This is a genomic window from Bradyrhizobium sp. 1200_D9_N1_1, assembly GCF_052075915.1.
Taxonomy (GTDB): Bacteria; Pseudomonadota; Alphaproteobacteria; order Rhizobiales; family Xanthobacteraceae; genus Bradyrhizobium; species Bradyrhizobium diazoefficiens.
The window spans coordinates 6,952,535-7,178,706 of record NZ_CP197226.1 but is presented as its reverse complement, the minus strand read 5'-3'; the positions used below and the strand labels follow the sequence as shown (position 1 = coordinate 7,178,706).

Here is a 226,172-nt window from a genome sequence, read left to right as displayed (position 1 = left end):
ATCGAGCGCATCCGGCAGCGTGCGGGCCTCGCCTCCGCACCGCCGACGCTGCACATGTCGTTCACCGGCAATCCCGGCACCGGCAAGACCACCGTGGCGCTGCGCATGGCGAAGATCCTGCACGGGCTCGGTTTCGTGCGGCGCGGTCAGGTGATCTCCGTGACGCGTGACGATCTCGTCGGCCAGTATATCGGCCACACTGCGCCGAAGACGAAGGAGATCTTGAAGAAGGCGATGGGCGGCGTGCTGTTCATCGACGAGGCCTATTATCTGCACCGGCCGGACAATGAGCGCGACTACGGTCAGGAGGCGATCGAGATCCTGCTTCAGGTGATGGAGAACCAGCGCGAGGATCTCGTCGTGATCCTCGCCGGCTATGGCGAGCGAATGACCAGCTTCTTCGCCTCCAATCCCGGCTTCCGTTCGCGCATCGCCCACCACGTCGAGTTTCCGGACTATGCGGAAGCCGAGCTGCTCGTCATTGCCGAGCTGATGCTGAAGGAGCGCGGCTATCGCTTCTCGGCGACCGCGCGCGAGGCCTTTGAGAGATACATCGCGCTGCGGCGGACCCAGCCGTTCTTCTCCAACGCCCGCTCGATCCGCAATGCCGTCGATCGCATGCGGTTGCGGCAGGCCGATCGCCTGGTGTGCGATCTCGACCGGGTGCTCGACATTTCCGACCTCGAAACCATCGACCCCGTGGACGTGCTGGCGAGCCGCGTCTTCAGCGGCGGGGCCGACGTGCGGAGTGCAAAGCCATGACCAGCGAGATTCTTATCGCCCCCTCAATCCTGGCTGCAGACTTCGCCCGTCTCGGCGAGGAGATCGCGGCCATCGACGCGGCCGGCGCCGACTGGATCCATTGCGATGTCATGGACGGACATTTCGTCCCGAACATCAGCTTCGGCGCCGACGTCATCAAGGCGATCCGGCCGGTGACGAAGAAGGTCTTCGACGTGCATCTCATGATCGCGCCGGTCGATCCTTATCTCGATGCGTTCGCGAAGGCCGGGGCCGATGTCATCACCGTTCATGCCGAAGCGGGCCCGCATCTCGACCGCACACTGCAGGCGGTCCGTGCGCTCGGGAAAAAGGCCGGCGTCAGCCTGTGCCCGGCGACATCGGAAGGCGCGATCGAATACGTGCTCGACCGTATCGATCTGGTGTTGGTGATGACGGTCAATCCGGGCTTTGGCGGCCAGTCCTTCCTCGAGTCCCAGCTTGAAAAGATCAAGCGCATTCGAACCGTGATCGGCGACCGGCCGATCCGGCTCGAGGTCGATGGCGGCATCACGCGCGAGAACGCAGCTGCTGTAGCCGCCGCGGGTGCCGATACGCTCGTAGCTGGTTCCGCGGTGTTCCGCGGCAAGAGCAGCGCCGACTACGCCGGCAACATCGCGGCCATTCGCGTCGCCGCCGAGGCCGGCCGGGTTTCGAAGCTGCAGGATATTTCGGTGCAGCCGATGCGCGCCGGCGAAAGCGCGCGCCTCCGGTAGACTACGGGAGCCGTGCACCCCGGGTGTCGGTTGTGCCAACGCGTGCCACTTTCCTCCGGGGTTCCACGGAACCTGCCGCACAAGGTGATCGGATTCCTTCAGGTCGGGGTAACCACCGCGTCCGAGGCGAAGGTGCGATTAACGCCCGCGCAATGCTAGGTGTCTCAATCTGCGGTTCAGGAACGCGAGAGAGCGCGGGGATGCGGATCGAAGATATTTGCGGGCATGAGGCCCGCACGCGGCGTGGGGCGATGGCATGAGCATGCATCGCTTGTTCGCCGAGCAGCTTCGCTGTGCCACCGGAGCGACCGGACAGGTCGATGTCGTCAAGCTGGGCGAGCTCGTCAGTGCGGCCTATGAGGCGAACGAACGCGACCGCCACCGGGTCATCGACGCAAGTGCGCACACGCACGATGAGGTCGAGCAAGATCTGCTGCGGACCCGGGAGTTCCTCGACACCATCGTCGAAAACATCCCGATTGCCGTGTTTGCGAAATGCGCGAAGGATTCCCGCTACATCCTGCTCAACCGTGCCGGCGAGGACTATTACGGCCTGCCGCGTGAGCAGATGCTGGGGAGGACGCCCGAAGAGATTTTCCCGGCCGACGTCGCCCGCGTCGTCAACGAGCAGGATCGCCGGGTCGTGGACACCGGCGAGCCGATGTTCCTGGAGGGGCATCTGCTCGAAGTTGGTGTCAACGGTCACGATCGCGTCGTCAATTCACGCAAGCTGTTGATCAGGGATGGGAACGGTACGCCTCAATACGTGGTCGGTGTGATCGAGGACGTCACCGAGCAGCTCGCGAGCCAGGCACGCATCAGTCATCTTGCCCATCATGATGCCTTGACCGACTTGCCGAACCGCAGCGCCTTCAACGCGGAGCTGGACGAACGGCTGGAGCTGGCGCAGGAGGCGTTGACCAGTTTTGCGGTGCTCAGCCTCGATCTCGATCGCTTCAAGGAGGTCAACGACGTGTTCGGCCATCCCGTCGGCGACATGCTGATGCGGGCGGCGGCGGATCGCCTTGCCGCGGAAGCCGACGGCGCTTTCGTCGCCCGCATCGGCGGCGACGAGTTCATGATCCTGATGCCGGACAACGCCCGCCGCGAGGATATGCTGACGCTCGCCGAGCGCCTGGTCGAGGTCATAGGCAAGGAGCTCGAGATCGACGACTATCTCTCCCAGGTCGGCGTCAGCGTCGGCATCGCCGTTTATCCCGATGACGGCGTGGATGCCGCGACGCTGCTCGCCAACGCCGATTCCGCGCTCTATCGCGCCAAGCGCGAGGGCAGGGCCAGGGTCCGCTTCTTCGAATCCGAGACGGACCAGGAACTGCGCGATCGCAGGCTGTTGCAGCACGATCTGCGTCAGGCGCTGGAGCAGAACCAGTTCCTCGTCCACTTCCAGCCGCAGGCGCGAATGGATGGCGAGGTCATCGGCTTCGAGGCGCTGCTGCGCTGGAATCACCCGACGCGGGGCTTCGTGCCGCCGGACCGGTTCATTCCGCTCGCCGAGGAGAACGGGCTGATCGTCCAGATCGGCGAATGGGTTCTGCGCGAGGCTTGCCGCGAGGCGGCATCCTGGCCGCGGCCCCTGCAGGTCGCGGTCAATTTGTCACCGGTCCAGGTCCAGGCCGGCGACCTCGAGCGCTCGATCCACCAGATCCTGCTGGAGACGGGGCTTGCGCCGACGCGGCTCGAGGTCGAGATCACCGAGGGCGTGCTGATCGGCGATTTTACCCGCGCGCTCAACCTGCTGCGGCGGTTGAAGGCTCTCGGCATCCGCATTGCGATGGACGATTTCGGCACCGGCTACTCCTCGCTGTCCTATCTCCAGTCGTTTCCGTTCGACAAGATCAAGATCGATCGCAGCTTCATCTCCAACCTCGAGGCGACGCCGCAATCGGCCGAGATCGTCCGCGCGGTCCTGAGCCTCGCGCACGCGCTGAATATTCCGGTCATCGCTGAAGGGGTGGAGACGGAGGCGCAGCGCGCCTTCCTGGCGCGCGAGGCCTGCGAGGAGATGCAGGGCTATCTCGTCGGCCGTCCCGACCTGATCGAACGCTATCTCGACCTGGTCGGCGTGACCGTGGAACGCCGCCTCTACGCCTAGCCATCGCCGCCAGAAACGAAATGAGCCGCCGGTTCCATGCCCGCGCGGCTCCAAAGTCGCAGGCTGCGTTGAGCGCGTAGCCTTGGTGTACCGCCGTTACCTTGTTTGCGGCCATACGCAAAAATTTATACGCGCGATAAGGAAGTCCGGCTGTGCTTTGCCTCACACATGCCGTAACTTTGTGGCTGGGTCCGCATTGAGCCGTGCCAAGAACAATCGCCAAACAATTGTAAAGTTTGCGCCAAAGCAAAGCGGCCGCGTTGCAGCACAGGTTAACATTCCCGAGACTGACCGGCATTGCGCAGAAAATGTTTCGCACAAGTGCAATGCCCCTGACGCAAACCGGAGAAATAAGCCGGGTGTGACCGAGAGGGAGATTCTCATGGAGAACGTACGTCGCTACCGGGCGCTTGCGTCCCTCTGTCGCCAGCAGGCGGCCTATCGGCCGCTCCAGAACTGGGAACTCCTCGGCCAGGCCGAACATTTCGAATACCTCGCCGAACTCGCGCTGAAGGCGCATTTCGATGCGTGCAATGTGCAACGCGACGAGGACGCCACCGCAACCGCTGGATGGGAGACCCCCGCTGCGGCTTGAGAGCGTCGGGCCGGCTTCGGTCAGTGCGACATCAGCGTCGGCACCGTCATGGCTTCCAGCATGGCGCGGGTGACGCCGCCGAGAACGCGCTCCTGCAATCGCGAATGGCCGTAGCCGCCCATCACCAGGAGATCGAGGCTCTCGTCGGCCGCCAGCGACAGGATGGTCGGCTGAATCTCGGAGCGGGTCGCTGACAGGCCGACCGTGCGGGTCGAGAGCCCGCGCCGGCCGAGATGTCTTGCCAGATTGCCTGCCGACACTTCGCCGGGCACCGTGTCGGCTTCGTTGATCGTGATGATCACGATCTCTTCGGCGCGGGCCAGGAACGGTGCGGCGTCGCGCATCGCGCGGGCGGCGAGCCGGCTGCCGTCCCAGCAGATGCCGATCCGGTTCGCCTTGAAGGCGCCACGGAAGGTGTAAGGCAGGAACAGCACGGGGCCGCCCGCGTGGAACAGAATCTCGCGCGGCAGGTCGTTGTCGAACGAGCCTTGCTCCGGATTCGGCTGAAGTACGATGCTGAGATCGTGCAGTCGCGCCATCTCGCCGAGCGAGCCGGCCGCGTCCGCCGGAATCGCGCCGATCGGGCGGCACGTGTAGGAAATGCCGGCGTTCGCCGCTTCGCTTCCGAACACCGCGAGCGCGGCCTCGGCCCGCTCAACTGCCCGCTCGCGTTCCAGTTCGAACACGGCCGCCACGGCGGCCCCGCCCTCCATGACATAAGCCGCGCTGGTTGCGACATAGCCGACCGCGACCGCGTCGAGATGGGCGTTGAAATGCGCCGCGAGCGAGATCGAGCCGTCGATCACGGGACGCATCGGGCGCTCGGTCGGGACGTGGACGAGAATATCTTTGTACATGGCGCGCCTCCGATGGACATCATTCGGTGCCCGCAGTCTTTCACCGCGCGAAGGGGCGGCGTTGAGCTGCATCAAATGTGCAGCCCCGATTTTTGGCCCGGCCGCTGACCGCACCAACTTTGCCAAGATTTAATCGCGCGGACGGGACACCGTAAGGTCGCGGCGGCCATGTTGCGTGCAAGGCGACACCTGACCCAACATGGACATTTCGACATGAATGACCGCGTCAATTCCGACATCACCACGTCCCGCAGGATCTTGAAGCCGCGCCGGCTCGCGCTGCTCGGCACCGTGGCCGCGCTTGGCGTGGCTGTGCTGGCGGCATCTCCCGGCTCTTCGCCGCTCGGCGTGACCTCCTTCATCGCGCCGGCCCAGGCCGCGGAAAGCGCTGCGACTCCGCCGGGCTTCGGCGACCTCGTCGCCAGGGTCAAACCTGCCGTCATCTCGGTGCGGGTCAGGATCGACCAGGACAACGACAAGAGCGCGATGCTGCAACAGAACCGGATGGATTCCGACGAGGACGCGCCGTTCGACCAGTTCTCGCGGCAGTTCGGCTTCCGCCTTCCGGGTGGCATGAACGGCATGCCGCGCCAGCGTCACCAGATGGTCACGGGCGAAGGCTCCGGCTTCTTCATCTCAGCCGACGGCTATGCCGTGACCAACAACCACGTCGTCGACCACGCCGAGTCCGTGCAGGTCACCATGGACGACGGGACGAGCTACACCGCGAAGGTGGTCGGCACCGATCCGAAGACCGATCTCGCGCTGATCAAGGTCGATGGCAAGAAGGACTTTCCCTTCGTCAAGTTCTCCGACCAGAAGCCGCGGATCGGCGACTGGGTGGTCGCGGTCGGCAATCCCTTCGGCCTCGGCGGCACCGTGACCGCCGGCATCGTCTCGGCGAGCGGCCGCGACATCGGCAACGGCCCCTATGACGACTTCATCCAGATCGACGCGCCCATCAACAAGGGCAATTCCGGCGGCCCGGCCTTCGACATGAGCGGCAACGTGATAGGCGTGAACACTGCGATCTTCTCGCCGTCGGGCGGTTCGGTCGGCATCGGCTTCGACATTCCGGCCACGACCGCAAAGCTCGTCGTCGCGCAGTTGAAGGACAAGGGTGCGGTCACCCGCGGCTGGCTCGGCGTGCAGGTGCAGCCGGTGACATCAGAGATCGCCGACAGCCTCGGCCTGAAGGAGGCGCGCGGCGCGATCGTCGACAATCCGCAGGACAATAGCCCGGCGGCAAAGGCCGGCATCGAGGCGGGCGACGTCATCACCGCCGTCAACGGCACCGCGATCAAGGACTCCCGCGATCTCGCCCGCACCGTCGCCACGCTGGCGCCGGGCACGTCCGTGAAGCTCGACGTCTTCCACAAGGGCGCGAGCAAGACGGTGACCCTCGCGCTCGGCGAGCTGCCGAACGAGCGGCAGGCTCAAGGCAAGGCCGACGAGGGCAAGGCGCAGCCGGGCAACGGCACGCCGCGCCTCGGGCTCAGCTTGGCGCCGGCCGGCGACGTGCAGGGCGCCGGCCAGAAGGGCGTCGTCGTCACCGAGGTCGATCCGCAAGGGCCGGCGGCGCAGCGCGGCATCCAGACCGGCGACGTCATCCTCAATGTCGGCGGCAAGCCCGTCGCCAATGTCGGCGACGTCCGCGCCGAGCTGGCGCAGGCGAAATCGTCCGGCAAGAACAGCGTGCTGTTGCAGATCAGAAGCGCGGACGCGACCCGGTTCGTCGCGGTGCCGCTCGCGTAAGTCGAGCTCCACCAGCGCAAATCCAAAAGGGCGGCCTTCGGGCCGCCTTTTCTCGTTTGCATCCGGGATACCAACAGCCCGCCGATAACATTCTCGTTAACGGCAGCATTGGTGACGGGTTCGTCCGAAAAAGCCGCGTTCGCTCGTCAGAGTTCGAAATCGCGTGTCGCCTTGGCGGCAATGAAGACGCCAAGGCGAGCTGCTAGAGTGGAACTTCGGACGTCCGGCCGTTTTGTGGAACCGGCCGGCGGTTCGTATTTGATCGGTGCCGACATGGATCGATTGAAGCTCTCGCTGAGATGTGCGCTGCTCGTGGCGCCGCTCGTACTGTCGGCTGGAAGCGCCCTGGGGCGTGATGACGGCCGCTACGCCGATTCGCCGCTCAAGCCCTGGTTCGACAGTCTGCGCAGCCATCTCGGCCCGTGCTGCTCGGATGCCGACGGATTTGCCGTCTCCGATCCCGATTGGGAATCGCATGACGGGCACTATCGCGTCCGCCTCGATGGGCAGTGGGTCGATGTGCCCGATGAAGCCGTCATCACCGAGCCGAACCGCGCCGGTCGCACCATGGTGTGGCCGGTGAAGACCGCGTTTGGCATCTCGATCCGCTGCTTCATGCCGGGCAGCATGATCTAGCGCCGATTGCCACTACCGCTTGGCGGATTTGCGCTTGGACTTTTTCTTGGCTGCTCTCTTGGCCGTCTTCTTCTTGGCAGTTTTCTTCGAGGCCTTTTTCGGGACCTTCTTGCCTTTCTTGCGCGCCTTCGACAGGCCGATTGCGATCGCCTGCTTGCGGCTCTTCACGCGTCCGCCGCGACCACCGCGGCCGCTCTTGGCCGTGCCCTTCTTGTAGCGCCGCATTTCGCTTTCGACATCGCTCCCGGCGCTGCGCGAGTAACGGCGCTTCTTTGCCTTGCGTGCCATTCAGATTCTCCCTTGGCCGGGAGAAAACCATTCGACACAGGCATGGTTCCGAAGGCGCGCCCGCAACGTCCGGATGCGCGACGCAGCCTGGCTAGAAGGAATTCGCCAGTTCGATCTCCGCCTCGAGCACCTGGATGCGGCGCGCAGCTTCAGTGAAGGACAGACCCCGATCATATTGCGTGGGCTGATAGGCCTCCTCGCTGAGCCGCTTCAACCTCAGGCCTTGTGCCCGCGTCATCTGCTCCGCGAGGAAAACCCTGGCGTCGTATTTACCTTGAACCTGCATCTGGCCTCTCCGTTCTGAAATCGTGACTTGACTATATGTTCTTATTTTGTTCTAACAAGCCATGGACAACAGAATTAATGAAATTCGACGTAAGATCAGTGCCTTGAGGCTGGAAATGGCCGATGTCGAGGCGTCCGTGCGCGAGCTCGTCGACCGCGATCGCGACTGCACAGAAAAGGCCCTGGCGCAGATGGATCTGCGCCGGAAAATCAATCTGCTGATCGGCGAATGGAAGGCGGCTGGCGGTGGTGATGTCCTGCCGGATGTTCGCGATCGTGTACGTCTTCGTTCCCTCAAGAAAGCCGCTGATCCCGCGCGCGCAATCGTGCGTCGCTGAGACATTTGGGAGCATGCCGTGGAGGAAGACCCGGACACGTACCGGATCTTGAGACTGCGCGCCGAGATCCTGGAGCTGGGGTCCGCGATCCGGCAATTGCAGCGTGAGGGTCTCGACGACGCTGCGGCCCAGCTTCTGATCGCGCGCAAGCGGGCGCGGCTCGACCATCTCGTGAAGACAAACTCCGCAGGCGGCCCGAACATCGCCGACATCCGGCGCAGCTAAAGGCGTGCGCCGACGATGTGGCGTGAGAAGGATTGTATCGAACAGCAAAGCAAGAAGGCCCCGCGATCACGGGGCCTTCGATGAACGGCGGCGAGTCTACTTGGTGTTGCCAGTACCCTTGTTCGTCATGGTGCCGCCCTGATCGGAGCCGGGACCGGAGCCGCCCTGACCGGAAGGATCGGCGCCCTTGGATTTCGTGTTGGCGCCCGTCGTCTGCGAGGACGACGTCGAGGACTCATGTTTCGCCTTGTGCGACTTCGCCTGTGCGGCGAACGGGGCGGCGGCGAGGCCGGTTGCCAACATCACGGCGAGGGCGAGCTTGGTCGTCTTCATGCGCAGGAACTCCCTGAGTTAAAATGACGCAGGCAGCCAACTGCCATTCGCCGCAGGAGTTCCCGGCAAAGCAGCCTCGCGGGTTTCACGCGCGCTTCAAAATTCCTTGTCCTCGGCGATGATGAACACGATGCCCGTGAGCATCGCGCCGATCGCGAACGTCGTCACCAGCGTGACGACGAAAACGGCCGCGGCTGAATCTCCGCCATGGTTCAGCAAATTTGCCACCGCCGGGTTGGACAGAATGAGCACGAGACCGAAGGCGAGGCCGATCGCCGCGCCCATCATCGCGTGCGTCAAGAGCGTGATGATGCCGGAAGGAGAGATCAGCCTTGGCGACTTTTTCGGCGACTTTTTCGCGCCCATGGAACCGCCCTCGATCTTGCATGCAACGCAGCCGGCGATTGCGGGTTCCATCGGCATGAACGATTTGTCACGTCGGGCTTCATCCGACGTTCATGCCCACCTTGCGACCATGGAGCCCGTCAACACGGGAACATTCGATATGGGTAAGGTTGTCTTTCTCTATCGCTCGCTGGCCTATCGAAACGCGGCCGCCGACATGCTGCGCAAGGCGCGCAAGCTGCCGCGCGGTGCCGAGCGAAGCGCGGCCCGCCGCTATGCGATGGCGTTACGCGATCTCGCGCAAACGGAAGCTTGGCTCGAAGGGCGCATCGCCCATGAACCTCGGCCGGTGCGGCGCATGAAGGTCGCCGCGTCGGGTTAACCCGACGCGCGCTGGAGCGCGAGGGAGGTGGTGCCCTCGAACTTGCCGTGCGCGGCGCCGGTTGGGGTCTTCCGGGTCAACGGCACTTCCAGGCGGCACAACAGGCCCTCGGCGCGCCAATCGAATTGCGCCTTTCCGCCGAGCTGGGACTCGACGCTCGCAAGCAGGCTCCGCGTGCCGAAGCCGCGAGATTTCGGCGTCCTCACCAGCGGACCGCCGGATTCCTCCCAGATCAGTGTGAGGTGATCCTCCTCGACCTGCCAGCCGATCATGAGCCGGCCCGACCGCGTCGAGAGCGCGCCATACTTGGCCGAGTTGGTGAAAAGCTCGTGCAGCGCGAGCGCCAGCGTCTGGGCGGTTGCCGGCAGCAACTGAACCTCGGGCCCCGCCAGCTTGATCTGGCCACCGAGCGAGTAGGGCGCGAGCTCCTCGTCGATCAGCTTCGAGAGTTCGGCGCCCTGCCAGCTCGACAGCGACAGGATCGTATGCACGCGCGCCAGCGCGTTGATGCGTCCCTCGACGGCGTTGACGTAGGCCTTGACCTCGTCGGCACGGGTGAGACGCACGATCGATTGCGCCAGCGCCAGCGCATTCTTGGCGCGATGATCGACTTCCCGCGCCAGCAGATTCTGCCGCTCCTCGGCCCGCTTGCGCTCGGTGATGTCCACGGTGACACCGCTCACGCGCACCACGCGGCCGCTATTGTCGGCGGTGGCGGCAGCCGTGCCGACACACCAGCGCACATCGCCGTCGGGCCGCACAATGCGGAATTCCGTCTCATAGGCGCGTGTGCCCTTGCTGAATTCGGCGATCGCCTTGCGCAATTGGTCGACGTCATCGGGATGCAACAGTGCCTGAACGTTGGCCGGATTGACCTCGAAGCTCTCCGGGCTCACGCCAAAGATGCGATACTGCCCCTCGTCCCACATCCAGTCGCCGCTGACCCAGTCCCAGTCCCATGATCCCATCTTGCCGGCGGCGATCGCCATGCTGCGACGCTCTTCGCTCTCGCGCAGCTTCGCCGTGGAGTTCTCCAATTCCGCGGTGCGTGCACGGACACGGTCTTCGAGATCGTGGTTCAGCCGTTCGAGCTCGCGGGTCTTCCGGTACAGCTCGGCAAACACCTTGACTTTGGCGCGCAGCACCTCCGGCACGACCGGCACCGGAACATAGTCGACCGCACCCATCTCATAGCCGCGCAACCGGTCGATGTCGCTCACCTGAATGGCCGAGATGAAGATCATCGCCGTCTTCTGGAAGCGCGGATGCTCCCGGATCATCGCCGCGAGCTCGAAGCCGTCGAGCTCGGGCATGCAGACGTCGACCAGGATCACCGCGATCTCGGTCTTGAGCAGAACCTCCAGCGCTTCGCGGCCGGACGAGGCGATCACGAGGTTCTCGCCGAGTTCCTTCAAGATCACCTCATAGGCGAGCAGCTTGGCCGGCTGGTCGTCGACGAGGAGGATGTTGACCTTTTCGTGGTCCATTCGCGCATCCAGCTCAGCGGTGCAGCCACATGCGGATCGCAAGCAGCAATTGATCGGTGTTGACGGGCTTGGCGAGGTAGTCGGACGCGCCGGCCTCCAGGCATTTCTCGCGGTCGCCCTTCATCGCCTTGGCGGTCAGCGCGATGATCGGCAGGCGCAAGAAGGCCGGGTTCTCGCGGATCACGCCGATGGTCTGATATCCATCCATCTGAGGCATCATGATGTCCATCAGGACGATGGCGATTTCCGGGTTGGACTCGACCAGCGTCACCGCCTCGCGGCCGGTGGTCGCCGTCAGCACCTTCATGCCGCGCCGTTCCAGCACGCTCGACAACGCGAAGATGTTGCGGGCGTCGTCGTCGACGAGCAGCGCGGTCTTGCCGATCAGGTCCTCGTCGGAACTGTTCAGCTTCTCCAGCATGCGCTGCTTCTCGACCGGCAGTTCCGTGATCACGCGATGCAGGAACAACGCGGTCTCGTCGAGCAGGCGCTCCGGCGATTCCACGCCCTTGACCACGATGCTGCGCGCCATGGTGTGGAGCTCGGCATCTTCCTCCGCCGAGAGCTCGCGGCCGGTGAACACCACGACCGGAATGTTCGAAAGTGCTTCGTCGTGACGGATCTGGTCCAGCACCTCGAAGCCGCTCATGTCCGGCAATCTCAAGTCCAGCACCACGCAATCGCAGGGCGCCTCGCGCAGCGTCGAGAGTGCGCCGGCGCCGGTGTCGGTCGTCACGATCTCGATATCGTCGTGATGCAGGAGCTCGCGGATCGAGAGCTGTTCGGCCTCGTTGTCCTCGACGATCAAGAGCCGCTTGCGGCGCGGCCGCGCATATTCCTTGATCTGCGTTAGCGCGGCCGAAACCCCTTCGGTCGTCGTCGGCTTGTTGACGAAGGAGAAGGCGCCGCGCGCCAGCGCATGCTGGCGGTCCTCGTCGAGCGTGATGATCTGCACGGGGATGTGGCGCGTCAGCGGATTGTGCTTGAGCTGGCTCAGCACGGTCCAGCCGAGCATGTCCGGCAGGAACACGTCGAGCGAGACCGCTCTCGGCTGGTATTGCTTGGCAAGTTCCAGCGCCTCGGCACCGCGGGCCGCCACCAGCACCTTGAAGCCCTTGTCGCGTGCGAGATCGACCAGCACGCGTGCGTAATGCGGGTCATCCTCGACGATCAGGAGGATGCTGTCGCCGGGTTCGAGGTTGAGGCGGTCGTCGGGAAGCTGCTCGATGACGCGCTGCTCGGGCGCCGTCGGTTGCAGCGCCGGCGGCTGGCTGTATTGCTGTGGCGTGGCGCGCGGCGCAAGTGTCGGGCCGGAATATTTCAACGGCAGATAAAGGGTGAAGGACGAACCCTTGCCCGGTGCGCTGCGCAGATGGATTTCGCCGCCGAGCAGGCTGGCGAGCTCGCGGCTGATGGCGAGGCCAAGGCCGGTGCCGCCGTATTTGCGGCTGGTGCCGGCGTCGGCCTGCTGGAAGGCCTCGAAGATCAGCTTCTGCTTCTCCAGGGGAATGCCGATGCCGGTATCCGACACCTCGAACGAGATCACGGCCGGCGCGGAGTTCAGCACCGGGTGATCCGTGCCCCACCCCCCGAGCGCACCGCCGACCTTCAGGCGCACTTCGCCTTCGGCGGTGAACTTGAAGGCGTTGGAAAGCAGGTTCTTCAGGACCTGTTGCAGGCGCTTGGAGTCGGTGACGATGCTGCGCGCGAGGTTCGGGTCGACGTCGATTTTGAATGACAGGTTGCGGTTTTCCGCCTCGTGCCGGAACGGCCGCCCGACGGTTTCGAGCAGGTTCGCGGTCAGGATTTCCTCGGCGTCCACCGTCACCGTGCCGGACTCGATCTTGGAGAGATCGAGAATGTCGCTGATGAGGTTGAGCAGGTCGGTGCCGGCGCCGTGGATGGTGCGGGCGAATTCGACCTGCTTGGCCGAGAGGTTGCCGTCCGGGTTGTCGGTGAGCTGCTGTCCGAGGATCAGGATCGAGTTCAGCGGCGTGCGCAGCTCGTGGCTCATATTGGCGAGGAATTCGGACTTGTACTTCGAGGTCAGCGCGAGCTCGGTCGCCTTCTCCTCGAGCGCGCGGCGGGCCTGCTCGATCTCCTGGTTCTTGCGCTCGACCTCGACGTTGCGCTCGGCGAGCTGCTGCGCCTTCTGCTCGAGCTGGTCGTTGGTCTGCTGCAATTCGCGCTGCTGGGTCTGAAGCTCGCCGGCCAGCTGCTGCGACTGCTTGAGCAGGCCTTCGGTCTGCATCGTCGCCTCGATCGAGTTGAGCACGATGCCGATGGAGTCGGTGAGCTGCTCCAGGAAGGTCATCTGCGAGGTCGTGAACGAGGTCAGCGAGGCGAGCTCGATCACGGCCTTGACCTGGCCCTCGAACAGCACCGGCAGCACCACGAGGTTCTTCGGGGCGACGCGGAACAGCGCCGAGTTGATCGGCACCACGTCGGAGGGAATATCCGCGACCACGCGCGGCCGCCTGTCGAGCGCGCATTGGCCGATCAGGCCGTCGCCGAACGGCAGTACGCGCTGGTAGGGGTAGATGCCGTCGCCGGCGTACGAGGCGAGCAGCAGGAGCTGTGGATTCTCCTCGTTCTCGACCTGGTAGATCACGCCGGTATGCGCGTTCACCAGCGGCGACAGCTCGGTCAGCAGCAGCCGGCCGACGGTGGCGAGGTCGCGCTGGCCCTGAAGCATGTTGGTGAATTTCGCGAGGTTGGTCTTCAGCCAGTCCTGCTCGGTGTTCACGTCCGTCGTGAGACGGAGGTTCGTGATCATCGTGTTGATGTTGTCTTTCAATTCCGCGACTTCGCCGCGGGCGTCGACCTGGATCGACCGCGTCAGGTCGCCCTTGGTCACGGCGGTCGCCACTTCCGCGATTGCGCGCACCTGCGAGGTGAGGTTGGCCGCCAGGAGGTTGACGTTGCCGGTGAGGTCCTTCCAGGTGCCGGCCGCACCGGGCACGTTGGCCTGGCCGCCGAGGCGGCCCTCGACGCCGACCTCGCGCGCCACCGACGTCACCTGGTCGGCGAAGGTCGCGAGCGTCTCGGTCATGTTGTTGATGGTGTCGGCGAGCGCCGCCACCTCGCCCCGCGATTTCATCGTCAGGTTCTGCTTGAGGTCGCCGTTGGCGACCGCGGTCACCACCTTGACGATGCCGCGCACCTGCTCGGTCAGGTTCGCGGCCATCAGATTGACGGTGTCGGTGAGGTCTTTCCAGGTGCCGGCAACGCCGGGCACCGCGGCCTGACCGCCGAGCTTGCCTTCGGTGCCGACCTCGCGCGCGACGCGGGTGACTTCACCGGCGAAGGCGTTGAGCTGGTCCACCATGGTGTTGATGGTGTTCTTCAGCTCGAGGATTTCCCCCTTCACGTCGACGGTGATCTTGCGCGACAGGTCGCCGCGGGCCACGGCCGTGGTCACTTCGGCGATGTTGCGGACCTGCGTGGTGAGGTTCGCAGCCAGGAGGTTGACGTTGTCGGTGAGGTCCTTCCAGGTGCCGCCGACGCCGGGCACGACGGCCTGACCGCCGAGCCGGCCCTCGGTGCCGACCTCGCGCGCCACGCGCGTCACTTCGGCGGCGAAGGAGCGGAGCTGCTCGACCATGGTGTTCAGGGTGTCCTTGAGCAGCAGGATCTCGCCGCGCACGTCCACCGTGATCTTCTTCGACAGGTCGCCGCCGGCGATCGCGGTCGCGACCTCGGCGATGTTGCGGACCTGGGCCGTCAGGTTCGAGGCCATGAAGTTGACGTTGTCGGTGAGGTCCTTCCAGGTGCCGGCGACGCCGGGCACCTCGGCCTGGCCGCCGAGCTTGCCTTCGGTGCCGACCTCGCGCGCGACGCGCGTCACTTCGCCGGCAAAGCCGTTGAGCTGGTCCACCATGGTGTTGATGGTGTTCTTCAGCTCGAGGATTTCGCCGCGCACGTCCACGGTGATCTTGCGCGAGAGGTCGCCGCGCGCCACGGCGGTGGTGACCTCGGCGATGTTGCGGACCTGGGCGGTGAGGTTGCCCGCCATCGAGTTCACGCTGTCGGTGAGATCCTTCCAGGTGCCGGCGACGCCGGGCACGTTGGCCTGGCCGCCGAGCCGGCCCTCGGTGCCGACCTCGCGCGCCACGCGCGTCACCTCGCCCGCGAAGCGGTTGAGCTGGTCGACCATCGTATTCAGCGTGTCCTTGAGCTGAAGGATCTCGCCGCGCACGTCCACCGTGATCTTGCGCGACAGGTCGCCGCCGGCGATCGCGGTTGCGACCTCGGCGATGTTGCGGACCTGGGCGGTGAGGTTACCGGCCATCGAGTTGACGCTGTCGGTGAGGTCCTTCCAGGTGCCGGCGACGCCGGGCACCTCGGCTTGGCCGCCGAGCTTGCCTTCGGTGCCGACCTCGCGCGCGACGCGCGTGACTTCGCCGGCGAAGGCGTTGAGCTGGTCGACCATTGTGTTGAGCGTTTCCTTCAGCTGAAGGATTTCGCCCGACACGTTCACGGTGATCTTCTTCGACAGGTCGCCCTTGGCCACGGCGGTGGCGACTTCGGCGATGTTGCGGACCTGCCCCGTCAGGTTCGAGGCCATCGAGTTGACGCTGTCCGTCAAATCTTTCCAGGTGCCGGCGACGCCGCGCACCTGGGCCTGGCCGCCGAGCTTGCCTTCGGTGCCGACCTCGCGGGCGACGCGCGTGACTTCGCCGGCGAAGGCGTTGAGCTGGTCCACCATGGTGTTGATGGTGTCTTTCAGCTCGAGGATCTCGCCGCGCACGTCCACGGTGATCTTCTTCGACAAGTCGCCGCCGGCGACCGCCGTCGTCACCTCGGCGATGTTGCGGACCTGTGCGGTCAGGTTCGACGCCATCGAGTTGACGCTTTCCGTGAGGTCCTTCCAGGTGCCGGCGACGCCGAGCACGTTGGCCTGACCGCCGAGCCGGCCCTCGGTACCGACCTCGCGGGCGACGCGCGTGACTTCGCCGGCGAAGGCGTTGAGCTGGTCGACCATTGTGTTGAGCGTTTCCTTCAGCTGAAGGATCTCGCCGGACACGTTCACGGTGATCTTCTTGGAGAGGTCGCCGCCGGCGATGGCGGTGGCGACGTCGGCGATGTTGCGGACCTGCGCGGTCAGGTTCGACGCCATGAAATTGACGTTGTCGGTGAGGTCCTTCCAGGTGCCGGCCACACCGGGCACCTGGGCCTGGCCGCCGAGTTTGCCTTCCGTGCCGACCTCGCGTGCGACGCGCGTCACTTCGGAGGCGAAGGAGTTGAGCTGGTCCACCATGGTGTTGATGGTGTCCTTCAGCTCCAGGATTTCGCCGCGCACGTCCACCGTGATCTTGCGGGACAAGTCGCCGCGCGCCACGGCGGTGGTGACGTTGGCGATGTTGCGGACCTGGGCCGTGAGGTTGCCGCACATCGCGTTCACGGAGTCGGTGAGATCCTTCCAGGTGCCGGCGACGCCGGGCACGATCGCCTGGCCGCCGAGCTTGCCGTCGGTGCCGACCTCGCGTGCCACGCGCGTCACTTCGGAGGCGAAGGAGCGGAGCTGGTCCACCATCGTGTTGATGGCTTCCTTGAGCTGAAGGATCTCGCCGCGGACGTCGACGGTGATCTTCTTGGACAAGTCGCCATTGGCAACCGCGATCGTCACCTCGGCGATGTTGCGAACCTGGTTGGTCAGGTTGTTCGCCATCGAGTTGACGCTCTCGGTCAGATCCTTCCAGACGCCGGTCACCTCGGGCACCTGGGCCTGGCCGCCGAGCTTGCCCTCGGTGCCGACCTCGCGCGCCACGCGCGTCACCTCGGAGGTGAATACGCCGAGCTGCTTGATCATGGTGTTGACGATGTTCGCCGACTGCAGGAATTCTCCGCGGAGCGGACGGCCGTCGACGTCGAGCTTGACGGTCTGGAGCAGGTCGCCTTGCGCCACCGCCGCGACCGCGCGGGTCACCTCGCGCGTCGGCCACAGCAAATCGTCGATCAGCGTGTTGACGGAGCCTTCCATGTCGGCCCAGGAGCCGGAGGCGAGGCCGAACTTCACACGCTGCCGGGTCTTGCCCTCGCGTCCCACCACCTGGCCGACCAGCTCGAGCTGCTGCGCCATGCGCTGGTTGGCGGCGATGATTTCATTAAAAGTGTCGGCGATCTTGCCATCGATACCGAGATAGTCGCCGCTCATACGCACGGAGAAATCGCCGCTGCGCATGGCCTGTAAGGCGAGGAGCAATTCCGGTCGGGAATCGGGCTCCGACGTACCGTTGATTTTTGGCTTTGGGACGCGACGACCGGAGCGTGATGCAGATCCGGGATCGAGGTCGCTCATACTGATTCCCCCGCAAGCGTCGGCCGAATCTTAGGCGTGACGCAATTAGTCAAACTAGAGCGTCAGCCTAATTCGAAATCAAGCGCCAAGGTTGCGGCGCGAGGAAATGGAACCTGCTTTGCTCAGCCCGACCACAGCAACGAAGAAAAAGCCGATTGGTTCCAAACGGTTCCAAAAGAATTTTGGCCGGTTCGCCGCCTTTGTGGGCACTTGCTTGCCAATCGGCGGGGCGGGCACCACGGGCGGCGGCCGGAGGACGAAAGGGGCTATTTGTCTGCCATCGTCCGCTCAGCATCCTTCATCTGCGAACGCAGCACCGGCAGCTGGCCGTGGGCAAAGGCGGCCAGTGCGGCGTTGTCGGGAGCTTTGAGATAGTGCTCGAGCAGGCCAATGGTGGATTCATATTCGGGGATCTGCGCGGCATAGAAGGTTCGGACGTAGGCCGGTCCGTCCGAATTGTCGGGCTCGGCGAGGCCTGTGCTCGCCGTTGTCTTGCCGACGCGCGGCTCAGCGCCGATCGCCTCTTGTATGTCCTTCAACGCTTTGTCGCGTTTCGCCGCTTCCTCGGCGCGCAGGGCGGCGAGGTTCTTCACCTCCGCGTTGCCCTTCAGGTCGGTGCTTTCCAGCAGGCCCTGCTGGAAGCGGCTGAACGCGTAGAGGCCGTTGATGACATCGGTCGCCGTCGGCACGCGTTCGCCCGGCCTTCGCTCGCCGGTGCTATCGGCAAGCGCTGCGGTGCTGATGAACATCAGGATGATCGCGACAAGAACTCGCATCGATATCAATGACCGATGGCGTGCAAGGTTCCCTGAACGTTACGATCCGGTAAGGGCGGTTGCGACGCGACAGTTCCGTCCCCACGTCATGATTCATGAAACAGTCTGACATTTACAGGGACAACGCCGACAACTGCTTGCAACTCGCCGAGCGGGCGGAAGGGCAACCTGCCTATAAGCGCTATTTGCGCATGGCAGACGCCTGGACCGCGCTCGCGACAGAACAGGACTGGCTTGATGGCGAAATTCCGCCCGTAACGACCCGTGCCTCCCAAAAGCAGGATGCATAGGCGCTCTCGTTTGGGTGTGACGCCGCGCACGGAATGCAAGTGACCAATCCAGGATCATTCGGGAACAGTCAATCGCGTTGATTTTCGATTCCAGAAGGAGATTTTGCAATGGCTCCACGTCTTGCTCTTCTTTCACTCATTCTCGCTTTTGGCGTCTCGGTGGCGTTCGCGACGGTGACGACGGTGCGGCAGGTGCATATGGAGAATGCATCGGCTGCGGTGCATGCGGCGCATAGCTAGCGCCGCGGCCTCTCGCCTGAACCGGAACATTCGACGCGCCGGTGCGTAAGCGCTTCAGGACATCTGGAGAAGCGAGAGGACATCATGGCGCATTCCGACCACGGTATCGTCAGGGATCAGCGCGCGGAGGATCAACCGCGCGACAAGCAGCGCGCGCAGACCGCGCACAAGACGGGCTCGCACAAGACGGGCTCGAAGGGCTCGCCGTCGCGTGAGGCGACCCGCGATCCCAAGCTCAACGACAACAACAAGACGCCTGGATCCGGCGTGATGCCGGACGATTCCGGCGACGCCCCGACAGGCTAGTTCTCGCAAGGAACGAATCCCTGCGCGAAGAGTCGACGGATTGCTTCCGGTTGTCATGCCCCCGGTGCGCCGGAAGCAATCTCCAAGGACGGCCCTGGCACCCCACTGTGCCGGGGTCGTTTTGTCTTGCGAGGTCGATCGAATCAATCCTCGGCGTCGTTCTCGGATTTTCCCGGGGCGTGTCCGTCTGGCCCCCGGCCAAATACACCAAACTCGCTTGATTTGACGCCCGTTGACGGGTCGATGCTCGTCTCGATGCCCGCGGCTGCGAGTCCGAATTTGAGCAGTTCGCGTACCGCTGCGGCACGCGTTGGCATGCGGTGCTTGAACCGGAAATCATCCACTGCGGCCAGCTCTTCCGGGGAAAGCATGACTTGGAGCCGCTCGGCGCGAAGGTCGTTCATGGTCAATCACGCAAATTGAGCAAGATGAGTAATTTGCTAAACCGGCCAACTTGCCGCGAGTTCCACAGGAGTCCAAAAAAGCGCCAGTTGAGCAATATAATCTAAATAAATCAATAGGTTAGTTGAAACGATTCGCGCGGACGCGCATTCTCATAGGGAAAGGGAGATGCGTCATGACGGACGAGGTCAGGTTACCCCGCAAGCTTTCTGAGGAACGCGAAGCACAAAGGCCGGTGCGTCCAAGCCATCAGAAGGTCATTGAGCAAGTCGAGCGCTGGGCCAACAGCCCGGGCCTGCAACCCCCGAGGACGGACGATGCGAAGACGGTCTGAGCCCCACACATTCGCGCAACGTCTCGACGCGCACAGGCTACGGCTCGAGCATGAGCTTGCGAGCTTGCCGGTCGGCGTTCAGCGCGATTCCATTGCCGCGCGCATCGAGCAGCTTCAGACCGCGGCCGAGATGTTTGAATTCCTGATGCCCCGGGAAGCTCTGGCGCCTCGCTGACTGCGGCCAGCGTCAGGACGATGGGCGTCGGGAGACGGTGCCAAGCTTTCGCTTCAGCCACCAGATCGACACGGAGACCGCGGCCCAGGTTGCGACGGCAGCGACGAATGCGCCGATGGTGTTCACCCAGCGATGAAGCGCAGGACGTATTCGGTCATTGCCGTGCCCGCATCCTGCGCTTGTGGATCGGTTTCGCTAGCGTCCATTGCCGCAGCAGCCGCTCCGGCTAGTCGGCCGGATTGCGGCCGGTGCGCGGATTGATGGGGTCGGTCGGCTTGCGCCGCAATCGCTCCGGCAGGAACGGTTCTTCCGGCGAGGCCGACGGCGCTGACCGTACGTCGGCATGGTGCTGCGCACGCTCATGCGGTGTCTGGGTGGAGTTGATGTGCCGCTTCACATCGAGCCCATCGACGGGATCGTTGACGCCGTGCTGGATGTCGCGAAAGTCGCTCATGGTTCATTTCCTTTAAAGACTCAGAGAACCGCTCGTTTCCGGCGATGTTCCTGATGAGTCGCCGAACCGAACCCAATTTGGAACGATCACAATCGGAACCGGTTGGTCCACGCACTGGCTGAGTGGAGAAATGAGATGTTGAATCAACGCGAACTGGACCGCAGCGAAATGGGCCGGTTGATCGGCAGCGACAGGGTCGAGGGAACGTCGGTCTATGGCGCGGATCGCAACAAGATCGGTTCGATCGAGCGGGTGATGATCGACAAGATCAGTGGCAAGGTGTCCTACGCGGTGCTCGGCTTCGGTGGATTTTTGGGCGTCGGCAATGACCACTATCCCTTGCCGTGGCAGTCCCTGAAGTACGACACCGATCTCGGTGGCTACGTGACCGGGATTACAGCCAAGGAGCTGCAAGGCGCGCCGAAATATGGTGAGCAGAGCGATTGGAACTGGGGTGACGATGCTGCGGTGCGCGGCATCAACTCCTACTATGGCGTTCCCTTCGCGTAGGCCCCGCACCAGAGGAGATCCGATGAGCAAGGAAAAGCCCACCGACGATCCCCGTCATCAGAACGATTGGGGATCGCACGCCCAGACGGACAAGCCCTGGAAGGGAAATCCGGAGAAGGAGCAGCGATCGGGCGAGGCGAAGCCCGATCTGGAAAAATGGCAAACCACCAAGACGCACTGACCAAGGTGCGCCGAGGCTGAAAGTATCACGAATGAAGAGCGCGGCATCGGCACCGCGCTTTCGCCCGCGATCGTCAACCGTGCCGATGATCTCACGGCGGCAGTGCTGCGCGCGCCAGCGCCGCTCAGCCCACCGTTTCCCTCCGCCCGGGCCCCGCATGCACATGCACCTGCTTTGCATGCAGCACCTCGCCGCACTCCGAGCACACCATCACCGGGTCGAACAGCTTGCCGCAAGTTCTGTGCTCATGCAGCATCGGGCGACCGCGCTCGTCGCCCATGTGGGTGTCGCCCCAATGCACCATCGCCATGATGATCGGGTAGAGGTCGAGGCCCTTCTGCGTCAGGATGTATTCGTAGCGCTTGGGCGCCTCGGAATAGGGGACGCGGCGCAGGATGCCGAAGCGGACCAGCTTCTTCAGCCGCTCCGAGAGCAGGTGCCGTGTGATCTGGAGCGAGGACTGAAATCCCTCGAACCGGCGCACGCGCAAAAAGCATTCGCGCAGGATCAGAAGCGTCCAGCGGTCGCCGACCACGGCGACGGTGCGGGAGAGCGAGCAGGACTCTTCGTCCAGCGTGTCCCACTTCATGATACGGTCTCCGACGCAGGCGTAGTAAGTCAGAAAAAGGAACTGACTTGAATGATCAGTGCAATTTGCACGTGAGGCTAGCATTCTGCCTCGCAATTTGACAGTTCTATTTTAGAACTATAGCCTTTGCTCCAGACATATCCGCACCGGAGGAGGCGACCTTGTCCAAGCGAAACGCGACAGCTGCCGTCATCGGGGCCGGCGATTTCATCGGCTCCGAAATCGCGAAGAAATTCGCCGCCGAAGGTTTTTCGATCTTCGCCGGCCGCCGCAACGGCGACAAGCTCGCGCCGCTGGTGAAGGACATCGAGGCGGCCGGTGGCGAAATCCACGCGCGCTCGCTCGATGCGCGCAAGGAGGAAGAGGTCATCTCCTTCCTCGATGACGCCGACAAGCACGCACCGCTGGAAGTTTGCATCTTCAACGTCGGCGCCAACGTCAATTTCCCGATACTCGACACCACCGAGCGCGTGTTCCGTAAAGTCTGGGAGATGGCCTGCTATTCCGGCTTCCTGGCAGGCCGGGAAGCTGCGCGGCTGATGCTTCCGCGCGGCGGCGGCAAAATCTTCTTCACTGGCGCAACGGCCTCCTTGCGTGGCGGCAGCGGCTTTGCCGCGTTCGCCAGCGCAAAGTTTGGTCTGCGTGCGGTGGCGCAGGCGATGGCGCGCGAGCTTGGGCCGAAGAACATCCACGTCGCCCATCTCATCATCGATTCCGGCGTTGACACCGAGTGGGTGCGGCAGCGCCGGCTCGAAGCGCTCGGCCCGAACGCGCTCGACAATCCCGACCTGCTGATGCCGCCGTCGGCCGTGGCCGATTCTTATTGGCAGCTCTACCAGCAGCCGAAGAGCGCTTGGACATTCGAGATGGAGATCCGGCCCTTCGGAGAGAAATGGTGACCGCGGCACGAGACTGCGGCTAGACTGATCCCAAGCAAACCGAAATCCGGGAGGAAGCCTACGTGAAGACCGCGATCACCGAACTGTTCGGCATCGAGCACCCCATCATCCAGGGCGGCATGCATTTCGTCGGCTTTGCCGAGCTGGCTGCCGCCGTCTCGAATGCCGGCGGGCTCGGCATCATCACCGGCCTCACGCAGAAGACGCCGGAGCTGCTGGCGAAAGAGATCGCGCGCTGCCGCGACATGACCGACAAGCCGTTCGGCGTGAATCTCACGTTTCTGCCGGCTTTCTCGGCACCGCCTTATCCGGAATACATCGCGGCCATTGTCGAAGGCGGCGTCAAGGCGGTGGAGACTGCGGGTCGCAGCCCGGAACAGTATATGCCGGCGCTTAAGGCGGCTGGCATCAAGGTGATCCATAAATGCACGTCAGTTCGCCATTCCCTGAAGGCCGAGCGGATCGGCTGCGATGCCGTCAGCGTCGACGGCTTTGAGTGCGGCGGCCATCCCGGCGAGGACGACATTCCGAACATGATCCTGCTGCCGCGCGCGGCAGAGGAATTGAAGATCCCGTTCGTTGCCTCCGGCGGCATGGCTGACGGGCGCAGCCTCGTCGCGGCGCTGTCGCTGGGCGCGGCCGGCATGAACATGGGCACGCGCTTCATTGCGACCAAGGAAGCGCCGGTGCATCAGAACGTGAAGAACGCGCTGGTCGCCGCCACCGAGCTCGACACCCGTCTGATCATGCGGAGCTTGCGCAACACAGAACGCGTCCTGAAGAACGCCAATGTCGATCGTCTGCTCGAGATCGAGCGCGAGAAGGGCGACAAGCTCACCATCGACGACATCCACGACCAGGTCGCGGGCGTCTATCCCAGGATCATGCTGGACGGGCAGATGGATGCGGGCGCCTGGAGCTGCGGCATGGTCGCAGGCCTCATCCACGACATCCCCTCCTGCAAGGAACTCGTCGATCGCATCATGAGTGAGGCGGAAACCATCATCCGCGGCCGCCTGATGGGGTTCCTGGACGGGACGGGCGCGACACGAAAGGTCGCCTGAACACCGCCGAACTTCTTAACCACGGTGGGACTTGACCGCTGGAATTGCGCGCGAGGCTTCCTAAATAGGGGTAAATTACCCCTTTAATAAATCAATTTCAGGAGGCGTCCGTGGTCCTGAAGAGCGTTCATTTTGCTGTTGCCGTTGCCCTCGTGCTCGCATGGGGCGGCGCATCGCGCGCTGATGACTACAAGCCCGATGAATATTTCGGTCTCGATCTGTCCAAAGCGGTGTTGTCGCCGAAGCGGCTCGGGCCGGAGACGCGGTTCGCACCGGTCGCGTTAGAGGCCCGCGGCGGCAACGAGGCGCAGGCCCGCGCCGAGCCGGTGGACGTGCCGAAAAAGGTCGCCGCCGAACGCGTGCATGTGGCCGAACCGAAGGTCGCGCACGTCAAGGCCGCGCAGCCGCGTGGTGCGGCCCGGACCAAGCTCGCGCATCGCCGCGGCAATCCGTTGGATGCGCAGGCGAGGGATACCCGCATCCAGACCTGGCCTTGCCGCTCCGGCGGCATCTGCAACTGGCAGCGATAGCCGCGACGACGCGCCTTCTTCACCTCGCCCCGCTTGCGGGGAGAGGTCGGATTGCGAAGCAATCCGGGTGAGGGGGTACAGGTCTATCGATGATCTCACCTGTGAAGAGAGGCCACTCACCCCAACCCTCTCAGGGCGAGCAAAGCTCGTCCCGACCCCGTAAGAACGGGGCGAGGGAGCGCACCGCGCTCGGGGCTGCATCTCACACGTCATCCCCGCGTCGCAAAACCGTAGGCGCGGAGTCAAGAAACCGTAAGGGTAGGAGTCAAGGAGCGCAGGCACCTTCCGTCGCGATTCGACGAAGGTCTCCTGAATGGCAACGCTCCGCGCCCCGCGCGCATGGACCCGGCGGCAATTCCTGGTCCGCTCCACCTCCGGCCTCGCCTTGGCCGCGCTCGCAAAGCCATCCATCAGCCGTGCCGCCGACCGCCCGCAGATCGCCGGCGGCATCCAGTCCGGCGACGTCTCGGACGGCTCCGCCGTGATCTGGGCGCGCGCCGATCGGGCCGCGCGCATGCAGGTGGAATGCTCGACCGTCGAGAGTTTCAAGACCATTGTTGCCGCGGCCTCCGGCGACACGCGGCCGGACGCCGACTTCACCTCGAAGCTGCTGCTGAGCGATCTGCCGCCGGGGCAGGACATCTTCTATCGCGTCCGCTTCGATGACATCGCGACCGGCATCGCCGGCGAAAGCCGCGTCGGCCATTTCCGCACTGCGCCGGCCGCAGGGCAATCGATCTCGTTCCTGTGGTCCGGCGACACCGCGGGGCAGGGCTGGGGCATCGACATCTCGCGCGGCGGCTATCGCAGCTATCGCACCATGCTCGACAATCGCCCTGACTTCTTCATTCACTCCGGTGACCATATCTACGCCGACTGCACGATTCCATCCGAGCAGAAGCTGCCGAGCGGCGAGACCTGGCGCAACATCGTCACGGAGGAAAAATCGGAGGTCGCGCGCACGCTGGCGCAGTTTCGCGGCAACTACAAATACAATCATCTCGATGCGCATTTTCGCGATTTCCACGCGAATGTGCCGATGTTCGCGCAGTGGGACGATCACGAGGTCACCAACGACTGGTCACCGTCCGGCAGCTATGACGAGGCCGGTTATGAGGACGACGGCACGCCGCGCCTGGTCGCGCGCGCCCGCCGCGCCTTCTTCGACTTCATGCCGATCCGCGACATCGGCGCACGGCAGGGGCGGGTCTATCGCAAGATCGCTTACGGTCCGCTGCTCGACGTCTTCATGATCGACATGCGCAGTTTTCGGGATGAGACCTGGAACAAGGGCGCCGACCATCGCGGCTGGATTCTCGGCGCCGAGCAGCTGGCCTGGCTGAAGCGGGAGCTGGCCGCCTCGCGCGCGACCTGGAAGGTGATCGCCGCCGACCTGCCGATCGGCCTGATCAGTCTCGATGCGGTCGCGCTCGGCAATGGGCCGCCTGATAGACGCGAGCACGAGATCGCCGATCTGCTCGGCTCCATCAGGCGCGCCGGCGTGCGCAACGTCGTCTGGCTCACCGCCGACATGCACTACACCGCCGCGCACTACTACGATCCCAACAGGGCGCAATTCCAGGACTTCGAACCGTTCTGGGAGTTCGTCTCCGGCCCGCTGCATGCCGGCACCTGGGGCCCGGGCGAACTCGACGACACTTTTGGTCCGGTCGCGATGTACCAGAACGGATGCAGCGAAGCGCAGGGCGAGAACCTCGCGCCCTGCTTCGGATTGCAGTTCTTCGGCCGCGTCGACATCGATGGCGCGAGCGGCGTGATGACCGTGACGCTGAAAGACGTCGACAACCGCGACCTCTGGTCGGTCGACATCGTGCCGCAGTCGCAGGCGCGCCCGGCCGTGGTCGCGCAGCATTCGTGAGGCCGGTTCGTCATGCCCGGGCTTGTCCAGGGCATCCACGTTCTGCGTGCCAAGGGGCAAGTCGTGGATGACCGGGTCAAGCCCGGTCATGACGTTGGGGAGGCACTCAGTGCGCCGACGCTAACCCGATCTTGATTGGCCGCTCCGCGTCTCCCGCGCTACACTGACCGCTCCCGCCACCTTGTTTCCATCAACGAAGCGTCTGTCCCCGCGGCCTCACCGCGGGCATCTCGCGGGCTGAAATACGTCAGGAGCCTGTTTTATGGACAATCTGAAGACACAGGGCATCAGCATGCCCAAGCTCGGCCTCGGCACCTTTCGCATGCAGGGCGATGCCTGCCGCGCCGCGGTCGAGAGCGCGCTGTCGATCGGCTACCGCCACATCGACACGGCTGAAATGTACGCCAACGAGGAACCCATCGGTGCCGCGCTCGCCGCGGCCCGGCTGCCGCGCGGTGAGTTGCACGTCACCACGAAGGTCTGGCACGAGAATTTGGCGCCGGATGCGATCCGGCGGGCCTTCGACGCCAGCCTGAAGAAGCTCCGGCTCGACCATGTCGATCTCTATCTCGTGCACTGGCCGTCCAGGTCCGCGAACTGGGGCGCGGTGTTCGAGACCTTGATGAAGCTGAAGGAGGAGGGACGCACGCGGGCGATTGGCGTTGCCAATTTCACCACGGCGCTGCTCAAGATCGCGGTCGAGGACATCAAGGCGCCGATCGCCTGCAACCAGATCGAGTATCACGCGATGCTCGATCAATCGAAGGTGCTGGCCTATCTCAATGCCAGGTCGATCCCGCTGGTCGCCTATTGCCCGCTGGCGCAGGGACGCGTTGCCTCCGATCCGGTGCTGGCGGAGATCGGCGCCAGGCACAACGCGACCGCTGCACAGGTTGCGCTGAAATGGCTGCTCGACCAGGGCGGCGTTGCGGCGATCCCGAAGGCCTCGCGCCGCGAGAGCCAGCAGGCCAATCTCGATGCGCTGAAGATCATGCTCGACGATGCCGACCGCAACAAGATCGCCGCGCTGCCGAAGGACAGGCGTTGCGTCAATCCCGGCTTTGCGCCGGCGTGGGACTGACCGAGCGCATGTCGCGAACACAAAGAAATGGCCCCGCGAGGGGCCATTTCGATGTTGCGTTGCGCGTTAGTCCCAGTGGTGATGGCTGCGCTTGACCACGACGACACGATCGCGATGGTGCCAGCCGCGATGCCAGCCATGATCACGATGCTCGCGCATTTCGGCGCGGGCACCGTAACCGTAGCCATGGTGGCCGTTCCTGATCACCACCGTTTCGGCACTCGCCATCGTCGGTGCAATGATCGCGAGCGCGCCGAGAGCAGCAACCACATAACCAAGCTTCTTCATGATGTCCTCCTCCAACTCAATGCACATGAGAACCGCGCATTCGCGCGAACGTTCCGGAGGAACTGGCAGAGAATTCTGAACGGATGTTCAGATGCTCAATCGCAGCGTTGCTGCGCAGGGGTCGGCGCGCCCGTGGCGACGTATTTGCCGTCCCTGATCGTATATGCGCCGCGCTCGCTGCGATTGTAGATCGCGCGCAGGCTGCCGTCCTTGGCCAGCAGCAGCCCGAACTCGCGGGTCTGATGCAGCGATGGAAAGTACACCATCACATTGAGCAGGCCCTCGGCGTTGACCGTGGCGGACACGACTTCGTTCTCGTCCTTGGCCTCGCCGAAATTGCGCCGGTACATCACCCGGCCGTCCTTCTGGATCTCGTAAGTCAGGAGCGCCCCCCTGTCGCGGTCGGGCCGGGCCGCGCAATCGACCGCCCATGAGCCGAGCAGGCCCCATTGTTCGACCGTCGCCGCAAGCGTCTCGGCACCGGCCGTGGACGTGAACGCGACCCACACCACCGCCGCCGTGGTCCAGCGGCTCAACCAACGCGTCATGTCCTGAAAGGCCCCACCTCGAAGAATTCCAAAGTGTAGCATCCCGCCCGCGGTCGTCCACGCCAGCCGCCGATCGCTCGCGAATTTGATCCGCGTCAATGAGGCCGGCCGTATCGGGGGTAGGATGGCTGCTCCCGAAGGCGAACGTGGATAGACCAATGCTGAATCAAGTCATGGATTTTGCGGGCGAAGTGCTGCCGGGGAGCTGTGCCGTGCCGCCTTATTCGGAGACCGCGTTTCTGGCCGAGCTGGGCGACCGCTTGAAGTCCTCGCGCACGCGCTGCGACCTCTCGCGCCGGGAGCTGGCCCGCCGCTCCGGGATTTCCGAGCGCTATATCGCCCAGATCGAGGCCGGCAAGGGCAACGTCTCGATCGTCCTGTTGCTGCGGCTGGCCTCCGCGATCCACGGCAGCCAGCCCCAGGCGGCTTGACGAGGCGTTAAGCCCGCTTCTCCACATTGGCGCTGCGGGCCGGCACGCCGAACTCCTTGCGGCAGACCTCGGCCAGCACAGCGACGCCCTCGCGGATCTGCTGATGCGTCGGGCTGGCAAAGCACAGCCTGAGGCGTGAGCTGGAATGGCTCTTGCTGGTGGACCATTCCGGCCCCGGATTGATCGAGACACCGGCGGCAAGCGCGGCCTGATAGAGCTTCAGCGTATCGACCTGGTCGGGCAGCTTCACCCACAGGAAGATGCCGCCCTTGGGCTCCTCGAACTCCGCCGCCGTTCCGAACTGCTCATTGAGGGCTTCCATCAGCGTATCGAGCTTGGTGCGCAGCGTCTTCGTCAGGGCCGGCACGTGGCTTGCGAAATGCGGCTTGCAATAGGCCGCCAGCACCATCTGCTCCAGCGCACCGGAGCCGGCATCCGTCTTCAGCGACAGCATCCGCGACATCACATCCCAGGGCGCGACGATGAAGCCGACGCGCAGCGCCGGCGCGATCGATTTCGAGAACGAACCGATGTGGATCACGCCGCCGTTCGGGCTCATCGCATAAATCGCCGGCGGCCGCTGTCCCGACCAGACGAGATCGGCATAGCAGTCATCCTCGAAGATCGGTACCCCATACTCGGCCGCGAGCCGCACCAGCTCGGCGCGGCGGCTCTCCGGCATGATGCTGCCGGTCGGGTTCTGCACAGTCGGGATAGTGTAGATGTATTTTGGGCGGATGCCGCGGCTCTTCAAGTCGGCCAGCGTCGTGGCCAGCACGTCCATGCGCATGCCGTCCGCATCGAGCGGAATGCCTGCTACGTTGACGCCGAGCCGTGCCAGACGGTTCAGCGAGCCCTGATAGCTGTCCTGCTCGAAGATCACGGTATCGCCGCGGGCGAGCAGCGTATTGTTGACGAGGTCGAGCGCCTGGAGCGAGCCCGAGACGATCAGGAGATCGTCGACCGTGCAGTTGATGCCGGCATCGCGCTTCAGTTTTGTTACGAGGAATTCGCGCAGCGGCAGGTAGCCTTGCGGCCCGTGCGCCAGACCGTAAGTGGCGAGCGATCGGCCCTCGCGTTGCAGGGCGAGGTTGGCCGCCTCGATCAGCTCATCCAGCGGCACCTGCTCGGAATCATTGTTGCCGCCGACAAAGCTGTATTTGGCAAGGCCCGTCCAGCGCGCGGAAGGGGCCGGCAGCCCTGCGGGAAACAGGGGCGCGAAATCGAAGCTGGACGTCATGGGAGCGTTCCTCGTGTTGTTCTTGTTGAGCGGCCGGCTTTGCGCCGGCCTGCCTTACGTCTTGTTGGCCGTCCGGGTCGGACGGCTTCTACTTCTTTGTGGCAGTCCGGGTCGGACGGCCCTGGCTGATGAAAGCGTAATGCGCATTGGCGACGCCGCCAACCATCAAGGCCTCGACCACCGGCTCGGCGATATCGCCCGTTGCGGCCCAGTCGACAATGAAATTGGCCCCGGTCCCGCCGCGCACGTCGTCGGTCGGAATGAAAATCGAGACGGTGGCGAGGGGCCTCAAGGCCACCGGCGCTTTCAGATAGCTCTCGACCTGCTTGCCTGCGGTGTCGAAATAGGCGATGCGCTTGACCACCAGCGGCTGGCTCTCGGAGGCGTTGTGAACGCTCAAGGTCACCGAGAAGTCGACGCGCAGCTTGCCCTGGCTCATCGCGACGCTGGAATAGGCCGGCACATAGAACCCGCCGGCGACGGCGAGCTCCTCTTTCGGCAGCACAGTGAGCGAATCGGCAAAGTTTTGTTCGATATTGACCTTGGATTGCGCCGCGGCCGGCAAGGCGAACGCGAACGGAGCTAGCACGGCTATCAGCCAGAGCACGATCCGCATGTGACGAATTGCTCGCTTGCCGCGGCGCAACCTGTCTCTAGGGTGCGGCAAAACGGACCAATTTGGCATGCATGAGCTTATTCGCGACATCACTCTCTGTATCCTGTTTGCCTGGATGCTGGGCCTGCTCGCCCATTTCTCCCGGCAACCGCTGATCCTGGCCTACCTTATCGCCGGCTTCTGCATAGGTCCATTCGGCGCCGGCTGGGTCAAATCGCAGGAATCGATCAGCGTCATCTCCGAGCTTGGCCTGATCTTCATGCTGTTCATGATCGGGCTGGAGATCGACCTGAAGAAGATCGTGCGGGCGGGAAAGGTGATCCTGTTTGCGGCGGGCGGCCAGCTGCCCGGCGGCTGCCTGCTCGGGGTCCTGTTTTTCGCCGGCATCGGCCTGTCGCTCGGCGGCGGGCATTTCGATGCGGTCTATCTCTGTATCGCCTGCGCGCTGTCGAGCACCGTCATCATCGTCAAGGTGCTCTACGAGAAGCGCGAGCTCGACACGCTGCCCGGCCGCATCACGCTCGGCGTGCTGGTGCTCCAGGACATCTTCGCCATCCTGTTCCTGGCGGTGCAGCCGAGTCTTGCCAATCTGCAAGTGAGCGTCATCCTGCTCTCGATCGGCCGCGTCGCGGTGCTGGTCGCCGCCGCGCTGCTGGTCAGCCGCTATGTGCTGCCGCGCCTGTTCCACCAGATCGCCCGCCGGCCCGAACTGATCCTGCTCGGCGCGCTCGCCTGGTGCTTCCTCGTGGCCGAGACCGCGGAGCGGCTGTCGCTGTCGCGCGAGATGGGCGCCCTGATCGCCGGCGTCTCGCTTTCGACCTTTCCCTATGCGCTCGACGTCACCGCCAAGGTCACCACGCTGCGCGACTTCTTCATCACGCTATTCTTCGTCGCGCTCGGCATGACCATTCCCGTGCCCGGCCTCTCCGTGATCGGGCTTGCCTTGATGATCGCGGCGTTCACGGTGGTGAGCCGGCTCGTCACGACCTTCACGCCGCTCTACCTGATGAAGCAGGGGCTGCGTGCCAGCCTGTTGCCGGCCCTGAACCTCGCGCAGATCTCCGAGTTCTCGCTGGTCGTGATCCAGACCGGCGTCACCGACAACCACATCGCAGCCGAAACGGCGAACGCGGCCTCCTTCGCCTTCGTGGTGCTGGCCGTGCTCTCGACTTTCGTGATGACGCGCAGCGACGAGATCGCCCGCTGGGCGATCGGCCCGTTGAAGCGGATCGGCCTGCGCGATCTCGATCACGGCAACGGCCATGCCGAGGAGGGCCACGAGGGCGGCCATGGCGAGGCCCGCCGCATCGTCATCCTGGGCTTTTTCCGCGCGGCTAGCGCGCTGCTGGCCGAGATCGAACGGCAGGCGCCGGTGTTGCTCGAGCAGATCACGGTGGTCGATTTCAACCCCAATGTGTACCAGACCCTGCTTTCACGCGGTCTGCACGTGATCTATGGCGACATCAGCAGCGCGGACACGCTGCTCCATGCCGGCGTCGGCAAGTCCGAGATGATCATCCTCAGCGTGCCGGATGCGCTTCTCAAGGGCGCCAGCAACGAGAAGCTGGTCCGCCACGTCCGCACCCTCAACCCGACCGCCATGATCGTGGCTACGGCCGATCTTTTGTCGGATGTCGGCGAGCTCTACGAGGCCGGTGCCAGTTACGTCACCGTGACCCGACTCAGCGACGCCCACGAGCTGTTTACCGTGATCGAGGCCGCCCAGGCCGGCCTGCTCGCGGATAAGCGCGCCGAGCTCGACCTGCGGCTCGGCGAGCGGAGAGAGGTGCTGCCCTGACGGCGTCCGGCCGTCTTCCTTCCGGGGTTTGTGCGCCTATATCCCTGGTATCTTCGGTGCAAGCCTGAGACCCGCCGCCCTGACGGCCATCTGGCATATGCGGTTGCGTCCAGGACACTAGCGCTTGGGGCCAAGTCCGGCTAAGGCGTCCGGCTAAGCCTCCGGCCCATAACCGATAGAGATTGGGAAATGCCCGATACCGTCCAGGAAGTCTTGCAGGCCTTTGCCAGGGGCGAGCTCGTCGTCGTCACCGACGATGAGGACCGCGAGGGCGAGGGCGATCTGATCGTCGCGGCCTCGCTCTGCACCGCCGAGAAGATGGCGTTCATCATCCGCCACACCTCCGGCATCGTCTGCGCGCCCGTGACCACGGAGGACGCGCGCCGCCTGCGGCTCGATCCCATGGTCGCCCACAACGATTCCGCGCATACCACCGCGTTCACGGTCTCGATCGACTACAAGCCCGACGGCGGCACCGGCATCTCCGCCGAGGAGCGCGCCTCGTGCTGCCGCGCGCTGTCCAATCCCAATGTCGGCGCCAACGATTTCGCCCGGCCCGGCCACATCTTCCCGCTGATCGCCAAGGACGGCGGCGTGCTGCTGCGCTCCGGCCATACCGAGGCCGCCGTCGACCTCTGCAAGCTCTCCGGCCTGCCGCCGGTCGGCGTCATCAGTGAGCTGATGAACGACGACGGCAGCGTGATGAAGGGCGAGCAGGTCGCCCGCTTCGCCGCCCAGCACAAGCTCAAGCACGTCACCATCGCGGACATGATCGCCTACCGCCAGGTGCGCGAGAAGCTGATCGAGCGGGTCTCGACCTTCGTCACCGACAGCCCGATCGGCCCCTTGCAGGGCTATGCCTATCGTTCGCCGTTCGATTCCATCGCCCACGTCGCCTTCGTCTACAACGGCGTCGGCGACGGCAAGAACGTGCTGACGCGCTTCCACAAGCCGAACATCGTCAAGGACATCTTCACCGGGCACAAGCGCATGGCGGCCGTGCTCGAGCATTTCGAGAGGTCCGGCCGTGGCGTGCTGGTTTACTTGCGCGACGGCGCTGCCGGCGTGCCGGTGGCTCCGCTGCCCGACGAGACGTCGACGGAGGCCGACCGCAACCGCCAGTGGCGAGAGATCGGCGTCGGCGCGCAGATCCTGCGCGATCTCGGCGTCACCTCGATCCGGCATCTCACCTCCTCGGTGCACGACTACAAGGGCCTGTCGGGCTTCGGCATCGAGATCGTCGCCAACGAGCTGCTCGAAATCTGACGACGTCGTTTCCGGGCGCGCGCCGTTGCGCGAGCCCGGAATGATCGAAACCAGGATGCAATTGAACTTGTTGCCGCGGCGCTTTACTTTGTCGGGCAATTGTTGACGGAACCAGACGCGAAAGGACGTTTCATGAGCGTGCGCCCTCAGACCAAGGACAAGCCGGCTGCGGCTTCTTTCCAGTGGGACGATCCGTTCCTGCTCGACGAGCAGCTTACCGAAGACGAGCGCATGGTGCGCGACACCGCGCGCGCCTACGCCCAGGACAAGCTGCTGCCGCGTATCACCAAGGCCTATCTCGAAGAGACGACGGATCGCGAGATCTTCAACGAGATGGGCGAACTCGGCCTGATCGGCATCACGCTGCCCGAGGAATATGGCTGCGCCAATGCGAGCTACGTCGCCTACGGCCTGGTCGCGCGGGAGATCGAGCGGGTCGATTCCGGCTATCGTTCGATGAACTCGGTGCAGTCCTCGCTGGTGATGTACCCGATCTACGCCTATGGCGACGAGAACCAGCGCAAGAAATACCTGCCGAAGCTCGCCAGCGGCGAGTGGGTCGGCTGCTTCGGCCTGACCGAGCCCGATGCCGGCTCCGATCCGGCCGGGATGAAGACCCGCGCCGAGAAGGTCTCGGACGGCTACCGCCTGACCGGCAGCAAGATGTGGATCTCGAACGCGCCGATCGCCGACGTGTTCGTGGTCTGGGCCAAGTCGGCCGCGCATGACAACCAGATCCGGGGCTTCGTGCTGGAGAAGGGCATGAAGGGCCTCTCCGCGCCGAAGATCGGCGGCAAGCTCAGCTTGCGCGCCTCCATCACCGGCGAAGTCGTGATGGACGGTGTCGTGGTTCCGGAAGACGCGCTGCTGCCCAACGTCTCCGGCCTCAAGGGCCCGTTTGGCTGCCTCAACCGCGCCCGCTACGGCATTTCCTGGGGCGCGCTGGGCGCGGCCGAGGACTGCATGCACCGCGCCCGCCAGTACACGCTCGACCGCAAGCAGTTCGGCAAGCCGCTGGCCGCGACCCAGCTCGTCCAGAAGAAGCTCGCTGACATGGAGACCGAGATCGCGCTCGGCCTCCAGGGCTCGCTTCGCGTCGGCCGCCTGATGGACGAGGGCAAGTTCGCCCCCGAGATGATCTCGATCATGAAGCGCAACAATTGCGGCAAGGCGCTCGACATCGCCCGCGTCGCGCGCGACATGCACGGCGGCAACGGGATCTCGATCGAGTACCACGTGATGCGCCACGTCCATAACCTCGAGACGGTCAACACCTACGAGGGCACCCACGACGTCCACGCCCTGATCCTGGGCCGCGCCATCACGGGCATTCAGGCGTTTTTCTAGTCGCCACGTATTCCGTGGCCGTTGTTTTGCTCGGCTGTCATCGTCCGCCCTGTGCGCAATTGCGCACTAGAGCGGACGATCCAGTATCCCGGAGACCTCGCCTTCGCCACGAACGCTACGGCGTACTGGATACCCCGCTTTCGCGGGGTATGACGGCGAGGGGTGGGGCAGCAGTGCACAGGAAGTCCCATGTCCGACAACGACGACGTCCCGTTCAACCGCAACTTTCCACTCAAAGCCGGCGTCGTCGAGGAAGTCCGCCCCGGCGTGCGGCGCGTGCTCTGTAACAATCCGAGCCCGTTCACCTTCAGCGGTACGGTCAGCTACATCGTCGGCACGGGCAACGTCGCGATCATCGATCCCGGTCCTGATGATGCGGCGCATGCGACTGCGCTGCTCGATGCCGTGCGCGGCGAGACGGTGAGCCACATCTTCGTCACCCACACCCACCGCGACCATTCGCCGAACACGGCGCGGATCAAGCAGGCGACCGGCGCGCCTGTTTATGCCGAGGGCCCGCACCGCGCCTCGCGCCCGCGCTTCGAGAGCGAGAAGCACAATCCGGAATCCGGCGTCGATCGCGATTTCGCGCCCGATATCAGGATCGCCCATGGCGACGTCGTCGAGGGCGCGGGCTGGCGCCTCGAGGCGGTGGCGACGCCGGGTCATACCGCCAACCATCTCGCCTTCGCCTGGCCCGAGCGAAAATTCAACTTCGTCGGTGACCACGTGATGGGCTGGTCGACCTCGATCGTTGCGCCGCCCGACGGGTCGATGATCGACTACATGGAATCGCTCGATTGCTTGGCCGCCCGCGAGGAGGATCTCTATTTCTCAGGCCATGGCCCCGAGATACCGGATGGTCCGCGCTTCGTGCGTTTCCTGATCCGCCACCGCAAGGCGCGCGAAGCCTCTATCCTGCATCGTCTCGCCAAGGGCGAGGCCGACATCCCGACCATGGTGCGTGCGATCTATATCGGCATCGATCCACGGCTGACGACGGCCGCGGGCTATTCCGTGCTGGCGCATCTGGAAGATCTGGTCGCCCGCGGCGTGGTGGCGACGGATGGCGATCCCGTGATTGGCGGGACATACCGGATGGCGGGAGCCTAGCTCACCGTCACTTCTTCACCGTCTTCGCCGGTGCCTTCGGCGGCGTCACCGGGGTCTTCTTCACCGGCTTCAGCGCGTCCGCATCGGCGGCGGTGTTGAGATCGTCGATGAATTTTGTGACGCGGGCGGCGTTGCTGCCGAGGTCGCTCTCGAAATACCGCGAGGCGGAGCGGATATCGACGCGGGAATCGTCGCCGTCGGGCACGACCCTGATGGAAATGTCCTCGCGCAAACCCATGATCGGCGTGCGCGCCACCGCCTCGATGCGTCCGATGCGGCGCGGCGGCTGCGGCGCGCGCTCGTCGATGACGAGCCATTTGCGCTTGTTGACGATCTGGAGTGCGATCGCATAGGCGCGGTCGACCGGGATCTCGAGCTCGATCGGCTCGATATCGGGATAGAAATGGCGCTGCTGCTCGGCCGAATAGAGGCCGGCATAAACCGCGGTATTGGCGCCTTCACCGGTGCGCAGGCGCGCCAGCGCGTCGAAGCGGGGCGGGTCGATCGGGTCGGTCGTGACGTCGTGGATCGCCGGCAGCTTGCGGTATTGCAGGCCGAGATAGGCCGGGTAGGCGAGGATCATGCCGTCGATCAGGAAGGCGAGCAGGATGCGCGCCATGCCGCGCGAGCCGTTCTGCCAGATCGCGGCGAAGCCGGCGAGGCCGAACAGGATCGAGAGCGCGGCGATGGCGAGGCCGCCGAAGAAGGTGGCGAGCGCCGGCTTCGGCTCCAGGAAGCCGAACCGGACGACGAGGATCGACACCGCCACCGCCACCACCGCGAACACGGCCAGATTGCGCGCCCAGCTGGCGAGGCTGGACACGGGCTCCGACTGGTAGGGAGCGGAAAACCTGCGGGCCATCGGGTGAGCTCTGCCGGGGTTTTGGAGGCGGTGCCGCGCCGATCTGGCGCGACGACAGGAGGCGTTGAGACCACGCCCCGGCGGCAAATTCAAGGGAGACCGGGTTGCTACTGCCCGTCATTCCGGGGCGCCCGAAGGGCGACCCCGGAATCTCGAGATTCCGGGGTCGATGCCGTTGGCATCGCCCCGGAATGACGCGTAAGTCCTACGCCGCCGCGTTCGGGAAGCGGTAATCCTTGAACTGGTCGCGCAGCGCGGTCTTCAGGATCTTGCCCGTGGCGGTGTGCGGGATGCCCTCGACGAAGGCGACGTCGTCGGGCATCCACCATTTGGCGATCTTGCCGTCCATGTACTTCAGGATGTCCTCACGGCTGGCCTGCTGGCCCTGCTTGAGCTGCACGATCAGTAGCGGCCGCTCGTCCCATTTGGGGTGGAAGACGCCGATCACGGCGGCCTCCGCCACGGCCGGATGGCCGACCGCGAGGTTTTCGAGGTCGATCGAGGAGATCCACTCGCCGCCGGACTTGATTACGTCCTTGGAGCGGTCGGTGATCCGCATGTAGCCGTCCTCGTCGATGGTCGAGACGTCGCCGGTGTCGAAGAAGCCGTCCTCGTCGAGGATGTTGGCATCGAGCCGATAATAGGCCTTGGCGACGGCGGGGCCGGAGACCTTGAGGCGGCCGAAAGTCTTGCCGTCCCAGGGCAGCTCCTTGCCGGCATCGTCGGTGATCTTCATCTCGACTGCGAAGGGCGCGTAGCCCTGCATCTGGAGCACATCGAGCCGCGCATCGCCGGTCGCGTTCTGGAACGGCGGCTTCAGCGCCGCGACGCTGCCGATCGGGCTCATCTCGGTCATGCCCCAGGCGTGGCGGACGTTCGAGCCCATGTCGAGGAAGGCCTTGATCATCGAGCGCGGCATCGCCGAGCCGCCGCAGATCACCATCTTCAGGTGCGGCAGCTTCAGATTGTTGGCGGTCATGTGCTGGAGCAGCATCAGCCACACCGTGGGCACGCCGGCGGTGTGCGTCACCTTCTCGGTCGAGAGCAATTCATAGACCGAAGCGCCGTCGAGCTTGGCGCCGGGCATCACCAGCTTGGTGCCCTGCGAGGGCGCGGAGAAGGCGATACCCCAGCTGTTGGCGTGGAACAGGGGCACCACCGGCAGCATCGTCTCGGAGGCGCTGGTGCCGAGCGCATCGACGTTGTTCGCCATCAGCGCGTGCAGCACGTTGGAGCGATGCGAATACAGCACACCCTTCGGATCGCCGGTGGTGCCCGACGTGTAGCACATCGCCGCCGCCGTGTTCTCGTCAAAGTCCTTCCATTTGAATTTGCCGTCGGCCTGCGCAATCCAGTCCTCGTAGGCCACCGCATTCTTCAGCGTGGTCTCGGGCATATGCGCCTTGTCGGTCAGCACGACGTAGCGCTCCACGCTGGGCAGCTTGTCGGCGATCTTCTCCAGGATCGGAACGAAGGTGATGTCGGTCATCACGATGCGGTCCTGCGCATGGTTGATGATCCAGGCGATCTGCTCGGGGAAAAGGCGGGGATTGACGGTATGGCAGATGGCGCCGATCCCCATGATGCCGTACCACGCTTCGAGATGGCGCCAGGTGTTCCAGGCGATCGTTGCGACGCGGTCGCCGAGCTTGATGCCGTCGCGCTCCAGCATCTGCGAGACCTTGAGCGCCCGCTTGTGGATCTCGGCGTAGGTGGTGCGATGGATCGGTCCCTCGATCGATCGCGTGACGACCTCCTGCTTGCCATGAATCCTGGCGGCGTGTTCGATGATCCGGTGGCAGAGCAGGGGCCAGTCTTGCATCAAACCAAGCATTCCGACGTTCCTCCGAGAAGTCGCTGGACGCGTTATCGCTCTCAGCGTTGGGCCAAAGAATTGTCATGAGTTTTAGCCTGCCGGACTTTCGCCGCAAATGGTCTTGTCGCGGCTATATGTCCGCCGGCGCGGCAATGGTTACCGTCGCGCTGGGGCTGACGCTTGGGCTCGCGGATCGGGCGGAGGCGCGAAAATATGCTGCGCCGCTCGATATCTTTGGCTTTGGTACACCACGGCCGCGCGCGAAGGTTCATTCCGCCAAGATCCCGCTACCGAAACCTCGCCCCGCGGAGGCCCCCAAAGCACCGGACGGGGCCGCACCGGAGGCCGACGGCAAGCCTTCCCCGGACAAGCCTTCCCCCGACAAGCCGGCCGAGGCGCCGCCGCTGCCCGAGAAGCAGGTCTCGGCCTGCCGGCTCGCGCTGACCGAGGAGATCGCAATTGCACCCTCCATCCCCGATATCCGCGGCCCCGGCGGCTGCGGTGGCGAGGATCTGGTGCGGCTGGAGGCCATCGTGCTGCCGGACAAGCGCAAGGTGGCGGTCAAGCCGGCGGCGATCCTTCGCTGCACCATGGCGTCTGCGATAGCCGACTGGGTGCGCAAGGACATGGTGCCGCTGGCTACCAGTCTCGGCTCGACCATCAGCGATCTCGACAATTTCGATAGCTTCGAGTGCCGCGGCCGCAATCGCATCGTTGGAGCGTTGCTGTCCGAGCACGGCAAGGCCAACGCCCTCGACGTCCGCGCCGTCAAGCTCGCCAACGGGCAGTCGATTGGCCTCACCGATCGCACCATGTCGCGTGACGTGCGCGAGCGTGTGCTGCATTCGGTGTGCGCGCGCTTTTCCACCGTGCTCGGCCCTGGCTCGGACTGGTACCACGAGGACCATATCCATCTCGACCTGGCGCAGCGGCGCAACGACTACCGGATCTGCCAGTGGAACGTCTGGGATCCCCTGCCGCAGATCGCGCCGCTGCTGCCGGCGGAACGGCCCGAGGAGGCGCCGCCGCGCGAGGTCGCGTCCAAGCCTGAGGCAAAGGATGGGGCTGGTGACGAGGCGGCGGAGAAATCCCCCGCGCCTGCGGACAAGCCGGCGGCCGACAAGGTCCAGCCGTCCAAGCCGGCAACAAAAAAGCGCCGGTAAAACCGGCGCTTTTGAATGTCGGAGATCGGGAGAGGCGATCAGTAGCTGCCCGCCTGGCCAGTTCCGCCGGCACCGAGCGCCAGGCGCGAATTGTAGGGCGAGTCGCCGTGCTTCGGCTCGAGCACCACCACGATGGTGCCGACCTTGACGCGGCCATAGAGGTCGATCGCGTCCTCGTTGGTCAGACGGATGCAGCCCGACGAGATCGAGGCGCCGATATATTCCGGCTGGTTGGTGCCGTGGATGCGGAACAGCGTGTCCTTGCCGCCCGAGTAGAGATACATCGCGCGGGAGCCCATCGGATTGTCCGGACCGGGCGCAACATAGGTCGGCACGCCCAGGCGCGAAATCTCGCCCGGGGTCGGATGCCAGGCCGGCCACTCGGTCATGCTGCCGACCTTGGCGATGCCTGACCAGGCCATGGCTTCTTCGCCGACGGTGATGCCGTAACGGATCGCCTTGCCGCCATCCAGCACGTAATAGAGGTAGTGGTTGTCGGAATCGACCACGATCGAGCCGGGCGATTCTTTGCGGTGATATTCGACGATGGCGCGGCGGAACGGCTCTGCGACCGGGGTGTTTTCGTACCGGACCTTGGCGAGCAGTTCCTTGTCCTTCGGCTTGAAGGCCTTGGTGTCGGTCGCTTCGAAATGCGTGGCCTGCATGCAGCCCGACAGCATCAGGCCAGCGGCCAAAATCCCCAACTTAACTTTCAGCGACGACATGATTTGGTTCCAATCAAAACAATACCGCGCGGGAAAGCCTGAGCTTAGCGCCCAACTTCCTCGACTCCGTTAATCCCATTATCGTTGAAATCTGCCACAATTCCAGCACTCAAGGCCTTTTCCCGCGCTGCGAGACCTCAGCTGTGGCTTTTTTGCCGCAAGTTTTTCAGGTTTACGCGGGTTTTGGGGCAAAGCGTGCCGGATTGTCGATTCTGTGTCACGGTTGGGCCACAGCGTCGCCACAAATGCAAACGCTCCGTTAATGTGCTTGTCATGATGAACTTGTCAGAATCGCGCTAAAGGCTGTCATTCTGTCGCAGGTTCTCTGGAGTTGTTCATGTTTTCGGTGTTTGTTCCCTCCGAGTCCTCCCTCAAGAAGGCCGTCATCGAGGATCTCACGGCGTTGCCGGAGAATGCGGTCTGGATCGACCTCTTCAGTCCGAGTGCGGCCGAGGACAAGGCGGTGGAGCGGCTTGCGGGCATCGCCATCCCGACCCGGGAAGACATGCAGGAGATCGAGATCTCCAGCCGCCTCTATATCGAGAACGGCGCGCGCTACATGACCGCGACGCTGATGTGCCACTCCGATACCGACATGCCCCGGACCACGGCGGTGACCTTCATCCTCGGCGACCACCGCCTGGTGACGGTGCGCTACGACCTGCCGAAGCCGTTCGCCCTGGTCGAGGCCAAGCTGGGCCGCTCGTGCACGCCGGCGATCACCGGCGAGATGGTGCTGATGGAACTGCTGGACGCCGTGATCGACCGCTGCGCCGACATTCTGGAGCGCTGCGGCGCCGAGATCGACCAGGTTTCGCACGACATCTTCGAGCCCGAGAGCGAGCGCCACGGCCACGCCAAGCAATATTCCCAGATCCTGATCTCGATCGGCCGCAAGGGCGATCTGACCTCCAAGGTTCGCGAGAGCCTGGTCTCGATCGGCCGCGTCGTCGCCTTCCTCTCGGCGGTGGTTGAGGGCGTGAAATGGTCCAAGGACATGCGCGAGCAGCTCAAGACCATGCAGCGCGACGTCTCCTCGCTGACCGACCACGCCTCCTATCTCTCCAGCAAGATTACCTTCGTGCTCGACGCCATGCTCGGCGTCGTCAATCTCGAGCAGAACAACATCATCAAGCTGTTTTCGGTCATGGCTGTTGTCCTGATGCCGCCGACGCTGATCGCCTCGATCTACGGCATGAACTTCAAGTCGATGCCGGAACTCGAATGGGCGCACGGCTATCCGATGGCACTGGTGCTGATGCTGATCGCGGCCATCGTCCCGTACTGGATCTTCAAGCTCAAGAAGTGGCTCTGATACCTACCGAGACCTTACGCCGTTCGTCGAGACATGGTGGTTGGTGTCGCAGAATAGAGCGGGATTGCGGCGTCGCGGTGATGCGTGGCTGCCGCCCCAATTCCTCCGGTAAAATTTGAGCGGTGAGCTGAACGTTTGCGCGAAACTTGTCTGCGATAAGTAGTGCGTAGCCGCGAGGAACAGCCATGGTTGAAAAACACATAACGTCGCCCCGGAACGTCATCGATCTGGCGAACTATCGTCAGGCCCTGGCGAACGGCAAGGCGTCGTCGATGTCGGCACGCATGTGCCGGCACTGTGGTGCTCCGCTGCTCGATGGTGAGAACGACGACGACTGCTCGACTGCATTCAACACGGCCACGCCAAGGCCGCGCGAGAGGTCACGTCGGATTCGACTCGATTGAGCAACGGAAGGTAAGGGCGATCCAGGTCTTGCGGCGGCTTTGTCTGGATCGCCTGCTTCCCTAGGCACTGTTTCCAATTCCGTCATTGCGAGAAGCGAAGCGACGAACCAATCCAGACCGTCTCCGTGGAGGCGGCCTGGATTGCTTCGCTGCGCTCGCAATGACGACTGCTAAAGGATGGTCTAGACGTGCTGGCCGCCGTTGATGTGGATCTCGGCGCCATTGACGTAAGACGAGGTGTCCGTGCACAGCACGTAGACGATCTTGGCGACCTCGTCGGGCGTGCCGAGCCGGTGCATCGGGATCTGCTGCTCCACGATCTTCTCGGTGCCGGGCGACAGGATCGAGGTGTCGATCTCGCCCGGTGCGATCGCGTTGACGCGGACGCCGACGCGGCCGAAGTCCGAGGCCATCTCGCGCGTCAGGGATGCAAGCGCTGCCTTGGAGGTGGCGTAGGCTGCGCCTGCGAAGGGATGCACGCGCGAGCCCGCGATCGAGGTGACGTTCACGACCGAGCCTCTGGCCGCCTTCAGCTCCTCGATCAGTCCGCGCGCCATCATGATAGGCGCGAAGAAGTTGACGTGGAAGACATGCGTCCAGGTATCGAGGTCGGTGTCGACCGAACCGAGCCGGGAGCCGCCCGGGCCCTTCGGCGAGATCGCGGCGTTGTTGACCAGCGCATGAAGCATGCCGCCCTCGAGGCGGTTGCGGATTTCGGAAATCGCGCGGGTCGTGTCCTTGGGGTCGGCGAGGTCGACCTGGATGTGGTCCTCAGGGCCCGCATCCCAGGGGCAGTCCTCCGGGAAGGGATGCCGCGAGCAGGTGATGACGCGCCAGCCCGCCGAGGAGAAGCGGATCACGGTGGCATGGCCGATACCGCGGCTCGCTCCGGTCAGGAGCAGCGTGCGTCGCGGTGCGTTTGACGAATGCGGCATGAAGGTCTTTCAGGTCGGGGCCTAAGGGTACATCCGCGTCTTGGACCACTTCTGGCCGGCGGCGTCACGACGAAATTCGATGCGGTCGTGCAGACGGAATGGGCGATCGTGCCAGAACTCGATGCGGACCGGTGTGATGCGCCAGCCGCTCCAGCCCGGCGGCCGTGGCACCTCGCCGATGATGTATTTGGCCGCGACTTTTGCGATTGCCTGTTCGAAGGCGAAGCGGCTCTCCAGCGCCTCGGACTGCTTGCTCGCCCAGGCGCCGATCTGCGCCTGCTTGGGGCGGGTGGCGAAATAGGCGTCGGCCTCGGCGTCAGTCACCGGCGTCACGTTGCCGCGGATGCGGACCTGACGGCGCAGCGACTTCCAGTGAAAAAGTAACGCTGCCTTAGGATTTGCGGCGAGTTCACGGCCCTTCTGGCTCGCGATGTGGCTGTAGAAGACAAAACCCTCGGTATCGAAGCCCTTCATCAGCACCATGCGCACGTCAGGCAAGCCGTCCGGGTCGACGGTTGCGAGCGCCATGGCATTCGGATCGTTCGGCTCGCTCTTGATCGCCTCGTTCAGCCAGGTCTCGAACAGCGCAAAAGGCTCGTCAGCGGCGGTGAAATCACCGGATGTTAAGGGTGTCTGGTGTTTCATCGAGGTCGTGTCGGTCATGTCTGGAGTCCGAGTTGCGTTCCGCGGCCCAAAACGCGTTGTTGTCCGCTACCGCCCTATATAGGGCATGGGGACGCGTTGGCCTATCGGCGATCCGGCCGTCCGGCCTTGTCATGACGATGGTCCTGATCGGCTTCGGCGCCGGCGGCTGCAGCTTTTCGCGCAACGACACCAGCGCCTATGCCAAGGCCGACGACAGCGACCTCACCGGCTCGATCGCGCGGCCGGCGAAGGACGCAGCACCGACCGAGACCGATCTTGCCTTCGCCCGCAACGCCGCCTCCGACGTGCTGAGCAAGGGCGACAAGGATTCCAGCCAGCACTGGGAGAATCCGGTGACCGGGGCGCGCGGCTCGGTGACGCCGATCGCGCAATCCTATGCCGCCGAGGATGGCCGCAGGTGCCGCGACTTCCTCGCCAGCTACGTCAACGGCAATACCGAAAGCTGGCTCCAGGGCGCCGGCTGCCAAAGCAGCCGTGGCCGTTGGGAGATTCATACGCTAAAGCCGTGGCGGAGCTAGGATTCGGCCGGCAATCCTAGTTGCAAAAATGCCACTCTCTCCCCACATGGTTCGCAGGTGGGGCGGGGAGCCCTTTGAACAATTCGATTTCTTTGAAGGAGACGTGACGGATGCGCGACCCCTATGAGGTCTTGGGGGTGCCGCGGAGCGCCAATGCTGCCGCGATCAAGAGCGCCTATCGCAAGCTTGCCAAGAAGCACCATCCCGACAGCAACAAGGACGACCCGAAGGCCGCCGAGCGTTTCGCCGAACTCAATTCGGCCAACGAGATCCTCGGCGACGAGGACAAGCGCAAGCAGTTCGACCGCGGCGAGATCGACGCCGACGGCAAGCCGCGCTTCCAGGGCTTTCCGGGCGGCGGCGGGCCGCGCGGCCGCGCGGGTCCCGGCGGGTTCGAGAGCTATACGTTCCGCTCCGGCGGCGGCCCGGGTCAGGGCGGCGGCGCGTTCGAGGACATCCTCAACAGCATGTTCGGCGGCGGGGTGCGCGGCGCGCGGCCGGGGGCCGGCGGCGCCGGGCAGTTCGAATTCGACACCGGCGGGATCGGGCTCGATCTCGACGTGAACGTCGCCATGTCCGTCTCGCTAGAGGAGTCGGTCAAGGGCGGCGAGAAGCGCGTCCGTCTGCCGACGGGCAAGGAGCTCAACGTCAAGATTCCGGCCGGCGTCACCGAGGGCCAGCAGATCCGGCTGCGCGGGCAGGGCGAGAGCGCCCAGGGCCATCCGCCGGGCGATCTTCTGATCACCATCGGCATCGCGCCGCACCCGTATTTCAAGGTCGAGGGCGCGGATCTCAGGATCGACCTGCCGGTCACGCTCTACGAGGCGGTGCTCGGCGGCAAGGTCCGCGTGCCGACCCTTGGGAATGCGGTCGAACTCTCGGTCCCGAAGAACACTTCCAGCGGCCGCACCTTCCGGCTGAAGGGCAAGGGCCTGCCGAAAGCAGGCGGAACCGGGGATCTCTTCGTCACTGTCAGGATTATGCTACCGGACGGGAACGACGCCGAGCTTGAAGCATTGATGGAGAAGTGGCGGGACCAACACCCCTACAATCCACGTAGCGGGCTTGGTTAGGGCGCGGTCGGAACTGAAGGGGTTTTCCTAAGGTCTACAGCATCCTCTCTTGCGGATGATGCTCGTCATATGCCTGAGGCGCGATAGCGCTTCTCGGCTCATATGCTCGACGTGTCGGCTGTCCGGCGGGGCAGCCGATAAAAAGGTGCGGCCTCGAGAGGGGGACCAGCGCGGTACCAAAAACCCCAATCGAGGCCGCCCGCGTCGATCGGCGGATCGAACGCTGCTCATTTTCGCGTGATCATCCGGTGCGATAATGAGACGCGCCGATGTCTTGATTCCAAATTTTCAATGACGGAATCGAGGCACCGCGCTTGCGCGGTTGTCTAGGTGCCGTTTTTCTCTGCCTGGTCGTACACGGCCTGCGCCACCTTGGTCAGCCGGTCGCGATCGCCACCGCCGCTGACGACGTAGCCGACCCCGCGCTCCGCCCAGAACAGCGCGCCGTCCTTGTCCGTCTTGGCGTACCGCATCTGCGTTGCACCATTCTCGGTCTTGGCGGTGTAGATCGTGTACCGCTCGCCCGAGGCGCCCTCATACATCAGGAACGACGCCGGACCGTTCGGCCCTGGCAGGAGCCGGCCGCCGACCAGCTTCAACCCGCTCGCCTCCAGGTTCGGCGCGAACACGGTCCAGCCGCAGCGCCGGGTCAGCCAGGCCTGGAGATGGTCACGCTCGTTGCCGCCGACCTCGACGGGGTGGCGGACCTCGACGACATAGAGGCGGTGGGCGTCGAGTGCGTCGGCCGTAAAACTCTGGAAGGTCGAGGGGGAGTTGGCGGCGCCATGCGCGATCCAGCCGGCGGTGCCGCCGGCGACGAAGGCAACCAGCACAGCCGCGGCGGCGCCATAGAGCCATTGCCGGGGGCGGCGCTCCAGCCGTTCGAGCTCCAGCCGTACCGGCACCGGCTCCTGGGCGACGGAATCGTAGCGGGCGTGCAGCATCTCGGCCATGTCGCGCCAGGACTGCACCCGCTCGGCATCGTCAGGATGGGCGGCAAGCCAGGCCTCGACGTCGGCGCGGCGCTCGGCCGGCAGCTCGCCATCGACATAGGCGTGCAACTCGTCTTCGGTGATCGGAATATTGCGGTCGTTCATATCGATCGTCTCTGGCTCTGCGGCCCAAAATATCCTTCGTGACTCAACTTCGCTCGCTTTGTCGGCAGGCTGCGGACGGACCCAACGCGTTGCATCAATCCTGCCATCATTTCACCCGCCTGAGCGCCGGGCGCTCACCCTCCAGCGAGGCTTTAACGTGGGCGCGGGCGCGTGCCAGGCGCGACATCACGGTGCCGATCGGCACGCCCTGGATGTCAGCGACCTCGCGGTAGCTCATGCCCTCCAGCATCACCAAAAGCAGCACCGAGCGCTGCTCCTCGACCAGCGTTGCCAGCGCCTTCTCGATGTCGCGTCCCTCGGCTTCGGTCCCGCTGGCGTCCGGGTTGTTCTCTGTCAGCTGCATGAATTGCGGCCGCCTTGCCAGCGAGCGTCGCCGGTTCTTGTTGAGGTTGGTCAGGATCGTATAGAGCCAGCTCCTGACGTCGCCTCCGAGAAACAGGCGCTCCGAACGCAGCGCGCGCACCAACGTATCCTGCACCAGATCGTCGGCCGCATCCGCATCGCGCGTGAGCGCGCGGGCGTAGCGTCGCAACGCCGGGATCATGGCTTCCACACTTTGGCGAAACGCGCTCATTGCCGCCTTGACGTCCTGGTGTTCGGCGCAAGCGCCTTACCCATCATAACACCCGAACGGAACGGCTATTCCGGCGCTCGAAACAGCGTTAACGCCGCGTATTAGGACTGTACCGCGAAGGAGGGCTGGTGTACCTCCAAACCTCAACGAGAGCTCGACGGGACGTTCAAAAATGGCGCAGAATTCAGGTCTGATGCAAGGCAAGCGCGGGGTGGTCCTCGGCGTTGCCAACAACCGCTCGATCGCCTGGGGTATCGCCAAGGCATGCCACGCAGCGGGCGCCGAGCTCGCCTTCACCTATCAGGGCGATGCGCTGAAGAAGCGCGTCGAGCCGCTCGCCGCCGAGATCGGCGGACTCGTGCTCGGCCATTGCGACGTCACCGACGCTGCGACAATCGACGCCGCCTTCGCGGTGCTGAAGGAGAAGTGGGGCAAGATCGACTTCCTGGTGCACGCGATCGCCTATGGCGAGCAGCTCGACGGCCGCTACGTCGACACCACGCAGGAGAACTTCTCCAAGTCGATGCTGATTTCCTGCTACTCGTTCACCGCCGTGGCACAGCGCGCCGAGAAGCTGATGACCGACGGCGGTTCGCTCATCACGCTCTCCTATTACGGCGCGGAGAAGTGGATGCCGCATTACAACGTGATGGGCGTCGCGAAGGCGGCGCTGGAGGCGAGCGTGCGCTATCTCGCGGCCGACCTCGGCGAGAAGAACATCCGCGTCAACGCGATCTCGGCCGGGCCGATCAAGACGCTCGCGGCCTCCGGCATCGGCGACTTCCGCTATATCCTGAAGTGGAACGAGCACAACGCGCCGTTGCGGCGCAACGTCTCCACCGAGGACGTCGGCGGCAGCGCGCTGTATTTCCTCTCCGACCTCTCGCGCGGCGTCACCGGCGAGGTGCATCACGTCGATTCCGGTTACCACGTGCTCGGTATGAAGCGCCCGGACGCGCCGGATATCTCGCTCGGTGGCAAGGACTAGCCTTTAGCTGGAATGCCCGTGCCCACGATCTACTATCTTCGCCATGGCGAGACCGAGTGGAATGCGCTCGGGCGGCTCCAGGGCACCAGGGACGTTCCGCTGAACGCGCGCGGCCGCAGCCAGGCCGTGCAGGCCGGCGGCATTCTCGCCGATCTGTTCAAGCGCGACGGCCGCGACAAGGCGGCGCTGCCCTATGTGTCGAGTCCGCTCGGCCGCGCGCGCATGACCATGGAACTTGCGCGCGGCATGCTCGAATTGCCCGTGGCCGACTATTCGCTCGACGATCGCCTGCGCGAGATCGGCTACGGCGTCTGGGAAGGGCTGACGCTGGCCGAGAGCGAGGCGACCGATCCCGAAATCTATGCCAGGCGCCTTGCCGACAAATGGACGGTGGGCCCCGTAGGCGGGGAGACCTACGCCGATGTACAGGTCCGCGTGCGGGCCTGGTACGATCAGCTCCGGACCGACACCGTCGCGGTCGCCCATGGCGGGACCTGCCGGGCCCTGATGGTTTCGCTTGGCCTGGAGACGCCGGCCAGCGCCGCCGAGCTCTATATCGAGCAGGGCGCCGTCTACGTGTTCCGGGACGGGCGGCTGGAGAAGTTTAGTTAAGCCAAGTTTTCGTCATTCCGGGGCGATGCGCAGCACCGAACCCGGTGCGCCCTTGCGCACCTGAGAATCTCGAGATTCCGGGTCTGGTCCTTCGGACCATCCCGGAATGACAGGGAGTGTGCGGGTTTGACCCCCGGCCCCCCGCGCGTTACCACACGCCGGAACCGAGCGAGCACCAATGTCCTTCAACACCTTCGGCCACATGTTCCGCGTCACGACCTTCGGCGAGAGCCACGGGGTGGCGATCGGCTGCGTGGTCGATGGCTGCCCGCCCATGATCCCGCTCACCGAGGCGGACATCCAGGGCGATCTCGACCGCCGCCGGCCCGGCCAGTCGCGCTTCACCACCCAGCGCCAGGAGCCGGATCAGGTGAAGATCCTGTCCGGCGTGATGGCGCATCCGGAGACCGGCGTGCAGGTGACGACGGGCACGCCGATCGGGCTCCTGATCGAGAACACCGACCAGCGGTCGAAGGACTATTCCGAGATCAAGGACAAGTTTCGGCCGGGCCACGCGGACTTTACCTACGAGGCGAAGTACGGCCTGCGCGACTATCGCGGCGGCGGCCGCTCCTCGGCGCGCGAGACCGCGACGCGCGTTGCCGCCGGTGCCATCGCGCGAAAAGTGCTGCCCGACGTCAAGGTGCGCGGCGCCCTGGTGCAGATGGGCCCGCACAAGATCGACCGCGAGAAGTGGGACTGGGACGAGGTCGCCAGGAATCCGTTTTTCTGTCCGGACAAGGACAAGGCTGCGTTCTTCGAAACCTATCTCGACGGCATCCGCAAGAGCGGCTCCTCGATCGGTGCGGTGCTCGAGATCGTCGCTGAAGGCGTGCCGGCGGGCCTCGGTGCGCCGATCTATGCCAAGCTCGATTCCGATCTGGCGGGTGCGATGATGACCATCAATGCCGTGAAGGGCGTCGAGATCGGCGCCGGCTTTGGCGCGGCTGAGCTGACCGGCGAAGAGAACGCCGACGAGATGCGCACCGGCAATGACGGCACGCGCTTCCTGTCCAACCACGCCGGCGGCGTGCTGGGCGGCATCTCCACGGGGCAGCCGGTGGTGGTGCGCTTCGCGGTGAAGCCGACCTCGTCGATCCTCCAGCCTCGCCTCACCGTCGATCGCCAGGGCGCCGACACCGAGATCATGACCAAGGGCCGCCACGACCCCTGCGTCGGCATCCGTGCCGTCCCCGTCGGCGAAGCCATGATGGCCTGCGTGCTGGCGGATCACTTCATCCGAGACCGCGGGCAGGTGGGACGCTAGAGCGGGGTGAGGCGTTAGTGCCGCGGTACCAGCCCACCGCGCAGCTTGACGTCCCCAGAACTTCGTCCGCAAATGCGGACATGCAAAACTCCGAGCTCCAGCGCATCACCAACTGGCTGATCGACGGCGCGAGGTCGTCCGGGACCCCGGCCGAGATGATCGCCGACGTCTGCGAGCATCTGGTCGCAGCTGGCCTGCCGCTGTGGCGGTTCGGCATCTTCATCCGCACGCTGCATCCCGAAATCTTCGGCCGCAACTTCATCTGGCGGGAAGGTCAGGAGGTCGAGATCGGCACTGTCGATTTCGAGATCCTGGACACGCCTGAATTCGCACGCAGCCCGCTGCGGATCGTGTTCGAGGAGGGGCTGGAGGTCCGGGGACGGATGGACGACCCCGACAGCAGGCGGTTTCCGTTCCTCGACGACATGCGCGCCGAAGGCGTGACCGACTACCTCGCGATGCCGATGCCGTATCTCGACGGCTCGATCCACGCAACGAGCTGGACCACGCGTCACCCCAGCGGATTCAGCGACGACGACGTCGCGGCGATCCGGGCCATGATGGCGCCGCTCGCGCGCGTCAGCGAGATCGTCAGTCTGCGCCGTACCGCCGAGATGCTGCTCGACACCTATGTCGGCAACCGCGCCGGCGCGCGCATCCTCGGCGGCCAGATCCGCCGTGGCCACAACGACACCATGCAGGCGGCCATCTGGCTCTCTGACCTGCGCGGCTTCACGGCGTTGTCGGACCGGCTGCCGGCCGAGACCGTGGTCGAGATCCTCAATCAGTATTTCGACTGCCAGGTCACCGCAATCCGGGGCCATGGCGGCGAGGTGCTGAAGTTCATGGGCGACGGCTTGCTCGCGGTGTTTCCGATCGACGAATATGTCGGCGATGCCGCCCATGTCTGCGCGCGCGTGCTGGAAGCCGCGCGCGAATCCCGCGCCAGCGTCGAGGCGCTCGCCTTTCCGGTCGGCGACGTCGTCGAGCGCTTCCGCTTCGGCGTCGCGCTGCATGTCGGCCACATCCTCTACGGCAATATCGGCGGCGGCAACCGGCTCGACTTCACCTGCATCGGCCCTGCCGTCAATCTCGCGGCGCGGCTGGAGAAGATCGCCGGCCGGCTCGGCCGCACCGTCGTGGTCTCGGAGGTTTTCGCGAACGCCTGCCGCCACGACTGGCGCGCGCTCGGCGAATTTCCGATCGCGGGGTTTTCGAAGGCGCAGCGTGTGTATGGGCTGACCGAAGAGACGCCGGTGGTGATGGCCTAAGGGCGTTCAGACCGACGATCGCGCCGGTCGGCTGAGCAGAGAGCTGCGGCCACCGCTCCTGGCTGCTGCGCGCCTCAGTCCGTCCGCTCCAGGTTGTCGCGCACGCGCCACTTCAGCGCATCGATGTCGATCTGATGCACGCTGCCGCTGCCGGCGAGGTCGAGCGCGTGCGCAGCGGCGGCGCCCATCGCCATGCAGGGGCCCATCACCCGAACGCTGGAGAGTGCGGCCTTGTCGGCATCGATGCAGCGGCCGGCGGCGACGATGTTTTCGGCTTCCTGCGGCGTCAGGCTGCCGAACGGCACATAGTGGACGTGGTCCTTGTCGAAGATGTGCCAGTGATGGCCGGAGCCGTGGTCGTGCAGTTCGATCGGCCACGCCGTGCGGCCGATCGCGTCTTCGAATTTGGTGCCGGCGCGGACGTCGTCGACCGACAATTGCTGGCGGCCGACGATCCAGCGCGTCTGGCGGATCCCGGGAAGGCCATAGGCGCGGATGCGCGCCTTGCCGAAGCAGGCGGGGAATTCGTTCCTGAGGAAGGCGAAGGCGCGATCGGCCTGGTCCTTGCCCTCGATGCCCTTGCGGCTCGCCTCTAGCGGCTCCAGTGGCGTCTCGACATGGGTCATGTTCATGGCGGCAACGCCGCGCCCGGGAATGACGAAGGACAGGCCCTCGCGCCGCAACAGGCCGTAGTCGCCGGCCTTCTCTCGCATGCGCGCCGGCAATTCCTCCCGGCTCGGCACCTTGCTCTCGTCGATATTCTCGACGATCAGCATTTGCGTGCCGTAGATCGGGCCGTCGTCCGGCTCGCGGCAGGCAAAGCCCGCCTGCCACACCAGCGCGGCGTCGCCGGAGGCGTCGACGAAGCCGTTCGCCTCGACCTCGACGTCACCGTAGCGGGTGGAGAGATCGATCCCGGTCACGCGCCGACCGGCGACGCGGACGTTGCGCATGACGGCGCCGACGATCACGGTGACGCCGGCCGCAAGCATCGCCTTCTCGACCCAGCGTCCGAGCGCGACCTCGTCGTAGTAGACGACGGTGGTGTGCGGCCCGCGGCGGTAGAACAGCGCGTTCTCCTGCGCACCGAGGTCGCCAAGGAGATCGTCGGCGATGCCGTGGGTGAACTGGTAGCCGTCGCTGCCGTTCGAGAACAGGCCGCAGAAGGTGCCGATGATGGAGTTGACCGCCTGGCCGCCGAGCGCGGGCAGGCTGTCGACCAGCACCACCTTGCGTCCGGCACGCGCGCCCTCGATCGCCGCCGACATGCCGGCAGCACCCGAGCCGACCACGCAGATGTCGGCGACGACGCGCGAGGGCTTTTGGTTCGCGGCACGCCGGACGATTTTGGTGCCCGCGGTGACTTCGCTCGCGCTCATGGGTAGCTCCGTGTTCTTGTTGTCGTTGTCGTCAGTCATTTCGGCGCCGTCGGCCGGTCCGGGACGAAGGATTTGTCGATGATCTTCTCGGCATCGATATCGGGTTCGATCATCTTCTGGCGCTTGAACCAGGCGATCTGACGGGCGATGTCGGCGCTGTCGAGCGCGGGGTCGACGACCGACAGCCCGATGCGGAGCTGCTCGACCTTCTGCTCGGTGTATTTGGAGATGATCGCAAGCATCGCGTCCCCCTCCTCGCTGCGGACGAATTTGCCGTCCGCATCGCGTTTCAACAGCACGCGCGCATAGTCGTCGGCGCCGCGGCGGTAGACGGCCAGCACCTTCTCGACCAGCTTGCGGTTCTTCTCGATCGTCGCGGTCGAAGCCACGACGCAGCCGAGCATCCAGGGCGTCTCGTCGCCGACGAAGCCGAGCACGATCGCGTCGCCAGAGGCGACCACCGGGCTGATCGTGGTCGTGGCGGTGAGCGCCGCGTCGAGCTGGCCGCCCTTGATGGCCGCGGCGACATTCGGCAGCGACTGCAGCGGAACGACCCGGACGGAGGTCACGTCGAATTTCAGCTTGTCGGCGATCAGGCCGAGCGAATAATGGAAAGTGGAGCCGACTTGCGTGATGCCGACGGAATGGCCGGGCAAGTCCTTCAGCGTCTTCAGGCCCGAATCATAAGCGCGCTTGGAGGCGACGTAGGCCGTGTTCTGGAAGCCGGGTGCCTCGCGCGCCGTGCCGGCAACCACCTTCAGTCCGCCCTTGCCCGCGAGGTTGTAGAAAGCGGCCGTGAAGCCGGTGAAACCGATGTCGATATCGCCGGACACGCTGGCTACCGCGATCGGCACGGCGGCATCGAAGAATTTCAGATCAGCCTCGATCCCTTCCTGCTCGAAATAGCCGCGCTCCTTGGCGAGGAACAACGGGGCTGCCGAGGAGAGCTTCAACAGCCCGATGCGGAGCCTTTCGCCCGCTTGCGCCATGCCGGTGGTGCAGAAGGCGATCGCCACCAGCGTCAGGACCAGTCGGCCTCTTGTCACGAAGCTTCTTATTGATATGCCCACGTCCGTCGTTTCCCGCTTTGCTTATTGTTCGGCCTGCGCCGGTTTTGCGGCATTGTCGGCGATCCCCGGCGGGAATGCAAAGTCGGAAAGCGCGGATGGCTTATTCCTCCGGCTCAGTCGTCAAAAGCAGTGGCGCGATGTTTCTGTGATCACCAGACGTCCCCCTCAATAAGCGACCTTCATCGCATCTTGCAAAACTTCTCGCCACCATGGTGCAGGCCGGCCGCGGCATGGCCTGGCTGCAGGAGAACCTCATCGCCGATCAGCTCGCATCGGGCGAACTGGTGAAGGCGGGCGGGCCGGAATGGGAGATTCCAATCGAGATCCATGTGTATCGTCCGAGATCGCGACTGACGCCTGCGGCGGAGGCGTTCTGGAAACACGTTCAGGAGCACCCGCGCCCGAGCACTGTGCGCAAGCCAGTGCGTTCCCGTCGCGGCCGGGGCTAGCGGCCTATTCCTCCGGCTCGGTCGTGAACAGCAGCGGATAGCCCTTGGCGCGGCCGGCGTCGGTGGCGCGGGTTGCCTTGGTCTCGGCGACGTCCCTGGTGAACACGGCGACCACGCAGGCGCCCAGCTTGTGCGCCGTGATCATCACCTTGTAGGCCTGATCTTCCGTCATGCGGAACTCGGCCTTGAGGATCATCGTGACGAATTCGCGCGGCGTGTAGTCGTCGTTGATCAGGATGACCTTGTGCAGCTTGGGCCGCTCGACCTTGGTCTTGGTTCTGGTTTTCGGCTTGGTGACGGCGTCGTTCATTCCGCCTCCTGGACACGGCGGGCACTGGTTCCCTGCCGGAGCGATCAGCTCGCGGCTTTCTCACCATATTGCAGGACCTGCACCTTCTCCAAGGTGATCAGCCCGCTCGACATCATGCCATCCAGGATGGGCAGGAATGCGTTGATGTTGTCCTCGCTGTCGACGATTTCGATCAGCAGCGGCAGGTCTTCCGAGAGCCGCAGGATTTTCGAAGTATGCAGCCGGCTCGACTTGCCGAACCCCATCGGACCGCGCAGCACGGTGGCGCCGGCGAGGTGCAGCTCGCGCGCCTTCATCACGATCGCTTCATAGAGCGGCTTGCCGTCGAAATGGTCGCTCTCGCCGATGAAGATGCGGAGCGAAACAGCCTGATTGGGAATTTGCATGGTCAGCTCCTTTTCAAGCGGTTGTAGCGGCTCGCCATGATATGGCCGAGCCAGACCGACACCAGCCAGCAGACGACGGAGGATGCGACATAGGCCAGCGCGATGTATTTCATGCCGCCGTGGAACAGGCGGAATGTTTCCAGGCTGAAGGCCGAGAAGGTGGTGTAGCCGCCACAGAACCCGGTCATGACGAACTGCCGGTGCTCGGGCCGTGCCAGCATCCGGCCGTCCGGGCCGGTCAGCGTCGCATAGAATCCGATGATCAGCGAGCCGGTCGCGTTGATGAACAGTGTCGCGAAGGGAAAGCCTGGACCGGTATCGAGCGCGAGCCCGACCAGGTAGCGCGTCAGGCCGCCGACGACGCTGCCGGCGGAAACCCAGGCATAGAGCATCGCGCTGCGCCAGCGCTCGGCGGAGGAGGGAACGTTCATCGGCCTCTACCCTCCAAGACCGTCAGCGAGCAGGAAGCCGCAGCTCACTGCGGCGAGGCACAGTCCAACCGAGAAGGCGACATTGCCGAGCGCGTGCATCGGCTCGCCGTTGCGGGCGAGCGTCAGCGTTTGCAGGCTGAACGAGGACACCGTGGTGTAGCAGCCGAGGAAACCGGTCACCGCGAACAGCCATGGATTGGGCGAGGCGAACATCGAGCCCGGATGGGTTGCCAGCGCGCCAAAAATGCCGATCAGGAAGGCGCCGGTGACGTTGATGGTCATGGTGCCCCACGGAAAGGTCTCGCCCAGCCGCCGCGCGACAGCGCCGGAGATGAAGTAGCGCGCACAGCCGCCGAGCACGCTGCCGACCACGATTGCGATCACTCCGCTCAGCACGACGAACGACCCCCCCATCCTCATTTGCCCTCCGCTGCCAGCCCGTTGCCGACGGCGAGCAGCCCCACGAGCGACACCAGCGCGAAGCCGAGCCCTGCCAGGAACGTGCCGGCCGGACCATAGGCGTCCCACAGCGCACCGGCGATCACGCTCGCGGCCAGCAGTGCCAGGCCGGTGAACAGGTTGAAATAGCCGAATGCGGTGCCGCGCAAGCTTGGCGGCGCGGCGTCGGCGACGAGGGCCGAGAGCAGGCCTTGCGTCAATCCCATATGCAGCCCCCACAGCACGACCCCGAGCGCGAGGCCGCCGAGGTTCGGCAGCAGCGCGAGCGCCAGATCGGCGCCGGCGAGGAAGACGAGACCGAGCGCGAGCAGGCTGGTCCGGTTGATGCGGTCCGACAGCACGCCGGCCGGATAGGCCGACAGCGCGTAGACGATGTTCATCAGCACCAGCACGGCCGGTACCCACATCGCATTGAGGCCGATGTTCTGCGCGCGCAGGATCAGGAAGGCTTCGCTGAAGCGCGCCAGCGTGAAGACGATTCCGACCGCCACGACGCGCCAGTAGACCGCTCCGAGCTGCCGCATCGCGGCGAGATTGAGCGGATTTTTCGCAGATTCCCGGCTCGGGTCCGGCTCCGGCTCGCTCACGGCAAAGGCGATCAGTCCGAAGGACAGAAAGGCCGGTAGCACGGCAACCCAGAACACGGCGGTAAAATTGTCAGCCGTCCACCACATCAGGCCGATCGCCGCGAGCGGTCCGACGAAGGCGCCGATGGTGTCGAGCGATTGGCGCAGGCCAAAGCTCGCGCCGCGCAGGCCGACGGGTGCGATATCGGCGATCAGCGCATCGCGCGGCGCGCCGCGAATGCCCTTGCCGACCCGGTCGATGAAGCGCGCCGCCACCAGCCATTCGACGCTGGGCGCGAGCGGGAATAGCGGCTTGGTGACGGCTGCCAGCCCATAGCCGAGCGCGGCAAGCAGCTTGCGGCGGCCGAGCCAGTCCGACAGCGCGCCGGAGAAGATCTTGGTGATCGAGGCCGTCGCCTCCGCAATGCCCTCGATGAAGCCGACCGTGAGCGTCGAGGCGCCGAGCACGGTGACGAGATAGACCGGCAGCAGCGCGTGGATCATCTCGGAGGAGACGTCCATCAGCATCGAGACGAAGCCGAGCACCCAGATCCCCCTGGGCAGCCCCGCGCGCGCAGCATTCGGTGTCGTCGTCGTCACGCCTTGGACTTCCCCTCGAACGTCCCCTTGGCCTTCACGTCCCGGCCTTCGCCTTCAGGCAACAAAAAACCCGCCATTGGCGGGTTTGTCCACGCTCCCGCCAAAGGCAGAGGCTCAAAAATTGCCCCACCTCAAGCAGGAGTCATCAGCCCATCACGGTCACCTACCGCCGGGCGGTTGTCGGGGGACTCCATCCCCATCTGTGCGGCCAGCCTAGCATGGAAATCACGCCGGACAAGTGGGCGGGGTGCGTGTCCGGTACTGTCATTCCGGGGTCGGCTCTTCGAGCCGCCCCGGAATGACGGAGCCTGTGGTCGCACGTGTTCCGATGACGCTAGCGCGGCAACACGGCGGCAGCTTTGCGTAATTCCTAACTCGAATGTGAAGCGCAGGCGATCTTCGCACTTTGCGGCAAGGCGATTGCATGTCACCATCGCGTCATACGACGGGAGACTGCGATGCGCTTGCTGTTCTCGATCGGGGCTGTGCTGGTGGCCGGCGTGCTTGCCGGGGGGGACGTCGCGGGCATCGCGGCACCAGGGCCGAAGTTTGAGCCGCCCAGGACTCAGCGGCTGGCGGCCGACAAGGATGCGCAGACGGTCGATGTCGAGCTGATCCTCGCGGTCGACGTGTCCTACTCCATGGACATGGACGAGCTGGCGATCCAGCGCGAGGGCTACGCGCAGGCGATCCAGTCGAAAGAGTTTCTCCAGGCGCTGAAGATGGGCCCGAACGGCCGGATTGCGGTGACCTATTTCGAGTGGGCCGCCTCGACCGACCAGAAGATCATCATTCCCTGGCGGCTGATCGACGGACCTGAGACCGCGGACGCGGTCGCCACCGAAATCATGAAGACGCCGATCCGGCGCGCCTCGCGCACCTCGATCTCCGGCGCGATCACGTTCGCGATGCCGCTGTTCGACGAGGATCCCTATCGGGGCTTGCGTCGCGTCATCGACATCTCCGGCGACGGCCCCAACAACAATGGCGGCCCGGTCACGGTGGCGCGCGACGCCGCGCTCGAGAAAGGCATCGTCATCAACGGCCTGCCGATCATGGTCAAGGAGCCGTCCTATTCGACCATGGATATCGACAATCTCGACTACTACTACGAGGATTGCGTCATCGGCGGTCCCGGCTCCTTCGTCATCACGATCAAGGACCGCGAGAAGTTCAAGGAAGCGATCCGCACCAAGCTCCTGATGGAGGTCGCAGGCCGCGTGCCCGAGCGTCCCGTGATGCGGGTCGCCGACAAGGAGCCGCGCGTCAGTTGCCTGATCGGCGAGAAGATCTGGTCGGACCGCTGGGGACGCTAAGCGGCCCCCGGCTGAGACCTTTTGCCGTCTCGGCCGGCGGTTGAACTTAACGGCTCATTAACCTGCGCGTGGCCCTAATCGGATGGTTTCCGTTCGTTTCCGGTCAGCGTCCTGGCATGGCTGGAGCGAACGAAAGCGGATTCGCCAGACCTGTCCGCCGAGCAATCCAATGGCCATCGTCACATCGAGCACCAGCCAGATTTCGCCCGCGAACGAGCGGATCTTTCACCAGAGCGCTCTGGTCGGTGACTGGAAGGGCAATTGGGTGGGCAACAACCAGCCGGTCGGCTTCAAGGTCGTGAACATCCGCGGTGCGCGGGCGCAGGTCGAATACACCCATAACGGGCACACCGAGCGCGGCTTTGGCGAGGTCCAGGGCTCGCTTATCACCTTCGGCGGGGTCACGGTCGGCACCAAGGACGGCAAGAACATGGTGCTGCTGTTCTCTGCGGGCGGCGCCGGCAAGCAGACCGCCAATCTCGAGAAGCAGGCGCCGCCGGCCTCCGACAGCCGTCTCATGGGAAGCTGGGGCGGCTATTCCAGCGACAACGGCAAGAGCGCGAGCTTCAAGGTGCTCGCCGTCAACGGCAACGAAGCGCAGGTCAGCGTCACCACCGACGGCATCACCCGGCAGGGCACCGGCATCGTCTACAAGAACGTCATCATGTTCGGGCAGGCGCAGATTGCGACCGATGACGGGAAGAACGGCAAGGTCATCTACCAGGTCGGCACCAAGTCCTTCATGGTGCCGGTGACGAAATATCCACCGGCCGATTCATCGTCTTCGGTCGACAAGACCGCCTGAACGCTTCGCGTTCCCGACGCGCGCGGCGGCCGGCCGTCCTCACCATTTCGGTGCCCGTTTCTCCACGAATGCCCTCAGACCCTCCTGCGCCTCGTCCGACGTCGCGACGTTGCAGAAGTCGTCCACGGCGCTGGCAATGCTGCGCCGATAGTCGAGGTCGATCTGGCGCATGAAGGCGGCCCGGCCCATCCGCAGCACCGCGGCTGATTTCGCGGCGAGCTGCGCCGCGAGCCTCACGACCTCGGCCTCGAGCTCCGTATCTCCCACGACGCGGTTCACCACGCCGAGCTCGCGTGCCTCGGCGGCGCTGAAGACGCGGCCGGTGAACAGCAGCTCGAAAGCGCGGTGGCGCCCGATGATGCGCGGCAGATGCGCGTAGTGGATCGCGGGAATGACGCCGACGTCGATCTCGGGATAGCCGAACGTCGCGCTCTCGGATGCCAGCACCACGTCGCAGGACACCGCCATGGTCATGCCGCCGCCGCGGGCCGCGCCGCCGACCGCGGCGATCGACGGCTTTCCGAGCCCGTACTGGGCGTCGTAAAGGTCGATATAGAGCGCCTGGAGGAATTCGCGGATCTGGGCGCCGGATTTGCCAAGCAGGATGTCGAGGTCGAGGCCTGCCGAAAAGCGCCTGGCGATCGCGCTCGCCAGCACGACCACGCGCGCATCCGGATCGTCGGCGGCGCGGCGCAGTGCCGCGACCACCGCCCGGATGACCTCGAGGCTCAGCGCATTGACCGGCGGGCGGTTGAGCGTGATGCGGGCGATGTTGCCCACGCATTCGTAGGCGACGGGGCTGTCAGATGTCACCGGGGTCTCCAGGCTTCTTGGGATCGTGCGGTATCAACCGCGGTTGCTGCGTGGCTATTTCGCAGCCAGCGGCGGCAGCGGGGGCACGCTGTCGTTCGGCGCTTCCGCCTGCATCGTGATCAGCGTCATCGAGACCAGGTCGTAATAGCCGATCAGGCCGATAACATCCATGATGCCGCGCTCGCCGAATTCTTGCTGGGCCGCGCGGTAGACATCGTCGGACACCTTCTTGTCGCGATAGAGCGCCATCGCGAGGTCGTAGAGCGCGGCCTCGTCGTCCTTCATCGCCTTCGGCCGCACGCCGTTGGCGACGTCCTTGGCGACATCAGGGTCGAGCCCGGCCTTCATCGCGAGCGGATAATGCGCGAACCATTCATACTGCGCCGTCCATTGCCGCGCGGTGATCAGGATCGCGAATTCGCTGAGGCGCGCCGGCAGCGACGAATTCCAGCGCAGATAGTCCGACATCGCAGAGAGTTTTGGCGCCAGCTCCGGGTTGCGGATATAGGCGCGGTAGGGCGGGTTGGTGAATTTCGCGTTGCGCGGGGGCACCGCGATCGCGTCCGCCCATTCCTTCTGCGACGACGAAAGTTCGTCGGGTTTCAGCGGCACGAAGCGGGTCGGCTCGGCCGCGCGGCCGGCTTCCGAGGTCGCGATGGTGAACAGCACAGCCAGCGCCAGACCCAGATATCGCATCGTCATCCTCCCATTGCGGCGGACTCGCGCCGCCTGCTCGACGCCAACTTACGTTGCGGCGCGAGTGAGGCAAGGATGTCGGCACCGGGCGAGGCTGCGGTACGGGCATGGCCGCATGCCGCCTCCCTGCGCCCGGCGCGATCGAGATCAGATCCGCGCCTCCAGGATCAAGTTGAAGGGCGTTTCGGCGGCGCGGCGGAAGCGCGTCAGGCCGCCTTCGCGCGCGACCTTGCGCAGCCTTGCTTCGCCCGCTTGTGCACCCAGCGCCAGGCCGACCTCCTGGTCGAGCGAGGCCGGTGTGCAGATCATGGTCGACGCCGCATAGTAGACGCGACCGACCGGATTGAGATTGTCTTCGAGGCGGTCGCCCGCGAACGGCTCGACCAGCATGCAGGTGCCGTCCTTGTCCATGGCTTCGCGTACGTGGCTGATGGCGCCGACGGGATCGCCCATGTCGTGCAGGCAATCGAAGAAGCAGACGAGATCATAGCCTTCGGCCGGATAGGTCTTGGCCGAGTGAACAGCGAAGCTGACCCGGTCGCCCAGCTTGGCCTCATTGGCCGCCTTTCGCGCGGCCTCGATCGAGCCCTCGTGATAGTCGAAGCCGTAGAACCGGGAGTTCGGGAAGGCGTTCGCCATCAGCCGCGTCGAAACGCCATGCCCGCAACCGACATCGGCGACCTTGGCGCCGCGCTTGAGCTTGTCCACGACGCCGTCGAGCGCGGGCAGCCACTCCTGCACCAGATGATGCATGTAGCCGGTGCGGAAGAAGCGGGCGGTGCCGCAGAACAGGCACTCGCTCCGTCGGTTCCAGCCGACTCCCTTGCCGGACTTGAATGCATCCGTAATTTTCGGCTCGTCGAGGAACGCCGCGGCAATGACATTGCCGACTGCGCCGAGGAACACCGGGCTGTCCTCGTCGGCAAGCGCCATCGCCTGCTCCGGCAACATCGAGAATTTTCCTGAAGCGGTATCATATTCGACGTAACCAGAAGCCGCCTGGCTCGACAGCCACTCGCGGACGTAGCGTTCGTTCGTTCCGGTGGCGCTTGCGAGTTCGGCAGAGTTCATGGGCCCCTTGGCGGCGAGGGCGCGATAGAGGCCGAGCTTGTCGCCCAGCAGGACCAGCGATGCGTTCATCGCGGCCCCGACCTCGGTGATCATCTTGCCCATAAAGGCATTCAACCTGTCGGAATTGACCTCCATGACGTCCTCCATGCTGTGTCGGGCATTTTCAAAGGTCAGCGCAAACTGCGCATTGCTGGATCGCACGAGGCTCTGGCGATCGCGATGACGGCTCGAGCTTGCGCGTCCTCTATTTGGGTCAATCCGGCGGATGGGAGGTTCAATTTGTCAGGAATACGTGACCCTGGAACCGGGGCCGCGGGGATCGCCATTGCTTCGCTGGCCATCGCGATATACCGAGGGTATAATTTGTGAGCATTTTGACGGTAGCCGGAATGTCCAGCCTTGCAGGTTCTTGCGGTCTCGCAGCTCTCTTCGCTGTGCTTTGCCTCGGCGGAGCGCCTGCTCATGCGCAAGTTGCACCCTTGAGGTATTGGATACCGGGCGGACCTTTCGGCTTTGGCGGCAGCGATGGCCAGAGCTCCGAAAGTTACGGCAATTTTCCAGGCTTCAATGCCAGCGACGCAGGCGGGCGCGCCAACTTTGCGAACGGCTTCTTCGTCGGTAGCCAGCGTGGCAACCTCAATTGGAGCGGTCTCGGCCAGGCTGGACAGGCCGGCAATTTCAACGCGCTCTCCTATGACAGCACGCAGTTCGGCTACAACACCAAGACGGCGGGCGGCATGCCCGTCACGTTCTTTGCCGGCTTCGACACGCTGAAATACGGCAACGGCATTGGCAGTTCGCTTGCGCCGCTCACCTCCGGCGCCGCGCCCGGCTACGGCGCGTTCGCGGGGGTCGAATTCAAGCCGACCCCCAACCTCAGCCTGTCGTTCGGAGCCGGGTTCACCCAGCAGGACTCGGGCCGCATGGACAGCGATATCAGATCGAACATGCTGCCCGGCGAGTCACCGGCGCTCGGCGGCCTTCGGCGCTAGGAGACTATTGCGTCGGCCGCATCACCAGTTCCGGGGCGCGGCGGAGCGATTTCGGCAGATCCGGCCCGGCTCCGAAGCGCATCACGATATCGGGACGCCGCTCGCCGAGTCCGAGCGAGGTTGCGAACTGCGGCCTTAGTGTCGCCACCTCGATCGGCTGGTTGACGAAGGAATATTTGAGCCCGAGCGCGGTCGCCTGCAGGGCGAACCGCTGGCAGGCACGGCCGACCGCAATCCAGTGCGACGTGTCGCTACGATCGGCGGCAAGCACGACGACACCCGCGGAGCTGTCGAGCTCGGCGCGGTATTTCCCGCTCTCGCCGCTTTCGGTGAAGAAGAACCTGAGCAGCGGTCGCGCGATCCATGCCGGCAGGGACGGGCTTCCCGAGGCCCGCGAGAACAACCCGTCCATGGTCGCGACCGCATCGGCCTCGTTGAAGCGCATCCAGCTCACGAGCTCGCGCATGAAGGCCTTGTCGCGCATTTGCGCGGCATTGCCTTCGAGCACGTAGTTGGTGATCTTTGCGATGGCGGCGCGTTCGGTCATCAGGATTGCCGAGACGTTCGGCTCCCGGCAGGCGTTCTCGAGCTGGCGCAGAATGTCGGGCGCCACCGGCTTGCCGTCGAAGGCTGCACGGGTGCATTGCCTGAGGGGAATCGCGTTGACGAGCGCCGACGCTTCGGGGCGCGCTGGCTCCAGCGCGATCCGGACCTTGTCACCGTCGACCATCGGGTTCGCGCGCCAGCCGAGTGCTGATGCCGCGAGAACGAGGTTCTCGGCGGCGCAGCCGAGGCTGACGAAAAGGTGGTGATCGTCCGGATCGACCACCGGACAGCGGCGCGAGAAATCGGGCGCAATCAGGATTTCATTGCCGCGGGCGGAGAAGATCCAGGGCTGGGTGTTGTGGCTGTTGGCGGCGAGCGTGGCAAAGCGCACGAGCTCGCGGTCCCGCGGCACCGGTTGCAGCGGCGCTCGCGACGCTCGCACCGTTTCCTCATAGGTCGTCGTCGCCGCAGCCGAGGGGCGGGCGGTGATTGCCGCCGCGGAAAGTCCGAGCGCGGTGGTCATGAGTTGTCGCCGGTCGATCGCCATCATCCGCTCCACGGCCCTTTCGCCACGACGCTTCTAGCGTCCCCGGAAGCTCGGGCGGTTGACCGGTATCAAGGTTCGGATCGGCCGCGGATCAATCTGGTGAGGCGCCCGCGGCGGGCCGTCCCACGAGGCTTGCAGCTACCGCGCAAACCGCGCCACCAGCTCGACATGCGGCGTGTGGCGGAATTGGTCGACCGGCACGACGCCGTCGATCCTGTAGCCGCCGTCGATCAGCAGCCGTGCGTCGCGGGCGAAGGTTGCGACGTTGCAGGACACCGCGACGATGACGGGCACCGTGCTCGCGGCGAGCTTCAGTGCCTGCGCCTGTGCGCCCTGGCGCGGGGGATCGAACACGACGGCGTCGAAGTCGCGCAGCTCCTGCGGCACCAGGGGGCGGCGGAACAGGTCGCGCGGCTCGCACCTGATCGGCTTCAGGCCGGGTGTGCGCGCGGCCTTTGCCAGCGCGGCAACTGCGCCGGCATCGCTATCGTAAGCGGTGACGCGCGCCTTCTCGGCGAGCCGCAGTGCGAAGGGCCCGACACCGCAGAATAGGTCGAGAACCTCCTTGGCCTTGCCGACGCGTTCGGCCACGAGAGACGCCAGCGTCTCTTCGCCCGCGACGGTTGCCTGCAAGAACGAGCCCGGCGGCAGCGTCACTTCAGTGCGGCCCATCTTCACCGTCGGCGGCAGGCGCTGCAGCACCAGCTCGCCATGCCGCGTCAGCCGCGCGAGGCGATGCTGCTCGGCGACGCGCGACAGCGCCGTGACCAGCGGCGTCGGCAGCGGGCCGGAGCCGCGCACATCGACATCGAGGCCGTTGGTGGTGGCGGTGACCTGGATGTCGAGCGGCTTCGTCACCGGCATTTTGGACGTGAGCGGCTCGGCCAGCGCCCAGGCGGCATCGAGCGCGCCGTCGAGTGCGGGATCGAGGATCGGGCAGCGATGAATCGGGATGACGTCGTGCGAGCTCGCTGCCGAGAAGCCGACCTTGAGGATGTCATGCGTGCCGAACCGGCCGTGCAGCGTGACGCGCCTGCGCCCCACGCCATGGGCATCGACCAGCGGCGCGACCTCGCAATCGATGCCGGCCTGCGCCAGCGTCTCGACCACGATGCTGCGCTTCCAGGCATGATACGGCTCGGCCGCCCAGTGCTGGATCGCGCAGCCGCCGCAGATGCCGAAATGCGGGCAGAACGGCGCGACGCGCTCGGGGCTTGCGACGTCGACCGCCAGCAGCTTGCGGCGGTCGGGATGGTTGCCCGCGACGTGGTCGACCTCGACGGTCTCGCCGCCGAGCGCATACGGCACATAGATCGCTTCGCCGGCGCCGAGCGCGACGCCGTCGCCGCGATGGCCGACGTGATCGATCCTCAGGCGCTCAACCACGGCGCGCGCCCAGGAAGAATTCGATGTTGCCGTCGCCGCCGGTGATCGGCGAGGGGAACACCGCGATGTCGGTGCAGCCGAGCGAGGCGGCAAAGGCCGCGATGTCGTCGCAGATCTGCTGATGCACGGCGGCGTCGCGGATGATGCCCTTCTTGTTGTGCTTCCGCTCGGCCTCGAATTGCGGCTTGATCAGCGCCAGCAGGCTCATCGGCGCGGCCGCCAGCGACAGCGCCACGGGCAGCACGGCCTTCAGCGAGATGAAGCTGACGTCGATCACGACGACATCGGGCCGCGCCGGCAGGCGTCTGCCTTCATAGGCGCGGATGTCGGTCTCCTCCATCGACACGATTTTCGGATGATCGCGCAGCGAGGGATGCAACTGGCTGGTGCCGACATCGATGGCGAACACCAGGCTTGCGCCATTGGCCAGCAGCACCTCGGTGAAACCGCCGGTGGAGGCACCGACGTCGAGGCAGACATGGTCCTCGATCTCGATCGGGTAGCGTTCCAGCGCGCCGGCGAGCTTGACGCCGCCGCGCGACACGTAGGGGTGCGCGGGCTCGGCCTGGATCACCGCATCCTCGGCGATGGTCTCCGACGGCTTCGTCACCTGCTTGTCGTCGGCAGTGACGAGGCCGGCCTCGATGGCCGCGCGCGCCCGTGCCCGGCTCTCGAACAGGCCGCGCTCGACCAGCAGAATATCCGCGCGTTTGCGGGAAGGGGACATCACGCTCTCATGAGACGATTCTTGGAACGATTCTTGGACCGATTCTTGGGACGATTGATGCGCTTATGGTGCAATCAATCGCGCGGCCGCCATCCGGACGCAAGCCTCGAACGCGGCGAGATCGTGCCAGACGTCGATCGGCATCGTGGCCGGCGTCACCAGCGGGCAGCCGTGCAGTTCCAGCGCATAGATCATCATGAGGTTGTCGACGAGGCCAAAATCCTCGACCGTCAGGCCCTGCGCATCGACCAGCCGCCCGTCCTCTGACGTGACGTCCACGAAACGGCCGACGCGGTCGGCATAGGTGGCGCCATCGTTGGAATAGGCGAGACACAATTTACGGCGCCCGGCCATGTAGCCAAGCTCGTAGACGGTCCCGGGATCGGCGCCGGCACCGCGGAACGGCGTCAGGTTGGCGATGATGGCGTCGGCCGCATCCATCATCGCCTCGTTGCCGCAAAAGATCTGCCGCGAGGCGTCGGGGGCGGTGAGGTCGATCTCGTTGTCGAGAGGATAAAGGCCGGTGAGCCCGAAGCGCTCGCAGATCTCGGCCTTGCGCCGGCCGATCTCGACCGCATCCGGCAGGAACACGTCGGGGCCTGCCAGATAGATTTTCATGGGGGACTGCTCAGAAGAAATCAGGCGAGCTGCAAACCGCGGCGAAAACTGCGCTCCCTCCCCCGCCTGCGGGGGAGGGTTGGGGAGAGGGTGTCTCGACAATCGAGAGCCCCCTGGAGGAATAAGCCCTCACCCGGATCGCTTTCGCGATCCGACCTCTCCCGTAAGCGGGAGAGGTGAAACCAATCAAGCCAGCTTGACCGTCTCGGTCTTCACGTCCTTGCCGAGCGCCTCGAACACCTTGGCGACGATGCCCTTGGCGTCGAGACCGGCACGGGCGTACATCGCGGCCGGCGTGTCGTGGTCCTGGAACACGTCGGGCAGCACCATCGTGCGGAACTTGACCATGCCGCTGTCGAGCGCACCCTGGTCTGTCAGGAACTGCGCGACGTGCGAGCCGAAGCCGCCGACCGAGCCTTCCTCGATCGTGATCAGGATCTCGTGGTCGCGGGCGAGCTTGAGCACCAGCTCGGTGTCCAGCGGCTTCATGAAGCGCGCGTCCGCAATGGTGGTCGAAAGGCCGTGCGCGGCGAGCTCGTCGGCTGCCTTCTCGCATTCGGCGAGGCGGGTGCCGAACGAGAGCAGGGCGATCTTGCTGCCCTGGCGGATCATGCGGCCCTTGCCGATCTCGAGCGGAATGCCGACCTCGGGCATCTCGATGCCGCGGCCTTCGCCGCGCGGATAGCGCAGCGAGCTCGGACGGTCGTCGATCGCGACCTGGGTTGCCACCATGTGCACGAGCTCGGCCTCGTCGGCCGCCGCCATGATCACCATGTTCGGCAGGCAGCCGAGATAGGCGTTGTCGAACGAGCCGGCATGCGTCGCGCCGTCGGCGCCGACGAGGCCGGCGCGGTCGATGGCGAAGCGGACGGGCAGGTTCTGGATCGCGACGTCATGGACGATCTGGTCGTAGCCGCGTTGCAGGAAGGTCGAGTAGATCGCGCAGAACGGCTTGTAGCCTTCGCTCGCAAGACCGGCGGCAAAGGTCACCGCGTGCTGCTCGGCGATGCCGACGTCGAAGGTGCGGTCCGGGAACGCCTTGTTGAAGATGTCGACGCCGGTGCCGGACGGCATCGCCGCGGTGATGGCGACGATCTTCTCGTCCTTCTGCGCTTCCTTGACGAGGCTCTGGCCGAACACGTTCTGGTAGGCGGGCGCGTTCGGCTTGGCCTTGGCTTGCGTGCCGGTCGCGACGTCGAACTTGACGACGGCATGGTACTTGTCGGCGGAAGCTTCCGCCGGGCCGTAACCCTTGCCCTTCTGCGTCACCACGTGGACCAGGATCGGGCCTTCCTCCATGTCGCGGACGTTCTTCAGCACGGGCAGGAGGTGGTCGAGGTTATGGCCGTCGATCGGGCCGACGTAATAGAAGCCGAGCTCCTCGAACAGCGTGCCGCCGTCCATCATGAAGCCGCGCGAATATTCCTCGACGCGGTTGGCGCGGTTGGCGATGATCTTGGGCAGGCGCTTGTTGATCTGCTTGGCCGCCTCGCGCAGCGTGCGATAGGTCTTGCCGGAATACAGGCGCGACAGATAGGCGCTCATGGCGCCGACCGGCGGCGCGATCGACATGTCGTTGTCGTTGAGGATGACGATCAGGCGCGAGTTCATCGCCCCGGCATTGTTCATGGCCTCATAGGCCATGCCCGCCGACATCGCCCCGTCACCGATGACGGCGATAACGTTGTTCTTGCCGCCGGAGAGGTCGCGTGCCACGGCCATGCCGAGGCCGGCGGAGATCGAGGTCGAGGAATGTGCCGCGCCGAACGGATCGTAGTCGCTCTCGCTGCGCTTGGTGAAGCCGGACAGGCCGCCGCCGGTGCGCAGGGTGCGGATGCGGTCGCGCCGCCCGGTGAGGATCTTGTGCGGATAGGCCTGGTGGCCGACGTCCCAGATCAGCCGGTCGCGCGGCGTGTCGAAGACGTAATGGATCGCGGTGGTGAGCTCGACCACGCCGAGACCCGCGCCGAAGTGACCGCCGGTTACCGAGACGGCATCGATGGTCTCCTGCCGCAGCTCGTCGGCGACCTGGCGAACCTGCTCGATCTTGAGCTTGCGCAGGTCGTCCGGCGTCCGGATGGTGTCGAGAAGCGGCGTCTTACTGTATGCGTTCACGGCGATTTCCAATTTGTCAGCGCCGGAAGGTCGTTCCGGTGCGCGATGGGTTTGCACAATATCGGCGCAGCGCGAGTCCTTAAACCGTCGGAGCCACCTGCATGGGGCAAGGCCCCGTCTTCAAGCTTAGGTGAGCTTAAGTGCGCTCCGGTTCAGTCTCTGTGATCCCTGTCACTTAGATCGGCTTCGTCCGTCCCAGCCAATTTCATTAGCAATTTGAAGCACTTGTCGTCGGTAATCGATGCCTAAGCAAGGCTAACAAAAAGCCACACTCCGCGCAGCTTTACACCAAAGCTTGGGCCAAAGCCAACCCGCTGGGGCGATTACGGGCATGCGCCTGCAACCCCCGGGCCAGAGTGGTTAACTGCGGCGCCCGCGGCGGGGTTCCTGCCTTGCCCGGTTCCCCGGCAGGATTTTCGGCGAGAGGAGGGCTATTTTCCGCTCGATTCGCGGGGCCGAATGGCCCCGGCGGGGGAATTCTTCGATCTCGGTGCCCGACCGCCCGCCCCATGAGCACACACAGCTGCGTGCGATCATGAAAAAATTGCAGGCGTCCGATGCCGAAAGAGGCTTGGTCGGGGTCCCTTACTGGACGTCGAGCGGTGCGGTGCCGGTGGCCTGGCCGCTCGCATCCGTGGTGATCTTGTCGACGCGGGCTTCGGCCTGGCGCAGCAGTTCCTCGCAACGGCGCTTCAGCGCTTCGCCGCGCTCGTAGATCGTCACGGATTCCTCGAGCGGCACCTTGCCGTCCTCGAGCCGCTTCACGATCGTCTCGAGTTCCTCGATCGCGCGCTCGAAGGTGAGCCTGGAGACGTCGACTTGGGTATTTTCGGCCATATCCGTTTCCGATTGCCCGATTCGCTTGCCTCGCAGTGAAGGCGGGTTTTGCGGGCTTAATGTGGCGGGCGTCGTCAGGCGCCCATCAGGGCGCCGACATGCGCCGTAACAGATTCTTTCAGTCCTTGCAGGTCATAGCCGCCCTCGAGCACCGAAACAACGCGGCCTCCGGCGGTCCTGTCGGCAAGGTCCATCAGCTTGCGCGTCACCCAGGCATAATCCTCCGCGCGCAGATTCAGCGAGGCCAGCGGATCGCGATAATGTGCATCGAAGCCCGCAGAGATGATGAGGAGCTCGGGGCTGAATTTTTCGAGCTGCGGCAGAATCAGGTTCTCGAAAGCGCTGCGGAATTCCGGGCCACCGTCCTCGGACGCCAGCGGCGCGTTGACGATGGTGTCGTGGTCGCCGCGTTCGCCCTTCGCGCCGGTGCCCGGAAACAGCGGCATCTGGTGCGTCGAGCAGTACATCACCGTGGGGTCCGACCAGAAGATGTCCTGCGTGCCGTTGCCGTGATGCACGTCGAAATCGACGATGGCCGCGCGCGTGATGCCGTATTTGCGCTGCGCGTGACGCGCGGCGATCGCAACATTGTCGAAGAAGCAGAAGCCCATCGGCTTGCCGATCTCGGCGTGATGGCCGGGCGGGCGCACCGCGACGAAGGCGTTGCGGTGCTCGCCCGCCATCACCGCTTCGGTCGCCGCGACCGCGCCGCCGACGCCGCGCATCACCGCTTCCCAGGTGCCCGGCGACATCGAGGTGTCGCCGTCGATATAGACGAGCCCGCTGGACGGCGCGATGTGGCGCAGCTCGGTGACGTAGTGCTCGTTGTGGCAGAGCGTGACGAGATCGAGATCGCCCTCCGGCGCCTGGTCGCGGACCAGGAACTGGAAGCGCTCGTGCGACAGCGCTTCCTCCACTGCGCGCAAGCGGTCCGGCCTTTCGGGATGTCCCGGCGGCGTGACGTGGTCGAGGCAGGCCTTGTGGGAGAGGAGAAGCGTGCTCATCAGGTCGGGCTCACTGGGAACGGGCTCTTGACGTCGCTTGGCGCATCCGGCGCCAAAACGCAATGCAAAACGCAATCTATGCGCTCCACCGGGAATGGCAAACGGTTGTCCCGTTCCGGCCCGTTTGATCCGGATCAATTCACGCGCAGGATGCGGCTCAGCGGCAACGGGCCGATCGGCCCGTGCGCCTGGAAAAACGCGAACAACGCGTCGGCGTCGTACCCGCCATATTGCGGCGCCGTGCCCTGTCTGGCGACCGTGAAGCCGTCGCCGCCGACGGCGAGGTAATCGTTGAGGGTGACGCGGTAGCCGCTTCCGGGCTCGATCGGCCTGCCGTTGAGCGTCATCCTCTCGGCCATCACGCGTTCGCCGAACGGCTTCGACGCATCCCAGGCGTAGCTGAACCCGTTCGACACCTGGAGGATTCGCGGCCGCTTCGGATCGAGCCATTGCTGCTCCAGCATCACCTTGAGCTGGTTGCCTGTCAGCGTCATGGTGACGAGGCGGTTGCGGAACGGCTGGCTCGCGAACAGCTCGCCGAAGGACACCGCTCCGTTCTCCTTCGGAACGATATCGGTGCGGATGCCGCCGGGATTGGTGAGCGCGATGACAGCGCTGCCATTCATGGCCTCCTTGGTCGCGGCGAGCTGCGCGTCCGCGATGACGTCGCCGAGCGGGCTTTCACCGGCTTCGTTCGGAATGCGCGACAGCGTCTGCGTCACCGATCCGGCCGGGCGATTGGCGATCGGCGCGGCGAGCTTGTCATAGGCCTCGATCAGCGCGGTCTGCTCCGCGTCCTTCGCCAGCGAGGCATTGGCGACGATGACGTTCTCGGCCTTGGCGGCGACGATGTCGCGCGTTGCCGGATCGAGCTTGAGATCGATCGCCGTGACCAGCGTGCCGTACTTGTCGCCGCTCGTCACCAGCCGTCCGTCGATATTGCAGACATAGGCGCGATGGGTGTGGCCGCTGACGACGACATCGACGGCGCGATCGAATTTCTTCACGATCTCGACGATCGGCCCCGAAATGCCCGGGCATTCATTGTGGTCGCCGGCAGGCTCGCCACCTTCGTGGATCAGCACGACGATCGCTTCCACCCCGCGCGCCTTCAGTTGCGGCACCAGCGCATTCACCGTTTCGGCCTCGTCGCGGAATTCGAGGCCGGCAATGCCCGAGGGCGACACGATGCCGGCGGTGCCTTTCAAGGTCAGCCCGATGAAGGCGACGGGAATGCCGTCGAACTCACGGATCTCATACGGCGGCAGCACGCTTTGACCGGTCGCCGTCTCCACGGTGGAGGCGGCGAGATAGTGAAATTTGGCGCCCGTGAAGGGATGCGGTCCCTGGCAGCCGTCGACCGGATGGCAGCCGCCGTTCTGCATCCTGAGCAGCTCGGCCTTGCCCTCGTCGAACTCGTGATTGCCGACCGAGGTGATCGCGAGCCCCATCATCGAGAGCGCTTCGACCGAAGGCTCGTCGTGGAACATCGCCGATAGGAACGGGCTCGCGCCGATCAGGTCGCCGGCGGCCACGAAGATCGTGTTCTTGTGCCCGTCGCGCAATTGCTTCACCAGCGTCGCCATGTACTCGGCGCCGCCGGCCGCCACCATGACCTTCTTGGCTCCGTCCTCGGGATCGTTGATGCGGATGCCGCCGGGCGGCGGCCGCAGATTGCCGTGGAAATCGTTGATCGCAAGGATGCGCAGCTCGACCGGCGCGGCGGTCTGGGCAGAGGCGGGCAGGGCGGCGAGCGCAAGGGCGAAAATGGTCAGGCGGAGAAGATGTCGCATGGAATAAGATTAGTCGTTGCGCGCGAAGATTTCACGAAGGTTCTCGTCGCGCCCCGGAATGACGACCGAGGATAATCGACCAGCGCTCGCCGTCACCGCTTTTTCCTGCTCGCAAACGCGTTGAACGCAGCGATAGCATCGTCCGACTTCAAGCGCTCGCCGAACAGATGGGCCTCCTGGTCGATGCGGCGGGTGAGTTGCTCCGGCGGGGCACGCAGCAGCTTGCGCGAGGTCGCGACCGCCTCGGCGGGCAGCCGGCAGATATCGCGCGCCACCTTGCGCGCCTCGACCTCGGTGTGCCCCGGCGAGACCACGGTGTTGACGAAGCCGGCGGCGTGCGCCTCCGCGGCGGTGAAGGTCCGTCCCATCACCAGCATCGCGAAGGCGCGCTGGTAACCCATCGTGTTCGGCATCAAGAGGCTGGCGGCGCCGACCGGCACCAGCCCGAGATGGATATAGGGCGCGGAGAAGGTCGCCGCGTTCGAAGCGAGCACGTAGTCGCAATGGAACAGCATCACGGTGCCCATGCCGATCGAGGCGCCGTCCACGGCCGCGATGATCGGCTTGACGTTGAGGGCGAGCGAATAGAGAAACTTGGCGCCGTCCGAAAGCGTCTCCGGGCGTGCCGTGTCGGCCTTCAGAAAATCGTCGATGTCGTCGCCGGCCGTGAACACGCCGGAGCCGCCGGTGATGATCATGCAGCGGATATCGGGGTTGTTCTGCGCGGTGTCGATCGCGCGGCTCATCTCCCGATACATGTCCTGCGTGATCGCGTTCTTCTTGCCCGGGCGGCGCAGGGTGATCACGCGCGTTCCACGCTCTTCGGCGACGATGATATTGCCATTCGGCATGATGACCCCCTGCGGTCGCCGCGACGGCTTGCCGCCGGCGAGTCTCGCAAGCATCAGCCTACATCATCTTGCAGACGTGCCAATCCGCCCGCTCGGCCTTTTCGACGACGATTCCCTTGATCCCGGCGCATGGCGCCGCCCGTCGCGGCGGTATTCCGTCCAGGGAACCATGATCGGCTGGATCGCACCGGCGCACCGCTCATGGGATCATTGCGCATTGCAACAAATGGCTACAATGTTTCATTTGAAAAACCGGTGGTTGTGGTGCACGATCGTGCCGTTCCATTTGGCCGATTGCTCGATTGATGATTGCCGCGACGAGTGTCGACGAATCCTCGCTGCATTATCGCGGCTGGCGCGTTGTGCTGGCCTGTTTCCTGATGGCCTTCTTTATGTTCGGCTTCGGCCTCTACGGCCAGGGCGTCTATCTCGCCGAGCTTCAGCGCGCCCATGGCTGGCCGGGCACGCTGGTCTCCGCGGCCAGCACCTTCTCGTTTCTGCTGACCTCCGTCCTCGTCATCTTCACCGACGATCTGCTCGCCCGTATCGGGCTGCGTTCGCTGATCCTGTGCGGCCTCTCGGCGCTCGGCGCATCGACCGTTCTGCTGGCGCTGATGCAGACGCCCTGGCAGCTCTATCTTGCCTATGCGCTGATGGCGGTCGGCTGGACCGGCATGGGCACCGTGGTGATCGCGACGGTGCTGAACTCCTGGTTCGATCGGCGCCGCGGCCTCGCGCTCAGCCTCGCCTTCAACGGCGCGACCTGCGGCGGCATCGTCCTCGTTCCGCTGTTGCTGTCGCTGACCGCCAGCATCGGCTTCCGCTCGGCGATGCTGGCGGCCACGACGGTGATGGTGCTGCTGGTGCTGCCGGTGGTCGTCGGCTTCATCGGCTGGCCGGCCGGGCTGCCGCTGGCATCGGGCGAACGCCCCGCCGGTGGCGGCACGCCCGCGCCGGCCCATTCCCGCAAGGCGCTGCTCGCCAACGCGGCGTTCTGGACCATGGTGCTGCCGATCGCGATCGCGCTGCTGGCGCAGATGGGCTTCATCGTCCACCAGGTGACATTCCTCGAACCGCTGATCGGGCGCGCCAGCGCCGGCCTTGCCGTGACCATCATGGCCGCGATGGCGGTGGTCGGGCGCCTGTCGCTCGGCCTGTTCGTCGACCGGCTCGATCCGCGGCTCGCCTGCGCGGCGTCGATGACGAGCCAGGCGGCGGCGCTGTTCGTGCTCCTGCAGAGCACGAGCCCGACGGCGCTGCTGGTGTGCTGCGCCGTCTACGGCTTCTCGATCGGCAACATGATCACGTTCCCACCTTTGATCATCCAGCGCGAGATCGGCTCTGCCGCCTTTGCCGCCGCGATGGGCCTGGGCACGTCGATCAGCGGCGTCGTCAGCGCCTTCGGCCCGGGCATCGTCGGCCTGGTCCGCAGCCTGACCGGCAACTACACGACGGCGTTTGCGATGTGTGTGGCGCTGGATCTCATCGCCGCGAGCATCGTGCTGTGGCGACCGGGGAGGCGGGCGAAGCTCGCAGCTTCATAGCCTGGATGGAGCGAAGCTCCAGGATGACCGACTGTGGGCCAACTGCGTCCCCAACATTCGGTGTCATCGCCCGACTTGATCGGGCGATCCAGTACTCCGAGACGTCCGTAGTTCACCGAGAGGCCGCGGCGTACTGGATTCCCCGCCTTCGCGGGGAATGACAGCGGGGAGGAGGGTAGACTACCCCAGCAACACCGCATCCGCCGCCGCGACCGACTCCGCGCTTTCCGTCACGGTGCGCTCCAGCCCGGCCGCCTGCACCGTGATGTTCTCGGCGAAGAAGCGGGCGAGCGAGACGTAGCGCTGTGCATCGGCAAGGCCGTCGCTCTTCGCGGCGAGCGCCTCGGACGCCAGCATGCAGCCGCCGAGCGTGGCGCCGAACTGCTGCAGATACGGCGTTGCGCCGGCAAGCGCCTCGTTCGGCGCGGACGTGACGCGCTCCAGCAGCCACTTGCTGGTGCGCGTCAGCGCGTCCAGCGCTTCGCGCAGCTTTGCGCCCGTGGTGCCGAAAGCGGGGTCGTTGGAGGCTTCGACCTGCTTGACGACGGCCGAGAGCTCGTCGAGCAGCGCCCACACCGCGGCGCCGCCATTGGCCGCGAGCTTGCGCGTGACGAGGTCGATCGCCTGGATGCCGTTGGTGCCCTCGTAGATCGCCGTGATGCGGGCGTCGCGATAGTACTGCGCGGCGCCGGTCTCCTCGATGAAGCCCATGCCGCCATGCACCTGCACGCCGAGATAGGCGACCTCGTTGCCGATATCGGTGGAATAGCCCTTGGCCATCGGCGTCAGCAGCGCCGCGCGCGCCGCCGCGTCAGCGCGGACCTTTGGATCCCTGGCGCGGGTCGAAACGTCGATTGCGACCGCGGTCGCGTAGCAGATGGTGCGCGCCGCCGCGGTCTGCGCCCGCATCCGCATCAGCATGCGCTTGACGTCGGGGTGGACGAAGATCGCGTCCGAACCGTCGCCCTTCTTGCCGACGGCGCGGCCCTGCTTGCGCTCCTGCGCGTAGGACAACGCCTGCTGATAGGCGCGATCGGCAACGCCGACGCCTTCGAGGCCGACGCCGAGGCGGGCCTGGTTCATCATCGTGAACATGCAGCGCATGCCCTGGTTCTCTTCGCCGATCAGGAAACCAATGGCGCCGCCATGGTCGCCCATGGTCATGGTGCAGGTCGGCGAAGCATGCATGCCGAGCTTGTGCTCGACGCCGCTCGCAAAAATGTCGTTGCGTGCGCCGAGCGAGCCGTCGGCATTGACCATGAACTTGGGAACAAGAAAGAGAGAAATCCCCTTGGTGCCGGCGGGCGCGTCCGGCAGACGCGCCAGCACGAAATGCACGATGTTGTCGGTCATGTCGTGCTCGCCATAGGTGATGAAGATCTTCGTCCCCTTGATGCGATAGGTGCCGTCGGCCTGCTTTTCGGCGCGGGTGCGCAGCGCGCCGACGTCGGAGCCGGCCTGCGGCTCGGTGAGCTGCATGGTGCCGGTCCATTCGCCCGAGACGAGCTTCTCGAGGTAGATCGCCTTCAGCTCGTCGCTGCCATGCGCATCCAGCGCCTCGATCGCCGAGGCCGTCAGCAGCGGGCACAGGCCGAAGGCGACGTTGGAGGCGCTCCAGATCTCGGTGCAGGCGGCGTTGATCGCAACGGGCAGGCCCTGGCCTCCGAACGCTTCAGGCCCGGACACCGCGTTCCAGCCGCCCTCGGTCCAGCGCTTATAGGCATCGGGCCAGCCCGGCGCAGTCGTGACTTTCCCGGCGTCGAGCTTGATGCCGTGCTCGTCGCCGACACGGTTGAGCGGCGCCAGCACGTCGGTGGCGAACTTGCCGGCTTCCTCCAGCACGGCGGCCACGATGTCGGCGTCGAAATCGCCGTAATGGCCGGCTTCCACGGCGGCCTTCAGGCCGGCGCCATGATTGAGCGACAGCAGCATGTCAGAGATTGGCGCGCGGTAGGTCATGGCTCACTCCCGTGGACAGATGTTGGCGCCGTCTTCCCATGAAACGCCGGAGGTCTCAACTGCCCGGACGCCGGCCGCCGGACGGCTCCGGCCCGGAACGGGCCTTCGTCCCGGGCGTATAATAGAGTGTGGCGCGGCCGGTCCCGGAAGCTGTGGTATTTTGCGCCTTCAGGCGGTTGAAATGCCGCGCCGCACCCTATAGACCGGCTGCGACCGAAGGGAATCTGCGGTAGCCAGTTCTTCCGCCGACCCCGGGTCGCCTGTTGGGGCGTAGCCAAGCGGTAAGGCAGCGGATTTTGATTCCGCCATTCGGAGGTTCGATCCCTCCCGCCCCAGCCAGCGCTTCCGACCAGCCTGAAATCGCGCACGAGGCCGGCCTGGCCGGGGAACTGCTGCACGGCTCTGCGACACATTGCTGCTGCACGGGGTGTCGTTCGAGATGGCTTTCCACACCTTTCGCCGGGACGCGGTTATGTCTAAGGGGAAAATCGCGATCCGAAGGTTGCAGACAGAGCGACGCAATTCGTGGCACGATATGTTGCAGCATCTGGCGGGCCTTGCGGGTAAGCAAGGTTTGCGTCGAACTCGGAGCGGTTGATGAGGTTTCGGTCCGTTCTGAAGGCCGCTCTCGGGCTCGCCCTGATCTGTCCGGCGGCAAGCGCGTTGGCCGCTGAGGCCGATGACGACAGCGACGGCGACAAGAAGCCGGCCGTGCCGACGATGTACCTCGATCTCAGAACCTATTACGCGCAAATCCCACAGGGATCCTTGGCGTTTGGCTTTGGTCATCCCTCCTTCTTCAATGCGGTGCCAACGCTCGCCGGATCGAACGGCGCTGCATTGTCGACCGGATTGCCGGCAGCAAAATCACTCAACGTCGATCTTCCGTTTACGATCGATGTCACCGATCGCGTCTCGCTCTACGCCGGCGTGTCCGGCAGTTCCACGCAGTTTGCGGGCAGCGGATGGTCTTCGTTTGACATCACCAGTTGGAATATCGGTTTCCAGGCCGACATCTACCAGCAGAATGGCGGGAATTTCCCGACCGTGACGCTGCAATCCACGATCACCCAATCCGTTCCAAACGGCCCACTGACCGCAACGTCTTTCAACAACATTCTCGAGTTCGATTATGCTCTGGACAAGGACGAGACTCGCGGCTTTCTCGTAGGCATCCAGCACACACGCGTTGATGTGGGCAGCGCAGCGGTGAGAGTTAATCCAAATACGATCGGTTATGTCGGTGGCTATTATCAATGGCCGAATAACTGGAAGTTTACGGGGCGCGTTGGGGTACAGTCGTTCGAAGGCGCCCAGCTTCTGAACCTCGCGCCGATCCAGTCGTTCACCCAGCCCATCGTGCGACTCGATCTGGACCGCATGGACGACAATGACAACCGACTGTTTGGCTTGACCGCCGAGATCATGTGGCTGCCGAAACCGGCGTACCAGCTCACGCTCAGGACGCCACTATACGCGGTGCGCAACTAGCCGAGCGGCAGAGTCTCGCTAGTCGGCTATTGCTTGAGCTGCTTGATGAGATCTTCAATCTCGCGATTGCCTGGCATCAAGCGCGAGAGTTGCTCGGCATAGCCCAAGGCAGAGGCGGAATCACCTTTTTCGCGGCTCAGCGCGAGTGCCGCAGATAGGGTGTCTCGATCATCCGGATGCGCTTGCAAGTTGGTACTTAGAACGGCAAGGGCGCGGACATTGTTCTGGTGCGATCGTTGACCTGCATCAAAATGTCGTGCTCTTCCACAACATATCCTGCCAACCTAGCGGTCGGTCTGTCAGGAAGGTTGCGATTATGAAATCCATAACACGCAGAACTTTTGCCTGCGGAATTGCTCTGCTCCCGTCTTTCCGTTCCGCGCTTGCGCGCGCACAAGCCGCGGTCAGTCCCACCGAAGCCCGCGCAATTGCCAAGGAAGCCTATGTCTACGGCTACCCAATGGTGGATAGCTATCGCATCCAGCATGCCTATTTCGTGGATGCCAAGAACCCCGAATATAAAGCGCCATGGAACGAGCTCCGTAACTTCTCTCGTGTCTTCACCCCGGAAGACAAGGCGGTGCAAACGCCCAACTCGGACACACCCTACTCTTTCCTCGGCATGGACTTGCGGGCCGAACCCATCGTGCTCACCGTTCCGGTGATCGAAGAGGAACGGTATTTCAGCATTCAGCTCATTGACGCCTATACTTTCAACTTCGACTACATCGGGAGTCGTAGCACCGGCAACAATGGCGGTAGCTTCCTCATCGCCGGACCTAATTGGCAAGGCTCAACCCCGAAGGGGGTGACGAAGGTTTTACGCGCCGAGACCGAATTTGCGCTGGCTGCGTACCGCACGCAACTTTTCAACCCTGGCGACATCGACAACGTGAAGAAGGTGCAGGCCGGCTACAAGGTGCAGACGCTTTCGGCTTTCCTTGGCGCGCCGGCGCCGAAGGCCGCCTCCGCGAGCGATTTCATCAAACCGCTTACGTCCGACACCGAAAAGACCTCGCTTGAGTTTTTCAACATCGTCAACTTCCTCCTACAGTTCTGCCCCACGAACCCCTCCGAGAAGGAACTGATGGCGCGGTTCGCCAAGATTGGCGTTGGGGCTGGCAAGAACTTCAACGCAAGCAATCTCACGCCTGAACTGAAAACTGCCATTGAGCAGGGTATGGCTGATGCTTGGCAGGCATTGGCCCAACTGCAAAAGCGAATGGATGCTGGGGAAGTAACCAGCGCCGACACCTTCGGCAGCCGAGCATATTTGAAGAACAACTACCTTTACCGCATGGCGGCTGCCGTGGTGGGCATTTACGGTAACTCCAAGCAAGAAGCGATGTATCCGCTGTATCTCGTAGATGCGGACGGTCAGAAATTCGATGGGGCAAACCGTTACACGGTGCGCTTTGCACCGGGCCAGTTGCCGCCGGTAAATGCCTTCTGGTCACTTACGATGTACGAACTGCCGTCGAGCCTGCTCTCGGCCAATCCAATTAACCGCTACTTGCTCAACTCGCCGATGCTGTCACAGTTCAAGCGCGATGCGGACGGCGGAATTACCTTCTACATCCAAAACGAGGCTCCGGCAGCAGACAGGCAACCCAACTGGCTGCCCGCACCCAAGGGTGGCTTCTTTGTCGTTATGCGTCTCTACTGGCCGAAAGCTGAGGCGCTCGAAGGGAAGTGGAAACAGCCGCCGATGCAGCGAGCAGTTTAGTTTTCGTTCCTGCCGCCGAGGCATTGCAACGTCTGTTATTGGGCCCTTCCGCGACTTCCGGCGACGTCGAAAACGCCCTGGTTATGAGTACACGGCTTAGCCGAGCCGCTGATCCTCATCGCCAGCCTCTATTGCTTGAGCTGCTTGATCAGATCTTCAATCTCGCGATTGCCGGGCATCAAGCGTGAGAGTTGCTCAGCGTAGCCCAAGGCAGATGCGGAATCCCCTTTTTCGCGGCTCAGCGCGAGGGCCGCAGAAACTGATTCACGATCGTTGGGATGCACTTGCAAGCTGGTCCGTAGAACGGCAAGGGCGTCATCGCGGCGGCCAGAGGAGTGTAGCCCCACGGCATAGACGTAAGCATAGCGCGGTTGACCGGGGTCCAGCTCCGCTGCTTGACGCAATTCACCGAGCGCCTCATCGGCGCGCTTTTCCCGCACGAGCACGAGGCCGAGCGCGTGGTGAAGTGAGGCATTTTGCCCGGACTTGGTCAGGGTCTCGCGAAGAATGCGTTCGCCATCGCTGTCGCGCCCAAGCTGCCGGTAGAGATCGGAAAGATTGATGGCGGCAGGCGGGAACGATGGATCAAGCCTGAGGGCCGCCCGATATTCGGCCTCGGCTTCGGCGGCACCGGCCTGTCTTGCAAGGAAGTTGCCGAGCGCAGCCCGGGCGTCCGGGCGATCCGCATTCAATTTCTGCGCCGCCACGAATTCGGCGGCGGCTTGCGTGAACTTGTTGCGATCGGCGGCCGGCTGGCGCGATGGCGGAACGGAGGCAAGAAGCTCGGCGGCGCGGATGCGCACGCCGCGCACCGGATCGGTCAATTGCGCAGATGCGAGCGTCCAGAGCTGGTCGGCCGGAATGCCCTCCAGCGCATCGAGCGCGCCCAATCTCACGAGTGGATCGGGATCGGAGAGAGCGCGACGGATCAGATCGGCGTCGGGAGCGGGCAACTCGGCCAGCGCGCCGGCGCGGACTATCCCGGGAGCGTCATTCGCGACAACGGCCGAAAGGAGAGCCTGCGCGTCGGCCGCTTCGCTCCATGCCGCATGAAATGCCCGCGCATAGGCCTGAAAACCCAGGCGCTGCGGACCGAACCAGGTTTCGACCTGTCGCGCCGCCCATGCGGCCGGCTTGTCGCGGTGGCAGTCGTTGCAGGCATTCGGTGTGCCAAGCTGCACGGAGAGATCGGGGCGGGGGATGCGGAAGCCGTGGTCGTGGCGGCGATCGACAACCATGTAGCGACGTTCCGGCATGTGGCAGGAGGCGCAACCTGGCGGCGGCGATACATTGGCATGCTGCCGGTGGGCGGCAGCTTCATACTTGGCCGGCGCATGGCATTGCGCACAGACGCCATCGCCGGGTGCTTTGAGTGCCGCACTGTGCGGATCATGGCAATCGCTGCAGGTGACGCCCTTGGCGAACATCTTGCTCTGCTTGAACGAGGCGTAGTTGTAGGTCTCCTCGTCGTCGCGCATCTGGCCGTCGGCATGGAAGCTTTGCCGGTCGAGCAGCGACACCCGATGGGTTTCCGACAGGGACTTGCCCGGCCTCCAGTCTTCGGAGAACTGTCCGCGTCGCGCGTGGCAGCGCCCGCAGACCTCGACTTCCTTGCGCAGCGTTGCCGGAGGCGCGCTGCGCTTCGGAGTCATGGTTTCGGCATCGGCTGACCAGGTGATGCCCGAGCGTTCGTCGAATCGGACAAGCAGGCCATTGTCCGGGCCGCGCGCTGCAGGCTTCTGCTGCGCCCATGACACATGTCGCGAGCCTGCGCCGTGACAGGCCTCGCAGCCGACGCTGATCTCGGAGAAGCTGGTCGCGAACCGGTCCCTCGCGGCGTCGTAATTCTTGTGCACGTTCGTCGAGTGGCACTCGGCGCACATGAAATTCCAGTTCTGATTGAGCCTGGTCCAGTGCAGGGGATCGCTGCTGGTGACGGCAGCATCCGGATAGAGATGGAACCAGCGCTGCCCGCCCTGATCTTTGGGGCGCGTGTCCCATGCAATCGACAGAGCCTGGATGCGCCCATCGGGGAATTCGATCAGATATTGCTGCAGGGGATCGACCCCGAAGGCGTATTTCACCTCGAACGTCGCAAGCTTGCCGTCCGGCCCGTCTGTCTCGATCAGAAATTTCCGGTCCTTGCGGAAGAAGCGCGAGCGTGTGCCGGCATATTCGAACGCGGCGTCGTTGAAGTCGCCGCGGACCGACGTGTCGGTCGCGTGATCCATGGCGTGGCGATGTTGCGAGCTTTGCCACAGCCGCGTCTCCGCCTGGTGGCAGCCGCTGCACGCCTGACTGCCGACAAAGCTCAGTTCTGCCTCGCGGGTCGGCGGAGACGAGATTTCGGACGTCTTGAACCAGGAAAGCCCGCTTGCGAGCAGAAAAAACAGCGCACCCGACCCGATTGCCAGCAGCGCGGCAGTTCGCAGGCGGAATGTCGGCGCGGGGCGTTGAGCAGGAGCCGAACGACCTTGTTCAGGCCGGGCCTTCGTGGGGGCCTGCTGACGCCTGCGGCTCTTTCGAGAACCCTTCGTCACGTCCGATCACCCATCGCGTGCTGCGCAGGAAGATTTACATGCGAAGGTCGTTGTCGTGAAGGGCAATTCGGGTTTCGCGAGCGAGGTCGATGAGCGAGGCGCAGAACATCAGGAGCGCGGCCATGAACAGCATCGCAACGCCATATTCGTGGGCCACGTTGAACAGCGCACTGATGAAGGCAACGATGATGATGAGGGCGGTGAGGATCGCAGAGAGGATGGAGCAGAACAGCGACCTGTTCAAGAGCGACGCCCGGTGCCGCAGCCGGGGAATATCCGTCTTGAGGTAAGCCTTTGAGGCATCACCATCGGTGATGCCGTGAAGAAATTGGGCCCGGTCGACCACCCGGTTGATACGGGAAACGAGGACCGAGATGAAGGACGCGACGGCTCCCAGCAGGAAAGCCGGAGCCGCCACGTTGCCGATGATCCGTGCCAGCTGGTCGATCGAAGGCGTTACCGGTATTAACTGAACCACGTTCTCCATCTTCGCTCGATCCTCCAGCTTCCTCAGGTGTCGCGAATGCGCCGGATGGACGAGATCTTGAGCGTGTCGTCCTTCAGCGCAGTCTTGGTCTGGCAGATCCGAACGCTGAGATTGAAGGACAGGTTTGGCGGGCAGGCAGCGCGGCACCTACTGCGGTTGCGATGAAATCGCGGCGACGAAGGGCAATCGCTCCCGGTTCGGGAGCGCCGTCGAGCTTCGACACGTCGGTGCCGCCCTGCCATACGCTGGACAGCAGCCATCACTCCATGCACTTCCGGACGAACTGCACGCGTTCCACAAGCCCAAGGCCTTTCGCCTGCTTGCGGCAGCCTTCCAGTTTGTCGATGCGCAGCTCGACCTTCTGAGCCAAATTGAGTCCGATGTCGCCCGAAACCTGTGGCGCGGTGCCACCGGTCGGGGCCGTCTCGGCATCGGCGGACGGACCGTCTCCGGCGGCCCGCGCCGCAGCCTGCAGGCGCTTGATGTCTTCGGGCGACAGCTTTGGCCGGTCGATGTTCAGCGTGATCTTGTTCAGCTTGCCGGTGAAGGTGAACGGCGTGCTGTAGTCGTTATCGTCGACCGGCGTGCCGGTATCGGAACCGATGTCGAGCGATTCGTCGAACTGCAGGATGAAGGGAAGCGTATGCTCCATCTTTTGGGTTGCGACCTCGGTGCCGTCAACCTTCAGCACCCCGGTGCCGCCCTTGCCGACGCCGCTGTAATCGCCGAACGCCATCGTCGCCGGACCGAGTCCATCATACCTGAAATCGAATTCAAGTATGTGCTTGCCGGGCGTGAGGTCCGGTCCTTCCCAGCGCACGCGCTTGAGATCGACCAAATTCCAGGTGAACACCGGCTTGTTCTTCAACACGTAGAAGCCGTAACCAGCGAACCGGCCGCCTTGGGTGATCAGCATGCCGTCGCTGCCGCCCTGAGGTATCTCGATCTCGGCCTTGAAGTTGTAGGATGTATTGAGGATGCTCGGCGCGTCGCCGTTCGGGGTGCCGGTGATCGGCCTTGTCCAGACGAACTGCGAGCGGCCTGCGCTCAGACTCGGCCGCGGCGCGAGGGCTCTGGCGACCAGCGTCGAATCGAGCGGGAACACCTGATACTTCGTTGCCTCCTTGATGAACAATTCCTGCAGTTCCTTGAGCTTCGCCGGATTCTTGGCGGCGAGATCGTCGGACTGGGTCCAGTCATTGCGCAGGTCGTAAAGCTCCCATTGGAAGTTGGCCGGATCGACGGTCTTCGCGACTGTCACCCAGGGCGGCCGTATCACCGTGGTGCTGGCGATCCAGCCGTCGTCGTAAATGGCTCGATCTGCCATCATCTCGAAATATTGCGTCTTGTGCGTCGTGGGCGCATTCGCGTTGGTCTTGTCGAAGGTGTACATCATGCTGACACCCTCGATCGGGCTCTGCTTGATGCCATCCACCATGTCGGGCTGCTTGATCTTCGCCGCTTCGAGAATGGTCGGAACAATGTCGATGACGTGGTGGAACTGGTTACGAATCCCGCCCTTATCCGTGATCACCTTCGGCCATGAGATCGCCATGCCCTGGCGGGTCCCACCGAAGTGCGACACGATCTGCTTGGTCCAGGAGAATGGCGTATCGAACGCCCAGGCCCAGCCAATCGACATGTGGTTGTAGGTACGGTCAGTGCCCCAGACGTCGTAGAAATACTTTAGCTGGTCCTCGACCGATGGATTGGCGCCATTGAACATCGCCATTTCGTTCGGAGTGCCGTTGGGCTGACCCTCGGCGCTGGTGCCATTGTCGCCCTCGATGTATATGATCAACGTGTTGTCGAGCTTGCCCATGTCCTCGACTGCCTGGATCACGCGACCGATCTCGTTGTCGGCGTAGGCGGCATAGGCGGCGAACACATCGGCCTGGCGGACGAACAGCTTCTTTTCGTCGGCGCTAAGCTGATCCCATTCCTTGATCAGATCCTTCGGCCACGGAGTCAGCTTGGCGTTCTGCGGGATCACGCCGAGCTTCTTCTGGTTGGCGAAGATGGTCTCTCGCAGCTTGTTCCAGCCATCGTCGAACAGATGCATGGCGCTGATCTTGTCGACCCATTCCTTGGTCGGGTGATGCGGCGCGTGGGTCGCGCCCGGCGCAAATTTGATGAGGAACGGCTGATCGGGCGATAGCGCGTTCATCCGGTTCATGTAGTCGATGGCTTCGTCCGCCATCGCTGTCATCAGATTCCAGCCCGGCTTGTCGACAAAGGGATAGATCGGCGTGGTGTTGCGGACCAGCGTGCCCGACTGCCACTGGCTCGTGTCGCCGCCCATGAATCCGTAGAAATACTCAAAGCCCATGCCGGTCGGCCATTGATCGAACGGTCCGGCCTGGCTCGCCTGATATTCCGGTGTGTTATGGTTCTTGCCGAACCACGCGGTGTGGTAGCCGTTGTCGGTGAGGATGCGGCCGATCGTGGCCTTATCTTTGGTGATGATGCTGTCGTATCCGGGAAAGCCTGTGGCTTGCTCTGCGACCACCCCGAAGCCGGCCGAATGATGATTGCGCCCGGTGATCAGCGCGGCGCGGGTTGGCGAGCACAGTGCGGTCGAATGGAAATTGGTATAGCGCAGACCGTTCGCGGCGATGCGGTCGAGCGCCGGAGTCGGGATGACCCCGCCGAACGTGCTCGGTACGCCATACCCGGCATCATCTGTAATGATCAAAAGGACGTTCGGTGCGTTCTTGGGTGGCACGATACGCGCCGGCCAGTACGGCTTCGAATTCGTTGCCCCCTGTTCGATCTTGCCCCCAAACTTCTGCGGCGGCGGTGGAAGCTGGTCGCCGGGAATGGTGATGGTCGCAGCCGGGGAGCCCGGAGGTGGCGTGGTTGGCTGCGCTTGCTGTGCAAACGCCGGGGATATCGCCGATGCCAAAAATAGTACGGAAACAATCGCACGAAAATTCATTGCAAGCCCTCCTGAGAGGCGCTCAAACGCGCGGATGCTGTCATTCTTCAGGATCATGCAGAGAGTGACGTTGATGCAGATCAATCCACGGCATCCTCAAGATCGGTTTCAGCCGCTATATCGAGAAGTCTTCTGCGCTCTCGCGATCTCTCTTGGCTAACCAGGCGTGACCGAGGAAGATCACAAGGATCGCGTGGAGCGCGATCGCCGGCCATAAGAGGATGCCAGTTAACTGGTGGCCGATCGCGAGGTAAAGGAGGTAGATTGCTGCCAGGACGTTGTAGGTCATCAGCGCGCGAACGGATGATGGCAGTGGGCCCACCGCGCCAGAAGGGCAGGTGGCGAGTGTCAGTCCGAGCAGAGCGATAGCCGTCAGCCGGCCGAGCGCGCTGCCGGCATCCGAAAATTCACTGCCGAATACCAGCCGGGCGAACCATGACGGTCGAGCGAACAGGACGAGACCGGTCGCCGCGGCCTCGATGGCCGCGGCGAGAACGGTCCATCTTGCGATCTCCATGCCTTTCAACATACCGATCTCTGCTGACGCCCGAACTCATCCCACGCGTCTGACTGGTGGAATCTTGTAGGTGCCATCGAGCAACGGCTTGCTCGGCTGGTACGCGCGGATGGTCAAGTTGAACGGAAGACTCGGCGGACAGGGCAGCCAGTTTGCTTCCTTGTCGGCGCCAGGTGTCATGGCCTGGATGTAGATATCCAGCGAGCCGTCCGCGTTGTACTTGAGTGGCATTCCGGAAAGAATCCCGTAGCGGTCAATTGAGTTCCGTACGTAAAAATTCTCGCGATAGGGCGAGACGGACCAGACGCCGCTGGCCGAGGGCGGAAAGTCATCCTTGCCGAAATGCAGAACGTACCTGGCGGCACCATCCAGAACATTGCCATCGCCGTCCACGAATGCACTGGGATACACGGCATCATCGGAGGTCAACGCACCAAGTCCGAGCCAGGCGATCAGGGCGCGGGTGTTGTAGTCGGTGCCATATCTCCCGATATTCAGCATGTTGATCCAGCCGTTCACAGACGGCGCTTCGTAAGGTCCCTCCTGAAACTTCAGCCATACCTCGCCCGGTGCGCCATTCAGGCCCTTGATGATGGCGCGATCCAGCTTGCTGGTGTCGAACTCCTTGCCAGGTTCGATGCCGATCTTCTTGAGTTTCTCGAGCATCTTGGTGTCGGCCGGATAGGGCGGGTTGTCCTTCAACAGCGTCGCCAGACGCTTGAAAAACATCTCCCCCGTCATCAATCGCACCTGATCGTACGGAGTTGTGGTGAGGTCCACGGCAGGATCGATCGGAACGTCGCTGGGCGGCATATACGGCTTGCCCCATGCGCTGAGCGGCGTGATTAGAAGCTGATCCTGCAGGGCATGGATTTCCGGAAAGTCCTGCGGGCCCGCGGCCGACATCTGCACGAGCAACCATGCAAAGCGCGTCGGGCATCGGTAGACGTCCTTGATGTCCGACGGCGCGGTGCCGTTCCACTTGGGCCCGGCGACGAGGAACTTGCCTGCGCCCGTGCCGGTGGTGCGGCTGCCGATCGAGCCAAAATCGTCGGTCCACATATTCATCAACTGCAGGACGATGTAACGCCCCTTCGTGTCGGGGTGCGAGGCAACAAGCGGCTCCTTGTCGAGATCAAGAACGGCGAACGACCACACCGAGTTGACGCTGATCCGCACGACATCCTTGAAATCCGGGCTGACGTAGCCCTTCATCCGACCGAATTGGTTGATGGGTGCCTTGTATTCTCCCGACTTTGATGTCGCCGTGATCACGCCATTTGTCACGTCCATCATGACCAGCGGGAAGCCATAGACGTAGCACTCCATACCAAGCAGGTACGCGATCTCCTCTTTCACATCATCTTTCAGGTCCTTAAGGTCTCCCAGCTCTCCCTTCAGAAATTGGCCTAGTTCTTCCGCTCGAGTCTGCGCGGTGCTCGATCCTGGCAGCGTGGCGGCCGCGCCCAGCGCCAGAGCGCCCAGACCCAGATCACGGCGGTGGATCCTGAACGAATTCATCCACTGATTGGCGATGTTCATGGCGATCTCCTGTGCCTTGAGTTCAATCGCGGGTTCAATGCAGTGCTAGTTCTTGCCTGTCGTTTGTGACTTCGGCTCAGGTTCGAGCTTGAAGGTCAGTTTGTTGATCTTGCCGGTGAACTTGAACGGAGTGTCGTAGCGATACTCCACGAGGGCCACTCCCGTGCGGGTGTCTTGGCCGACATCGAAGGTCTCATCCTCGGGGAAAGTGACAGGTATGGTGTGCTCCAGGGAATTCCTGGCTACTTCCTTGCCATCCACCGAGAGCACGCCCGTGCCACCTTTGCCCAGGCCCGGTTCATCGGGCTTGAAGTCGAAGGCGATGGTGTGCTTGCCGGCGCTCAGCTCGGGTCCCTCCCACGTCGTGCGCTTGAGGTCGAGCAGGTTATAGAGGAACACCACCTTGCCTCGGCCGACGCCAAACTCGCCTTTGCTCAGGAACAGGCCGTAGCCTCCGAAGCGGCCGCCATGGGTGACGATCATCCCCTCAGCTCCGCCTTCGGGAATGTCCACTTCAGCGGTGATGCTGTAGCTCTTGTTCAGGATGTCGGGCGCCGCACTGGCGGGTGTGCCGATCAGTTCGCCCGAATACGTGAAGACCGTTCGTCCGGCCGTGAGACTCGGGCGCGGCGTGTTCCAGCGCGCCAGCGTCGAGTTGTCGAGCGGCAGCACGTTGTACTTCTTCGCCTCGGCGTAGAAGAGATCCTTCATCTGCTTGAGCTTGTCGGGCATCTTCGCCGCGAGATCGTTGAACTGCGTGGGATCTTCCTGAACGTTGTAGAGCTCCCAATTGTAGCCGGTGATCACGTCCGGCGGCGTCTTGGTGCTCAGCTCCCAGGGGAGCGTCGCAGGCGTCGTGGCCGCCACCCACCCGTCCTGATAGATGGCGCGATTGCCGAGCATCTCGAAATATTGCGTGGTGTGGCGCGACGCTGTGTTGGCGTTCGCCTTGTCCCACGTGTACGTCATGCCGACGCCTTCGATGGGAATCTGCTTGATCCCGTTGATCGTGTCGGGTTGCGAAATGCCGGTCGCTTCGAGAATGGTCGGCACGATGTCAATCACGTGGTGGAACTGGCGGCGGATGCCGCCGACGTCCGTGATGTGGCCCGGCCAGGACATGACCACGCCCTGGGCCGTCCCGCCGAAGTGTGATGGCACCTGCTTCACCCACTTGAAGGGTGTATCCATCGTCCACGCCCAGCCGGCCGCGAAATGCGGGAAGGTCCGCTCCGATCCCCAGAACGGATACCAGAGCAACTGATCCTTCACCGGCACGGGAACGCCATTGAAGGTGGTGAACTCGTTCGGTGTGCCGTTGAGCATGCCTTCGGCGCTCGCACCGTTGTCGCCGCCGATGTAGATGATCAGGGTGTTGTTTAGCTCTCCCAAGTCCTCGACCGCCTGGATGACCCGTCCGATCTCATGGTCGGCGTAGGCGAGATAGGCGCCGTAGATATCTGCCTGCTTGATGAAGAGCTTCTTTTCGTCCCAGCTCAGCGAGTCCCACTCCGGCAGGTCCTTCGGCCACGGGGTGAGCTTGGCGTTCTCGGGCATGATGCCGAGCCGCTTCTGGTTGGCGAAGATTGTCTCGCGCACCTTGTTCCAGCCCTCGTCGAACAGGTGCATGTCGCTGATCTTCTTGACCCACTCGGGCGTGGGGTGATGCGGCGCATGTGTGGCGCCCGGCACGTAATAGACGAAGAACGGCTTGTCCGGCGCGACCTCCTTGAGCTGCTTCATGTGCTGAATGGCCTCGTCGGCCATCGCAGTTTCCAGATTCCAGCCGGGATTGCCCTGGAAGGGATAGATCGCCGTCGTGTTGCGGAAGAGATTCGGCTGCCACTGGCTCGCATCGCCGCCGACGAAGCCGTAGAAATAATCGAAGCCCATTCCGTTCGGCCATTGGTCGAACGGCCCGGCCTGGCTCGACTGATAGGACGGCGTGTTGTGATCCTTGCCGAACCACGAAGTCGCGTAGCCGTTCGCCTTCAGAATGGTGCCGATCGTGCCTTTCTCGATCGGGATGATCGAGTCGTAACCCGGGAAACCCGTTGCGATTTCGCCGACCACCCCATAGCCGACCGAGTGATGGTTGCGTCCGGTGATCAACGCTGCGCGGGTCGGCGAGCATAGCGACGTCGAATGGAAGTTCGTGTAGCGCAAGCCGGCCTTTGCGATCCGGTCCATGCTGGGCGTCGGGATGATGCCGCCGAAGGTGCTCGGTGCGCCAAAACCCTGGTCATCCGTCATGATCACTAGCACGTTCGGCGCGCCCTTGGGCGGCACGACGCGCGGCGGCCACCATGGCGTCGACTCGGATGCCTTGTCCTTGATGACCCCACCGAACTTCGGATCGGGAGGCGGGAGCTGGTTGCCGGGAATGGTGATGGTCGCGGCCGGGGAGCCCGGAGGCGGCGTGGTCGGTTGCGCTTGCTGCGCAAATGCAGGGGCGGATATCGCCGATGTCAAAAATAGTATGGAAACAATCGCACGAAAATTCATTGCATGCCCTCCTGAGAGGTGCGCAAAACGCGCGGATGTTGTCATCCTTCAGGATCATGCAGAGAGTGACGTTGATGCAGATCAACCCACCGGGGGCGACGCCGAGGGGCAGCGTCGGTCGCCCGGCTATCCTAACCAGCAGGGCACGCTCATCTTTTGTATGGGTTTACCGGTGCCACGCGGGTCAAGCATCTGCAACACGCCAGCACATTGGAGAGCAGAACGCGCTCACACTCGCCATCGTGTACCGGACGGCCGAACGACGGAGCTTGAGCGAAATCAACGGGACGAAATTTCAGGGTCGCACACTTCCAAGGGCAAGCTTTCTTGACCTTCACCCCCGGATCGACAGCGACCCGCTATGCGCGTCCACAAGCTCAATCATCCCGTCGCCGGTGCCGTGCTCGCGATCACCTTGGTTGCAGCAATTTCGTTGGCGTCCTGGCAGAAGCTTCCTGCGAAGCACCGGCTTGCAGTCAAGAGCGATCGTCTCGAGCAAATCGATCCTCGTGACCTGGGGCTCGGTTGTGCGCAAGCCGTGTGGCCCTATGGATGTGCTTGGCAACTGCCTCCGGAAAGACGAGAGACGAAAAGGCACGTCCCAAAACGGCGGCAGGGATTGCTTTGGTTTTTCTCATGATCAGGCGCGAGGTTTTCACCGCAGCGGCTCGACCTTTGCAGCCATGTCGGGCGCACGGCTGACCCTGTAGGTCGCGTTGCCACACTTCAGCACCCACACGGCGTGGTCGGGCTTTGATCGTTGTCGATCCCTGACTGCACCGAGTGGCTTGTCACAGGCAAAGCCTTGCATGCGTATCTGCGCCGCGAGCATGCTCTGCGGCGTTTCCTGAGCGGTTTGGGCGGGCCCTGTCGTCAGTCCCATCGTGCTTGCCAGCACCAGTACACCAAGCGTCCTGTAAACGTTACCCTCCTGCTGTGACCGGGGACCTGCCTTCGCGAGCTTTGGCATGAATCATGTGGCCGGAACCTTCCGTTCGCCAACGAGCCTACTGCTTGTCTCGCATTGTCTTCGCGACCGTCTCCTTTTCTGCGGGCGACATCTCGTTCGGCCCGAGCTTCACGGTCAGCTTGTTGAGCTTGCCGGTGAAGCGGAATGGCACCTGGTAGTCCTGGTCATCCACCGACGTGCCGGTGTCGAGGCCGACGTTGAAGGTCTCATCCCACATCAGGGTTATGGGAAGACTGCGCGGCATCGGATGGCTGTCCACCACCTTGCCGTCCACCTTCAAGGTGCCGGTGCCGCCCTTGCCCAGGCCCGGTCCGTCATATTTCCAGTCGAACTCCAGCGTGTGCTTGCCCGGAGCGAGCGTCTCCTTGGCCTGCCACTTGACGCGCTCCAGGGCGACCAGATTCCAGGTAAACACCGGCCGGCCCTTCAGCAGGTAGAAGCCGTAGCCGGCGAACCGGCCGCCGTCGGTCATCAGCATGCCGTCGCCGCCGCCTTGGGGAACGTCGACCTCGGCGGTGACCGTGTACGACCGGTTCAGCAGGCTCGGCGCGGAGCCTGTTTCCGGGAACGGCACGTTGCTCAGCTCACCCGAATAGGTGAATTGGGTCCGGCCCGGAGCGTAGCTCGGCTTGTGCGAAATGAACCTGGTCAAACGCGTGTCGTCGAGCGGGAACACCTGGTACTTCGCAGCTTCCATGGTGAACAATTGCTGCATGTCGCGCAGCTTGTCCGGCATCTTGGCGGCGAGGTCGTTCGACTGCGTCCAGTCTTCGTTGATATTGTAGAGCTCCCAACGGTAGGCGTTCATGACGTCCGAGGGCGGCTCCGCCAAACTGAGGTCCCAAGGCGGGCTCAGCGGAGGCGTCGAGGCCATCCAGCCATCCTGATAAACGGCCCGCTTGCCGAACATTTCGAAGTACTGCGTCGTCCTCCGGCTGGGCGCGCTGCCACCTTCCCAGGTGTAGGCCATGCTCACGCCTTCGATCGGCTTCTGAGCGATGCCGTTGACCGTCACCGGCTCGGGGACGCCAACCGCCTCGAGGATTGTCGGCACGACGTCGATTACATGGTGGAATTGGTGACGGATGCCGCCAGCGTCCTTGATCCGCGCCGGCCAGGCCATGGCCATGCCGTTGCGGGTGCCGCCGAAATACGACGCGATCTGCTTGGTCCATTTGAAGGGCGTATCCCAGGCCCACGCCCAGCCCACCGCGTAGTGGGGGTAGGTCTGGTCGGAGCCCCAGGCGTCATAGAACTTCATGTTCATTTCGACCGTCGGGTGCACGGCGTTGGCAACCGCGAACTCGTTGTAAAGACCATGGAGCGTGCCCTCCGGGCTCGCGCCGTTGTCACCGCTGACGTAGATGACGAGCGTGTTGTCGAGCTTGCCGGTGTCCGCGATGGCCTGGATGACACGACCAATCTCGTAGTCGGTGTAAGCTAGATACGCAGCATAGACGTCGGCTTGCCGGGTGTAGAGCTTCTTCGCCTCGGGCGAAAGCGTATCCCACTTCGGGATGCTGTCCGGCCAGGCCGTTAGCTGCGCGTTCTGCGGAATCACACCCAGTCGTTTCTGGTTAGCGAAGATCTGTTCACGCAGGTCGTTCCAACCCTTGTCGAACAGATGCAAATCGCTGATCTTCTTGATCCACTCGGGCGTCGGATGGTGCGGCGAGTGCGTGCCGCCGGGCGCGTAGTAGATCATGAAGGGACGGTCGGGCTGGACGTCGTTCAGCATCTTGATGCGCCCGATCGCCTCATCGGCCATCGCGGTGATCAGATTCCAGCCGGGATTTCCCTGGAAGGGTTGGATCGGAGTGGTGTTGCGGAAGAGATTGTTCGGCTGCCATTGGCTCGTGTCATCGCCTGGGAAGCCGTAAAAGTAGTCGAAGCCCTTGATGGGTCCGGTCGGCCAGTTGTGGAAGGGGCCAGCCTGGCTCGCCTCCCACTGCGGCAGGTTGTGGTCCTTGCCGTACCACGAGGTGTCGTAGCCGTGCTGCCGAAGGATCTCGCCGATGGCGACGGCATCGCGCGGGATGATGCTGTTGTAGCCGGGGTAGCCGGTCGCCTGATCGACGACGACGCCAGTGCCCACGGAGTGATGGTTGCGGCCGGTGAGGAGTGCAGCGCGCGTTGGCGAGCACAGCGCCACGGTGTGGAACGCCGTGTAGCGCAGACCCGTTTGGGCGATACGGTCCAGCGCCGGCGTCGGGATCACGCCGCCGAACGTGCTTGGCGCGCTAAAGCCGACATCGTCCGTCATGATCAGAAGCACATTGGGCGCGCCCTTTGGCGGGACAATGCGCGCCGGCCAGTACGGCTTCGATTGCACGGCGTTGGGATTGATCTCGCCCCTGAACGGCTGCGGCGGATTTGGCAGGTACCTGCCGTCGATCGTGGTCGTCGCCCCGGGCGAACCGGGAGTGCCAGTGGTTTGCTGGGCGTTGGCGTTGAGGGCTGTCAACGGCATCAGCAAGAGAGCAGCGAGCAGAAAGCGCGAACTAATTCGGCGATGCAGGTTCGAGGCGCTCATCATTGGCTAACTCCCGAAAACCGAACTGATCTGACTTGGCTGGAAGCCGAAATCTTCTCTCCTGGTCGGCGGTACGTAGCCCCTACGTGAACCTCGGGGCAGTTTCCGTCTTAATCTGATCAAGACGGATCGCGCGCGAGCGGTGCTTTGAGCAGCTCGTGGCGTTATGTTTGCGGTGCAAATGCTGGAGGCGTGACGGTGAAGGCAGCGATCAGCGCAATAAGTATCTTGCGAGTATCCATTGCAATATACTCCGAACACGCGCGAATACTCTACTTCGGATCGCATCCGGCTGTCGAGCGCTGATCCAACTCGATGACACCCGAACGATGCCGGAGACATGAGCGACACAAACGGCTGAGGTTTGCTCGCTTATCATCCCGCACGAGTGCGTGACGAATGTCACAGCGACTTAACCAAGAGCGTTCGATGTGGCCGCCGCCTCTGGCAGGGGCACTATCTTGCAGTCTTCTTGCTACACACGGGCGCTGCTTGCCTAGATATGGATACCTCCGGTCAACGATGCTGTCGGTAATCCTACGGGCCAGCGGCGATGCTGAGTGCCTTTAGCGCAACATGTTGAGCCGAATCTGACGAAGTCGTTACCTTGGAACGAGACATTGAATCGCCGATCGATACACTGTCATTCGTCGGCGGGAGGACGAGCGGATGAAGCGGTACCTATCCGAACCAAAGTCTCATTGTCGGCTTATTCGCGCAACGATCGGTCTGGCTGTGGCATTGGCCGGAGTCTCGTCCGACCCAGCATATGCCGACGAGGATGGCGTTTCATACTGGCTTCCGGGGCGCTTCAGCAGCCTCGCGGCAGTCCCTGCGGTCCCCGGCTGGTCGATGGCCGAGGTCTATTATCACACCAGCGTGTCGGCCTTCGGTAACGCAGCCGCGGCAAGAGAAATCCGCGTCGGCCGGATCCCCGCTAACGTCAATGTCGATTTGAATCTGCGTTTAAACGCGCAGGCGGACCTTGTCCTGCTCAACCCGACCTACACGTTCGCGACGCCGGTACTTGGCGGACAATTGGCAATCGGCATCACCGGCTTGTTTGGCCGATCCGCCGCAACCCTCGACGGAACGCTGACAACAGCGGTCGGGCCCTTTGTGACGACCCGCACGGGGACCCTCTCTGATTCAATCACCTCGGTGGGCGATCTGTATCCGCAAGCAACGCTGAAGTGGAACGCCGGCGTCCACAATTTCATGACCTATTTGACCGGCGACATTCCTGTTGGCGCCTACTCTCCAACCCGTCTTGCTAACCTCGGCATCGGACACGGCGCGATCGACGGCGGCGGCGGCTACACCTATTTCAATGAGAAGGCGGGGCACGAATTTTCCGCAGTCGCCGGGTTCACCTACAATTTCAAGAATCCTGACACGCAATATCGGAATGGCGTCGATTTCCACATCGATTGGGGTGCTTCGCAGTTTCTCTCGAAGCAGCTCTTCGTCGGGCTGGTCGGCTACTACTATCAACAGGTCACGGACGATTTTGGTCAGCCCCCGATCCTTGGGGGTTTTCGGTCGCGCGTGGTGGGAGTCGGTCCTCAGATCGGATACCTGTTTCCGGTCGGTGACCTGCAGGGGTATTTGAACCTGAAAGGGTACGGCGAGTTTGCCGCAGAAAATCGGCCAGCTGGCTGGAATACGTGGCTGACTTTCTCGCTGTCGCCAATGGCGCCGACCAGCACGGTCGCGCCGACGCGAAGGATCGTGACGAAGTAAACGCGGCCTACGTTCGTCATCGCGCTTCGATTCTCTCAGCGGTTCAGTGACGGGCTTTGGCGACCTGATCCCCAGTTCGCAATGCGCCGGAATGCGGGCGTCAACAACTACATGACCTAGTCGTGGGTGACATCCCTGTCGGCGCTTACCAGTCCGCGCGCCTCGCCAATATCGGGCTCGGACATGGGACGATCGATGCAGGCGGTGGCTACACCGATTTCAATCCGCAGACCGGCCATGAACTCTCTGGCGTGCTCGGCTTCACCTACAATTTCAAGAACACTGACACGCAGTATCAATGCGGCGTCGGCATGTACTTCGACTGGGGCGCCTCTCAAATCCTGACCAAGCCAATCCAGGTCGGTCTGGTGGGCTACGTCTATAAGCAGCTCGGTTGCGATAGCGGCTCCGGCGATCGCCTCGGCTGCTTCCGCTCGCAGGTCGCGAGCGTCGGCCGGCAAGTCGGGTTCATCTTTCCGGTTGGCGACATGCAGGGTTATCTGAACCTGAAGGCCTACAAGGAATTTGCCGCGGAAAACCGGCCCGACGGCTGGAATGCCTGGGTGACGTTTGTCATCTCGCCGGCAGCGCCTGCGCCGACCGCGCCACCGAAGCGGATGACTACAAAGTAGTACCCACATCGCGCTGACGATCTCTCTGGAGACCAGCGGCAACACCTGTTGCGCGCATCATCAAGGCTGACGCCCATGGGCGGTCGGCCTTTGCTTCCCATTCAAGAGCGCGAGTCGTTTGAGATGGATCAAACCGATTGATCGCGGCTCATCGATTATTGACAACGAGGAAAAAAGGGCATCCGGGCGTGTACTGCTTCGAGGAGGCAGGCCATGGCGCAACAAGTACTGGGTGGGACTGCCGAAAACCTCGGCCTTGAGGGCCGCGACGTCGGCGAAGCAAAGTCGACTTTCGATCGCTTGTTGAGAGCTTATTTCGCAAGGCTGGTCGGAGAGTTTCCGGCGCTGAGCGACGTCAGCCACGAGCCTCCCCCTGGTCGACGAAATCGCCACTCCCCCTCGAACGAGCCGCACGTAGCGCGCGACGGAGTGGCGTAGCTCTCGCGCCCTGCGCAATGCGGGAACGCCGACGTGAGCTTGATCTGGATCAAGGCCGGTCCCGTAACGTCGTGCCCCGTTATGCCCGACGTTCGCCGAGTGCCGGAGAGTTCACATGTCTCTTGCTGCATCACGTGCCCGCACCGTGTTTCGTCCGTCGCAATCGCGGGCACAGCACTCGCTCCGGCGACTATCCCCATCCGCCTTGTTACCGAACGACGGGCCGTTTGACCGGCGCGGTCGGTTTACCGCCTGCGCCCGGCCAGCAAAGGAGCGCTGATCCCATGAAGAAGACGTGCTTGCTTACCGTCCTTTGCGGGCTTGAGGTTGTCCTGGTCACGGCCGCCCTCGCCAAGGCGCCGCACGCAAAGATCGCGGCGGCCGCCGATGTTCGCCGGCCTGCTCCTCCGGCGGTTAGCTGCGGGAACGGCTTCATCTGCAGGCAAGACCTCTTCGATCGCAACAACCGGAGCAACCTGCGATCCGATTGGCCCGGTCCCCCGGCTCAACCGGGGCAATTCTAGCGCGGTGCCTCGTGGTGGCAGTTCAGGGGGGCATTTGATAGAGTTTGAAGGAGGTCAAGATGACGATGGCAGCATTATCCGCAGCGCTCCTCGGGACCCAACTGCTCGTGATGCCCGTCTCCGATCGCGTCCCCGAATTGAAGGTAGAGGCGACGTGCCAGGCGACCACAGCTGATGACAAGGCAATGGGGCTTGCCCTTTCCCAGAGCTTCGCAGACTGCATGCGCGATGAGTTGGCTGCGCAGCAACAGCTCAGCACGGTGTGGAGCGCTGCGCCAAATCCCCTTCGCGATAGCTGCGAAGGGGAAGCCTCGGCCGGCGGAAGTCCGAGCTATGTCGATCTTCTCACCTGTATCCAAATGGCGGAGTGGGTGAAGTCGCCCTCGACGGCACCGCGTTTGAGAGGAGCGAGCAAGAACCGAAATTCGCAGTGATCCGGCGCTCGCTCGCGGAGCGCAACTCGCTTTTATTGGAAGCCCATTCGACAGGGGCTCTCCTGATCATTTGAACGAAGGAGTGATTTGTATGAAACATTTTCCGATCGTTGTCGCCGTGATGACAGCTGCGCTTGCGCCGACTCCTGTGTCAGCCCAGTCGATCAATCTGACCGGCATCTACAAATGTGTCCGAATGTGCCAGGGAAATTTGCCGGCTTACATTACCCAAAACGGGACTGAACTTAATCTCCTGACGGAAGCGGGGCAGCCGTCCCGCGCGTGGCCCGACTGGTACTGGCCGGCAACCCGGATCTGGATCGACGCATTCAACCAGAGTGCGGTCTATTCGCCGGATGGCATGCTCATTCAGTTCGACAATGGCACCATCTGGCAGCGCGATTTGGGGCCCGTCCCGCCACCGCCGCGCTCTCGCCGGTAAGAGACGGCAGGTGGCAAATTTCGCCATCGGTGCGCCCGTCGCTGTTGGGCGCAAGACTCGAAACGAATAGCGATTCAACAACGGAAGAAGGAGGTCGACCATGAAACATACCTGCAGAAACTGGTGCTTTGGAGCTGCCATTATTGCCGTCGCCGCGATCGGTTCCGTGCAATGGTCGCACGAGCGTGGTCTGTCATTTTCGGTCGACAGCGCGCAGGCGAGGGTGGGACGGCCGGCGACGCCCGCAAGTGTTGCCGGAGTCGCGCGACGGACCACGCGCCGGGCTGTCGTGGGCGGGGCGGTAGCGGCAGGGGCTGCGGCCACCGTCGTGGCGCCGGCATGCGCCCGTGTGCTGGTGAACGGAGTATGGGTCTGTCGCTAGGCAGCGCAAACGATCGAAATCTGATCTATTCACCGAATAACGGCACGAGCAGCAAGGCACATCAGAGATGTCAATATGACGACTGCGCGGCGGGTTGCCCGGTGCAGTGTTGCCGAGGCCGCTCAACCCTGGCGGCGTAGAAAGCCCGTGATCGTGACCTTGTCCCAGATGCCGGCCGCGGCGAAGGGATCGGCGCGGTTGAAGGCTTCGACCTCCGCTCGGCCCGGCGCCTCGATCAGAAACAGGCTGCCGATCATGGTTGCGCCGTCGTCGGAGACGAGCGGCCCCGACATCACGATCTTGACGCCGAAGCGCGAGGTGTCGCTGAGGAAGGTCTTGTGGGCGTCGTAATTGGCGAGCCGGGTCGGCAGCGCGCCGGTGCGGTCGATGGCATGAATGGCGAACAGCATGGTGTCTCCGTTTATGTCTTGGTCTTCTTGGGACGGCCGCGGGTGCGGCCGTCCGTGCTTGTGATGATCGGTTGGGTTACTTGGCGCCGAGCTTGCCGGCGTCCTCGAAGGTCGGGCAGGTCCGCTGCTCCAGCGGCACGTCGAACGGCTGGAAATTGTCCTTGGTGATGACGGTCGGCTTCAGCACGATCTCGCCGATGACGGGCTGACTGCGCAAGGAGCGGATCGCCATCATGGTGCCGAGGCAGCCTTGCGCAAATCCGTTGTAGTCGCCGCTCGCGAGCAGCTTGCCGGACTTGATCGCGTCGATCGCCTCCTTGGTGCCGTTGATGCCGATCACCTGCGCCTTGCGGTTGGCGCCGTCGAGCGCCTCGATCGCACCGACCGCCATGGCGTCGTTGGCGGCCAGCACGCCGTCGATCTGCGAATTCGACTGCATCAGGTTTTCCATCACCTGGAGCGCCTGGAGCCGCTGGTAGTTGCCGGGCTGCGAGGCCAGCAGCTTGGCGCCCGCGTTTTCCTTCAGCGCGTCGTTGAAGCCGCGGACGCGGTCGACATTGGTCAGGGAGCCCTTGACGCCCTCGATGATGACGATGTTGCCCTTGCCACCCAGCGTCTTGAGCAGGAAGCGTGCGGTTTCCAGCCCAAGGCTGTAATCGTCGGCGCCGACGAAGGACAGGAATTTTCCGCCGGCCGAGCGGTCGGTGATGTTGACGACGGGGATCTTGGCTTCGTTGATCTTCTCGACCCCCGGCACCATCGCCTTGTAGTCCACCGGCGTGAAGACGATGGCGCTCGGCTTCTTCACCACGACGTCCTCGATCTGGCTGAGCTGCTCGGGGATCGAGTCCGGCTTGGTCGGGATGTACTGCAGCGTCTTCGCGTTCAGCGCTTTCGCCATGTTGTCGGCGCCGACCCGCACCGTCTGGAAGAACGGGTTGGTCTGGTTTTTGGTGAAGACGGCGATGGTCTCGCCGTCGGCACGCACCTCGGTGGTGATCGCGGCCGCCATCAGCAGCGGCAGCGCCAGATAGCCCAGTTTCAGTCTCATGTTGCCTCCATCCCTCATTTTGCTTGTTGGAACTCTAGGAACTCATTGCGCGCGGCGGCGGGTCTTCATGTCGAGCCAGACCGCGAGGATGACGATGACGCCGGTGACGAGCGGCTGCCAGTTGGCGCTGACCGAGAGCAGGTTCATGCCGTTCAGCACCAGCGTCAGGATCAACGCGCCGATGAAGGTGCCGAACACGGTGCCGACACCGCCGAACAGCGAGGTGCCGCCGATCAGCACGGCCGCGATTGCCGGTAGCGTCAGGCTCTCGCCGATGTCGGCCTCGGCCGAATTGAGCCGCGACAGGAAGATGATCGAGGCGAGCCCCGCCATGGTGCCGGAGACGGCATAGACCAGCAGCAGGCGCCGCGCGACCGGAATGCCGGAGAGCCGCGCCGCGACCGGATTGGCGCCGATCGCGTAGATCTCCTGGCCCCAGATCGTGCGCTGGGCAAACAGCGTTCCGATGCCGAGGAAGACCAGCAGCAGGTAGACCGGGATCGGCAGGCCGAACAGATAGCCGCTGCCGATCTGGCGGAAGCCTGCCGGAAAACCGTGAAGGGTCTCGCCCGCCATGTACCAGTAGGTCAGGCCGTTCAGCACCCAGAGCATGCCATAGGTCGCGATGAAGGAGGGGATGCGCAGCGCGGTGACCATGACACCGTTGAGAAGGCCGACGATGCCGCCGCAGGCAAGGCCGGTGAGGATGCCGAGTGCCGGCGAGCCGGTCTTGTGGATCACGGTTCCGGCGATACAGGCCGACAGCGCGACATTGGCGCCGACGGAGAGATCGAGGCCCGCGGTCAGCACCACCAGCGTCAGGCCGGAGGCGATGAAGAAGGTCAGGCTCGCCTGCCTCAGCACATTGAGGATGTTGCCGAGGCTCAGGAAGGAATCGCTGAGCACGGCCAGCACGGCGCAGATCAGCAAAGCTGCGAGCAGGCGATAGAACACCTGGATCGCGTCCTGCGACAGGAAGGAGCGGGGCGGCACGATCGCCTCCTTGGTGATGTCGGTCATGCGCGGCTCCGCAGGCCGTCGAGGAATAGTGCGACGATGACGAGGACGCCGACGCTTGCGACCTGCACCGACGAAGGCATCGAGATCAGGTTGAGCCCATTGCGAAGCACGCCGACCGCGATCACGCCCAGCAACGTGCCAAGCAGCCAGCCATTGCCGCGCTCAAACGAGGTGCCGCCGACCGCGACCGCTGCGATCGCATCGAATTCAAGGCCGAGGCCCGCGGTCGGATGACCTGAATTCATCCGCGCGGTCATCAACAGGCCCGCGATGCCGGCCATGGCGCCGCCGAGCGCATAGACCGCGATCAGCAGCTTGTTCGGCGAGAGGCCGGCATAGCGCAGCGCCTCGCGGTTGCCGCCGAGCGCGAAGATGTAGGTGCCGAAGCGGGTGTGATAGAGCAGGCCGTGAAACGCGGCGTAAGTCACCAGCGCCATCACGATCGGCACGGGAACGCCGAGCAGCGTCGCCGAGTAGATGTCGCGCACGCTGTGAGGAATGCCGACCACGCTCTGGCCGTCGCTGACGATCAGCGATAGGCCCTGGGCCATGCCGAGCGTGCCGAGCGTCGCGACGAAGGGCGGAATGCCGAGAATGGCAACCAGCCAGCCGTTGACGGTGCCGAAGGCCGCGCCGACCAGCAGGCCGGCACCTAAGCCCAGGAGCATCGACTTGGTCGCGAGCGACACGATCGCGACGCAGAGCGAGGTCAGCGTCAGCACTGCACCCATCGACAGGTCGAGCCCCTCGGTCATGATGATCAGGGTCATCGGCAGCGCGAGCATGGTGAGGATGGTCGACTGCACCAGCACGTTGGAGAGGTTGGCGACCGACAGGAAGCCGGGTGCGATCGCGCTGAACAGCGCGATCAGCAGCACCAGCACGATGGCAACGCCGGGAATGCGTTGCAGCGGATTGGGCTCGGAAACGACCGCAGCTTCACGCATGATGCATCCCCAGTCGCACGATGTTCTCCTCGGTCAGTTCGTTGCGCGTCAGGTGTCCCGCGATGCGGCCCTCGCGCATCACATAGGCGCGGTCGCAGACATGGCAGATCTCGACCTGCTCGGACGAGATCATCAGTGCGGCGGCGCCTTCCGCGACCAGGCGGTCGATCAGCGCAAAAATCTCGGACTTGGCGCCGATGTCGATGCCTCGCGTCGGCTCGTCGAAGATGAAGAGCTTCGAGCCGGCGGCCAGCCACTTGCCGATCACGACCTTCTGCTGGTTGCCGCCCGAGAGCAGGCCGACGGTCTGGCGCGCGCTGGGCGTCGCGATCCTCAGCTGCCGGATCAGGCCGTCGGAGGTGCGCTGCGCCGAACGCTGGTCGAACAGTCCGCTCGGGAACAGTTTTCGCAGCGCCGACACCACCAGATTGTCGCTCACCGACCGCAGCAGAGCGAGGCCCTCGCTCTTGCGGCTCTCCGGGATCAGCGCGATGCCGCGGCGGGCGGCGAGATCAGGCTCGCCGGAGATGGTCTTGCCGTCGAAGATGATCTCGCCGGAGCTGACGGGATCGGCGCCGAAGATGGCGCGCGCGACTTCGCTGCGGCCGGAGCCGACCAGGCCGCACAGGCCGACGATCTCGCCCCGGCGCACCTCGATGTTGATGTCGGAGATCCCGGTCGAGGAGCTCAGGCCCTTGACCTGCAGCAGTACCTCGCCGGGCTTGTCGGCGAAATTGCGCGGATAGGTCATGTCGACGGTGCGTCCGACCATCATGCGGACGAGCTGGTCCGGCGTGACGTCGGCCGGGCGGACGCCGTCGATGCGGCGGCCGTCGCGCAGCACCGTGATGCGATCGCCGAGCGCGAACACCTCCGCCATGCGGTGCGAGATATAGACGATCGACACGCCGTCGGCTTTCAGCCGCGCGATCAGCGCGAACAGGAGCTCGGTCTCGCGGTCGGACAGCGCCGCGGTCGGCTCGTCCATGACGAGGATGCGTGCGTTCTGGCTGATCGCCTTGGCGATCTCGACCATCTGCTGCTGCGCCACCCCGAGCTTGTCCACGATCGTGGAGGGATCGATGTCGAAGCCGATGGTGCCGAGCACGCGTTTGGCGTCGGCGAGGATCTTGCTCCGGTCGATCGTGCCGGGGATGCGGCCCTTCGGCTCGCGGCCGAGGAAGATGTTCTGGGCGATGTCGAGATGGGGGACCAGCGAGAACTCCTGGAAGATCACGGCAATGCCGAGCTTCTGTGCATCCGCGGCCGAGCCGATCGCGACCTTCTCGCCCTTGTAGTAGAACTCGCCGGCATCGGCGCGGTAGGCGCCGCACAGCACCTTCATCAGGCTCGACTTGCCGGCGCCGTTCTCCCCCAGCAGCATATGGACTTCGCCGGGGAAGACGGCAAAGGACACGTCATCCAGCGCCTTGACGCCGGGAAACTCCTTGCTGATGCCGCGCAGCTCGAGCAGCGGCGTGGGTGAGGTGACCTCGATCGGAAGCGCGTCGCTCATGCCTTGGCTCCGCCCGCAAAGATCTTTCCGGGATTCATCAGTCCATCAGGATCGAGCGCGGTCTTGATCGCTCGCATCACGTCCACGGCCTCGCCGAGCTCGTCAGCGAGATAGTCGATCTTGCCGAGCCCGATGCCGTGTTCGCCGGTGCAGGTGCCGTCCATGGCAATGGCGCGGGCGACCATGCGGGCCTGGAGCGCCTTGGCGCCCTCAGCTTCGTCCGGTTTTGCCGGATCGATCAGGATCAGCATGTGGAAGTTGCCGTCGCCGACATGGCCGACGATCGGCGCGGTGAAGCCGTGCTCGTCCGCGTCGCGTCGCGTCTCGGTCAGGCATTCCGCCAGCCGCGAGATCGGCACGCAGACATCGGTGATCACGGCGCGCGCGCCGGGCCGGAGGCCCAGGCCCGCATAGAGCGTGTTGTCGCGGGCGTGCCAGAGCCGGCTGCGGTCTTCCTGCGCCTTGGCCCAGGCAAATCCATGACCGCCATGGTCGGCGGCGATCGCCTCTGCGGCCTCGGCCTGCTCGGCGACGGAGGCCTCGGAGCCGTGGAATTCGAAGAACAGGGTCGGGGCCTCGCGATAGCCGAGCTTTGCGTAGGCATTGATGCCGCGCATCATGACGTCGTCGAGCAGCTCGATGCGCGCCACGGGGATCGCGGACTGGATCACGGAGATCGCGGTGTCCACGGCATTGTGCAGGGTGTCGAAGCTGCAAACCGCGGCCGAGATTGCCTGCGGCACGGGATGCACCTTCAGCGTGATCTCGGTGATGAGCCCGAGGGTGCCTTCGGCGCCGACGAACATGCGCGTCAGGTCGTAACCGGCGGCCGACTTGCGGGCGCGCCTGGCGGTCCGGATCACGCGCCCGTCGGCCAGCACCACCTCCAGCGCCATGACGTTGTCCTTCATTGTGCCATAGCGCACCGCCATGGTGCCGGAGGCCCTCGTCGATGTCATGCCGCCGATCGAGGCATCGGCGCCGGGATCGATCGGGAAGAACAGGCCTGTGCCGCGCAGCTCCGCATTGAGCTGCTTTCGCGTGATGCCGGGCTGCGCCACGACGTCCATGTCGCTGTCGTGCACGGCCAGCACCTTGTTCATGCGCGCGAAGTCGAAGCAGACGCCGCCGGCGACCGAAGCCGCATTGCCCTCGAGCGAGGTGCCGGCGCCGAACGGGACGATCGGCATGCCCGCGCTTGCGCACAGCTTCACGATGTCGACCACTTCCTGCGTGGTTTCAGGAAAGACGACGATGTCGGGCGGCAAATTGCGATAATGCGACTCGCTCTGGCCGTGCTGATCGAGCACGCCGCGCGCGACGCTCGCGCGCGGGCCGATCATGCCGGTGAGGCGATCGGCCAATGCTACTGTGCTGACCCGCGGTCCCATCCTTGCTCCCTGTCTGCCCCGATGACGGACTCTTGCCGGTCCGCTGCGTTGTGGTTCGGCTTAGGCGGCTCTTGCGCTGCTCGCAACCTGCTTCAGGCCGAAATCGTAGTTGAGATGGAAATAGTCGCTGTCCACCATGCGACCATCCGGCGCACGCCCGGCCGGGTGGCGGACGAACTCGCGGATCAGGCTGTCCTTGACGCCGAACACCACATCGCTGTCGAGATATTTGTCGCCGGCGACGAACACATGGGTCACGAGCTGCTCGAAGCCGGGCGCCGAGATCATGAAATGCACATGCGCCGGACGCCAGGGATGGCGGCCCTGCACCTCCAGCATCTCGCCGACCGGGCCGTCATGCGGGATCGGATAGGCGGCCGGCTTGATCGACCAGAAATGGAAGCGGCCATTGGCGTCGGTGTGGAAGCGCGCGCGCATCGCGAGATCGCCGATCTGGTCGAGCTGCTGCACGTCGTAATAGCCGTCATCGTCGGAATGCCAGACGTCGACGACGGCGCCCGCCAGCGGACGTCCGTCGACGGTCGAGACCGAGCCGGTGACCAGCATGGGATCGCCTTCCATGGGACCGGAGATGTCGGCGCCGATGTCCTTCTCCGGCGCGGCCTGGACGAAGAACGGGCCGAGCACCGTGGTCTCGGTCGCACCTTCCGGCACCGGGTGGTTGATCGCGTCGACCAGCATGGAGACGCCGAGCGTGTCCGACAGCAGGATGAACTCCTGGCGCTTGTCGTCGCACATGTGGCCGGTGCGGGTCAGGAAGTCGATGCCGTATTCCCATTCCTTCTGGGTCGGGCGGACCTCGCGGACGAAGGCGTGAAGGTGGCGCACCAGCGCCTCGCTGACCTGCTTGATGCGCGGATCGGTTGCGCCTGCGATCCGCTCCAGCACCGCCTCCGTGATCGTGGTCTCGTTGAAGTTACGCATGGATGTCTCCGTTGATCAGAGCTTCGGTTCGCCGAGGCCGGACAGCCGCTCGAGATGCTTGACGGTCGCGATGAAGTCGGCCTCGCCGTCGCCTTGCGCCACCAGCGAGCCATAGGTCTCGCGCACTTGGGCAGCGAGCTGCAGCGGCACGCCGACGGCGTGGCCGGCGCCGAGAATGAGATCGAGGTCCTTGGCCATCTGCTTGCAGGAGAAGGTCGATTCGAAATCCCGCGTTCGAAGCGGCGCGGTCTTGTACTTCACCATCGGCGAGGCCACCGCGCTGTCGTCGAGCACCTTCAGGATGTCCTGCCAGGCGATGCCGCCCTTGCGCGCCAGCGCCAGGCTCTCCGCCATCATCGCGGCCGACACCGCGATCATCAGGTTGACCGCGAGCTTGGCGTAACGGGCCTCCTCGGCGGGCCCGAGATAGGTCCGGGCGCGGGTGAAGGCGGCGAACAACGGTTTTGCGTTGTCGAAGGCGTCCTTCGGACCCGAGACGAAGCAGGTCAGCGCGCCGGTGTGGACGATGCTGGCGTTGCCGGAGACCGGCGCGCGCAGATAGAGAACGCCGCGCGCCTGCGCGCTGGCCGCAACTTCGGTGGAGGCCTCGACACTCACGGTGCTGGTCTCGATCAGAACGGCTCCGGGGGCCATCGCGGCGATGACGCCGGCGGGGCCGAGCAACGCGCCGCGCAAGGCCGTGTCATCCGGCAGCGACGTGATGACCGCTTCCTTGCCGCTCACGGCGTCGTCCGGTGAGGCTGCAATCGAAATGCCCTGTGCTCGCGCCTCGTTGGTCCGTGCCGCGCTCCGATCGAACGCGGTGACGGCATAGCCGGCCTTGGCGACAAGCACCGACATCGGCAGGCCCATCTTGCCGATTCCGATAAAGGCTACATTCCTTGAAGCGTCAGTCATTGTTGTTGTCCATTGGCGCCTTCAGGCGGCGCGTCCCTGTCGTTCGATATCCTGCACCAGCCGCCGGCCCGATTGCGCCAGCAGCTCCTTCTTCGCCTCCAGCCCCTCGACCAGCAGCCGGCCGCTCCGCTTCTTCCACGCGCCGCCGATCATGACGGACTCGATGTTGGCGAGGCTCGTCTGCATCACGACGGTCGCGACGGGATCGTGCACCGGGACGAGATTGAGATCGGATGCGTTGATGATGACGAGGTCGGCGAGCTTGCCCGGCGTCAGCGAGCCGATCTGGCTCTCCCGGCCGAGCATGCGCGCGCCTTCCATCGTGATCCAGCGCAGCGCCTCGCGCACGGGGATGGTGGTGGTCGCAGGAATGGTGCCGCTGCCCCGGCGCGACTCCGCATTGTCGAGTGCCCGCTGCATCGAGAGCGCGACGCGCGCGGCGGAGAAGAGATCGCCGGCCAGCACGGATTCCAGATCAATGCCGATCGTCGGCCGGACGCCGCGCTTCAGCAGCCGTCCCGTGATCGGGAAGCCGTGGCCCTGGATCATCTCGTTCTCTGGCGTGACCGAGAACGACACGCCGAGATCGACCATCCGGTCGAGGAGATCGTCGGGCAGATCGTTGCCGTGGACGATATTGACGCCGGCGCCGACGAGGCCGGCCGCGATCAGCTTCTCCCAGCCATCAGGCGTCTTGGCCGGACCGCCGCCCTGGTGCATCGAAGCGATCAGCTTCAGCTCCCGCGCCAGGCGGAAGTCGTGCATGGCGACGTCGAGCGTCGAATAATGCGGACCCAGAATGGCGAGCCCGAGCGTGACGAGACCGTCGCGGTCGGCGAGGGGGCCGGCGAGCAGCCGCTCGACCTCGCGGCGCGGATGCGGCACTTCCGAGAAATGCGGCTCGCCGGGCTTCGGCTCCGGCTTGGGCGAGCCGTGGAAGAACGCGGCGCGGATGCCACTCTCGATCAGGCCGCGCACGGCGGCATCGGTGTGATCGGGCGTCGGATTGTTGTGGCACCAGTCGACCAGCGTGGTGGTGCCGCAATTGATCTGGTTCAGCGCGCCGACCAGCGTGGCGATGTAGATGTCGTCGGGCCGGAACACGGTCGCGAGCCCGGCGTGCATGCGCCGGAAATATTCGAGCAGCGTCCAGTTCGCGGCATAGCCGCGTAAGCCCGTCTGCCAGGTGTGCATATGCGCGTTGACAAGGCCGGGGATGACGATGCGCCCCTTGCCGTCGACGATTTCGGTCTCGGCCGCGCCGCTGCCGAGGTCGATCGACGGCCGCACGTCAACGATGCGGCTGCCTTCGACCAGCACGTCGCCGGTGCGGAGGTCGCCGATCGCATCATCCATGCTGATGATGGTGGCGGATCTGATCAGCGTGCGCCGCATCGCTTCAAGCCACAGCTTTGGTGGTAACAGGCGGCTCGCCGGCCCAGGCGCGCGCGATCAAGTCGCGGATGGCGCCCCGCTCGAGCGGCCGCGGATTCCAGTAGGCGTTGGTGACGGCGAGATCGGCCGCCTTATCGATGCCGCTCTCGGGCATGCCGACATCGCGTAGCGCCAGTTTTGCACCCAGCCGCTTTGCGAGCTCGTAGAGTCCCTGCGACGCATCGGCCGCGCCGATCGCGCGCGCGACGCGCGCCATCGCCTCGGGCACGGCGGGGGCGTTGTAGGCCAGCGCATGCGGCAGCACGATGGTGTGCGTCTCGGCGTGCGGCAGATCGAAGGTGCCGCCGAGCGTGTGGCAGAGCTTGTGATGCAGCGCCATGCCGACCGTGCCGAGGCAGACGCCGCACAGCCAAGCGCCATAGAGCGCCTCGGTGCGGGCCTCGCGATCGTCGCTTCTGGCGGCAACGGCGGGCAGGGCACGCGCGAGCGCGCGAATGCCTTCTTCCGCCATCAACGAGGTGACGGGATTGGTGTCGCGCGCGTAAAGCGCTTCGACCGCATGCGCGATCGCGTTGATGCCTGACGTCGCAGCCAGGCTCGCCGGCAGCGTCAAGGTGAGATCGACGTCGTAGATCACGGTCTCCGGCAGCACGGCCGCATCGCGCACCGTGGTCTTCAGGCCGTTCTCGGTCTGGCCGACGATCGGCGTCATCTCCGAGCCGGCATAGGTGGTGGGGATGCAGAGCTGGTTGACGCCGGTGCGCAAGGCGAGCGCCTTGCCGAGGCCCGTTGTGGATCCGCCGCCGAGCGAGACCACGCAATCGGCATCGCACGCCTTCATCGCCGCGAGCGCCCGCTCGGTAACGTCGACCGGCGTATGCATGGTGGCGCCCGGAAAGATGCCGGCATAGAGCGGGCCGAGCGCTGTCCCTAAGCTCTTGCCCTGCGCCTCCTGCTGCGGCGTCGTCAGCACCAGTGCGCGCTTGCCGCCGAGCCGCTCCACCTCGGCCTTGGCATTAGCCAACGTTCCGCTGCCGAACACGACGCGGCAGGGCAGGTTTTCGAAGGTGAACGAACCGATCATGCGCCGGTCTCTTTGATGGGATAATCGACCTGAAAGCGGCCGATCCGCAAGTCGCCAAGCGCCTCGCGCACGCGCATGTGCTCCGGGTGGGTGGCGTAGGCCGCAAGCGCGGCCTGGTCGGTGAATTCGGAGAACAGCACGACGTCGCAGGCGTAATCGACAGCGCTGACGTCGAGGCCGACTTCGATATGGGTGAGGCCGTCGATCCGGCCGCGCAGGCCCTCGAACAGGGTCTTGACCTTGGCCCGGGCGGCGGACCGCTCCTCGGGGGTCTCCCCGCGCAGCCGCCACATCACGATGTGCCTGATCCGGCCCGACATTTCCCAGTTTCCTCGCCTGTCATCTTGCTTGTGTTGGACCCATTTTGGCTTGCGGGATACGGAAATAAAGGCCAATATTTGTAAGTCTCTTTTCCTAAAAGTGGAAAAATGGATCGCCTGCTCCAACTTGAGGTGTTCGCCAAGACGGCCGAGCTCGGCAGCCTGTCCAAAGCCGCCGAGGCCTTGCGCATGTCGAACGCGGCCGCGAGCCGCCATCTCAGCGCGCTCGAGGAGCGCCTCGCCGTTCGCCTGATCGAGCGCAACACGCGCCGCCTGTGGCTGACGGAGGCGGGGCAGGAGTTGCTGGAGCGGTCCAGCCGGGTGCTGAGCGAACTGGCGGAAGCCGAGGACATCGTCAGCGATCGCGCGCTGTCGCCGCAGGGCATGCTGCGGGTCACGAGCTCGCTGTCCTTTGCGGTGATCTATCTGGCGCCGATGCTGCCGGCCTTCCGCGCGCGCTATCCGAAGCTCAACATGCAGATCACCACCGCCAACCGCTATCCTGACTTCATCGAGGCGGGCATCGACGTGGCGATCCGCACGCGCGAGCAGGAGCCGGATTCGAACATCATCGTCCGCCGCATCGGCCAGATGCGTCGCGTGCTGGCAGCCGCGCCCTCCTATCTCGCAAGCGCAGGCGAGCTGGAACAGCCCGCCGATCTCGCGCGCCACAACATGCTCGTCTACAACCTTGCGAACGATCCCTATTCGCTGCGCCTGCGCAAAGGCAATGGCGCGCAGACGGTGCGCATCACGCCGACGCTCGACAGCAATGACGGCCAGGTCATCCGCGGCGCGGCGCTGGCGGGTCTCGGCATCCTCATCCAGCCGCTCTACATCGTCCAGAGCGATATCGCGGCGGGCCGTCTCGTCCCGGTCCTGCTGGATTGGGAGCTGCCTCTGCTCACCATGAACATCGCCTACCAGAACCGTGCCGGGCTGCCGGCCAAGATCAGGGCCTTTTCCGACTTCCTCGTCACCCACATCCGCGAGCATTCGCAGCCGGGGATATGGATGGACGCGGCGAAGTAAGTGACAGACATTGAAATCCCGACTGTTTCCGAGAAGGCATATCCATTGAAATCCAGGACATCCGGGACGGCGTGGCGGCATGCCAATATCGGCCGCCTGCTCAACAACGCGGTGCGACGTTTCGAAGGCCGCGTGCTCGAATTGATGAGCGAGCGGGGGCATGACGAGACGCGCATCGCCCATGTCAGTCTCACCCGCAATCTCGACGTGGAGGGGACGCGGCTCACGGAGCTCGCCCGCCGCGCGTCGATGAGCAAGCAGGCGATGGGCGAGCTGGTCGATCAATGCGCCGAGCTCGGATTGGTGGACCGCATCGCCGATCCGACCGACCGGCGCGCGCGCATCGTCATGTTCACGCCGGCCGGACGCAAATGGCTCGATGCGTTCCGCGATGCCGTCGACATCGCCGAGCAGGAGATGCGCGCCGAGCTCGGCAAGGCGACGATGGAGGCGATCTTGAAGGGACTGGCGGTCTATGGCGCGCAGTTCGACACGCTCGACGACGCCGAATAGTCAGGCTACTTGACGATATCGTCAGGCAACCTTACCATGCAAGATAATGCTGGTAGGGAGAAGCGCCTTGGAAACACGTCTGACGGCCGCCGTGCTCATCGTAGGCGGGGGCCCATGCGGGCTGATGCTGGCCAACGAACTCGGCCGCCGCGGCGTGTCCGCGATCCTGGTCGATGAAAAGCCGGGCACGGCGTTCAATCCGCAAGCCAATGCGACGCAGGCGCGCTCGATGGAGCATTATCGGCGGCTGGGTTTTGCCGACGAGATCAGGCGCGAAGGCCTGCCGGCCGATTATCCGACCGACGTCGCGTATTTCACCCGCTACACCGGCTATGAACTGGCGCGGTTTGCATTGCCGTCGTCCTCGCGCGCGAGCGAACTCGTCAAGGGCCTGTCCGGCTCCTGGAGTGCCGCGGAGCTGCCGCATCGCGTCTCGCAGAAATACGTCGAGGCGGTGCTGCGCCGGCACGCCGAACGGCTTCCCGGAATAAAGCTCAACTACGGTCATCGTCTCATCGGCTACACCGAGAGCGATGACGGCATCGTCGCCGACATCGAATGTCTCGACGATAACAGCCGCTTTCAGGTTCAGGCAGATTTCCTGGTCGGCGCGGACGGGCCGCGCTCGCAGGTCCGGCAATCGCTCGGCATCGTCTATGGCGGCGAGACCGGGACGCAGCGCGACTTCATGGGGGGCCGCATGCTGGCGGTCTATGTCCGTTCGCCGGAGTTCTACGCCAGCATCCCGCATGCCAAAGCGTGGATGTATAATTGCTTCAACGGCGACCGCCGCGCCTTCATGGCCTCCGTGAACGGGCGCGACGAATTCGCGTTTCACACCCAGCTCCGGCCGGGCGAAGACGAGAGCTCGATCACGGTCAACGAGGCCAAGGCGGCGTTCCAGCGCGCCTGCGGCGCGCCGATCGCATGCGAGGTGTTGTCGTTCCTGACCTGGACCGCCGGCCACGCGCTGGTCGCGAATGCGATGCAGCGGGGCAGGGTGTTCCTTGGCGGCGATGCGGCGCATCTGTTCACGCCGACTGGAGGCCTCGGCTACAACACCGCGATCGAGGATGCGGTCAATCTCGGCTGGAAGCTCGCAAGCGTCGTCAAGGGCGTGAGCCCGGCCGCGCTGCTCGACAGCTACGAGGTCGAGCGGCGTCCGGTGGCGCTTCGCAACACCGACTATGCGCGCCGCTTCGCCGACTCCCTCGGCCTGTTCGCGCCCGCGCCGGAGATCGAGGACGCCACTGACGCCGGCGGCGAGGCGCGGCGGATCGCGGGCGTCTATCTCGAGCAGCACGCCCGCGCCGAGTTCAACATCCCCGGCATCACCTTCGGCGGACGTTACGACGGTTCGCCGATCATCGTCTCCGACGGCAGCCAGCCGCCGCCGGACGCCGCGAATGTCTACGTTCCGAGCGCCTGTCCCGGCGGCCGCGCACCGCATGCGTGGCTGGACGACGGCGTGTCCTTGTACGACCTGTTCGGTTTCGAGTGGACGCTGCTCCAGTTCGGCGACGTCACGTCCGGCCATGCTCCGCTCGGTGAGACGGCCCGCGCGCTCGGCGTCGACGTAAAGCTCGTCACGCTGCCGAAGTCCCTGCGCGATCTCTACGAGGCGGACCTCGCTCTGATCCGTCCGGACCAGATCGTGGCCTGGCGCGGCAGCGCATCGCAGGCCGGGACGATCGGACGCGTTCTTGCCCGCGCGCTCGGGCACGGCGCGGGCGATGGCGCGCGGCTGGCAAGCTGATCTGTTCCCGCGGCCACATCCAACCCGTGGCCGCACGGCAATAACAACAAACGCAATAACAACAAGCAACGACAACGGAGGAGGAAACCGTGACCACAGGAGCATTCGAGGACTACGACGAACATGCCGCCACCGCTGCCGCTACCGCGCAGACGGCGAGCGGCCGCAGGCGCATTCTGATCGCCGGCACCATCGGCACGGCGATCGAATGGTACGACTTCTTCATCTACGGACTGATCGCGCCGCTGGTGTTCGATCAGTTGTTCTTCCCGAAATTCGATCAGCTCACGGCGACCATCGCTGTCTTCGCGACGTTCGCCGTCGGATTTCTGGCGCGTCCGCTCGGCGGCATCGTGTTCGGACATTTCGGCGATCGCCTGGGCCGCAAATCCGTCCTGCTGTGCACGCTGCTGATGATGGGACTTGCGACCATGTCGATCGGACTGTTGCCGACCTACGCCAGCGCGGGCGTGGCCGCGACGATCGCGCTCGTCGTGCTGCGCTTCCTCCAGGGCTTTGCGCTCGGCGGGGAATCGACCGCGGCGATCCTCATGGCAATCGAGACGGCGCCCGGCAACCGGCGCGGCTTCTCTGCCGCGGTGATCCAGGCCGCGGGACCCGTCGGCGTCGTGCTGGCCTCGTTCGCGGCGCTGGCGATCTCGCGGCTGCCGGAGGCGGATCTGCTGTCCTGGGGCTGGCGCGTTCCGTTCCTGATCAGCGCGGTGCTGGTCGCGCTCGGCGTCTACATGCGCTTGCGCATCGAGGAGAGCGCGACCTTCCGCGAGGCGAGGCCGGCTGAAACCGTGCCTGTCGTCGAGGCGGTGAAGGGACATTGGCGGCCGATCCTCATCGTGTTCTTCGCCGAGATGGCGCAGACGTCCTACTTCTACCTGACGGCCATCTTCACCATCTCGTTTGCGACGCGCCAGCTCGGCGTTCCGAAGGACGTGATCACGCGGGCCGTGCTGTTCGCCAATCTCGTCGGGCTCGTGGCCATGCCCCTGATCGGGGCCTGGTCCGACCGGATCGGACGCAAACGCCTGTTCCTTGCCGGCGTCGCGCTCGCAACCATCTCGATGTTTGCATTCTACGGTGCGATCGCGAGCCGTGACACGCTGCTGGTGACCTGTGCGGTGATATTGGCTGCAGGCGTAATCCATCCCCTGATGTTCGGCACCGAAGGGAGCTATTTCCCGGAGCTGTTTCCGACCCGCATCCGCTTCACCGGCGTGTCGATCGGAAAGCAGCTCGGCACGGTGCTCGGCGGCGGCATCGCGCCGCTCGTCGCCACCAGCCTGTTCGCGCAGACGAGCTCCACCTACGCGATCACAGGATACTACGTCGCGCTCGCGCTGGCAGCGATGATCGCGCTCGGCTTCGCGCACGAAACCAGCAAATCGCGGCTGCTCGGCTGAGCCCAGCCACAAACATCAGGGAGGTTCTCATGGACGTCAATCTTCTCATCAGCGGGCGGGATCAGGCCGCTTCGACCGGCAAGGTATTCGAGCGGCGCAATCCGCTCTCGCAGGAGGTCGCGAGCCGCGCGGCCGCCGCGACGGTTTCCGACGCCGACGCGGCGGTGGCGGCGGCGTCCGCCGCGCTCGCCGCGTGGTCGGCACTCGGCCCGAACGCGCGGCGCGCCCTGCTCTTGAAGGCCGCCGATGCGCTCGAGGCCAAGCGCGATGCCTTCATCCGGATCATGATGGCCGAGATCGGCACCACCGAAGTCTGGTCGGCCTTCAACGTCAAGCTCGCAACCGGCATGCTGCGCGAGGCGGCGTCGCTGACCACGCAGGTCGCGGGCGAGGTGATCCCGTCCGACAAGCCGGGATGTCTGGCGATGGCCGTCCGCCAGCCGGCCGGCGTGTGCCTCGGCATCGCGCCCTGGAACGCTCCGATCATTCTCGGCGTTCGCGCCGTGGCGACGCCGCTCGCCTGCGGCAACACGGTGGTGCTCAAGGCCTCCGAGATCTGTCCGGGAACGCACCGGCTGATCGGGGAGGTGTTCAGGGACGCGGGATTTCCGCCCGGCGTCGTGAACGTATTGACCAATGCGCCGGCCGATGCGCCGGCGGTGGTGGAACGTCTCATTGCCAATCCGGCGGTGCGGCGGATCAATTTCACCGGCTCGACTCGCGTCGGCCGCGTCATCGCCGAGCTCGCCGGCCGCCACCTCAAGCCGGTGCTGCTCGAGCTCGGCGGCAAGGCGCCACTGGTCGTGCTCGACGATGCCGACCTCGATGCCGCGGTCGCCGCCGTGGCGTTCGGGGCCTTCATCAACCAGGGCCAGGTCTGCATGTCGACCGAGCGCGTGATCGTGGATGAGAGCGTGGCCGATCAGTTCGTCGCTAAGCTTGCCAAGAAGGCCGGTGCGCTTCCGGCCGGCGACCCGCGCTCCGGGCCGGTGGTGATCGGTTCGATGATCGACGAGGCGCCGGCCAGGCATGTCGTTGCGCTGATCGATGACGCGATCGGCAGGGGCGCCGTCAAGCTTGCGGGTGGAGAGCGGGCCGGAACGGTCGTGCCCGCGACCGTGCTCGACCGCGTCGTCCCGGGCATGCGCATCTACAGCGAGGAGAGTTTTGGTCCCGTCGTGTCGGTGATCCGCGCGCGCGGCGTGGATGATGCGGTCCGCCTCGCCAACGATACCGAGTACGGTCTTTCGGCCGCCGTGTTCGGCCGCGACGTCGCGCGGGCGCTGACGGTGGCCCAGCGCATCGAAAGCGGCATTTGCCACGTCAACGGACCGACCGTGCACGACGAGGCGCAGATGCCGTTTGGCGGTGTGAAGGGATCGGGCTACGGCCGTTTCGGCGGTCAGGCCGGGATCGCCGAATTCACCGATCTGCGCTGGATCACGATCGAGACCCAGCCTCAGCACTATCCCTTCTGATCGCGTCACCACACGGCGAAGCATGCCGGGAAATCAACCCATGAACTCAAAAGTCCTGACGGTCCGGGAAGCAACCCTCGGCGTGCTTCGTTCCTTCGGTGTCGATCGTGTGTTCGGCAATCCGGGCTCGACCGAGCTCGCCTTTCTCGGCGACTGGCCCGACGACATCGATTACGTGCTCGGCCTGCAGGAAGGCTGCGTCGTCGGCATGGCCGACGGCTATGCGCAGGCGACCGGGCGTCCGGCCTTCGTCAACCTGCACTCGGCGGCCGGGCTCGGCCACGCCCTCGGCAATCTCTTCACCGCGTTCCGCAACAAGACGCCGATGGTCGTCACGGCGGGCCAGCAGGCGCGCAGCCTGCTGCGGATGCGGCCTTATCTCTTCGCGGAGGATGCCGAGCAGTTTCCGAGGCCCTATGTGAAGTGGAGTTCGGAACCTGCGCGGGCGGAAGATGTGCCCGCGGCCATTGCGCAGGCCTTCCTCACCGCCATGCAGCATCCGCGCGGCCCGACATTCGTGTCGGTGCCGTCGGATGATTGGGCGCGGGCGGCCGTCGCGCCGCCGGTGCGCCACATCGCAACGGAGTTTGCGCCCGATCCGGCGGCGATCGTCCGGCTCGGCGCAGCCATCGCAGCGGCCAGCAAGCCTGCCTTTGTCGTCGGACCCGAGATCGATCGCAACGGCTGCGTCGATGCCATGGTCGCGGTCGCCGAACAGGCGAGGGCGGCGGTTTGGGCAAGCCCGATGTCGAGCCGTTCGAGCTTTCCGGAATTGCATCCGCAATTCGCAGGCTTCCTTCCGGCAGCGCCCGGAGGGCTCGCGCGCGCCTTGCGCGGCGTCGATCTGATCGTCGTGGTCGGGGCGCCGGTGTTCACCTTCCACGTCGAAGGACAATGCGAATTGCTCGACGACGGAACGCCGGTCTGGCAGATCACCGACGATCCGGCCGAGGCCGCGGCCGCGGCGGTCGGTGACACCATCATCAGCACGCTCCCGAAGGCGCTCGTCGCGCTTCGTTCGGCGCTGCCCGACATCGCCAAGCGCGAGGGGCCGGCCGCGCGGACCCGGCCTGCGGCTCCCGCCGCGCAAAATCCGATTCCTCCGGCCTATGCGCTGAGCCGGCTGTCGGCGCTGATGCCGCGCGATGCGATCGTGGTCGAGGAGGCGCCGTCGCATCGTCCCGCCATCCAGCAGTTCCTGCCGCGGCCGGGCGCGGACAGCTTCTCACCATGGCAAGCGGCGGGCTCGGCTACAGCCTGCCGGCCTCCATTGGCGTGGCGCTGGCGCGGCCGGGCCGTCGCATCGTCGCACTGATCGGCGATGGATCGGCGATGTACTGCATCCAGGCGATCTGGACTGCGGCGCAGCGTCGCCTGCCGATCACTTTCGTGATCATGAACAATTCCGGCTATGGCGCGATGCGGGCCTTCAGCCAGCTGATGCAGGCGCATCGTCCGCCTGGAATCGACCTGCCCGGGCTCGACTTCGTTGCGCTCGCCAGGGGGCACGGTTGCCCGGGCCGCCGCATAACCGACGTCGCCGATCTCGACCGCTGTCTCGCCGAAGCATTGGCCTCGGGCGGCCCCGCGCTGGTCGACATCGCCGTCGACGACGCCACGACGGACCTGTTCAACCATCCGCGCTAGATTTGTTCGGCGATGAAACCCCCTTTGGCGTCGGCGCGCGCCGGGTCCTTCAGCATCGGCGTCCTGCGAACCTTAAGAGCTTGTGGAGCTGCGGATCGCTTCGCCGGCACCGATCACCTGCGATCGCAGGCGACGGTCGGCGGAACGCGCGACCAGACAATACAGGACCAGCGCGAGGAGCGACGACGCTGCCATGACCGCCGTCATCGAGAGCGCAGTCCGTCCGTCGAAGCGAACCGCCACCAGCCCGCTCGATATGGCGCCGGCGATCAGTTGAATGCTCCCGGCAGCCGCGCTGACGGCGCCGGCGATCTCCGGGAGGTGCTGCATCGTCGCGCTCATCACGTTCGGCACGCTGAGCCCGAAGCCGAGTGCCACCGCCATCAGCAGCGCGACGACAAGCTCCGTGGGCATCCAGCCGGTCAGTGTCATCCCGAGCAGCACGACGCTCGCCGCCGCCGACAGCGCCAGCCCGATTGCGAGCATGTGGCTTGAGGATATCCCGCGCCGGCCGAGCTGCCCGTCGAGCAAGGCACCGCCCATCACGGATGCCGAGCAGGCGCTGAAGATCAGGCCGTATTGCTCGGGCGAGAGCCCGACGGCGCCGACGAAGAACAGCGAGGCGCCGGTGACGTAGGCAAACACCGTCGCGCCGCCCGCGGCGCCGACCAGGATGTAGGCAACCGAGACCGGATGCGTCAGTACCCGGCGATAGCTGTCGATCACGGCGGACGGCACCAGGCGCCCGGACGGCGCGATCGCCGCCGTTTCGGCGAAGCGAAACATCACCACCACCAGCAGCATGAAACCTATCGCGGCCTGGGTTGCATAGATCGACCGCCAGCCGGCAGCCGCCAGCAGCGCCGCGCCGGCCGTCGGCGCGATCACGGTCGCGACGTTGACTGCGACCATGATGTTGCCGATCTTGCTTCGCGCGGCGTCGCCGTCGAAGAGATCGCGGATGATGGCAAAGGTCGTGGCGGTTGCGGCGGCGCCGATGCCTTGAACGAAACGGCCGAGCAGCAGAACCGGCAGCGAGGAGGCAAACGCACAACTGACGCTGGCGGCGACGAACAGCGCGAGGCCGAAGCCCAGAACAGGCTTGCGGCCAAGGCGGTCCGAGACGGGTCCGTAGATCAGCGGCGCGGTGGCGAGGCTGAGCATGAAGGCGCTCATCGTCAACCCGACATCCGACGCGCTCAAGCCCAGGGTGGCGCCGGTGGCGGCCAGGGCCGGCAGGTTGATGTCGATGCCGGAATACGGCACGGCCGCAAGAAGGCCGAGCAGCAGCGTGAATGCAAAGGTGTCTGGTTCGATTCGCATGGGCAAGCATCCGGTGACATGTGACGAACTTCTACGGAGCGACGGAGCGCGGTCGCTCCGCCCTCCATCGCTCCGTTCAGACGTGCGATCAGGCACGCCGGCCGGAGCGCCGACCCTGGCTCGCTGCGATTGCGCGCAGGCGTGACACTTCCGTCTCGTCGGTCACGAGCTCGCCGATGACCCGGAGAATTTCCGTCCGCGTGTCGATCTCGGCGAACTCGTCCGCGATCTGCGTTGCGCGGAATTGATAGCGCGGCTGGTCGAGCACCGTCCGCACCGCCTCGCGCAAGGCCTGCGGAGTCGGCTCGTTGGTCGCAAGGTTGATGCCGACGCCGGACCAGGCGACGCGCGCGTTGACGTCGGCCTTGTCCTCGGTCAGTCCCGCGGTGACCAGCGGGATGCCGAAGCTCAGGGCCTGATTGACGCTGCCATAGCCGCCATTGGTGACGAGCACGTCGACGTTCGGCAGCAGCCATTCGAACGGCAGGTAGCTCGCGATGCGTGCGTTCGACGGGACCTTGCCGGGAATGGCGTCCACCGGGCGGCCGCCTGCGGTCGCGATCACCATGATGTCGGGCTCGTCGGCCAGCGCCGCCAGTGTCGGGGCGACCAGCAGATTGAAATTGTGGTTGGCCACCGTTCCCTGCGTCACCAGAACGATCTTGCGTGTACCATCGAGCTCCTCGGCCCATGACGGCGGTGGGACCTGGTTGGCAATGATCGGAGGCGTGCCGACGAAATGCACGGAGGACGGGATCTCGCGCGGAAATTCGAAACTCGGCACCGACAATTGCAGATAGGCGTCGCCGAGAGCGACCACGGAATGGAAAAGCGGCATTGCTATCGGTCCGACGCCGAGGCCCTTCAGGGTCCGGTTCAGGCGCAGTGACACCGGCTGATCGACCGCCGCATCGAAGTCCCGCGCCATGGCCGCATAATGATCGCGTTCGTCGTCGGTCCGTGCTGGCGGCAAGCCGAGGAAGTTCGGCGCACCGTCCTCACGCGCCCAATGCAGGAACGAGGTGCCGCAGAGCGCGATGGGGGGCCGCTGCGAGCGCGGTCCGAGCAGCATCGGGAGCACGCCGAACAGCATGTCGTCGCCGACGATGATATCGGCCGGGAATTGCTGCAACGCCTGCAGCAGCCCCTGGTGCTGGGCCGGAATGGCGTCGACGAAGATGCGCTCGCAGGCGACGCGGAACCACTCCAGCCCCGGCGGGATGGTCTTGAGTTCGGGGACCCGCGAGAAGACGTCGTTCGGATCGAAGTCCGCGCCCTCGGGAAGGGGAAAGAACTTGACGCCGCTGGCCTCGACGCGGGCGCGAAAGGCGGTGCCGGTCATGAAAGCAATCTCATGACCCTCGGCGACCAGGATCCGCGTGATTGCCAGCATCGGATTGAGATGACCCGTCGCAGGCGTCGAAGCGATAAGAATCTTCATGGGAGATGACCTCTTGATGATCGATGCGCGGTCGCCACCGGGCGGCCGCTCTCGTGAGCAAGAGGGAATTGAAGGGATCGCGGTTACACCAAGGCTTCCGATGGCCGCCAAATGGTTACGTCGGCAACGCATCGTGGCGCGGCCAAGGCCGACGTGCCGGCGAAGATGGTGCCGTCGCGCAAGGACTACGGTTGTAACGCGAGCGGCCGGCCGTGAAACGGAGCGGTAATGCCGCGCTCGTAACCCGGCAGAGCGCCGTTTGGCGCGCCGCGACATTCGGCGGCGATTTTGGCCGAAGCCGATTATTGACGACCGAGATAGCGCGCGGTCTTGACCACGCAGAATTCGTTGAGGAAAACGTCATGCAGAATATTGTCGCCCTGATTGCGATGGTTGCTTTCATCGTGCTCCTGGTCTGGTCGGGTGCTTGCGCCCTGCGGGCGCAGAATCCACTGGTGAAGTGGGGTGGCGTGGTGCTGGCGGCAACGCTTGCCGTCCCGCTGTCCGGCGTGAGCGCGTTGACCGCAGCGGGCATCGTCAAGCAGCACGCGCGCTCCGCGCCGGTCCCCGATCTCCAGGTCGAGGCGACACCGGAACGCATCGCCCGCGGCAGGGCGGTCGCCGACGGCTTTTGCGCCGGGTGTCACTCGAAGAGCGGGGTGCTGTCGGGTGGCGGCGACGTCGGCGAGGATCTTCCGCTTCCGATCGGCTCGTTCGTGCCCGCCAATTTGACCCCCGCCGGGGTCCTGAAGCATTGGTCCGACGGCGAGATCTTTCGCGCCATTCGCAATGGCGTCGATGCGCGGGGGCGATGGCTCGCGATCATGTCCTTTACCAATGCCGGCCGGCTGAGCGACGACGACACCAAGGCCGTGATCGCCTACATCCGCGCCTTGCCGGCGAGTGGTGAGGAGACCCCGGATCCACCGGATCGCTTCAGTGTGCTGGGCCTTGCGATGCTGGGCGCCGGACTGTTGCCGGATGCAAAGCCGGTCTTCACCGGTGTGATCATCGCGCCGCCGAAGGGGCCGACGGCGCGCTACGGCAGGTACTTGCTGTCCTATCAGGATTGCCGTGAGTGTCATGGCAAGGATCTCTCCGGTGGCGTGCCCGGCCAATTGCCTCCGCTCGGACCCGACCTCGGTATCGTCAAAGACTGGAGCCAGGCGCAGTTCATCACGACCATGCGCACGGGTGTCGATCCGAACGGACTTCGGCTCGACGACCAGATGCCGTGGCGGCCGATCGGGCGGATGGACGACGACGACCTCGCTGCGATCTACCTGTACCTGGCGGGTCTCCCGCGCTCCTGACATATCCTGACAAACGATCTGTTGCGGCTGGCCTTTCCCGGCTGCACCACTGTCGTTAGCACGCCGGATGCGCGCAACGGCAAAAGCTCACGCGCAGGTGAAGTCGACGTCGCGCGCGCAGGAAAATGTTGGCAGTCTTCTCGCCATCGCTCGCGCAGTCGTCGTCACTGCAGTCGTCGTCACTGCCGAACAGTCACCTCGTCGCCGACGAACGATCTCGCACGCCGGCGCATTGGAATCGCTCAAAAGTAGCATTTGCTAGGATCACAATTATTCACGTCTGCGACATCCGGCGGAGTTGGCCGCAGAAATACCGGGTTACGGCATCATCAAGTGGTCATGAACGTTGTCGTCGCATGGCGACGCTTTTGCTGTCCCCCATATTATTCCGAGTGATTGCGAATCTTGAACGTGACCCGGTTGGTGACGACGGATTTTGAGAGTGAAGTATGCTTGCAGATGTTGGCCACATCGTTGTTGTCGATGACGATCCCACCTTGCGGCAGATGGTGATCAGATATCTGGAGGAGCACAATGTCCCGACCAGGGCGGCGTCCAACCGGTCTGAACTGTACCACTATCTCGAGGCCGGTCAGCCCAGTCTGATCATCCTCGACCTTCGCCTCGGTCAGGAAGACGGCCTGGACCTGCTGCGGGAGATCCGGTCGCATTCCGACGTGCCTGTCATCATCACGACTGGCCACCGCCCCGACGAGATCGATCGCATCGTCGGGCTCGAGCTCGGCGCCGACGACTACATCATCAAGCCGTTCTCCTTGAGAGAGCTGCTGGCGCGCGTCCGGGCGGTGTTGCGGCGGCAGGAGATGGGCCGCGCCGCGCGCGCCCGCGATCCCGAGCGCGGCGGCTATCGCTTCAACGGCTGGAAGCTGGAACGCCGCGGCCGAAAGCTCATCGATCCCAGCGAAGCGCCGGTACCGCTCAGCAAGGGAGAGTATGCCTTGTTGCTGGCCTTCCTCGAGGCGCCGCAGCGACCCCTGACCCGCGAGCATCTGCTTCAGGCCACCCGCATCCACGAAGACATTTTCGATCGCAGCATCGATGTTCAAGTGTTGCGGCTGCGGCGCAAGCTGGAGGTCGATCCGAGTGCGCCGCGCGTCATTCAGACCGAGCGCGGCGTCGGCTATGTCTTCGCGGTTCCCGTAGATCCGTTCTAGGGCAAGATCCGGACCCGAAGGGTCACGTTAGCGCGAAGTGTGCGGCGGTCTTCCCTCGCGACAAACGCGGAACGCGTCTGCGCGGAGATCATGTTCGAACAATGTGGCGGCCGCCGGATTGCAATTGTAACCCCTTTGCCTGTGGCGGTGATCTCGGCGTAACAGCCGGCCGGCACATAGTCTCCCACGAACAGCGTGTGGGAGATTTACGATGAAGACGCATTCTCACGGTGTCATCCGTATTGTCCGGCCGGATGACGCGGAGCCCGATGGGCAAGGTTGCTCCGATGGCCTTGGGATGGCCCGTCTCGGTTCTGGCGGCACCGCGCGGCAGGGCCTCGCCGACATCGGTTCGGATTCAGCGCCGCCGGCTGCGCAGCCGGGCCAGGAGCTCAGCACACTCTGGTGGGCGGTCCTTACCTTCTTCATGGAAGGGTTTGCCCTTTATGGTGCCGCGTTGCATCCGACCGCCGCCATGCCGGTTCACGCAATACTGGCGGCACGGAGGGATTGGGAGTCGCAGCCCAAGGCCAGCGAGCCGGCGGAACCTGTGCAGAGCCGCGGCAGCGACGGGGCCGGGAGCAGCGGCAACGTCGTCGAGCTCGGTCGCTCCCGGCGATTCGAGGTGCAACCGGAGCGTCGCTGGAGTCCGCTGCGTTCGGCCGGTGAGACGTTGACGGTCTTGCTGTCGCACGCGCGCCGGGAACGCGAGATCAGACGAGCTGTTGCCGCTCTCAAGGAGCTCGACGACCGGACATTGCGCGATCTCGGAATCCACGGCCGGTCGGAGATCGAGGGGATGGTGAGGTACTGTCATGATTGCTGAGGCGCTCTACCTTGCCTTCGCCGGACTGGGCCTGTTTCGCGCCGTGCCTCGTTCGATGATCTGGTGCGGCCTCCGTTTCCGGATCCGGCGATCGCCGCATTCACGAAATCATCGAGCCTCGATCAAAAGCACTTGAAGAGGCGCGGTTGCTTTCGCTCCCGCCCCCATATCACTGACGGTGCGACGATTGACTGGATTTCGCGGAGCCGGACCAGGCGCCGGCTATCGGGGTGGCTTGATCGCCATTTGCGCGGTGCTGCTGTGCTGCGTGGAAGTCACGCCCGCGCCGTCGCAGCCGCCGTCGGCGCACGCATTTGACCGCGGGGAGCCGATCACGCCAATTCCCGCGGCCCCTGCCGCCGACCCGCTCAAGGTCGCCCTTGGCGAGAAGCTGTTTGGCGATCGCCGGGTCTCGCATGACAATTCCCGCGCCTGCCAATCTTGTCACGATATCGCGACGAACGGCGCGAGCCAGAAGCGGCACGATGTCGGCCTCAACGGGGCGGAGCTTGCGCTCAACACGCTCACCGTCTTCAATTCGACGCTCAGCTTTCGTTTCGGCTGGGAAGGAAAATTCCGTACCCTCGAGGCCGATATCGAGGCATCGCTGCAAAGCCAGCACACCATGGGCAGCAGCGCGGCGGAGGTTGCCGCAAAGCTCGATGCCGATCCCGACATGCGCGATCGTTTCGTCGCGGCCTATGGCCGCCGTCCGGAAGGCGCCGATGTCGTCGACGCGCTGGCGAGCTTTCAACGCACGCTGGTCACGCCGGGCAGCAGGTTCGATCGCTGGCTGAAGGGCGACGACGCAGCCCTTTTGGCCGGCGAGCTGGACGGATACCGCCTGTTCAAATCGCTGGGTTGCTCCGCCTGCCATCAGGGCGTCAACGTCGGCGGCAATCTGTTCGAGCGGCACGGCATATTCCATCCCCTCGCGTCGCCCGAGCCCAGGATCCTGCGCGTGCCGAGCCTGCGCAACGTCGCGACGACCGCGCCGTATTTTCATGACGGCAGCGCGCCGACGCTCGATGACGCGGTTCGCAAGATGGCGCTGGCCCAGTTGAACGCGACGCTGACAGACCAGCAGGTCAAGGCGCTCGTCGCCTTTCTCAACAGCTTGACCGGGACCTATCGCGGCGCGCCCGTCGGAGGCTCGCCGTGAAATCCGCTCCCGCCGTGATCAGCGTCGCGTTCGTGCTCGGGCTTCTCACCTGGTTGCTGTTGCACGGGCTGAACATCAACTCGGCGCGTTATGACAGCCAGCTTCGGGCGCTCGGGGATTTCACCCGGTTCGAACGCGGGATGACCAGAGAGGTCCTCACCGCGCGTGCCGGCCTGTCGCGCAACTATGATGCGCTGGTGCATATGGTAAATGCCTATGACGATGCCCTGACGCGGCTGCGCGACACGGCAGGCCTCGACGCCGAGCAGACCAGGGTGATCGATGTTCTGTCGGCGCGTGCCGACCGGCAGGAGAGCCTGATCGAACGGTTCAAGAGCAGGAACGCGTTGCTGCAGAACTCCTTTGCCTATTTCGGCCTGTTCAGCGACAGATTGGCCGCATCGGAGTCCCGGCCGGTGGTGACGGCCGCCTCCGCGCTGGCGGCAGCCATGCTCCGCCTGACGCTCGATACGTCGGATGCCGCAGCGCGCCAGGTCGAGGACCGACTGGAAGAGCTGGCGCAACTTCAAGCGCCGCCGGCGGAGACGGATTCGGTCCACGCGCTGCTGCTCCACGGACAGATGCTGCACGACCTTCTGCCTGACATCGACACGATCCTGAAGACGCTCGTCGCCGAATCCAACAACCGCGAGCAGGATGCGATGCTGGCTGTGATCCTGAAGCGCCAGCTTGCCGCGCGCGCCTCGGCGCGCAAGACGCGGTTGCTGCAATATATCACCTCGCTGCTGCTGCTCTCCGGCATCATCTATTTCGGAATGCTGTTGCGCAAACGGGCCATGGCGCTGCGCCGTCGCGCCGCATTCGAACACGTGATCGCCAATATCTCGATGCTGTTCATCAATTCGAGCAACGACGGAATCGATGCGGATGTCGAGATGGCGCTTCGCCAGCTAGCCGGATGCATCGGCGCTGACAGGGCCTATTTTGCCTGCGTGGTCGGCACCACGATGCACACCTATCGGTGGTCGCGCGACGGCATCGCATTCGAGCCCGGCTGGCCGGAGCGGGTGCTGAGCCTCGCACCGCGATTGGACGGCGGCGAAGACGGCATCGTCTATATCCCCAGGATGAACGCCTCGCATCCCCATGACGCGATGCTCACCGAGGCGGGGGTGAGCGGCTGGCTGTGCATCATGGCGGCCTACGGAAGCCGCGATGGAATTCTCGGCTTCGATGCGGTGCGCGGAGGTGCGCTCACATATTGGTCCGAAGTCTCGCTGTTTCGCATGGCCTTTGACGCCATCGGCAACGCGATCCGGCGGGCCCGCCTCGAAGGGGAGAAGGAGCGCCTCCAGGCAAGCCTGCAACAGGCGCGTCGCATGGAGACCATCGGGACCTTTGCCAGCGGCATCGCCCATAACTTCAACAACATCGTCGGCGCCATTCTCGGCCATGCCGAAATGGCCGATGCGCGGGTCGCGCCGGGAAGCCGGCCGGCCGCGAGTCTCGCCGAAATCCGCCGGGCCGGCGAGCGGGCGCGTGAGCTGGTCGAACAGATTCTCGGCTTCGGGCGCCGCGGCGAGGGCAGGCGGGAGCGCGTTTGCCTCAGGACCCTGGTCGACGAAACCAGATCGCTGCTGGCCGCATCGCTGCCTTCGCACGTCACATTCGAAGTGGACGAGACGGCCGACATTGCCATCGTGACGGGCGAGCCGGCCCAATTGCAGCAGGTCATCCTGAACCTGTGCAACAACGCGGCGCAGGCGATGAAGGAGCCCGGCCGTATCGAGCTTCGCATCAAGGTGCACGATCTCGTCAAGCCGTTGTCGATCGGGCGGAGCGAGGTCGGTCCCGGCCGCTTCACCGTCATTTCGGTCGCCGATCCCGGGCCGGGCATGGACGAGGCGACGCTGGAGCGGATCTTCGAGCCGTTCTTCACCACCCGCCCGGACGGTAACGGCCTCGGGCTCGCGACGGTTCGCGAGATTGTCGAGCAGCATGGCGGCGCCGTCGCCGTGCAGAGCAGGCCGGATGCCGGCACGCGCTTCGACATCTGGCTGCCATCGGGCGAGCCAGTCGAGCCGCAGCCCGCTCAACACGGCTCGGATCCGGCGTTCCTTGGGGCCGGCGAAACCGTGCTCGTCATCGACACCGACCGCCGCCGCCTGTTGCGCTATGAGGAAATCCTCGCAGCGCTGGGTTATGAGCCCGTCGGCTTCACTGGGCTCGCGGAAGCGATCGCCGCCTGCCGGGCCGCGCACGCCCGGTTCGACGCGGCGCTGGTCTGTCATCTGCCGGGCGGCTCCTCGCTCGATCTCGCGGCGGCGTTGCATGATGCGGCGCCGGCCCTGCCGATCATCCTCGCTGCGCCCTCGACGCGCGACCTGGCGATGCCGTCGCTCAAGACATCCGGCATCACCGAGCTCGTCCATCACCCGCTGGCGTCGGCGGAGCTCGCCAGCGCGCTGGCGCGGAGCCTCGTCTCGTCGGCCACGAGCGGAAGATTGCGGCGAGCCGCCGGGGCTTCCTAGCCCCGCCGGCCCGCGACGACAGGGCCTGCGGTTGCAGTGGTAACGCGATATCACCGCCGGCGAAATGGCCGGGTAGCCGGGATCTCCTATCTTTCGCAGGCGCGTGTTCGCAAGGTGCGAATGCGCAGGCGTCACCGCGATAGGAGACAGATGATGTCAATCAGACTTGGCGTGACCACCGTCGCAGCTGCGTTGTTGTTCTGGCCGGTTTCGAGTCTCAGGGCAGGAGGGAGCGCCCCCACGCGGATCGCCTCGCCCGGCAATCCTCCACCGACAAAATTCGCAGACCTTTTCCGGCAAGCCCCCATCGGGCACCGGCAGCCGCGGCCCGGTGATTTGTCCGAGCCGGTGCAGGCGACGCTCGTCGACGTCGAGCTGCGACGGCTCGACGCCGAAATCGACCGCAAGCTGATCATCTGCCGCGGCTGCTGATCATGCCGGATGGCGGCGTGCACAGGGCCCGCCGCCTCCCCGTGCTAGTTCGACGCCAGCGCCGTCTTGGCCACCTCGGCCATCCAGCCCGATGCGACCGGGAGGATCGCGTCGTTGAAATCGTAGCGCGGGCCGTGCAGTTCGGCGCCGTCGCGCAAGTCGCCGTTGCCGATCCAGACGAACGCGCCGGGCCGCTGCTTGAGGTAGAAGGCGAAATCCTCGCCGGCCATGCTGGGCGCAAGGTCGCGCCTGACCTCGGCCCGCACCTTCTCCGCGGCGAGGCGCGCAAGGCCCGCCTCATCAGGCGTGTTGACCACGACGCCGACGCCCATGACGATCTCGGGCGTGACCTTGACGCCAAAGCTCGTGGCGACGCCGGCGCAGATCTCGCCGATCCGCGCGAGGAGGACGTCCTTCACCGCCTCGCGATGAAACCGCAGCGTGCCGCGGATCGCGACCTTGCCCGCGATCTGGTTCGGCGCGGTGCCGCCTTCGATCGTGCACAGCGAGAGCACGGCGGTGTCGAGCGGATCGACGCTGCGCGCCACGATCGACTGCAGCGCCACGATGAGATGGCCGGCTGCCATGACCGGATCGCGCGTCAGATGCGGCATGCCGGCATGCCCGGCATGGCCCTCGATGGTGATGGTGACGCGTCCCCCGGAAGCCATGACAACGCCGTCATGGACCGCGATGGTGCCGGCGGCAAGGCCCGGCCAGTTGTGGAAGCCGAACACCCGGTCCATCGGGAAGCGCTCGAACAGCCCGGCGCCGACCATCGCGCGCGAGCCGCCATAGCCCTCCTCGGCCGGCTGGAAGATGAAATCGACCGTGCCGCTCCAGCTGGTGTCGGCGGCGAGCAGCGCCGCGGCGCCGAGCAGCGAGGCGGTGTGCCCGTCATGGCCGCAGGCATGCATCACGCCTGATGTCGTCGAGGCGTAGGGCAGGCCGGTATCCTCGGTGATCGGCAGCGCGTCCATGTCGGCGCGCAGGCCGACGCGGCCCTGCGCGTGCCCGCGCGTCAAGGTCGCGACGACGCCGTGGCCGCCGATTCCAGCCTCGAAGGGAATGCCGAGCTCGGCGAGCCTGTCCTGCACGAAGGCCGCGGTCGCCTTCTCCTGGAGCGACAGTTCGGGATGGGCATGCAAATGGCGGCGCCACGCGGTCAGTTTCTGGTGCAGTTCGGGTGTCAAGATACGGATCTCTCGTGTCGGTTGGCGGAGGTTCGTAGGATGGATTTCGCTGCGCTCGACCCATCCTGCAGGCTCACATGCTCACCGCATCGTCGCAAGCTGCACGGCCAGCGCGCAGGCGCGGTCGTATTCGTCGAGATTGATCCATTCGTCGACCGTGTGCGCTTCGTTCTGGCCGGCGCCGAAGGTCACGGTCGGAATGCCGTGGCGGACCATCCAGTTGGCATCGAGGCCGCCATTGGCGGCGCGGACATTCGGGGTGCCGCCGACCGCGGATACTGCCTCGACCGCGCGTTTGACGACGGGGAGGTTGTCCTTCATGCGGAACGGGTAATAGTCGGTCTCGGCCTTGAACTTGACCTTGCCGGACTTGCCCTGCGCATTCGTCACCTTCTTGGCGGCCTTCTCGAACGCGGCCTTGTAGGCTTTCGTGATCTCCTTGAAGAACTTTCCGTCGTGGCTGCGGCTTTCGCCGCGCACATGCACGTAGTCGGTGACGACGTTGGTGGCATCGCCCGCGGGGCGCCCTTCGCCGCCGGTGACGGGGCCGATATTGCTCGTCCCTTGCTGCTTGCCCTTTACCACCTTGCCGAACCAGCCGCCGGCCTTCGCGTCCGCAAGGGCGAGCGCCATGATCATGGTCGAGGAGATGCCGCGCTCCGGCGCGACGCCGGCATGCGAGGCGCGGCCGAAGATCTCGACGGTCCAGCGGTCGGCCCCGACCGCGCCGATGATCACGTTGGAGGCCGAGCCGCCGTCGTAGTTGAACGCCATCACCGGCGAGCCGAGCTCGTCGAGCTTGACGTGGCGCGCGCCGTAGAGCCCGCTCTCCTCGCGCACGCAGAACAGCAGCGTGATCGGCGGATGATCGAGCTTCTGCTTTTCGAGTTCGGCGGCCAGCGTCACCAGCACACCGCAGCCGCAGCGATTGTCGCCGCCGAGCGCGGTCTTCGCCTCGTTGACGATCTTGCGCCCCGATTTCTTCGGCTTGGCGCCGGCGCACAGCGGCACGGTGTCCATGTGGGTCATGAACATGATGCGCGGCTGGTTGTGCAGCGCGCCGCGGCCGGGCAGGTCGACGATGAGGTTGCCGGTCTCGGTCGGCACCGGAATGCGGGTGTTGGCGTCGTCGAGCCGGATCGCCTTCGCCGGCACGCCGCTCTGCTTCAGCGCGGCGGTGAGCTCCCGCCCGATTGCCGCCTCCTGTCCGGTGACGCCCTCGACGGAGAGGAAGCGCATGAGGCGATCGGTGGCGGCTTTGGTGTCGACAGGCATGGACTGGAATTCCCTTGATGCAGGTAGCGGCGCAGGCTCGTAGGATGGGTAGAGCGAAGCGAAACCCATCGACCCGTGTGCGAAGATGATGGGTTTCGCGAAGCGCTCTACCCATCCTACGAACGCGGCGACGTATAAGTCAAAAAGATCAGCACGCCGATGAAGAGAGCTGCCGCCATGAACAGCAGCACCGCCGGCAGCCCCGCGAGCGCCGCCACCGCGCCGGTGACGGACTGCATCAGCGCGGTGCCGAGAAAGAAGGCGAGATTGACGGCAGCGAGTGCCTTTCCCGCGACCTGCGCGTCGACGAGTTGCCTGGACATGCCGAACAGCAGCGGCTGGGCGGAGGTGAAAAGCCCGATGAGCACGAACAGTGCCAGATCGTAGTGCGGCGGCATGACGGTCACGCCGAACAGCCATGCAACGGCAAAGTGCGGGGCTCCCAACGCCATCAGCGCAAGCAGCAGCGCCGCGAACGCGTGAGTGCCGGCCACCAGCTCGCGGCGGCGGCCGATCCTGCGGTCGATCATGCCGATGAGAAGCGGCCCCACGATCATCGCCAGCGTGAACGCGCCGAGCTGGTTGCCGGCCTCGACCCGCGACAATCCCTTGATCTCCATCAGCCATGGTCCGCCCCACAGGCCGCGCAGCACCAGCGAACTCGCCAGCGACACCAGCGCCAGCGCGATCAGGCCGCGCAGCGGCCGCGACAGGCCGAGCCTGAGCACCTCGATCATCTGCGCCATCGGCGATGAATGGTCCTTGTGCTCGGCCGGCTGGTTCGGCACCAGCGCGAACACTGCGAGCGCCACCACGACGCCGCCAGCTGCGGAGACCCAGAACCCGGCCCGCCAGCCCCAGGTGTCGACCACGAAGGCGAGCGGGCTCGACGACAGCAGCATGCCGATATTGCCGATCGAGAGGATCGCGCCCGACCACAGTCCAAATCGCGCCGCCGACAATTGCTTGGCCGCGAGCGTCATCGGGCACATCAGCATGCCCGAGGTGGCGACGCCGAGCATGAGCTGGCCGACCGCAAAGCTCTCGGGGCCTGTCGCAAAGCCCGACGCGACCGCGCCGAACACGGTTCCCGCCAGCAGGGCGAGCGACACCGGCCGCACGCCGAAGCGATCCATCGCCGCGCCGACCGGAATCTGCGCGGCGGCAAAGGCAAAATGATAGACCGAGGTCAGGCTCGCCAGCGCCTGCGGCTCGATATGGAAGTCCGCCGCCATCAGGTCGAGGCTGATGGCCGGAATGGTGCGCAGCAAGGTCGAAAGCATATGACCGCAGGCGAGCGCGACCAGCGCGAAGATCAGCGCGCGGGTGGCGCTTCCCGCCTCGTCAGTGGCTGCGGTCCCCATGAGTGTCCCGTCCCGAGAAGGTTTTGGCTGGGGTACATGATCGAGGGGACGGTGCCAATGGGGGAAGGGCAGGCCCGGCTATTCGCGATTGTGGCGTCCGAACTTTCAGCTCGTCGGGTGGGTCGAGCAACACGAAACCCCTCAACCCGTTTGCAACGAAGATGAGTCTCGCGAAGAGCTCGGCCCATCCAACGAGCTTAGTCGTCGCTGTCAGGCGCTTGTGACGCCACCTCGGGACCTTGGCCCCTTATAGGCTGTGGTGCCACGCTTCGAGATACAACGGAGACCTGCGCACCTCTTCAACAGTGCTCCTCGATAGGCCCAAGTCGGCGAGCAGCCGATCATCGAGTTCGAGAAGTTCCCCGTACTGGCGCCGTCGTTCCCACGCGCACGCCATTCCAGCCAGCCACACAAGTGGAAGCTTCCACCATCGCAGGTCGGGAAGAGGCAGTGAGGGCGGGTTGATGATGTAAGCGGAATTGGAAGTAGTGCTGCCGCAAGACATGTTTCACCTCCATATTGGAGCGAAACAACACTTGGCTGCGGGAGCTCATCGGGCGGTTGTCAATGTCCCGAGCGATCTATGTATCACACGCTCCGTGGGTGCTCAAGCGATAGTCAGTGAATATGAACTCAGTCATCCGCAGCAGCGGTTGGGGAAGGGCAGGCCCCTTATTCCGGATTGTGACCTTGCGATCCGGTCCTAGAGGTTCTTGATGATCGAGACGAAAGTCGGCGGCGCCTTGGTGGACGCGCCGGTCGAAAGACCGCCTCCGGCTTCGAATGCGCTTTCCGCGATCTCGTAGCCGAGCATGCGGTAGCTCTCGAATTGCGACTCCGTGAAGAATTGATTCAGCGTCGTCTCGTGCGGAAAGGTCGGGTGGGATATCGCGTAGCTCAGGACGCCCATGGGCTCCGTGCCGTGCAGGCCCGACTTGAAGTACAACAGCAGTCCGTTTTGCGACGTGCCGCCGTCGGCCTCGCCATAGAGAATATCGCCGACCGCCCAGTAAGGCGCTTTCGTTGCAGGGCTTGGCCGTTCCGTGAAGCGCTTCTTGAGCAGGTCCAGGCCCCGCAGGTCGATGCGCACGCCGAGATCGATCCAGATCTTGCGCAGCGCGTTGCCGAGATCCTCGAAGGAATAATCGGGGTCGCAGCCGGCGTCGCTGACAACGATCACGCGGCAGCGCCGGCGGACCATCTCGTAGAGGCCGAGGTTCTCGAAGTGCCCGCCGTCGGTCAGGTAGACCCAGCGCTCGGTCTCGCTGGTCAGGCCGAACATCTCCATGAAGAACGGCCGGAGCGCATCTGTCGGCTTGACCTCCGCGTAGTAGGCATTGTCGCCGCGCGGGTTGGCCAGCCACCAGCCGAGGCGCACGTTGAACAGCGCCATCAGGAAAGCGACGCCCGGCGACGAGTTGTAGCCCATGCTCGGACTGACGGCCGCGCCTGAAATCGCCATGGCGGTCCCAAGGGTGAGCATTCCGCCGTAGGGCCGGGGCTGCTTGGTCGTCGCGTAGGTCGTCCGGTAAGCACCGTCCGAAAATACGGCGCTGCCGCTGCCGCAATGGAGCGGCGAGAACGTGAAGGGCGCCGCCATCCGTTCTTGCCAAGCCAGATTCCTGGACGACACGAGGTTGAGTGCCGCGCCGATGACGTGGAACGGCTTCCAATTGGCCCCCGTCGGTGCGACGCCATGCTCCCAGAGTTCATACAGATACGGGCTGTCGCGGCCGTCGAAATCCGTAAAGGCATTCTTGGTCTTGTCACGGTCCTTCTCTTTGCGCGACGCACCGAGAAAGGCGCGAACCAGTCGGTTCCGGTAGAGGCTGTGGAGCGAATAGCGGTTGATGCTGAGGACATGCGAGGCTGCATAGATCAGCACGCCGAGCGCGACGCCGGCTATGAGGACGACTTTCCAGGGTAGATGATCGGCGCCAGCCGCGAGTGTGAACGCCCTGTCCCAGCCGATGGACAGTAGAGCGACCAGGACCGACGCGAAAATTCCCGCCGCGATCGCCGCAATCGTGTTGAGCCCGAGATATTGGCGAACGCCCGACGCCTGCTCGGCGGCGGCCCTGGTCTTCGAGCTCGCTCCCAGGATGACGGAAAGCAGGCCTGAAAGACCTCCCCCGGTCGCAAGCGAGGGGACGAACGCGCTGCCAAGCTGACTCTCGATCCATCTTGCGGCCGGTGGCGCCCCAAGCACGAGCCCGAACCACAGCAGCCAGCCGAGATAGGCCAGCGTGAAGAGTCCGCTCGACCGCGCCTGGAATTCGAGCCCGACGTCCACCTCGGACAGGAATTCGGCAAACGAGATGTAGATCACGTCGGCGACGATCCGCGCCATCACGATCCAGGGCAGGCCGAGGACGCAGGCAAAACCCGCCGTCGCGGCAACGGAACCCGATGGGCCGTAATGCCAAAGCAAGACCAGTCCCGCGGCACCCAGCACGCCAAAAGCGGCGCCGGCGACGCACCAGGCGAAAAGATCGATCCATGGATGCTTGGGACGAGCCGCGAGCGGTGGGCGGGCCGACTTTCCAAAGACCAGGGTCCACAAGCGCGCCAGCACCCAGGAGGCAAGAAAGAATAGAACGCCAAGGATGGCGCCGCGAAGCACCACGACGGCGTAAAATTGAGCTTTTTCGACCTGCTTGTCGACTTTGAACCCGACGGCCGTGGTCACGTCCGTGAGCATCGACAGACCGTATTGGCTCCGCAACACGAAGACCAGCAACGCGGCACCGACAAGGAAGGGCATGAGATCGCAAACGAGAAACCGGGGTTGCGAGACATTGATGCATCCGCGGCCGGGACGGTTCGCGACGGAGAACGACAAGGACGCCAGAAAGCAGAGGGTTGGTATGAACATGACAACCAGGAACCAAGCCGACGTATTCTCGCGTCTGATGCTGTCGGCATCGATGACCGCAAAGTAGAGTGCGTTGGTGATGAGCACCGCAAGGATCATCGGAGGAACGAGCAGGACCCAGTTCAGGAACAGGTTGCGCAGGACGCCGGCAACGTCGCTCCACAGGTCGGGAGAAATCGGCGAAAAGCTGGGGGCGAGAAAGTGCGAGTTGCGCCGGAGGTTGGAAACCGGCTCGGCTTCTTCGTGATCACCGAGTTGACCGACGCTGTCTCGCCGATTGAGCGCCGACACCACCGTGCCCGGACTGGAGCGACGCTCGCGCTCCTGATGGAGCCAGGCTGATAGCCAACTGCCGATATAACCGCCGCCCGACACGGTCGACAGATACTCGAACTCCGTCAGAGCCGAGCCGGTCTTCCCGCCCTGGTGCTTCGACGTGACCTCCAGCGCCGCAAATCGTTGCAGGATGCCGAGCGCAAACGCCGCGCTGCGGATTCCTCCGCCGGAAAGGCACAGGGCCCATCGGTCGTCCGCGTTCAACGCCTGGTAGACGTCGAGGAGTTTTCCCGGGACCGGGTCCGTCGGCGATGGTCTGGGCAGTGTTTGGGAGGGCTGCTGCGCAGGTTGCGGCGATGTCGCGGACGGCGGTTGGGTTGGTGTCTGCGAAGCGCCGGATGCCGGCTGCGCTGGTGTCGGCGAGATGTCGGGATCTTTTGGTGCGAATTCCAGGCGAACGCCCGCGAGCGCCCGCCGCTCCTCCCAAAGGACCTGTGAAAGGTTCAATGCCCCCATGACGCCTCTCCCCCTGTTTCACTGAGATCGGCCCAAGCGGCCTGTTCAGTGTCTCCGCTGGGTCAGTTCTGGTCGGCGGGCCGAGCGTAAGCTTGACCGGAGCAAGCTAGCGGCACCGGCGACAGCAAGCGTGTGAAGCAATTCACAAACACGTAGAAATTGTCATGGCTGCCGCATGGAAGCGGTCGTGACGCAAGGCACGTTGTCCATCAAAACGAGTCTGACGCCGCTGCCTGAGACGATGAACCAGGCCGGCCGTCAGAACGTTATTCCCGGCAAGATGTGGTATCATGGGGACCTGGATCTGCAGCTGGCGGCGGCAATGTCTTCCACCGAGAGTGCAACCAAGACGACCAGTGAGGCGGCCCGCCGAGAGCGGAGGAGGAGCAATTCCTTACTGTTCGCTCTCGCCGTTGGATTTCTTGTCTTCGGTGCGGCCGCGGGTGCGCTTTACTACGCTTTGCGGCCGGAGGTTCTGCGGATCGCCGTTGGACCGCCGGGCAGCGACGATTACAAAGTCGTCGAGGCAATGGCCGATGCCTTCAGAAGGGAAAGTCGAACCGTCAGGCTGTCTCCGATCAAAACTGACGGCGCGGTGGAGTCTCTCGCCCTGCTTGGGGCTGGCAAGGCGGACCTTGCCGTCGGCCGCGGTGATCTGGAAATGCCCGCCGAGGCGCAGACCGTCGCCGTCGTGCGTAAAAACTTCGTCGTGCTGTGGGCGCCCTCCGAGCCTGCGGGCAAGGGCGCGAAAAGAAAGCGGTCGCCGAAAATCAAGGAGGTCGCCGATCTCGCGGGGCACCGTGTCGGCGTGATTGGGCGGACCCCCGTGAATGCCGCGTTGCTGCGGGTCATCCTGAGCGCCTCCGGCGTGGACGCTGAGAAGGTCGCTGTGACGCACTTTGGCACTGAACAGATCGGGGAGCTGGCGCGCGATCCCGCCCTCGATGCATTCATGGCAGTCGGGCCACTCGACAGCAAGATCACATCCGACGCCGTTGCTGCTACGGCGCGGGCCCGCGGCGAGCCGAAATTTCTCGCCATCGAGACATCGGAAGCGATCGCCTTGAGGCATCCCCGGTATGAATCGGAGGAAATTCCGCCCAGCGTCTTCAATGCGGATCCGGCTTGGCCGGGTGACAAGGTCGAGACGGTCAGCGTCAGCCACCTCATCGTGGCCAGAAAGAGCGTGTCCGAAACCACGGTAGCCGCGTTTTTCCGGCAGCTCTTTGCCGTCCGTCAGGCGATTGCGCGGCAGGTACCTGGCGCTGCTCACATCAGCAAGCCGGACCTCGAGAAGGACACCGAGCTGCCCGTCCATCGGGGAGCGGCGGCCGTCATCGACGGCAACGAACGCACCTTTCTCGACCGGTACGGCGATTACTTCTGGTTCGGGCTCCTGCTTCTCTCCGGGATCGGCTCGGCCGGCGCCTGGTTGCGCCGCTATTTGAACCGCGAGGAAAGGGAGGACAACACCAGCCATCGCAAGAGAATCCTGGCCATGGTCGCGAGCGCGCGGACCGCGGAATCCAACCAGGAACTGCTGACCCTGCAGCGTGAGGCGGACGCCATCATCGCTGAAACCCTCGAGTGCTACGATGACGGCGCTGTCGAGGAAGAGGAACTCGCCGCATTCGGGCTGGTGCTCGATCTCTTGAGCAACGCCATTGCCGAGAGGCGAGCCGCGTTGCAACGAACCAGCTTCGAAACCGTTCGAGGCGCGACAGCAGGCTCCACGCTGCGAGGATAAGGGCGGCCATTTGAACCGGCCGTTGCGGATTCCGCCGCGCCGGCGGCCGCCGTGGCCGTGCGCGATGATCAGCGCGCAGCTGGCGCCTCCGGCGTCGTCAGCGGCAGTGGTCCCCATGAGTGTCACGTCCCGTGACGGTTTTGGGTGGGAGGACATGATTGAGGGGAGGGTGCCAATGGGGGAAGCAGCCCGGCTATTCGAGACTGCGGCGTTCGAACCTTCAGCTCGTCGGTAGAGCAACACGAAACCCCTCAACCCGATTCCAACGAGGATGAGTTTCGCGAAGAACTCAGCCCATCCAACGAGCTTAGTCATCGCTGTCAGGCGCTTGTGACTCCATCTCGGGACATTGGCCCCTCATAGGCTGCGGCGCCACGCTTCGAGATACAACGGAGACCTGCGCACCTCTTCAACTGTGGTCCTTGATAGGCCCAAGTCGGCTAGTAGCCGACCATCGAGTTCGAGAAGTTTCCTGGGTGCATGATGGATGCGGTTGCCAAATGGGGACGTCGGCGGTCACGACGGGGCGTGGGCGACAGAACGTGATGTTAGATCGTCTTGATGCTCTTCATTCGTCAAATCTCGGGGTTCCGCGATGGCTTATCCAATCCAGTGTTTTGTTGAGCCATTCGAGCTCTTCATGTTGGCTCGCGAGCCGTCGTAGTTGCGGTTCAATTCCGAGTACGAACGTAAGCTGTGGTCTAAATCTTTCGCCGAGTCCTTTGAGTGCGTCCAAAGCGCTGGCGTCAACCGCTTCATCGAGGCGCTTTGTAATTTGGCTCGCCAAAGCGGTGAACGCCTTTGACTTTTTCAAGCCCTCGCCGAAAACGAGCGCGGAGACTGCGCTGCCAACGATCATGGCTGGTGATCCCGATGAAACTGCCGCGGTGGACGCCGCTCCCAACACTCCGGCAGTTGAAACTACAATAGCTAAATTCTTAATAGTACCGCTGGCAACTACGGCACTCCGTTCGAGATTGGCTCCTCTCGCAAATTCCTCGGCTGTACCAAGAGCAAATGAGGCCGCTGTTGGATCAATGATATTGGGCTCATTTTGCAAGCTTTCTGCAAAGCCAACGGCGGCGTCCCTGTATTCAACTTCCTCTCCTGGTGTCCGTCTGTAACGCTCTTCAGCGGCGATAACTTCGATGCCTTCCGCCGTTGCCAATACGAAAGCGCCGTGCAGTTGGAGCAACGAGTCTAGGCGTTCGTGAATTGGATGCGCGAGTCTCGGTAGCTCTTCGTCGGCGAGAGTTGTTCTCATCGCATTCGCGAGTCGAACGCCCTCCACATATAGTCTCGCAAAGTCAACGGAATCGATATTTTGATTGACTAATTCCCGATATGCGTCAACGCGATCTCTCAGGTAACGGTGAGGAACGTTCCCGTGGTCAAGCGCTTCAACAACTTCGCGCGCTAGAGTACGCAGAATCGGATGTAGTTTTTCTAGACGGGCTACATTGTTGCCTTGGCGATCGATCGCTTGGGGCGGAGCGAAGGTGATGACGCCGTTTTCACCTATTTCAAAATGAGGTCCGTATCCTTGCGGTGGGATCTGCGGCAATTGGACTTCTGTCGACTGATGGCTTCCATCACGTGAGCCAGAGTGCGTTCTGATTCGGGCGCTGATCTCGGTGTTGACCGCCTGAGAGCCAGCGTCCCAAGGCAACGGCTCTGGGCTGCCGACAAACGCCGTCTCCCACGCATCGTTGCGCCGGCTAGATGGCGGTGATCCCTCAAGTACATAGTCGTACCAATCCACCCAGACCTGCCAATGCTTACCGTTTTCGAGAAGCACTTGAGAGAGGTTGTTCCATGCTTGCCTTGCTGCAGGAGGTGCCCCTCCTTCGTTTGCTGGCCGCCACAGTGGCGCGCGGGCCAACTCCTGTGGAGACGTTCCGCGAACGAGCGCTAAGGCATCTCGGAGAACAGCTGCAATTCGAGCAGATTCGTTGGGCCCGCGACCGAGATCGGAAATGATACTTGTAGCACGGCTCGCTGCATCGTCGGCACCAACTGCCGAAGCTGCATAATAGGCAGTTATGGTCATTTGGGTTTGACGGTTGGAGAGAAACTCGGCTGCATCAGCCGCGAGCTTGATCTCTTTGGGATGAAGCACGGCGTAGCGGGACGCCGAAATCGCGCGAAAGATGGCGAGCAGAGTAGTATCGCCGGGAGACGCGCCTAAGGTCGCAAATAGGCGAAGCGCCTCCCGATTTCCCATCACGCTCGCCCACTCTCGCGGCTTTGCCGACAGCCATTGTTGAAAGGCGACTGCGTCCCTGGGATCGGGTGGGCTGTCGTTGTCGGTCTCCAGGTGGACGCCATTAATTTGTTGCCGAATGAAGGTGTTGGCCGATTTCGGTCCTTTTCTCCACGCTGCATCAGGGACCTCTGTGGCGCGAGTTAGCTCGAGAATGGTATCGGGTGCGTTGCCGAATAGCCGGTCTTCATACCAGCTGATCCAGACCTCCCAATTCTCGTGTGTGGCTAGGAGTCTTGTCTTTAGCGCCTCCCATCCGTTACCGACCCAAGCAGGGAGGAGGGGTTTAGGCATTGGCCAGAGTTGCTGGTTTGCTATCGTTACCGGCTCAAACCCCTGATCGAGTTGCGCCGCCTCGCTGGCGAGGGCGGCCAACATCTCGTGAAGACCCTTCTTGCCACCTTTCTGCTCCGCCGCGTCAATGGCCGAATTCGCAGCCTCGACAGCGGAGGACATCCTCTTCCTTCCGTGAGAGGCCGTTGTTGCGACCGCGGAGATGGCAGCAGACTCAGATCTTTGCAACCATTGGGGACGAGGTTCTACGGAATCGAGAGTGTTCAGCGCCGCCGAGATCAGCCTATCCCGATAACCGGGATAGGCGGCGACTGCCCAAGTCGAGTCGGCGCAACGAAACATCTGCAGCGCCCGACTGAAGTTATCTCCATAGGATAGGTTAAACGCGGGTATGACTCGCAGAGCCGCCCGAGCAACAAAGACAACTGTCTGCTCAGGCGATTGACCCGCTAGCCAACGGTTGACGTCTTCCGTGCTTGCAAAATCTTGCACGCTTGATCCCCGGCGCACCGCGGCCTGTTGGTTCGGGCCTAGTGTGCGAATACTCTCTTACAACCCTAGAAATGTCGAGACCCCGTCGCCCCCGGATCAATTGGTGTTCCCGGCTCGGATCGATTTTGCGCCGTTCGCTGTGGCCGGCGGCCGCCTGATTTTCAACTATTGGGTATCACCGCAACTCCCGCAGAAGCTTCCGCGCCTCATCTAGCATCATCCGGACCTGTCTTTGCTCGCTGATCGTCTCCCCGGCGAACAGCCCGTGCGTGCGCGCATTCTGATTTCCCTTCGGCGCGCCGGACCCTAGCGCGCCGCCGTGCATGCGGCAGCGTGTCTTGCCGTGCGCCGCTGGCGCGCGGCACGGGCTGCCGTCGCGGGTTCGGGCGCCGCAGCGGGGGCTGGTGCGCATCGGGACCGTGTTGCGGGTGTGGCCGCCGGTCATGGGGTGGCGCCTTGCGTTGCCTCGCTCCGGCTCGCCTCCGCAACAAGCACGTTCGTATGCTGCGTGACGTTGCCCACGATCGCTCGTCCTCCGTCCTGCACGGACAGGTTTTGCACCGTGATCGCGCGCTCGTCGCTGTTGCGGTGGCGGCTCAGGGCCTCGACCTGAGCGGCGAAGGTGCGGGTCAGCCGGGTCAATGCGCGCGTGACGCTTTCCTGCTGCGGGAGGTTGTCGGTGCAGGCGAGGCGACAGGCGCAGCGCATCGTCGCCAGGTGCACGGAGACCATCTGCGACACCAGCATGGCTTCGATGGAATCCTTCGGTGCGATGCTCCTGATCATCGAGACCATGAAGGCGAGATTGGCCTCATCGGGTTTCTGTCCGACCGCGCTCGCTTTCACCAATTGCCTGAGAATGCCGTGCAGCGCGTCGCGGTCAACGGCACCGAGTGCCTCGGCCAGCAGGCGCTCGCCGGCTTGCGGGTCCGGATGGGTGATCGCAATGCGCCGCTTGTACAGTCTTATCCGCGGGCTCGCGGCGGGGCCGCCGCGATCGCTTGCTGCAAGCGGCGAGGTGATGCGGCGGTTCGGTGCTGTTGTCATGTGCTGTGTCCTTTGCTGGCGCAGGCGTGCGCGAGCGACCGTTCGCTGCTGCGCGCGGATGCGAATTTCGGGATGTCGATGAAGGGCTTATGCGCAACCACGTCGAGGCGGCCCGGATGAGGGTGGCCGTCACGCTGACGATGGTTGCGATGATGGCATTCTGCCGGTGTTTTGCCCGACGAGTCAAACGGCGTTGCGAAGCGCGCAAGTCCTTGTTCTTCCAAGCACCGGCTACTGTGCATGGGGTTGTTTTCGCGCTTTTTGTTTTGAGCCGGCGCTTACGTGCCGTGCGACGGAATTGCGAGGCGCGTCGTGTGTGGAAACGCGATTGCGCAATCCCGTGCGGCCGCTCATCATGATCCCCGAGCGCGCCGCACCAACAAGCACGCACACGCGGCGCCGAAGTCTGGGGAGAGAACGAATGCAACGAACGGCTCGCCTGCTGGCAGTCATCGCCGGATTGTGCGCCTGTGCGCCGGCGACAGAGGCCCTCGCGCAGAAATATCCAACGCGGCCGATCAAGATCATGGTCGGCTTCAGCGCGGGCGGGCCGGTCGATGTCGTCGCTCGCATCATCGGCGACCGGCTGGGCAACAAGCTCGGGCAGCCCTTCGTGGTCGAGAACCGCGCCGGCGCCAACGGCATGATCGCCGCCGAAGGCGTGGCTCGTGCGGATGCGGACGGCTACACCATGCTCGCCTGCAACTCGTCCACCATCACGCTCAACAAGACGCTGTTCAAGGACATCCGCTACGACCCGGAAAAGGACTTCGCGCCGTTGACCACAGTGGTGTCGGCGCCGCTGGTGCTGGTGGTCAATCCGGAGAATCCCAGGACGGCCGACATCAAGACCGTGGCCGATCTCGTTGCCGCGGCGAGGGCGAGGCCCGGTGAGCTTGCCTACGGTTCCGGCGGCAACGGCAACCTCGCCCATCTCGCCATGGAGCTGCTCGGCCAGAAGGCGGGCATCAAGATGATCCACGTGCCCTATCGCGGCGGTGCCGCGTCCGAGGTCGGCATCCTCGCACAGGAGGTATTGGCGGTGTTCGATCCCCTGTCGGCCGTGCCGCTGGTGAAGGCCGGCAAGCTGCGCGCGCTCGCGGTGTCCTCCGCCGAGCGGCTGCCGTCGCTGCCCGATGTGCCGACGGTTGCGGAGGCAGGCTATCCCGGCTTCGACCTGTCGTTCTGGGTCGGCTTCTTCATGCCGAAGGCGACCCCCGCGCCGATCCTGGAGGCGCTGCACCGGGAGATCGTCGCCGCCGCCAGGGATCCGGCGGTTGCGGAGAAGCTCGGCTCGCAGGGCGTGGTTAGCGTGCTGAGCCCGGCCGAGTACGCCGCGAAGATCGCGAAGGAGACCAAGGAGCTCGCCGAGGTCGTGGCGGCGGCAAACATCAAGGCGGAGTAGGGCGCGGCTGTCGCGCCGAGGGCGCGGGTGACAAGCCGGTGTGAGCTAGCTCGAAGAGCGTTCGCGCGCCGCAAAGCGGATCGCACGAGCTTTTGCACTCTTTCCGGCCGCGCGGGCCGCGATCATGCTCCGTGCCTTGCCGTGGGCCCCGGCATTCCTGCGCAGCAAGGTTGCGAACCGCTTGCGTGCACGGCTCGCCGAGAGCCGCGCCGCCAGCTGCTCGGCCTTGCGCATGATGGTGACGACCGACGGTGTCAGGTTGACCGGAACCCAGGCGACGTGCTTGGTCTTGGACAGGCTGCCAACGCCTTCGCAAGGCGCTTCGCGCGGCAGGTCGATCCGGATTGCGAGAGCCTCCGCGCGCTCGGTCCAGTCCTCGGCCCTGGTGCCCGTGATGATGCGGACATAGTCGCGCGTCTCGCGCGGCAGCTCGCTCTCTCTGGCGAGCCACTTCTGGATGCGACCGGGACCTGCGTTGTAGGCGGCTGCGGCGAGGCCGAGATTGCCGAAATCGTCACGGAGCTTGCGCAGGAATTTTGCCGATGCGGGCAGCGCTTTGATGGGATCGAAGGGATCATCCAACCCGACCTCGGCCGCCGTCTCCGGCATGAACTGCGCGACGCCCTGCGCACCGGCCGGGCTGACCTCGTTGGAACGAAAGCGGCTCTCCTGCCAGAGCAGGCGCGCGAAGAACGGCACGGGAATGCCGCTGGCCTCGGCGGCTTCGCGAAGCGCGTGGCAGAATTGTTCGGTCGGCGAAAGCGGGGCCTGCGCGACGGGTTCGACTGTGGGGACCGGCTCGATCGTCTCGACGTAGGCCGCGCGCGCATTTGCCAGCTCAATGGCCTGCACGCTTGCGAGGAAGAGTTCGGCGAGGGGAACCAGAGAAGGACCGCGATCAGTCTTGAGAGCAGCGTGGTCGATGCTTGACGGCTGCCAGGAGGACGACGAGCCGACGTCGCACATCAGAATCAGGAACGCAGCGCAAGCCGCGACGACAAATCGCATCTCGGTAAGAGTCCTCGAACTGTGGGGGAACGACCAGCGCGTGCGCCGGTGAGGAGGACTTCATTAACCGTAATTGCGGCGAAGCTGCGATTCCGCACGAGGGCAGGTGTTAGTACGGGGGCCTGCCGCAGAACATGCGCCGCCGGCCCCGCGGATCTACGGGGACCGCGAGCAAATGCGACGTGCGAGTGGTGGCACGGAGGCTAGTCCTTCGGAAAGTCCTTGCGCATCGCGATCTCGGCGGCATCGCCGGGCGACAGCACGGTCTGGTCGAAGGCCGGCTGCGGCCTCGTCATGATGTCGTAGAGCGAGATGCCCTTGATCGGCTTGTCCATGAGCACGCGGACGCAGTCGGCGAGCGTGCCGTTGTAGACGAGATAGGGCGGACCCCGGTCCTTCTGCCTCTCGCCCTTTAGCGATGGCCACTTCTTCAGTTCTGCCGGCGCGTCATAGACGATCGGCGATCCCTCTTTAAACATGCGTCTGGTTCCGGGCGGCGTGGATAGGCCAGAAGCCTAGAGCCGCCGCGTAAACGCACGTTAAAGAATTAGTTCAAATCAGCTGGCAACGAAGGCGAGCAGGGTGCCGTTGGCCTTGGCCGGCGGCACCACGATCGCGGACCCGCTGCGCAGCGCTGCCGTGCCCAGCGCCTTCTCGGTCGCGGCGAGATCGCCGCTGACCAGCACCAGCGCCGCGCCGCCGCGCTCGGAGAGGCCCGCGAGCGGCACGCCGGGATAACGTTTGCCGAGCTGGTCCAGCGTCAAATAGACGAAGTCGGCACGATCGCCGCCGGAGGGCACGGTGACCGCGCCGTCGGCCTCGGTCTTCGGTTCGCGGTCGATCAGGCGCGCGAGGTGCGCGGCCTCCTTCGCGGGCTCGGGCGTTGCGATCAGCGTCTGCTTGATCCGCTTCGCCGCGTTGGCGTGCTTCATCAGTTCGGGGATCCACACAGTCTCGCGGGTCTTGTGCTGGCAGGCGAAGATGCGCACGCCGCCCGGCGCTTCCGCGGTCGGCCACATGAAGGTGCGGAATTTCGCCGCCGAGACCGTGCCGTCAGGCAGCGTCACCGGCCGCTCGAAATCGGTCGGGCCGATCGGCGTCAGGCCACGCGCGCGGATTTCCTCTGCGCCGGCGGCGCTATCGACCGCCGTGAAGGCGATACGCTCGATGCCTTCGCCGCGTGTGTCGAGGAAGGCGCGGGCCGGCGCATTTTGCTCGGTCGCGGCCAGCACGCCGAGCAGCTCCATATAGTCCGGGTCGAACATGATGGTGTAGTTGCCGGTGCCCATATGCGCGCTGTGGGTGCCGCGCGGCGACACCGTGAAGCCGAGCTGCCGGTAGTTCTCGGCGGCCTTGTCGAGGTCCTTCACCATGACCACGGCGTGGTCGATACCGATGACGTTCTTGAGGGCCACTGTGATTTCCCCGCGGCAGATGCAGATTGAATTTGGACGGCACGAGCGGCCGCTGTCCCTATCTACGCCGGATGGACGATCAAGTCATTTTCAATTCAGTGGGACATGCGGAAATTTCATTCCGCCAAACGCGATATCGACGCGTGATGGCGTCAGCGCGCCTGCTCGATATAGGCGGCGAGGATGGCACGCTCCTCGCTGGTCATTTCGGTGATGTTGCCGGGCGGCATCGCGGTGGACCAGGCCGCGACGCGTCCGATCAGGCGGATGTTGCGATGGATGTGCTCGGGCGCGTCGAGCAGGATGCCCTTCGGCGCAGTGACGATGCCGGCCCAGACCGGCTCGGCCGCATGGCACATGCTGCAGCGGGACATCACGATCTCCTCGACATTGGCGACCGTGACCGGCGTCGACAGCGCGCCGGTCTTCACCTCGCGCGGGCCGGCGGCGGACAGGAAGAGGATCGCGATCACGCCCACGGCGGCCACGCCCCACACCCACCACGGCGATTGGCGCCCGGCATGGCGCTCGTTGAAGAAGTGGCGGATCACCGGCCCGAGCGCCAGGATGATCGCGACGATGATCCAGTTGAAGCGCGTGGCGTAGAGCAGGGGATAGTGGTTGCTGATCATCAGCACGACCACCGGCAGGGTCAGATAGTTGTTGTGGACCGAGCGCTCCTTGCTGGTCTTGCCGAGCTTCGGATCCGGCGCCTGTCCCGCGATCAGCGCTGCGACGATCTTCTTCTGGTTCGGGATGATCAGCGTGAAGACGTTGGCGACCATGATGGTGCCGATGATCGCCGCGATCTGGTTGAACGCGCCGCGACCGCTCAGCACATGGGTGAAGGCGTAGGTCAGCGCGACCAGGAACAGATAGCCGCCGATGGCGAACGGCAGCTCGCGCTGCGCCAGTCCGCTGCGGCAGGCAGCCTCGTAGAGCGCCCATGCCAGAGCCAGGCTGAAGAAGCTGAACAGCCCGGCCTGGAATGGCGTGAGGTCGAGGATCGACTTGTCGACCAGGAACAGGTCGGCCTCGAGATAATACACCACCACCATCAGCGCGAAGCCGGACAGCCACGTGGTGTAGGCCTCCCATTTGAACCAGGTCAGATCGTCCGGCATCTGGGTGGGCGCGACCAGGTATTTCATGATCCGGTAGAAGCCGCCGCCATGGACCTGCCAGGCTTCGCCCTGCACGCCATCAGGCAGATCGCCGGGCAGATCGCTCTTGGGCTTGAGGCTGAGGTCGAGGGCGATGAAATAGAAGGAACTGCCGATCCAGGCGATCGCCGCCACCACGTGCAGCCAGCGGAGCAGCAGGCTCGCCCATTCCGATATGATGGATCCCCACATGATCACCCCATCAGGTGCGACATGGACGCCGCAGCTTTCATGGCCGCAACCGGCGGCCGCTCCCTTGCAATGTGTTGCACCTATCCGTGATGTTTTCCAGTACGATGGGTCGTGGCTGATGCACATCGTGCGGGCATGAGCTGATGTGGGATGCGGCAGGCGTTTTTCCCGCCGGATCGATCGGCGTTGACGCTTGAGACATGCGCGCCGGGAGGAAGACGACGTGAAAAACAGGATATGGTCCGCAGCGATGGCCGCGGGATTGCTGGTCGCGGCCGCGACATCTGCGCAGGCCGAGCCGGTAATGCAGGGCAGGGACGCCTATGGCGACTGGCAGTCCGACAGGCCCGGCACCGTCAGGTTGATCCGGCCGCAGGATCTGGTCAAGCCTGGTGCCACGCGGTCGGTTGCGAGCTTCGCGCGCGTGGTGCCGCGGCCGTCGGATGCCTCGCCGCAGGTGCCTCCGGGTTTCAAGATCGAGCTGTTCGCCGAAGGCTTGCGCGCGCCGCGCATCGTACGCGTCGCGCCGAACGGCGATGTCTTCGTCGCGGAGACGCGGGCGGGCACCATCCGCGTGCTTCGTGCAGGAGAGGGCGGCAAGGTCGCGGCCAACGAAGTCTTTGCCAGCGGTCTGCGGCAGCCATTCGGCGTTGCCTTCTTTCCGAACGGCGACAATCCGCAATGGGTCTATGTCGCCAACACTGACAGCGTCGTCCGCTTTCCCTATCAGGCCGGTGACCTCAAGGCGCGCAGCAAGGCGGAGAAGATCGTTGCGAGCCTGCCGCATGACGGCGGCCATTCGACCCGCGACATCGTCTTCACGCCCGACAACAAGCGCATGCTGGTCTCGGTCGGCTCGCTCAGCAATGTCGCCGAGGGCATGGGCACGCCGCCGGGCGGGATGGATGCGTGGTCGAAAACGCAGCCGCTCGGCGCGGCCTGGGCCAGCGAGACCGAACGCGCCACCGTGCTGGCGTTCACTCCCGACGGCAAGGAGCGGAAGATCTACGCCACCGGCATCCGCAATTGCGTCGGCCTCGCGATCCAGTCGCAGACCGGCCTGCCGTGGTGCTCGACCAACGAACGCGATGGCCTCGGTGATGACCTCGTGCCCGACTACGTGACCAGTGTGAAGGAGGGCGCCTTCTACGGCTGGCCGTGGTTCTATATCGGCGGCAACGAAGACCCGCGTCATGCCGGTGCGCGACCGGACCTCAAGGACAGGGTGACGATCCCCGACGTGCTGATACAGCCGCATTCGGCCTCGCTCGGTATGACCTTCTATGAAGGCACGCAGTTTCCGTCCGACTACCAGGGCGATGCCTTCGCCGCCGAGCACGGCTCCTGGAACCGCTCCAAGCGCACCGGCTACAAGGTGATCCGCATCCGGATGAAGGACGGCAAGCCGACGGGCGAGTACGAGGACTTCGTCACGGGGTTTGTGCTGAGCGACACGGAGGTGTGGGGACGGCCGGTGGGCGTGGCGGTGGCGAAGGATGGGGCGCTGCTGATCTCGGAAGATGGCAATGGCACGATCTGGCGGGTAAGCCACCCATAATTTTGGAGATGGCGTCGCTATCTTGTCGACACCCCTTAACAACGGGTGAAAGCCGCCGAAACTACTTGCAACAACCGTTGATACTAGCCAAGGTAGAGCGTTCTTTGGGGGGAGAGCAAAATGGAAGGACTGGGGACAACTGAGCCGTTGGTTACGGCGGCTTGGCAGTGGTTTAGTATCGGACTAGGCGTCGCTTTCCTGGTCACCATCGGCATCATTGTCCTTTTTGTTTTCAAGGGAGATACCGAGTACGGGATCGATCAAGGATTTCTCGGACTTATTTTGATGCTGACTACCATTTTCTATCTTGTGGCTTTTTCATTTTTGGTCGCCGCGTCGACTAAGGGGTTGGATATTAAGGTGACGGTCGTAGTTGTCGATGCTCTCGTCCTGATCGGAAGCAAACTATTGGCGCCGCGCTTCCTCACCTACTTATCGTCATGAACGTCCGGAGTTGAGTGCTATCCTCTTCTCACGCTCGCCCCTCCATCCACCGGCAGCGTCACACCCGTAATGAAATTCGCCTCGTCCGACGCCAAAAACAGCGCGGCGTTCGCGACGTCCCATCCCGTGCCCATCTTCCTGCGCAGCGGCACCTTGCTGTCGCGCTCGGCTTCGACCTCGGCGCGGGTCTTGTGCCATTCGCGGGCTCGGGTATCGACCGCCATCGGCGTGTTCATCAGGCCGGGCAGGATGACGTTGGCGCGGATGCCGTATTCGGCGTTCTGGTAGGCAAGCTGTTCGGTGAAGGCGATCATCGCTGACTTTGTCGCCTTGTAGGCGACATATGGATACGTCGTGATCGCCGCCATCGAGGAGATGTTGATGATGGTGCCGCTTCGTTGCGCGCGCATGATCGGGATGACTTCTTTCGCCGCCAGGATGCAGCTCTTCAGATTGATGGCGACGACGCGGTCGAAAGCTTCCTCGGTGAGTTGAAGCAGCTCGGCATCGCCGCCGGACAGGCTGACGCCGACATTGTTGTGCAGCACGTCGATCCGGCCCCAGCGCGTTTGCGCGTCCTCGATCATCGCCTTGATATCGGCGGACTTGGTCACGTCGGCCTTGAAGGCTGCAGCGGTGCCGCCGTTGGCGGCGATCATGACGACGGTCTCCTGCGCCGACTCCAGGTGGTGGTCGACGCACAGCACCTTGGCACCCTCGCGCGCGAAGGTGAGCGCGGTAGCGCGGCCATTGCCCATGCCTTCGCCGGGGCTCTGGCCGGCGCCGACGACGATCGCAACCTTGTCCTTCAAGCGCATCTCAGTTCACTCCGGGGATCGGGTACTGCTGGAGTACCTCTTTGTAAGCGGGCTCGTTGTCGATCTTCATCGTCGCGAGCACGCGCACGACGCCGCAATAGAAGGCAATGGTGAGGACGAGATCGACCATGTGCTCGTCGGAAACGTGCTGCTTGATCTCGGCAAAGGTCGCGTCCGACATCGCGAGCTCGCGCACCATCTCGCGGGCGCCTTTCAGGACCGCCCTGGCCAGCGGCTCGAGCTTCGAGGGCTTGCCCTCGGTCTCCGCCATCAGGCCTGCGATGTCCTCGTCGGTAACGCCGAACTCCTTGCCGATCTTCACGTGATGGGTGAACTCGTATTCCGATCTCTCCATCCAGCCGACCTGGAGGATCGCAAGCTCCCGCAGGCGCGGGTCGAGCTTGCTCTTGAAGCGGATGTAGCCGCCGATGCCGTTGAAGGCGCGCGCCATCTCCGGCGAGTTGACCAGCAGCTTGTGCAGATTGGTGTTGCGCTTGAGCATGTCGCGATATTCAGGCGCGACCTGGTCGGCCTCGAGATAGGGCAAGCGGGCCATCCTCAGAATTCCTTCCGTCAGTGTTCTTGCGACTCGCGTTCGGGGGCCTGCAGCGTCACGCCGCCATCGATCACCTGCACCTTGGCGCCGGCGTGGGCCAGCACAATTGCTGCAGCGCGGCCGTTGCCGTCGCCCGCGGCGCCGCTGCCGCTGATGAGCGCCACCTTGCCGGCGAGGCCGGCATCGTCCTCAGGGCCCTGCATCCCGTTTCATCCCGATATTTTCGTGCAAACTAGCAATGGAGTGCGGAGGTGAGAAGGCCGGCCGTCCCGCGTAGATGTCATTGACATCGCATGGAATTGCATGCCGCCGCGCGAGACGCTCCGCGGTTGAGCAGGCGCGGCGCGGAACCATCTTCACACAACTGCGTTTGCGGCGGGGGCGTTTTTCACGTTAGGCTTGCCCCCGGGGCTTCCCAATCGCCAGTGGCTTGCCGATGAATCTGCTCGATCCACAAGGGCCGGTGGCTGCCGCCAACAGCACCATCCTGGTCGATTCCGTCTTCATCATGCTTACGATCGTGGTGCCGACCATCATCGTGATCCTGGCGTTTGCGTTCTGGTTTCGCGCGTCCAATACCAAAGCGCGCTTCCAGCCGGACTTCGTCTATTCCGGGCGCGTCGAGATGGTGGTGTGGGCGATCCCGGCGCTCACCGTGATCCTGCTCGGCGGCGTGGCCTGGATCGGCTCGCATCGACTCGATCCCGCGGCGCCCGTGCCGGGCACCGGCAGTCCGGTGCGCATTCAGGCCGTCTCGCTCGACTGGAAATGGCTGTTCATCTATCCCGACCAGCGCATCGCCACCGTCAACACGCTGACGGTGCCGGCCGGCGCCGAGCTGAATTTTCAGCTCACCTCGTCGAGTGTGATGAACGTGTTCTTCATCCCGCAGCTCGGCAGCATGATCTACACCATGAACGGCATGGTGACGAAGCTGAACCTGCGCGCCGACAACGAGGGCAAGCTTCAGGGACTGTCGGCGCATTTCTCCGGCGACGGCTTTCCCGACATGATGTTCGACGTCAACGTGATCTCGCCGCTCGCCTTTCCGGATTGGGTCGCGAGCACGGCGAAGTCCGATGCCGTGCTGAACGAGGAGAGCTACAAGAAGCTGATGCAGCAGGGCATCGAGAGGGGCAGGCCGACCTATCGCCTGGAAGATCCCCGCCTGTTCGACCTGATCGCGACCCAGCACATTCCGCCGGGGCCTGGTCCGGAACTGCTATCCGATGCGGGCCGGCCGCACAGTGGAGGCCACGATGCTCGGTAAGCTCGATTGGTCGGCCATTCCATTTGATCAACCCATTCCGCTGATCGCGGGCGCGGTGGTGCTGGTCGCGATCCTCGCGGTGCTGGTCTGGGTCGTGGTGAAGGGGCATCTGCCGTATCTCTGGCACGAGTGGATCACCAGCGTCGACCACAAGCGGATCGGCGTCATGTACATCCTGCTGGCTTCGATCATGCTGCTGCGCGGCGGCAGCGACGCGATCATGATGCGGATCCAGCAGGCCGTGGCCTACCAGTCGCAGGGCTATCTGCCGCCGGAGCATTACAACCAGATCTTCTCGGCGCACGGCACCATCATGATCTTCTTCGTGGCGATGCCGTTCGTGATCGGGCTGATGAACCTCGTCGTGCCGCTCCAACTCGGCGTCCGCGACGTCGCATTTCCGACGCTCAATTCGGTCGGGTTCTGGCTGACCGCGACCGGCGCGCTGCTGGTCAATCTCTCGCTCGTGATCGGCGAGTTCGCCCGTACCGGCTGGCTCGCCTTCCCGCCGCTGTCGGGGCTGTCCTATTCGCCGGGCGTCGGCGTGGATTACTACGCCTGGTCGCTCCAGATCTCCGGCGTCGGCACGCTGGTCGCCGGCATCAATCTCGTCACCACCGTGCTGAAGCTGCGTACCAAGGGCATGAACTATCTGCGCATGCCGATGTTCTGCTGGACCACGCTGGCCTCCAATCTCCTGATCGTCGCGGCGTTTCCGATTCTCACCGCCACGCTCGCGATGCTGCTGCTCGACCGTTACCTGGGCTTCCACTTCTTCACCAACGAAGCCGGCGGCAATGTCATGATGTTCATGAATTTGATCTGGGCCTGGGGGCATCCGGAGGTCTACATCCTGGTGCTGCCGGCCTTCGGTATCTTCTCCGAGGTGGTGTCGACCTTCTCCGGCAAGGCGCTGTTCGGCTATCGCTCGATGGTGCTCGCCACTATGGCGATCTGCGTGATCTCCTTCATGGTCTGGCTGCACCACTTCTTCACGATGGGGGCGGGACCCGACGTCAACGCCATCTTCGGCATCGCCAGCATGATCATCGCGGTGCCGACGGGGGTGAAGATCTACAACTGGCTGTTCACGATGTATGGCGGCCGTATTCGCTTCGCGACCCCGATGCTGTGGGCAGTCGGCTTCATGGTCACCTTCATCATCGGCGGCCTGACCGGCGTGCTGGTCGCGGTGCCGCCGGCCGACTTCATGCTCCACAACAGCATGTTCCTGGTGGCGCACTTCCACAACGTCATCATCGGAGGCGTGCTGTTCGGCGCGTTCGCCGGCTTCGAATACTGGTTTCCGAAGGCGTTCGGCTTCCGCCTCGACGAGCGCTGGGGCAAGCTCGCGTTCTGGTTCACCTTCCTCGGTTTCTATGTCACCTTCATGCCGCTCTATATCGCCGGCATGCTCGGCATGACCAGGCGGTTGCAGCATTACGACGTCGCGGCGTGGCGGCCCTGGATGCTGGTTGCGGCGGCCGGCATGGCCGTGCTGACGATCGGTGTGATCTGCCAGATCATGCAGCTCGTCGTCAGCATCAGGAATCGCGAGGCCCTGCGCGACCGCACCGGCGATCCCTGGGACGGGCGTTCGCTGGAATGGGCGACCTCCTCGCCGCCGCCGGTCTTCAACTTCGCTTTCAGTCCCGATGTGCGCGGCGAGGATGCCTATTGGGACATGAAGACCCATGCCCGGCAGCAATCGTTCGAGCACGATGCGCCCGAATATCACGACATCGAAATGCCGCGGAATTCCCCGACCGGCTTCATCTGCGCGTTCTTCGCCACCATCATGGGCTTTGCGCTGATCTGGCACATCTGGTGGATGGTGATCCTGGGCGGCATCGGCGCGTTCGCGACCTTCGTCGTGTTCGCCTGGCGCGACCATGACGAATACGTCATTCCGGCCGACGAGGTCGCCCGCATCGATCGCATCAATCTCGAGGAACGTCGCAGCCTCGTCAGCATGGCGGGGGTGGTCTGATGTCGATGACCGCGACCGTCGGCCGTGCGCATGCCGATCCCCATCATATCGGGCTCGTGGTCGAGCATCCCGGGCCGGCGTCGAAGCGGATCGTGACCGCCTACGGCTTCTGGGTGTTCCTGCTCTCCGACATCGTGATGTTCTCCTGCTTCTTTGCGGCCTATGCGGTGTTGTCTGGCCAGACCGCCGACGGCCCCAAGGGCTCGGAAATCTTCGAGCAGCGGAACGTCGCGATCGAGACGGTCTGCCTGCTGCTGTCGAGCTTCACCTGCGGCATGGCCAGCATCGCCGCCGACGTGCGCAACCGGTTCTGGTTCTATCTCGGCATGGCCGTGACCTGCGTGCTTGGCCTGATCTTCCTGACCATCGAGTTCCGCGAGTTTGCCGATCTCGTCGCGCGCGGCTACGGCCCCTCGCGCAGCGCCTTCCTGACCTCGTTCTTCTCGCTGGTCGGCTGCCATGGCCTGCACGTCTCGGCCGGCGTGCTCTGGCTGCTGACCATGATGGCCCAGGTCTTTGCAAAAGGCTTTCGCGCCGACGTGTTGCGGCGGATGATGTGCTTTGCGCTGTTCTGGCACGCGCTTGATATCATCTGGGTCGGGGTGTTCTCCGTCGTCTACCTGCTTGGGGGGGCCGCATGAGCGATCAGACCCATATTCCGACCGGGCACGATCTCGCGCCGGGCGAGGAAGAGCAGCATAGTGTCGGTGAGCGGATCCTGGGTTACGTCGTCGGTCTTGTGCTGGCGCTGTTGCTCACGGCGACGTCGTTCTTTATCGCCGGCACCGATCTGGTCTGGCAGCCTTCGATCCCGGTCGCGCTGATCGTGCTGGCGATCGCGCAGATGGGCGTGCACCTGGTGTTCTTCCTGCACATCACCACGGGCCCTGACAACACCAACAACGTGCTGGCGCTGGCCTTCGGACTGCTGGTCGTCTTCCTGGTGGTCGGCGGCACGGTCTGGATCATGTCGCACCTGAACGGGAACATGCCGCCTATGGACCAGATCATGCGGATGCGGAATTAGGGGGCACAAAAAAGAAGAGCCGCTTGTTTGTGACAAGCGGCCCAAGTCTAGGGAGGAAACGCCCGAGCAAAGCAATCCGAACCGGATTGCTGCCAAGGAAACGCACGCGCAAGCGCTTGCGTAGGCTTATAAGCTAAGCAACTCCCGACGGAGTTCAATTCCGGATCAATACTGTCTCCGGCTACCGCTCACGGCGGCGTGAACGGCTTGTTCACTTGGGCCGGCGGCAATTATAGGCCCTGCGGAAGCCGGCGGCCTGGGCGTCGTCCTCCGAGCAGAACCAGCGGTCCGGCTTGGTCGTCGCCGGATAGCTTGGGCAGCCCCGCAAATGGTAGATGCCGATATTGCCGGTGACGCGGGCGCGCACCGCGAGCTTGCCCTTGACGCTGCAACTCGGCGGCATCGTCAGCTCGTCCGGAAACAGCACGGCGCGGATCTCCTTGTCGCGGTCGGAGCGGCAGGCGGCGCCCAGCAGCGCGCCATCCTTCTTGCCGCTGCGGAATTCTTGCGGTGCAACAAAGCAGCCTTTCCAGATCCCGGCCGAAGCCGTCTTGGCTTCGGCTGCCGCCGGCTTGACGTTGGCCTTGATCGGCTCGCGCGCGATGGCGAAGCCGAGCTTGACCAGTTGCTCGTTCAGGCTGGCCTTGTCGCCCTCGGCCGTACAGATGGCGCGGTGGCGTTTGCCAAAGCTCTTTTCCGGCCCGACATCGTCACAGCGCACCGCCCGTTTGCCGATCAGCTTGGCCAGCTGGTCGCGGGCCTCGATGCCACAGGTCCAGGGATCCGCGTGATCGTCGATGCAGACCTGGTCGAGCTCGGGCGCGTCGACGCCGTCGAGCCGGTAGGTGACGTCGCCAAGCTGGATGGAATTGGCGTCCCGGACGGTCGCCGTCGCGGTCAGTGCGAACGCAGGCGCTGAGGAGGCCAGAAATCCGGGCAGAGCAAGAAACAAAACAAGCGCGAAAGCGCGGGCGGCGGCAAATGAATTCTCGAAGGACATACGGTCTCGCTATCGATTGCTCTTTCGCCTCGTTCCTAGCATCCGGATGTGGCGATACCAATGGTCTGCGCCCTGCGAAGTGCGACATTCCGGCCCCGCGGCTTTACTCAGCCGTCGCTCTGACCCTATCGTTCGTGCCGGCCTCACGGACTGCGGAGGCCGAATCGCCCGGGAAGCGGCGAGGGGGAGGAAAAAGATCGCGATGAAAGACCCCGTGGACGTCCTGATCATCGGCGCCGGCGCTTCAGGCGCGGCGGTGGCGTGGTCGCTGGCCGAGACCAAGATGCACATTCTCTGCCTGGAGCAGGGCGGCTGGATGAACCCGGCGGAATATCCCAGCACGGGCCGGGACTGGGAAGCCAAGTTCTACGGCGAGTGGTCGTCGAGCCCGAACGTCCGCGGCCGGCCCGAGGACTATCCGATCAACGACGACAATTCGCCGATCAAGGTCGTCAACTACAATGCGGTCGGCGGCTCGACGGTGATGTACACCGCGCACTGGCCGCGGCTGCATCCTTCCGATTTCAAGGTGAAAACGCTCGACGGCGTCGCCGACGACTGGCCGATCGACTACGACGCGCTGACCCCGTTCTTCGAGGAGAACGACCGGATGATGGGCACATCCGGCCTGTCGGGCGATCCGCTCTCGCCGCTGACGCATCCGCCGATGCCGCAACAGCCGATGGGATTGTCCGGTGCGATCATCGGCAAGGCCATGAACAAGCTCGGTTGGCACTGGTGGCCGTCGGACACCACGGTCGCGACCATGGATTATGAGGGCCGGGCTCGCTGCATCAATCTCGGCCATTGCACGCCGGCCTGCGCGCAAGGCGCCAAATCCTCGACCGACATCACCTATTGGCCGCATGCGGTCCGCGCCGGCGTCGAGCTGCGCACCCATTGCCGGGTGCGCGAGATCACCACCGACGAGAACGGCATGGCCTCGGGCGTGGTCTATTACGACAAGGACGGCGTCGAGCAGTTCCAGCCGGCGCATGTCGTCATCATCGCCTGCAACGGCGTCGGCACGCCGCGGCTGCTCTTGAACTCCGCGTCGGGGCGCTTTCCGAATGGGCTTGCCAATTCGTCGGGCCTCGTCGGCAAGAACCTGATGTTCCATCCCTATGCGCAGATCTACGGCTATGTGAAGGAGCCGACCGATAGCAACCGCGCGCCCCCGACCTGCCTGTGGAGCAAGGAGTGGTATGACACCGATCTGTCGCGCGGCTTCGTGCGCGGCTACGGCGTCCAGTTCGTGCGCGGGGCAGGGCCGGTGTTCGAGGCCGTCGTCAGCGAGCAGAAGGGCATCCTGCCCTGGGGCGCCGATCATCACCGTGTGTTCCGCAAGCTCAACGGCCATCGGCTGGGTTTCTCCGCGATCTGCGAGGACCTGCCGGAAGAGCACAATTGCGTCACGCTCGATCCTGTCCTGAAGGACAGCCACGGCATTCCCGCGCCGAAGATCGACTATACGATCAGCGAGAACAGCCGGAAGATGATGGAGCACGCGCTGTCGCGCGGCCGCGAGGTGCTCGAGACCGCCGGTGCGACCGACATCTGCGTCAACTCGCCGATCCCCTGGGGCGGCTGGCATCTGCTCGGCACGGCGCGGATGGGCACCGATCCCGAACGCTCCGTCGTCAACGAGTGGGGCCGCTCGCACGACGTGAAGAACCTCTTCATCGTCGACGGCAGCATCTTCGTCACCTCGGGCGGGGTCAACCCGACCTCGACCATCCAGGCCCTCGCGCTCTACATCGCCGACCAGATGAAGCAGCGCCTCGCCAATTTGTTCGATTGAGGATTTTCATGACCGAACAGATCACCCTCACGCCGCGGCAGCGCCAGGATTTGCGCGCCATCGCCGCGATGATCATTCCACCGAGCGAGGAATACCGGGTTCCCGGTGCCGATGACGAGATCATCCAGGCCGACATTCTTGCGAGCCTCGGCCGCGACACGAGGCCGGTCGCGGCTGCGCTCGATCATCTGGCGCGGCTCGCCGGCATGCCGCTGGCGGACCTCGAACCCGCCGCGCGCGATGGCGTCGCGCAGCAGTTCCGCAGCTCCGGCGGCGCGGCTACTCTCGTCCGCGTGGTGCTGCAATGCTACTACCGCGACGACCGCGTGCTGCGCTCGCTCGGGCTGGAGCTGCGCGCGCCGTTCCCGAAGGGCTATGTGCTCCCGGATGGCGACTGGTCGCTGCTCGACCCGGTCAAGGCGAGGGCGGGCACGCTGCGACGGGCGCCCTAGCCACCTGGGCAGTCAATACCCGGCAGTCCAGCCTTGCGCCCCAGGCGGGCTACTTGCGCGAGGGGGAACAGGCCACCATTTGTGTGAGCCTCAAGGACTCTTGCCATGCTGGATTTTACCTCAGATATCGCCGGTGACGCCGCGTCATCGCGAACGACAGCGGCTGCGCCGGTCGATGACCGGGCCCTGCTGGACGCCTATTCCAATGCCGTGATCGACGTCACCGAGCGCGTCGGCCCTGCCGTCGTGCGCGTCGAGACCGGGCCCAAGGTGCCGAACGGCCGCGAGCGCGCCGGGCTCGGCTCGGGCATCGTGATCTCGCCGGATGGGCTCGTGCTCACCAACAGCCATGTGGTCGGCGCCTCCAAGGAGATCCGGCTGCGGGATGTGGAAGGCCATGTCGGCGACGCCCAGGTGCTCGGCGCCGATCCCGACACCGATCTTGCGCTGCTGCGCGCCAACGGCGTGCGCCACTTGCCCTATGCCGCGCTCGGCAACTCCAAGACCCTGCGGCGCGGCCAGCTCGTGATCGCGATCGGCAATCCGCTCGGATTCGAATCGACCGTGACCGCGGGCGTGGTCTCGGCGCTGGGACGCTCGATCCGTTCGGTCAGCGGCCGCACGATCGAGGACGTCATCCAGACCGATGCCGCGCTCAATCCCGGCAATTCCGGCGGGCCGCTGGTGTCGTCGAATGCCGAGGTGATCGGCATCAACACCGCTATCATCAATGGCGCGCAAGGCATCTGCTTTGCGGTCGCCAGCAACACCGCCCAATTCGTGCTGGCGGAGATCATCCGACACGGCTATGTCCGCCGCGCCTATATCGGCGTCGCCGGGCAGACCGCGCCGGTCCCGCGGCGGCATGCGGTGCTGGCCGGCGTCGAGAATAAGATGGGCGCGCTTCTGATGCAGATCGAGCCGGACGGGCCGGCCGCGAAGGCGGGCCTGTTGCCCGGCGATGTCGTGATCAGGCTCGACGGCGTCGAGATCAACGGCGTCGACGACCTGATCCGCGTGCTCGACCGCGACCGGATCGGCCGGCGGCTCGCCATGGACGTGCTGCGGCTCGGCCGCCTGCGGGCGATAGACATCGACCCGATCGAGCGCAAGCCCGCCCGCTAGCTGCGAGCCCGCGGGCGAGGTATGACGATGTCATGCCTCGCCTCCGGAAAATTGCCGCATGATGCCGGCGCATGAGACTTACGACGTCATCGTCGTCGGCGCCGGTGCCGGCGGCATGACGGCGGCGGCGGTCGCCGCCGCCGAAGGCCTGAGTGTGCTGGTGATCGAGAAGACCGCGTTCGTCGGCGGCACCACCGCGTGGTCCGATGGCATGGTCTGGATTCCTGCCAATCCCAAGATGAAGGCGGCGGGGCTTTCCGACAGCGTCGCCGATGCCGTGCAGTATCTGTCGAGCACGGTCCCCGAGCCCGCCAATGCCGGCCTGCGCGCGGCCTTCCTCGCGCGCGGGCCTGAGGCCGTCACCTATCTCGAAGCCAAGACGGAAGTGCGGTTCCTGCCGGTGAAGACCTGTCCGGACTATTATCCCGAACGGCTGGGCGCGACATCAGGCGGGCGCGCGCTCGAGCCCGTGGCTTTCGACGGCACGCGGCTGGGCCGGGCTTTCGCGCGATTGCGGCCGCCGCTGCCGGAGTTCACGCTGTTTGGCGGAATGATGGTCAATCGGCTCGACATTCCGCACCTGCGCCGGATCGGAAAATCGCTGCGTTCGACCCTGCGCGCGGCGCGGCTGGTCTCGGAATACATGATGCAGCGGCTGCGCAGCCCGCGCGGCACCACGCTGCATCTCGGCAACGCGCTCGCCGCGCGGCTCTACGCCTCGCTGCTGGCGCGGCAGGGCGAGATCCTCTTCAGCGCGGATGTCGAGGATTTGTCGATGCAGGGCGATCGCGTCAGCGGGGTGGTGATCCGTCACGGCTCCCGCGACCGCGCGATCGCGGCGCGCCGCGGCGTGGTGCTTGCGACCGGCGGCTTTTCGCACGATGCCGCTTTGCGTAAGCGGTTCTTCCCGCCTGCGGCAGGATTTGTCTCGGCGACCAGTCCATCAGGCACAGGCGACGGGCTTCGGCTCGCGGCGACGGCCGGTGCTGCGCTCAATACCGAGGCGACGAGCCCGGCCTATTGGGTGCCGGCCTCGCTGTTCCGCCGCGCTGACGGCAGCCGTGGTGTTTTCCCGCACACGGTGACCGATCGCGCCAAGCCCGGCGTGATCGCCGTCAACGCCGCGGGCCGGCGCTTCGTCAACGAGGCGCTGTCCTACCATGAGTTCGTGCTCGCCATGCTGCGCGACGGCCATGGCGAGCCCGATCGGCCGTTCTACCTGATCTGCGATCGTCAGTTTTTGTGGAGCTATGGCCTCGGCCGCATCAAGCCGTTCACGCGTAACTTTCGGCGCTATGTCGCGAGCGGCGAGTTGGTCGAAGCTCCCGACATCACGCAGCTCGCTGCGAAGATCGGCATCAAGCCGTCTGTGCTCACAGCGACGATCGCGGCCTACAATATTGACGCGAAGGAGGGACGCGATCCCGAATTCGGCCGCGGCACCACGATTTACCAGCGCCATCTCGGCGATATCAGCCACAAGCCGAACCCTTGCGTCGCGCCGATCCTCCGCGCGCCGTACTTCGCGCTGCGGATCTATCCGGCCGATCTCGGCACGGCGATCGGCATGAAGGTCGATGCGCAGGCCCGTGTGCTGCGGGGCGACGGCACGCCGATTGCGGGCCTTTACGCCTGCGGCAATGACATGGGCTCGATCATGAACGGCAACTGCCCTGGCCCGGGGATCACACTCGGGCCGGCGCTGACGTTCGGGTATATCGCGGGACGGCATCTGGCGGAGGGTGGTGTGACGCGCGAGTTGGCAAAAGAGCAGATGTGATCTGGGCGGCGGCCTCTTCGCCTCTCCCCGCTTGCGGGGAGAGGGAGAGAAACATTACTCCGCCGCCGCTGCAAACCGGCTGTTCTCGAGCTCTGCTTCCAGCCGCGCCGTCTCGGCCATCGCCTGCTTGATATTGCCTTCCTTGACGTGGCCGAAGCCGCGGATCGTCTCGGGCACGCGAGCAAGCCTTGCCAGCAGCGGGATCTGCGCCGCTTTCAGCCCAACGATCCGCTGATCGATCATCGTCAGATAATTCTCGATCAGCTTCCGCTCGGTCCGGCGCTCCTCAGTGCGGCCGAACGGATCGAACGCGCCACCGCGCAGGAATTTCAGCTTGGCCAGCACGCGGAAGGTGTGGATCATCCAGCCGCCGAACTCCTTCTTCCGGAGATGCCCGGTCGTCTTGTCGCGCTGCGCGAAGATCGGCGGGGCGAGGTAGAACTTCAGCGAAAAGTCGCCGTCGAACTTCTCCGAGACCTTCTTGGCAAAGCTGCCGTCGGTGTAGAGCCGCGCGACCTCGTACTCGTCCTTGTAGGACATCAGCTTGAACAGATTCTTGGCCACGGCCTCGGTCAGCTCCGTGGACGCGGGCGAGGCCGCGCTCTCCGCCTTGCGCACCTTGGCGACGGCTGCGAGGTAGCGGTCGGCATACGCCTTGTCCTGATAGCCGGTCAAAAATTCCGCGCGCGTTGCGATGATGTCGTCGAGCGATTTGGTCGGCGCGGACGCCCGGCTCTTGAACTGGAGCACGCTGCGCACCCGCGACATGTCGTGGGCGGCCAGGCGCCCCCAGGTGAAGGCGAGCTTGTTCATCTCGATTGCAGCGCCGTTGATCTCGATGGCGCGGAGCAGGGCCTCCAGCGACAGCGGAATCGCGCCCTTCTGGAAGGCGAAGCCGAGCATGAAGGGATTGGTCGCGATGGAATCGCCCATCAAGGCTGCGGCAATGCCTGTCGCGTCGATGATGTCGAGATTCTTGTCGCCGACGGCGTCGCGCAACACGGTCTGCATCGTGCCCATCTCGAAATCGAGATCGGGGTTTTGCACGAAGCTCGCGGTCGGCTGCAGATCGGCATTGATATAGGCCTTCGTCACCCCGCGTTCGGCGCGGCTGAGCGCGGAGGGACCTGCCGAGACGATCATGTCGCAGCCGAGGATGACGTCGGCGCCGCCGGTGGTGATGCGGACGGCGGAGATATCCTCAGGCTTCGGCGCGATGCGGACATGGCTCATCACCGCGCCGTTCTTCTGCGACAGGCCGGTGAAGTCCAGCGCCGAGCAGCCGCGGCCGTCGACATGGGCGGCCATGCCGAGCAGCGCGCCGATGGTGATGACGCCGGTGCCGCCGATGCCGGTGACGAGGATGTTGTAGGGGCCGTCCAGCTCACGCGCCGGCGGCAGCGGCAGATCGGCGAACAGCTGGCCGGAGTCCACCGACGACGTCTTGATGCGCTTGAGCGTGCCGCCATGCACCGTGACGAAGCTCGGGCAAAAGCCTTCGACGCAGGAAAAGTCCTTGTTGCAGTTCGACTGGTCGATCTGGCGCTTGCGGCCGAACTCGGTCTCCAGCGGCTGTACCGAGACGCAATTGGAAGCTTGCGAGCAGTCGCCGCAGCCTTCGCAGACGAGCTCGTTGATGAAGGCGCGCTTGGCGGGATCGGGATAGAGCCCGCGCTTGCGGCGGCGGCGCTTTTCGGCCGCGCAGGTCTGGTCGTAGATGACGACCGTGAGGCCCTTGATGTCGCGCAATTCGCGCTGCACGGCATCAAGCTCGCGGCGGTGATGGATGGTCGCGCCTTGCGGGAAGTAGTTGCCTTCGGGGTATTTGCCCGGATCATCCGAGACGATCGCCAGCCGCTTGACGCCTTCGGCCCAGACCTGATGCGCGATCTGCGCGACGTTGAAGGCGCCCTCGGCGGGCTGACCGCCGGTCATCGCGACGGCGTCGTTGTAGAGGATCTTGTAGGTGATGTTGATGCCGGCGGCGGAGGCGGCGCGAAGGGCGAGAAGCCCGGAATGGGTGTAGGTGCCGTCGCCGAGGTTCTGGAAGATGTGCTGCTCGGTGGTGAAGGGCGACTGGCCGATCCAGTTCACGCCCTCGGCGCCCATGTGCGAGATCAAATCGGTACGGCGGGTCGGCATGCTCAGGGCCATGCCGTGGCAGCCGATGCCGGCCATGGCGCGGCTGCCCTCCGGCACGCGCGTCGAGGAATTGTGCGGGCAGCCCGAGCAGAAGAACGGCGTGCGCGCGAGCTTGATCGGCGCGCTGGTGGTGACGGGATTGTCGAAGGCCTCGAGCCGCGCTAGGCGCTGCTCGAGCACCGGGCTGTGATGGCCGAGCTTGCGCAGCCGCGCCACCAGCGCGCCAGCCACGATGGTCGGCGTCAGCTCGCCCTCGCTCGGCAGCAGCGGCGCGCCGCGCTCGTCGCGCTTGCCCGTGACGGTCGGGCGCCTCGACGCGTCGATGTTGTAGAGGATGCGCATCAGCTGGTCTTCGATGAAGCCACGCTTCTCCTCGACCACCAGGACGTCCTGAAGTCCTTCGGCGAAACGCCTGGCGCCGCTCTCCTCGAGCGGCCAGGTCAGCGCGACCTTGTAGATGCGAAGGCCGAGATCCTGCGCGTCCTTGTCGGTAATCCCTAAGTCGGCGAGCGCTTGGCGCAGATCGAGATAGGCCTTGCCGGTTGCGACAATGCCGAGCCGGGCCGGCTTTGAATCGAGCACGATGCGGTCGAGCTGGTTGGCGCGGGCAAAAGCCTGCACGGCGGCCATCTTCGGGCCGAACAGGCGCCTCTCGGCGTCCAGCGGCGGATCGGGCCAGCGGATGTTGAGGCCGCCGGGCGGCATCTCGAAATCATGGGGCAGCTTGATCTGGATACGTTCAGGGTCGCTGTCAATCGACGCCGAGCTTTCGACGGTCTCGCTGATCGCCTTGAAGCCGACCCAGCAGCCGGAGAAACGCGACAGCGCAAAACCGTAGAGACCGAGATCGAGATAGTCCTGCAGCGTCGCCGGATTGATCACGGGGATCAGCGCCGCCGCGAACACCTGCTCGCTCTGATGCGCGAGCGTCGAGGACTGGCAGCCATGGTCGTCGCCGGCCAGCGCCAGCACGCCGCCATTGAGCGAGGTGCCGGCCGCATTGGCGTGCTTGAGCGCGTCAACCGAGCGGTCGACGCCGGGGCCCTTGCCGTACCAGATGCCGAACACGCCATCGACCTTGGCGCCGGGAAACAGCCCGACCTGCTGGCTGCCCCAGACCGCGGTCGCAGCCAGGTCCTCGTTCAGGCCGGGCACGAAGGCGATGTCGTGCTGCTGGAGGAAAGACTTCGCCCGCCACAGCGCGTGGTCGTACATGCCGAGCGGGGAACCGCGGTAGCCGGAGATGAAGCCGCCGGTGTTGAGGCCCTGAAGCCGGTCGCGTTCGCGCTGCAGCATGGGCAATCGAACCAGGGCCTGCGTGCCGGACAGGAAGATCCGCTTCGATTCGAGCCGGTATTTGTCGTCCAGCTCGACCTGCATCAGCGTCATTTCGGAAGTCCTTGTTATCCTGGTCGGGCGGGGGATTTTGCGCCGCGGGAGGCTTGCGGCTGAGCGAAGCGGGAGATCGCAGTCAAGAGCATGGGCCGGCGAAGTCAATATCGCTGGCCGCATCCGTGGCGCTCCTGCTAGTCATGGCTTGTTGTGGAGAACATCATGACCGCAGACGCATTCGACACCGAGATCACCGAAACGGCCAAGGCCTTGATCGGGCCGTGGCGCCGGCCGCGCCAGATGCTTCACGCGCAGGTCTACGATGCGCACGCCTCGATCCATGACGATGCCACCGCGCAGAAGCTCGGCTTCAAGGGCGGCACCATCGAAGGACCGACGCATTTCAGCCAGTTCGCCCCGCTTGGCGCGCGGTTGTGGGGACAAGCGTGGTTCGAGAGCGGCTGCCTGTCCGCGCATTACCGCAGCGTCTGCTACGAGGGCGAGGAGGTGCAGGCGATTCTGTCGAATCCATTGCCGGGCGCGAGCCAGTGCCAGATCCAGATGGTCAAGCGCGACGGCACCGAAGTGCTGCGCGGCACGGCCTCGGTCGGCGAACCGCACGCGGCGACCGCGCTGGAGACCCGCCTCACCGAGCTCAAGCCGCTCGCCGATCCCGTGATCCTGCGCGAGGTGACGGTCGCGCAGACCAGCAAGCGCCAGCCGGTGCGGATGGCGTTCGACCAGACCATGGGCGACCTCTATCCGTTCTCTCTCAGGCAGAAGCTCGCCGTCATCACCGAGAACTCTCCTTACTATTCGGGAACGGACAATCCGTGGCGCAAGCCGATCATCCCGATGGAGATGCTGAGCGTGCTGTTCCAGTACCGCTCCAAGGACGATCCGTTGCCGGCCAAGGGCCCGGCGGTCGGCCTGTTCGCCGACCAGGAGATCAGGCTGGTGAAGGGCCCGCTCTTCGTCGACGAAGGGTACGAAGTCGAGCGCGAGGTGGTCGCGCTGTCCGGCAGCCGACGCACCGAAAGCGCCTGGGCTAGGACGCGCGTGTTCGACAAGACGGGCACGATGGTGGCCACCATGCTGCTCAACATGGCGACGCTGAAGGACTCGTATGGGCCGTATGAGGAAGAGTATCGGCGACTGTATGGGGCGGGGCGGTAGAGGCAGGGCGTCACCACACACGCTCCTTGTCATTCCGGGGCGACGCGGAGCGTCGAGCCCGGAATCCATTTCGCCTCGGGTATTGCGGCCCGATGGATTCCGGGCTCGCGACTTCGTCGCGCCCCGGAATGACGCCGCTTCCCCGCCCATCCTTTAAGCAAATGCACGTCGCAAAGCCGTCGCACAGGGAATAAGCAGCCGTCGGCTGCTGACGTAACCTTCTGAGTGCGCAGCAAATTCTCTCGCGGCCTGTGTCCCACCGCAATTGTACACAATGGCACGGCGTTTGCAGAACTGCCGGCAAAGAGAGTTCTCGCGGGGGCCTTGAGTCATGTTGAACTCGACCAAGCCGACACTGGGCGTCATCAGCGCCGAGCCCGAGCCGATCAGGCTCGACTGGCCCGCCACCGCGCTTCTCATCATCGACATGCAGCGCGATTTCATGGAGCCGGGCGGCTTCGGCGAAACGCTCGGCAATGACGTCAGCCAGCTTGCGCGTGCGGTGAAGCCGATCGGCGCGGTGCTGAGGGCGGCGCGCGACACCGGCATGCTGGTGATCCACACGCGCGAGGGCCATCTGCCCGACCTCTCCGACGCGCCGCCGGCGAAAGTCGAGCGCGGCGCGCCGAGCCTTCGCATCGGCGATCCCGGCCCGATGGGGCGCATTCTCATTCGCGGCGAGGCCGGCCATGACATCATCCCCGAGCTCTATCCGCTCGACAGCGAAGTCGTGATCGACAAGCCGGGCAAGGGCGCGTTCTACGCCACCGAGCTCACCGACGTGCTGGAGAAATACGGCATCGAAAATCTGCTGGTGTGCGGCGTCACCACCGAAGTGTGCGTCAACACCACGGTGCGCGAGGCCAATGACCGCGGCTATCGCTGCGTCGTGATCTCGGACGGCTGCGCATCCTACTTTCCCGAGTTTCACGAGATGGGCCTGAAGATGATCAAGGCCCAGGGCGGCATCTTCGGCTGGGTCGCTGACTCAGCCGCAGTACTGGAGGCGATGAAGATTTCCACATCAGCTTAGGGGCATCACCATGAGCACAATGACGGGGACGGCCGGCAAATCTGATCTGAACAGGTCCGGGTTCAAGCCGGCACTATGGACATCGGGCGACTGGAACGCGTTTTTCGGCTTCGGCACCAACATCCTCGTCAACATGCTGGTTCTCACGGGCCTCTTGCGCTTCGTTTTGAAGATGCCGGACAGTCTGGTGTTCGGCCGCATCCTGCCTGCGCTCGGGCTGATGATGTGCCTGTCCACCTTCTATTACGCCTACCTCGCCTACCGCCTCGCGCAGAGGACCGGCCGCACCGACGTCTGCGCGCTGCCCTCGGGCGTCAGCGTGCCGCACATGTTCATCGTCACCTTCGTGATCATGCTGCCGATCACGATCAAGACCGGCGATCCGCTCAAGGGTTGGTCGGCCGGCCTCGTCTGGGTGTTCTTCCAGAGTTTTATTCTCATGATCGGCGGCTTCATCGCGCCGTTCATTCGAAGAATCACGCCGCGCGCGGCGCTGCTCGGCACGCTCGCCGGCGTCTCCGTCACCTTCATCTCGATGCGTCCTGCGCTCGAGATGTACATGACGCCGCAGATCGGTCTCGTCTGCTTCGCCATCATCCTGGTGAGCTGGTTCGGCGGGGTGAAATATTGGCGCGGCATCCCGGCGGGTCTCGTCGCCATCGCGGCCGGCATGATCATCGCCTGGGGCTCGAACCTCTTCGGTCTTGGCCTCGGCGGATTGAGCATCGCGGGCGTCGGCGCCGCGTTCGCCAACTTCGGCTTCTCGGTGCCGATCCCGCCGGTGGGCTACGTCTTCTCCGGCTTCGAATTCCTCGGCATCATCCTCGTCACCGCCATTCCGTTCGGTATCTATGACCTCGTCGAGGCCATGGACAATGTCGAGAGCGCGGAGGCCGCCGGCGACGAATATCCGACCACGCGCGTTCTCACCGCCGACGGCGTCGTCAGCCTGATCGGCTGCCTGATGGGCAATCCCTTCATCAACGCCGTCTATATCGGTCATCCCGGCTGGAAGGCGATGGGCGGCCGCATCGGCTACTCGGCTGCGACCGGCATCATGGTGGTCGTGCTGGCCTGGTTCGGCATCATCTCGGTGCTGCTGGCGCTCGTGCCTGTCGTCGCGATCTCGCCGATCCTGCTTTACATCGGCATGCTCATCGGTGCGCAGGCGTTCCAGACCACGCCGGTCAAGCATGCGCCCGCGATCGTGCTGGCACTGACGCCGCATCTCGCCGCCTGGGCCAAGCTCCAGATCGACACCATGCTGGGCTCGACCATGATGGCGGCGACCTCGGTCGGCGGGCTCGCCGCCGACAAGGCCGATGCGGTCAAGGCCGCGGCGATCGCCGCGCTACCGCAGCAGGGCGTGTTCTATCACGGGCTGGAGGTGATGGGCGGCGGCTCCATCCTCGGCGGCCTCATCCTGGGCGCGATCGGTGTCTTCATCATCGAGCGCGACTTCGAGAAGGCCTCGGCCTTTGCGCTGGTCGGTGCGGTGCTCACCTATTTCGGCTTCATGCACGGCGAAGCCGTCGGCATCGGCGGCGGCTTCGGCGTCACGCCCGCCGTTGCGTTCGCCTATGCGGTGATGGCGGCCGGCCTGTTCGCGGCAAGCAAGCTGGGCACCACCGAGCACTATGCCGCGCATCCGGAGATGCACGCCGCGCCGGCGGAGTAGGGAAGCGAAGCTATCTCGCGGCCGGACGACGATGAGTCGCCCGGCCGCTTTCTTTCTGGCCCTCTACGCCGGGCCGACTCAGCCGAGCCGGCCAATCCATTCGCGGAATAGCTCCGGGCCGGCTTCCACCGCCGCTGCAAGGTCCTGCAGGCGGGTGTCGCGCGCTATGCGCGGCGAGTAGCCGAAGTGCTGCCGGAAGCTGCGGCTGAAATGAGCCTGGCTCACGAAGCCGAACGCGGCGGCGATCTCGGCATTCCAGCGATCTTCATCGGCGTCATCAAGCAGCACATGGATCGCTTCGAGCCGCCGCCCGCGAATGTAGTCGGCGACGCCCGCGAGCGGCGCGAAGACGCGATAGAGCACCGAGCGCGACACGCCGATCTCGCGGCAGATGGTTGCCACCGACAGGTCGTTGCGGCCCAGATTCTGGTCGATGAAGCGGCTGGCGCGGTGAAGGATGGCGATGTCACGCCGGGCAAGCCCCTGCTCGCGCGGCCGGGCGGCCACGCCGAAGCATCCGCGCAGCAGATCGAGCGTCGTCCGGACCGCATCGAGCGCATCGTTCTCCTCCATCGCCGGAAGCCTGCGCCGCAACAGCGCCATATGATCGGCGAGAACGCGGCCGGCGGCGCCGTCAAGGACGAGGCCATGCAGGTCGAGGCCATCGGGCGCGGCACTGACGATCGGATCGCGCTCGACGTCGAGGCTGATGGTGTCGGTCGCGGTGGCGATGCCGTCGAAGGGCCGGGTCAGATCGAGCACCAGCACCTGGCCGGGACCGGCCGAGATCGGTTCGCCGTCGACTTCGCCGCTCCAGGCGCCGCGCCTGAGCAGCAGCAGCGCGAATGAATTGCGGCCATCGGCCTTGGCCAGTGCGGCGGAACGGGTGAAGCGCACCGGCGCCATCCGGGTGGACGCGGCGACCAGGCCACCGAGCAGCCAGGCCTCGGCCAGGACCTCGAAGTCGTCCCGGTCCGTGCCCGCGGGGACCGACACGTCGTAGTGCGTGAGAATCGCGCGGTAGCGGTCGAGCCGCTCGGCGACAGGCAGCTCCGCGGTGTCGAAGCGCAGATACGGAATTTTCGTCATGCCAGGCCGCTCCCTCGGCAGTTGGTCTGCAAATTGGGACGATCAGGCAAGTTTCCGCACCGTCGAACCGCAGTCTCCGGACATGAATATTCATATTATTGCGCGCGGGCCAGACGTGCGTGCTTCGCGGCCCGGACAATTTGCAATGACGTGAAGGTAAGGCGATGGATATGCGGGGGATGACGGTCGCGGTGGGGCCGGACGAGGATCGGGTTGTCGCGAGGGGGACGCCGCGCCGTGCGTGCAGGCAGTCCTTGCTCGGAATTTGCACCGCCGCGGTGCTTGCCCCCTTGGCCGTCCTGCTGGATGCGTCGTCGGCGCAGGCGCAGTTCGTTTGCGTCAATGCCAGCAACAGTGCGGACGGTGCGAGCGCGAGCTCGATACAAAGCGTGGCTTGCGGTACCAATTCTTCCGCGACCACGGGTGGCTCCGCATTCGGCGAATCGAGCTCTGCCGGTCCCGAGGCCGCGGCCTTTGGCGCCGGCAGTCTGGCCTCTGGCGGCCTCAGCACAGCGCTGGGCTATCGAAGCACTGCCAGCGGCTTCTTCAGCACGGCGGCTGGTAGCGCCAGCGCGGCCACCGGCGCCCTGACCTCGGCATTTGGCTACCAAAGCTCCGCGAGCGGTTACACCGCCACGGCCGTGGGCTATCGGGCAGGCGCAGGTGGTGACGGCAGCACGGCTCTTGGCTACGCGACAGTCGCAGGCGGCAACGCCAGCACGGCCGCGGGCAATTCCAGTCGCGCGGACGCCGAAAATGCGCTTGCAGTGGGTACAAACGCGAACGTCTATGCTGCCGGCACCAACGGCACGGCCGTCGGTTACAATATCGGCGTGAACGGCGCCAATAGCACCGCGGTCGGCGCTAGCAACGCGATCTCCGGCGACAACAGCGGTGCGTTCGGCACCGTGCAGATCGTCCGAGGCGACCGCAGCTTCACACTGGGCGGCAACAACACGATCAACGGCACCAGCCAGGCCGGCTGGGGCAACGTCGTCAACGTGGTCGGCTCCAACAACACCGTGGCCGGCACCGCGAGCGCGGCCGGCTCCTCGGTGTTCGGCACCGGCAACGCCGTCAACGCACCCAATGCGCTGGTGATGGCGAACACGGCGACCGTGGCCGGGTCAGGCGGCATCGCGATCGGCAACACCGTATCGGTCGCGGGCGTCAACGCCGTCGCCGTCGGCAACAACACCAGCGCCGGCTTCGCCAACTCCGCCGCGATCGGCAACGGTGCCGCAGCGACGCGTGCCAATCAGCAGGCGTTCGGCACGGCAGGCAACACCTACACCATGGCCGGCATCGCCTCGTCGGCCAGCAAGTCCGCGCAAAGCGGCGCGACGCAGCTTGTCACGTCCGACGGCGCCGGCAATCTTGCGACCACTACGCTCGCCAGTCTCGGCCTGGCCTCGTCGAGCGATCTCAGCGCCGTCAATGCGCAGCTCGCCAGCATCAACGGTCGCCTCGACGACCTCAGCATGCGGACCAGCAAGGCGACCAGCGGCGTCGCCATGGCCTTTGCCATGGCCGGCGTGCCGACGCTGCTGCCGGACGAGACCTTTGCCATGACGATGAACTACGGGACCTTCGAGCGGGCCAACGGTCTTGCGTTCAATGCGGCGCTGCGCCTCAATCGGAACATGCAGTTCAACGGTGGCATCGGCTACGGGCCGGACGAGAAGGTCGCCGGCGGACGCGTGGGCCTGCGCGTGGGCTGGTGAGCCCACCGCGATCGTCTCCTTACGATTGGCGGCATCGGGTGATCACCCGCCCTTGACGGCACCCGCAGTGAGCCCGGCCACGATCTGCCGCTGCGCAAACACCGTCAGCAGCAGCACTGGGAGGGTGACGATCAGCGCGGCGGCGGCGAGCGGCCCCCAGCTCAACTGGTCGAACGAGATCATGTTGTAGACTGCGACGGGCAGGGTGCGCGTCTCGCGTCCGGCCAGCACGATGCCGAAGACGAAGTTGTTCCAGGAGAAGATGACGGCGAGGATGAAGGCGACCGCGATCCCCGGCTTGGCGATCGGCAGGGCGACGTGGCGAAAGACCTGCCAGCGCGTGGCGCCGTCGATCAGGGCGGCTTCTTCCAGCTCGAGCGGCGTGGTCTCGAAATAGCCGATCATGATCCAGATCACGATCGGCACCGTCACGACGAGGTGGATGATGATCTGCGGCACCAGCGTGCCGAGCAATCCCAGCCACTGGAATAGCAGGAACAGCGGAATCAGGTAGGACAGGCCGGGCGTGATGCGCGCGATCAGGATCACGATCGCGGATTTGTGCGCGGCCATGCGCGCGATGCCGTAGCCGGCGGGGACGCCGACGATCAGCGCCAGCGCGGTCGCACTGCCGGTGACGACCAGGCTGTTGATGAAATAGGTCAGGAAGCGGTTGGAGGCCAGCACGTCGGCATAGTTCTTCCAGGCGATATGCTCGGGGAAGAACACCGGCGGGTAGGCGGCGTTGTCGATCTCGAATTTGAGCGACAGCGACAGCATCCACAGGAAGAACAGGATTGCCGGCGACACGATGACGAACACCGAAAGCCACAGGCCGATCTTGCCGATGATCTGACGAGGTGTCATGCGTCGCTCGCGATTTCGGTCCACACCATGCGCTGGCGGGCATACAGCATCACCGCGGCAAGCAGGACGATCAACAGGAAGAACACCACCGCGATCGCCGAGCCGTAGCCGAGGTCGTAGTAGGTGAAGGCGACGCTGTAGAGGTAGATGTTGATCGTCTCCGACGCCGAGCCGGGTCCGCCTTGCGTGATCGCGAAGATGATGTCGAAGCTCTTCACCGCGTCGATCATGCGGATCATGCCGGCGATGAACAGGAACGGCATGATCAGCGGCAGCGTGATGAAGCGGAACATCTGCCAGAGATTGGCGCCGTCGATCTGCGCGCTCTCATATGGCTCGGTCGGGATTGCGGCGAGGCCGCCGAGCACGATCAGCATCACGAGCGGCGTCCATTGCCAGGTCTCGACCAGCACCAGCGAGGGAATGACGGTCGCGGGATGAAACACCCAGAGCTGCGCCGGTATCCCGACCAGCGACAAGATGTAGTTCAGCACGCCGAGCTGCGGGTGGAACATCATGGTCCAGACCAGCGCGATCGCGACGGGCGTCGCCATCATCGGCATGATGAAGACGCCGCGCAGGAAGCCGCGGCCGGCGAATTTCTGGTGGAACACCACGGCCGCGAAGGTGCCGAGCACCAGCGGCAGCAGCACCGACAGCGCGGTGTAGACCATGGTGTGGCCCACCGCCTCGATGAAGCGCGGATCGCTGGTCAGCCGCAGATAGTTGGAGAGCCCGACGAAGGTGGTCGGCGAGCCGACCTTCCACTCGTTCAGGCTCATCCAGATGGTGAAGACCCACGGGAAGATGATGATGGCGAGCACGACGACCAGCGCCGGCACCACGAACGGCCAGTAGGACGGCGGGCGCAACTCTTTCTCCGGCGCGGCATCGGACCGTGCCGCGGCCGGATCAGCTTGTGTCAACGCACTCACGCCTTTTCGCTACGCTCCAGGATCGGCCGAAACTGGTCGTTGGCCTTCTTCAGCTCGGCGGCGGGATCTGCCCCGGACAGCGTCGCGGTGAGAGCCGCGCCGACGATATCGCGGAATTCGGCGACGGGGACGACCACGGGCAGGCCGAGCTTGCTGATCTTGCCGGACTCGATCACCGATTGCAGCCACTCCGGCGGCATCTTCACGCCCTTCTGGATCTCGGGATCGTTCAGGATCGAGCTGCGGAACGGCACGCCGCCGCCGGCCTGGAGCAGGCGCGCGCCCTGCTGCTTCGAGACCACCCACTGGCAGAGCAGGTAGGCGGCTTCCTTGTTCTTGCTCGCCGCCGCAATGCCGATGCCGTCGCCGTAAGTGGACGAATAATGCCCCTTGGGTCCGGCGGGCACGACAGTGTAGCCAACCTTGCCGACGACGCGCGAGGCGGCCGGATCCTCCAGCGGCGGCGCCCAGCCGACGCCGTCGATCCACATCGCCGAGCGTCCTTGCGTGAACGAGGCCATCGACTCCATCCAGTTGAAGCCGGCGACGCCGGGCGGGGCGGACTTCGTCAGCAGCGTCTGGTAGAGCTTCGTTGCCGCGATCGCCTCCGGACCGTCGGTCAGGATGTTGCGCTTGTCGTCGAGGAATTCGCCGCCATAGTTGAGGAAGAAGTTGGTCCACAATGCCATGTTGGCGTTGCGCAAGCCCCGCCCGACGAAGCCGTAGGTGCCTTCCTTGGGATCGGTGAGCTTCTCGGCGGCAGCGACCATCTCGTCGAGGGTCTTCGGGACGGCCACGCCCTTCTTCTGGAATAGCTCCTTGTTGTAGTAGAGGATGAAATAGTCCACCGACCACGGCAGCGACAGCATCTGCCCCTTGTCGTTCTTGGCATATTGCAGGCCCGCGGCGGAAAAATCGCTCTCGACGAGATCGGGCGCGGTCAGTGACGGGTCCTTCATGAAAGGCGTCATGTCGGCGAGCCAGCCGGCCTTCTCGAACTGCCGCTTCTGCACGTGATAGCTGAGATGGACGACGTCGAAGCTGGGCCGGCCCGAGGTGAACTCGATCACGACCTTCTGGCGCTGCTGCTGCTCGGGGATCTGCTCGGCTTCGACCTGGATGCCGGTGAGTTCGGTGAACTCCTTGATGTTCTTTTGCAGGTTGTCGCCGCGCGGACCCTTGGCGAGGATCACCTCCAGCTTGGTCCCGGCATATTTCTTCCAGTTGACCTCGGCGCGCGCCGGCAATCCGGTCAGGCTGAGCGCGCCAGCCGCTGCCGTGCCGGTCAAGAGCGTACGGCGCGAGATTCTGTAGTCGACCACTTCAAAGTCCTCCCTGTGACTCATCGTCTTTGGGAGGGATACTAGCGACCGTGCCACGCCTGCCTAGTCCTAATTCGAAGGAATCAGGGCCGCACGGCCGGTGTTTCCATCGGCAGGCCGCGCGCCCGCGACATCAAATAGAGCTCGAGCGCGACGAGCTCTGGGGCGCCGTAGTCGTAGGCCTGGGCGCGCACGCCGGACATGCAGCTGCGCAGACGCCGCTCCAGCGACCCCAGCGTCTGCCATTCCAGCCGATACAGCGGATAGCCGGTCGGCTGCGCTTGCGTGATCGGAGCGCCCGCCAGATGCCTGTCAAAGTTGTCGTCGTGGCAATTGGTGCAGGCGAGGTTGAGCTGGCCCTCGCGCTGCATGAAGAGGTCGCGGCCCTGTTCGACGAATTGCTTGAGTTGCGGGTCGTCGCCGGCCGTGATCGCGACGCCGCGCGACTGGTGGGCGACGAAGGCGGACAGCGCCAGCAGGTCGCGGCTCTCGTAGGGGAGCGGCGTTGCCTGCTGATGATTGGCGCGGCAGAGATTGATGCGTTGATCGAGTGTGATGGGACGGCCCACCGCCTTCTCGAAAGCGGGATAGCGCGCCGCGACGCCCTTCATGCTGCCCCGCGCATCGCCGTGGCAATCCGCACAGGCCTTCTCCGCGCTGCCGGTCTTCTTCGTCCAGAGCGCCTCGCCATCGAGCACGAACAGCATGCCCGGATTGGCGGTGTCGTCATCCTGCATGGCGCGCGTGTCCGGCCCCATGAAAGCGTAGCCGGAGCGGCGCGCCTCGGGCGCAATCTCGCCGGCAAGCAGGGCAGGAGCCGCGGCCAGCAATGTCGCCACCGCTATCGCGCGCCAAAATTTCATTCGACCGTGATCGATGCCGAGGCGGTGGACGAATAGCCGTTGTCGCCGGTCCATTCGAACTCGAACTTGCCGCTCTCCTTCGCAACCGTGAAGAACGAAAGATATGGGTTCGCGGCGATCGCCGGAAACAGATCGGCGCGAAAGACCTCGGTGCCGTTGTAGCGGCAGGTGAAGCTCGTGATGATGTCGCGCGGCACGAGCCGGCCATCGGCGGTGTGGCGGAAGCCGGTTTCCATGATATGCGAGGTCAGCGTGCGGATCTCGATGACGTCGCCGCGCCTGGCCTTTGCCGGAACGTTGATCAGCGCGGCCATCAGTTCATCTCCTCGGTGCAGGCGGCCAGCGTCACGACGACGTCGGCGGCGACCTGCCAGAAGCTGTCGTCGGAGAGACGCGCGATCGCGACCACCTTCTGGGTGTCGGCGAGCCGGATCCTCGTCGAGACCTGGGCTCGGCCGGCCCACGGGCCGAGATGGAAATTGCCGATGTTCGGCTGCGGGTTCTTCTCGTTGAAGACGTGGATGCTCTTGACGTAGTCATCAGGCGTCATCGGGCTTGCGACGCTGATGGTCATTGGCACGGTGTTGCCGTTCTCGACCAGCGGCGGAATGTCGAGCTTCACCCTGCCGGTGCGAATCGGGGCTTCACCGACGACGTTGCGGATCGCCGTGTTGAGCATCGCGGGCGTCGCCTCCAGCGGCCGCAGCGTGACGATCGGGATCGTTCCGGCAGCGGTGATGCCTCCGGCAAGGCTCAGGAATTGTCGTCGCGTGGTTGGCATGAGCAGTCCTAGTCCCGAAGCGTTGCAAGATAGGCCACGATGTCCTCGATCTCCGCGGCGGACAATATAGGCTTGCCGGCAAAATTGCGCCCGACGCGCACGAGGCCGTCATTGCGATAATAGGACGGCATGATGGTCTCCGCGTTGAAGCGCGACGCATCGACCAGACGAAGCCGCAACTGGCTCACCGACCACCGGTTCCCGGCGCCGGAGAGATCGGGCGCGAGGTCGCCCTGGAACCGCGTTTCCGGAAACGGGCCGGAATGGCAGAGGATGCAGGTCGTCGTGCGCGCGAGCACCAGCGCGCGTCCGCGCGCGGCATCGCCGGGCGTAGCGGTGAGCGAAGCCGGAATGCCGTCGCCGACGATTGTGCAAGGCGCGAGCTCGTCCGCTTGGGTGGGCAAGGCCAAGGCAAGGCTCGCTACGATGAATACCGCAATCGCAGATCTTGGATTGAATGACTGAGGCCGCCGCGAACTCCTCTTACCTCTCCCGCTTGCGGGAGAGGTCGCCGCGTAGCGGCGGGTGAGGGCTCTTTCCTCTTGGGGGGTCTCGCGGGCGGAGACACCCTCTCCCCAGCCCTCCCCCGCAGGCGGGGGAGGGAGCGCGTCGTGTTCGTGGCGGCAGGCTCGTCCCATCATTGCCCTAGCCAAAGGTGTCTGCCGTGATGGTTTGAAACCAGCGCGCGGCCTCGTCAGCCTCGCGGGCGCGCAGCTCGCGCGGGGCATCGACCGGGCTGGTCGCGCCGCCCTCGACCTCGGCGTAGATATCGCCTCTGGGTTGGTAGTTGCCGGCGAGCGAGAAGCCGTAACCGGGCGCGACGGTGGTGTAGCAGACACCGGTGAGCCGCGGCGTCTCCGGGGCGCGGCCTGCGAGCAGGTTGACGATCGCGGCGGCGCAGGCCTTGCCTTGCGCGCTTGCGGCCGACGCCGATTTGGGAATGCCGCCGCCGAGGCAGGCATCGCCGATGACGTGGATGTTCGGGACGAGCTTCGACTCGAAAGTTACAGGATCGATCGGGCACCAGCCGGTCGCATCCGCTGCGCCCGCAATCTGGGCGAGGTGGCCGGCGCGTTGCGGCGGGATGACGTTGGCGACGTCAGGGGTGTAGTTGCCGAACTCGGTGACGATGGTCTTCGTCGAAGCGTCAACGGACGTCACGCGGCCGCCTTGCGACAGCCCGATGCGCTCGATCATGTTGCCATAGAGCTCCTTCCAGGCCCGCTCGAACAGCCGCTGCTGGGAGAAGCTATCCTTGGCATCGAGGATCAGCACCTTCGCGCGCGGCTTCTTCGTCTTCAGGTAATGCGCGATCAGGCTCGCGCGTTCGTAAGGCGCCGGCGGACAGCGCGAGGGATTGGCGGGGATCGCAATGGCGACCGTGCCACCGTCTTCCATCGCCTCCAACTGCCGGCGCAGCAGCAGCGTCTGCGCGCCGGCCTTCCAGGCGTGCGGCATCTTTTCCGACGCCGCCTCGTCGTAGCCGGGCAGGGCTTCGACATGGAAGTCGATGCCGGGCGAGAGCACGAGGCGGTCGTAAGTGAGCGTGGCGCCGTCGGTCGTCGTGACGCTGCGCCTTTCGGGATCGACGGTTGTTGCCGCCTGGGCAACGACGGTGATGCCTTCGGCGACAAGCTTGTCATAGCCGAACTGCTGCGCCTCGATCTCGCGCAGGCCTGCGATCACCTCGTTGCTGAACGGGCAGGATATGAAGACCTTGTTCGGCTCGATCAGCGTCACCTGCAATTTGGCGTTGGCGCGTTTGAGCGCGCGGGCACAGGCCGCGCCGCCAAAGCCGCCGCCGACCACGACGACGCGGCCCGCCGATTGCGCGCGCAGGATTGAAGGTACTGCGTACGATGTGGCCGCGGCGGTGATGCCGAGGACGACATTCCGCCGTGTCACCGGCGCATTCATGGGTCTCATCCGGAAAATGCCGCGGCGGCCGTCGTGGCCGCCGCGAGTTGTTGCTTGAGCGTGATCTTCTCGGAAAACCGCTTCGCTCTTTGCGCTAACGCGGCCCTTCGGGTCCGGATCATGCTCTAGGCGAAGGTGATGTTCTGGTCGCGCAGCGGAACGGAACGGATGCGCTTGCCGGTCGCGGCGAAGTACGCGTTGAGCACGGCCGGTGCGGCAACGCCGATGGTCGGCTCGCCGACACCGCCCCAGAATCCGCCGCTCGGCACCATCACCGATTCCACCTTCGGCATCTCGTTGATGCGCATCGAGTTGTAGGTGTCGAAGTTGGTTTGCTCGATCTTGCCGTCCTTGACGGTGCAGCCGCCGTAGAACAGCGCGGACAGGCCATAGACGAAGGAGCCCGCGATCTGCCGTTCCACCTGCGCCGGATTGACGACGTAGCCGGGGTCGGTAGAGGCGACGATGCGGTGCACCTTGATCTTGTTGCCGTCGGTCACCGAGATCTCGGCGGCGCCGGCGACGTAGCTGCCATAGCCCATCACCTGCGCGATGCCGCGATAGACGCCTTGCGGCGCCGGCGTGGTCCAGCCGATCTTCTCGGCCACGGCATTGAGCACCGCCAGATGCTTGGGGTGATTGCTCATCAGCTTGCGGCGGAATTCGAGCGGGTCCTGGCCTGCGGCATGGGCTAGCTCGTCCATGAAGCATTCCATGTAGATCGCGTTGTGATTGACGTTGACGCCGCGCCAGAAGCCGGGCGGAACGTGCGGATTGCGCATCGCATGCTCGATCAGCAGGTTCGGCACCGAATAGCCGAATGCGGCCTCGCCGGATTGGGCGACACCCTGGAACGCGGCCGGATCCATTCCGTTCTGGAGCGCTTCGGGACGAAGCGAGAACAGGATCGACTGTCCCGACAGGCGGTAGTGCAGCGCGACCAGGTTGTTGTCGGCGTCGAACGCGCCGGTCATCTTGCACTGGGTGATCGGATGATACCTGCCGTGCGCCATGTCCTCTTCGCGCGACCACAACAGCTTGATCGGCGTGCCTGGCATCTGCTTGGCGATCATGACCGCCTGGCGGACGTAGTCGGTCTGGCCGCGCCGGCCGAAGCCGCCGCCGGGCATCACCTTGTGCACGTCGCACTTCTCCGCCGGCAGGCCGGAGGCCTCCAGTGTCGCCGCGAAGGCTGCCTCGCCATTCTGCGTGCCGCACCAGACCTCGCATTTCTCCGCCGTGTAGAGCGCGGTGGCGTTCATCGGCTCCATCGTGGCGTGGTTCTGGTAAGGGTAGTTGTAGACGGCCTCGACCTTCTTGACGGCGCCGGCAATCGCCGCCTTGGCGTCGCCGTTCTTGTTGCCGACATAGGCCGGCTGCGCGTTGTCGAGGCCTTCCGCCAGCCACTTCGCAATCGACGCGCTGGAGACCTTGGCGTTGTCGCCCTCGTCCCAGACGATCGGCAGGGCTTCCAGCGCGGTCTTGGCGTGCCACCAGGTATCGGCAACGACCGCGACCGCGGTATCGCCGACCGTGACGACCTTCTTGACGCCTTTCATGCCGGCGATCTTGGCTTCGTCATAGCTCTTCAGCTTGCCGCCGAACACCGGGCAGTCCTTGATCGCGGCGTTCAGCATGCCCGGCAGCTTGACGTCGATGCCGTAGACCATCGTGCCGGTGGTCTTGTCGGCGGTGTCGAGGCGCAGCACGCCCTTGCCGATCAGCTTCCAGTCCTTCGGATCCTTCAGCTTGACGTCGGCCGGCGGCGTCAGCTTGGCCGCAGCCTCGGCGACCTTGCCGTAGGTTGTGGTCCTGCCCGACGGCGTATGGGTGATGACGCTCTTCGCGGCGGTGCATTCGGATGCCGGCACTTTCCACGAATCGGCGGCGGCCTGGATCAGCATCACGCGCGCGGTGGCGCCGCCCTTGCGGACATAGTCCTGCGAAGAGCGGATGCCGCGGCTGCCACCGGTCGAGAAATCGCCCCAGACGCGCTTGCGGGCGACGCTCTGGCCGGGTGTCGGATATTCGGTCGAGACCTTCGACCAGTCGCATTCGAGTTCCTCGGCGACGAGTTGGGCGAGGCCGGTGAGCGAGCCCTGGCCCATCTCGGAGCGGGCGATGCGGATCACGACGGTGTCGTCGGGCCTGACCACGACCCAGGCGCCGATTTCGGGCGAGCCGTCGGCTGCGCGCACCACGGCGGGTCCGCCGAAGGGGATATCGAGGCCAATTGCGAGGCCTGCGCCGACCGCGGCGGTGCCGATGACGAAGGCACGGCGGTTCATCTTGGGAGAGACGTGCTTGTTCATGGGGCGGTTCCTTACGCGCTGGCGATCGTGTGGATCGCTTCGCGCACCTGCTGGAAGGTGCCGCAGCGGCAGATATTGGTGATGGCCTCATCGATGTCGGCGTCGGTCGGCTTCGGCTTCTCGTTCAGCAGCGCTGCCACCGCCATGATCATGCCACTCTGGCAATAGCCGCATTGCGGAACGTCCTTGGCGATCCAGGCTTCCTGCACCTTGTGCAGCGTGCTGCCGGACGCCAGCCCCTCGATCGTGGTGATCTTCTTGCCTTCGGCCTCGGCGACCGAAACGCCGCAGGCGCGGGTCGCGATGCCGTCGATGTGAACCGTGCAGGCGCCGCATTGTGCAATGCCGCAGCCATATTTGGTGCCGGTCAGCCCGGCATTCTCGCGGATCGCCCAAAGCAGCGGCGTATCCGGCTCGACGTCGAGTGTGAGGGATTTTCCGTTGATTGTAAGGTTTGCCATCGCAGTCCCCTGATTGGTCCAATCCACCGATTGGACTCAGGGGCGCAATGTGTCCGGCAAATTGGAACTGTTCAAATCAACAGTCCGCGGGGTGGCCGTCAAAGAGATCGGGGGGCGCCGGGAAGATTGTTGGGTGTTCGGTGTTGCAGTCAATTGCCCGCTCGCGACCGCGGAGGCGATCGTTCATGAAATGGCCCGTCACAAGCTGAGGGCGTTTGGTGTCGCAAACGAGAATGCGATCCGGATCATCAGCAAAAGACGAGCTCTATCCCAGTCCGGTCCGCAGCGACATCCGCGCCCTGCTGGCGCGCAATGCCTCGCGGATGGAGAAGGGCTTCGAGACGTTGCGGCAGCATGCCCGCACTGACGCGCCCGGCCGCTAGTTTCTCGGCGCGTTCTTCGCCTGGTGCAGCGACGTCCTGGCGAGCGGCCGGAAGCTGCTTGCGAGCGAACGCTGCTGATTGCGCGCTTCGCCGCGGGCCGGGTTCCAGGCGCCAATCCGCGGCTTGGGGCGACGCCCGGCCGTGAACGCCGGTTCCAGGCCCGATCACCGCTGCATTGCGGCGACAGATTGTCCCCTTTTGCCGGGATGCAAGACGAGGTCGCTCTGGTACACTGAGTCGAAGCCAGAGGAGTTCCATGGACGTGCCGAGCCCCTGCAACGTGTTGATGCTCTACCCGCTGTTCACCGCGGAGTCGTTCTGGAGTTTTGGCGAATCCTGCAAGCTGATGGGCGTGAAGCGCCCCGCCGCTCCCCTCGGCCTGATCACCGTTGCCGCGATGCTGCCTGCCGACTGGACGGTGCGCCTCATCGACTGCAACACGTCGCCCCTGGGTGACGAGGATCTCGCCTGGGCCGACGTCGTCTTCACCGGCGGAATGCTGCCGCAGCAGGCCGACACGCTGCGCCTGATCGAGCTATGCCGCGCGGCGGGCAAGCCGGTGGTCGTCGGCGGCCCCGATCCGACCTCGAGCCCCCACATCTATGAGAGGGCCGACTTCCGGGTGCTCGGCGAGGCCGAGAGTGTCATCGACGAATTCATCGCGGCCTGGGAGGGCGGTGCGCGCTCCGGCGTCTTCACTGCGCCGAAATTCCAGGCCGATGTCACCAGGACGCCGGTGCCGCGGTTCGACCTGCTCAAATTCGAAGATTATCTCTATATCGGTGTGCAGTATTCGCGCGGCTGCCCGTTCACCTGCGAGTTCTGCGACATCATCGAGCTCTACGGACGCGTGCCGCGAACCAAGACGGCCGAGCAGATGTTCGTCGAGCTCGAGACGCTCTACCGGATGGGCTACCGCGGCCACCTCGACTTCGTCGACGACAATTTCATCGGCAACAAGAAGTCGCTGCGGCTGTTCCTCCCGCAGCTCGCCGAATGGCAGCGCGCCCACGGCTATCCGTTCGAATTCTCCACCGAAGCCTCGATCAACCTCGCCGACGATCCGGAACTGCTGGAGCAAATGGGGGCGGCCAATTTCTTCGGCATCTTCGTCGGCATCGAAAGTCCGGATCCGGCGACGCTGGTCGCGATGCGGAAGAAGCAGAACACGCGGCGCAACATCGCCGAGAGCATCCACAAGATCTACGCCGCCGGCATTCTCGTCACCGCGGGCTTCATCGTCGGCTTCGACAATGAGAAGGTCTCGATGGCGGAGGCCATGATCGAATTCATCGAGGAGGCGGCGATCCCCGTCAGCATGGTCGGCCTGCTCTATGCCTTGCCGAACACGCAGCTGACGCGCCGCCTGGAGCGCGAAGGCCGGCTGCACCCGGGCCACGATCTGGCGCCGACCATCGGCGCCGATCAGTGCACGGATGGGATCAACTTCGATCCGGTGCGCCCGCTGCGCGACATCCTGATGGATTACAAGCGGGTGCTGGAGCGCATCTACAGCCCGGCTGCCTATGCCGGACGCATCGACCGCTTGATGACGCTGCTCGACCGTTCGCGGCAGCGCCACGCGCTTGCGGAGGGCGATATCCGTGCCAAGCTCGGGGCGATGGAGACGGTGCACCGCGTGGTCACCGCCATTCCCGAGGCGCGCGGGCCGCTCTGGCAGACCTTCATGAACTGCGCCAAGCGCGACACGTCATCGGCGCGGATCGCGGTGCAGATGATCGCGGCCTATGCCCATCTCGGTCCGTTCTCGCGCAAGGTCATCGACGCCATCGACGCGCGCCTTGCCGCGCTGGACGACGAGACCGTCATCCCGGCGGCGACCATCGACGCGACCGCAGCGCGGCACCTGGCCTGAAGGCCCTACTTCACCGCCAGCCGCAGGAAGCTCATCACGCTGCCGAGCGCGGCAAAGCCTGCACCGAGTGCGAGTGCGACGGTCGCGCCGTCGTGACCGGCGAGGGCAAAGCAGAGCGCCGCGAGCGCAGCCCCCGTCGTCTGTCCGGTCAGGCGCGCGGTGGCGACGATGCCGGAGGCGCTGCCGCTGCGGTGCGGCGGCGCGCTCGACATCACCGCCTTCATGTTCGGCGCCTGGAAGAAGCCGAACCCCATGCCGCAGATCACCATCCGCCAGATGATGTCGGCGATGGCGGGATTGGCCGGCAGCATGGCGAGCAGCGCCATGCCGAGGCCGAGCAGCACGAGGCCGATGCCGCCGAGCAGCCCGACCGCATGCCGGTCCGACAGGCGCCCCGCGATCGGCGCCATGATGCCGACCACCAGCGGCCACGGCGTCATGAAGAAGCCGGTCTCGACCTGCGAGCGTCCCAGCACGTCCTCGAAATAGAACGGCAGCGAGACGAAGGCGAGGCCCTGCACCGCGAAGGAGCACACCGCCGTTGCCGCCGACAGCGCGAACATCGGCCGGCTGAACAAATCGATCGGCAGCATCGGCGCGGGGTGATCGGCGTGGCGGCGCGTCAGGATGAAGCCGAGCGCGAGGGCCGTGACGAGCTCGATGCCCACGACGACCGGCGACAGATTGTGCGCGGCGCTGCCGATGCCCGTGATGAACAGGCCAAGGCAGGCCGACGCCAGGATCGCGCCGAGAAAATCAAAACCGTGATCGGCCCGCGGCGTCTTCGGCAGCATCGCAAAGCCGATGCCAATCGCAACGAGGCCGAAGGGAATGTTGACGGCAAACAGCCACGGCCAGGGGCCGAGCGCCAGGATCGCGGAGGCGATCGACGGCCCGAAGGTGAAGGCGGTCGCGACCACCAGCGCGTTGTGGCCGAAGCCGCGGCCCAGCATCCTTCCGGGATAGACGAAGCGCACCAGCGCCGTGTTGACGCTCATGATGCCGCTGGCCCCCAGGCCTTGCAGCGTGCGCGCGACCAGCAGGCTGTCCAGCGACCACGCGACCGCGCAGAACAGCGAGGCGATGGTGAACAGGATCAGGCCACCGAGATAGATGCGCTGGTGCCCGACGATCTCGCCGAGCGCGCCGAGCGGCAAGAGCGTTGCCACCAGCGCGATCTGGTAGACGTTGACGACCCAGACCGACTGCTCCGGACTGACATGCAGGTCGGCGGCAATGGCGGGCAGCGCGATGTTGGCGATCGCGGTGTCGAGCGAGGCCATCGCCAGAGCGGTGAAGATGGCAGCGATCGCCCAGCGCCGCTGCGCGGCCGGCAGGCCGTCGGACATGGTGTGGTCGGGCTCGCGCGCGGCGGCAGGTAACGTGATCGTCATTGCGTTAGCGCGTTGCTCCGGCGGCGTGGCTATGCGGACTTTTGGCATGTACTACGCCGAAGGCCGCTTCCACAGGCATATGCTTGCATGCTGTGTATGCGCGAAGGTGAGGCGATGCCGCCGGGCTCTGGCGTATGATCGCGCCGGCGCTGCAATTTTGGGGAAACGTCATGCAACTCATCGTTCTGCCCGGTGACGGCATCGGACCGGAGATCACGACCGCGACATCGGGTGTGCTGCGCGCGGCCTCGGAGCGCTTCCAGCTCAATCTGCGGCTGGAGGAGCACGCGGTCGGGCACGCGAGCCTGAAGCAGTTCGGCACGACGGTGCGGCCCGAGCTGCTCGACATCGTCCGCGGCGCCGACGGCCTGATCCTGGGGCCGACCGCGACCTTCGACTTCAAGGACGAGGCGCATGGCGAGATCAATCCGTCCAGGCACTTCCGCAAGAACCTCGACCTCTACGCCAATGTCAGGCCCGCGCGCACCTATGCCGGGCGGCCAGGCCGCCTCGGCGATTTCGACCTCGTGGTGGTGCGCGAGAACACCGAGGGCTTTTACGCCGATCGCAACATGGAGCAGGGCAATGGCGAGATGCTGGTCACGCCTGACGTCGCGATCTCGCTGCGCCGGATCACGCGGGCGTGCTGCGAGCGCATCGCGCACGCCGCCTGCCGTCTCGCCATGAAGCGGCGCAGACACCTCACCATCGTGCACAAGGCCAATGTGCTCAAGATCGGCGACGGGATGTTCCTGGACATCTGTCGCGCGGCGGCGAAGGGCTATGCCGGCCTCGAAGTCGACGACATCCTGGTCGACGCCATGATGGCGCATGTCGTGCGCAACCCCGATCGCTTCGACGTCATCGTCGCCACCAACATGTTCGGCGACATCCTGTCCGATCTCACGGCCGAGCTGTCCGGCAGTCTCGGCCTCGGCGGCTCGCTCAATGTCGGCGACCGCTATGCCATGGCGCAGGCGGCACACGGCTCGGCGCCTGACATCGCCGGGCAGGACGTCGCCAATCCGGTCTCGCTGATCCTGTCGACGGCCTTGCTGCTGGCCTGGCATGGCGAGAGGAGCGGCGCGGTGCGCTACGAGGAGGCCGCGCGTGCGATCGAGGCGGCGGTGGCGAAGGCGATCGGCGAGGGCAGGGCAACGCGCGATGTCGGCGGCAGGCTCGGCACGATCGCGGCGGGGGCTGCGATTGCGGAGATCTTGCAGGGGGCTTGAGGTGCTTCGGCGCGTGCTTTCCGGCTCTTTCTTGGGCGAAACAAAAAAGTCGAAAAACAACCCCATGCACAGTAGAACACCCCTTGATCGATAAGGGATTTTCGCGATGCGTCGCGGCGACATCGGCAGCTGCGATCGCGTTGACCCGTCGGGCAAAACACTGGCAGGATGCGATGCTGGCGGCGATCGGGGACTGGGCCATGGCGCGTTCTCGTCACGCGCAATGTGGGCCTCAGACCGCACGGCGGCGCGTCTCCTCCGGCCCACGTTGAGGCAGATCAATACTCGCCTCGCAGGCCCGCCAGACCCTTCCATCAGCGCATCCATGGAAAGGGCGGCCGACATGCAAACCCTGCTCAGGGAAATCCGGAATACGCCGTTGCTCTGGATGCTGGTCTTCGTGCCCATCGTGCTGCTGGCCGAGGCGGCTGCCCCGCATTCCCACACGCTCCTCTTCGTGCTGGCGGTGCTTGCGATCGTGCCGCTGGCGGCGCTGCTCAGCCACGCCACCGAAGCGGTCGCCGCGAAGACCGGCGATGCCGTGGGCGGACTGCTCAATGCAACGCTCGGCAATCTGACGGAGCTGATCATCGCCATCACGGCGCTGCGTGCCGGCCAGTACATGCTGGTAAAGGCCTCGATTGCGGGGGCGATCGTCACCAACGCGGTGTTCATGCTAGGGGCCTGCCTGCTGCTCGGCGGCCTGCGCTACCACGTGCAGGAGTACAACCGCGCCGGCGCGCGGCTCTCGTCGGGCCTGTTGCTGATGGCAACCGTCGCCCTGCTTGCGCCTTCGGCGGTCGCCGATCTCGAGCACCTTCCGCAGGGCGGAGGCATCTTGAACAAGCTCAGCGTCGGCATTTCAGTCCTGCTGATCATCGCTTACGCGCTCGGCCTGTTGTTCTCGCTCGGGACGCACAAGGAATTGTTCGCAAGCGCCGATCATGGCGACGACAAGGAGGCGCACTGGCCGATCGGCATCGCCGTCGGCACGCTGCTGGTCGTCACGGTGCTGGTCGCGCTGGTCAGCGAAATCTTCGTGGAATCGGTGCAGAAGGCGGCGGAAACCTTCGGGATGAGCCCGGCCTTTGTCGGCTTCATCATCGTTTCGCTGGTCGGCGCTGCCGCCGAATTTGCGGTGGCGTTCGGCGCGGCGCGCAAGGACCGGCTCGACATGGTCGTCAGCATCGCGCTCGGCAGCGCCTCGCAGATCGCGCTGTTCGTCGCCCCCGCGCTGGTGCTGCTCAGCTACGTCGTGGGGCCGACGCCGATGAACCTGCAGTTCTGGCCGGGCGCCGTCACCATGGTGATGATCGCCACAGTCACGTCAGCGTTCATCACGGCGAGCGGACGCTCGGCATGGTTCGTCGGCGCGCTGATGATCTTCATCTACGCAGTGTTTGCGCTGACCTTGTATGTCGTCCCGCCGGCGGGCGAGGGATGAGGTGCTGTTGCCCGTCGGCACGAGGGTGAACTAGCTCGTCCGGGAAATGGCGGCCCGCGGCAAGCCATCCTCCGGAACGGCGAATGCGTTTTCGCTAATAGGCCCAGTAGCTGCCGGAGGGCAGGCAATTGTCGTCGCCATAGCCGTAGCCATAGCCATAGCCGCCGCCATAACCGTAATAGGACGCGGGCGGGTAGTTGTAGCCGTAGGCGGGATAACCGCCATAGCTGCCATAATAGGCGCTCCGCGCAATCGCGCCGCCGACGACGGCGCCGGCAACGCCATAGCCGAGTCCGCGATAACCGTAGCCGCGATAGCCCCAGCCGCCGCGGTAGCCCCACCCGACGCCGCGATAGCCATAGCCGCCACGCCAGCCGCCGACCCATCGCACTTCAGTGGTGTTCTGATCGACCATCGATTTCATCGTCGCCAGATGCGTCGGGATCGGCCCGGCCTGGACACCCATAGCGGGCAGCAGGGCGCCGGCTCCGGCGAGAATGAGGGTGCGCAAAGACTTCGAGGAGGTCATGATCGATCATCTCCTTGGCTACGGGCGGCGCTTTCTGCGCCACCATCGACAATTGATTCCGGCGTGGCGTTGCCGTGGCGGGCTTGATCTAGATCAAGCGTCGGGGTCGCGGCACCGCCGCGCCGTCAGGAGACGCTGCCCGATGCTCTAGGCCTGCAACCGCGGAACGAGACGAATCGCGTTCTCATGGCCAATCGCATCGAGATCCTCAGTCGAAAGGCCAAGCTTCTGCAACTGCGCGAACTGGCCAAGGCCGAAATACGGATAGTCGGTGCCGTAGGTGATCTGGGAGGCGGGTACGAGCTTGAGCAGCGCGGCCATGGACGGCGCGAACGTTGCATTCGCGGTGTCGTAGTGAAGCCGGCGTAGCTCGCCTTCGATCCCCTCCGGCGCAAACTCCTTGAGATCGGGCCGCGCCCCATAGAACGAATTGATGCGCCCGGCCATCATCGGAATCGTGCCGCCGGCGTGCGAGAACAGCCATTTGATGTCGCGGTGGCGGGCAAATGCACCGCTGAGCAGAAGGCTCGTCACCGTACGTGTGGTGTCGTGCGGGACTTCGATCACCGCGGGAAACGTGCCGACGCTGAGCGCGCTGCAGCAACTCGCGACCAGCGGATGCACATAAACGACCGCCTTGCGACGGTTCAGCTCTTCGAACACCGGCCTGTAGGCGGCATTGCCGAGCCATTTGTCGCCGTAGCTGCTTTGCAGCCCGATCCCGTCCGCCTTCAGCGTGTCGAGCGCATATTCGATCTCCTTGAGCGTGGCATCGACATCCAGCATCGACAAGGTTGCGAACAGGCCGAAACGGCCCGGATGGTCGCGCATCATGTCCGCCGCGTACTCGTTGCAGGTGCGCGCGAGCCGGCCAGCTTCCGCCGGCCCGAGGTCGAACCACACCCCTGGCGTGGAGGCGACCGACAGGATGCCTGTGCGTATGCCATTGCGGTCCATGTCCTCGACGAGCTTCTCGCGGGTCCAGGCAACCTGACCGGGAAAGTGCGGCTGCTTGCGGGCGTCTTCGTAGCCAAGCCAAAGCTTCTGGTATTCGGGCGGATAGAAATGAAGGTGGGTATCGATCAGCGCCGGCCTGGTCTGTCCGCGCACCGCAACGGCCGGGATGGCCGAGGCAAGGCCGAGCGCACCCACTCCCGCGAGAAAGCCGCGCCGCGACCAGGACGGGCCGCAACAGGTAGAGCAGCGCTGATGCCCTCCCGATTTCCGATCCCAAATGAGCATGTTGCGGGTCTCCTGTTACGAATTGGCATGGACGGGGGGCCTGTGGTGCTTCCATAGGCAGGAGGTTTCGCCCATTCGCAGTCCGCGGAGCGGCTGCAGCACGGGCGTTGATTGTTGGGGATCGGAATGTGCCGATTTTTCGTCGCTGAGCGATGTCTATCGTCACGTCGTCGCATCACAGCAGCAACTTTGTGTGAACGCGGCCCGGCGTTGCGTCCCATGACTCCGGCTCGCCCGGCAGCCGACGGGGCTCGCAATAGTCCGGCGGAAAATTGTCGCGCGTCTGTTCGCTCATGATGCGCCGGGCGGCCTTCGAGGAGTCGAAGCGATGGACGTTTTCCCGATTAGCGCCGGTCGCCGTCATCCTTGTCCGAGAGGCCGTTCGATGAACGTTCGTCGTATTCGGCCCTGAGCTTCGCAAGGATGGATTGCAATGTCTCCTGCTCAGTCGAGCTCTCGTCATTGCTCTGCCCCCGCAGGCGCCGCAGCCTGCTGCGGAGCATATCGTACGCTTCGAGAAGGGGCGGGCTCAGCGAAAAGAAGGCGCCGAGCGCAATCGCGATGATCACATGGCGAAGCGAAACGGGGGGATCCTCGCCGGGCGTAGCGGCATCATGGCGGACTGGCACGGGCGAAAGACCGGCTGACCCGCCGTCGGCACGGGACGGCCGCGGTTTTCGCGGCGGGATCACGACGACGACAAAAAGGATGTTGAGCAACAGCCAAATGCCTAAAATGACGAGCAGCGTACGCATGAATAATCCAAGGACAGCGTTACCTGAGCTGACGGCAGTATGGTTTCAAATATCGATGCTTCCACGAATCCGATCACGCGACCGGCAACTCGCATGCAATGAAAAAGCTGTCTGATGCCGGACAATGAAGCCGTTACCTTAATCTCGAGCGTGGACAGCAGAGGTCGGGACACGGCATCGCGCGGCATGATCCTGGCGCCTTCCATGGCGCTACGGGACGCTGAGTTCGACAAGGTGAGTTAAGCCGGTCGGGTCCCGTCGGACGGAAAAATCGAGGCGATCGAAACCGGCCGCCGTCGCGATTTTCCGAAGTTCCGGCTCGGAGCGATGAACCAGCTTCCAGTCTGCGATGGCCTCCATCCACACGCGAAACGGATTCCCTGCGGCGATATTGGTGAAGACGATCGAGCCACCGACCCTCAGAAGGCGGCAGCGCAATTCCCCCAGAACGGAAATGATCGTTCGGTCGTCGAGGTAGTCGGACAGGCAGCCGCAGACGACGACATCGAACGGGCCTTCGTCCTGGACCTGTCGGATCGCCCGTCTCACGTCGCCGCACACGATGTGAACATCGCAATAACGGCTCAGTCGCTCTTCGGCGAGAACCAGGGCTTGCCTGTCGAGATCCACGAGAACGACCGTGGATCCTGTAAATCGATGCGGTGCGATCTGGAAGTCGGCACCTCCGCCACACCCAATCGAGAGGATGCGCCCCGGCGTCGTGGCGCACATCTTGAGGTACTGCCACCAGATCCTGTTTCGATGCTGTTGCGCGATGGCGGTATTGAGTGCGTGCCATTCGATCCAGTCGCCCGGATCGGCCGTGGTCGGCAGGCTCGCGCCGGCTGCGAGCAGTTCGACAGTTTCGAAATCACCGGGATAGCCGCGCGGCCACTCCTGAAGTCTGCGGACAAATGAGGAGCGGGCGTGGAGATGACGGGCGGGTGCGAGGAGCCTTTGAATATTCGGTGAGTTCCATGCCGGAGCCGGAAGCTTGGCCAAGGCGCAGCAAAGAGCGTGCATTTGAGAGGCTGTCCCGTGCATTGCCGCTGCTGGATCCCTCGGCATCAGCTCAAAGAAGCGGCAGAAGTCGCCCACCTCCCGGTCAAGCTCGTCCAAATCAATCCCGCTGTGCGTTTCGTCCATTCGTCCCAACCTCCAGGATCGGGATAGAGTGGCGAAGGCCGGCCATTCGCGCATGACCCAGTTGGGTCATGCCTGCGGAATTGCTCGAGAACCCAATGCGCGCAGCACGTTATCCAGAGCCGGTGTCGATTGACAGCGGCGGGCAAGTATCCAAGGATTGTCCGAATATGGACGATTTCTTTTTGGGTGATGCGATTGCGGCGTTTTGATTTCCAGCGATTGGAGCGGTCGAAAGCCCGGTTGGGCGAAGTGGTGCTGGACCCCGGCCAGTGGATACCGCTCATGGAGGACATTTGCTCCGCGGCAGCGACGTCCGGTGCGGGGCTGCTCCAGAGTGATGTCCGGACTTCCGATGTCCCGGTGACGCCTTCGACGAAAGAGGCTTTCCAGGGCTACTTTGCCGCCAATCTTCACGTAGAGGATGTTCGTGCCGTCAGGGGAGTTCCGCTACTGCTTTCCGGCAGGAAGGTTCTGCGCGACCAGGATATCTTCTCCTCCGAGCGAGACATGCTCAAGACTCCCCTCTACAGACATCTCGGACAGCTTGGATTTCAATGGTGGTCGGCGATTTCCTTTTGGGCAGGGCCGGCAATGTGGGCCCTCGCGCTACAGCGCAAGCGTGGGGAAGGAGCCTTCGAAGATGACGATCTGAAGGCATTTGCGCTGCTCTCGGACGCGCTGACCGAGGCCGCCACGCTCTCCCATGCAGTGGGAAGGCAGGTGTTGCTCGGGGCTTTGAGCGCTTTCGATTCGATCAACGAGCCGGCGCTGTCAATGACCGGAATGGGGCGCGTGCTGGAGATCAATGCGGCGGCGGCCGAAATCTTCGATGCCGACTTCCGCGTCCATAACAACAGATTGTACATGCGGGATGGCAAGGCCACTCGTGCTCTTGACGCGAGGTTGACCAACTCCGATCGGGAGCTCCGTCTTCGCGCCGGCAGCCGCATCGGCAACATCATCGTCGCGCGGCGAGAGACCAAGCGTCCGATCGTCATCAAGCTGTTGCCCGTACCGGGGGCGGCTCGATCGCCATTTCTGGGGGCGAGGTTCATCCTGATGCTCACCGACATGGAGGTCGTACGTAAATCTGAAATTGAATTGCTCTCGGCAATCTTTGCGCTGACGGCGGCCGAGGCAAAGGTGGCGCGACTGATAGCTGCAGGATGGTCGCCGGAAATGATCGCCGACGACCTGGCGCTGTCCCGCGAAACGGTCCGCAACCAGATCAAGGCGGTCTTCAGCAAAACGGCCACGCATCGACAGAACGAGTTGGCGGCTTTGATCGGTCACATGCGCAATCTCTAGCCGAGATACTCCTTACCTTTTGAACGCGTTTGACAACGTGGTCATTGCCCGCAACGTGCCCGCTGTTGGCCTGCGGCCAACTCGTCAAGGCAAGCTGACGCCAGCCGCTCCCGAGAGCACAGCGAACATGTCATGCTCTCGTGCCCGATCGGTTTCAGAGCCCCATCCTAGAACTGATACCGCCGCAGCCCCCCATCCACCGGGATCACCGTCCCCGTGATGTACCGCGCCACCGGCGAGGCCAGGAACACCGCGAGTGCCGCGAGATCCTCCGGTTCGCCCCAATAGCCGACCGGGATCTCTTCTTCCGCAAAACGCTCGCGATAGTCCGGCGGATAGTTGCGACGGATCTGCTCGCTCATAATGCGGCCGGGCGGGATGCAGTTGATGGTGATGCCGTGCTCGCCGATCTCGCGCGACAGGCCCTTGGCCCAGGCGTGCACGGCGGCCTTCGCGGCAAAGGCCGCGTTCAGACCTTCCGGCTCGGACTTGCCGGTGATGTTGACGATGCGGCCCCATTTGCGTTCGATCATCTGCGGCAACAGCGCATGCGCGATGCGGCGGTAGCTGGTGAAGTTCAGCGCGATCGCCTCATCCCATTTGCTGTCGGGCGCATCGACGGGCAGGGGCCGGCTGCCGCCGGCATTGTTGACGAGGATGTCGACATGGCCGAGCTCGCTCACGGCGAAGGCTGCGATCTTCTCCGCGGCGTCCTTGGCCATCACGTCCTGCTCGAACGGCGTGATCAGTCCGCCGCCGACTTCGCTCACCAGCTCGGCAAGGAGATCGGTCCGCCGCGCCACGCCGACGACGCGCACGCCTTCGGCCGCCAGGCCCTTGGCGATGGCGCGGCCGATGCCGATGCTCGCGCCGGTGACGACAGCGGTTTTCGATTTGAGCCCGAGGTCCATGGTCGCACGCTCTCTTGTTTGCTTTTGCTTGTTGCCGTTTCCTGCCCATCCCTGCCAGGACGAATTGCCTGACCGGGACGAGCAGTGGTAACCAAGAGCCACGTTGAAGGAAACACGAAAAACAAAAGGCGTCGAACGATGGTCTGGGATCCGCAGCAATATCTGAAGTTCTCCGGCCACCGGCTCCGGCCCGCTGTCGACCTCCTGATGCGGATTCCGGATTTCGCGCCGCGCGAGATCGCTGATCTCGGCGCCGGCGCGGGCAACGTCACCAAGCTGATCCGGGAGCGCTGGCCGGATGCGACCGTGACCGGCGTCGAGGGCTCGGCGGAGATGGTTGCCGCCGGCCGCAAGGCGGCGCCGGACGTGCAATGGTCCCATGAAGACCTCGGCCAATGGCGTCCCGCCAAGCCATATGACCTGATCTATTCCAATGCCGCACTGCACTGGCTGCCCAATCATGCGGCACTGTTTCCCTCGCTGATGGAGAAGGTCGTGCCCGGCGGCATGCTGGCGGTGCAGATGCCGCGCAACTTTCTGGCGCCTTCACACGTGCTGATCGGCGAGACCGCGCTGAACGGACCGTGGCGCTCCAAGGTCGAGCATCTCGTCACCCCGCCGCCGGTCGAGAGGCCGGCCTTCTATCACGATCTTCTTGCGCCGATGTCCGTCAATATCGACATCTGGGAGACCGAATATCTTCAAGTGCTCGAAGGCGAGAACCCCGTGAAGGAATGGACCAAGGGGACCTGGCTGACGCGCTATCTCGACGTGCTCGCGGGCGACGAGAAGGCCGCCTTTGAGGCGGCCTATGGGATGCGGGTTGCGAAGGCGTATCCGAAGAATGCGGCGGGGCAGACGCTGTTCCCGTTCCGGCGTCTGTTCATGGTCGCCCAGCGCAAGGGCTGAGGGCATTGCCGCAATGCGACATAAGCGTTCGTCGTGTCTTGCGGCGTGACATCAGACCTTCATGGTGAGGAGCCCGCCAAAGCGGGCGTCTCGCACCATGCAGGCCGAGCACCTTCGGTAAGCCTCGGATCTCATAAGCGGTAGCCCGGGAGAGGGGCCAGCCCCGGGTTGCGCGTTCAGTAGCGGACAAGCTAGCTTGGCTGCGGGAAAATTGGGCTTAGGTCTAGTTGTTCGGCTGGCGGATTGCTGCCACTACTGGCCTGCAAAAAACAAAAAGAACCCGGTTTCCTAGGGGTATTGGGGAGGTCCTTCATGCGCAAACTGCTTCTTGCGGTCGCAGCGGCCACGTTTGCTTTGGCGCCGGCGATTGCCCAGGCCCAGGGTCCCATTGTCATCAAGTTCAGCCATGTCGTCGCCAACGACACCCCGAAGGGCAAGGGTGCGCTGAAGTTCAAGGAGCTCGCCGAGAAGTACACCGACGGCAAGGTCAAGATCGAGGTCTATCCGAACTCCTCGCTCTACAAGGACAAGGAGGAGATCGAGGCGCTCCAGCTCGGTTCGGTGCAGATGCTCGCGCCCTCGACCGCGAAATTCGCGCCGCTCGGGATCAAGGAATTCGAGGCACTCGACCTGCCCTGGCTGTTCAAGGACGACGAGACCTATGCCAATGCGATGAAGGGCACGGTCGGCAAGTGGCTGTTCCAGAAGCTGGAGGCCAAGGGCATCACCGGCCTCGCCTATTGGGACAACGGCTTCCACATGGTGTCGTCGAATCGGTCGCTGATGAAGCCGGAGGATTTCAAGGGCCTGAAATTCCGCATCTCCGGATCGAAGATCGCGGACCAGTACTTCCGCCTGATGGGTTCGATCCCGCAGATCATGGCGTTCTCCGAGGTCTACCAGGCGCTGCAGACCGGCGTGGTCGACGGCTGCGAGAATACCGCGTCCAACTACTGGACGCAGAAGTTCTACGAGGTGCAGAAGGACATCACCGTGTCCTATCATGCCCATCTGCAATATGCGGTCATCGTCAACTCCAAGTTCTGGTCCGGCCTGCCGCCCGACATTCGCGCCCAGCTCGAGAAGGCGATGAACGAGGCGACCGACTACACCAACTCGATCGCGCGCCAGGAGAACGAGGACGCGCTCGCCGAGATCAAGAAGGCGGGCAAGACCACGCTGCATTATCTCACTGACGCCGATCGCAAGGCGTGGCAGGAAGCGATGCAGCCGACTTACAAATGGGCCAAGGGGCGGGTCGGGCAGGAAGTGCTCGATCTCGTCGCCAAGGAACTCGACGTCAAGATGAACTGACGCGATTTCCGGAGAAATAATACAAACGGTCGGGAGTGTGTGCACTCCCGGCCGTTTCGCATCGGTAGGGGGACCTTGATTTGCTTCGCGTGCTCAATCAGGCGCTTAATCATCTCGAAGAATGGTTGATCGCGACGCTCATTGCGGCCGCAACCGGCCTGATCTTCATCGCGGTCATGCATCGCTATGGCGCGGGCGAGTCGATTGTCCTGTCGCGCTGGGCGACCGCGCACGGGATGACCTGGCTCGCGACGCTGTCGATGACGGTGTTCACCTTCCTGTCCGAGCTCGACCTGTCATGGGCGCAGGAACTCTGCATCTACATGTTCATCTGGATGGCGAAGTTCGGCGCGGCCTATGGCGTGCGCACCGGCATCCATGTCGGCGTCGACCTGCTCGTCAACCGCCTGCCCGAACATTCGCGCAAGCACGTGATCCTGTTCGCGCTGCTGTGCGGCGCGCTGTTCACCGGCATGATCGCCGCCTTCGGCGCCTCCTTCGTGAAGGAGATGTTCCACACTGGGCAGCAGTCCAACGATCTGGAAGCGCCGATGTGGTTCGTCTATCTGGCGATCCCGCTCGGCTCCGGCCTGATGTGCTTCCGCTTCCTCCAGGTCTCATGGTTCTACTACTGGACCGGCGAGCTGCCGCACCACGACGAGACTCATGTCGAAGGCGTGGAGGCCGACGTCTCGCCCGCGCTGCATCCGCAGCCCGCCGGCGCCGAGACCAAAGCCGCCGCGCGAAAAGTGTCGCCGCTCGGCGTCATCCTGATCCTGGCGCCGATCCTGATCTTCGCCATGTGCCTCGCCGAGAAGTTCGGCGTGGTGCTGCTGCCGCACTGGATGCGGGCCGCGACCGTCTTCGCGCTGCTGATCGCGCTGATGCTGACCGGCATCCCGGTCTCGATCGCGCTCGGCCTCACCGTGATGACGTTCCTGTTCACGCTGACCACGGTGCCGATCGAGGCGGTCTCGATGAAGCTCTTCACGGGCATCGAGGGCTTCGAGATCATGGCGATCCCGTTCTTCATCCTCGCCGGCAATTTCCTCACCCATGGCGGCGTCGCGCGCCGCATGATCAATTTCGCGACCTCGCTGATCGGCCACTGGCACGGCGGTCTCGGCCTTGCCGGCATCGTCGCCTGCGCGATGTTCGCGCTGGTCTGCGGCTCGAGCGTCGCGACCGTCGCCGCGATCGGCGCGATCGTGCTGCCCGAGATGGTCCGCCACGGCTATCCCATGCATTTCGGCGCCGGCATCATCACGGTCGCGGGCTCCCTCGGCATCCTGATGCTGCCGTCGATCCCGAAGATCGTCTACGCCGTCTCGACCAATACCTCGATCGGCGCGCTGTTCGTCGCGGGCCTCTTGCCCGGCATCATGCTGACGACGATGCTCTGTATCGTCACCTGGTGGCTCGCGCGCAAGCGCGACTATCCGCGGATGCCGAAGGCGAGCTGGGGCGAGACCGTCCGCACCTTCCGCGAGAGCATCTGGGGATTGATGCTGGTCGTCATCATCATCGGCGGCATCTACAGCGGCCTGTTCACCGCCACCGAGGCGGCGGCGATGGCCGCGGTCTACTCCTTCGTCATCGCGGTGTTCGTGTACAAGGCCATCGGGCTGAAGGACGTGCCGCGGGTGCTGCTCCGTGCCGCCAACACCAGCGCGATGCTGCTCTACATCGTCACCAACGCGGTGCTGTTCTCCTTCGTGCTCTCCAACGAGAACCTGCCGGCGACGCTTGCCGACTGGATCGCCGCGCAGAACCTCGGCTGGGTCGGCTTCCTGCTGGTGGTCAACGTGCTGCTGCTGCTCGCCGGCAACTTCATGGAGCCGAACTCCATCATCCTGATCATGGCGCCGATCCTGGCGCCGGCGGCCAAGAAGCTCGGCATCGACCTCGTGCATTTCGGCATCGTGATGGACGTCAACATGGAGGTCGGCCTTTGCCATCCGCCTGTCGGCCTCAACCTCTATGTCGCCTCGATGATCGCGCGAATGCGAATAACCGAGCTCGCGGTCGCGGTGCTGCCGTGGCTGATCACCATGCTCGGCTTCCTCGTCATCGTGACCTACTGGCCCGATTTGACGCTGTGGCTGCCGCGGGTGCTGGGGATGCATTAGCGAGGGCGGCGAATTCGGTCCCTCTCCCCCTGTGGGAGAGGGCGGCTTCGCGAAGCGAAGCCGGGTGAGGGGTTCTCACCGCGAGTCCCCATCACAAGTGAGTTTGCGGAGACAACCCCTCATCCGGCGCTTCGCGCCACCTTCTCCCACAAGGGAGAAGAGAAGGACGCCTGTGCGGCCTCCGCCAATGATGGCAATCACCCGCGAGATGCGGTTAGATGCGCGCAACAGGCCGGAGGAAACCAAAATGACTGAACTCAGCCGCTCGCCCAAGGACGCGACGCCGTCCGTCATCGCGCAGCAAACGGCGATGCTGAATGCGCTGCCGTTTTCCGACGCGCGGGATTTCGACGATGCCGCGCGCGGCTTTCTCGGCACGATCGAGAATGCGGCGATCACCAACCCGCAGGGGCGGACGGTCTGGAGCCTCGAGCCCTACGGCTTTCTCTCGGCCGACGAAGCGCCACCCACGGTCAATCCCAGCCTGTGGCGGCAGTCGCGCCTCAACATGCAGCATGGGCTGTTCGAGGTGGTGCCCGGCGTCTACCAGGTGCGCGGGCTCGACATCGCCAACATGACGCTGATCGAGGGCGACAGCGGCGTCATCGTCGTGGACACGCTGACCTCGATCGAAGGCGCGCGCGCCGCGCTCGATCTCTATTTCAGGCATCGCGGCATGAAGCCGGTGGCCGCCGTCATCTTCACCCATACCCACACCGACCATTGGGGCGGCGCACGCGGCGTGCTGGAGGAGGATGCGCTGGCTACCGGTGCCGTGCCGATCATCGCGCCGAACCTGTTCATGGAGCACGCCGTCTCCGAGAACATCATCGCGGGGCCAGCAATGCTGCGCCGGGCGCAATATCAGTTCGGCCCGTTCCTCGCCAAGGGCGTGCGTGGGCAGGTCGATTGCGGGCTCGGCAAGTCGATGGCGGCGGGTTCGGTCGCGCTGCTGCGCCCGACCGATCTGATCATGGCGACCGGCGAAAGGCGCGTGATCGACGGCGTCGAATTCGAATTCCAGATGGCGCCGAATAGCGAGGCGCCGGCGGAGATGCACTTCTTCATTCCGCGCTACAAGCTGTTGAACCTCGCGGAAAACTGCACCCACAATTTCCACAATCTGCTGCCGTTCCGCGGCGCCGACGTGCGCGATGCGCTGGCCTGGTCGAAATACCTGGGCGAGGCCCTGCGGCTGTGGGACGGCAAGGCGGAGGCGATGTGCGGCCAGCATCACTGGCCGGTGTGGGGCCGCGAGCGCATCGGCATCATGATCCGGCAGCAGCGCGATCTCTACAAGTTCGCGCATGACCAGACCATCCGCTTGATGAACCATGGCCTGACCGCCGCCGAGATCGCCGAAACGATCCAGCTGCCGAAGAGCCTGGAGGGCGCCTGGCACGGCCGTGGCTATTACGGCCACATTCGCCACAATGTGAAGGCGATCTACCAGAAATATCTCGGCTGGTACGACGCCAATCCGGTCAATCTCGATCCGCTGCCGCCGGTCGCCTCGGGCAAGAAATATGTCGAGTACATGGGCGGCGCCGACGCGATTCTCGCGCGCGCTCGGACGGACTTCGACAAGGGCGAATTCCGCTTCGTCGCGCAGGCGCTCGGCCATCTCGTCTTCGCCGAGCCTGACAACGCGGCGGCACGTCACCTGCTGGCCGATACGCTGGAGCAGCTCGGCTACGCCGCCGAGAGCGCGACCTGGCGCAACGCCTATCTGTTCGGCGCCCAGGAGTTGCGCCAGGGCATGCCGAAGGCCCCACCGCGCCCGCCGATGCCGCGCGAGACGCTGGCGGCGCTGCGCACCGAGCAGCTCTGGGACGTGCTCGGTATCCGCCTCAACGGCCCGAAGGCGGAAGGCAAGCACATCGTGCTGAACTGGCGCTTCTCCGACACCGGCGAGATCTTCGTGCTCAACCTGGAAAACTGCGCGCTCACCTATAGCGAGGGCGTGCAGGCGGAAAACGCCGACGCGAGCTTCACGCTGGCGCGCGCGACGCTCGACGAGGTGATCGCGAAGCTGACGAGCTTTCCGGAGGCGGTCGCCGCCGGCAAGGTCCAGCTCGCCGGCAACCCGATGCGGCTGGCCGAGCTGATGGGCCTGATGGACGAGTTTCCACGCATGTTCGAGATCGTGGAGCCGAAGCGGGCGGTGGTGGGGTAGGCGAGTGCGCCGTTGATTCCGTTCTTCCCTTCTCCCCTTGTGGGAGAAGGTGGCGCGAAGCGCCGGATGAGGGGTCTCTTTCCGCGGGAATGCCTTCGGGTGTGGAGGCAACCCCTCACCCAAACGAGTTTGAGGCTTGGCTGTCGCAGCCCTCTCCCACAAGGGGAGAGGGCACTTCGACTGGCAGCGGCGTAGAAGTGCTACTCCGCGCTGCTCACCAGCTTGATCTTCGGTGCCTGCGCTTCCGTCAGGCTGCGATAGGCCGCGAGATAGTCCAGCGCCATTCGCCGAGCCGTGAAGCGCTTTTCGAACTGCTTGCGGATCGCCGCGCGGTCCAGTTGCGGAAGGCGCTTGACGACGCCGGCGGCGCTGATGATGTCCTCGACGACGAAGCCGGTCAGGCCCTCGTCGATGATCTCCGGCACCGAGCCGCGGTTGAAGGCGACGACCGGCGTTCCGCAGGCCATGGCTTCGATCATCACGAGGCCGAACGGCTCGGGCCAGTCGATCGGCAGCAGAAGTCCGAGCGCACCGCTCAAGAATTCCGACTTCTCGTGATCGCTGATCTCGCCGATGAACTCCACCAGCGGATTGTTCGCGATCATCGGCCGGATCAGCTCGTCGTAATAATCCTGGTCGGCGCGATCGACCTTGGCCGCGATCTTCAGCGGGATGCCGCAATGGGTCGCGATCTTGATGGCGCGGTCGACGCCCTTCTCCGGCGCGATGCGGCCGAGCACGGCGAGATATTCCTGCCTGGCCGGCTTCGGCGTCAGCAAGTTCTCCGGCAGGCCGTGATGGATCGTCGTCACCCAGTTCGCCTGCGGCACCGGCCGCCGCTGGGCGTTCGAGATCGAGATCACCGGCATCTTGGAGAAGATGTTGAACACCGGCTGATGCTCCGGCAGGTCGAGCCGGCCGTGCAGCGTGGTCAGGAACGGTGTGGGCTGCCGGTGGAACAGCGACCACGGATAATAATCGAGATGGAAGTGGAGGAAGTCGAACTCCTCGTCGTCACATTTCTGCCGCACGCGCTCGAGCAGCACCATGTGCAGCGCGTTGGGATCGCGCACGGAACCGTCGAGGCGAAGCGCCCGCGGCCAGAGGGCGTCCAGCTTCGCCGACGTCTGCGAGTCGCCGCTGGCGAACAGCGTCACGTCATGTCCCAGGGCCACCAGCTCTTCCGTCAACCAATGCACCACCCGCTCGGTGCCGCCATACAGCTTGGGTGGAACAGCCTCCGTCAACGGAGCTACCTGCGCGATGCGCATCTCGCCTTCTCCTCTGCGATCATGAACGTTGGAAACCCCCAACCTGTACGGCACCGGCCATGCCAGCGAAGGGAACGTTCCCGCACTTGCGAAGTTCCTCTCAACAAACGTTACATATTCGACACATCGCGCGCCTGTCTCGATGCTGCCATCTCCTCTTCGCAGATCGTCCGCATCCGCATGTCGTGATCGCCTGGCCCGGAACCCGGGCGAAGCGGTCGATGTTCAGTCGGCTGGTACAAAAAAACGCTAATCAACACGACGGGGCGATAGCCATATGGATCATCTTTCTGGATACGCGCGCAGGCCATTTGCCTTTGTCTTGCGCTATCTTCGGCGACGGCTTGCCTCGCACCTGGTGATCCTGACCGCTGTTGTTGCAGCCGTTGCCTGCTCGGTAGGCACGCAGTATGGCGTCAAATCCCTGGTCGACAGCCTGTCGGCGGGAACCGCGCATGGCGGCAGCGTATGGCTGGCATTCATTCTGCTCATGTCGCTGATCGCCGCCGACAACTTCCTGTGGCGGATCGCGAGCTGGACGGCGAGCTTTACGTTCGTTCGCGTCACCGGCGATCTGCGCCGGGACATCTTTCGCCATCTGACCGGACACGCGCCGAGCTACTTCTCCGATCGTATGCCTGGCATGCTGACCAGCCGTATCACGGCAACATCGAACGCGGTGTTCACGGTCGAGAACATGTTCGTCTGGAACGTGCTGCCGCCGTGCATTGCCACAATTGCGGCAATCATGCTGATTGGAACCGTCAGTCCCTACATGGCGCTCGGCCTGATCGTGGTCGCGGGCGGCATGGTGATTGCGATGTTCCATCTGGCCGCGGCCGGCAAGCCGCTGCATGACGACTTTGCCGACAAGGCCGCCGTCGTCGACGGCGAGATGATCGACGTCATCAGCAACATGCCGCTGGTCCGGGCCTTCTGCGGCATCAGCCACGAGCACGAGCGGTTCGATGCGACCGTGAATCGGGAACTCACCGCGCGCGGCCGCAGCCTGCGCTATCTGGAGAAGCTGCGGCTCACGCATGCCGGCGTGACCGTCGTGCTCACCATTGCGCTGATGGCCTGGGCGATCACGCTCTGGCAGGACGGTGAGGCGACGACCGGCGACGTCGTGCTGGTCTGCACCCTCGGCCTGTCCATTCTCAACGCGACGCGCGACCTCGCCGTGGCGCTGGTCGACGTGACCCAGCATGTCGCGCGCCTGACCGAGGCGATCGCGACGCTGCTGGTGCCGCACGACTTGCGCGATCACCCCGAGGCCGAGCCGCTGGTCAAGAGCGGCGCCGCGATCGCGTTCAACAACGTCACCTTCGGCTATCCCGGCGGCGAGAAGATTTTCGAGCGGTTCAGCCTGCGGCTCCAGCCCGGCCAGCGCGTTGGCCTGGTCGGCCAGTCCGGCGGCGGCAAGTCGACGCTGTTCACGCTGCTGCAGCGCTTCTACGACGTGGACGAAGGCAGCGTCACCGTCGACGGCCAGGACATCGCGATGGTGACCCAGCTCAGCCTGCGTGAAGCGATCTCCGTCGTGCCGCAGGACATTTCCCTGTTCCACCGCTCCATTCGCGAGAACATCCGCTACGGCCGGCCGAACGCGACCGACGACGAGGTGCTGCGCGCGGCGATCGCGGCGCGCTGCGATTTCATCGATAGCCTGCCGGAAGGTCTCGACACCATGGTTGGCGACCGCGGCGTCAAGATGTCCGGCGGTCAGCGCCAGCGCATCGCGATCGCACGGGCCTTCCTGAAGGACGCGCCGATCCTGCTGCTGGATGAGGCCACCGCGGCGCTCGACAGCGAATCCGAGGAGGCGATCCGCGAGGCGCTGACGCGCCTGATGCGTGGCCGCACCGTGATCGCGATCGCGCACCGCCTCGCGACCCTGCGCAATTTCGACCGCGTGATCGTATTGAAGGGTGGTAAGATCATCGAGGACGGCTCGCCCGAGCGTCTGATGCAGGGCCATGGGCCCTATCGGGAGCTGGTGACGCAGGAAATGAGCCGGCTCGCGCAAGCCGCCGCGTAAACCCGACAGTCGCGTTCGCGTTGGTTGCGTTTCCAAACAGGCGCAGGGGAGCAGCTCATGGCAGCCGAAGTCGTCACCAAGTTCGTCTCTGTGGCGCGGACCGTGGAGCAGGTCGCGGAGCAGCCGTTCTATATCCCGATGACGGGGCCGTCGGCGCGGCCGCGGCGCTCGCTCAAGCACGACGACACCTTCATCGTGCTCGACAGCCATGGCGACATCGGTGCATCGGCCGGCGGGCCGGACGGCCTGTTTCACCATGACACGCGCTACCTCGCGCGGCTGGAGCTCGTGCTCGACGATCTCCAGCCCCTGCTGCTCGGCTCCAACCTGCGTGACGACAATTCGGCGCTGACCGTCGATCTCACCAACCCCGACATCTACCGTCAGGGCGGCCTCGCGCTGCAAAAGGACCTGCTGCACATCGTGCGCACGATCTTCCTGTGGCGCGGCACCGCCTATCAGCGCATCGGCGTGCAGAACCACGGCGACCGGCCGGCCGGCTTCGAGCTGACGCTGCTGTTCGACAATGATTTTGCCGATCTGTTCGAGGTCCGCGGCGAGCGGCGCCCGCGCCGCGGGACCGGCGCCAGCCGCCTGCTCGGGCCGACCGACGTCCTGTTCGAATATCGTGGCCTCGACGATGCCGAGCGCACCACCGGCCTGCATTTCGACCCGCGTCCGACGCGACTGTCCGTCAACGCCGCCACTTGGCAGCTCGAGCTCGAACCGCATCAGTCGAAATCGCTGTTCGTGGCTGCGTCCTGTAACCGGCCGGTGGCGGAGAAGCCGACGCGCTTCTTCAGGGGTCTGCTGGCCCACCGCCGCGAGATGCGCCACTCGACCATGGGCGCGGCCAGCATCGAGACCTCCAACAACATCTTCAACGAGGTGCTGTGCCAGGCCATGGCCGACCTCAACATGCTGATGACGGAGACGCCGCAGGGCCGTTATCCCTATGCCGGCATTCCCTGGTACTCGACGACCTTCGGCCGCGACGGCCTGATCACGGCGCTCCAGATGCTCTGGGTGGACCCGCGGGTCGCCAAGGGCGTGCTGCGGCGGCTGGCGCATTTCCAGGCGAAGGCGATCGATCCGCTCGCCGATGCCGCGCCCGGAAAGATCCTGCACGAGATGCGCGGCGGCGAAATGGCGGCGCTGCGCGAGGTGCCGTTCTCGCAATACTACGGCAGCGTGGATTCGACCGCCTTGTTCGTGCTGCTCGCCGGAAGCTATTTCGAGCGCACCGGCGACGCGGCCACGTTGATCGAGCTGTGGCCCGCGATCGAGGCGGGGCTGGCGTGGATCGACGGTCCCGGCGATCCCGATCAGGACGGGTTCGTCGAATACCAGCGCGCGACCGAGAAGGGGCTGGCCAACCAGGGCTGGAAGGATTCCTACGATGCGATCTTCCATGCCGACGGCCGGCTCGCGGAGGGCAATATCGCCCTCGCCGAAGTCCAGGGCTACGTCTACGCGGCCAAGCAGCTTGCCGCGCGTTGCGCGCTGCGGCTCGGCAAGCCGGACCGCGTGCGCAAGCTCGAGGCCGAGGCCAAGGCGCTGGCCGCGCGTTTCGAGCAGGCGTTCTGGTGCGAGGAGCTCGGCACCTACGCGCTTGCCCTCGACGGCGACAAACGGCCCTGCAAGGTGCGGACCTCGAATGCCGGGCAGATCCTGTTCAGCGGCATGATCCGCGAGGACCGCGCCCGTCTCGTCGCCGCCGACCTGATGCAGCCGCATTTCTTCTCGGGGTGGGGCATCCGCACGGTCGCGCAGGGCGAGGTGCGCTACAATCCGATGTCCTATCATGACGGCTCGATCTGGCCGCACGACAACGCGCTGATTGCGCTCGGGCTCGCGCGCTACGGGCTCAAGCATTCGGTGGCGCATGTCTTCAAGGGGCTGTTCGACGCCGCGACCTACATGGATCTGCGCCGGCTGCCCGAATTGTTCTGCGGCTTCCGGCGCGAGAAGCGGCGCGGCCCGACGCTCTATCCGGTCGCCTGCGCGCCGCAAGCCTGGGCCAGCGCGACGCCGTTCACGCTGCTGGAGGCGGCGCTGGGCATCGAGTTCGACGTGGCGCGCGGCGAGATCCGCCTGCGCAATCCGCATCTGCCGGCGTTTCTGAACGAGGTCATCGTGCGCGATCTGCGTCTGGGCGAGTCCAGCGTGGACCTGCGCGTCAGCCGCCACGGCGAAGACGTGGCGCTGGAGGTATTGCGCACGCGCGGACAGATCCAGGTGTCGATCGTGCTGGCGCGCTGACGGCGCGCCGCGAGGAGGGTTCATGCGTACCGCCGGATGGTTGGCCTTGAGCGTCGCGATCGTCGCGGGATGGACGGTCGCGGTATCGCGTGCCGCGGAGGAACAGCCCGTGGCGCCAAGTACACCGCGAAGCGAAGCGAACGCGCCGGCGACGGCCCAGCCGCCGGCCTCGGCGGTGCAAGTCACGCCGAAGGATGCCGCGCCGCCGCCGTCGGTGACCATCATCGGCGCGAGCGATGCGCACGGCGTGCTCGGCCGCGACGTGCTCAGCGCCGCGAACGAGGACATGGGCCGCATCGTCGACGTCATCGTCGATCGGAGCGGGCACGTGCGTGCCGCCGTGATCGATTTCGGCGGCTTCCTCGGCGTCGGCAGCCGCAAGATCGTGGTGGACTGGAACGCGATGCGGTTCGGCAAGATCGCCAACAAGAAGGACAGCATCACGCTGGAATTGACCAAGGCGCAGGTTGCGGCCGCGCCGGAATACAAGGAAGACACGCCGATGGTGGTGCTCGGCGCATCCGGGAGCCTGCAACCGCTGCAAGCGATTCAGTGAGGCGCGGGGAGGGATGGCCGCCGGTGCTGTTGTCGAGAAAGCCGAACCAAGCAGCCGAGGATCGCGCTCGCGGCGTTGAACAGGACAACGTTGCAGCGCCGTCGGCCGCAGGTCTTCCGGCACCGTCGCGCCGGAGCCTGCGCGGCCTCGACTGGTTCATCTTCTTCCTCGCCGACGTGCAGACCGGCTTCGGTCCCTTCATCGCGGTCTATCTGACGACGGAGAAATGGACGCAGGGCCAGATCGGCCTCGTGCTGTCGATTGGCGGCATCGTCGCCCTGATCGGGCAGATGCCGGGCGGGGCGATCATCGACGCGGCAAAATCCGAGCGGCTGGTCGCCGCCCTTGCCATCGCGACCATCGGCGGCTGCGCGCTCGCCTATGCCGCCATGCCGATCTTCCCCGTGGTCGTGACCGCCGCGACGCTGCATGCGGCGGCGAGCTGCGTGCTGGGCCCGGCGATCGCCGCGATCAGCCTCGGCCTCGTCGGTCCGCTCGCGATCGGCGAGCGGCTCGGCCGCAACGCGCGGTTTGCCTCCCTCGGCAATGGCGTTGCCGCCGCCGTGATGGGCACGGCCGGCTATCTGCTGTCGAGCCGCTCGGTCTTCCTGGTCACGTTCCTGCTCGCGATCCCCACCCTGATCGCGCTGTCGCGCATCCGCGAGGAGGAGGTCGACATCGCGCGCTGCCACGGCGAGATGCCGCGCGAGGCGCAGGATCGCGGCGACACCAATGTCTGGCATCTGATCCGGCAGCGGCCGCTGATCGTCTTCGCGCTCAGTGTGCTGTTGTTGCAGCTCGCAAACGCCGCGATGATGCCGCTGATGGCGAGCGCGGTGACGGCGCGGTCGAGCCAGTGGGCGACGGTGCTGGTCGCCTTTTGCATCGTCGTCCCGCAGGCGATCGTGGCGCTATTGTCGCCAACCGTCGGGCGCAAGGCGCAAGCGTGGGGCCGCAGGCCGCTGCTGCTGATCGGATTCGGCGCGCTGGTGATCCGCGGCCTGCTGTTCGCGACCGTGCGCGATCCATATCTGCTGGTCGCGGTGCAGGTGTTCGACGGCATCACCGCGGCGGTGTTCGCGGTGATGATTCCGCTGATCGTCGCCGACGTCGCCTTCGGCAGCGGTCACTTCAATCTGGCGCAGGGCATCGTCGGCACCGCGACCGGGATCGGTGCGTCGCTGAGCACGGCGCTCGGCGGCTATGTCAGCGACAAGTTCGGCAACGCCACCGCCTTCATCGGCCTGTCCGGCGTTGCCGCGACAGGGCTCCTTTTGATCCTCCTCGTGATGCCGGAGACCCGGCGCACCACGCTCTGAACCGCAAAAGAAATGGCCGGCCGAAACGGGTTCGGCCGGCCAAGTGGGTGGGGAGGAAGACGATCAGGCGTCGAGATTGTGCAGGCGCTGGCGGTTGCGCAGCACGATCTGGCGGGCGCCGGAGAAGCCGAGAATGCCCTGGGTGTGAAGCTGCGACAGCGCGCGCGACACGGTTTCGAGGGTGAGGCCGAGATAGTCGCCGATATCGCGGCGGCACATCGGCAGCGCCATCATGCCGGCAACGGCGAGACGGCGGTCCATTTCGAGCAGGAAGGTCGCGACGCGCTCCATCGCGGTCTTGCGGCCGAGCAGCAGCATGTGATCCTCGGCGTGGCGAAGTTCGCCGGCGGTCATCGCCCAGAGCTTGCGGGCAACCTGCACGTCGATGCCGGCGGCCTTCTCGAGGCTCGAGCGTTTCACGAGGCGCACGCTGGTGTCGATGATGGCTTCGGCGGCAAGACGGTGGCTGGGGCCGGATTCGAGGCCGAACACGTCGCCGGGAAGATGGAAGGCGCCGATCTGGCGGCGGCCGTCGGAGAGAAGCTTGTAGCTGCGCACGGCCCCGGTGACGACCTGGTAGACATATTCGGCCGGCTCGTCCTCGCCATAGATCTCCTCGTCCTTGCGGTAGGAGAATTCGGTGGCGACGAGGCCAACATGGCCCGTGATCGCACCGAACTGGTCGGACACCTGATGGGGCGGGGCAATCTTGCCACCGATTTGGGTGTTGATCACCTGGGTCTTGAGTGTCTGGGTCAGCATCTGCGCCATCTCCGTTGTGATGACGCATTGGTACGCGGTATCGGGAGGTTCGAAAATTTCGAGCGATATCTTAAGGGGGGTGCCTTACGTAGAACCCCGTAGGTCATGCCCGAGGCCGGTCCTGGATGGCGCGGCGGATACGCTTGAGCAGGTTTTCGTCGAGAAGCGGCTTCAAAACCACGTCTTTTACGCCGGCCGCGGCGGCCCGGGTCGAGATGTTTTCGTCCGGATAGCCGGTGATCAGGATCACGGGCGTTTCGCCGTCCGATTTACGCAGGCGGCTGGCGAGCTCGATTCCATTGATGTCGGGCATCTTGTAGTCGATCACGTAGCAGTCGGCCCCGGGCGCGCCGCCGGCATTGAGCAGCGCCGTGCCGCTCCTGAAGGTCCGCACGGCAAAGCCGTCGGTTTCCAGCAGGAACCGCAGGGATCCCAGGACTGCGGCGTCATCATCGACCACAAAGACGGTGGGTTTTGTGGAGGACGGCAGCCGCTCGTGATGTGAACTGACCTCGATCATGCTGCATGGCTAGCACAGCATCCGGCAAGGGCCTTGACTTGGCTCAATCGTTGAGCATGCCGGCGCGCATCGCGAGGCGAACCAGCTCCGAAAGGCTGTTGGCCTGCATCTTGGTCATGACGTTGGCCCGATACACCTCGATGGTGCGCGGGCTGATGTCGTACTCGCGGGCGATCAGCTTGTTGGAAAGGCCGGCGATCAGCCCTTCCATGACCTGGCGCTCCCTGGGGCTCAACGAGGCGACGCGGGCGGCGATATCCTGCGCGACGGCCTCGCTCTTGGCGGCCGGCTCGGCCTGGCGGATCGCCGATTCGATCATGGCGGTGAGGCGGTCGTCCTCGAAAGGCTTTTCCAGAAAGTCGACCGCCCCTAACTTCATCGCCTCGACCGCGAGCGGCACGTCGCCGTGACCGGTCATGATGAGGATCGGAAAGGGGCTTTGCTGCGCCTTCATCCGCTTCAACAGCTCGATGCCGTCAAGGCCCGGCATGCGCACGTCGGAGACGACGCAGCCGAAGGAGAGACCCGGCAGGGCGTCGAGAAAGGCTTGCGCGTCGTCAAACAGCGTGACGCCGAAGCCGGCAGAATCCAGCAGGAAATTCAGCGAATCCCGCATCGCCGCGTCGTCGTCGATGACGTAGATATGTCCCTTGGTCGTCATGCATCAATTCTCGTCGGCTGCCGGGAGGGTGAAGCGGAAGGTCGCCCCGCCCGATGCGTTGCTCTCGGCCCACATGCGCCCGCCGTGAGCTTCGATGATCGAGCGGCTGATGGACAGTCCCACGCCCATGCCGGTGTCCTTGGTGGTGAAGAAAGTCTGAAACAGGTTCGGAATGACGTCGTCCTGGAAACCGCTGCCGGTGTCGGACACTTCGACCTCGATCATGTCGTCGGCGGCGGGGGTGTTGGTGACGACGAGCTCGCGTCGCTGCGACTGAGCCATCGCTTCCAGCGCGTTGCGGAACAGGTTGACCAGGACCTGCTGGATCTGCACCCGGTCGGCGAGAACGAGATCGGCGCCCGGATCGAGACTGAAGCGGAGCTGCACGTTCTGCTCGCGCGCGCCGGCAAGCCCGAGCGCGCCGGCCTCCTCGATCAGCTTGGAGAGACTCTCGACCCGCTTCTCCGATTCGCCGCGGGCAACGAAGTCGCGCAGGCGCCGGATGATCTGGCCGGCGCGCAGCGCCTGCTCGGCGGCGCGGTCCAGGGCGCTTTCGACCTTCGGTGTGTTCGGATCACTGCTGCCGGCAAGCAGCCGCCGCGAGCCCTTCATGTAGTTGCTGATCGCCGCCAGCGGCTGGTTGAGCTCGTGCGCGAGCGCGGACGCCATTTCGCCCATGGCGCTCAGCCTGGAGACGTGGACGAGCTCGGATTGCAGTTCCTGGAGACGCGCCTGGGTCTGCTGGTGCTCGGTGAGATCGCGGACGAAACCGGTAAAATAGGGCTCGCCGCCGGACTGCATCTCGCCGATCGACAGGTGCATCGGGAAGGTGGTGCCGTCGCGGCGCTTGCCGGTCACGATGCGCCCGATGCCGATGATGTGGGGATCGCTCGTGGTGCGGTAACGCGAAATGTAGCTGTCATGCCGGGAGCGGTCGGGCTCCGGCATCAGGATGTTGACGTTCTGGCCGATCGCCTCGAGCTCGGACCAGCCGAACAGGCGCTCGGCGGCGGTGCTGAACAGCTGGATGATGCCGTGGCCGTCGATGACGATCATGGCGTCGGGAATTGTGTGGAGGATCGAGCGGAGGTGGGTCTCGCGGGTACGGAGCGCACCCTCGACCTGCTTCTCCTCGTCGATATCGAGAAAGATGCCGCTGAGATGGCGGGCGGTGCCGGCTTCGTCCCGAATGAGTCCGGCCCGGGCGCGAATCCACTGTCCTGCGTTGGAGGTGCCGGCGACCCTGAAGGACACGTCGAAGCCGCCACCGCGTTCGGAGACGCGCTTGATCGCGCTCTCCACGCGCTCGCGGTCGTCGGGCTCGAGGCGTGACAGGAAGAGGTCGTAGCTCGCCGGCTGGTCCTGCCCGATTCCGAGCAGGGTCCGCGCGGTATCCGACCAGTCCAGCGCCCAGGTCTTGAGGTCGAGATCCCAGGTGCCGACGCCGAATCCCTCGATCCTGACCCGGAAATGCTCGCCCCGGCCGTCATCCGGCGGATGCGTTACGCGGGTCGGCGCCAAGGTGTCACTCCCATTCTCGTGCCACGGGCCCAGGTGCCGCAACCACGGCGGTAATTTCGCTCAAGCCCGGGCCGGAGGCAAGTTCGGATGTTTGATTCCATTGGCGTAATGCCGGTGGTCCCGGGTGGGCGACGGTTTGATCTATCTCATCCTGCCTCGCGCTGGCACAGCTAGATTTCATAGCAGTTCATTGCCCGGAGAATTCTAATGACATACGCGACCGTGATGGTCAGCTTGGCGCTCGACCAGTCCAACGAGGCGCGTCTTCAGGTCGCGGGCGAGCTCGCCGAGCGATTCGAGGCCGCCATCGTCGGGGTTGCCGCGGCGCAGTTCGCCCCGCCGCTCTATTTCACCGACGGCGCCGCCGCCCAGGGACTGATCGACGAGGGCGAAGCGTCCGTCAGGCGACGGCTGGCGGCTCTGGAGGCGCAATTCCGCGCGGCCACCAGGAATCGCGGCGGGCATGCCGAGTGGCGCAGCGCCATGGATTTTCCGGCGCGATTCGCCCTGGCGCAGGCGCGCTGCGCCGACATCGTCGTCAGCGGCGGGCAGAGCCCGGCCTTCTCCGACGCTTTCGCGCTCGCAAGCCCCAAGGATCTGGTGATGCAGGCCGGCCGCCCGCTTCTCGTCGTCCCCGATGGGGCCAACTGGCTCGACCTGCGCAGCGTGCTGGTGGCCTGGAAGGATACGCCGGAGGCACGGCGGGCGGTGGCGGACGCGCTGCCGATGCTGCGCAAGGCGAGGGACGTCACCATCGCTGCAATTCCGGAGCGCGACGACGACCGCTCGGTTGTGATGGCCGGCGTCACCGACGTTGCCGCCTGGCTCGCCCGTCACGGCGTCACCGCGACCGCGCGCGTCTCGGAGGCTGCGGGAGACGAACCCGCCGCCGCGCAATTGGAGCAGGTCGCCGGCGACGTCGGAGCCGGCCTGATCGTTGCGGGCGCCTATGGACATTCGCGGTTTCGCGAGCTGATCCTGGGAGGCGTCACCCAGTATCTGGTCACTCAATCCGCCCGTAGCGTGTTGCTGTCGCACTGACGGCCGTTCGGCCAAAAGCTATTCGAGGAGGACGCGCCGTGTACAGATTTCTTGAGCAGACCGTCGACGGCTACATGACGCGCAACGTCAAGACGGTGCAACGTGACATCGACATGCTCGAGCTCAGCGAGATGTTCGAGCGCGACGATTTCAACTCCTATCCGGTCGAGGACGACGGACAGGTGGTCGGCATCGTCACCAAGTTCGACATCCTGAAATGCTTCGCCTTCACGCCGAGCCAGATGCTGCCGCGCTATCATGACCTGATGAGCCGCAAGATCGGCGACGTCATGACGCCGGAGTTCATCTATGTCAGCCCCGACACGCGGCTGACGCGCGTGCTCCAGATCATGGTCGAGCACCGCATCAGGAGCATCATCGTGCTCGACGGCGCGCAGAAGCTCGTCGGCATCATCGCCCGCGAGGACGTCATCGCGGCGCTCAAGGCGACCGCGCGCGACTGACGGGGTCTCCAGTTCCCGCGATTTCAAACTCCGTGATTTCACGGAAGCGATCGGTCGCCGCGCGCGCGGCGCCGGCCGCAGGCGATTGATATGGCTCTCTGATCCGCGAAAGCCTCACATTAACAGAAATCCACCTATCTTGATTTCAATCAATTCCCCGCGAGGGTGAATGTGGTTTCTGGCGCTGTGTTCTTTCAGAGAGAATCCGCATGAGCCAGCCCTCCATCTCCAAATCCATGACCATCGGTGAAAGCGGCCTGGCTGTCGTGTTCGCAGCCACCGCCTTCCTCTGCGTGATCGCCGCGGCCAAGGCGCTCGACGCGCCCTTCGCCTTCCACGCCGCGCTCAGCGCGGCGGCGAGCGTGGCGGCGGTGTTCTGCATCGTCAACCGCTACTTCGAGCGCCCGGCGGCGCTGCCGCCGGCGGAGATCAACGGCCGTCCCAACTACAACATGGGGCCGATCAAGTTCTCCTCCTTCATGGCGATGTTCTGGGGCATTGCCGGCTTCCTCGTCGGCCTCATCATCGCCTCGCAGCTGGCCTGGCCTGCGCTGAACTTCGATCTGCCCTGGATCAGTTTCGGCCGCCTGCGTCCGCTGCACACCTCTGCCGTGATCTTCGCCTTCGGCGGCAACGTGCTGATCGCGACATCCTTCTACGTCGTGCAGAAGTCCTGCCGCGTGCGCCTTGCCGGCGATCTCGCGCCCTGGTTCGTCGTGGTCGGCTACAACTTCTTCATCCTGGTCGCGGGCACCGGCTATCTGCTCGGCGTCACCCAGTCGAAGGAATATGCCGAGCCGGAATGGTACGCCGATCTCTGGCTGACCATCGTCTGGGTGGTCTATCTGCTCGTCTTCCTCGCCACCATCATCAAGCGCAAGGAACCGCACATCTTCGTCGCGAACTGGTTCTATCTGGCCTTCATCGTGACGATCGCGGTGCTGCATCTCGGCAACAACCCCGCGCTTCCCGTCTCGGCGTTCGGCTCGAAGTCCTACGTCGCCTGGGGCGGCATCCAGGATGCGATGTTCCAGTGGTGGTACGGCCATAACGCGGTCGGCTTCTTCCTGACCGCCGGCTTCCTCGCCATCATGTACTACTTCATCCCGAAGCGGGCCGAGCGGCCGATCTATTCCTACCGCCTGTCGATCATCCACTTCTGGGCGCTGATCTTCCTCTACATCTGGGCAGGTCCGCACCATCTGCACTACACGGCGCTGCCCGACTGGACGCAGACGCTCGGCATGACCTTCTCGATCATGCTGTGGATGCCCTCCTGGGGCGGCATGATCAACGGCCTGATGACGCTGTCGGGCGCCTGGGACAAGCTGCGCACCGACCCCGTGCTGCGCATGCTCGTGGTCTCCGTCGCCTTCTACGGCATGTCGACCTTCGAAGGCCCGATGATGTCGATCAAGGTGGTCAACTCGCTCAGCCACTACACCGACTGGACCATCGGCCACGTCCACTCCGGCGCGCTGGGCTGGGTCGGCTTCGTCTCCTTCGGCGCGCTGTATTGCCTGGTGCCGTGGGCCTGGAATCGCAAGGGCCTCTACAGCCTGAAGCTCGTCAACTGGCACTTCTGGGTCGCGACCCTCGGCATCGTTCTCTACATCTCGGCGATGTGGGTGTCCGGCATCCTCCAGGGCCTGATGTGGCGCGCCTACACCTCGCTCGGCTTCCTCGAATATTCCTTCATCGAGACCGTCGAGGCGATGCATCCCTTCTACATCATCCGTGCTGCCGGCGGCGGGCTGTTCCTGATCGGCGCGCTGATCATGGCCTACAATCTCTGGATGACCGTTCGCGTCGGCGAGGCGGAAGTCCAGATGCCCGTCGCTCTTCAGCCGGCGGAATGAGGAGCTAAAGCAATGTCGTTCTGGACACGCCACCAAGTCTTCGAAAAGAACTCGATCATCCTGATCGTCGGCATCCTCTTGGTGATCGCGATCGGCGGCCTCGTCGAGATCACTCCGTTGTTCTACCTCAAGAGCACGATCGAGAAGGTCGATGGAGTGAGGCCCTATACGCCGCTGGAGCTCGCCGGCCGCAACGTCTACGTCCGCGAAGGCTGCTATCTCTGCCATTCGCAGATGATCCGGCCGCTGCGCGACGAAGTCGAGCGCTACGGCCACTTCTCGCTGGCCGCCGAGAGCATGTTCGACCATCCGTTCCAGTGGGGCTCCAAGCGCACCGGTCCGGACCTCGCCCGCGTCGGCGCCAAGTACTCCGACGACTGGCACGTCACCCATCTGACCAACCCGCGCGCGATCGTGCCGCAGTCGGTGATGCCGGGATATCCGTTCCTCAGCGCAACCGAGGTCGATCCGGACACCATCGCCGACCATATGCGTACGCTGAGGACCGTCGGCGTGCCCTACACGGACGACCAGATCGCCAACGCGAGCGCCGATCTGAAGGCCCAGGCCGATCCGGACAATGCCGGCGCCGACGCCTTCAACAAGCGCTACGCCAAGGCCGTGGTGCGCAACTTCGACGGCAAGACCGGCACGCCGACCGAGATGGACGCGCTGATCGCGTATCTGCAGATGCTCGGCACGCTGGTCGACTTCAAGATCTACAACGAGAAAGCCAATCTTCGCTGAGAAGGCATCAACGATGAAAGCCATCCTGACCCTCGACAATCTCGCGTCCGGTCTCGTGACCACGATCTGGACGCCGGTGTTCGTCGCGATCTTTCTCGCGATCATCGCCTACGCATTTTGGCCCCGTAACAAGGCTGCGTTCGACGAAGCAGCACACCTGCCGTTGCGGGAGGAGTGAGAGACCATGACCGATCATAGCGAATTCGATTCTGTCTCCGGCAAGACGACGACCGGACATGAGTGGGACGGCATCAAGGAGCTCAACACGCCGCTGCCGCGCTGGTGGGTGATCTGCTTCTACCTCACCATCGTCTGGGCGATCGGCTACTGGATCGTGTATCCGGCCTGGCCGCTGATCTCCAGCAACACCACGGGCTTGTTCGGCTACTCCTCGCGCGCCGACGTCGCGGTCGAGCTCGCCAATCTCGAGAAGATCAGGGGCGACAAGATGGCGGCGCTCGGCGCGGCCTCGCTCGCCGACGTCGAGAAGGACCCGGCCCTGCTGGCGCTTGCGCGCGCCAAGGGCAAGACCGTGTTCGGCGACAATTGCGCGCCGTGCCACGGCTCCGGCGGCGCCGGCGCCAAGGGCTTCCCGAACCTGAACGACGACGACTGGCTGTGGGGCGGCACGCTCGACCAGATCATGCAGACCATCCAGTTCGGCGCGCGTTCCGGCCACGCCAAGACGCATGAGGGCCAGATGCTCGCCTTCGGCAAGGACGGCGTGCTGAAGGGTGACGAGATCGTCACGGTCGCCAATTACGTGCGGTCGCTGTCGGGGCTGCCGACCCGCAAGGGTTACGACGCCGCCAAGGGCGAGAAGATCTTCGTCGAGAATTGCGTCGCCTGCCACGGCGATGGCGGCAAGGGCAACCAGGAAATGGGCGCACCGAACCTGACCGACAAGATCTGGCTCTATGGCTCGGACGAGGCTGCCCTGATCGAAACCATCAGCCAGGGCCGCGCCGGCGTCATGCCGGCCTGGGAAGGGCGGCTGGATCCCTCCACCATCAAGGCGATGGCGGTCTACGTCCACTCGCTGGGCGGTGGAAAATAGCAGATCCGCGGCAAACGGGGGCGAACAAAAGTGCCCCCGTTTGAGCTGGATCAACGGACGCGGCGACGTCGGGTCTAGGTTTAATCGCACCTCCTCGAAAAGTTTCAGGCGATGAACAAGACCGTGAACCCGAAAGACCTCACATCGGAAGATGACGTCGGGCCGCTCTACGCAGCCCGCAAGAAGGTCTATCCCCAGAGCGTCTCCGGCACGTTCCGCCGGATCAAATGGGGCCTGATGGCGTTCTGCCTCGGCGTTTACTACTTCCTGCCGTTCGTGCGCTGGAATCGCGGCCTTGGCGCGCCCAGCCAGGCGGTGCTGATCGATCTTCCCAACAGCCGCTTCTATTTCTTCTTCATCGAGCTGTGGCCGCAGGAGGTCTACTACTTCACCGGCCTGCTGATCGTCGCTGCGGTGGCGCTGTTTTTGATGAACTCCATCGGCGGCCGGATCTGGTGCGGCTATCTCTGTCCGCAGACCGTCTGGACCGACCTGTTCTACGCCGTCGAACGCCTGATCGAAGGCGACCGCCGCGAGCGGATGAAGAAGGACAAATCGTCCGACCCGATGAAGCTCGAGCGCATCTCCGAGATCGTGCTCAAGCATTCGATCTGGCTGCTGATCGCCTGGTGGACCGGCGGCGCCTGGGTGCTCTATTTCAACGACGCGCCGACCCTGGTGAAGGAGCTCGTGACCTTCCAGGGGCCGATGATCGCCTATATCTGGATCGGCATCCTCACCGCAACGACCTATCTGCTGGCCGGCTACATGCGCGAGCAGGTCTGCACCTATATGTGCCCGTGGCCGCGGATCCAGGCAGCGCTCACCGACGAATGGGCGCTCAACGTCACCTACCGCTACGACCGCGGCGAGAAGCGCACCTCGGTGAAGAAGGCGGCCGAGCTGCGCGCGCTCGGCCAGCAGGTCGGCGATTGCGTCGATTGCTACCAGTGCGTCGCGGTGTGCCCGACCGGCATCGACATCCGCAACGGACCGCAGATGGAATGCATCCAGTGCGGCCTCTGCATCGACGCCTGCGACAACGTGATGACCAAGATCGGCCGGCCGAAGCGGCTGATCGGCTATGACAACGACATCAACATCCATCGCCGCCAGGAAGGCAAGGCGCCGATCTATCGGATCGTCCGGGCGCGCACCGTGGTCTACAGCGCGATCATCGCGGCCATCGGCGGCTTCATGATCTACACGCTGGCGACGCGCAGCCTGCTCGACGTCAACGTGCTGCACGACCGCAATCCGGTCGCGGTCAAGCTCAGCGACGGCTCGATCCGCAACGCCTACACGGTTCGGCTGCTGAACAAGAGCGGCTACGACCGCGTCATCGCGATCGACGCGAACGGGCCGGCCAATTTGACGGTTCACGTCATCGGCGTCGATTCGGTGACGCCGGACCGTCCGATGATCGTGATCCCCCGCGACTCCACCAGCGAGCTGCGCCTGCTGGTCACCGCGCCGGCGGAGACCAATCCCGAGAAGTCGATCCCGGTTCGCTTCCACGTCACCGATATCGGGCTGGGCGAGGTCGCGTCCGCCACCGACAATTTCGTCGCGCCCTAGGATCAGGAGACAGCCATGGCCTCCAAGCCGCTGACCGGAACAAAAGTCTTCCTGATGTTGGTCGCCTTCTTCGGCGTCGTGATCGGTGTCAACGTGACCATGATGAAGCTCGCGATCGCGACGCTGCCCGGCACCGACGTCGACAGCCCCTATGCCGCGGGTCTCACCTATGATCGCGAGATCTCGGCGGCGCAGGACCAGGCCGCGCGCAAATGGAAGGTCAACGCCCATATCGAGCGCGCTACCGATGGCGGCGCCGTGCTTCAGGTCGAGGCACGCGATGCCAGCGGCCAGCCGGTGTCCGGATTGAAGTTCGGCGGCCGGCTCGAGCGGCCGACCGACAAGCGCGCCGATCTTTCGGTCGAGCTCTCGGAGGCAGGCATCGGCATCTATCGCGGCAATGCCGCCTCCGTCGCGCCGGGCCAGTGGGATCTGGTGATCGAGGGCGAGGCGCGGGGGACGCGCGTATTCCTGTCGCGCAACCGCGTGATCCTGAACTGAGGACGTCGGCATGCACGTCACGCGGGATTTCTCGCACTACGTCCGGACCGCGGGCGAGGGTATCAAGCACATCGATCTCGCGGTCGAGGGGGTTCACTGCGCCGGCTGCATGGCCAAGATCGAGCGCGGATTGTCCGCCATTCCCGACGTCACGCTGGCGCGCGTGAATCTCACCGACCGCCGCGTCGCGCTGGAATGGAAAGCGGGCACGCTCGACCCGGGCCGTTTCATCGACCGGCTCGAAGAGCTCGGCTACAAGGCCTATCCGTTCGAGACCGAGAGCGCGGAAGTGGCCGAGGTCGCCGAATCGCGCTTCCTGCTGCGCTGCCTCGGCGTTGCGGCGTTCGCCACCATGAACGTCATGATGCTGTCGATCCCGGTATGGTCGGGCAACGTCTCGGACATGCTGCCCGAGCAGCGCGACTTCTTCCACTGGCTGTCGGCGCTGATCGCGCTGCCGGCGGCGGCCTATGCCGGCCAGCCGTTCTTCCGCTCCGCTTGGCGCGCGCTGTCGGCCAAGACGACCAACATGGACGTCCCGATCTCGATCGGCGTGATCCTCGCGCTCGGCATGTCCGTGGTCGAAACCATCCACCATGCCGAGCACGCCTATTTCGACGCGGCGATCATGCTGCTGACGTTCCTGCTGGTCGGCCGCTTCCTTGACCAGAACATGCGGCGGCGGACGCGCGCGGTCGCCGGCAATCTCGCCGCGCTGAAGGCGGAGACGGCGGCCAAGTTCGTCGGGCCCGACGAGATTTCACAGGTGCCCGTCGCTGCGATCAGTCCTGGCGACATCGTGCTGCTGCGGCCCGGCGAGCGCTGTGCGGTCGACGGCACGGTGATCGAGGGGCGTTCCGAGATCGACCAGAGCCTGATCACCGGCGAGACGCTCTATGTCACGGCCGAGCAGGGCACGCCGGTCTATGCCGGCTCCATGAACATCTCCGGTACGCTGCGGGTGCGCGTTTCGGCGGCCTCCGAAGCGACGCTGCTCGCCGAGATCGCGCGGCTGCTCGACAACGCGCTCCAGGCGCGCTCGCGCTACATGCGGCTCGCCGACCGCGCCTCGCGGCTCTACGCGCCGGTGGTGCATGCGACCGCGCTCATCACCATTTTGGGCTGGGTCATCGCGGGTGCGTCCTGGCATGATGCGATCGTGACCGGCGTTGCCGTGCTGATCATCACCTGTCCCTGCGCGCTTGGGCTCGCGATTCCGACGGTGCAGACGGTGGCCTCGGGCGCGATGTTCAAGTCCGGCGTGCTGCTCAACTCGGGCGATGCGATCGAGCGGCTGGCGGAAGCCGACCACGTCATCTTCGACAAGACCGGCACGCTGACGCTGCCCGACCTCGAAGTGATGAACGCGGCTGACATTCCCGCCGATATCTTCGAACTCGCCGGCCGCCTCGCGCTGTCGAGCCATCATCCGGTTGCCGCCGCGGTGGCGCAGGCCGCCGGCGCCAGGTCGCCGATCGTCGGCGCGGTCGAGGAGGCCGGGCAGGGTGTGCGCGCAGACGTCGACGGCGCCGAGATCCGCCTTGGCCGTCCGTCCTTCTGCGGCGCCGAGGCGCTGGTCGGCGACGGTACGAGGCTCGATCCCGAAGCCTCCATCGTGGCCTTCAGCAAGGGAGCGGAAAAATTCATCCTTTGGGTGCGTCAGGGCCTGCGTCCGGACGCTCAGGCCGTGATCGCGGCGCTGAAGGCGCGCAACATCGGCATCGAGATCCTCTCCGGCGACCGCGAGCCGGCGGTGAAGGCCGCGGCCCATGCGCTCGCCATTCCGGAATGGCGTGCCGGCGTCACGCCGGCCGACAAGATCGCGCGGATCGAGGAGTTGAAGCGGCGCGGTGCAAGAGTGCTGATGGTCGGCGACGGCATGAACGACGCGCCCTCGCTGGCGGCCGCCCACGTCTCGATGTCGCCGATCTCGGCGGCGCATCTCAGCCAGGCCACCGCCGATCTCGTCTTCCTCGGCCGGCCGCTGGCTCCTGTCGCCGCCGCGATCGATTCCGCGCGCAAGGCGCTGCACCTGATGCGGCAGAACCTCTGGCTTGCCATCGGCTATAACGTCCTCGCGGTGCCGGTTGCGATCAGCGGCGTCGTGACGCCCCTGATTGCCGCTGCCGCCATGAGCGGATCGTCGATCCTGGTCATGCTGAATTCGCTGCGCGCCCGCAGCGACTCGCGGGAGATCGTGTGATGGAAATCCTGGTCATCCTGGTTCCGCTGGCGTTGATGCTCGGAGGCGCCGGTCTCGTCGCCTTCCTCTGGTCGCTCAGGAGCGGCCAGTACGACGATCTCGACGGAGCGGCGTGGCGCGCGATCGCCGACGACGAGCCGCCGCAGGAAGCGCCGGTCAAGCGCTAGCGCTTAAGGGCGAATGTGAGCATGGCCGCGGCCGCGAGGGCCACGCCGACACCGGCGACGCAGGCGTGCCAGCCGAAACTGTCGAACAGTCGCCCGAGCACGGCCGTGCCGATCAGCCCGCCGCAGAAGTAGCAGGCAAGATAGGTTCCGCTGGCGACGCCGCGGTTGTCGGTGGCGGCCTGTCCGACGAAGCCGGTCGCGGCGGCTTGCGCGAAGAATGTTCCGACACCGACCAGAACCATGCCGATGAGCACTTCGCCCAGATGCGGTGCCAGCATCAGCGGCAGGCCCAGTCCGGCGACGGCGAGCGAGCCCCATATTGTCGGCCGCGTCCCGAGCCGCGAGGCCACCCTGCCGGCGAGCAACGTCGTGACGACCGACGGCAGGAAGACGAAATAGACGAGGCCCAGATCCATCATGCCGAGCGACAGCGGCGGCCGGACCAGCACGAAATTGACGAATGTGAAGGTGCCGATGAAGGCGAACAGGATGCAGAAGCCGATGCCGTAGGCGGCGCGCAGCCGCGGATTGCGCCAATGCGCGATCATGGCGACAAGCGGCGGGCCCGCCGGCGTCATGGCATGCATCGGCTGCACGCGCCTGATGGTGAAATAGACCAGCGCCGCGCCGGCGAGGTTGAGCGCCGCGAAGAAATAGAAATTCCAGGCGAGACCGAGGCCGTCGGCGACCGCCGCCGAGATCAGCCGGCCGACGAGGTTGCTGGCGACATTGCCGGTGATGTAGGCGGCAAACGCGCCGCCGGCGTCCATCGCGCTGCATTGCTCGCCGAGATAGGCGAGGGTGAGCGCGAAGGCAGATGCCATGCACGGGCCCTGCGCGATCCGCAAAGCGGTGAAGACGCCAAGATTTGGCGCGATCGCCAGCAGGCTCGTAGGCACCGCCAGCAGCGTGAGGCTGAGCAGGATGCCGGTCCGCCGGTTGATATGCGGGCTGAAGAAGCCGACGACGAGGCTAGCAATCGCCATGCCGAAGGTGCTGGCGTTGACGGCAAAGCCCATCGCCGCCGGCGTGACGCCGTAATGGCGCGCCAGCGAGGGCAGGATCGCCTGCGTCGCGAAGAGATCGACGACGGTCAGGAAGGCGGTGAGGCCGATGACGAGCGAACGAAGCGCAAGGCCCGGGGAATGCGCGTTCATCGTCATCGCGGCCGGTTTGATCGACGCGGAAAGATCGGTCATGGCACGGCTCTCCGTTGATCTGTCATTCCGGGCTGGTGCGGACGGGACCGCAAAGTGCGGCTCGTTGCACCAGACTCGGAATCTCGAGGTTCCCAGGTGCGCAAATTGCGCACCGTAGTTTGATGCTACGCATCGCCCCGGAACGGCGGCCTGTTCAAGCGCGCGTCACATGTGGTGGTCATTAGGGTCCCTGCGGACGTCGCCGACATAGAGAATGACGGTTTCCTTGCCGAGGTTCTTCCACCAGTGCGAGGTGCCTGATACCTCGGGGCGGATGTCGCCGGCCTTGTGCACGATCGGATCGACGCAGTTGGACGCGTACTCGACGATCTCGCCCTGCTGCACGAAGATCAGGGCAGGACGGTCGTCGTGGCTGTGCCAGGGCACGATGCCGCCGGGCTCGATGGTGAGCTTGCGGAAGCGCAGCTCGCGGCCCTCGATATGCGCCGGCTGCTTGCCGAGGTCGATGGCGCCGAGCGTGACGTCGGTGACGCCGACCGGCTTATAGTCGACCATCTGGTGCGCGTTCGGCTTGATCTTGTCGACAGGACATTCGCCCGCGAGCGCCGGCTGCGCCGCAAATGTCAGTGCACCGAGAACGACTGCGCCCGACCAGACCAGGCGCGACAACATGTGCTGCTTGAACATGGGAACTCTCCTCTGTTGGCCGCATCCTCGCTGGTCGCCGGCTATGGCAGGAGCTTCGTCGAGATCGCGTCGATGTTGAAATACCGACTTGCTTTCGATGTGATAGCCCTGCGCTATGTTGATGCGCGGCGGCTATCGAACCGATTGGGCATCGGCATTTCCGCTTCCGGAGTATCCGGCGTCCGATGGCGGGGCGCCCGATTGGCGGGCGTTCACGTCAATCCGGAGGAGCATCTCATGACGAAAGTGTCCAAGACTCTGATTTTTACCGCCGCCTTCGCGGTGATCGCCACCTCGGCCTTCTCGGAAGCCGCCTGGGATTTGAAGGCGGGCATGGCCTATGTCTATGGCGGGCCCGGCAAGATGTTGGCGATGGCCATGGCCCCGGCCGAGAAGAACCACGACGTGATGATGAAGCACGCCAAGAAGGTGCCCGACAACACCGTCTTCTTCATGGACAACGGCACGCTGTACTCCGCGTCCGGCCGGCTCGACCCCACCGGCAATTTCTACGTGAACTGAACCGGCCCTCGCGTAACGGCCGCCCCTTGCGGGCGGCCGAACCAGGAACCTAATATTCGCCCTTCGAACGCCGGAGCGGAAGATGACCTCTCTCTCACCAGCTGACGCCGAGCAGCTCAAGCTTGCCTTCCAGCGCTGCCGCGAGATGGAGGGAACCCTGAACGAGCAGCTCCTCGCGTATGCCGACGCAAGCCGCCAGGTGTTTCCGGCCTATGGCGAGGCGGTCGATCGCCTGGTGGCGCGATTGAACGGGAACGGCGGCGGGGAGAACGCGCCGCGTCCGGGCGATCCGATGCCGCTATTCATGCTGCCGGACGAGACGGGGCGTCTCGTGACGTTGCCCGCGCTGCTGGCGCAAGGCCCCGTCGCGGTGATGTTCTTCCGCGGCCACTGGTGCCCCTATTGCCGGCTCAATGTGCGCGCCGTGGTGCAGGCGCAGGACCGCATCAAGGCAATGGGCGCGCAGATCGTTGCGATCATGCCGGAGACGCAGGAATACACGCGGCAGATCAAGGCCGATTCCAGTGCGCCATTTCCGATCCTGACCGATCTCGACAACGGTTACGCGCTGTCGCTCAATCTCGCGATCTGGCTCGGCGTCGAGATCCAGCGCCTGTTGTCCTATCAGGATATGGCGAAATTCCACGGCAATGACGGCTGGATGCTGCCGATCCCGGCGGTGTTCGTGGTCGGCCGCGACGGTATCGTCAAAGCGCGCTTCGTCGATCCGGATTTCCGCAAGCGCATGGAGATCGACGATCTGATCGAGGCGTTGGAGAGCGCGAGCCGGGAGAACTGAGGCTCGCGTTTTCTTCCCAGCTCCCCTTGTGGGAGAGGGTGGCTCGCCGCATAGCGGCGAGACGGGCGAGGGGTCTCTCTCCTCCAACGCTGAGCTGAGTTTAAGGAGACATACCCCTCATCCGGCGCTTCGCGCCACCTTCTCCCACAAGGGGAGAAGGAAGAAGAGCAGCGATCGTTCTCGCGGCTACCCCGCAATCGACCGCCAGTCCGCACCGCGCAGCATGCGCATCACGGCGTTGGCCACCGCCGTGCGCTGGCGGCCGGCGACGCCATAGAGGCTGACGGTGCGGCGGGCATCGAGGCCGGCAACCGCAGCGCGTTTCAGGCTCTCCGGCACGGGCGAGGTGTGGGGCATCATGGCGATGCCGATATCGGCCTCCACCAGTTCGACCAGGTCGCGTTCGCTCGAAATCTCGTGGCCGTGATCGACATCGATGCCGTGCTCGCGCAGGCTCGCTGCGATGCGCTTGGAATGCTCGCAATAGCTGCGGCCGAGGAATTGTTCCGCGCGCAGGTCGTCCGGCTCGATCGTGTCGTGCTCGGCAAGCCGGTGCTCCCTGCTGACGATGAGATCGAACGCCTCGGTGAACAGCGGCCAGACGTCGAGCCGTTCCCAGGCCTCGTCGATCTCGGCGGCGATGCCGAGCTCGGCCTCGCCCTTCTTCAGGAATTCTGCGACCTCGCGGCTCGTCCCGCGCAGGAAGCGGAATTCGAGCCGGTTGAACTGCCGCCTGATCTCGTTGAGGTGCGGGATGAGCAGCGCCAGGTCGACCGAATGCGTCAGCGCAACGCGGAGCGCGCCGACCTCACCACTTTTGAACGAGGAGGCGAGCGAGCGCGCACCGGCGGCGGCGTCATAGCACTGCTTCAGCAGCGGATGCATGCGCTGGCCCAGCTCGGTCAGTTGCGCCGCCGGCCGTTCGCGGCGAAACAGGTCGCCGCCCAGCTCGGCCTCGAGCTGCTTGATCGCGCGCGTCAGCGAGGGCTGCGTGACGTTGCACTCCTCGGCGGCGCGCGTGAAATTCAAAAGCTGCGCCACCGCGAGGAAATAGCGGACCTGGTGCATTTCCATGGATCGGCTCCCGGCAGGATCGGCCGGAAATCTAACCGATCGGGACAGGGAATGATATCCTGGCCGCCATAGCGCGTGGGTATGGTTTCGGAAGCCAAGCGGCATTTCCAAAAGACCCGGCAATCGCGGAAAATGGCAAGACGTAACAATAGCCTTACGCCTGACGAATGATAACCATAGGCTCGACAGGAGCAAGACATGAACGGCATGCAGGACAACGGGCAACGAAAGAGCATGGACCTGCCGGGTCAGGTCGTTCTCGTGCTGCAGGGCGGCGGCGCGCTTGGCTCCTACCAGGCCGGCGTCTACCAGGCGCTGCACGAGGCCGGCATCGAGCCGGACTGGATCATCGGCACCTCGATCGGCGCCATCAATGCGAGCCTCATCGCGGGCAATGCGCCGGAGCATCGGCTGGCGCGCCTGAAGGAATTCTGGAAGCGGATGGAGCAGAATCCGGTCTGGAACTGGCGCACCGCGTTTCCCGACTTCAACGAGAAGCTCGCCTATTGGTCGACCGTGACCCACGGCATTCCCGGCTTCTTCCGGCCCAACCCGCTGGCGCATGCCGGGGAGTCCTATCCGCTCGGCGCCGATCACGCCGGTTTCTATTCGACCGCGCCGCTGGAGAAGACGCTGAGCGAGCTGGTCGATTTCGACCTCGCCAATCGCTGCGCGCCGCGCCTGACGGTCGGTGCGGCCCATGTCGGCACCAGCGAAATGCGCTATTTCGACAGCCGCGACGGCGAACTGACGGTGAAGCATGTCATGGCCTCGGGCGCATTGCCGCCGGCCTTCCCGGCGGTGCGCATCGACGGCGAACTCTATTGGGACGGGGGCATCCTCTCGAACACGCCGACGGAAGCGGTGTTCGACGACAATCCGCGCAGGGATTCGCTGATCTTCTCCGTGCATCTGTGGAATCCGGTCGGCGCCGAGCCAACCACGATGGCGGAGGTGCTGAACCGGCACAAGGATGTGATGTATTCCAGCCGGATCGCGAGCCAGATCGCCCGCCAGCAGCAGGCCCATCGCCTGCGGCACGTCATCAACCAGCTCGCCGCGCGTCTGCCCGAGAACGAGCGCAGCGATCCCGCGGTGAGGGAGCTGATGAGCTACGGCTGTTCGACCCGCATGCACGTCGTGCGGCTGCTGGCGCCGCAGCTCGACCGCGAGACCCATACCAAGGACATCGACTTCAGCCCGTCAGGCATTACGCGGCGCTGGCATGCGGGCTACGCCCATACGAGGTCCGTGCTCGCACGAAGGCCGTGGATCGGTGAATTCGATCCGCTCGCCGGCGTGGTGCTGCACGAGCATATGGACGAGATGCCGATTGCGGCGGAGTAGGCGCCTTGTCCGTCATTTGTATTGGGCCGTGACGATTTCACGAGCGCGCTGTCTGGGCTATTATCGCGGCGTCTTCGTCGCGAGGCTCGCAATTGGTCGTTGAGAAAGATCTGGAGGCGGCGCTCGATCAGGTCCGCGCTGACGCGGCGGGGCCGGTCCCCGGCGTGTTCGGCCCGTCCTCGGTCACCTGGCGGATCGACCGGGAAGCCGTCATCTTTCTCGGCGCCGGCCGCGCGCTGCTGCTGCAATTGGCTCACCCCTGGGTCGCTGCCGCCATCGCCGAGCACTCCCGGACGTTGGCCGATCCGATCGGCCGCTTTCACCGCACCTTCGACATCGTCTTCGCCATGGTGTTCGGCTCGCTCGACCGTGCCTTGCTGTCGTCGCGGCAACTGCACCGGCGTCACAGCATGATCGTCGGAGAGATGCCCGGGACGGTGGGCCCATTCGCTGCCGGCTCGCGCTACTGCGCCAACGACATCCCGTCTTTGCGCTGGGTTCATGCGACGCTGGTCGAGACGGGGCTGATGGCGCATGATCTGGTTCTGCCGCAGCTCTCCGTGGAGGAGCGCGAGCGCTACTGGACCGAGGGCCGGCTGTTCGGCGCCTTGTTCGGATTGACCGGGGATGATTTGCCGGCGGACTGGTCCGGCTTTGCCGCTTACACCGCAGCGATGGCGCAGTCGGAGACTTTGACCGTCAGCCCGGCCGCGCGCAAGATCGCGACACAAATCTTCACCGGCGCCCGTCCTTGGTTGCGGCCACCGCGCTGGTATCGCGCGCTGACGGCAAGCCTGCTCCCGGAGCGATTGCGTGCAGGCTTCGGGTTCGAACTGGACGAGCGCGATATCAGATCCGCCGACAACGCGATGAAATGGATCAGGCGCGTCTATCCGAAATTGCCGGACAGGCTGCGCTATGTCGGTCCCTACCAGGAAGCGCAGGCGCGGCTGCGAGGAGAGTTGCAGCCGGACTGGATAACCCGTTGCCTCAACCGCGCCTGGATCGGACGGCCGCAGATGGACGTGCGCGGCAAGGGGTGAAGGCCTCAGCTTTTGCACCGTCATCCTGAGGTGCGAGTGGCGCGATGCGAGAGCATCGCGCCGGGAGCCTCGAAGGATGCACGGCCCCACTGCAGCCGGGCCGTCGCCCTTCGAGGCTCGCCGAAGAGGCGAGGACCTCCAGCGACAACGGCTCCGCCGTTGCGCGGGGGGGACGGGGGGGGAGATAGGCGCTCGCAATGACGGAGTATGTGGAAGCGCCGTCGCGCCTCACACCGCTGCCAGCTTCCGGTACAGCGCGCTATAGCTGTCGGCCGAGATGCTCCAGGAGAACGACCGTCCCATGGCGCTGCGGCGCATGGAGTCGAGCTGGTCCTGCGCCATGAAGGCTTCGAAGGCCCGGCGGACGCCGCCGAGGAAGGATTCGTGCGAGGGTCTCGAGAACAGGAAGCCGGTCTCGCCGTCGGTGATGGTCTCGGCCAAGCCGCCGGTCTGGTGCCCGATCGGCAGCGAGCCGAAGCGCTGGGCGTACATCTGGCTGAGGCCGCACGGCTCGAAGCGCGACGGCATCAGGGTGAAGTCGCTGCCGGCGAAGATGCGCCGCGCCTGGGCGTCGTTGAAGCCGATCGCAACGCCGATCGCATCGGGGCGGCGGCGATGTGCGTCGATCAGCGCCTGCTCGAGCGCCGGCTCGCCGGAGCCGGTGACCACGATCTGGCCGCCGGCATCGATGATCTCGTCGGCCGCGGACAGCACGAGATCGATGCCCTTCTGGTGCACGAGCCGCGCGACGATGCCGAACATCGGGCCGCGCGACACCGCCAGCCCGAACTGCTTGCGCACGTAGTCCGCATTGGCCTTCTTGCCGACCCAGTCGCCGGCGCCGAATTGCTGGGCGAGCTGGGCGCAGGAGCGCGGGTCCCAGCTCTCGTCGATGCCGTTGAGGATGCCGGTGAGCTCGGCGGCGTCCGAGCGCAGCCGGAGCAGACCCTCCAGGCCGCAGCCGAACTCGGCCGTGGTGATCTCGCGCGCATAGGTGCCGCTGACGGTGGTGAGATGCGAGGCGTAGACGAGGCCAGCCTTGAGGAAGGAGACCTGGTCGTAGAATTC

The 226,172-nt window shown here is 64.7% G+C and carries 205 protein-coding genes, 1 tRNA gene, 4 pseudogenes and 1 riboswitch (2 of these 211 running past the window's edge); of the genes and pseudogenes, 103 read left to right on the top strand and 107 right to left on the bottom strand.

All coding sequences use genetic code 11. The features are described from left to right. The 4 genes from cbbX to AB5K84_RS34265 all read left to right on the top strand — a co-directional run. Positions 1-762, top strand: partial view of a CbbX protein gene (gene cbbX / locus AB5K84_RS34280; protein WP_038965909.1) — the 3' portion only. 171 nt of this gene lie to the left of the window's left edge; the window shows 762 of its 933 coding nt (coding positions 172-933); the start codon falls outside the window, past its left edge; it ends in the stop codon at positions 760-762. Beyond that, positions 759-1,496, top strand: a complete 738-nt coding sequence (gene rpe, locus AB5K84_RS34275; RefSeq protein ID WP_011085374.1) for a ribulose-phosphate 3-epimerase — start codon at positions 759-761, stop codon at positions 1,494-1,496. The genes cbbX and rpe overlap by 4 nt, the downstream gene beginning before the upstream one ends. A 256-nt stretch (positions 1,497-1,752) precedes the next feature. Continuing rightward, complete coding sequence (locus tag AB5K84_RS34270; protein ID WP_011085375.1) at positions 1,753-3,609, top strand: putative bifunctional diguanylate cyclase/phosphodiesterase; 1,857 nt, start codon at positions 1,753-1,755, stop codon at positions 3,607-3,609. Positions 3,610-3,991: 382 nt separating this feature from the next. Then, positions 3,992-4,204: a hypothetical protein gene (locus AB5K84_RS34265; RefSeq protein ID WP_028175381.1), complete on the top strand. Its 213-nt coding sequence runs from the start codon at positions 3,992-3,994 to the stop codon at positions 4,202-4,204. 20 nt (positions 4,205-4,224) lie between these two features. Here the strand turns inward: AB5K84_RS34265 and AB5K84_RS34260 are convergent, their stop codons facing one another. After that, complete coding sequence (locus AB5K84_RS34260) at positions 4,225-5,061, bottom strand: universal stress protein (protein ID WP_028175380.1); 837 nt, start codon at positions 5,059-5,061, stop codon at positions 4,225-4,227. A gap of 213 nt (positions 5,062-5,274) precedes the next feature. Between AB5K84_RS34260 and AB5K84_RS34255 the strand changes: the two genes are divergently transcribed. Then, a complete protein-coding gene (locus AB5K84_RS34255; RefSeq protein WP_028175379.1) occupies positions 5,275-6,816 on the top strand; it encodes a Do family serine endopeptidase in 1,542 nt (513 codons plus the stop codon). 273 nt (positions 6,817-7,089) lie between these two features. Then, positions 7,090-7,452, top strand: a complete 363-nt coding sequence (locus tag AB5K84_RS34250) for a hypothetical protein (protein ID WP_028175378.1) — start codon at positions 7,090-7,092, stop codon at positions 7,450-7,452. 12 nt (positions 7,453-7,464) lie between these two features. Here the strand turns inward: AB5K84_RS34250 and AB5K84_RS34245 are convergent, their stop codons facing one another. Together AB5K84_RS34245 and AB5K84_RS34240 are read right to left on the bottom strand one after the other, a co-directional pair. Further along, positions 7,465-7,740, bottom strand: a complete 276-nt coding sequence (locus AB5K84_RS34245) for a DUF6496 domain-containing protein (RefSeq protein ID WP_011085379.1) — start codon at positions 7,738-7,740, stop codon at positions 7,465-7,467. Positions 7,741-7,831: 91 nt separating this feature from the next. Continuing rightward, positions 7,832-8,026: a DUF3072 domain-containing protein gene (locus AB5K84_RS34240; RefSeq protein WP_028175376.1), complete on the bottom strand. Its 195-nt coding sequence runs from the start codon at positions 8,024-8,026 to the stop codon at positions 7,832-7,834. A 115-nt stretch (positions 8,027-8,141) separates the two neighbouring features. Here AB5K84_RS34240 and AB5K84_RS34235 point away from each other — a divergent pair, with 115 nt between their 5' ends. Together AB5K84_RS34235 and AB5K84_RS34230 are read left to right on the top strand one after the other, a co-directional pair. Continuing rightward, positions 8,142-8,363: a hypothetical protein gene (locus AB5K84_RS34235; protein ID WP_038965906.1), complete on the top strand. Its 222-nt coding sequence runs from the start codon at positions 8,142-8,144 to the stop codon at positions 8,361-8,363. A gap of 18 nt (positions 8,364-8,381) precedes the next feature. Then, entirely contained in the window at positions 8,382-8,588 is a 207-nt protein-coding gene (locus AB5K84_RS34230) for a hypothetical protein (RefSeq protein ID WP_038965905.1), read from the top strand. Positions 8,589-8,684: 96 nt separating this feature from the next. Here the strand turns inward: AB5K84_RS34230 and AB5K84_RS34225 are convergent, their stop codons facing one another. Together AB5K84_RS34225 and AB5K84_RS34220 are read right to left on the bottom strand one after the other, a co-directional pair. Beyond that, on the bottom strand, positions 8,685-8,921 hold the full coding sequence (locus AB5K84_RS34225; protein ID WP_011085382.1) for a hypothetical protein: 237 nt from the start codon (positions 8,919-8,921) through the stop codon (positions 8,685-8,687). Positions 8,922-9,017: 96 nt separating this feature from the next. Beyond that, positions 9,018-9,287 (bottom strand): hypothetical protein, encoded by a 270-nt coding sequence (locus tag AB5K84_RS34220; protein WP_028175372.1) that lies wholly within the window; start codon positions 9,285-9,287, stop codon positions 9,018-9,020. On the opposite strand from AB5K84_RS34220, the gene AB5K84_RS34215 reads away from it, so the two are divergent. After that, positions 9,229-9,648, top strand: a complete 420-nt coding sequence (locus AB5K84_RS34215) for a hypothetical protein (protein ID WP_231166658.1) — start codon at positions 9,229-9,231, stop codon at positions 9,646-9,648. The two genes, AB5K84_RS34220 and AB5K84_RS34215, sit on opposite strands and share 59 nt — an antisense overlap. Here AB5K84_RS34215 and AB5K84_RS34210 read toward each other — a convergent pair. The 3 genes from AB5K84_RS34210 to AB5K84_RS34200 form a co-directional block, all read right to left on the bottom strand. Further along, positions 9,645-11,135: an HWE histidine kinase domain-containing protein gene (locus AB5K84_RS34210; RefSeq protein ID WP_011085384.1), complete on the bottom strand. Its 1,491-nt coding sequence runs from the start codon at positions 11,133-11,135 to the stop codon at positions 9,645-9,647. The two genes, AB5K84_RS34215 and AB5K84_RS34210, sit on opposite strands and share 4 nt — an antisense overlap. Before the next feature lie 13 nt (positions 11,136-11,148). Continuing rightward, positions 11,149-17,436 carry a HAMP domain-containing protein gene (locus AB5K84_RS34205; RefSeq protein WP_097531877.1) on the bottom strand — a complete coding sequence of 2,096 codons (6,288 nt, stop codon included), beginning with the start codon at positions 17,434-17,436 and terminating at the stop codon, positions 11,149-11,151. Between the two features lie 266 nt (positions 17,437-17,702). Continuing rightward, a complete protein-coding gene (locus tag AB5K84_RS34200; protein WP_011085386.1) occupies positions 17,703-18,212 on the bottom strand; it encodes a DUF4142 domain-containing protein in 510 nt (169 codons plus the stop codon). A gap of 95 nt (positions 18,213-18,307) precedes the next feature. Between AB5K84_RS34200 and AB5K84_RS34195 the strand changes: the two genes are divergently transcribed. The 3 genes from AB5K84_RS34195 to AB5K84_RS34185 all read left to right on the top strand — a co-directional run bounded on the left by AB5K84_RS34195 (position 18,308) and on the right by AB5K84_RS34185 (position 19,048). Next, positions 18,308-18,502, top strand: a complete 195-nt coding sequence (locus AB5K84_RS34195; RefSeq protein ID WP_028175368.1) for a hypothetical protein — start codon at positions 18,308-18,310, stop codon at positions 18,500-18,502. A 108-nt stretch (positions 18,503-18,610) separates the two neighbouring features. Continuing rightward, positions 18,611-18,742, top strand: coding sequence for a hypothetical protein (locus AB5K84_RS34190; protein ID WP_256380402.1), 132 nt, complete (start codon positions 18,611-18,613; stop codon positions 18,740-18,742). Between the two features lie 84 nt (positions 18,743-18,826). After that, positions 18,827-19,048 (top strand): hypothetical protein, encoded by a 222-nt coding sequence (locus tag AB5K84_RS34185; RefSeq protein ID WP_011085387.1) that lies wholly within the window; start codon positions 18,827-18,829, stop codon positions 19,046-19,048. Between the two features lie 143 nt (positions 19,049-19,191). Here the strand turns inward: AB5K84_RS34185 and AB5K84_RS34180 are convergent, their stop codons facing one another. Further along, positions 19,192-19,452, bottom strand: a complete 261-nt coding sequence (locus tag AB5K84_RS34180) for a hypothetical protein (RefSeq protein ID WP_028175367.1) — start codon at positions 19,450-19,452, stop codon at positions 19,192-19,194. Between the two features lie 173 nt (positions 19,453-19,625). Between AB5K84_RS34180 and AB5K84_RS34175 the strand changes: the two genes are divergently transcribed. Continuing rightward, positions 19,626-19,784, top strand: a complete 159-nt coding sequence (locus AB5K84_RS34175) for a hypothetical protein (protein WP_165448144.1) — start codon at positions 19,626-19,628, stop codon at positions 19,782-19,784. Positions 19,785-20,185: 401 nt separating this feature from the next. Here the strand turns inward: AB5K84_RS34175 and AB5K84_RS34170 are convergent, their stop codons facing one another. Beyond that, a complete protein-coding gene (locus AB5K84_RS34170; RefSeq protein WP_027546226.1) occupies positions 20,186-20,413 on the bottom strand; it encodes a hypothetical protein in 228 nt (75 codons plus the stop codon). Positions 20,414-20,548: 135 nt separating this feature from the next. On the opposite strand from AB5K84_RS34170, the gene AB5K84_RS34165 reads away from it, so the two are divergent. Next, positions 20,549-20,923 (top strand): PRC-barrel domain-containing protein, encoded by a 375-nt coding sequence (locus AB5K84_RS34165; RefSeq protein ID WP_011085389.1) that lies wholly within the window; start codon positions 20,549-20,551, stop codon positions 20,921-20,923. Positions 20,924-20,945: 22 nt separating this feature from the next. Then, positions 20,946-21,104 carry a hypothetical protein gene (locus tag AB5K84_RS34160; RefSeq protein WP_165448145.1) on the top strand — a complete coding sequence of 53 codons (159 nt, stop codon included), beginning with the start codon at positions 20,946-20,948 and terminating at the stop codon, positions 21,102-21,104. A gap of 124 nt (positions 21,105-21,228) precedes the next feature. On the opposite strand, the gene AB5K84_RS34155 is transcribed toward AB5K84_RS34160, so the two are convergent. After that, positions 21,229-21,693, bottom strand: coding sequence for a winged helix-turn-helix transcriptional regulator (locus AB5K84_RS34155; RefSeq protein WP_038965898.1), 465 nt, complete (start codon positions 21,691-21,693; stop codon positions 21,229-21,231). A gap of 161 nt (positions 21,694-21,854) precedes the next feature. On the opposite strand from AB5K84_RS34155, the gene AB5K84_RS34150 reads away from it, so the two are divergent. The 5 genes from AB5K84_RS34150 (at position 21,855) to AB5K84_RS34130 (ending at position 27,146) form a co-directional block, all read left to right on the top strand. Then, positions 21,855-22,592 (top strand): SDR family oxidoreductase, encoded by a 738-nt coding sequence (locus AB5K84_RS34150; RefSeq protein WP_011085391.1) that lies wholly within the window; start codon positions 21,855-21,857, stop codon positions 22,590-22,592. Positions 22,593-22,654: 62 nt separating this feature from the next. After that, entirely contained in the window at positions 22,655-23,656 is a 1,002-nt protein-coding gene (locus AB5K84_RS34145; protein WP_011085392.1) for an NAD(P)H-dependent flavin oxidoreductase, read from the top strand. Between the two features lie 110 nt (positions 23,657-23,766). Then, a complete protein-coding gene (locus AB5K84_RS34140) occupies positions 23,767-24,186 on the top strand; it encodes a hypothetical protein (protein WP_011085393.1) in 420 nt (139 codons plus the stop codon). Positions 24,187-24,499: 313 nt separating this feature from the next. After that, the gene (locus AB5K84_RS34135) at positions 24,500-26,065 is read left to right on the top strand and encodes an alkaline phosphatase D family protein (protein ID WP_011085394.1); all 1,566 of its coding nucleotides are present in this window, start codon (positions 24,500-24,502) and stop codon (positions 26,063-26,065) included. Between the two features lie 262 nt (positions 26,066-26,327). Then, positions 26,328-27,146, top strand: a complete 819-nt coding sequence (locus AB5K84_RS34130; RefSeq protein ID WP_011085395.1) for an aldo/keto reductase — start codon at positions 26,328-26,330, stop codon at positions 27,144-27,146. A gap of 66 nt (positions 27,147-27,212) precedes the next feature. On the opposite strand, the gene AB5K84_RS34125 is transcribed toward AB5K84_RS34130, so the two are convergent. Both AB5K84_RS34125 and AB5K84_RS34120 read right to left on the bottom strand, forming a co-directional pair. Further along, positions 27,213-27,434: a hypothetical protein gene (locus AB5K84_RS34125; RefSeq protein WP_028175359.1), complete on the bottom strand. Its 222-nt coding sequence runs from the start codon at positions 27,432-27,434 to the stop codon at positions 27,213-27,215. Between the two features lie 95 nt (positions 27,435-27,529). Further along, positions 27,530-27,982 carry a hypothetical protein gene (locus AB5K84_RS34120; protein WP_038965896.1) on the bottom strand — a complete coding sequence of 151 codons (453 nt, stop codon included), beginning with the start codon at positions 27,980-27,982 and terminating at the stop codon, positions 27,530-27,532. 158 nt (positions 27,983-28,140) lie between these two features. On the opposite strand from AB5K84_RS34120, the gene AB5K84_RS34115 reads away from it, so the two are divergent. Further along, positions 28,141-28,413: a helix-turn-helix domain-containing protein gene (locus AB5K84_RS34115; protein WP_028175357.1), complete on the top strand. Its 273-nt coding sequence runs from the start codon at positions 28,141-28,143 to the stop codon at positions 28,411-28,413. 7 nt (positions 28,414-28,420) lie between these two features. Here AB5K84_RS34115 and AB5K84_RS34110 read toward each other — a convergent pair whose 3' ends face one another. Further along, a complete protein-coding gene (locus AB5K84_RS34110; RefSeq protein WP_011085398.1) occupies positions 28,421-29,653 on the bottom strand; it encodes an aminotransferase-like domain-containing protein in 1,233 nt (410 codons plus the stop codon). An 88-nt stretch (positions 29,654-29,741) separates the two neighbouring features. Beyond that, on the bottom strand, positions 29,742-30,269 hold the full coding sequence (locus AB5K84_RS34105) for a DUF3124 domain-containing protein (RefSeq protein WP_038965894.1): 528 nt from the start codon (positions 30,267-30,269) through the stop codon (positions 29,742-29,744). 67 nt (positions 30,270-30,336) lie between these two features. Between AB5K84_RS34105 and AB5K84_RS34100 the strand changes: the two genes are divergently transcribed. The 4 genes from AB5K84_RS34100 to AB5K84_RS34085 all read left to right on the top strand — a co-directional run bounded on the left by AB5K84_RS34100 (position 30,337) and on the right by AB5K84_RS34085 (position 35,793). After that, positions 30,337-32,067 (top strand): cation:proton antiporter, encoded by a 1,731-nt coding sequence (locus AB5K84_RS34100; protein WP_011085400.1) that lies wholly within the window; start codon positions 30,337-30,339, stop codon positions 32,065-32,067. A gap of 189 nt (positions 32,068-32,256) precedes the next feature. Continuing rightward, positions 32,257-33,333: a 3,4-dihydroxy-2-butanone-4-phosphate synthase gene (ribB, locus tag AB5K84_RS34095; protein WP_011085401.1), complete on the top strand. Its 1,077-nt coding sequence runs from the start codon at positions 32,257-32,259 to the stop codon at positions 33,331-33,333. Between the two features lie 132 nt (positions 33,334-33,465). After that, positions 33,466-34,680 carry an acyl-CoA dehydrogenase gene (locus AB5K84_RS34090; protein WP_011085402.1) on the top strand — a complete coding sequence of 405 codons (1,215 nt, stop codon included), beginning with the start codon at positions 33,466-33,468 and terminating at the stop codon, positions 34,678-34,680. A gap of 189 nt (positions 34,681-34,869) precedes the next feature. Beyond that, positions 34,870-35,793: an MBL fold metallo-hydrolase gene (locus AB5K84_RS34085; protein WP_038965893.1), complete on the top strand. Its 924-nt coding sequence runs from the start codon at positions 34,870-34,872 to the stop codon at positions 35,791-35,793. Positions 35,794-35,800: 7 nt separating this feature from the next. On the opposite strand, the gene AB5K84_RS34080 is transcribed toward AB5K84_RS34085, so the two are convergent. Further along, positions 35,801-36,655 carry a DUF1499 domain-containing protein gene (locus AB5K84_RS34080; protein WP_011085404.1) on the bottom strand — a complete coding sequence of 285 codons (855 nt, stop codon included), beginning with the start codon at positions 36,653-36,655 and terminating at the stop codon, positions 35,801-35,803. Between the two features lie 205 nt (positions 36,656-36,860). Further along, positions 36,861-38,489, bottom strand: a complete 1,629-nt coding sequence (locus AB5K84_RS34075) for a fatty-acid--CoA ligase (RefSeq protein WP_011085405.1) — start codon at positions 38,487-38,489, stop codon at positions 36,861-36,863. A gap of 65 nt (positions 38,490-38,554) precedes the next feature. Here AB5K84_RS34075 and AB5K84_RS34070 point away from each other — a divergent pair, with 65 nt between their 5' ends. After that, complete coding sequence (locus tag AB5K84_RS34070) at positions 38,555-39,634, top strand: extensin family protein (RefSeq protein ID WP_011085406.1); 1,080 nt, start codon at positions 38,555-38,557, stop codon at positions 39,632-39,634. A gap of 38 nt (positions 39,635-39,672) precedes the next feature. Here the strand turns inward: AB5K84_RS34070 and AB5K84_RS34065 are convergent, their stop codons facing one another. Further along, positions 39,673-40,359: a L,D-transpeptidase gene (locus AB5K84_RS34065; RefSeq protein WP_011085407.1), complete on the bottom strand. Its 687-nt coding sequence runs from the start codon at positions 40,357-40,359 to the stop codon at positions 39,673-39,675. A gap of 337 nt (positions 40,360-40,696) precedes the next feature. Between AB5K84_RS34065 and AB5K84_RS34060 the strand changes: the two genes are divergently transcribed. Both AB5K84_RS34060 and AB5K84_RS34055 read left to right on the top strand, forming a co-directional pair. Further along, positions 40,697-41,674 (top strand): magnesium transporter CorA family protein, encoded by a 978-nt coding sequence (locus AB5K84_RS34060; protein ID WP_011085408.1) that lies wholly within the window; start codon positions 40,697-40,699, stop codon positions 41,672-41,674. 185 nt (positions 41,675-41,859) lie between these two features. After that, positions 41,860-42,078 (top strand): hypothetical protein, encoded by a 219-nt coding sequence (locus AB5K84_RS34055; RefSeq protein ID WP_082901028.1) that lies wholly within the window; start codon positions 41,860-41,862, stop codon positions 42,076-42,078. Between the two features lie 182 nt (positions 42,079-42,260). On the opposite strand, the gene AB5K84_RS34050 is transcribed toward AB5K84_RS34055, so the two are convergent. Both AB5K84_RS34050 and pdxH read right to left on the bottom strand, forming a co-directional pair. Beyond that, entirely contained in the window at positions 42,261-43,013 is a 753-nt protein-coding gene (locus tag AB5K84_RS34050) for an SDR family NAD(P)-dependent oxidoreductase (RefSeq protein ID WP_011085409.1), read from the bottom strand. Between the two features lie 21 nt (positions 43,014-43,034). Further along, on the bottom strand, positions 43,035-43,676 hold the full coding sequence (gene pdxH / locus AB5K84_RS34045; RefSeq protein WP_011085410.1) for a pyridoxamine 5'-phosphate oxidase: 642 nt from the start codon (positions 43,674-43,676) through the stop codon (positions 43,035-43,037). A gap of 113 nt (positions 43,677-43,789) precedes the next feature. Here pdxH and AB5K84_RS34040 point away from each other — a divergent pair, with 113 nt between their 5' ends. Both AB5K84_RS34040 and AB5K84_RS34035 read left to right on the top strand, forming a co-directional pair. Then, complete coding sequence (locus AB5K84_RS34040) at positions 43,790-44,197, top strand: RT0821/Lpp0805 family surface protein (protein ID WP_028175353.1); 408 nt, start codon at positions 43,790-43,792, stop codon at positions 44,195-44,197. Between the two features lie 110 nt (positions 44,198-44,307). Beyond that, the gene (locus AB5K84_RS34035; RefSeq protein ID WP_011085412.1) at positions 44,308-45,270 is read left to right on the top strand and encodes a DnaJ C-terminal domain-containing protein; all 963 of its coding nucleotides are present in this window, start codon (positions 44,308-44,310) and stop codon (positions 45,268-45,270) included. A 326-nt stretch (positions 45,271-45,596) separates the two neighbouring features. On the opposite strand, the gene AB5K84_RS34030 is transcribed toward AB5K84_RS34035, so the two are convergent. Next, positions 45,597-46,367, bottom strand: coding sequence for an anti-sigma factor family protein (locus AB5K84_RS34030; protein WP_011085413.1), 771 nt, complete (start codon positions 46,365-46,367; stop codon positions 45,597-45,599). Positions 46,368-46,473: 106 nt separating this feature from the next. Next, on the bottom strand, positions 46,474-46,962 hold the full coding sequence (locus tag AB5K84_RS34025) for a sigma-70 family RNA polymerase sigma factor (RefSeq protein ID WP_011085414.1): 489 nt from the start codon (positions 46,960-46,962) through the stop codon (positions 46,474-46,476). Between the two features lie 172 nt (positions 46,963-47,134). Between AB5K84_RS34025 and fabI the strand changes: the two genes are divergently transcribed. The 4 genes from fabI to AB5K84_RS34005 all read left to right on the top strand — a co-directional run bounded on the left by fabI (position 47,135) and on the right by AB5K84_RS34005 (position 51,100). Then, positions 47,135-47,950 (top strand): enoyl-ACP reductase FabI, encoded by an 816-nt coding sequence (gene fabI, locus AB5K84_RS34020; protein WP_011085415.1) that lies wholly within the window; start codon positions 47,135-47,137, stop codon positions 47,948-47,950. A 12-nt stretch (positions 47,951-47,962) separates the two neighbouring features. Further along, positions 47,963-48,562, top strand: coding sequence for a histidine phosphatase family protein (locus AB5K84_RS34015; RefSeq protein ID WP_011085416.1), 600 nt, complete (start codon positions 47,963-47,965; stop codon positions 48,560-48,562). A 178-nt stretch (positions 48,563-48,740) separates the two neighbouring features. Beyond that, a complete protein-coding gene (gene aroC, locus AB5K84_RS34010) occupies positions 48,741-49,829 on the top strand; it encodes a chorismate synthase (RefSeq protein ID WP_011085417.1) in 1,089 nt (362 codons plus the stop codon). Positions 49,830-49,909: 80 nt separating this feature from the next. After that, on the top strand, positions 49,910-51,100 hold the full coding sequence (locus AB5K84_RS34005) for an adenylate/guanylate cyclase domain-containing protein (protein ID WP_063921422.1): 1,191 nt from the start codon (positions 49,910-49,912) through the stop codon (positions 51,098-51,100). 74 nt (positions 51,101-51,174) lie between these two features. Here the strand turns inward: AB5K84_RS34005 and AB5K84_RS34000 are convergent, their stop codons facing one another. Next, the gene (locus AB5K84_RS34000) at positions 51,175-52,479 is read right to left on the bottom strand and encodes an FAD-dependent oxidoreductase (protein ID WP_038965891.1); all 1,305 of its coding nucleotides are present in this window, start codon (positions 52,477-52,479) and stop codon (positions 51,175-51,177) included. Between the two features lie 35 nt (positions 52,480-52,514). After that, entirely contained in the window at positions 52,515-53,525 is a 1,011-nt protein-coding gene (locus AB5K84_RS33995) for an ABC transporter substrate-binding protein (RefSeq protein ID WP_051000281.1), read from the bottom strand. 194 nt (positions 53,526-53,719) lie between these two features. On the opposite strand from AB5K84_RS33995, the pseudogene AB5K84_RS33990 reads away from it, so the two are divergent. After that, positions 53,720-53,998 (top strand): annotated as a pseudogene (locus tag AB5K84_RS33990) (LysR substrate-binding domain-containing protein); the annotation flags it as partial. 4 nt (positions 53,999-54,002) lie between these two features. Here AB5K84_RS33990 and clpS read toward each other — a convergent pair. Genes clpS through AB5K84_RS33965 form a run of 5 tightly spaced genes read right to left on the bottom strand, consistent with a single transcriptional unit; the run spans position 54,003 to position 56,750 of the window. Beyond that, positions 54,003-54,308, bottom strand: a complete 306-nt coding sequence (gene clpS / locus AB5K84_RS33985) for an ATP-dependent Clp protease adapter ClpS (protein WP_011085422.1) — start codon at positions 54,306-54,308, stop codon at positions 54,003-54,005. 44 nt (positions 54,309-54,352) lie between these two features. Next, the gene (locus AB5K84_RS33980) at positions 54,353-54,694 is read right to left on the bottom strand and encodes a DUF190 domain-containing protein (RefSeq protein ID WP_011085423.1); all 342 of its coding nucleotides are present in this window, start codon (positions 54,692-54,694) and stop codon (positions 54,353-54,355) included. A gap of 2 nt (positions 54,695-54,696) precedes the next feature. Further along, on the bottom strand, positions 54,697-55,125 hold the full coding sequence (locus AB5K84_RS33975) for a CrcB family protein (RefSeq protein WP_011085424.1): 429 nt from the start codon (positions 55,123-55,125) through the stop codon (positions 54,697-54,699). Between the two features lie 6 nt (positions 55,126-55,131). Continuing rightward, positions 55,132-55,545: a fluoride efflux transporter CrcB gene (gene crcB / locus AB5K84_RS33970; RefSeq protein ID WP_011085425.1), complete on the bottom strand. Its 414-nt coding sequence runs from the start codon at positions 55,543-55,545 to the stop codon at positions 55,132-55,134. Then, complete coding sequence (locus AB5K84_RS33965) at positions 55,542-56,750, bottom strand: MFS transporter (RefSeq protein ID WP_011085426.1); 1,209 nt, start codon at positions 56,748-56,750, stop codon at positions 55,542-55,544. The genes crcB and AB5K84_RS33965 overlap by 4 nt, the downstream gene beginning before the upstream one ends. A gap of 129 nt (positions 56,751-56,879) precedes the next feature. After that, a riboswitch (Fluoride riboswitch) is annotated at positions 56,880-56,957 on the bottom strand. Positions 56,958-57,208: 251 nt separating this feature from the next. Between AB5K84_RS33965 and AB5K84_RS33960 the strand changes: the two genes are divergently transcribed. Beyond that, entirely contained in the window at positions 57,209-58,066 is an 858-nt protein-coding gene (locus tag AB5K84_RS33960; RefSeq protein WP_011085427.1) for a DUF1194 domain-containing protein, read from the top strand. Between the two features lie 169 nt (positions 58,067-58,235). Then, complete coding sequence (locus tag AB5K84_RS33955; RefSeq protein WP_028175344.1) at positions 58,236-58,871, top strand: hypothetical protein; 636 nt, start codon at positions 58,236-58,238, stop codon at positions 58,869-58,871. Positions 58,872-58,910: 39 nt separating this feature from the next. Here the strand turns inward: AB5K84_RS33955 and AB5K84_RS33950 are convergent, their stop codons facing one another. The 3 genes from AB5K84_RS33950 to AB5K84_RS33940 form a co-directional block, all read right to left on the bottom strand. After that, positions 58,911-59,684, bottom strand: a complete 774-nt coding sequence (locus AB5K84_RS33950; protein ID WP_011085429.1) for an enoyl-CoA hydratase/isomerase family protein — start codon at positions 59,682-59,684, stop codon at positions 58,911-58,913. Positions 59,685-59,738: 54 nt separating this feature from the next. Further along, positions 59,739-60,380: a carboxymuconolactone decarboxylase family protein gene (locus AB5K84_RS33945; protein WP_236842200.1), complete on the bottom strand. Its 642-nt coding sequence runs from the start codon at positions 60,378-60,380 to the stop codon at positions 59,739-59,741. Between the two features lie 147 nt (positions 60,381-60,527). Beyond that, positions 60,528-61,586 (bottom strand): class I SAM-dependent methyltransferase, encoded by a 1,059-nt coding sequence (locus tag AB5K84_RS33940; RefSeq protein ID WP_028175341.1) that lies wholly within the window; start codon positions 61,584-61,586, stop codon positions 60,528-60,530. Positions 61,587-61,840: 254 nt separating this feature from the next. Here AB5K84_RS33940 and AB5K84_RS33935 point away from each other — a divergent pair, with 254 nt between their 5' ends. Continuing rightward, positions 61,841-62,443, top strand: a complete 603-nt coding sequence (locus AB5K84_RS33935) for a hypothetical protein (protein WP_038965885.1) — start codon at positions 61,841-61,843, stop codon at positions 62,441-62,443. A gap of 4 nt (positions 62,444-62,447) precedes the next feature. Here AB5K84_RS33935 and AB5K84_RS33930 read toward each other — a convergent pair whose 3' ends face one another. From AB5K84_RS33930 to AB5K84_RS33890, 9 genes are all read right to left on the bottom strand, one after another. Further along, entirely contained in the window at positions 62,448-63,512 is a 1,065-nt protein-coding gene (locus AB5K84_RS33930; RefSeq protein ID WP_236842201.1) for an Acg family FMN-binding oxidoreductase, read from the bottom strand. Between the two features lie 162 nt (positions 63,513-63,674). After that, positions 63,675-64,922, bottom strand: a complete 1,248-nt coding sequence (locus tag AB5K84_RS33925) for a class I SAM-dependent RNA methyltransferase (RefSeq protein WP_011085434.1) — start codon at positions 64,920-64,922, stop codon at positions 63,675-63,677. Continuing rightward, positions 64,915-65,649 (bottom strand): TlyA family RNA methyltransferase, encoded by a 735-nt coding sequence (locus AB5K84_RS33920; protein WP_038965884.1) that lies wholly within the window; start codon positions 65,647-65,649, stop codon positions 64,915-64,917. Before AB5K84_RS33920 ends, AB5K84_RS33925 begins: the two co-directional genes overlap by 8 nt. Positions 65,650-65,712: 63 nt before the next feature. After that, on the bottom strand, positions 65,713-66,267 hold the full coding sequence (locus tag AB5K84_RS33915) for a nucleoside 2-deoxyribosyltransferase (RefSeq protein ID WP_011085436.1): 555 nt from the start codon (positions 66,265-66,267) through the stop codon (positions 65,713-65,715). A 186-nt stretch (positions 66,268-66,453) separates the two neighbouring features. Beyond that, positions 66,454-68,382 carry a 1-deoxy-D-xylulose-5-phosphate synthase gene (gene dxs / locus AB5K84_RS33910; RefSeq protein ID WP_028175335.1) on the bottom strand — a complete coding sequence of 643 codons (1,929 nt, stop codon included), beginning with the start codon at positions 68,380-68,382 and terminating at the stop codon, positions 66,454-66,456. 585 nt (positions 68,383-68,967) lie between these two features. Next, complete coding sequence (locus tag AB5K84_RS33905; protein WP_008132970.1) at positions 68,968-69,219, bottom strand: exodeoxyribonuclease VII small subunit; 252 nt, start codon at positions 69,217-69,219, stop codon at positions 68,968-68,970. A 74-nt stretch (positions 69,220-69,293) separates the two neighbouring features. Then, entirely contained in the window at positions 69,294-70,223 is a 930-nt protein-coding gene (locus AB5K84_RS33900; RefSeq protein ID WP_011085438.1) for a histone deacetylase family protein, read from the bottom strand. 134 nt (positions 70,224-70,357) lie between these two features. After that, on the bottom strand, positions 70,358-72,016 hold the full coding sequence (locus AB5K84_RS33895) for a bifunctional metallophosphatase/5'-nucleotidase (protein WP_011085439.1): 1,659 nt from the start codon (positions 72,014-72,016) through the stop codon (positions 70,358-70,360). Between the two features lie 92 nt (positions 72,017-72,108). After that, positions 72,109-72,867: an enoyl-CoA hydratase-related protein gene (locus AB5K84_RS33890; protein WP_011085440.1), complete on the bottom strand. Its 759-nt coding sequence runs from the start codon at positions 72,865-72,867 to the stop codon at positions 72,109-72,111. 129 nt (positions 72,868-72,996) lie between these two features. Between AB5K84_RS33890 and AB5K84_RS33885 the strand changes: the two genes are divergently transcribed. After that, on the top strand, positions 72,997-73,173 hold the full coding sequence (locus AB5K84_RS33885; RefSeq protein ID WP_157839390.1) for a hypothetical protein: 177 nt from the start codon (positions 72,997-72,999) through the stop codon (positions 73,171-73,173). After that, positions 73,173-74,411 carry an MFS transporter gene (locus tag AB5K84_RS33880; protein WP_011085441.1) on the top strand — a complete coding sequence of 413 codons (1,239 nt, stop codon included), beginning with the start codon at positions 73,173-73,175 and terminating at the stop codon, positions 74,409-74,411. The genes AB5K84_RS33885 and AB5K84_RS33880 overlap by 1 nt, the downstream gene beginning before the upstream one ends. Before the next feature lie 180 nt (positions 74,412-74,591). Here the strand turns inward: AB5K84_RS33880 and AB5K84_RS33875 are convergent, their stop codons facing one another. Continuing rightward, complete coding sequence (locus AB5K84_RS33875) at positions 74,592-76,370, bottom strand: acyl-CoA dehydrogenase (protein WP_011085442.1); 1,779 nt, start codon at positions 76,368-76,370, stop codon at positions 74,592-74,594. 264 nt (positions 76,371-76,634) lie between these two features. On the opposite strand from AB5K84_RS33875, the gene AB5K84_RS33870 reads away from it, so the two are divergent. Further along, a tRNA-Gln gene (locus AB5K84_RS33870) sits at positions 76,635-76,709 on the top strand. 258 nt (positions 76,710-76,967) lie between these two features. Beyond that, positions 76,968-77,861, top strand: a complete 894-nt coding sequence (locus AB5K84_RS33865; protein ID WP_011085443.1) for a hypothetical protein — start codon at positions 76,968-76,970, stop codon at positions 77,859-77,861. Between the two features lie 26 nt (positions 77,862-77,887). On the opposite strand, the gene AB5K84_RS33860 is transcribed toward AB5K84_RS33865, so the two are convergent. Then, on the bottom strand, positions 77,888-78,049 hold the full coding sequence (locus tag AB5K84_RS33860; protein WP_162494068.1) for a hypothetical protein: 162 nt from the start codon (positions 78,047-78,049) through the stop codon (positions 77,888-77,890). A 128-nt stretch (positions 78,050-78,177) separates the two neighbouring features. Between AB5K84_RS33860 and AB5K84_RS33855 the strand changes: the two genes are divergently transcribed. Then, positions 78,178-79,587: a DUF1254 domain-containing protein gene (locus AB5K84_RS33855; RefSeq protein ID WP_038965879.1), complete on the top strand. Its 1,410-nt coding sequence runs from the start codon at positions 78,178-78,180 to the stop codon at positions 79,585-79,587. Between the two features lie 128 nt (positions 79,588-79,715). Here AB5K84_RS33855 and AB5K84_RS33850 read toward each other — a convergent pair whose 3' ends face one another. The 7 genes from AB5K84_RS33850 to AB5K84_RS33820 form a co-directional block, all read right to left on the bottom strand. Further along, the gene (locus AB5K84_RS33850; RefSeq protein WP_011085445.1) at positions 79,716-82,127 is read right to left on the bottom strand and encodes a tetratricopeptide repeat protein; all 2,412 of its coding nucleotides are present in this window, start codon (positions 82,125-82,127) and stop codon (positions 79,716-79,718) included. 34 nt (positions 82,128-82,161) lie between these two features. Beyond that, positions 82,162-82,614: a DUF2721 domain-containing protein gene (locus AB5K84_RS33845; protein WP_049832581.1), complete on the bottom strand. Its 453-nt coding sequence runs from the start codon at positions 82,612-82,614 to the stop codon at positions 82,162-82,164. Between the two features lie 259 nt (positions 82,615-82,873). Beyond that, positions 82,874-85,552 (bottom strand): arylsulfatase, encoded by a 2,679-nt coding sequence (locus tag AB5K84_RS33840; RefSeq protein WP_038965877.1) that lies wholly within the window; start codon positions 85,550-85,552, stop codon positions 82,874-82,876. A gap of 115 nt (positions 85,553-85,667) precedes the next feature. Then, positions 85,668-86,081: a hypothetical protein gene (locus AB5K84_RS33835; RefSeq protein WP_011085448.1), complete on the bottom strand. Its 414-nt coding sequence runs from the start codon at positions 86,079-86,081 to the stop codon at positions 85,668-85,670. Between the two features lie 24 nt (positions 86,082-86,105). Continuing rightward, the gene (locus tag AB5K84_RS33830; RefSeq protein WP_011085449.1) at positions 86,106-87,611 is read right to left on the bottom strand and encodes a DUF1254 domain-containing protein; all 1,506 of its coding nucleotides are present in this window, start codon (positions 87,609-87,611) and stop codon (positions 86,106-86,108) included. Positions 87,612-87,656: 45 nt separating this feature from the next. Then, positions 87,657-90,116, bottom strand: a complete 2,460-nt coding sequence (locus AB5K84_RS33825; RefSeq protein WP_011085450.1) for an arylsulfatase — start codon at positions 90,114-90,116, stop codon at positions 87,657-87,659. 1,007 nt (positions 90,117-91,123) lie between these two features. After that, a complete protein-coding gene (locus AB5K84_RS33820) occupies positions 91,124-93,622 on the bottom strand; it encodes an arylsulfatase (protein ID WP_011085452.1) in 2,499 nt (832 codons plus the stop codon). Between the two features lie 666 nt (positions 93,623-94,288). Here AB5K84_RS33820 and AB5K84_RS33815 point away from each other — a divergent pair. From AB5K84_RS33815 to AB5K84_RS33800, 4 genes and pseudogenes are all read left to right on the top strand, one after another. Beyond that, a complete protein-coding gene (locus tag AB5K84_RS33815; RefSeq protein WP_011085453.1) occupies positions 94,289-95,362 on the top strand; it encodes a SphA family protein in 1,074 nt (357 codons plus the stop codon). Positions 95,363-95,381: 19 nt separating this feature from the next. After that, positions 95,382-95,994, top strand: a pseudogene (locus tag AB5K84_RS33810) (SphA family protein); the annotation flags it as partial. 1,021 nt (positions 95,995-97,015) lie between these two features. Continuing rightward, complete coding sequence (locus tag AB5K84_RS33805) at positions 97,016-97,390, top strand: hypothetical protein (protein WP_038965870.1); 375 nt, start codon at positions 97,016-97,018, stop codon at positions 97,388-97,390. Between the two features lie 91 nt (positions 97,391-97,481). After that, positions 97,482-97,832: a hypothetical protein gene (locus AB5K84_RS33800; RefSeq protein WP_161536001.1), complete on the top strand. Its 351-nt coding sequence runs from the start codon at positions 97,482-97,484 to the stop codon at positions 97,830-97,832. A gap of 504 nt (positions 97,833-98,336) precedes the next feature. Here the strand turns inward: AB5K84_RS33800 and AB5K84_RS33795 are convergent. From AB5K84_RS33795 to AB5K84_RS33745, 11 genes are all read right to left on the bottom strand, one after another. After that, positions 98,337-98,624, bottom strand: coding sequence for a YciI family protein (locus AB5K84_RS33795; protein WP_011085458.1), 288 nt, complete (start codon positions 98,622-98,624; stop codon positions 98,337-98,339). 76 nt (positions 98,625-98,700) lie between these two features. Beyond that, complete coding sequence (locus AB5K84_RS33790) at positions 98,701-99,675, bottom strand: sugar ABC transporter substrate-binding protein (RefSeq protein ID WP_063921423.1); 975 nt, start codon at positions 99,673-99,675, stop codon at positions 98,701-98,703. Positions 99,676-99,717: 42 nt separating this feature from the next. Then, positions 99,718-100,695 (bottom strand): ABC transporter permease, encoded by a 978-nt coding sequence (locus AB5K84_RS33785; protein WP_011085460.1) that lies wholly within the window; start codon positions 100,693-100,695, stop codon positions 99,718-99,720. After that, a complete protein-coding gene (locus AB5K84_RS33780) occupies positions 100,692-101,642 on the bottom strand; it encodes an ABC transporter permease (RefSeq protein ID WP_011085461.1) in 951 nt (316 codons plus the stop codon). Before AB5K84_RS33780 ends, AB5K84_RS33785 begins: the two co-directional genes overlap by 4 nt. After that, positions 101,635-103,158 carry a sugar ABC transporter ATP-binding protein gene (locus AB5K84_RS33775; protein ID WP_011085462.1) on the bottom strand — a complete coding sequence of 508 codons (1,524 nt, stop codon included), beginning with the start codon at positions 103,156-103,158 and terminating at the stop codon, positions 101,635-101,637. The genes AB5K84_RS33780 and AB5K84_RS33775 overlap by 8 nt, the downstream gene beginning before the upstream one ends. Further along, positions 103,155-104,549 carry an FAD-linked oxidase C-terminal domain-containing protein gene (locus AB5K84_RS33770; protein WP_011085463.1) on the bottom strand — a complete coding sequence of 465 codons (1,395 nt, stop codon included), beginning with the start codon at positions 104,547-104,549 and terminating at the stop codon, positions 103,155-103,157. Before AB5K84_RS33770 ends, AB5K84_RS33775 begins: the two co-directional genes overlap by 4 nt. 60 nt (positions 104,550-104,609) lie before the next feature. Beyond that, a complete protein-coding gene (locus AB5K84_RS33765; protein ID WP_011085464.1) occupies positions 104,610-105,494 on the bottom strand; it encodes an intradiol ring-cleavage dioxygenase in 885 nt (294 codons plus the stop codon). A 15-nt stretch (positions 105,495-105,509) separates the two neighbouring features. Further along, positions 105,510-106,412, bottom strand: a complete 903-nt coding sequence (locus AB5K84_RS33760) for an NAD(P)-dependent oxidoreductase (protein ID WP_011085465.1) — start codon at positions 106,410-106,412, stop codon at positions 105,510-105,512. A gap of 21 nt (positions 106,413-106,433) precedes the next feature. Further along, positions 106,434-107,807, bottom strand: coding sequence for an amidohydrolase family protein (locus AB5K84_RS33755; RefSeq protein WP_011085466.1), 1,374 nt, complete (start codon positions 107,805-107,807; stop codon positions 106,434-106,436). Between the two features lie 4 nt (positions 107,808-107,811). Then, positions 107,812-108,891: a maleylacetate reductase gene (locus AB5K84_RS33750; RefSeq protein ID WP_011085467.1), complete on the bottom strand. Its 1,080-nt coding sequence runs from the start codon at positions 108,889-108,891 to the stop codon at positions 107,812-107,814. After that, a complete protein-coding gene (locus AB5K84_RS33745) occupies positions 108,888-109,211 on the bottom strand; it encodes a Dabb family protein (RefSeq protein ID WP_011085468.1) in 324 nt (107 codons plus the stop codon). The genes AB5K84_RS33750 and AB5K84_RS33745 overlap by 4 nt, the downstream gene beginning before the upstream one ends. 108 nt (positions 109,212-109,319) lie before the next feature. Here AB5K84_RS33745 and AB5K84_RS33740 point away from each other — a divergent pair, with 108 nt between their 5' ends. The 6 genes and pseudogenes from AB5K84_RS33740 to mdlC all read left to right on the top strand — a co-directional run bounded on the left by AB5K84_RS33740 (position 109,320) and on the right by mdlC (position 117,052). Then, entirely contained in the window at positions 109,320-110,243 is a 924-nt protein-coding gene (locus AB5K84_RS33740) for a LysR family transcriptional regulator (protein ID WP_011085469.1), read from the top strand. 45 nt (positions 110,244-110,288) lie between these two features. Beyond that, positions 110,289-110,756 (top strand): MarR family winged helix-turn-helix transcriptional regulator, encoded by a 468-nt coding sequence (locus AB5K84_RS33735; protein WP_028175557.1) that lies wholly within the window; start codon positions 110,289-110,291, stop codon positions 110,754-110,756. A gap of 46 nt (positions 110,757-110,802) precedes the next feature. After that, the gene (locus AB5K84_RS33730) at positions 110,803-112,512 is read left to right on the top strand and encodes an FAD-dependent oxidoreductase (RefSeq protein ID WP_011085471.1); all 1,710 of its coding nucleotides are present in this window, start codon (positions 110,803-110,805) and stop codon (positions 112,510-112,512) included. A gap of 89 nt (positions 112,513-112,601) precedes the next feature. Beyond that, entirely contained in the window at positions 112,602-113,927 is a 1,326-nt protein-coding gene (locus AB5K84_RS33725; protein WP_011085472.1) for an MFS transporter, read from the top strand. A 29-nt stretch (positions 113,928-113,956) separates the two neighbouring features. Continuing rightward, a complete protein-coding gene (locus tag AB5K84_RS33720; RefSeq protein WP_011085473.1) occupies positions 113,957-115,405 on the top strand; it encodes an aldehyde dehydrogenase in 1,449 nt (482 codons plus the stop codon). 22 nt (positions 115,406-115,427) lie between these two features. After that, positions 115,428-117,052 (top strand): annotated as a pseudogene (gene mdlC, locus AB5K84_RS33715) (benzoylformate decarboxylase). A gap of 72 nt (positions 117,053-117,124) precedes the next feature. Here mdlC and AB5K84_RS33710 read toward each other — a convergent pair. Both AB5K84_RS33710 and AB5K84_RS33705 read right to left on the bottom strand, forming a co-directional pair. Continuing rightward, positions 117,125-118,375 carry a multidrug effflux MFS transporter gene (locus AB5K84_RS33710; protein ID WP_038965865.1) on the bottom strand — a complete coding sequence of 417 codons (1,251 nt, stop codon included), beginning with the start codon at positions 118,373-118,375 and terminating at the stop codon, positions 117,125-117,127. Positions 118,376-118,463: 88 nt separating this feature from the next. Beyond that, positions 118,464-119,816 (bottom strand): glycosyltransferase, encoded by a 1,353-nt coding sequence (locus tag AB5K84_RS33705; RefSeq protein ID WP_011085477.1) that lies wholly within the window; start codon positions 119,814-119,816, stop codon positions 118,464-118,466. 362 nt (positions 119,817-120,178) lie between these two features. Here AB5K84_RS33705 and AB5K84_RS33700 point away from each other — a divergent pair, with 362 nt between their 5' ends. From AB5K84_RS33700 to AB5K84_RS33675, 6 genes are all read left to right on the top strand, one after another. Next, positions 120,179-121,129 (top strand): c-type cytochrome, encoded by a 951-nt coding sequence (locus tag AB5K84_RS33700; RefSeq protein ID WP_063921611.1) that lies wholly within the window; start codon positions 120,179-120,181, stop codon positions 121,127-121,129. A gap of 449 nt (positions 121,130-121,578) precedes the next feature. Continuing rightward, positions 121,579-122,304: a response regulator gene (locus AB5K84_RS33695; RefSeq protein WP_011085479.1), complete on the top strand. Its 726-nt coding sequence runs from the start codon at positions 121,579-121,581 to the stop codon at positions 122,302-122,304. A gap of 211 nt (positions 122,305-122,515) precedes the next feature. Further along, on the top strand, positions 122,516-123,130 hold the full coding sequence (locus AB5K84_RS33690) for a DUF1127 domain-containing protein (protein ID WP_011085480.1): 615 nt from the start codon (positions 122,516-122,518) through the stop codon (positions 123,128-123,130). Between the two features lie 235 nt (positions 123,131-123,365). Beyond that, complete coding sequence (locus AB5K84_RS33685; RefSeq protein WP_038965864.1) at positions 123,366-124,292, top strand: cytochrome-c peroxidase; 927 nt, start codon at positions 123,366-123,368, stop codon at positions 124,290-124,292. Next, positions 124,289-126,784 carry a two-component system VirA-like sensor kinase gene (locus AB5K84_RS33680; RefSeq protein WP_011085482.1) on the top strand — a complete coding sequence of 832 codons (2,496 nt, stop codon included), beginning with the start codon at positions 124,289-124,291 and terminating at the stop codon, positions 126,782-126,784. Before AB5K84_RS33685 ends, AB5K84_RS33680 begins: the two co-directional genes overlap by 4 nt. Before the next feature lie 171 nt (positions 126,785-126,955). Then, positions 126,956-127,216 (top strand): hypothetical protein, encoded by a 261-nt coding sequence (locus AB5K84_RS33675; RefSeq protein WP_133415009.1) that lies wholly within the window; start codon positions 126,956-126,958, stop codon positions 127,214-127,216. A gap of 44 nt (positions 127,217-127,260) precedes the next feature. Here the strand turns inward: AB5K84_RS33675 and AB5K84_RS33670 are convergent, their stop codons facing one another. The 5 genes from AB5K84_RS33670 to AB5K84_RS33650 form a co-directional block, all read right to left on the bottom strand. Further along, positions 127,261-128,409 (bottom strand): amidohydrolase, encoded by a 1,149-nt coding sequence (locus tag AB5K84_RS33670; RefSeq protein ID WP_038965860.1) that lies wholly within the window; start codon positions 128,407-128,409, stop codon positions 127,261-127,263. Positions 128,410-128,490: 81 nt separating this feature from the next. After that, positions 128,491-129,684 (bottom strand): M20/M25/M40 family metallo-hydrolase, encoded by a 1,194-nt coding sequence (locus AB5K84_RS33665; protein ID WP_038965859.1) that lies wholly within the window; start codon positions 129,682-129,684, stop codon positions 128,491-128,493. 116 nt (positions 129,685-129,800) lie between these two features. Beyond that, entirely contained in the window at positions 129,801-131,048 is a 1,248-nt protein-coding gene (locus tag AB5K84_RS33660; RefSeq protein ID WP_011085485.1) for an MFS transporter, read from the bottom strand. Positions 131,049-131,295: 247 nt separating this feature from the next. Further along, entirely contained in the window at positions 131,296-131,445 is a 150-nt protein-coding gene (locus tag AB5K84_RS33655) for a DUF1127 domain-containing protein (protein ID WP_244441950.1), read from the bottom strand. A 306-nt stretch (positions 131,446-131,751) separates the two neighbouring features. Next, positions 131,752-134,715, bottom strand: a complete 2,964-nt coding sequence (locus tag AB5K84_RS33650) for a hypothetical protein (RefSeq protein WP_011085486.1) — start codon at positions 134,713-134,715, stop codon at positions 131,752-131,754. 322 nt (positions 134,716-135,037) lie between these two features. Between AB5K84_RS33650 and AB5K84_RS33645 the strand changes: the two genes are divergently transcribed. After that, positions 135,038-136,462: a TAXI family TRAP transporter solute-binding subunit gene (locus tag AB5K84_RS33645; protein ID WP_038965862.1), complete on the top strand. Its 1,425-nt coding sequence runs from the start codon at positions 135,038-135,040 to the stop codon at positions 136,460-136,462. A 568-nt stretch (positions 136,463-137,030) separates the two neighbouring features. On the opposite strand, the gene AB5K84_RS33640 is transcribed toward AB5K84_RS33645, so the two are convergent. The 4 genes from AB5K84_RS33640 to AB5K84_RS33625 all read right to left on the bottom strand — a co-directional run bounded on the left by AB5K84_RS33640 (position 137,031) and on the right by AB5K84_RS33625 (position 140,782). Continuing rightward, positions 137,031-139,181 carry a hypothetical protein gene (locus AB5K84_RS33640; RefSeq protein WP_162494069.1) on the bottom strand — a complete coding sequence of 717 codons (2,151 nt, stop codon included), beginning with the start codon at positions 139,179-139,181 and terminating at the stop codon, positions 137,031-137,033. Positions 139,182-139,686: 505 nt separating this feature from the next. Then, positions 139,687-139,923 (bottom strand): HGGxSTG domain-containing protein, encoded by a 237-nt coding sequence (locus AB5K84_RS33635; RefSeq protein WP_269465758.1) that lies wholly within the window; start codon positions 139,921-139,923, stop codon positions 139,687-139,689. Positions 139,924-139,952: 29 nt separating this feature from the next. After that, positions 139,953-140,558 (bottom strand): hypothetical protein, encoded by a 606-nt coding sequence (locus AB5K84_RS33630; RefSeq protein WP_011085489.1) that lies wholly within the window; start codon positions 140,556-140,558, stop codon positions 139,953-139,955. Next, on the bottom strand, positions 140,555-140,782 hold the full coding sequence (locus tag AB5K84_RS33625; RefSeq protein WP_162494070.1) for a hypothetical protein: 228 nt from the start codon (positions 140,780-140,782) through the stop codon (positions 140,555-140,557). Before AB5K84_RS33625 ends, AB5K84_RS33630 begins: the two co-directional genes overlap by 4 nt. Positions 140,783-140,979: 197 nt before the next feature. On the opposite strand from AB5K84_RS33625, the gene AB5K84_RS33620 reads away from it, so the two are divergent. After that, a complete protein-coding gene (locus AB5K84_RS33620) occupies positions 140,980-141,963 on the top strand; it encodes a Bug family tripartite tricarboxylate transporter substrate binding protein (protein WP_063921424.1) in 984 nt (327 codons plus the stop codon). Positions 141,964-142,008: 45 nt separating this feature from the next. Here AB5K84_RS33620 and AB5K84_RS33615 read toward each other — a convergent pair whose 3' ends face one another. From AB5K84_RS33615 to AB5K84_RS33600, 4 genes are all read right to left on the bottom strand, one after another. Next, positions 142,009-142,971 carry a lytic transglycosylase domain-containing protein gene (locus AB5K84_RS33615; protein ID WP_011085491.1) on the bottom strand — a complete coding sequence of 321 codons (963 nt, stop codon included), beginning with the start codon at positions 142,969-142,971 and terminating at the stop codon, positions 142,009-142,011. 203 nt (positions 142,972-143,174) lie between these two features. Next, positions 143,175-143,450, bottom strand: coding sequence for a hypothetical protein (locus AB5K84_RS33610; protein ID WP_038965854.1), 276 nt, complete (start codon positions 143,448-143,450; stop codon positions 143,175-143,177). Positions 143,451-143,528: 78 nt separating this feature from the next. After that, on the bottom strand, positions 143,529-144,386 hold the full coding sequence (locus tag AB5K84_RS33605) for a VOC family protein (protein ID WP_011085492.1): 858 nt from the start codon (positions 144,384-144,386) through the stop codon (positions 143,529-143,531). Between the two features lie 152 nt (positions 144,387-144,538). Next, positions 144,539-145,741 (bottom strand): urate hydroxylase PuuD, encoded by a 1,203-nt coding sequence (locus tag AB5K84_RS33600; RefSeq protein WP_063921425.1) that lies wholly within the window; start codon positions 145,739-145,741, stop codon positions 144,539-144,541. Between the two features lie 223 nt (positions 145,742-145,964). Between AB5K84_RS33600 and AB5K84_RS33595 the strand changes: the two genes are divergently transcribed. Continuing rightward, the gene (locus tag AB5K84_RS33595) at positions 145,965-147,299 is read left to right on the top strand and encodes a PQQ-dependent sugar dehydrogenase (RefSeq protein WP_011085494.1); all 1,335 of its coding nucleotides are present in this window, start codon (positions 145,965-145,967) and stop codon (positions 147,297-147,299) included. Positions 147,300-147,419: 120 nt separating this feature from the next. Beyond that, on the top strand, positions 147,420-147,743 hold the full coding sequence (locus tag AB5K84_RS33590) for a hypothetical protein (RefSeq protein ID WP_011085495.1): 324 nt from the start codon (positions 147,420-147,422) through the stop codon (positions 147,741-147,743). 17 nt (positions 147,744-147,760) lie between these two features. Here AB5K84_RS33590 and AB5K84_RS33585 read toward each other — a convergent pair whose 3' ends face one another. From AB5K84_RS33585 to AB5K84_RS33575, 3 genes are read right to left on the bottom strand one after another with little or no spacing between them, the layout of a single operon-like run. Then, positions 147,761-148,561, bottom strand: a complete 801-nt coding sequence (locus tag AB5K84_RS33585) for an SDR family NAD(P)-dependent oxidoreductase (protein ID WP_011085496.1) — start codon at positions 148,559-148,561, stop codon at positions 147,761-147,763. Between the two features lies 1 nt (position 148,562). Next, entirely contained in the window at positions 148,563-149,117 is a 555-nt protein-coding gene (locus tag AB5K84_RS33580; protein ID WP_011085497.1) for a carboxymuconolactone decarboxylase family protein, read from the bottom strand. Positions 149,118-149,134: 17 nt separating this feature from the next. Further along, positions 149,135-149,320, bottom strand: coding sequence for a hypothetical protein (locus tag AB5K84_RS33575; RefSeq protein ID WP_038965851.1), 186 nt, complete (start codon positions 149,318-149,320; stop codon positions 149,135-149,137). Positions 149,321-149,553: 233 nt separating this feature from the next. On the opposite strand from AB5K84_RS33575, the gene AB5K84_RS33570 reads away from it, so the two are divergent. The 4 genes from AB5K84_RS33570 to cyoD are packed head-to-tail and all read left to right on the top strand — an operon-like array spanning position 149,554 to position 153,404. After that, positions 149,554-150,387 (top strand): ubiquinol oxidase polypeptide II, encoded by an 834-nt coding sequence (locus tag AB5K84_RS33570; protein WP_011085499.1) that lies wholly within the window; start codon positions 149,554-149,556, stop codon positions 150,385-150,387. Beyond that, positions 150,377-152,377 carry a cytochrome o ubiquinol oxidase subunit I gene (cyoB, locus tag AB5K84_RS33565; protein WP_011085500.1) on the top strand — a complete coding sequence of 667 codons (2,001 nt, stop codon included), beginning with the start codon at positions 150,377-150,379 and terminating at the stop codon, positions 152,375-152,377. The genes AB5K84_RS33570 and cyoB overlap by 11 nt, the downstream gene beginning before the upstream one ends. After that, complete coding sequence (locus AB5K84_RS33560) at positions 152,377-153,018, top strand: cytochrome (ubi)quinol oxidase subunit III (protein ID WP_011085501.1); 642 nt, start codon at positions 152,377-152,379, stop codon at positions 153,016-153,018. The genes cyoB and AB5K84_RS33560 overlap by 1 nt, the downstream gene beginning before the upstream one ends. After that, complete coding sequence (gene cyoD, locus AB5K84_RS33555; protein WP_011085502.1) at positions 153,015-153,404, top strand: cytochrome o ubiquinol oxidase subunit IV; 390 nt, start codon at positions 153,015-153,017, stop codon at positions 153,402-153,404. Before AB5K84_RS33560 ends, cyoD begins: the two co-directional genes overlap by 4 nt. A gap of 211 nt (positions 153,405-153,615) precedes the next feature. On the opposite strand, the gene AB5K84_RS33550 is transcribed toward cyoD, so the two are convergent. Continuing rightward, entirely contained in the window at positions 153,616-154,404 is a 789-nt protein-coding gene (locus AB5K84_RS33550) for a thermonuclease family protein (RefSeq protein ID WP_011085503.1), read from the bottom strand. Between the two features lie 202 nt (positions 154,405-154,606). Between AB5K84_RS33550 and AB5K84_RS33545 the strand changes: the two genes are divergently transcribed. The 4 genes from AB5K84_RS33545 (at position 154,607) to AB5K84_RS33530 (ending at position 159,562) form a co-directional block, all read left to right on the top strand. Further along, complete coding sequence (locus AB5K84_RS33545) at positions 154,607-156,205, top strand: GMC family oxidoreductase (RefSeq protein WP_063921426.1); 1,599 nt, start codon at positions 154,607-154,609, stop codon at positions 156,203-156,205. A gap of 8 nt (positions 156,206-156,213) precedes the next feature. After that, on the top strand, positions 156,214-156,657 hold the full coding sequence (locus AB5K84_RS33540; RefSeq protein ID WP_011085505.1) for a hypothetical protein: 444 nt from the start codon (positions 156,214-156,216) through the stop codon (positions 156,655-156,657). Between the two features lie 105 nt (positions 156,658-156,762). Beyond that, positions 156,763-157,782 (top strand): S1C family serine protease, encoded by a 1,020-nt coding sequence (locus AB5K84_RS33535; protein WP_011085506.1) that lies wholly within the window; start codon positions 156,763-156,765, stop codon positions 157,780-157,782. Positions 157,783-157,840: 58 nt separating this feature from the next. Beyond that, positions 157,841-159,562, top strand: coding sequence for an FAD-dependent oxidoreductase (locus AB5K84_RS33530; protein WP_011085507.1), 1,722 nt, complete (start codon positions 157,841-157,843; stop codon positions 159,560-159,562). 54 nt (positions 159,563-159,616) lie between these two features. Here the strand turns inward: AB5K84_RS33530 and AB5K84_RS33525 are convergent, their stop codons facing one another. Further along, positions 159,617-163,111, bottom strand: a complete 3,495-nt coding sequence (locus AB5K84_RS33525; RefSeq protein WP_370163677.1) for an indolepyruvate ferredoxin oxidoreductase family protein — start codon at positions 163,109-163,111, stop codon at positions 159,617-159,619. A gap of 147 nt (positions 163,112-163,258) precedes the next feature. Between AB5K84_RS33525 and AB5K84_RS33520 the strand changes: the two genes are divergently transcribed. The 3 genes from AB5K84_RS33520 (at position 163,259) to AB5K84_RS33510 (ending at position 166,923) form a co-directional block, all read left to right on the top strand. Next, complete coding sequence (locus tag AB5K84_RS33520) at positions 163,259-164,212, top strand: hypothetical protein (RefSeq protein ID WP_038965847.1); 954 nt, start codon at positions 163,259-163,261, stop codon at positions 164,210-164,212. Positions 164,213-164,543: 331 nt separating this feature from the next. After that, complete coding sequence (locus AB5K84_RS33515) at positions 164,544-165,245, top strand: cysteine hydrolase family protein (protein WP_011085510.1); 702 nt, start codon at positions 164,544-164,546, stop codon at positions 165,243-165,245. 10 nt (positions 165,246-165,255) lie between these two features. Continuing rightward, entirely contained in the window at positions 165,256-166,923 is a 1,668-nt protein-coding gene (locus tag AB5K84_RS33510; RefSeq protein WP_011085511.1) for a hypothetical protein, read from the top strand. A gap of 78 nt (positions 166,924-167,001) precedes the next feature. On the opposite strand, the gene AB5K84_RS33505 is transcribed toward AB5K84_RS33510, so the two are convergent. Further along, positions 167,002-168,012: a helix-turn-helix domain-containing protein gene (locus AB5K84_RS33505; RefSeq protein ID WP_011085512.1), complete on the bottom strand. Its 1,011-nt coding sequence runs from the start codon at positions 168,010-168,012 to the stop codon at positions 167,002-167,004. Positions 168,013-168,302: 290 nt separating this feature from the next. On the opposite strand from AB5K84_RS33505, the gene AB5K84_RS33500 reads away from it, so the two are divergent. Next, complete coding sequence (locus tag AB5K84_RS33500; protein ID WP_244423863.1) at positions 168,303-169,736, top strand: hypothetical protein; 1,434 nt, start codon at positions 168,303-168,305, stop codon at positions 169,734-169,736. A 42-nt stretch (positions 169,737-169,778) separates the two neighbouring features. On the opposite strand, the gene AB5K84_RS33495 is transcribed toward AB5K84_RS33500, so the two are convergent. The 10 genes from AB5K84_RS33495 to AB5K84_RS33450 all read right to left on the bottom strand — a co-directional run bounded on the left by AB5K84_RS33495 (position 169,779) and on the right by AB5K84_RS33450 (position 179,194). Continuing rightward, positions 169,779-170,603 carry a carbohydrate ABC transporter permease gene (locus tag AB5K84_RS33495; protein ID WP_028174730.1) on the bottom strand — a complete coding sequence of 275 codons (825 nt, stop codon included), beginning with the start codon at positions 170,601-170,603 and terminating at the stop codon, positions 169,779-169,781. Then, the gene (locus tag AB5K84_RS33490) at positions 170,600-171,538 is read right to left on the bottom strand and encodes a carbohydrate ABC transporter permease (RefSeq protein ID WP_011085515.1); all 939 of its coding nucleotides are present in this window, start codon (positions 171,536-171,538) and stop codon (positions 170,600-170,602) included. Before AB5K84_RS33490 ends, AB5K84_RS33495 begins: the two co-directional genes overlap by 4 nt. Further along, positions 171,535-172,884 carry an ABC transporter substrate-binding protein gene (locus AB5K84_RS33485; RefSeq protein ID WP_049832539.1) on the bottom strand — a complete coding sequence of 450 codons (1,350 nt, stop codon included), beginning with the start codon at positions 172,882-172,884 and terminating at the stop codon, positions 171,535-171,537. Before AB5K84_RS33485 ends, AB5K84_RS33490 begins: the two co-directional genes overlap by 4 nt. Before the next feature lie 59 nt (positions 172,885-172,943). After that, the gene (gene soxA / locus AB5K84_RS33480) at positions 172,944-173,723 is read right to left on the bottom strand and encodes a sulfur oxidation c-type cytochrome SoxA (protein WP_028174733.1); all 780 of its coding nucleotides are present in this window, start codon (positions 173,721-173,723) and stop codon (positions 172,944-172,946) included. Next, positions 173,720-174,037 carry a thiosulfate oxidation carrier complex protein SoxZ gene (gene soxZ / locus AB5K84_RS33475; protein ID WP_011085518.1) on the bottom strand — a complete coding sequence of 106 codons (318 nt, stop codon included), beginning with the start codon at positions 174,035-174,037 and terminating at the stop codon, positions 173,720-173,722. The genes soxA and soxZ overlap by 4 nt, the downstream gene beginning before the upstream one ends. Next, positions 174,037-174,504 carry a SoxY-related AACIE arm protein gene (locus AB5K84_RS33470; protein ID WP_011085519.1) on the bottom strand — a complete coding sequence of 156 codons (468 nt, stop codon included), beginning with the start codon at positions 174,502-174,504 and terminating at the stop codon, positions 174,037-174,039. The genes soxZ and AB5K84_RS33470 overlap by 1 nt, the downstream gene beginning before the upstream one ends. Before the next feature lie 8 nt (positions 174,505-174,512). Further along, positions 174,513-174,914, bottom strand: coding sequence for a sulfur oxidation c-type cytochrome SoxX (gene soxX, locus AB5K84_RS33465; protein WP_236842203.1), 402 nt, complete (start codon positions 174,912-174,914; stop codon positions 174,513-174,515). A gap of 235 nt (positions 174,915-175,149) precedes the next feature. Continuing rightward, complete coding sequence (locus tag AB5K84_RS33460; RefSeq protein WP_063921427.1) at positions 175,150-176,421, bottom strand: NAD(P)/FAD-dependent oxidoreductase; 1,272 nt, start codon at positions 176,419-176,421, stop codon at positions 175,150-175,152. 125 nt (positions 176,422-176,546) lie between these two features. Further along, entirely contained in the window at positions 176,547-178,733 is a 2,187-nt protein-coding gene (locus AB5K84_RS33455) for a xanthine dehydrogenase family protein molybdopterin-binding subunit (protein WP_011085521.1), read from the bottom strand. Between the two features lie 11 nt (positions 178,734-178,744). Next, complete coding sequence (locus tag AB5K84_RS33450; RefSeq protein ID WP_028174739.1) at positions 178,745-179,194, bottom strand: (2Fe-2S)-binding protein; 450 nt, start codon at positions 179,192-179,194, stop codon at positions 178,745-178,747. A 233-nt stretch (positions 179,195-179,427) separates the two neighbouring features. Between AB5K84_RS33450 and AB5K84_RS33445 the strand changes: the two genes are divergently transcribed. After that, complete coding sequence (locus tag AB5K84_RS33445) at positions 179,428-179,577, top strand: hypothetical protein (RefSeq protein WP_236842204.1); 150 nt, start codon at positions 179,428-179,430, stop codon at positions 179,575-179,577. 256 nt (positions 179,578-179,833) lie between these two features. Beyond that, on the top strand, positions 179,834-181,453 hold the full coding sequence (locus AB5K84_RS33440) for a B12-binding domain-containing radical SAM protein (protein ID WP_011085524.1): 1,620 nt from the start codon (positions 179,834-179,836) through the stop codon (positions 181,451-181,453). 5 nt (positions 181,454-181,458) lie between these two features. Here the strand turns inward: AB5K84_RS33440 and AB5K84_RS33435 are convergent, their stop codons facing one another. Continuing rightward, positions 181,459-182,847: an MFS transporter gene (locus tag AB5K84_RS33435; protein ID WP_038965836.1), complete on the bottom strand. Its 1,389-nt coding sequence runs from the start codon at positions 182,845-182,847 to the stop codon at positions 181,459-181,461. A gap of 170 nt (positions 182,848-183,017) precedes the next feature. Between AB5K84_RS33435 and AB5K84_RS33430 the strand changes: the two genes are divergently transcribed. Next, positions 183,018-184,079 carry an isocitrate/isopropylmalate dehydrogenase family protein gene (locus tag AB5K84_RS33430; RefSeq protein ID WP_038965840.1) on the top strand — a complete coding sequence of 354 codons (1,062 nt, stop codon included), beginning with the start codon at positions 183,018-183,020 and terminating at the stop codon, positions 184,077-184,079. A gap of 343 nt (positions 184,080-184,422) precedes the next feature. Further along, entirely contained in the window at positions 184,423-185,523 is a 1,101-nt protein-coding gene (cax, locus tag AB5K84_RS33425) for a calcium/proton exchanger (RefSeq protein WP_038965839.1), read from the top strand. Between the two features lie 94 nt (positions 185,524-185,617). Here the strand turns inward: cax and AB5K84_RS33420 are convergent, their stop codons facing one another. The 4 genes from AB5K84_RS33420 to AB5K84_RS33405 form a co-directional block, all read right to left on the bottom strand. Then, positions 185,618-186,052: a hypothetical protein gene (locus AB5K84_RS33420; protein WP_038965835.1), complete on the bottom strand. Its 435-nt coding sequence runs from the start codon at positions 186,050-186,052 to the stop codon at positions 185,618-185,620. Between the two features lie 147 nt (positions 186,053-186,199). Beyond that, the gene (locus AB5K84_RS33415) at positions 186,200-187,294 is read right to left on the bottom strand and encodes an amidohydrolase family protein (RefSeq protein WP_011085528.1); all 1,095 of its coding nucleotides are present in this window, start codon (positions 187,292-187,294) and stop codon (positions 186,200-186,202) included. A 344-nt stretch (positions 187,295-187,638) separates the two neighbouring features. Then, complete coding sequence (locus tag AB5K84_RS33410; RefSeq protein ID WP_011085529.1) at positions 187,639-188,049, bottom strand: hypothetical protein; 411 nt, start codon at positions 188,047-188,049, stop codon at positions 187,639-187,641. Positions 188,050-188,259: 210 nt separating this feature from the next. Further along, positions 188,260-189,195: a class I SAM-dependent methyltransferase gene (locus tag AB5K84_RS33405; protein ID WP_162494071.1), complete on the bottom strand. Its 936-nt coding sequence runs from the start codon at positions 189,193-189,195 to the stop codon at positions 188,260-188,262. 195 nt (positions 189,196-189,390) lie between these two features. Between AB5K84_RS33405 and AB5K84_RS33400 the strand changes: the two genes are divergently transcribed. Then, positions 189,391-190,503, top strand: a complete 1,113-nt coding sequence (locus tag AB5K84_RS33400) for a helix-turn-helix transcriptional regulator (RefSeq protein ID WP_162494072.1) — start codon at positions 189,391-189,393, stop codon at positions 190,501-190,503. 167 nt (positions 190,504-190,670) lie between these two features. Here AB5K84_RS33400 and AB5K84_RS33395 read toward each other — a convergent pair whose 3' ends face one another. Then, entirely contained in the window at positions 190,671-191,414 is a 744-nt protein-coding gene (locus AB5K84_RS33395) for an SDR family NAD(P)-dependent oxidoreductase (RefSeq protein ID WP_011085532.1), read from the bottom strand. Positions 191,415-191,552: 138 nt separating this feature from the next. Here AB5K84_RS33395 and AB5K84_RS33390 point away from each other — a divergent pair, with 138 nt between their 5' ends. From AB5K84_RS33390 to AB5K84_RS33370, 5 genes and pseudogenes are all read left to right on the top strand, one after another. Then, positions 191,553-192,323 (top strand): methyltransferase domain-containing protein, encoded by a 771-nt coding sequence (locus AB5K84_RS33390; RefSeq protein ID WP_011085533.1) that lies wholly within the window; start codon positions 191,553-191,555, stop codon positions 192,321-192,323. A gap of 312 nt (positions 192,324-192,635) precedes the next feature. Then, complete coding sequence (locus AB5K84_RS33385; RefSeq protein WP_011085534.1) at positions 192,636-193,637, top strand: DctP family TRAP transporter solute-binding subunit; 1,002 nt, start codon at positions 192,636-192,638, stop codon at positions 193,635-193,637. A gap of 176 nt (positions 193,638-193,813) precedes the next feature. Next, a pseudogene (locus tag AB5K84_RS33380) lies at positions 193,814-194,239 on the top strand (TRAP transporter small permease); the annotation flags it as partial. A gap of 243 nt (positions 194,240-194,482) precedes the next feature. After that, positions 194,483-195,766 carry a TRAP transporter large permease gene (locus AB5K84_RS33375; RefSeq protein WP_028174752.1) on the top strand — a complete coding sequence of 428 codons (1,284 nt, stop codon included), beginning with the start codon at positions 194,483-194,485 and terminating at the stop codon, positions 195,764-195,766. Between the two features lie 247 nt (positions 195,767-196,013). After that, positions 196,014-197,942 carry an alkyl/aryl-sulfatase gene (locus tag AB5K84_RS33370; RefSeq protein ID WP_038965832.1) on the top strand — a complete coding sequence of 643 codons (1,929 nt, stop codon included), beginning with the start codon at positions 196,014-196,016 and terminating at the stop codon, positions 197,940-197,942. 200 nt (positions 197,943-198,142) lie between these two features. Here AB5K84_RS33370 and AB5K84_RS33365 read toward each other — a convergent pair whose 3' ends face one another. Then, positions 198,143-199,213: a glycosyltransferase family 4 protein gene (locus AB5K84_RS33365; protein ID WP_028174754.1), complete on the bottom strand. Its 1,071-nt coding sequence runs from the start codon at positions 199,211-199,213 to the stop codon at positions 198,143-198,145. 277 nt (positions 199,214-199,490) lie between these two features. On the opposite strand from AB5K84_RS33365, the gene AB5K84_RS33360 reads away from it, so the two are divergent. From AB5K84_RS33360 to AB5K84_RS33345, 4 genes are read left to right on the top strand one after another with little or no spacing between them, the layout of a single operon-like run. Continuing rightward, positions 199,491-201,254, top strand: a complete 1,764-nt coding sequence (locus AB5K84_RS33360) for an ABC transporter ATP-binding protein (RefSeq protein ID WP_011085538.1) — start codon at positions 199,491-199,493, stop codon at positions 201,252-201,254. 57 nt (positions 201,255-201,311) lie between these two features. After that, entirely contained in the window at positions 201,312-203,516 is a 2,205-nt protein-coding gene (locus AB5K84_RS33355; protein WP_011085539.1) for an amylo-alpha-1,6-glucosidase, read from the top strand. A 22-nt stretch (positions 203,517-203,538) separates the two neighbouring features. Then, entirely contained in the window at positions 203,539-204,072 is a 534-nt protein-coding gene (locus AB5K84_RS33350; RefSeq protein WP_028174756.1) for a PRC-barrel domain-containing protein, read from the top strand. A gap of 23 nt (positions 204,073-204,095) precedes the next feature. Next, positions 204,096-205,391: an MFS transporter gene (locus AB5K84_RS33345; RefSeq protein ID WP_038965827.1), complete on the top strand. Its 1,296-nt coding sequence runs from the start codon at positions 204,096-204,098 to the stop codon at positions 205,389-205,391. 63 nt (positions 205,392-205,454) lie between these two features. Here the strand turns inward: AB5K84_RS33345 and AB5K84_RS33340 are convergent, their stop codons facing one another. The 4 genes from AB5K84_RS33340 to fixL form a co-directional block, all read right to left on the bottom strand. Then, on the bottom strand, positions 205,455-206,153 hold the full coding sequence (locus AB5K84_RS33340) for a helix-turn-helix domain-containing protein (RefSeq protein WP_028174758.1): 699 nt from the start codon (positions 206,151-206,153) through the stop codon (positions 205,455-205,457). A gap of 103 nt (positions 206,154-206,256) precedes the next feature. Continuing rightward, positions 206,257-206,673, bottom strand: coding sequence for a response regulator (locus AB5K84_RS33335; protein WP_011085543.1), 417 nt, complete (start codon positions 206,671-206,673; stop codon positions 206,257-206,259). Positions 206,674-206,716: 43 nt separating this feature from the next. Further along, positions 206,717-207,334 carry a response regulator FixJ gene (fixJ, locus tag AB5K84_RS33330; protein WP_011085544.1) on the bottom strand — a complete coding sequence of 206 codons (618 nt, stop codon included), beginning with the start codon at positions 207,332-207,334 and terminating at the stop codon, positions 206,717-206,719. 3 nt (positions 207,335-207,337) lie between these two features. Next, a complete protein-coding gene (fixL, locus tag AB5K84_RS33325; RefSeq protein WP_011085545.1) occupies positions 207,338-208,855 on the bottom strand; it encodes a sensor protein FixL in 1,518 nt (505 codons plus the stop codon). Positions 208,856-209,062: 207 nt separating this feature from the next. On the opposite strand from fixL, the gene AB5K84_RS33320 reads away from it, so the two are divergent. The 10 genes from AB5K84_RS33320 (at position 209,063) to ccoS (ending at position 218,472) form a co-directional block, all read left to right on the top strand. Beyond that, positions 209,063-209,896 carry a universal stress protein gene (locus AB5K84_RS33320; RefSeq protein WP_011085546.1) on the top strand — a complete coding sequence of 278 codons (834 nt, stop codon included), beginning with the start codon at positions 209,063-209,065 and terminating at the stop codon, positions 209,894-209,896. Positions 209,897-209,934: 38 nt separating this feature from the next. Then, complete coding sequence (locus tag AB5K84_RS33315) at positions 209,935-210,360, top strand: CBS domain-containing protein (RefSeq protein WP_011085547.1); 426 nt, start codon at positions 209,935-209,937, stop codon at positions 210,358-210,360. Positions 210,361-210,569: 209 nt separating this feature from the next. Continuing rightward, the gene (ccoN, locus tag AB5K84_RS33310; protein WP_011085548.1) at positions 210,570-212,219 is read left to right on the top strand and encodes a cytochrome-c oxidase, cbb3-type subunit I; all 1,650 of its coding nucleotides are present in this window, start codon (positions 210,570-210,572) and stop codon (positions 212,217-212,219) included. A gap of 12 nt (positions 212,220-212,231) precedes the next feature. Continuing rightward, a complete protein-coding gene (gene ccoO, locus AB5K84_RS33305) occupies positions 212,232-212,966 on the top strand; it encodes a cytochrome-c oxidase, cbb3-type subunit II (protein WP_011085549.1) in 735 nt (244 codons plus the stop codon). Between the two features lie 13 nt (positions 212,967-212,979). Continuing rightward, positions 212,980-213,144, top strand: coding sequence for a CcoQ/FixQ family Cbb3-type cytochrome c oxidase assembly chaperone (locus AB5K84_RS33300; RefSeq protein WP_015687703.1), 165 nt, complete (start codon positions 212,980-212,982; stop codon positions 213,142-213,144). A gap of 6 nt (positions 213,145-213,150) precedes the next feature. Continuing rightward, complete coding sequence (gene ccoP / locus AB5K84_RS33295; protein WP_011085551.1) at positions 213,151-214,023, top strand: cytochrome-c oxidase, cbb3-type subunit III; 873 nt, start codon at positions 213,151-213,153, stop codon at positions 214,021-214,023. A 111-nt stretch (positions 214,024-214,134) separates the two neighbouring features. Next, entirely contained in the window at positions 214,135-215,601 is a 1,467-nt protein-coding gene (gene ccoG, locus AB5K84_RS33290; RefSeq protein ID WP_011085552.1) for a cytochrome c oxidase accessory protein CcoG, read from the top strand. Positions 215,602-215,616: 15 nt separating this feature from the next. Further along, a complete protein-coding gene (locus tag AB5K84_RS33285) occupies positions 215,617-216,102 on the top strand; it encodes a FixH family protein (RefSeq protein WP_011085553.1) in 486 nt (161 codons plus the stop codon). Positions 216,103-216,112: 10 nt separating this feature from the next. Next, positions 216,113-218,305 carry a cation-translocating P-type ATPase gene (locus AB5K84_RS33280; RefSeq protein ID WP_011085554.1) on the top strand — a complete coding sequence of 731 codons (2,193 nt, stop codon included), beginning with the start codon at positions 216,113-216,115 and terminating at the stop codon, positions 218,303-218,305. Next, positions 218,305-218,472, top strand: a complete 168-nt coding sequence (ccoS, locus tag AB5K84_RS33275) for a cbb3-type cytochrome oxidase assembly protein CcoS (RefSeq protein WP_008138466.1) — start codon at positions 218,305-218,307, stop codon at positions 218,470-218,472. Before AB5K84_RS33280 ends, ccoS begins: the two co-directional genes overlap by 1 nt. Here ccoS and AB5K84_RS33270 read toward each other — a convergent pair. Beyond that, on the bottom strand, positions 218,469-219,671 hold the full coding sequence (locus AB5K84_RS33270; RefSeq protein WP_011085555.1) for an MFS transporter: 1,203 nt from the start codon (positions 219,669-219,671) through the stop codon (positions 218,469-218,471). The genes ccoS and AB5K84_RS33270 overlap by 4 nt on opposite strands. A 165-nt stretch (positions 219,672-219,836) precedes the next feature. Continuing rightward, positions 219,837-220,319 (bottom strand): cupin domain-containing protein, encoded by a 483-nt coding sequence (locus AB5K84_RS33265; RefSeq protein ID WP_011085556.1) that lies wholly within the window; start codon positions 220,317-220,319, stop codon positions 219,837-219,839. A gap of 237 nt (positions 220,320-220,556) precedes the next feature. Between AB5K84_RS33265 and AB5K84_RS33260 the strand changes: the two genes are divergently transcribed. Continuing rightward, positions 220,557-220,841, top strand: a complete 285-nt coding sequence (locus AB5K84_RS33260; RefSeq protein WP_038965831.1) for a hypothetical protein — start codon at positions 220,557-220,559, stop codon at positions 220,839-220,841. An 82-nt stretch (positions 220,842-220,923) separates the two neighbouring features. Beyond that, positions 220,924-221,640 carry a peroxiredoxin-like family protein gene (locus tag AB5K84_RS33255; protein ID WP_011085558.1) on the top strand — a complete coding sequence of 239 codons (717 nt, stop codon included), beginning with the start codon at positions 220,924-220,926 and terminating at the stop codon, positions 221,638-221,640. A 186-nt stretch (positions 221,641-221,826) separates the two neighbouring features. On the opposite strand, the gene AB5K84_RS33250 is transcribed toward AB5K84_RS33255, so the two are convergent. Beyond that, positions 221,827-222,714, bottom strand: a complete 888-nt coding sequence (locus tag AB5K84_RS33250) for a LysR family transcriptional regulator (protein ID WP_038965825.1) — start codon at positions 222,712-222,714, stop codon at positions 221,827-221,829. Positions 222,715-222,912: 198 nt separating this feature from the next. Between AB5K84_RS33250 and AB5K84_RS33245 the strand changes: the two genes are divergently transcribed. Both AB5K84_RS33245 and AB5K84_RS33240 read left to right on the top strand, forming a co-directional pair. Beyond that, the gene (locus AB5K84_RS33245) at positions 222,913-224,061 is read left to right on the top strand and encodes a patatin-like phospholipase family protein (RefSeq protein WP_011085560.1); all 1,149 of its coding nucleotides are present in this window, start codon (positions 222,913-222,915) and stop codon (positions 224,059-224,061) included. A gap of 92 nt (positions 224,062-224,153) precedes the next feature. Continuing rightward, positions 224,154-225,104, top strand: coding sequence for an oxygenase MpaB family protein (locus tag AB5K84_RS33240; RefSeq protein ID WP_038965824.1), 951 nt, complete (start codon positions 224,154-224,156; stop codon positions 225,102-225,104). A gap of 228 nt (positions 225,105-225,332) precedes the next feature. Here AB5K84_RS33240 and glgA read toward each other — a convergent pair whose 3' ends face one another. After that, positions 225,333-226,172, bottom strand: the 3' portion of a protein-coding gene (glgA, locus tag AB5K84_RS33235) for a glycogen synthase GlgA (protein ID WP_038965823.1). 576 nt of this gene lie beyond the right edge of the window; only the last 840 of its 1,416 coding nucleotides appear in the window; its start codon lies beyond the right edge, outside the window; it ends in the stop codon at positions 225,333-225,335.

Excerpts from the sequence above, each read along its gene's own strand:
- rpe (WP_011085374.1), top strand. The coding sequence starts at position 759 with ATGACCAGCGAGATTCTTATCGCCCCCTCAATCCTGGCTGCAGACTTC.
- AB5K84_RS34270 (WP_011085375.1), top strand. The coding sequence starts at position 1,753 with ATGAGCATGCATCGCTTGTTCGCCGAGCAGCTTCGCTGTGCCACCGGA.
- AB5K84_RS34265 (WP_028175381.1), top strand. The coding sequence starts at position 3,992 with ATGGAGAACGTACGTCGCTACCGGGCGCTTGCGTCCCTCTGTCGCCAG.
- AB5K84_RS34260 (WP_028175380.1), bottom strand. The coding sequence starts at position 5,061 with ATGTACAAAGATATTCTCGTCCACGTCCCGACCGAGCGCCCGATGCGT.
- AB5K84_RS34255 (WP_028175379.1), top strand. The coding sequence starts at position 5,275 with ATGAATGACCGCGTCAATTCCGACATCACCACGTCCCGCAGGATCTTG.
- AB5K84_RS34250 (WP_028175378.1), top strand. The coding sequence starts at position 7,090 with ATGGATCGATTGAAGCTCTCGCTGAGATGTGCGCTGCTCGTGGCGCCG.
- AB5K84_RS34245 (WP_011085379.1), bottom strand. The coding sequence starts at position 7,740 with ATGGCACGCAAGGCAAAGAAGCGCCGTTACTCGCGCAGCGCCGGGAGC.
- AB5K84_RS34240 (WP_028175376.1), bottom strand. The coding sequence starts at position 8,026 with ATGCAGGTTCAAGGTAAATACGACGCCAGGGTTTTCCTCGCGGAGCAG.
- AB5K84_RS34235 (WP_038965906.1), top strand. The coding sequence starts at position 8,142 with ATGGCCGATGTCGAGGCGTCCGTGCGCGAGCTCGTCGACCGCGATCGC.
- AB5K84_RS34225 (WP_011085382.1), bottom strand. The coding sequence starts at position 8,921 with ATGAAGACGACCAAGCTCGCCCTCGCCGTGATGTTGGCAACCGGCCTC.
- AB5K84_RS34215 (WP_231166658.1), top strand. The coding sequence starts at position 9,229 with ATGATGCCGGAAGGAGAGATCAGCCTTGGCGACTTTTTCGGCGACTTT.
- AB5K84_RS34220 (WP_028175372.1), bottom strand. The coding sequence starts at position 9,287 with ATGGGCGCGAAAAAGTCGCCGAAAAAGTCGCCAAGGCTGATCTCTCCT.
- AB5K84_RS34210 (WP_011085384.1), bottom strand. The coding sequence starts at position 11,135 with ATGGACCACGAAAAGGTCAACATCCTCCTCGTCGACGACCAGCCGGCC.
- AB5K84_RS34205 (WP_097531877.1), bottom strand. The coding sequence starts at position 17,436 with ATGAGCGACCTCGATCCCGGATCTGCATCACGCTCCGGTCGTCGCGTC.
- AB5K84_RS34200 (WP_011085386.1), bottom strand. The coding sequence starts at position 18,212 with ATGCGAGTTCTTGTCGCGATCATCCTGATGTTCATCAGCACCGCAGCG.
- AB5K84_RS34195 (WP_028175368.1), top strand. The coding sequence starts at position 18,308 with ATGAAACAGTCTGACATTTACAGGGACAACGCCGACAACTGCTTGCAA.
- AB5K84_RS34190 (WP_256380402.1), top strand. The coding sequence starts at position 18,611 with ATGGCTCCACGTCTTGCTCTTCTTTCACTCATTCTCGCTTTTGGCGTC.
- AB5K84_RS34185 (WP_011085387.1), top strand. The coding sequence starts at position 18,827 with ATGGCGCATTCCGACCACGGTATCGTCAGGGATCAGCGCGCGGAGGAT.
- AB5K84_RS34180 (WP_028175367.1), bottom strand. The coding sequence starts at position 19,452 with ATGAACGACCTTCGCGCCGAGCGGCTCCAAGTCATGCTTTCCCCGGAA.
- AB5K84_RS34175 (WP_165448144.1), top strand. The coding sequence starts at position 19,626 with ATGACGGACGAGGTCAGGTTACCCCGCAAGCTTTCTGAGGAACGCGAA.
- AB5K84_RS34170 (WP_027546226.1), bottom strand. The coding sequence starts at position 20,413 with ATGAGCGACTTTCGCGACATCCAGCACGGCGTCAACGATCCCGTCGAT.
- AB5K84_RS34165 (WP_011085389.1), top strand. The coding sequence starts at position 20,549 with ATGTTGAATCAACGCGAACTGGACCGCAGCGAAATGGGCCGGTTGATC.
- AB5K84_RS34160 (WP_165448145.1), top strand. The coding sequence starts at position 20,946 with ATGAGCAAGGAAAAGCCCACCGACGATCCCCGTCATCAGAACGATTGG.
- AB5K84_RS34155 (WP_038965898.1), bottom strand. The coding sequence starts at position 21,693 with ATGAAGTGGGACACGCTGGACGAAGAGTCCTGCTCGCTCTCCCGCACC.
- AB5K84_RS34135 (WP_011085394.1), top strand. The coding sequence starts at position 24,500 with ATGGCAACGCTCCGCGCCCCGCGCGCATGGACCCGGCGGCAATTCCTG.
- AB5K84_RS34130 (WP_011085395.1), top strand. The coding sequence starts at position 26,328 with ATGGACAATCTGAAGACACAGGGCATCAGCATGCCCAAGCTCGGCCTC.
- AB5K84_RS34125 (WP_028175359.1), bottom strand. The coding sequence starts at position 27,434 with ATGAAGAAGCTTGGTTATGTGGTTGCTGCTCTCGGCGCGCTCGCGATC.
- AB5K84_RS34120 (WP_038965896.1), bottom strand. The coding sequence starts at position 27,982 with ATGACGCGTTGGTTGAGCCGCTGGACCACGGCGGCGGTGGTGTGGGTC.
- AB5K84_RS34115 (WP_028175357.1), top strand. The coding sequence starts at position 28,141 with ATGCTGAATCAAGTCATGGATTTTGCGGGCGAAGTGCTGCCGGGGAGC.
- AB5K84_RS34110 (WP_011085398.1), bottom strand. The coding sequence starts at position 29,653 with ATGACGTCCAGCTTCGATTTCGCGCCCCTGTTTCCCGCAGGGCTGCCG.
- AB5K84_RS34105 (WP_038965894.1), bottom strand. The coding sequence starts at position 30,269 with ATGCGGATCGTGCTCTGGCTGATAGCCGTGCTAGCTCCGTTCGCGTTC.
- AB5K84_RS34100 (WP_011085400.1), top strand. The coding sequence starts at position 30,337 with ATGCATGAGCTTATTCGCGACATCACTCTCTGTATCCTGTTTGCCTGG.
- ribB (WP_011085401.1), top strand. The coding sequence starts at position 32,257 with ATGCCCGATACCGTCCAGGAAGTCTTGCAGGCCTTTGCCAGGGGCGAG.
- AB5K84_RS34090 (WP_011085402.1), top strand. The coding sequence starts at position 33,466 with ATGAGCGTGCGCCCTCAGACCAAGGACAAGCCGGCTGCGGCTTCTTTC.
- AB5K84_RS34085 (WP_038965893.1), top strand. The coding sequence starts at position 34,870 with ATGTCCGACAACGACGACGTCCCGTTCAACCGCAACTTTCCACTCAAA.
- AB5K84_RS34080 (WP_011085404.1), bottom strand. The coding sequence starts at position 36,655 with ATGGCCCGCAGGTTTTCCGCTCCCTACCAGTCGGAGCCCGTGTCCAGC.
- AB5K84_RS34075 (WP_011085405.1), bottom strand. The coding sequence starts at position 38,489 with ATGCTTGGTTTGATGCAAGACTGGCCCCTGCTCTGCCACCGGATCATC.
- AB5K84_RS34070 (WP_011085406.1), top strand. The coding sequence starts at position 38,555 with ATGAGTTTTAGCCTGCCGGACTTTCGCCGCAAATGGTCTTGTCGCGGC.
- AB5K84_RS34065 (WP_011085407.1), bottom strand. The coding sequence starts at position 40,359 with ATGTCGTCGCTGAAAGTTAAGTTGGGGATTTTGGCCGCTGGCCTGATG.
- AB5K84_RS34060 (WP_011085408.1), top strand. The coding sequence starts at position 40,697 with ATGTTTTCGGTGTTTGTTCCCTCCGAGTCCTCCCTCAAGAAGGCCGTC.
- AB5K84_RS34055 (WP_082901028.1), top strand. The coding sequence starts at position 41,860 with ATGGTTGAAAAACACATAACGTCGCCCCGGAACGTCATCGATCTGGCG.
- AB5K84_RS34050 (WP_011085409.1), bottom strand. The coding sequence starts at position 43,013 with ATGCCGCATTCGTCAAACGCACCGCGACGCACGCTGCTCCTGACCGGA.
- pdxH (WP_011085410.1), bottom strand. The coding sequence starts at position 43,676 with ATGACCGACACGACCTCGATGAAACACCAGACACCCTTAACATCCGGT.
- AB5K84_RS34040 (WP_028175353.1), top strand. The coding sequence starts at position 43,790 with ATGACGATGGTCCTGATCGGCTTCGGCGCCGGCGGCTGCAGCTTTTCG.
- AB5K84_RS34035 (WP_011085412.1), top strand. The coding sequence starts at position 44,308 with ATGCGCGACCCCTATGAGGTCTTGGGGGTGCCGCGGAGCGCCAATGCT.
- AB5K84_RS34030 (WP_011085413.1), bottom strand. The coding sequence starts at position 46,367 with ATGAACGACCGCAATATTCCGATCACCGAAGACGAGTTGCACGCCTAT.
- AB5K84_RS34025 (WP_011085414.1), bottom strand. The coding sequence starts at position 46,962 with ATGAGCGCGTTTCGCCAAAGTGTGGAAGCCATGATCCCGGCGTTGCGA.
- fabI (WP_011085415.1), top strand. The coding sequence starts at position 47,135 with ATGGCGCAGAATTCAGGTCTGATGCAAGGCAAGCGCGGGGTGGTCCTC.
- AB5K84_RS34015 (WP_011085416.1), top strand. The coding sequence starts at position 47,963 with ATGCCCGTGCCCACGATCTACTATCTTCGCCATGGCGAGACCGAGTGG.
- aroC (WP_011085417.1), top strand. The coding sequence starts at position 48,741 with ATGTCCTTCAACACCTTCGGCCACATGTTCCGCGTCACGACCTTCGGC.
- AB5K84_RS34005 (WP_063921422.1), top strand. The coding sequence starts at position 49,910 with ATGCAAAACTCCGAGCTCCAGCGCATCACCAACTGGCTGATCGACGGC.
- AB5K84_RS34000 (WP_038965891.1), bottom strand. The coding sequence starts at position 52,479 with ATGAGCGCGAGCGAAGTCACCGCGGGCACCAAAATCGTCCGGCGTGCC.
- clpS (WP_011085422.1), bottom strand. The coding sequence starts at position 54,308 with ATGAACGACGCCGTCACCAAGCCGAAAACCAGAACCAAGACCAAGGTC.
- AB5K84_RS33980 (WP_011085423.1), bottom strand. The coding sequence starts at position 54,694 with ATGCAAATTCCCAATCAGGCTGTTTCGCTCCGCATCTTCATCGGCGAG.
- AB5K84_RS33975 (WP_011085424.1), bottom strand. The coding sequence starts at position 55,125 with ATGAACGTTCCCTCCTCCGCCGAGCGCTGGCGCAGCGCGATGCTCTAT.
- crcB (WP_011085425.1), bottom strand. The coding sequence starts at position 55,545 with ATGAGGATGGGGGGGTCGTTCGTCGTGCTGAGCGGAGTGATCGCAATC.
- AB5K84_RS33960 (WP_011085427.1), top strand. The coding sequence starts at position 57,209 with ATGCGCTTGCTGTTCTCGATCGGGGCTGTGCTGGTGGCCGGCGTGCTT.
- AB5K84_RS33955 (WP_028175344.1), top strand. The coding sequence starts at position 58,236 with ATGGCCATCGTCACATCGAGCACCAGCCAGATTTCGCCCGCGAACGAG.
- AB5K84_RS33945 (WP_236842200.1), bottom strand. The coding sequence starts at position 60,380 with ATGCGATATCTGGGTCTGGCGCTGGCTGTGCTGTTCACCATCGCGACC.
- AB5K84_RS33940 (WP_028175341.1), bottom strand. The coding sequence starts at position 61,586 with ATGGAGGTCAATTCCGACAGGTTGAATGCCTTTATGGGCAAGATGATC.
- AB5K84_RS33935 (WP_038965885.1), top strand. The coding sequence starts at position 61,841 with ATGTCCAGCCTTGCAGGTTCTTGCGGTCTCGCAGCTCTCTTCGCTGTG.
- AB5K84_RS33930 (WP_236842201.1), bottom strand. The coding sequence starts at position 63,512 with ATGACCACCGCGCTCGGACTTTCCGCGGCGGCAATCACCGCCCGCCCC.
- AB5K84_RS33920 (WP_038965884.1), bottom strand. The coding sequence starts at position 65,649 with ATGTCCCCTTCCCGCAAACGCGCGGATATTCTGCTGGTCGAGCGCGGC.
- AB5K84_RS33915 (WP_011085436.1), bottom strand. The coding sequence starts at position 66,267 with ATGAAAATCTATCTGGCAGGCCCCGACGTGTTCCTGCCGGATGCGGTC.
- AB5K84_RS33905 (WP_008132970.1), bottom strand. The coding sequence starts at position 69,219 with ATGGCCGAAAATACCCAAGTCGACGTCTCCAGGCTCACCTTCGAGCGC.
- AB5K84_RS33900 (WP_011085438.1), bottom strand. The coding sequence starts at position 70,223 with ATGAGCACGCTTCTCCTCTCCCACAAGGCCTGCCTCGACCACGTCACG.
- AB5K84_RS33895 (WP_011085439.1), bottom strand. The coding sequence starts at position 72,016 with ATGCGACATCTTCTCCGCCTGACCATTTTCGCCCTTGCGCTCGCCGCC.
- AB5K84_RS33890 (WP_011085440.1), bottom strand. The coding sequence starts at position 72,867 with ATGCCGAATGGCAATATCATCGTCGCCGAAGAGCGTGGAACGCGCGTG.
- AB5K84_RS33885 (WP_157839390.1), top strand. The coding sequence starts at position 72,997 with ATGGCGCCGCCCGTCGCGGCGGTATTCCGTCCAGGGAACCATGATCGG.
- AB5K84_RS33880 (WP_011085441.1), top strand. The coding sequence starts at position 73,173 with ATGATTGCCGCGACGAGTGTCGACGAATCCTCGCTGCATTATCGCGGC.
- AB5K84_RS33875 (WP_011085442.1), bottom strand. The coding sequence starts at position 76,370 with ATGACCTACCGCGCGCCAATCTCTGACATGCTGCTGTCGCTCAATCAT.
- AB5K84_RS33865 (WP_011085443.1), top strand. The coding sequence starts at position 76,968 with ATGAGGTTTCGGTCCGTTCTGAAGGCCGCTCTCGGGCTCGCCCTGATC.
- AB5K84_RS33855 (WP_038965879.1), top strand. The coding sequence starts at position 78,178 with ATGAAATCCATAACACGCAGAACTTTTGCCTGCGGAATTGCTCTGCTC.
- AB5K84_RS33845 (WP_049832581.1), bottom strand. The coding sequence starts at position 82,614 with ATGGAGAACGTGGTTCAGTTAATACCGGTAACGCCTTCGATCGACCAG.
- AB5K84_RS33840 (WP_038965877.1), bottom strand. The coding sequence starts at position 85,552 with ATGAATTTTCGTGCGATTGTTTCCGTACTATTTTTGGCATCGGCGATA.
- AB5K84_RS33835 (WP_011085448.1), bottom strand. The coding sequence starts at position 86,081 with ATGTTGAAAGGCATGGAGATCGCAAGATGGACCGTTCTCGCCGCGGCC.
- AB5K84_RS33830 (WP_011085449.1), bottom strand. The coding sequence starts at position 87,611 with ATGAACATCGCCAATCAGTGGATGAATTCGTTCAGGATCCACCGCCGT.
- AB5K84_RS33825 (WP_011085450.1), bottom strand. The coding sequence starts at position 90,116 with ATGAATTTTCGTGCGATTGTTTCCATACTATTTTTGACATCGGCGATA.
- AB5K84_RS33820 (WP_011085452.1), bottom strand. The coding sequence starts at position 93,622 with ATGATGAGCGCCTCGAACCTGCATCGCCGAATTAGTTCGCGCTTTCTG.
- AB5K84_RS33815 (WP_011085453.1), top strand. The coding sequence starts at position 94,289 with ATGAAGCGGTACCTATCCGAACCAAAGTCTCATTGTCGGCTTATTCGC.
- AB5K84_RS33805 (WP_038965870.1), top strand. The coding sequence starts at position 97,016 with ATGACGATGGCAGCATTATCCGCAGCGCTCCTCGGGACCCAACTGCTC.
- AB5K84_RS33800 (WP_161536001.1), top strand. The coding sequence starts at position 97,482 with ATGAAACATTTTCCGATCGTTGTCGCCGTGATGACAGCTGCGCTTGCG.
- AB5K84_RS33795 (WP_011085458.1), bottom strand. The coding sequence starts at position 98,624 with ATGCTGTTCGCCATTCATGCCATCGACCGCACCGGCGCGCTGCCGACC.
- AB5K84_RS33790 (WP_063921423.1), bottom strand. The coding sequence starts at position 99,675 with ATGAGACTGAAACTGGGCTATCTGGCGCTGCCGCTGCTGATGGCGGCC.
- AB5K84_RS33785 (WP_011085460.1), bottom strand. The coding sequence starts at position 100,695 with ATGACCGACATCACCAAGGAGGCGATCGTGCCGCCCCGCTCCTTCCTG.
- AB5K84_RS33780 (WP_011085461.1), bottom strand. The coding sequence starts at position 101,642 with ATGCGTGAAGCTGCGGTCGTTTCCGAGCCCAATCCGCTGCAACGCATT.
- AB5K84_RS33775 (WP_011085462.1), bottom strand. The coding sequence starts at position 103,158 with ATGAGCGACGCGCTTCCGATCGAGGTCACCTCACCCACGCCGCTGCTC.
- AB5K84_RS33770 (WP_011085463.1), bottom strand. The coding sequence starts at position 104,549 with ATGGGACCGCGGGTCAGCACAGTAGCATTGGCCGATCGCCTCACCGGC.
- AB5K84_RS33765 (WP_011085464.1), bottom strand. The coding sequence starts at position 105,494 with ATGCGTAACTTCAACGAGACCACGATCACGGAGGCGGTGCTGGAGCGG.
- AB5K84_RS33760 (WP_011085465.1), bottom strand. The coding sequence starts at position 106,412 with ATGACTGACGCTTCAAGGAATGTAGCCTTTATCGGAATCGGCAAGATG.
- AB5K84_RS33755 (WP_011085466.1), bottom strand. The coding sequence starts at position 107,807 with ATGCGGCGCACGCTGATCAGATCCGCCACCATCATCAGCATGGATGAT.
- AB5K84_RS33750 (WP_011085467.1), bottom strand. The coding sequence starts at position 108,891 with ATGATCGGTTCGTTCACCTTCGAAAACCTGCCCTGCCGCGTCGTGTTC.
- AB5K84_RS33745 (WP_011085468.1), bottom strand. The coding sequence starts at position 109,211 with ATGTCGGGCCGGATCAGGCACATCGTGATGTGGCGGCTGCGCGGGGAG.
- AB5K84_RS33740 (WP_011085469.1), top strand. The coding sequence starts at position 109,320 with ATGGATCGCCTGCTCCAACTTGAGGTGTTCGCCAAGACGGCCGAGCTC.
- AB5K84_RS33730 (WP_011085471.1), top strand. The coding sequence starts at position 110,803 with ATGCTGGTAGGGAGAAGCGCCTTGGAAACACGTCTGACGGCCGCCGTG.
- AB5K84_RS33720 (WP_011085473.1), top strand. The coding sequence starts at position 113,957 with ATGGACGTCAATCTTCTCATCAGCGGGCGGGATCAGGCCGCTTCGACC.
- AB5K84_RS33710 (WP_038965865.1), bottom strand. The coding sequence starts at position 118,375 with ATGCGAATCGAACCAGACACCTTTGCATTCACGCTGCTGCTCGGCCTT.
- AB5K84_RS33705 (WP_011085477.1), bottom strand. The coding sequence starts at position 119,816 with ATGAAGATTCTTATCGCTTCGACGCCTGCGACGGGTCATCTCAATCCG.
- AB5K84_RS33700 (WP_063921611.1), top strand. The coding sequence starts at position 120,179 with ATGCAGAATATTGTCGCCCTGATTGCGATGGTTGCTTTCATCGTGCTC.
- AB5K84_RS33695 (WP_011085479.1), top strand. The coding sequence starts at position 121,579 with ATGCTTGCAGATGTTGGCCACATCGTTGTTGTCGATGACGATCCCACC.
- AB5K84_RS33690 (WP_011085480.1), top strand. The coding sequence starts at position 122,516 with ATGAAGACGCATTCTCACGGTGTCATCCGTATTGTCCGGCCGGATGAC.
- AB5K84_RS33665 (WP_038965859.1), bottom strand. The coding sequence starts at position 129,684 with ATGCCTGTCGACACCAAAGCCGCCACCGATCGCCTCATGCGCTTCCTC.
- AB5K84_RS33660 (WP_011085485.1), bottom strand. The coding sequence starts at position 131,048 with ATGGGGACCGCAGCCACTGACGAGGCGGGAAGCGCCACCCGCGCGCTG.
- AB5K84_RS33655 (WP_244441950.1), bottom strand. The coding sequence starts at position 131,445 with ATGGCGTGCGCGTGGGAACGACGGCGCCAGTACGGGGAACTTCTCGAA.
- AB5K84_RS33650 (WP_011085486.1), bottom strand. The coding sequence starts at position 134,715 with ATGGGGGCATTGAACCTTTCACAGGTCCTTTGGGAGGAGCGGCGGGCG.
- AB5K84_RS33645 (WP_038965862.1), top strand. The coding sequence starts at position 135,038 with ATGTCTTCCACCGAGAGTGCAACCAAGACGACCAGTGAGGCGGCCCGC.
- AB5K84_RS33640 (WP_162494069.1), bottom strand. The coding sequence starts at position 139,181 with ATGTCCTCCGCTGTCGAGGCTGCGAATTCGGCCATTGACGCGGCGGAG.
- AB5K84_RS33635 (WP_269465758.1), bottom strand. The coding sequence starts at position 139,923 with ATGCGCACCAGCCCCCGCTGCGGCGCCCGAACCCGCGACGGCAGCCCG.
- AB5K84_RS33630 (WP_011085489.1), bottom strand. The coding sequence starts at position 140,558 with ATGACAACAGCACCGAACCGCCGCATCACCTCGCCGCTTGCAGCAAGC.
- AB5K84_RS33620 (WP_063921424.1), top strand. The coding sequence starts at position 140,980 with ATGCAACGAACGGCTCGCCTGCTGGCAGTCATCGCCGGATTGTGCGCC.
- AB5K84_RS33615 (WP_011085491.1), bottom strand. The coding sequence starts at position 142,971 with ATGCGATTTGTCGTCGCGGCTTGCGCTGCGTTCCTGATTCTGATGTGC.
- AB5K84_RS33610 (WP_038965854.1), bottom strand. The coding sequence starts at position 143,450 with ATGTTTAAAGAGGGATCGCCGATCGTCTATGACGCGCCGGCAGAACTG.
- AB5K84_RS33600 (WP_063921425.1), bottom strand. The coding sequence starts at position 145,741 with ATGTGGGGATCCATCATATCGGAATGGGCGAGCCTGCTGCTCCGCTGG.
- AB5K84_RS33590 (WP_011085495.1), top strand. The coding sequence starts at position 147,420 with ATGGAAGGACTGGGGACAACTGAGCCGTTGGTTACGGCGGCTTGGCAG.
- AB5K84_RS33585 (WP_011085496.1), bottom strand. The coding sequence starts at position 148,561 with ATGCGCTTGAAGGACAAGGTTGCGATCGTCGTCGGCGCCGGCCAGAGC.
- AB5K84_RS33580 (WP_011085497.1), bottom strand. The coding sequence starts at position 149,117 with ATGGCCCGCTTGCCCTATCTCGAGGCCGACCAGGTCGCGCCTGAATAT.
- AB5K84_RS33575 (WP_038965851.1), bottom strand. The coding sequence starts at position 149,320 with ATGCAGGGCCCTGAGGACGATGCCGGCCTCGCCGGCAAGGTGGCGCTC.
- AB5K84_RS33570 (WP_011085499.1), top strand. The coding sequence starts at position 149,554 with ATGAATCTGCTCGATCCACAAGGGCCGGTGGCTGCCGCCAACAGCACC.
- cyoB (WP_011085500.1), top strand. The coding sequence starts at position 150,377 with ATGCTCGGTAAGCTCGATTGGTCGGCCATTCCATTTGATCAACCCATT.
- AB5K84_RS33560 (WP_011085501.1), top strand. The coding sequence starts at position 152,377 with ATGTCGATGACCGCGACCGTCGGCCGTGCGCATGCCGATCCCCATCAT.
- cyoD (WP_011085502.1), top strand. The coding sequence starts at position 153,015 with ATGAGCGATCAGACCCATATTCCGACCGGGCACGATCTCGCGCCGGGC.
- AB5K84_RS33550 (WP_011085503.1), bottom strand. The coding sequence starts at position 154,404 with ATGTCCTTCGAGAATTCATTTGCCGCCGCCCGCGCTTTCGCGCTTGTT.
- AB5K84_RS33545 (WP_063921426.1), top strand. The coding sequence starts at position 154,607 with ATGAAAGACCCCGTGGACGTCCTGATCATCGGCGCCGGCGCTTCAGGC.
- AB5K84_RS33540 (WP_011085505.1), top strand. The coding sequence starts at position 156,214 with ATGACCGAACAGATCACCCTCACGCCGCGGCAGCGCCAGGATTTGCGC.
- AB5K84_RS33535 (WP_011085506.1), top strand. The coding sequence starts at position 156,763 with ATGCTGGATTTTACCTCAGATATCGCCGGTGACGCCGCGTCATCGCGA.
- AB5K84_RS33530 (WP_011085507.1), top strand. The coding sequence starts at position 157,841 with ATGATGCCGGCGCATGAGACTTACGACGTCATCGTCGTCGGCGCCGGT.
- AB5K84_RS33520 (WP_038965847.1), top strand. The coding sequence starts at position 163,259 with ATGACCGCAGACGCATTCGACACCGAGATCACCGAAACGGCCAAGGCC.
- AB5K84_RS33515 (WP_011085510.1), top strand. The coding sequence starts at position 164,544 with ATGTTGAACTCGACCAAGCCGACACTGGGCGTCATCAGCGCCGAGCCC.
- AB5K84_RS33510 (WP_011085511.1), top strand. The coding sequence starts at position 165,256 with ATGAGCACAATGACGGGGACGGCCGGCAAATCTGATCTGAACAGGTCC.
- AB5K84_RS33505 (WP_011085512.1), bottom strand. The coding sequence starts at position 168,012 with ATGACGAAAATTCCGTATCTGCGCTTCGACACCGCGGAGCTGCCTGTC.
- AB5K84_RS33495 (WP_028174730.1), bottom strand. The coding sequence starts at position 170,603 with ATGACACCTCGTCAGATCATCGGCAAGATCGGCCTGTGGCTTTCGGTG.
- AB5K84_RS33485 (WP_049832539.1), bottom strand. The coding sequence starts at position 172,884 with ATGAGTCACAGGGAGGACTTTGAAGTGGTCGACTACAGAATCTCGCGC.
- soxA (WP_028174733.1), bottom strand. The coding sequence starts at position 173,723 with ATGAAATTTTGGCGCGCGATAGCGGTGGCGACATTGCTGGCCGCGGCT.
- soxZ (WP_011085518.1), bottom strand. The coding sequence starts at position 174,037 with ATGGCCGCGCTGATCAACGTTCCGGCAAAGGCCAGGCGCGGCGACGTC.
- AB5K84_RS33470 (WP_011085519.1), bottom strand. The coding sequence starts at position 174,504 with ATGCCAACCACGCGACGACAATTCCTGAGCCTTGCCGGAGGCATCACC.
- AB5K84_RS33460 (WP_063921427.1), bottom strand. The coding sequence starts at position 176,421 with ATGAATGCGCCGGTGACACGGCGGAATGTCGTCCTCGGCATCACCGCC.
- AB5K84_RS33455 (WP_011085521.1), bottom strand. The coding sequence starts at position 178,733 with ATGAACAAGCACGTCTCTCCCAAGATGAACCGCCGTGCCTTCGTCATC.
- AB5K84_RS33450 (WP_028174739.1), bottom strand. The coding sequence starts at position 179,194 with ATGGCAAACCTTACAATCAACGGAAAATCCCTCACACTCGACGTCGAG.
- AB5K84_RS33445 (WP_236842204.1), top strand. The coding sequence starts at position 179,428 with ATGCGATCCGGATCATCAGCAAAAGACGAGCTCTATCCCAGTCCGGTC.
- AB5K84_RS33440 (WP_011085524.1), top strand. The coding sequence starts at position 179,834 with ATGGACGTGCCGAGCCCCTGCAACGTGTTGATGCTCTACCCGCTGTTC.
- AB5K84_RS33435 (WP_038965836.1), bottom strand. The coding sequence starts at position 182,847 with ATGACGATCACGTTACCTGCCGCCGCGCGCGAGCCCGACCACACCATG.
- AB5K84_RS33430 (WP_038965840.1), top strand. The coding sequence starts at position 183,018 with ATGCAACTCATCGTTCTGCCCGGTGACGGCATCGGACCGGAGATCACG.
- cax (WP_038965839.1), top strand. The coding sequence starts at position 184,423 with ATGCAAACCCTGCTCAGGGAAATCCGGAATACGCCGTTGCTCTGGATG.
- AB5K84_RS33420 (WP_038965835.1), bottom strand. The coding sequence starts at position 186,052 with ATGACCTCCTCGAAGTCTTTGCGCACCCTCATTCTCGCCGGAGCCGGC.
- AB5K84_RS33415 (WP_011085528.1), bottom strand. The coding sequence starts at position 187,294 with ATGCTCATTTGGGATCGGAAATCGGGAGGGCATCAGCGCTGCTCTACC.
- AB5K84_RS33410 (WP_011085529.1), bottom strand. The coding sequence starts at position 188,049 with ATGCGTACGCTGCTCGTCATTTTAGGCATTTGGCTGTTGCTCAACATC.
- AB5K84_RS33405 (WP_162494071.1), bottom strand. The coding sequence starts at position 189,195 with ATGGACGAAACGCACAGCGGGATTGATTTGGACGAGCTTGACCGGGAG.
- AB5K84_RS33395 (WP_011085532.1), bottom strand. The coding sequence starts at position 191,414 with ATGGACCTCGGGCTCAAATCGAAAACCGCTGTCGTCACCGGCGCGAGC.
- AB5K84_RS33390 (WP_011085533.1), top strand. The coding sequence starts at position 191,553 with ATGGTCTGGGATCCGCAGCAATATCTGAAGTTCTCCGGCCACCGGCTC.
- AB5K84_RS33385 (WP_011085534.1), top strand. The coding sequence starts at position 192,636 with ATGCGCAAACTGCTTCTTGCGGTCGCAGCGGCCACGTTTGCTTTGGCG.
- AB5K84_RS33375 (WP_028174752.1), top strand. The coding sequence starts at position 194,483 with ATGCGGGCCGCGACCGTCTTCGCGCTGCTGATCGCGCTGATGCTGACC.
- AB5K84_RS33370 (WP_038965832.1), top strand. The coding sequence starts at position 196,014 with ATGACTGAACTCAGCCGCTCGCCCAAGGACGCGACGCCGTCCGTCATC.
- AB5K84_RS33365 (WP_028174754.1), bottom strand. The coding sequence starts at position 199,213 with ATGCGCATCGCGCAGGTAGCTCCGTTGACGGAGGCTGTTCCACCCAAG.
- AB5K84_RS33360 (WP_011085538.1), top strand. The coding sequence starts at position 199,491 with ATGGATCATCTTTCTGGATACGCGCGCAGGCCATTTGCCTTTGTCTTG.
- AB5K84_RS33355 (WP_011085539.1), top strand. The coding sequence starts at position 201,312 with ATGGCAGCCGAAGTCGTCACCAAGTTCGTCTCTGTGGCGCGGACCGTG.
- AB5K84_RS33350 (WP_028174756.1), top strand. The coding sequence starts at position 203,539 with ATGCGTACCGCCGGATGGTTGGCCTTGAGCGTCGCGATCGTCGCGGGA.
- AB5K84_RS33340 (WP_028174758.1), bottom strand. The coding sequence starts at position 206,153 with ATGCTGACCCAGACACTCAAGACCCAGGTGATCAACACCCAAATCGGT.
- AB5K84_RS33335 (WP_011085543.1), bottom strand. The coding sequence starts at position 206,673 with ATGATCGAGGTCAGTTCACATCACGAGCGGCTGCCGTCCTCCACAAAA.
- fixJ (WP_011085544.1), bottom strand. The coding sequence starts at position 207,334 with ATGACGACCAAGGGACATATCTACGTCATCGACGACGACGCGGCGATG.
- AB5K84_RS33320 (WP_011085546.1), top strand. The coding sequence starts at position 209,063 with ATGACATACGCGACCGTGATGGTCAGCTTGGCGCTCGACCAGTCCAAC.
- ccoN (WP_011085548.1), top strand. The coding sequence starts at position 210,570 with ATGAGCCAGCCCTCCATCTCCAAATCCATGACCATCGGTGAAAGCGGC.
- ccoO (WP_011085549.1), top strand. The coding sequence starts at position 212,232 with ATGTCGTTCTGGACACGCCACCAAGTCTTCGAAAAGAACTCGATCATC.
- AB5K84_RS33300 (WP_015687703.1), top strand. The coding sequence starts at position 212,980 with ATGAAAGCCATCCTGACCCTCGACAATCTCGCGTCCGGTCTCGTGACC.
- ccoP (WP_011085551.1), top strand. The coding sequence starts at position 213,151 with ATGACCGATCATAGCGAATTCGATTCTGTCTCCGGCAAGACGACGACC.
- ccoG (WP_011085552.1), top strand. The coding sequence starts at position 214,135 with ATGAACAAGACCGTGAACCCGAAAGACCTCACATCGGAAGATGACGTC.
- AB5K84_RS33285 (WP_011085553.1), top strand. The coding sequence starts at position 215,617 with ATGGCCTCCAAGCCGCTGACCGGAACAAAAGTCTTCCTGATGTTGGTC.
- AB5K84_RS33280 (WP_011085554.1), top strand. The coding sequence starts at position 216,113 with ATGCACGTCACGCGGGATTTCTCGCACTACGTCCGGACCGCGGGCGAG.
- ccoS (WP_008138466.1), top strand. The coding sequence starts at position 218,305 with ATGGAAATCCTGGTCATCCTGGTTCCGCTGGCGTTGATGCTCGGAGGC.
- AB5K84_RS33270 (WP_011085555.1), bottom strand. The coding sequence starts at position 219,671 with ATGACCGATCTTTCCGCGTCGATCAAACCGGCCGCGATGACGATGAAC.
- AB5K84_RS33265 (WP_011085556.1), bottom strand. The coding sequence starts at position 220,319 with ATGTTCAAGCAGCACATGTTGTCGCGCCTGGTCTGGTCGGGCGCAGTC.
- AB5K84_RS33260 (WP_038965831.1), top strand. The coding sequence starts at position 220,557 with ATGACGAAAGTGTCCAAGACTCTGATTTTTACCGCCGCCTTCGCGGTG.
- AB5K84_RS33255 (WP_011085558.1), top strand. The coding sequence starts at position 220,924 with ATGACCTCTCTCTCACCAGCTGACGCCGAGCAGCTCAAGCTTGCCTTC.
- AB5K84_RS33250 (WP_038965825.1), bottom strand. The coding sequence starts at position 222,714 with ATGGAAATGCACCAGGTCCGCTATTTCCTCGCGGTGGCGCAGCTTTTG.
- AB5K84_RS33245 (WP_011085560.1), top strand. The coding sequence starts at position 222,913 with ATGAACGGCATGCAGGACAACGGGCAACGAAAGAGCATGGACCTGCCG.